This is a genomic window from Oscillospiraceae bacterium (genome assembly GCA_025757985.1).
Lineage (GTDB): Bacteria > Bacillota > Clostridia > Oscillospirales > Ruminococcaceae > Gemmiger.
Genome location: CP107210.1, coordinates 1,837,584 through 2,068,269, shown reverse-complemented (window position 1 = coordinate 2,068,269; position 230,686 = coordinate 1,837,584). Strand labels below are relative to the sequence as shown.

General features: G+C 57.6%; 188 protein-coding genes, 5 pseudogenes, 1 riboswitch and 1 other annotated feature (2 of these 195 only partly in view). Of the genes and pseudogenes, 147 read left to right on the top strand and 46 right to left on the bottom strand.

Going from position 1 to position 230,686, the window contains the following annotated elements:
• The 15 genes and pseudogenes from OGM67_10050 to OGM67_09980 all read left to right on the top strand — a co-directional run.
• Positions 1-39 carry the 3' portion of a hypothetical protein gene (locus tag OGM67_10050; protein ID UYJ33925.1) on the top strand. It extends 1,260 nt beyond the left edge of the window, so only the last 39 of its 1,299 coding nucleotides appear in the window; its start codon lies beyond the left edge, outside the window; its stop codon occupies positions 37-39.
• The gene (locus OGM67_10045) at positions 39-197 is read left to right on the top strand and encodes a hypothetical protein (protein ID UYJ33924.1); all 159 of its coding nucleotides are present in this window, start codon (positions 39-41) and stop codon (positions 195-197) included. Before OGM67_10050 ends, OGM67_10045 begins: the two co-directional genes overlap by 1 nt.
• A gap of 135 nt (positions 198-332) precedes the next feature.
• Positions 333-1,187, top strand: a complete 855-nt coding sequence (locus OGM67_10040) for a N4-gp56 family major capsid protein (protein ID UYJ33923.1) — start codon at positions 333-335, stop codon at positions 1,185-1,187.
• A 12-nt stretch (positions 1,188-1,199) separates the two neighbouring features.
• Entirely contained in the window at positions 1,200-1,571 is a 372-nt protein-coding gene (locus OGM67_10035) for a hypothetical protein (GenBank protein ID UYJ33922.1), read from the top strand.
• Complete coding sequence (locus OGM67_10030) at positions 1,564-1,965, top strand: hypothetical protein (GenBank protein ID UYJ33921.1); 402 nt, start codon at positions 1,564-1,566, stop codon at positions 1,963-1,965. Before OGM67_10035 ends, OGM67_10030 begins: the two co-directional genes overlap by 8 nt.
• Before the next feature lie 174 nt (positions 1,966-2,139).
• Positions 2,140-2,562: a hypothetical protein gene (locus tag OGM67_10025; protein UYJ33920.1), complete on the top strand. Its 423-nt coding sequence runs from the start codon at positions 2,140-2,142 to the stop codon at positions 2,560-2,562.
• Positions 2,559-3,035 carry a hypothetical protein gene (locus tag OGM67_10020; GenBank protein UYJ33919.1) on the top strand — a complete coding sequence of 159 codons (477 nt, stop codon included), beginning with the start codon at positions 2,559-2,561 and terminating at the stop codon, positions 3,033-3,035. The genes OGM67_10025 and OGM67_10020 overlap by 4 nt, the downstream gene beginning before the upstream one ends.
• A gap of 95 nt (positions 3,036-3,130) precedes the next feature.
• Complete coding sequence (locus OGM67_10015) at positions 3,131-3,583, top strand: hypothetical protein (protein UYJ33918.1); 453 nt, start codon at positions 3,131-3,133, stop codon at positions 3,581-3,583.
• Positions 3,580-4,152: a bacteriophage Gp15 family protein gene (locus tag OGM67_10010; protein UYJ33917.1), complete on the top strand. Its 573-nt coding sequence runs from the start codon at positions 3,580-3,582 to the stop codon at positions 4,150-4,152. The genes OGM67_10015 and OGM67_10010 overlap by 4 nt, the downstream gene beginning before the upstream one ends.
• 120 nt (positions 4,153-4,272) lie before the next feature.
• The gene (locus OGM67_10005; GenBank protein ID UYJ33916.1) at positions 4,273-5,667 is read left to right on the top strand and encodes a hypothetical protein; all 1,395 of its coding nucleotides are present in this window, start codon (positions 4,273-4,275) and stop codon (positions 5,665-5,667) included.
• Between the two features lie 3 nt (positions 5,668-5,670).
• Positions 5,671-6,018 carry a hypothetical protein gene (locus tag OGM67_10000; protein ID UYJ33915.1) on the top strand — a complete coding sequence of 116 codons (348 nt, stop codon included), beginning with the start codon at positions 5,671-5,673 and terminating at the stop codon, positions 6,016-6,018.
• 15 nt (positions 6,019-6,033) lie between these two features.
• Positions 6,034-7,659 (top strand): hypothetical protein, encoded by a 1,626-nt coding sequence (locus OGM67_09995; protein ID UYJ33914.1) that lies wholly within the window; start codon positions 6,034-6,036, stop codon positions 7,657-7,659.
• A complete protein-coding gene (locus OGM67_09990; GenBank protein ID UYJ33913.1) occupies positions 7,656-9,107 on the top strand; it encodes a hypothetical protein in 1,452 nt (483 codons plus the stop codon). Before OGM67_09995 ends, OGM67_09990 begins: the two co-directional genes overlap by 4 nt.
• 4 nt (positions 9,108-9,111) lie before the next feature.
• Positions 9,112-9,609, top strand: a pseudogene (locus tag OGM67_09985) (M23 family metallopeptidase).
• Positions 9,610-9,731: 122 nt separating this feature from the next.
• Positions 9,732-10,178 (top strand): phage holin family protein, encoded by a 447-nt coding sequence (locus OGM67_09980; protein UYJ33912.1) that lies wholly within the window; start codon positions 9,732-9,734, stop codon positions 10,176-10,178.
• Positions 10,179-10,459: 281 nt separating this feature from the next.
• Here OGM67_09980 and OGM67_09975 read toward each other — a convergent pair whose 3' ends face one another.
• The 8 genes and pseudogenes from OGM67_09975 to OGM67_09940 form a co-directional block, all read right to left on the bottom strand.
• Positions 10,460-11,509 carry a type IV pilus twitching motility protein PilT gene (locus OGM67_09975; GenBank protein ID UYJ33911.1) on the bottom strand — a complete coding sequence of 350 codons (1,050 nt, stop codon included), beginning with the start codon at positions 11,507-11,509 and terminating at the stop codon, positions 10,460-10,462.
• Between the two features lie 64 nt (positions 11,510-11,573).
• Positions 11,574-13,261 (bottom strand): annotated as a pseudogene (locus tag OGM67_09970) (ATPase, T2SS/T4P/T4SS family).
• Positions 13,258-14,001 (bottom strand): hypothetical protein, encoded by a 744-nt coding sequence (locus OGM67_09965; GenBank protein ID UYJ33910.1) that lies wholly within the window; start codon positions 13,999-14,001, stop codon positions 13,258-13,260. Before OGM67_09965 ends, OGM67_09970 begins: the two are co-directional and overlap by 4 nt.
• Positions 14,002-14,014: 13 nt before the next feature.
• The gene (locus OGM67_09960; protein UYJ33909.1) at positions 14,015-14,581 is read right to left on the bottom strand and encodes a hypothetical protein; all 567 of its coding nucleotides are present in this window, start codon (positions 14,579-14,581) and stop codon (positions 14,015-14,017) included.
• Positions 14,582-14,621: 40 nt separating this feature from the next.
• A complete protein-coding gene (locus OGM67_09955) occupies positions 14,622-15,515 on the bottom strand; it encodes a hypothetical protein (GenBank protein ID UYJ33908.1) in 894 nt (297 codons plus the stop codon).
• Positions 15,516-15,537: 22 nt separating this feature from the next.
• Positions 15,538-16,749, bottom strand: a complete 1,212-nt coding sequence (locus tag OGM67_09950; GenBank protein ID UYJ33907.1) for a type II secretion system F family protein — start codon at positions 16,747-16,749, stop codon at positions 15,538-15,540.
• Between the two features lie 49 nt (positions 16,750-16,798).
• The gene (locus OGM67_09945) at positions 16,799-17,590 is read right to left on the bottom strand and encodes a prepilin peptidase (GenBank protein ID UYJ33906.1); all 792 of its coding nucleotides are present in this window, start codon (positions 17,588-17,590) and stop codon (positions 16,799-16,801) included.
• Positions 17,577-18,056, bottom strand: a complete 480-nt coding sequence (locus OGM67_09940; protein UYJ33905.1) for a hypothetical protein — start codon at positions 18,054-18,056, stop codon at positions 17,577-17,579. The genes OGM67_09945 and OGM67_09940 overlap by 14 nt, the downstream gene beginning before the upstream one ends.
• A 349-nt stretch (positions 18,057-18,405) precedes the next feature.
• On the opposite strand from OGM67_09940, the gene OGM67_09935 reads away from it, so the two are divergent.
• The 6 genes from OGM67_09935 (at position 18,406) to OGM67_09910 (ending at position 34,644) form a co-directional block, all read left to right on the top strand.
• Positions 18,406-29,028 (top strand): type II secretion system GspH family protein, encoded by a 10,623-nt coding sequence (locus OGM67_09935; protein ID UYJ33904.1) that lies wholly within the window; start codon positions 18,406-18,408, stop codon positions 29,026-29,028.
• Between the two features lie 22 nt (positions 29,029-29,050).
• Positions 29,051-29,812, top strand: a complete 762-nt coding sequence (locus OGM67_09930; GenBank protein ID UYJ33903.1) for a hypothetical protein — start codon at positions 29,051-29,053, stop codon at positions 29,810-29,812.
• Positions 29,813-29,868: 56 nt separating this feature from the next.
• Positions 29,869-30,216 (top strand): hypothetical protein, encoded by a 348-nt coding sequence (locus OGM67_09925; GenBank protein UYJ33902.1) that lies wholly within the window; start codon positions 29,869-29,871, stop codon positions 30,214-30,216.
• A 5-nt stretch (positions 30,217-30,221) separates the two neighbouring features.
• On the top strand, positions 30,222-30,995 hold the full coding sequence (locus tag OGM67_09920; protein UYJ33901.1) for a type II secretion system GspH family protein: 774 nt from the start codon (positions 30,222-30,224) through the stop codon (positions 30,993-30,995).
• 126 nt (positions 30,996-31,121) lie between these two features.
• Positions 31,122-32,342 carry a hypothetical protein gene (locus tag OGM67_09915; protein UYJ33900.1) on the top strand — a complete coding sequence of 407 codons (1,221 nt, stop codon included), beginning with the start codon at positions 31,122-31,124 and terminating at the stop codon, positions 32,340-32,342.
• Positions 32,343-32,568: 226 nt separating this feature from the next.
• The gene (locus tag OGM67_09910) at positions 32,569-34,644 is read left to right on the top strand and encodes an elongation factor G (GenBank protein ID UYJ33899.1); all 2,076 of its coding nucleotides are present in this window, start codon (positions 32,569-32,571) and stop codon (positions 34,642-34,644) included.
• A gap of 223 nt (positions 34,645-34,867) precedes the next feature.
• On the opposite strand, the gene OGM67_09905 is transcribed toward OGM67_09910, so the two are convergent.
• The 3 genes from OGM67_09905 to OGM67_09895 are packed head-to-tail and all read right to left on the bottom strand — an operon-like array spanning position 34,868 to position 36,728.
• Positions 34,868-35,857 carry a glycosyltransferase family 2 protein gene (locus OGM67_09905; GenBank protein UYJ33898.1) on the bottom strand — a complete coding sequence of 330 codons (990 nt, stop codon included), beginning with the start codon at positions 35,855-35,857 and terminating at the stop codon, positions 34,868-34,870.
• A 9-nt stretch (positions 35,858-35,866) separates the two neighbouring features.
• Positions 35,867-36,286: a zinc ribbon domain-containing protein gene (locus tag OGM67_09900; GenBank protein ID UYJ33897.1), complete on the bottom strand. Its 420-nt coding sequence runs from the start codon at positions 36,284-36,286 to the stop codon at positions 35,867-35,869.
• A 7-nt stretch (positions 36,287-36,293) separates the two neighbouring features.
• Complete coding sequence (locus OGM67_09895; GenBank protein ID UYJ33896.1) at positions 36,294-36,728, bottom strand: Lrp/AsnC family transcriptional regulator; 435 nt, start codon at positions 36,726-36,728, stop codon at positions 36,294-36,296.
• A gap of 596 nt (positions 36,729-37,324) precedes the next feature.
• On the opposite strand from OGM67_09895, the pseudogene OGM67_09890 reads away from it, so the two are divergent.
• From OGM67_09890 to OGM67_09775, 24 genes and pseudogenes are all read left to right on the top strand, one after another.
• Positions 37,325-38,285, top strand: a pseudogene (locus OGM67_09890) (calcium/sodium antiporter).
• A gap of 139 nt (positions 38,286-38,424) precedes the next feature.
• On the top strand, positions 38,425-39,060 hold the full coding sequence (locus OGM67_09885; protein ID UYJ33895.1) for a sigma-70 family RNA polymerase sigma factor: 636 nt from the start codon (positions 38,425-38,427) through the stop codon (positions 39,058-39,060).
• Between the two features lie 465 nt (positions 39,061-39,525).
• Positions 39,526-40,461 carry a toprim domain-containing protein gene (locus tag OGM67_09880; protein ID UYJ33894.1) on the top strand — a complete coding sequence of 312 codons (936 nt, stop codon included), beginning with the start codon at positions 39,526-39,528 and terminating at the stop codon, positions 40,459-40,461.
• On the top strand, positions 40,458-41,276 hold the full coding sequence (locus OGM67_09875) for an AAA family ATPase (GenBank protein ID UYJ33893.1): 819 nt from the start codon (positions 40,458-40,460) through the stop codon (positions 41,274-41,276). The genes OGM67_09880 and OGM67_09875 overlap by 4 nt, the downstream gene beginning before the upstream one ends.
• On the top strand, positions 41,233-42,174 hold the full coding sequence (locus tag OGM67_09870) for a ParB/RepB/Spo0J family partition protein (GenBank protein UYJ33892.1): 942 nt from the start codon (positions 41,233-41,235) through the stop codon (positions 42,172-42,174). The genes OGM67_09875 and OGM67_09870 overlap by 44 nt, the downstream gene beginning before the upstream one ends.
• 9 nt (positions 42,175-42,183) lie before the next feature.
• On the top strand, positions 42,184-42,585 hold the full coding sequence (locus OGM67_09865) for a DUF3846 domain-containing protein (protein ID UYJ33891.1): 402 nt from the start codon (positions 42,184-42,186) through the stop codon (positions 42,583-42,585).
• A 388-nt stretch (positions 42,586-42,973) separates the two neighbouring features.
• A pseudogene (locus tag OGM67_09860) lies at positions 42,974-44,617 on the top strand (DEAD/DEAH box helicase family protein).
• Between the two features lie 309 nt (positions 44,618-44,926).
• Entirely contained in the window at positions 44,927-46,258 is a 1,332-nt protein-coding gene (locus OGM67_09855) for a SpaA isopeptide-forming pilin-related protein (protein ID UYJ36220.1), read from the top strand.
• Between the two features lie 73 nt (positions 46,259-46,331).
• Entirely contained in the window at positions 46,332-47,078 is a 747-nt protein-coding gene (locus tag OGM67_09850; protein UYJ33890.1) for a phosphoadenosine phosphosulfate reductase, read from the top strand.
• Positions 47,079-47,085: 7 nt separating this feature from the next.
• Positions 47,086-47,835: a class B sortase gene (srtB, locus tag OGM67_09845; protein ID UYJ33889.1), complete on the top strand. Its 750-nt coding sequence runs from the start codon at positions 47,086-47,088 to the stop codon at positions 47,833-47,835.
• A 23-nt stretch (positions 47,836-47,858) separates the two neighbouring features.
• Complete coding sequence (locus OGM67_09840; GenBank protein ID UYJ33888.1) at positions 47,859-48,338, top strand: recombinase family protein; 480 nt, start codon at positions 47,859-47,861, stop codon at positions 48,336-48,338.
• Positions 48,339-48,482: 144 nt separating this feature from the next.
• On the top strand, positions 48,483-48,902 hold the full coding sequence (locus OGM67_09835; GenBank protein UYJ33887.1) for a helix-turn-helix transcriptional regulator: 420 nt from the start codon (positions 48,483-48,485) through the stop codon (positions 48,900-48,902).
• Complete coding sequence (locus OGM67_09830) at positions 48,899-49,789, top strand: HipA domain-containing protein (protein ID UYJ33886.1); 891 nt, start codon at positions 48,899-48,901, stop codon at positions 49,787-49,789. Before OGM67_09835 ends, OGM67_09830 begins: the two co-directional genes overlap by 4 nt.
• Positions 49,790-49,949: 160 nt before the next feature.
• A complete protein-coding gene (locus OGM67_09825; GenBank protein UYJ33885.1) occupies positions 49,950-50,174 on the top strand; it encodes a MobC family plasmid mobilization relaxosome protein in 225 nt (74 codons plus the stop codon).
• Between the two features lie 49 nt (positions 50,175-50,223).
• Positions 50,224-51,624: a relaxase/mobilization nuclease domain-containing protein gene (locus tag OGM67_09820; protein ID UYJ33884.1), complete on the top strand. Its 1,401-nt coding sequence runs from the start codon at positions 50,224-50,226 to the stop codon at positions 51,622-51,624.
• A complete protein-coding gene (locus OGM67_09815; GenBank protein ID UYJ33883.1) occupies positions 51,614-52,141 on the top strand; it encodes a PcfB family protein in 528 nt (175 codons plus the stop codon). Before OGM67_09820 ends, OGM67_09815 begins: the two co-directional genes overlap by 11 nt.
• Positions 52,138-52,968, top strand: a complete 831-nt coding sequence (locus tag OGM67_09810) for a hypothetical protein (GenBank protein UYJ33882.1) — start codon at positions 52,138-52,140, stop codon at positions 52,966-52,968. The genes OGM67_09815 and OGM67_09810 overlap by 4 nt, the downstream gene beginning before the upstream one ends.
• A gap of 6 nt (positions 52,969-52,974) precedes the next feature.
• On the top strand, positions 52,975-54,786 hold the full coding sequence (locus OGM67_09805; protein ID UYJ33881.1) for a type IV secretory system conjugative DNA transfer family protein: 1,812 nt from the start codon (positions 52,975-52,977) through the stop codon (positions 54,784-54,786).
• Positions 54,764-55,108, top strand: a complete 345-nt coding sequence (locus OGM67_09800; GenBank protein UYJ33880.1) for a TrbC/VirB2 family protein — start codon at positions 54,764-54,766, stop codon at positions 55,106-55,108. The genes OGM67_09805 and OGM67_09800 overlap by 23 nt, the downstream gene beginning before the upstream one ends.
• A 55-nt stretch (positions 55,109-55,163) precedes the next feature.
• Positions 55,164-55,748, top strand: coding sequence for a hypothetical protein (locus OGM67_09795; protein ID UYJ33879.1), 585 nt, complete (start codon positions 55,164-55,166; stop codon positions 55,746-55,748).
• Entirely contained in the window at positions 55,745-56,605 is an 861-nt protein-coding gene (locus OGM67_09790; GenBank protein UYJ33878.1) for a nucleotidyl transferase AbiEii/AbiGii toxin family protein, read from the top strand. The genes OGM67_09795 and OGM67_09790 overlap by 4 nt, the downstream gene beginning before the upstream one ends.
• Positions 56,606-56,670: 65 nt before the next feature.
• Positions 56,671-57,501: a hypothetical protein gene (locus OGM67_09785; protein UYJ33877.1), complete on the top strand. Its 831-nt coding sequence runs from the start codon at positions 56,671-56,673 to the stop codon at positions 57,499-57,501.
• 3 nt (positions 57,502-57,504) lie between these two features.
• Complete coding sequence (locus OGM67_09780) at positions 57,505-57,843, top strand: PrgI family protein (protein ID UYJ33876.1); 339 nt, start codon at positions 57,505-57,507, stop codon at positions 57,841-57,843.
• Positions 57,844-58,033: 190 nt separating this feature from the next.
• Entirely contained in the window at positions 58,034-60,166 is a 2,133-nt protein-coding gene (locus tag OGM67_09775; protein ID UYJ33875.1) for an ATP-binding protein, read from the top strand.
• A 111-nt stretch (positions 60,167-60,277) separates the two neighbouring features.
• On the opposite strand, the gene OGM67_09770 is transcribed toward OGM67_09775, so the two are convergent.
• On the bottom strand, positions 60,278-60,730 hold the full coding sequence (locus OGM67_09770; GenBank protein ID UYJ33874.1) for a VOC family protein: 453 nt from the start codon (positions 60,728-60,730) through the stop codon (positions 60,278-60,280).
• A 1,209-nt stretch (positions 60,731-61,939) separates the two neighbouring features.
• Here OGM67_09770 and OGM67_09765 point away from each other — a divergent pair.
• The 5 genes from OGM67_09765 to galE all read left to right on the top strand — a co-directional run bounded on the left by OGM67_09765 (position 61,940) and on the right by galE (position 69,770).
• Complete coding sequence (locus OGM67_09765; protein ID UYJ33873.1) at positions 61,940-63,439, top strand: ABC transporter substrate-binding protein; 1,500 nt, start codon at positions 61,940-61,942, stop codon at positions 63,437-63,439.
• Between the two features lie 109 nt (positions 63,440-63,548).
• Positions 63,549-65,936 (top strand): heparinase II/III-family protein, encoded by a 2,388-nt coding sequence (locus OGM67_09760; protein UYJ33872.1) that lies wholly within the window; start codon positions 63,549-63,551, stop codon positions 65,934-65,936.
• Positions 65,937-65,987: 51 nt separating this feature from the next.
• Positions 65,988-67,247, top strand: a complete 1,260-nt coding sequence (locus tag OGM67_09755; GenBank protein UYJ33871.1) for a Gfo/Idh/MocA family oxidoreductase — start codon at positions 65,988-65,990, stop codon at positions 67,245-67,247.
• 16 nt (positions 67,248-67,263) lie between these two features.
• Positions 67,264-68,499: a glycoside hydrolase family 88 protein gene (locus tag OGM67_09750; GenBank protein ID UYJ33870.1), complete on the top strand. Its 1,236-nt coding sequence runs from the start codon at positions 67,264-67,266 to the stop codon at positions 68,497-68,499.
• A 245-nt stretch (positions 68,500-68,744) separates the two neighbouring features.
• Positions 68,745-69,770, top strand: coding sequence for a UDP-glucose 4-epimerase GalE (gene galE / locus OGM67_09745; protein UYJ33869.1), 1,026 nt, complete (start codon positions 68,745-68,747; stop codon positions 69,768-69,770).
• Between the two features lie 73 nt (positions 69,771-69,843).
• On the opposite strand, the pseudogene OGM67_09740 reads toward galE, so the two are convergent.
• The 3 genes and pseudogenes from OGM67_09740 to OGM67_09730 all read right to left on the bottom strand — a co-directional run bounded on the left by OGM67_09740 (position 69,844) and on the right by OGM67_09730 (position 73,875).
• A pseudogene (locus tag OGM67_09740) lies at positions 69,844-71,313 on the bottom strand (IS1182 family transposase).
• Positions 71,314-71,530: 217 nt separating this feature from the next.
• Complete coding sequence (locus tag OGM67_09735) at positions 71,531-72,391, bottom strand: AraC family transcriptional regulator (protein UYJ33868.1); 861 nt, start codon at positions 72,389-72,391, stop codon at positions 71,531-71,533.
• A 131-nt stretch (positions 72,392-72,522) separates the two neighbouring features.
• The gene (locus tag OGM67_09730; protein ID UYJ33867.1) at positions 72,523-73,875 is read right to left on the bottom strand and encodes a hypothetical protein; all 1,353 of its coding nucleotides are present in this window, start codon (positions 73,873-73,875) and stop codon (positions 72,523-72,525) included.
• A 328-nt stretch (positions 73,876-74,203) separates the two neighbouring features.
• On the opposite strand from OGM67_09730, the gene OGM67_09725 reads away from it, so the two are divergent.
• The 10 genes from OGM67_09725 (at position 74,204) to fucO (ending at position 85,282) form a co-directional block, all read left to right on the top strand.
• Positions 74,204-75,154, top strand: coding sequence for an ABC transporter permease subunit (locus tag OGM67_09725; protein ID UYJ33866.1), 951 nt, complete (start codon positions 74,204-74,206; stop codon positions 75,152-75,154).
• Positions 75,155-75,177: 23 nt separating this feature from the next.
• The gene (locus OGM67_09720) at positions 75,178-76,065 is read left to right on the top strand and encodes a carbohydrate ABC transporter permease (GenBank protein UYJ33865.1); all 888 of its coding nucleotides are present in this window, start codon (positions 75,178-75,180) and stop codon (positions 76,063-76,065) included.
• Positions 76,066-76,207: 142 nt separating this feature from the next.
• A complete protein-coding gene (locus tag OGM67_09715) occupies positions 76,208-77,650 on the top strand; it encodes a hypothetical protein (protein ID UYJ33864.1) in 1,443 nt (480 codons plus the stop codon).
• Between the two features lie 48 nt (positions 77,651-77,698).
• Complete coding sequence (locus OGM67_09710) at positions 77,699-78,625, top strand: sugar phosphate nucleotidyltransferase (GenBank protein UYJ33863.1); 927 nt, start codon at positions 77,699-77,701, stop codon at positions 78,623-78,625.
• 3 nt (positions 78,626-78,628) lie between these two features.
• On the top strand, positions 78,629-79,741 hold the full coding sequence (locus OGM67_09705) for an aminoglycoside phosphotransferase family protein (protein UYJ33862.1): 1,113 nt from the start codon (positions 78,629-78,631) through the stop codon (positions 79,739-79,741).
• An 18-nt stretch (positions 79,742-79,759) separates the two neighbouring features.
• Positions 79,760-80,449 (top strand): class II aldolase/adducin family protein, encoded by a 690-nt coding sequence (locus OGM67_09700; GenBank protein UYJ33861.1) that lies wholly within the window; start codon positions 79,760-79,762, stop codon positions 80,447-80,449.
• 5 nt (positions 80,450-80,454) lie between these two features.
• A complete protein-coding gene (fucU, locus tag OGM67_09695) occupies positions 80,455-80,889 on the top strand; it encodes an L-fucose mutarotase (GenBank protein UYJ33860.1) in 435 nt (144 codons plus the stop codon).
• Entirely contained in the window at positions 80,886-82,310 is a 1,425-nt protein-coding gene (locus tag OGM67_09690; GenBank protein ID UYJ33859.1) for a rhamnulokinase, read from the top strand. The genes fucU and OGM67_09690 overlap by 4 nt, the downstream gene beginning before the upstream one ends.
• A gap of 16 nt (positions 82,311-82,326) precedes the next feature.
• The gene (locus OGM67_09685) at positions 82,327-84,111 is read left to right on the top strand and encodes an L-fucose isomerase (GenBank protein UYJ33858.1); all 1,785 of its coding nucleotides are present in this window, start codon (positions 82,327-82,329) and stop codon (positions 84,109-84,111) included.
• 22 nt (positions 84,112-84,133) lie between these two features.
• Positions 84,134-85,282 carry a lactaldehyde reductase gene (gene fucO, locus OGM67_09680; GenBank protein UYJ33857.1) on the top strand — a complete coding sequence of 383 codons (1,149 nt, stop codon included), beginning with the start codon at positions 84,134-84,136 and terminating at the stop codon, positions 85,280-85,282.
• A gap of 575 nt (positions 85,283-85,857) precedes the next feature.
• On the opposite strand, the gene OGM67_09675 is transcribed toward fucO, so the two are convergent.
• The 3 genes from OGM67_09675 to OGM67_09665 all read right to left on the bottom strand — a co-directional run bounded on the left by OGM67_09675 (position 85,858) and on the right by OGM67_09665 (position 91,395).
• Complete coding sequence (locus OGM67_09675; protein ID UYJ33856.1) at positions 85,858-87,141, bottom strand: MFS transporter; 1,284 nt, start codon at positions 87,139-87,141, stop codon at positions 85,858-85,860.
• On the bottom strand, positions 87,138-88,100 hold the full coding sequence (locus OGM67_09670) for a PHP domain-containing protein (protein UYJ33855.1): 963 nt from the start codon (positions 88,098-88,100) through the stop codon (positions 87,138-87,140). Before OGM67_09670 ends, OGM67_09675 begins: the two co-directional genes overlap by 4 nt.
• Before the next feature lie 373 nt (positions 88,101-88,473).
• The gene (locus OGM67_09665) at positions 88,474-91,395 is read right to left on the bottom strand and encodes a hypothetical protein (protein UYJ33854.1); all 2,922 of its coding nucleotides are present in this window, start codon (positions 91,393-91,395) and stop codon (positions 88,474-88,476) included.
• Between the two features lie 471 nt (positions 91,396-91,866).
• On the opposite strand from OGM67_09665, the gene OGM67_09660 reads away from it, so the two are divergent.
• From OGM67_09660 to OGM67_09580, 17 genes are all read left to right on the top strand, one after another.
• Positions 91,867-97,635: an Ig-like domain-containing protein gene (locus tag OGM67_09660; GenBank protein ID UYJ33853.1), complete on the top strand. Its 5,769-nt coding sequence runs from the start codon at positions 91,867-91,869 to the stop codon at positions 97,633-97,635.
• A gap of 244 nt (positions 97,636-97,879) precedes the next feature.
• Entirely contained in the window at positions 97,880-98,326 is a 447-nt protein-coding gene (locus OGM67_09655; GenBank protein ID UYJ33852.1) for a DUF3846 domain-containing protein, read from the top strand.
• Complete coding sequence (locus OGM67_09650) at positions 98,316-99,968, top strand: M23 family metallopeptidase (GenBank protein UYJ33851.1); 1,653 nt, start codon at positions 98,316-98,318, stop codon at positions 99,966-99,968. Before OGM67_09655 ends, OGM67_09650 begins: the two co-directional genes overlap by 11 nt.
• Before the next feature lie 125 nt (positions 99,969-100,093).
• The gene (locus OGM67_09645) at positions 100,094-100,519 is read left to right on the top strand and encodes a sigma-70 family RNA polymerase sigma factor (GenBank protein UYJ33850.1); all 426 of its coding nucleotides are present in this window, start codon (positions 100,094-100,096) and stop codon (positions 100,517-100,519) included.
• Position 100,520: 1 nt separating this feature from the next.
• A complete protein-coding gene (locus OGM67_09640; GenBank protein UYJ33849.1) occupies positions 100,521-100,715 on the top strand; it encodes a helix-turn-helix domain-containing protein in 195 nt (64 codons plus the stop codon).
• An 847-nt stretch (positions 100,716-101,562) separates the two neighbouring features.
• Positions 101,563-101,694 carry a hypothetical protein gene (locus tag OGM67_09635; protein UYJ33848.1) on the top strand — a complete coding sequence of 44 codons (132 nt, stop codon included), beginning with the start codon at positions 101,563-101,565 and terminating at the stop codon, positions 101,692-101,694.
• A 39-nt stretch (positions 101,695-101,733) separates the two neighbouring features.
• Positions 101,734-103,311, top strand: a complete 1,578-nt coding sequence (locus tag OGM67_09630; GenBank protein ID UYJ33847.1) for a recombinase family protein — start codon at positions 101,734-101,736, stop codon at positions 103,309-103,311.
• A gap of 555 nt (positions 103,312-103,866) precedes the next feature.
• Positions 103,867-104,205 carry a BlaI/MecI/CopY family transcriptional regulator gene (locus OGM67_09625; protein ID UYJ33846.1) on the top strand — a complete coding sequence of 113 codons (339 nt, stop codon included), beginning with the start codon at positions 103,867-103,869 and terminating at the stop codon, positions 104,203-104,205.
• Positions 104,206-104,220: 15 nt separating this feature from the next.
• Positions 104,221-104,352: a hypothetical protein gene (locus tag OGM67_09620; GenBank protein ID UYJ33845.1), complete on the top strand. Its 132-nt coding sequence runs from the start codon at positions 104,221-104,223 to the stop codon at positions 104,350-104,352.
• Between the two features lie 64 nt (positions 104,353-104,416).
• Complete coding sequence (locus OGM67_09615) at positions 104,417-104,911, top strand: hypothetical protein (GenBank protein ID UYJ33844.1); 495 nt, start codon at positions 104,417-104,419, stop codon at positions 104,909-104,911.
• A 66-nt stretch (positions 104,912-104,977) separates the two neighbouring features.
• Positions 104,978-106,108 carry a dTDP-4-amino-4,6-dideoxygalactose transaminase gene (rffA, locus tag OGM67_09610; protein ID UYJ33843.1) on the top strand — a complete coding sequence of 377 codons (1,131 nt, stop codon included), beginning with the start codon at positions 104,978-104,980 and terminating at the stop codon, positions 106,106-106,108.
• Complete coding sequence (locus OGM67_09605) at positions 106,098-107,594, top strand: hypothetical protein (GenBank protein UYJ33842.1); 1,497 nt, start codon at positions 106,098-106,100, stop codon at positions 107,592-107,594. The genes rffA and OGM67_09605 overlap by 11 nt, the downstream gene beginning before the upstream one ends.
• An 18-nt stretch (positions 107,595-107,612) precedes the next feature.
• Positions 107,613-108,149 (top strand): GNAT family N-acetyltransferase, encoded by a 537-nt coding sequence (locus tag OGM67_09600; protein UYJ33841.1) that lies wholly within the window; start codon positions 107,613-107,615, stop codon positions 108,147-108,149.
• Between the two features lie 2 nt (positions 108,150-108,151).
• Positions 108,152-109,660 (top strand): hypothetical protein, encoded by a 1,509-nt coding sequence (locus OGM67_09595; protein ID UYJ33840.1) that lies wholly within the window; start codon positions 108,152-108,154, stop codon positions 109,658-109,660.
• A 25-nt stretch (positions 109,661-109,685) separates the two neighbouring features.
• Positions 109,686-110,627 (top strand): glycosyltransferase family 2 protein, encoded by a 942-nt coding sequence (locus OGM67_09590; protein ID UYJ33839.1) that lies wholly within the window; start codon positions 109,686-109,688, stop codon positions 110,625-110,627.
• Entirely contained in the window at positions 110,624-110,986 is a 363-nt protein-coding gene (locus OGM67_09585; GenBank protein ID UYJ33838.1) for a transporter, read from the top strand. Before OGM67_09590 ends, OGM67_09585 begins: the two co-directional genes overlap by 4 nt.
• The gene (locus OGM67_09580; protein ID UYJ33837.1) at positions 110,983-111,330 is read left to right on the top strand and encodes an EamA family transporter; all 348 of its coding nucleotides are present in this window, start codon (positions 110,983-110,985) and stop codon (positions 111,328-111,330) included. Before OGM67_09585 ends, OGM67_09580 begins: the two co-directional genes overlap by 4 nt.
• 84 nt (positions 111,331-111,414) lie before the next feature.
• Here OGM67_09580 and OGM67_09575 read toward each other — a convergent pair whose 3' ends face one another.
• The 11 genes from OGM67_09575 to OGM67_09525 form a co-directional block, all read right to left on the bottom strand.
• A complete protein-coding gene (locus tag OGM67_09575; protein ID UYJ33836.1) occupies positions 111,415-112,077 on the bottom strand; it encodes a phosphatase PAP2 family protein in 663 nt (220 codons plus the stop codon).
• Between the two features lie 381 nt (positions 112,078-112,458).
• Positions 112,459-114,105, bottom strand: a complete 1,647-nt coding sequence (locus OGM67_09570; GenBank protein UYJ33835.1) for a CTP synthase — start codon at positions 114,103-114,105, stop codon at positions 112,459-112,461.
• Between the two features lie 149 nt (positions 114,106-114,254).
• Positions 114,255-117,098: a transporter substrate-binding domain-containing protein gene (locus OGM67_09565; protein ID UYJ33834.1), complete on the bottom strand. Its 2,844-nt coding sequence runs from the start codon at positions 117,096-117,098 to the stop codon at positions 114,255-114,257.
• 81 nt (positions 117,099-117,179) lie between these two features.
• Positions 117,180-117,524, bottom strand: a complete 345-nt coding sequence (locus OGM67_09560; GenBank protein UYJ33833.1) for an Hpt domain-containing protein — start codon at positions 117,522-117,524, stop codon at positions 117,180-117,182.
• Positions 117,525-117,550: 26 nt separating this feature from the next.
• A complete protein-coding gene (locus tag OGM67_09555) occupies positions 117,551-119,560 on the bottom strand; it encodes a response regulator (protein ID UYJ33832.1) in 2,010 nt (669 codons plus the stop codon).
• A gap of 210 nt (positions 119,561-119,770) precedes the next feature.
• Positions 119,771-120,412: a hypothetical protein gene (locus OGM67_09550; protein UYJ33831.1), complete on the bottom strand. Its 642-nt coding sequence runs from the start codon at positions 120,410-120,412 to the stop codon at positions 119,771-119,773.
• Complete coding sequence (locus OGM67_09545; protein UYJ33830.1) at positions 120,409-122,505, bottom strand: hypothetical protein; 2,097 nt, start codon at positions 122,503-122,505, stop codon at positions 120,409-120,411. The genes OGM67_09550 and OGM67_09545 overlap by 4 nt, the downstream gene beginning before the upstream one ends.
• A gap of 190 nt (positions 122,506-122,695) precedes the next feature.
• On the bottom strand, positions 122,696-123,319 hold the full coding sequence (locus OGM67_09540; GenBank protein ID UYJ33829.1) for a hypothetical protein: 624 nt from the start codon (positions 123,317-123,319) through the stop codon (positions 122,696-122,698).
• Positions 123,320-125,314: a hypothetical protein gene (locus OGM67_09535; GenBank protein UYJ33828.1), complete on the bottom strand. Its 1,995-nt coding sequence runs from the start codon at positions 125,312-125,314 to the stop codon at positions 123,320-123,322. It lies immediately after the preceding gene.
• Between the two features lie 161 nt (positions 125,315-125,475).
• Positions 125,476-127,158, bottom strand: coding sequence for a DUF2142 domain-containing protein (locus OGM67_09530; GenBank protein ID UYJ33827.1), 1,683 nt, complete (start codon positions 127,156-127,158; stop codon positions 125,476-125,478).
• Between the two features lie 106 nt (positions 127,159-127,264).
• The gene (locus OGM67_09525; GenBank protein ID UYJ33826.1) at positions 127,265-128,248 is read right to left on the bottom strand and encodes an NAD-dependent 4,6-dehydratase LegB; all 984 of its coding nucleotides are present in this window, start codon (positions 128,246-128,248) and stop codon (positions 127,265-127,267) included.
• 618 nt (positions 128,249-128,866) lie between these two features.
• On the opposite strand from OGM67_09525, the gene OGM67_09520 reads away from it, so the two are divergent.
• From OGM67_09520 to OGM67_09510, 3 genes are all read left to right on the top strand, one after another.
• Positions 128,867-130,156: an O-acetylhomoserine aminocarboxypropyltransferase/cysteine synthase gene (locus OGM67_09520; protein ID UYJ33825.1), complete on the top strand. Its 1,290-nt coding sequence runs from the start codon at positions 128,867-128,869 to the stop codon at positions 130,154-130,156.
• Between the two features lie 178 nt (positions 130,157-130,334).
• Positions 130,335-131,162, top strand: a complete 828-nt coding sequence (locus OGM67_09515) for an RNA methyltransferase (GenBank protein ID UYJ33824.1) — start codon at positions 130,335-130,337, stop codon at positions 131,160-131,162.
• A 156-nt stretch (positions 131,163-131,318) separates the two neighbouring features.
• The gene (locus OGM67_09510) at positions 131,319-132,686 is read left to right on the top strand and encodes an MFS transporter (protein ID UYJ33823.1); all 1,368 of its coding nucleotides are present in this window, start codon (positions 131,319-131,321) and stop codon (positions 132,684-132,686) included.
• A gap of 92 nt (positions 132,687-132,778) precedes the next feature.
• Here OGM67_09510 and OGM67_09505 read toward each other — a convergent pair whose 3' ends face one another.
• Positions 132,779-136,648, bottom strand: a complete 3,870-nt coding sequence (locus OGM67_09505) for an FtsX-like permease family protein (GenBank protein ID UYJ33822.1) — start codon at positions 136,646-136,648, stop codon at positions 132,779-132,781.
• Positions 136,649-137,356 carry an ABC transporter ATP-binding protein gene (locus OGM67_09500; GenBank protein UYJ33821.1) on the bottom strand — a complete coding sequence of 236 codons (708 nt, stop codon included), beginning with the start codon at positions 137,354-137,356 and terminating at the stop codon, positions 136,649-136,651.
• Between the two features lie 159 nt (positions 137,357-137,515).
• Here OGM67_09500 and OGM67_09495 point away from each other — a divergent pair, with 159 nt between their 5' ends.
• Both OGM67_09495 and OGM67_09490 read left to right on the top strand, forming a co-directional pair.
• Positions 137,516-138,448: a zinc dependent phospholipase C family protein gene (locus OGM67_09495; GenBank protein UYJ33820.1), complete on the top strand. Its 933-nt coding sequence runs from the start codon at positions 137,516-137,518 to the stop codon at positions 138,446-138,448.
• Entirely contained in the window at positions 138,445-138,915 is a 471-nt protein-coding gene (locus tag OGM67_09490; protein ID UYJ33819.1) for a peptidylprolyl isomerase, read from the top strand. The genes OGM67_09495 and OGM67_09490 overlap by 4 nt, the downstream gene beginning before the upstream one ends.
• 60 nt (positions 138,916-138,975) lie before the next feature.
• Here OGM67_09490 and mnmA read toward each other — a convergent pair whose 3' ends face one another.
• Together mnmA and cysK are read right to left on the bottom strand one after the other, a co-directional pair.
• Complete coding sequence (gene mnmA, locus OGM67_09485) at positions 138,976-140,055, bottom strand: tRNA 2-thiouridine(34) synthase MnmA (protein ID UYJ33818.1); 1,080 nt, start codon at positions 140,053-140,055, stop codon at positions 138,976-138,978.
• Positions 140,056-140,242: 187 nt separating this feature from the next.
• The gene (gene cysK / locus OGM67_09480; protein UYJ33817.1) at positions 140,243-141,175 is read right to left on the bottom strand and encodes a cysteine synthase A; all 933 of its coding nucleotides are present in this window, start codon (positions 141,173-141,175) and stop codon (positions 140,243-140,245) included.
• A gap of 321 nt (positions 141,176-141,496) precedes the next feature.
• Here cysK and OGM67_09475 point away from each other — a divergent pair, with 321 nt between their 5' ends.
• Positions 141,497-141,928, top strand: a complete 432-nt coding sequence (locus tag OGM67_09475) for an Rrf2 family transcriptional regulator (GenBank protein ID UYJ33816.1) — start codon at positions 141,497-141,499, stop codon at positions 141,926-141,928.
• A 328-nt stretch (positions 141,929-142,256) separates the two neighbouring features.
• Here OGM67_09475 and gltX read toward each other — a convergent pair whose 3' ends face one another.
• The 4 genes from gltX to OGM67_09455 all read right to left on the bottom strand — a co-directional run bounded on the left by gltX (position 142,257) and on the right by OGM67_09455 (position 146,487).
• Positions 142,257-143,699, bottom strand: coding sequence for a glutamate--tRNA ligase (gltX, locus tag OGM67_09470; GenBank protein UYJ33815.1), 1,443 nt, complete (start codon positions 143,697-143,699; stop codon positions 142,257-142,259).
• A gap of 233 nt (positions 143,700-143,932) precedes the next feature.
• Positions 143,933-144,103 (bottom strand): hypothetical protein, encoded by a 171-nt coding sequence (locus tag OGM67_09465; GenBank protein ID UYJ33814.1) that lies wholly within the window; start codon positions 144,101-144,103, stop codon positions 143,933-143,935.
• Between the two features lie 30 nt (positions 144,104-144,133).
• On the bottom strand, positions 144,134-146,065 hold the full coding sequence (locus tag OGM67_09460) for an ATP-binding protein (protein ID UYJ33813.1): 1,932 nt from the start codon (positions 146,063-146,065) through the stop codon (positions 144,134-144,136).
• A gap of 230 nt (positions 146,066-146,295) precedes the next feature.
• Positions 146,296-146,487, bottom strand: coding sequence for a hypothetical protein (locus OGM67_09455; GenBank protein ID UYJ33812.1), 192 nt, complete (start codon positions 146,485-146,487; stop codon positions 146,296-146,298).
• 258 nt (positions 146,488-146,745) lie between these two features.
• Between OGM67_09455 and OGM67_09450 the strand changes: the two genes are divergently transcribed.
• Complete coding sequence (locus OGM67_09450) at positions 146,746-147,945, top strand: IS110 family transposase (GenBank protein UYJ33811.1); 1,200 nt, start codon at positions 146,746-146,748, stop codon at positions 147,943-147,945.
• A 161-nt stretch (positions 147,946-148,106) separates the two neighbouring features.
• On the opposite strand, the gene hflX is transcribed toward OGM67_09450, so the two are convergent.
• From hflX to OGM67_09420, 6 genes are all read right to left on the bottom strand, one after another.
• Positions 148,107-149,396, bottom strand: coding sequence for a GTPase HflX (gene hflX / locus OGM67_09445; GenBank protein UYJ33810.1), 1,290 nt, complete (start codon positions 149,394-149,396; stop codon positions 148,107-148,109).
• The gene (locus OGM67_09440) at positions 149,393-149,971 is read right to left on the bottom strand and encodes a GNAT family N-acetyltransferase (protein UYJ33809.1); all 579 of its coding nucleotides are present in this window, start codon (positions 149,969-149,971) and stop codon (positions 149,393-149,395) included. The genes hflX and OGM67_09440 overlap by 4 nt, the downstream gene beginning before the upstream one ends.
• 8 nt (positions 149,972-149,979) lie before the next feature.
• Positions 149,980-151,434 (bottom strand): hypothetical protein, encoded by a 1,455-nt coding sequence (locus tag OGM67_09435; protein UYJ33808.1) that lies wholly within the window; start codon positions 151,432-151,434, stop codon positions 149,980-149,982.
• A gap of 112 nt (positions 151,435-151,546) precedes the next feature.
• The gene (locus OGM67_09430; GenBank protein UYJ33807.1) at positions 151,547-152,860 is read right to left on the bottom strand and encodes a hypothetical protein; all 1,314 of its coding nucleotides are present in this window, start codon (positions 152,858-152,860) and stop codon (positions 151,547-151,549) included.
• A gap of 217 nt (positions 152,861-153,077) precedes the next feature.
• Complete coding sequence (locus tag OGM67_09425; protein ID UYJ33806.1) at positions 153,078-154,019, bottom strand: hypothetical protein; 942 nt, start codon at positions 154,017-154,019, stop codon at positions 153,078-153,080.
• A gap of 181 nt (positions 154,020-154,200) precedes the next feature.
• Positions 154,201-155,697 carry a hypothetical protein gene (locus OGM67_09420; protein UYJ33805.1) on the bottom strand — a complete coding sequence of 499 codons (1,497 nt, stop codon included), beginning with the start codon at positions 155,695-155,697 and terminating at the stop codon, positions 154,201-154,203.
• 180 nt (positions 155,698-155,877) lie between these two features.
• Between OGM67_09420 and OGM67_09415 the strand changes: the two genes are divergently transcribed.
• From OGM67_09415 to OGM67_09405, 3 genes are all read left to right on the top strand, one after another.
• Positions 155,878-157,197, top strand: coding sequence for a H(+)-transporting ATPase (locus tag OGM67_09415; protein ID UYJ33804.1), 1,320 nt, complete (start codon positions 155,878-155,880; stop codon positions 157,195-157,197).
• Between the two features lie 154 nt (positions 157,198-157,351).
• Positions 157,352-158,011 (top strand): TrkA family potassium uptake protein, encoded by a 660-nt coding sequence (locus OGM67_09410; protein UYJ33803.1) that lies wholly within the window; start codon positions 157,352-157,354, stop codon positions 158,009-158,011.
• Positions 158,012-158,314: 303 nt separating this feature from the next.
• Entirely contained in the window at positions 158,315-159,403 is a 1,089-nt protein-coding gene (locus tag OGM67_09405; protein ID UYJ33802.1) for a sugar kinase, read from the top strand.
• 144 nt (positions 159,404-159,547) lie between these two features.
• Here OGM67_09405 and OGM67_09400 read toward each other — a convergent pair whose 3' ends face one another.
• Positions 159,548-160,426 (bottom strand): YihY/virulence factor BrkB family protein, encoded by an 879-nt coding sequence (locus OGM67_09400; protein ID UYJ33801.1) that lies wholly within the window; start codon positions 160,424-160,426, stop codon positions 159,548-159,550.
• A gap of 219 nt (positions 160,427-160,645) precedes the next feature.
• On the opposite strand from OGM67_09400, the gene OGM67_09395 reads away from it, so the two are divergent.
• The 28 genes from OGM67_09395 to deoC all read left to right on the top strand — a co-directional run bounded on the left by OGM67_09395 (position 160,646) and on the right by deoC (position 190,015).
• Positions 160,646-160,996, top strand: a complete 351-nt coding sequence (locus OGM67_09395; protein ID UYJ33800.1) for a hypothetical protein — start codon at positions 160,646-160,648, stop codon at positions 160,994-160,996.
• A 161-nt stretch (positions 160,997-161,157) separates the two neighbouring features.
• Positions 161,158-162,366: a phosphoglycerate kinase gene (locus OGM67_09390; protein ID UYJ33799.1), complete on the top strand. Its 1,209-nt coding sequence runs from the start codon at positions 161,158-161,160 to the stop codon at positions 162,364-162,366.
• A gap of 280 nt (positions 162,367-162,646) precedes the next feature.
• On the top strand, positions 162,647-163,417 hold the full coding sequence (gene tpiA, locus OGM67_09385) for a triose-phosphate isomerase (protein UYJ33798.1): 771 nt from the start codon (positions 162,647-162,649) through the stop codon (positions 163,415-163,417).
• 179 nt (positions 163,418-163,596) lie between these two features.
• Positions 163,597-165,123 (top strand): 2,3-bisphosphoglycerate-independent phosphoglycerate mutase, encoded by a 1,527-nt coding sequence (gpmI, locus tag OGM67_09380; GenBank protein UYJ33797.1) that lies wholly within the window; start codon positions 163,597-163,599, stop codon positions 165,121-165,123.
• Between the two features lie 383 nt (positions 165,124-165,506).
• Positions 165,507-167,132, top strand: coding sequence for a hypothetical protein (locus OGM67_09375; protein ID UYJ33796.1), 1,626 nt, complete (start codon positions 165,507-165,509; stop codon positions 167,130-167,132).
• A gap of 118 nt (positions 167,133-167,250) precedes the next feature.
• Positions 167,251-168,372: an N-acetyl sugar amidotransferase gene (locus OGM67_09370; protein ID UYJ33795.1), complete on the top strand. Its 1,122-nt coding sequence runs from the start codon at positions 167,251-167,253 to the stop codon at positions 168,370-168,372.
• The gene (locus tag OGM67_09365; protein ID UYJ33794.1) at positions 168,372-168,674 is read left to right on the top strand and encodes a Dabb family protein; all 303 of its coding nucleotides are present in this window, start codon (positions 168,372-168,374) and stop codon (positions 168,672-168,674) included. Before OGM67_09370 ends, OGM67_09365 begins: the two co-directional genes overlap by 1 nt.
• Before the next feature lie 107 nt (positions 168,675-168,781).
• Complete coding sequence (locus OGM67_09360) at positions 168,782-169,942, top strand: amidohydrolase (protein UYJ33793.1); 1,161 nt, start codon at positions 168,782-168,784, stop codon at positions 169,940-169,942.
• Between the two features lie 60 nt (positions 169,943-170,002).
• Positions 170,003-171,529: an O-antigen ligase family protein gene (locus OGM67_09355; GenBank protein ID UYJ33792.1), complete on the top strand. Its 1,527-nt coding sequence runs from the start codon at positions 170,003-170,005 to the stop codon at positions 171,527-171,529.
• A gap of 142 nt (positions 171,530-171,671) precedes the next feature.
• Complete coding sequence (locus tag OGM67_09350) at positions 171,672-172,637, top strand: hypothetical protein (protein UYJ33791.1); 966 nt, start codon at positions 171,672-171,674, stop codon at positions 172,635-172,637.
• A 99-nt stretch (positions 172,638-172,736) separates the two neighbouring features.
• A complete protein-coding gene (locus OGM67_09345; GenBank protein ID UYJ33790.1) occupies positions 172,737-173,357 on the top strand; it encodes a class D sortase in 621 nt (206 codons plus the stop codon).
• Complete coding sequence (locus OGM67_09340) at positions 173,354-174,178, top strand: hypothetical protein (protein ID UYJ33789.1); 825 nt, start codon at positions 173,354-173,356, stop codon at positions 174,176-174,178. Before OGM67_09345 ends, OGM67_09340 begins: the two co-directional genes overlap by 4 nt.
• Before the next feature lie 126 nt (positions 174,179-174,304).
• Positions 174,305-175,678 carry an N-acetyl sugar amidotransferase gene (locus OGM67_09335; GenBank protein ID UYJ33788.1) on the top strand — a complete coding sequence of 458 codons (1,374 nt, stop codon included), beginning with the start codon at positions 174,305-174,307 and terminating at the stop codon, positions 175,676-175,678.
• Between the two features lie 164 nt (positions 175,679-175,842).
• On the top strand, positions 175,843-176,610 hold the full coding sequence (locus OGM67_09330; protein UYJ33787.1) for an imidazole glycerol phosphate synthase cyclase subunit: 768 nt from the start codon (positions 175,843-175,845) through the stop codon (positions 176,608-176,610).
• Complete coding sequence (gene hisH, locus OGM67_09325; protein UYJ33786.1) at positions 176,607-177,254, top strand: imidazole glycerol phosphate synthase subunit HisH; 648 nt, start codon at positions 176,607-176,609, stop codon at positions 177,252-177,254. The genes OGM67_09330 and hisH overlap by 4 nt, the downstream gene beginning before the upstream one ends.
• 188 nt (positions 177,255-177,442) lie before the next feature.
• Positions 177,443-178,369, top strand: coding sequence for an NAD(P)-dependent oxidoreductase (locus OGM67_09320; protein ID UYJ33785.1), 927 nt, complete (start codon positions 177,443-177,445; stop codon positions 178,367-178,369).
• Positions 178,370-178,372: 3 nt separating this feature from the next.
• A complete protein-coding gene (locus tag OGM67_09315) occupies positions 178,373-179,161 on the top strand; it encodes a sugar phosphate isomerase/epimerase (protein UYJ33784.1) in 789 nt (262 codons plus the stop codon).
• On the top strand, positions 179,158-179,958 hold the full coding sequence (locus OGM67_09310) for a glycosyltransferase family 2 protein (GenBank protein ID UYJ33783.1): 801 nt from the start codon (positions 179,158-179,160) through the stop codon (positions 179,956-179,958). The genes OGM67_09315 and OGM67_09310 overlap by 4 nt, the downstream gene beginning before the upstream one ends.
• 20 nt (positions 179,959-179,978) lie before the next feature.
• On the top strand, positions 179,979-181,097 hold the full coding sequence (locus OGM67_09305) for an FAD-binding oxidoreductase (protein UYJ33782.1): 1,119 nt from the start codon (positions 179,979-179,981) through the stop codon (positions 181,095-181,097).
• The gene (locus OGM67_09300) at positions 181,094-182,005 is read left to right on the top strand and encodes a glycosyltransferase (GenBank protein ID UYJ33781.1); all 912 of its coding nucleotides are present in this window, start codon (positions 181,094-181,096) and stop codon (positions 182,003-182,005) included. Before OGM67_09305 ends, OGM67_09300 begins: the two co-directional genes overlap by 4 nt.
• An 18-nt stretch (positions 182,006-182,023) precedes the next feature.
• Complete coding sequence (locus tag OGM67_09295) at positions 182,024-183,712, top strand: hypothetical protein (protein ID UYJ33780.1); 1,689 nt, start codon at positions 182,024-182,026, stop codon at positions 183,710-183,712.
• Positions 183,709-184,926 (top strand): NAD(P)/FAD-dependent oxidoreductase, encoded by a 1,218-nt coding sequence (locus OGM67_09290; GenBank protein ID UYJ33779.1) that lies wholly within the window; start codon positions 183,709-183,711, stop codon positions 184,924-184,926. Before OGM67_09295 ends, OGM67_09290 begins: the two co-directional genes overlap by 4 nt.
• Before the next feature lie 199 nt (positions 184,927-185,125).
• Positions 185,126-185,788 (top strand): (d)CMP kinase, encoded by a 663-nt coding sequence (cmk, locus tag OGM67_09285; GenBank protein ID UYJ33778.1) that lies wholly within the window; start codon positions 185,126-185,128, stop codon positions 185,786-185,788.
• Between the two features lie 11 nt (positions 185,789-185,799).
• Positions 185,800-186,486 carry a 1-acyl-sn-glycerol-3-phosphate acyltransferase gene (locus OGM67_09280; protein UYJ33777.1) on the top strand — a complete coding sequence of 229 codons (687 nt, stop codon included), beginning with the start codon at positions 185,800-185,802 and terminating at the stop codon, positions 186,484-186,486.
• A gap of 50 nt (positions 186,487-186,536) precedes the next feature.
• Positions 186,537-188,462 carry a bifunctional 4-hydroxy-3-methylbut-2-enyl diphosphate reductase/30S ribosomal protein S1 gene (locus OGM67_09275; GenBank protein ID UYJ33776.1) on the top strand — a complete coding sequence of 642 codons (1,926 nt, stop codon included), beginning with the start codon at positions 186,537-186,539 and terminating at the stop codon, positions 188,460-188,462.
• A gap of 141 nt (positions 188,463-188,603) precedes the next feature.
• Complete coding sequence (locus tag OGM67_09270) at positions 188,604-189,053, top strand: GtrA family protein (GenBank protein UYJ33775.1); 450 nt, start codon at positions 188,604-188,606, stop codon at positions 189,051-189,053.
• A 132-nt stretch (positions 189,054-189,185) separates the two neighbouring features.
• Positions 189,186-189,344: a hypothetical protein gene (locus OGM67_09265; GenBank protein ID UYJ33774.1), complete on the top strand. Its 159-nt coding sequence runs from the start codon at positions 189,186-189,188 to the stop codon at positions 189,342-189,344.
• Between the two features lie 17 nt (positions 189,345-189,361).
• Complete coding sequence (gene deoC / locus OGM67_09260; protein ID UYJ36219.1) at positions 189,362-190,015, top strand: deoxyribose-phosphate aldolase; 654 nt, start codon at positions 189,362-189,364, stop codon at positions 190,013-190,015.
• A gap of 329 nt (positions 190,016-190,344) precedes the next feature.
• Here deoC and OGM67_09255 read toward each other — a convergent pair whose 3' ends face one another.
• On the bottom strand, positions 190,345-190,947 hold the full coding sequence (locus OGM67_09255; GenBank protein ID UYJ33773.1) for a peptidase E: 603 nt from the start codon (positions 190,945-190,947) through the stop codon (positions 190,345-190,347).
• Positions 190,948-191,210: 263 nt separating this feature from the next.
• Between OGM67_09255 and OGM67_09250 the strand changes: the two genes are divergently transcribed.
• From OGM67_09250 to OGM67_09180, 15 genes are all read left to right on the top strand, one after another.
• Positions 191,211-192,410: an IS110 family transposase gene (locus tag OGM67_09250; GenBank protein UYJ33772.1), complete on the top strand. Its 1,200-nt coding sequence runs from the start codon at positions 191,211-191,213 to the stop codon at positions 192,408-192,410.
• 485 nt (positions 192,411-192,895) lie between these two features.
• On the top strand, positions 192,896-193,675 hold the full coding sequence (locus OGM67_09245; protein ID UYJ33771.1) for a ZIP family metal transporter: 780 nt from the start codon (positions 192,896-192,898) through the stop codon (positions 193,673-193,675).
• 54 nt (positions 193,676-193,729) lie between these two features.
• On the top strand, positions 193,730-194,656 hold the full coding sequence (locus tag OGM67_09240) for a DUF2726 domain-containing protein (protein ID UYJ33770.1): 927 nt from the start codon (positions 193,730-193,732) through the stop codon (positions 194,654-194,656).
• 28 nt (positions 194,657-194,684) lie between these two features.
• Positions 194,685-195,986 carry a hypothetical protein gene (locus OGM67_09235; protein ID UYJ33769.1) on the top strand — a complete coding sequence of 434 codons (1,302 nt, stop codon included), beginning with the start codon at positions 194,685-194,687 and terminating at the stop codon, positions 195,984-195,986.
• Positions 195,987-196,006: 20 nt separating this feature from the next.
• On the top strand, positions 196,007-196,708 hold the full coding sequence (locus OGM67_09230) for a response regulator transcription factor (protein ID UYJ33768.1): 702 nt from the start codon (positions 196,007-196,009) through the stop codon (positions 196,706-196,708).
• A 39-nt stretch (positions 196,709-196,747) separates the two neighbouring features.
• Positions 196,748-198,202, top strand: a complete 1,455-nt coding sequence (locus tag OGM67_09225; protein UYJ33767.1) for a HAMP domain-containing histidine kinase — start codon at positions 196,748-196,750, stop codon at positions 198,200-198,202.
• Positions 198,203-198,369: 167 nt separating this feature from the next.
• Positions 198,370-199,296: a DUF1385 domain-containing protein gene (locus tag OGM67_09220; protein ID UYJ33766.1), complete on the top strand. Its 927-nt coding sequence runs from the start codon at positions 198,370-198,372 to the stop codon at positions 199,294-199,296.
• Positions 199,293-200,123, top strand: coding sequence for a peptide chain release factor N(5)-glutamine methyltransferase (gene prmC / locus OGM67_09215; protein ID UYJ33765.1), 831 nt, complete (start codon positions 199,293-199,295; stop codon positions 200,121-200,123). The genes OGM67_09220 and prmC overlap by 4 nt, the downstream gene beginning before the upstream one ends.
• Before the next feature lie 119 nt (positions 200,124-200,242).
• On the top strand, positions 200,243-201,415 hold the full coding sequence (gene recA, locus OGM67_09210; GenBank protein UYJ33764.1) for a recombinase RecA: 1,173 nt from the start codon (positions 200,243-200,245) through the stop codon (positions 201,413-201,415).
• 2 nt (positions 201,416-201,417) lie between these two features.
• Positions 201,418-202,035: a recombination regulator RecX gene (locus OGM67_09205; protein ID UYJ33763.1), complete on the top strand. Its 618-nt coding sequence runs from the start codon at positions 201,418-201,420 to the stop codon at positions 202,033-202,035.
• Between the two features lie 219 nt (positions 202,036-202,254).
• A complete protein-coding gene (rimO, locus tag OGM67_09200; protein ID UYJ33762.1) occupies positions 202,255-203,595 on the top strand; it encodes a 30S ribosomal protein S12 methylthiotransferase RimO in 1,341 nt (446 codons plus the stop codon).
• Between the two features lie 3 nt (positions 203,596-203,598).
• Positions 203,599-204,174, top strand: coding sequence for a CDP-diacylglycerol--glycerol-3-phosphate 3-phosphatidyltransferase (gene pgsA, locus OGM67_09195; GenBank protein ID UYJ33761.1), 576 nt, complete (start codon positions 203,599-203,601; stop codon positions 204,172-204,174).
• Positions 204,175-204,215: 41 nt separating this feature from the next.
• Positions 204,216-206,159 carry a hypothetical protein gene (locus OGM67_09190; protein ID UYJ33760.1) on the top strand — a complete coding sequence of 648 codons (1,944 nt, stop codon included), beginning with the start codon at positions 204,216-204,218 and terminating at the stop codon, positions 206,157-206,159.
• Positions 206,160-206,235: 76 nt separating this feature from the next.
• Entirely contained in the window at positions 206,236-207,633 is a 1,398-nt protein-coding gene (gene cysS / locus OGM67_09185; GenBank protein ID UYJ33759.1) for a cysteine--tRNA ligase, read from the top strand.
• A gap of 84 nt (positions 207,634-207,717) precedes the next feature.
• Entirely contained in the window at positions 207,718-210,660 is a 2,943-nt protein-coding gene (locus tag OGM67_09180) for a phospholipid carrier-dependent glycosyltransferase (GenBank protein ID UYJ33758.1), read from the top strand.
• A gap of 93 nt (positions 210,661-210,753) precedes the next feature.
• Here OGM67_09180 and OGM67_09175 read toward each other — a convergent pair whose 3' ends face one another.
• Positions 210,754-211,989 (bottom strand): 6-phosphofructokinase, encoded by a 1,236-nt coding sequence (locus OGM67_09175; GenBank protein ID UYJ33757.1) that lies wholly within the window; start codon positions 211,987-211,989, stop codon positions 210,754-210,756.
• Positions 211,990-212,219: 230 nt separating this feature from the next.
• Here OGM67_09175 and OGM67_09170 point away from each other — a divergent pair, with 230 nt between their 5' ends.
• The 17 genes from OGM67_09170 to OGM67_09090 all read left to right on the top strand — a co-directional run.
• On the top strand, positions 212,220-212,399 hold the full coding sequence (locus OGM67_09170) for a hypothetical protein (GenBank protein UYJ33756.1): 180 nt from the start codon (positions 212,220-212,222) through the stop codon (positions 212,397-212,399).
• A 19-nt stretch (positions 212,400-212,418) separates the two neighbouring features.
• Positions 212,419-212,686: a binding site (T-box leader), on the top strand.
• A gap of 78 nt (positions 212,687-212,764) precedes the next feature.
• A complete protein-coding gene (gene asnB, locus OGM67_09165; protein UYJ33755.1) occupies positions 212,765-214,345 on the top strand; it encodes an asparagine synthase B in 1,581 nt (526 codons plus the stop codon).
• A 150-nt stretch (positions 214,346-214,495) separates the two neighbouring features.
• Positions 214,496-214,611, top strand: a riboswitch (THF riboswitch).
• Positions 214,612-214,703: 92 nt separating this feature from the next.
• Positions 214,704-215,285, top strand: a complete 582-nt coding sequence (locus tag OGM67_09160) for a folate family ECF transporter S component (GenBank protein ID UYJ33754.1) — start codon at positions 214,704-214,706, stop codon at positions 215,283-215,285.
• A gap of 288 nt (positions 215,286-215,573) precedes the next feature.
• On the top strand, positions 215,574-216,896 hold the full coding sequence (locus OGM67_09155) for a BMP family ABC transporter substrate-binding protein (protein ID UYJ33753.1): 1,323 nt from the start codon (positions 215,574-215,576) through the stop codon (positions 216,894-216,896).
• 371 nt (positions 216,897-217,267) lie between these two features.
• Positions 217,268-218,809, top strand: a complete 1,542-nt coding sequence (locus OGM67_09150) for an ABC transporter ATP-binding protein (GenBank protein ID UYJ33752.1) — start codon at positions 217,268-217,270, stop codon at positions 218,807-218,809.
• Positions 218,806-219,909 carry an ABC transporter permease gene (locus tag OGM67_09145; GenBank protein UYJ33751.1) on the top strand — a complete coding sequence of 368 codons (1,104 nt, stop codon included), beginning with the start codon at positions 218,806-218,808 and terminating at the stop codon, positions 219,907-219,909. Before OGM67_09150 ends, OGM67_09145 begins: the two co-directional genes overlap by 4 nt.
• Before the next feature lies 1 nt (position 219,910).
• The gene (locus OGM67_09140) at positions 219,911-220,903 is read left to right on the top strand and encodes an ABC transporter permease (GenBank protein UYJ33750.1); all 993 of its coding nucleotides are present in this window, start codon (positions 219,911-219,913) and stop codon (positions 220,901-220,903) included.
• 130 nt (positions 220,904-221,033) lie between these two features.
• The gene (locus OGM67_09135; protein ID UYJ33749.1) at positions 221,034-222,701 is read left to right on the top strand and encodes an efflux RND transporter periplasmic adaptor subunit; all 1,668 of its coding nucleotides are present in this window, start codon (positions 221,034-221,036) and stop codon (positions 222,699-222,701) included.
• A gap of 86 nt (positions 222,702-222,787) precedes the next feature.
• On the top strand, positions 222,788-223,480 hold the full coding sequence (locus OGM67_09130; GenBank protein ID UYJ36218.1) for an ABC transporter ATP-binding protein: 693 nt from the start codon (positions 222,788-222,790) through the stop codon (positions 223,478-223,480).
• Positions 223,467-224,777: an ABC transporter permease gene (locus OGM67_09125; GenBank protein UYJ33748.1), complete on the top strand. Its 1,311-nt coding sequence runs from the start codon at positions 223,467-223,469 to the stop codon at positions 224,775-224,777. The genes OGM67_09130 and OGM67_09125 overlap by 14 nt, the downstream gene beginning before the upstream one ends.
• Before the next feature lie 62 nt (positions 224,778-224,839).
• Complete coding sequence (locus OGM67_09120; protein UYJ36217.1) at positions 224,840-226,198, top strand: MATE family efflux transporter; 1,359 nt, start codon at positions 224,840-224,842, stop codon at positions 226,196-226,198.
• 48 nt (positions 226,199-226,246) lie between these two features.
• On the top strand, positions 226,247-227,002 hold the full coding sequence (locus OGM67_09115) for an exodeoxyribonuclease III (protein UYJ33747.1): 756 nt from the start codon (positions 226,247-226,249) through the stop codon (positions 227,000-227,002).
• A gap of 337 nt (positions 227,003-227,339) precedes the next feature.
• Positions 227,340-227,837, top strand: coding sequence for a sigma-70 family RNA polymerase sigma factor (locus tag OGM67_09110; protein ID UYJ33746.1), 498 nt, complete (start codon positions 227,340-227,342; stop codon positions 227,835-227,837).
• Entirely contained in the window at positions 227,834-228,364 is a 531-nt protein-coding gene (locus tag OGM67_09105) for a hypothetical protein (protein UYJ33745.1), read from the top strand. Before OGM67_09110 ends, OGM67_09105 begins: the two co-directional genes overlap by 4 nt.
• A 3-nt stretch (positions 228,365-228,367) precedes the next feature.
• Positions 228,368-228,901 (top strand): hypothetical protein, encoded by a 534-nt coding sequence (locus OGM67_09100; protein UYJ33744.1) that lies wholly within the window; start codon positions 228,368-228,370, stop codon positions 228,899-228,901.
• Between the two features lie 208 nt (positions 228,902-229,109).
• On the top strand, positions 229,110-230,006 hold the full coding sequence (locus OGM67_09095) for a hypothetical protein (protein UYJ33743.1): 897 nt from the start codon (positions 229,110-229,112) through the stop codon (positions 230,004-230,006).
• 112 nt (positions 230,007-230,118) lie between these two features.
• Positions 230,119-230,686, top strand: partial view of an MATE family efflux transporter gene (locus OGM67_09090; GenBank protein UYJ33742.1) — the 5' portion only. 839 nt of this gene lie beyond the right edge of the window; 568 of the gene's 1,407 nt are visible here — the first part of the coding sequence; it begins with the start codon at positions 230,119-230,121; its stop codon lies off the right edge, out of view.

Here is a 230,686-nt window from a genome sequence, read left to right as displayed (position 1 = left end):
TTTATCGGCGCGGAGAGACAGAAGGGAGGTGAGGCTTGATGGACGAGCAGAAGCAGATGACCCCGGCACCCTATGCGGCGGGGACCGGCAGTGTGCCGGTGACGCCTGACCGCGCGGCATTTGACCGCATGGGCTACCGCGAGCGGCTGGCGCTGAAGCGGGAAAACCCGGAGGTGTATCAGGAGATGAAGAAGTAGGAGGCGGCGTCCCCGCCGCCCCGCGGGAGGGAGACACCCCTGCGGCAAACAGGAAAAGAGGCAACCACAAAAAAGTTGAGGGCCGGGCATACCCGGCCCCTGCAAAGCAATCGGATTTGAAAAGGAGAAAAATTTATGTCTGATTTTATCACGAAGCTGTCCGATCTGATCGACCCGGAGGTCATGGGCGACATGGTCTCGGCCCGTATCCCCAAGAAGCTGCGCGTGGCGCCGTTCGCCAAAATTGATGATACGCTCGCCGGTGTGCCCGGCGACACCATCACGGTGCCCGCCTACACCTACATCGGCGATGCGTCCGATGTGGCCGAGGGCGGCGAGGTCGCCATCGAGAAGATGACGACCTCCACCCGCAAGGCTAAGATCAAAAAGGCGATGAAGGGCATCGGCCTTACCGATGAGGCGGTGCTGTCCGGCTACGGCAACCCGGTGGGGGAGGCCAACACCCAGCTGGCACTGGCCATCGCCGCCAAGATCGACAGCGACTGCATGGAGGCGCTGCAGACGGCCAGCCTGATCTATGACGGCAGCAAGGCCGCCATCAGCTACAATGCGATCGTGGACGCAGTCGATCTGTTTGAGGAGGAGATGGGCTGCTCCGACAAGGTGCTGTTCATCCACCCCAAGCAGGTCACGCAGCTGCGCAAAAACCCTGACTTCCTCAGCGCGGACAAGTACACCCCCGGTGTCGGCCTGACCGGTGAGATCGGCATGATCGCAGGCTGCCGTCTGGTGCCCAGCAAAAAGGTGCCGCTGGTGGACGGCGTCTACGCCTGCCCGATCGTCAAGCTGGAGGCTGACCCCGAGGTGGACGATGAGATCCCCGCCCTGACCATCTACCGTAAGCGCGAGGTCAACATCGAGACCGAGCGCAAGCCCAAGACCCGCACCACCGAGATTACCGCAGACGAGTTCTATGTCGCAGTGCTGTCGAACGAGGCCAAGGTCGTGCTGGCAAAGTTTAAGGCGTAAGGGGGCGGGCGCATGCCGGATTACACCTTTTATAAGGAGCAGTTCGCCGGGGAGGATATCCCCGAGAGCGAGTTCCCGCGCTTTTTGAAGCGCGCTGAAATTGAACTGAAGCGTATGCGCCGCATCTACCCCATGACCCCGGCGGGGGCGTATACCGAGGACACCGCCGCCGAGATGGCGCTCTGCGCGATCGCCGATGCGATGTATGAATTTGCGCAGGAGGACGAGCGGCGCGGTCTGGCGCGGGTGAGCATCGGCAGCGTGAGCGAGACCTACACCGCCCCGCCGGAACTTTGCGCCCGCACGCTGGACGACCGCGCACGGCATTACCGGCGCGAGGCCGGATACTACTACAGCATAGGGCGGTGGGTGAACAATGGATAAGCTCTGCGGCGAGACCGTGACCCTCTACCACCCCGATGCAGCGCACCGCAGGGTGGTGCGCCAAGTGCTGCGGGGCGTGTACTGGCAGCAGGGCAGGCGCGCCTTGCCCGATGCGGGCGGCACCCGGCAGGGCACGGCGCTGCTGGTGGTCATACCGCAGACAACTGCACGCTACGGCGAGGACTACACGCTGGCCCCGGGTGACCGGCTCTGCCTTGGCGAGGGGCCGGTGCTGCAGTGGGAGGACTGGCCGGGCTTTGTGCCCGCTGCGGTGGAAAATGCGGCGGTGGTGCAGTATGTGCTGCCGATGCGGCTGCACGGCAGGCTGCACCATGTCGAGGCCGGTGCATGGTGGAACGGCAGCGGCACCGGCGTTCACAGCCTGACGAGGTGAAAAAACCTTTGGCTTCTCCCTCGGGGGAGAAGCTGCCGCCCGCAGGCGGCTGATGAGGGGCGAGCCGGCCGCTGCTGCACGGGAAAGGGACGCCGGGCGGCAGGCTGCCCCTCATCCGGCCCTGCGGGGCCACCTTCCCCCAAAGGGGGAAGGCTTAGAGATAGGAGGACTACCATGATGCAAAAACTCTACGCGTTTCTGGCCCGGGCCCCTGCCCTGCAGGGGCTTACGGTGCAGGTTGGTGATGTCGGCCCTGCACCGGGCACGGCCGGCCTGTGGGCCGGGGGCATCACGGTGCTGGACCGCAGGCAGAACCTGCTGGGCGGCGTAAGGCAGCGCTGCCGGGCGGAGTTTACGCTGCGGCTCTGCCTGCCGGATACCCGCGCCGAAAACGAGGCGCGGCTGCTGGCGCTGCAGGCGTGGATCGCTGCCGAGAGCGCCGCGCACCGCACGCCGGTGCTCGGCAGTGAGCCGCAGCAGGAGTGCCTGCGCGCGGAGCAGGGCCGGATGGAGCGCGCCGAGCCGGGCGGCACGGCGGTATACACCCTGCGCCTGCAGGCAGAATACACACAGCTTTATACGGAGGAAATGCAATGAAAATTGAACGCAGATACATGGCCCACTACCTGAACGCCGCCTTTGGCAGCGGCGAGGCAAGCTACACCCGTCTGGGGCAGGATCTGGAGGAATACGCCCCTGAGCTGACGGCCAATGTCGAGAAAAAGTCCAACATCCTCGGCCAGACCTCGGTGGTCATCGACAGCTACCAGAAGCAGGGCGAGGTCAGCCCCTACTATGCCGAGGAGGGCGACCCGATGTTTGAAAAGCTGCAGGCCATCATTGACGGAGATCTTGTGCTGGACGACCTCAAGACCGACATGGTGGAGGTCAAGCTGTGGAGCAAGGACACGGCGGGCGCCTACCCGGCCGTGCGCGAGGAATGCTACATCGAGATCGTCAGCTACGGCGGCGATACGACCGGCTACCAGATCCCCTTCAATGTGCATTACACCGGCGTCAAGACAAAGGGCAGCTTTGACCCGGCGGCTAAGAAATTTACCGAAGCGTAAAAACGGCAGGGGGCGGCAGGGCAAGGCCGCCCCTCATCCGGCGCTGCGGCGCCACCTTCCCCCGCGGGGGAAGGCTTTATGGAAAGGAGTATCCAATGGAACTGAACATTGACACCGGTGTGGAGGAATTTTCCGTCAACGGGCGGGGCGTGCTGCGGTTCAACCCGGCAGACCCGAACCTCTACCACCGTTTTTTTGCGGCGGGCAAAACACTGGAGCGGTATGATGCCGAGCTGACAGCAGCGCTGGGGCAGCTTGGCGGGGACGAGCAGCAGCGCGCAGCCGCCGGCCTTGCGCTGCTGCAGGACTATGACGGGCGGATCAAGCGGCTGCTGGGGGAGATCTTCGGCGCGGAGAACGACTTTGATGCGATCCTGAACGGTGTGAATCTGGCTGGGGTCGGGGCAAACGGGCGGCGCGTGGTGCAGAACCTGCTCGAGGCGCTGACGCCGATCCTGCGCGAGGGGGCCGAGCGCCGCCTGCACGCCGCCGCCGATGCGGCCGAGGCTGCCGCGCAGGCCGCCCGCGCAGCCCGGGGCGCGGAATGACGGGCTGCTGGTGCCTGCCGATGCAGGCCGAGCTGGACGGCGCGGCGTATGCGATACGCACCGACTACCGCGATATTCTGGAGCTGCTGCGCTGGCTGGGCGGCACGGCTGACCCGCAGCTGGATCAAAGCGGGCGCTGGTATGTGGCAATGCGGCTGTTTTACCCAACATTTGCCGAGATGCCGCAGACCTGCTGGCCGCAGGCCACAGATTTTCTGGCGCGGTTTCTGGCGGCGGGCCGCCGTGAGCAGGCGCGCCCCGGTCCGCCGCTGATGGACTGGCAGCAGGATGCACCGCTCATCGCTGCGGGCATCAGCCGGGCGGCCGGGCAGGATGTGCGCACCCTGCCGTACCTGCACTGGTGGAGCTTTCTGGCGTGGTTTGATGCCATCGGCGAGGGGAGCTTTGCCACGGTGGTGGCCATCCGCGACAAGCTGCGCCGCGGCAAGCGGCTGGAAAACTGGGAGCTGGACTTTTACCGCACCCACCGTGCGGCGGTCGAGCTGCGCAGCCCGGCCAGCCCCGCACAGGAGACCGAAAAGCAGAGGCTGCTCGCCCTGCTGCAGTGACCGGATAAAAAAGGAGGGAAACCTACGCAAACGATTCGATTTGACGAGCTTTCGACTCTCAAGCTCCCGGCGGGGAGCCTGCGGGCGGCGCTCGATGGCATCACGCAGGCGCTGGGCAGCATGGGGGATGCGGGCCAGCAGGCCCGCAGGGTCGTGGAGGAGCTGCGCACGGCACTGCAGGCAACCGCGGTGCAGAGCGTGAAAACCACCCGCAGCCTTGCAAAATTTGACGAGATCAACCGCCTGCCCGCCCCTGCGGCGCAGAAGGCTGCAGCGCCCGAAAAGGAAAGGCGCACAGCGGGCAATGCCGCCGGTACGGCCCGCCGCACCGCCAGAGGCAGTGACGGCAGGGACTGGGCCGATGGCTGGCGGGCCGTGCTGGACAGCCTGCGCGGCATCTGGGCGGATTTCTGGGCGTATCTCAGCGGCTTTTTTGCGCCGTTTGCTGCAGCATGGCAGACCGTGTGGAACGCCCTGCGTGAGGCAGTGCTGCGCGTCTGGCAGCCGCTTTGGGCCGAGCTGGAAACGGTGCTTGCCCCTGCGGCGGCGCTGCTGGACACAGTCTGGCAGGGGCTTTGGGCCGGGCTGCAGAACGCATGGGCACTCTACGGGCAGCCCATTCTGGCCGGGCTGGCCGAGGGCTGGCAGAATGTGGCGGGCCTTGTGTCGGCGCTCTGGTCCGGGGTGGTGCAGCCGGTGCTGCTGCAGCTTTTTGCGCTGCTGGATACGCTCTGGGCTGCGCACCTGCAGCCGCTCTGGAATGAGCTGACTGCCTGCCTCGGCGCGGTGGGTACGCTGCTGCTGACGGTCTGGAACACGGTGCTGGCCCCGTTCGTGCAGTGGCTTGTGACGGCGCTGGCCCCGGCGGCGGTTGAGGTGTTCACGGTGCTGGGTACAGCCGTGACCGGTGCGGCCGGCATCGTGGCGGACGGCATCACGATCCTGCTGGCCGTGCTGCGCGGGCTGGCAGACTTTTTGACCGCCGTGCTGCGGGGCGCGTGGGACACCGCCTGGAACGCAATGGCGGCTACCGTCTCGGCCGTGTGGGGGCGCATCGTTTCAATCGTGCAGACGGCGGTCAGCACGGTTCTGGCGGTCGTGCGCGGCATGGTCAGCGCCATCGCGGCGGCCATCAATGGGCTGCTGTCGGCCATCGGGCAGGCCAAAGCGGCGGCAGGCGGCGTGCTGGGCGGTGCCGGGCAGCTGCTGAACACCCGGGCCGCCCTGCCCGGGCTGGGCTATGCCGCCGCCGTGCCGGTGCCGGCGCTGGCGCAGGGGGCGGTCATACCGCCGAACCGCCAGTTTTTGGCTATGCTGGGCGACCAGCGCAGCGGTACGAACATCGAGGCGCCGCTGGACACGATCCGGCAGGCGCTGGCGGAAACGCTGGCCGCCTGGCAGGGCGGCGCACAGGGCGGCGACCAGCCCATCAACATCTATATTGGCGAGGAGCTGCTCGACAGCGTCATCGCCAACAGTCAGAATCGCCGCGCACTGCGCAGCGGCGGGAGGTGAAGCGTGGAAATCTTAACCATTGACGGCACGGCGCTGCCCGCACCCAGTGCGTACAAGGTGCAGCTTTCCGATCTGGACAGCAGCGGCACCGGCCGCACGGAGGATGGTGTTCTGGTGCGCGAACGGGTGCGCGGCGGTGTGGCCAAGATCAGCGTCAGCTGGGAGGCCCTGACCACGGCGCAGTGCGCCGCCGTATTGAATGCGACCGCCCCGGACAGTATGCAGGTGCAGTATTTCTTTGGCGAGATGCGCACGGCCCGGATGTACGCCGGGGACCGAACGGCTGACCTGAAGGCCGCCCGCGACGGCAGGGCGGTCTGGGCGGCCTCGGTCCATCTGATCGAATTTTGAGAGGAGGGAATCCGGATGTATCCGGTATCGGAAGCCTACAAGGCCGCCATACGGGCACGCACCCGCACCGACCGGGTGACAGGCACGCTGACCCTGACGGACGGCACCGTGCTGCCGCTGACGGCGGCCGAGCTTATGAGCGGGTCGCTGACCCTCGACAACCAGTGCGTCACGGGGGAGGAACTGACCTTCGGCTGCGCTTACCTCGGGCAGGCGGCGCTCAACCTGCGCACGGCGCTGAGCCGCCATGCCTTTTACGGCGCAAGGCTCTGCCTTGCCTACGGGCTGCAGCTGCCGGACGGCCAGTGGGAGGAGGTCCCGCTCGGCAGCTATACCGTGGCGGAGGCCGAGCGCAGGGCGCTGTATGTCAGCATCAAGGCGTATGACAATCTGCTGGCGCTGCAGCGCCGCTATGACGGCACCGTGCTGCAGGGCACGGCATATGAGCTGCTTGGCCAAATCGCCGATGCCTGCGGCCTGACGCTGGGCCAGACGGCCGGGGAGGTGGCCGCGCTCAACGAGAACGCTGCCCTTGTCTGCCAGATCGGCCCGGCGGATGGCCTGAAAAGCTGGCGGGATTGTGCATCGGCGGTGGCGCAGCTGGTGGGCGGCTTTGCGGCGGCAGACCGGGCCGGGCGGCTCGTCATACGCCCCTTTGCGGCAGCGGCGTGCGCGGCACTCGGCCCCGGGGACCGCAGTGAGGCCGGCATCTCAGACCTGCGCTGCCACTATGCGGCGCTGAGCATTGAGACAGCCAACGGCCGGTTTGCGGCAGGGAACGAGCAGGACAGCGGCCTGACCATGACGATCACCGAGATGCCGCTGGCGGAGAAGGGCCTGCCCGAGATACGCGCGCAGATCGCTGAGCATCTGTTTGCGGTGCTGCAAAAGCTTGACTACACCCCGGCCACTGTGACGATGCCCGGCGACCCGGCGTTTGAGCCGGGGGACCGCATTGCCCTGCCGCGCGCGGACGGCAGCGCCCCCGAGATGCTGGTCACGCATTTTGTATGGCGGTACCGCGGGCGGCAGACCCTTAAAAGCGTGGGGCGCAACCCCTATCTGACCGGGGCCGGGGACGGCGCGACCGAGCGCACGCTGCGCCGCCTGCAGAACAGCGCCGAGAGCAAGCGGCTGACCTACTACAGCTTTACAAACGCGGCGGCACTGACCGTGCGCACGGCGGAGGTGCCGGCGGTCACGATCTCCTTTGCGGCGATCGAGGATACGAGCGCGATCTTCCTTGCGCAGCTGACAGCGGACGCTGAGCCGGACGATGCGGCGCTGACCCTGAGCGTGCATTACTACCTGAACGATCAGCAGATCGAAAATTTTGCGCCGCAGCAGCGGATGGAGGCAGGCCCCCACACGCTGGCGCTTTTTTACCCGTTTGCAAATGTCGAGGCAAACACCGTCAAGCGGCTGTCGGTACGGCTGGTCTGCAGCGGCGGCACGGTGCGGGTGGCGCAGTACGGCATCAAGGCCACCGTGACCGGGCAGGGCATGGCGGGGGAGACGCCGTGGAACGGCCTGCTGGAATGTGAGGAACTGGTCGCGCCGGTGCGCCTGACGCCCCGCACGCTGGTGCTGGGCCCCCTGCAGGACGGCGGCGCCGAGATAACGAAGGAGGAACCGAAATGAGACTGCACGGCCATACACGGCTGGAGCTGACCGACATACACACCGGTGCGGTGGAGGTGGTCGAGAAGGACAACATCATCACCAACGCGGTGGGGGAGATCTTCAACGGCTACGGCGGCAGCCTGAACAAGGCGATGCTGCTCTGGCGCGGCCAGCAGGACGACCCCAACGCGCCGAAGGACCTTGTCACGATGTTCTACGGCGGGCTGCTCCTGTATGACAGCCCCCTCGGCGCAGACCCGGCAACGCGGTTTGCCCCGGCGGCGGCAGGCATCACGGGCACGGCGATCGCCGGTCTTGTCAATGCAACGACCAACACGACCCGCGGCAGCGCCAACCTGACCGAGACAAAGCTGGACCCGGCGGGCGGCACGATGACCTATGTCTATGAGTTTGCCACCAATCAGGGCAACGGCATCATACAGTCAGTCTGCCTGACCCAGCCGCAGGGCGCGTACTATTCCGAGATGATCGATGCGCCCAATGCTTCCCCTGTGATGGCCGGCCGGCTGAGCTTCGGCGGGGCGCTGGGCGGCGACCAGCTGCTGACCGGGCTGCTGGCCAAGGATTGCTACCCCACGGGCGAGCGCGGGGTGCTGCTCTATGCGGACCCGGCGGCTGATGAAGCGCTGGCGGGCAGGGTGGACACCGCCCGCGGTGTGCTGGAGCTGCGCCGCCACTGCCTTGGGCTAAGGACGCTGGATCTTTTCCGGCGCGATACGCAGGGCGGCTGGGACAGCCTTATCTCGATAGATACGGTGGATATTTCCGGCTTTTTGCAGTCGGTATCCGGCAATGCGGGCCGGTACTGCCGCCTCTGCTTTGACGCCGAGGCGGACAAGCTCTACCTTATCGCAGCACCGGAGGGCAGCACCATCGCGGCGGGCGGCAGCATCCGGGTGCGGGAGTATGACCGCAAAACGCTGGCGGCCAGAGATTACACCGTCCCCAACAACACCGGCGGTGCGCTGCGCGCCGCTGTCAGCGAGGCAAAGTCGACACCGCTGAACGGCACGGTCTACGGCGGCAGCCTGTACATGACAGCGCCCTCGACCTATCAGATCTACCGCTTTCCGCTGGCGGACCCGACCGATGTGCAGGCCGTCACGATGCACGGCGATACCCTGCAATACCTCAGCGATGCACATGACGGGCGGCTTTACTGCTATTACCGCACCCGCGGCGTGGTGCTGAACACCGAGAAAAACGAGCTGTTCTCCTGCGAGGCAGCGGGCTACGATACCACGACTACCGGCTTTGCCGCCATGGTGCCGGTGCTGGGCGAGCCGGTGACGCCGCTGCGCCGCTACTACAGCGACAGCCGTATGCGCACCATGCGGGTGCTGCGCGCAAACTATCTGGCGACCATCAACGACCTGCCGAAGGCGGTGGAAAAGACCGCCGACAAGACGATGAAGGTCATCTACACACTGCGCAGGGGGGCGTGACGGCATGAGGCAGAGCGGTATCTTTGCAGGGCGCACCCGGATCGCCTACCCCTACGCCTGCTTTGGGTTCACACGGGGCGGCGGCCGTGTGTGGCACGGCGGTCTGGATCTGGTGGGGCTGGACGATACGACCGTGCGGATGCCCTATTATAAAGGAAAGCAGATCACCGGGCGGGTGACGCGGGCGCGCATCGTGACCGACCGCCAAAACAGGACCTGGGAGTGGGGCTGGTATGTCTGTGTGCAGCTTGACCGCGCGCAGACCCCGGATGCGGTGAATTTTCTCTACTTTGCCCACTGCGCACGGCTGCTGGTCAAGGCCGGGCAGCGGGTGGCCAGCGGGGACGCGCTGGGCGTTATGGGCAATACCGGCAATGCGGCGCTGGCCGACCCGCCCTACCCGCACTGCCATTTTGAGGTGCGCGCTGCAGCAAACGGCACAGGGCTGGACCCGACCGCCTACGCCGGGTGCGCCAACGCGCCGGGCGTGTACGGCGGCGCGGAAAAGCGCCAGCTTATCACAGTCGGGCCGGTGACGCAGGGTGACGCCGATGCGGTGCTTGCGCTCTGCCGGCAGCGCGGATTGGTGCAGGCGGGCCTGTACAAGAGCAGATGGGAGGATACATGATGGAAAAGAGAAACCTGCTGCAGTGCAGCAAGGCAGCGGTGGCGGCAGCCTGCGGGGCCTTTACGGCGGTGTTCGGCTGGCTGGGCTGGCTGGTGCTGGCGTGGGGTGCCTGTATGGCGCTGGACTGGGCCAGCGGCAGCGCGGCGGCGGCCTGCCGGGGGCAGTGGTCGAGCGCGGCGGCCCGCGCCGGTATCTGGCACAAGGCCGGTATGGTCGTTGTGGTGCTGGTAAGCGCCCTGACCGACGGCGTGCTGGGCATGGCGGTTGCCAACCTGCCGGGGCTGGGGCTGCAGCCGAACGGCGTGGTGCTGCCCGTGGTGCTGGTATGGTATATTTTTACGGAGCTGGGCAGCATTGCCGAGAACGCCGCCGCCATGGGCGCGCCGGTGCCCACATGGTTGGTAAAGCTTTTGGCCGAGGGGAAGGAAGGGGCAGAAAAGTGAGGTGCGCGGCGGCGATGGCCGGAGGGGCTTTGCCCGTGAATGGGCGGCAACTTTGCCTTCCCCCAAGTGGGGGAAGGTGGCCCCGCAGGGCCGGATGAGGGATGAGCTTGCGAAAAGCAGAGCGCGAACGGGGAATCACCGAAGGGCTGCCCCTCATCCGCCCTCGGGCGGGGCCTCGGGCACCTTCCCCCAAGGGGGAAGGCTGACAACGTGAACCTGCGAGTCGGTAAAAAAGAAGGGGTATCTGTCGCATGAACGGCAGATACCCTTTTTTATTTTGCTTATAAATAATTTTGCAGATCGCTCTTGTCGGTGGCGCAGCGCTCGGCGGCCTCGCGGGTGATGCGGCCCATACTGACAAGGCGCGCCAGATCGGCGTTCAGGCTGTGCATGCCCAGTGCGGCACCGGACTGCAGGATGCTTGGGATCTGGTAGCACTTGCCCTCACGGATGAGGTTTGCCACGGCATCGGTGCCGACCAAAATCTCGGTCGCGGCGCAGCGGCCCTTGCCCCCGGCCAGCGGCAGAAGCTGCTGGGTGATGACGCCGCGCAGCACGGCGGCCAGCTGGCCGCGGATCTGGTTCTGCGCACCGGCGGGGCAGACATCAATAATGCGGTCAATGGTCTGGGCTGCGCCGATCGTGTGCAGCGTGCTGAGGACCAGATGGCCGGTCTCGGCGGCGGTGACGGCGGCGGAGATCGTCTCATAATCGCGCATCTCGCCGACCAGAATGACATCAGGGTCCTCGCGCAGGGCGCTGCGCAGCGCCGAGGCAAAGCTGCGCGCATCCGCGCCGACCTCGCGCTGGTGGATGAGCGCCTGCCTGCCCTGATAGACATACTCGATGGGATCCTCGATCGTGATGATGTGGTCGCTGCGGGTCTCGTTGATATGGTCGATCATCGCGGCCAGCGTGGTGGACTTGCCGCTGCCGGTAGGGCCGGTGACAAGGATCAGACCGCGCGGCTCGTCCGCCAGCTTTGTCAGCACGGGCGGCATCGACAGCTCTGCCAGCGTGGGGATGGCATCGTTGAGCAGGCGCAGCGTGGCCGCAGCCTGCCCCTGCTGGAAAAAGACATTCACGCGGCTGCGGGTGCCGTCCGGCGCGACCAGCGCAAAATCGGCATCGATCCGCTCGGTAAGGATGGCCTCGCGGTGCGCCTCATCCATCAGCCCAAGGATCAGGGAGCGGGTCTCGTCAGCGCTCATCTGCACGGGGGGCTGCATCAGCCGCCCGTCCACCCGGAACATCAGGGGCAGCCCCTCGGAGAGATGGATGTCGCTGGCTTTCATCTGCCGCGCCAGCGCGGTGAGTTCATGGATTTGCATGGGACATACCTCATTTTCGAGAAAGAGGAGCCGGAGAGAGCGCTGCCATCAGCACCCGTTCCCCTTATTCCTCATAGAAGGTGATCTTCAGCAGCTCTTCCGGGGTGGTCTCGCCCTCGCGCACAAGCTGCAGGGCGGCCTCGCGCAGGCTGGTCATGCCCTGATTGCGGCGGGCGGCATCGGTCAGCTCCTCCTGCGTGGCTCCGGCGGAGATCAGCTCGCGCAGCTCGCGGTTGATGATGACCAGCTCGTGGATCGCCACGCGGCCGCGGTAGCCGGTGCCGTTGCACTGGGTGCAGCCGCTGCCGCGCCGCACAAAGGGAATGTCGGGGCCGAGATAGGCGCGCTCCTCCTCGGTGACGGGCATCTGCCGGGCGCAGTGGGGGCAGACCCGGCGCATCAGGCGCTGGGCGACCAGACCGGCCACCGAGTTGGCGATCATGTACCGCTCCACGCCCATATCCTCAAGGCGGACGATGGAGGAGAGCGCGTCATTTGTGTGCAGCGTCGAAAAGACCATGTGGCCCGTGATGGCCGCACGGACCGAGATAGATGCCGTCTCGGCATCGCGGGTCTCGCCGACCATGATGACATCGGGATCCTGGCGCAGCAGGGCGCGCAGGCCGCTCTCAAAGGTCAGGCCCGCAATGTTGTTGACCTGCGTCTGGTTGATGCGGGCCAGATTGCGCTCGACAGGGTCCTCGATCGTCGAGACATTGACCTGCCGCTCGGCGATGGTCTGCAGGACCATGTAGAGCGTTGTCGTCTTGCCGGAGCCTGTCGGCCCGGTCAGGTAGACGATGCCGTTGGGGCGGTTGAGCAGCGGCAAAAACCGCCGGTAGGTCTCATCGTTCATGCCGAAGTGGTTGGCATTTTTAATGTAGGTGTTGCTGGACAGGATACGCAGCACGGCCTTCTCGCCAAAGACGGTCGGCAGGATCGAGACACGGACGTTGACATCGGGGCCGGTCTCAAGCCGGGCGCGGAAATGCCCGTCCTGCGGGATGCGGTGCTCGGCAATGTCAAGGTTGGACATGATCTTGATGCGGGCGATGAGCGGCTGATGCAAAGCGCGCTGCAGCGTCACATAGTCGATGATGACGCCGTCAATGCGCATACGGACCTTTGTCTCGCCCTCAAACGGCTCAATGTGGATATCCGAGGCGGTGGTCGTCACGGCACGCTGCACAAGGCTGTTCAGCAGGCGGATGATCGGCGCGTCCAGATCGCCGCCCTCGGCGGTCATGTCGATGGCGAGGTCCTCGGTCTGCGCGGCGGCCATATCGCTGTTGTTGGCGCTGCGGGCTGCCTTGCGGGCGCTGACCTCGGCGTAATAGTAGCGGACGGCGGGCGCAGCGGCTCCAGCTCGGCCAGCACGATCTCCGGCTCCATGGCGGTCAGCTGGCGGATGTCCTCGATGGCGTAGTAGTTCAGCGGGTCGTTGGCGGCGATGGTCAGCGTATGGCCGCTCTGCGCGATGGGCAGCATGTCATATTTCTGCGCCAGCTCCTGCGGGACCTTCTCAACCGCCGTCACATCAACGTTGGTATGCTCAATGTCGATCATGCGGATCTGCAGGCGCTTGGCAAGGGCCTCCAGGACCTGCCGCTCGTTGACATAGCCCAGCTCCTGCAGTGCCTGGCCGACACGCAGGTCGCGGTGCTCCTTCTGGTAGGCAAGGGCGGCGTTGAGCTGCTCGGCCGTGATGTAGCCGAACTCGATCAGAACATCGCCAAGACGGATGTTTTTCACGGCTGTACGCCTCCTTTGTCACAGAGTACGATGCGCAGCGTCACATTGTAGATGCTGCCGCTGGACGAGGTGCCGTCCGCTGCGGCAAAGCTGCGGGTGGTGATGGAAAAGTTCTGCAGCTGGATGGACGGATAGTTGTCCGCCAGATCATCAAGCAGGCTCAGGAAATTGCTCGCCTCGCCCGAGCAGCTGAAGGTCACATCGGAGGTCTGGAGGTAGCCGGGCTGGTCGTAGTAGGGGACAAGGTCGGCGGCAAGGAACTGCTGCAGCAGGGCATTGCCTGCGGCAGTGGTGTCCACCTGATCTGCCGTGACGGCGGCCGCGGCGCTGCCGGAGGGAGCGGGGCTCTGCCCGGCCTGTGTGCCGGCAATGTAGCCGGTCATGCTCTGGGTCAGCGGCTGGCCGATGCTCAGGGAGACGGGCTGCATGCTGTGGTTCAGCTCAAGGCCGGTCACCAGCGTATCCAGCTCATCGCTGGTCAGGATGCTGTAGTACCGCGCGTTGGCGGTCTGCAGCTCCCCCCAGGCGGTGTTCTTATTGGCGGCGTTCACGCCCGCCTGCAGGATCGTCTCCTGCATGGTGATCTGGGCGTCCTGCGCCTCGGTCAGGTCAGCGCGGGCCTGCTGCAGGCTGCCGATGCCGGGAATCAGCAAAAACCGCACATACAGCACGATAAAGGCCAGCATCAGCACGGCATACAAAAGGATCTTGTCGCGCTTGGTCATCGGTGCAATATCCATAACCGCACCCCCCTTACTGCGGCGCTGCCAGAACGCAGCGCAGGTCGATGGAATAGCCGTCATTGTCGGCGTTGTAGCCGGTATAGCTCACGGTCGAAAAAACGCCGCAGCTCTGCAGCGAGCGGATGTAGGTCGGAATGTCGATGACCTGACTGGAGTTGGCGTTGAACTGCAGCTCGCCCGTGGCGGCGTTGTAGCTGGTGAACTGGATCGTGATGGCAGCGTCGCCCGCCGCTTCGACCCGGTGCAGCAGGCTGCTTGTCACAGCAGGGTAGCCGTCCAGCAGGTCGGTCATGCCGTCGGCGTACTGCGTCAGAGATTGGAACTGCGCGGCCGCCTCAGCGTCCTGACTCGAGGCAAGGAACGACGCGCTGTTGTCATTGCACCAGTTTACGATGTCCTGTCGCTGGCTGGTCAGGGAGGCGGTGTACAGCGTCATGGCACCCCAGCCCAGCAGGGCGGCGGCAACCACGGCGATGCCGGGGGCAGCGGTCCGGATGCTGCGGCTGCGCTGCTCACTCTTGGCGGCGCCTGCGGCCTTTTGCCAGCGCAGATAAAAGTTGTTTTGTTTCATAGCCATAATTTGTATGTTCCCCTGGCTTGTATAGTTGGTGCGCGGGTCAGCGCGCGATCAGATTGCCTGCGGCGGAGAGCGTCTGCGCAAGGGCTGTGCCCTCAGGCAGCTTGACGGTAGGCGAATCCGGGAATTGCGCCACCCGCAGCGCGAGCGCCTCGCAGCCCGGGCGGCAGACGGCAAGGTCATCGGCGTCTGCACCGGCAAAGTAGACGGTCGTGATCGGATTTTCGCTCTTGCCGGCAATGTGGAACTGCAGGATGCCCGACAGCTTCTGTGCGATCTCGGCGCCGGATTCTGCCGAGCCGCGCGGGTTGAACAGGCGGCTGCGGGTCGAGTAGGTGTACTGCCCCTTCACAAACAGGCAGGCCGAGACGGTGTCATCGTCAAAATGCAGCAGCACAAAGGTCTCGCTCTGCAGGGCAGGGATCGTGCGCACCGCCTTGATGGGGGCGGCCAGACCCAGATCGATGCTGTACAGCTTGAAGCCGGCCGCCTTGGCCAGCGCCGCATACCCGGCAATGACGCTCTGCTCCACACGGGTGGCCAGCACCGTGTCGGCGCGGGTCTTGGCATCGCGGGCCAGCAGCATATAGTCGTCAAGCGGAGCCGTTGTCTCGGCACCGCCGGACGAAAGCTCATGCGCCAGCACGGCCAGCCGCTTTTTCTCGCTCATGGCGGGCAGGGAGATGACGCGGTGTACGAACTGACTGCCGCCTACGATCAGCGCCACCCGGCCCGTGGGCAGCTTATGGCGGGCAAAAAAGGCCTTGAGCGCCTCGGCGAGGTCGGCCTCGTTGGTAATGACGCCGTTGATCAGGCAGCCCTCGGGCAGCTGGGCCGCGGCGGCGGCGGTGATCCGTGCGCCCTTGGCAGTGGGGCTGCCCACCGCGGCGTACACCGTGCGGCTGCACAGATACAAAGAGGTAAGTGATGCCATGAGGAACCCTCCGGAATATAGTTTAAATGGCGCCGGACGATGCGCCGATGGTGCCGTAGGACTGGTAGATCGGCACGATAACAGCCGCCACAACGCCGCCGACCACCAGACCCATGATGACGATCATCACAGGCTCCAGCAGGGTGACAAGGCGCTTGGTGGCCATCTCGGCCTCGTAGTCGAGCGTCTCGCTGATCGTGGCCAGCAGACTGTCCAGCTTGCCGGTCTCCTCGCCGACGGCGATGGAGGAGGCCAGCTTGACCTCAAAGCCATCGATCGCGGCGATGGACTGCGACAGGCTGTGGCCGGCGCGGATGCTGTCCAGCGCCGTGCTGAACTGACTTTCGATCCAGCGGTTGCCGATTGAGTCGCGCGCCGCACCCAGCGTTGTGATGATGGGCACGCCGCTGCCGTACAGGTTGGACAGGGTGCTGGCAAAGCGGGCGGTGCAGATCTTGCGGTTCAGCACGCCCACGACCGGCGCATGCAGGATAAAGCGGTCCCACTGGCGGCGGATGCGGGGCTGGGCCAAAAGCAGCCTGAAGCCGAAAAAGAGGAGCGCCAGCGCCACAAGCAGCAGCGGCCAGTTGGCACCCACAAAGTCGCTGGCATCAAGCAGAAGCTGCGTCAGGAAGGGCAGCTTTTCCATCTGGTCAAACATCGGCTTGAACTGGGGCAGCACAAAGGTCATCAAAATTGCGATGACCGCCACGATCAGCACGCAGAGGATGAGCGGGTACATCATACTGTTGCCGACCTGCTGGTTCATCTTATGCTCGCGCTCATAGTAGGTGGCCATCCGGGTGCAGGCGTGGTCGATGCTGCCGGTGCCCTCGGCGCTGCGGATCATCGCCAGCAGCAGGTTCGGGAACGCCGGTGCGCAGGACTCCATCGCATCGGACAGCGGGATGCCCTTGCGCAGCTCGCCCAGCACGGCCTCGTACAGGGCGCGCTGCTGCGGGTCGATGCTGCGCTCATCCGCCATGATGCGGAAGGCACGCACCAGCGGCACACCGGCAGTCAGCAGGGTGCCCAGATTGCGGCAGAAATCCGCCAGCACGGCGGTCTTTAACGGGCGGAAGGTGCTGCGGACGCGCTTGGTCTGCAGCGCCTCGCTCATGTACAGGCCGTCATCGCGCAGCTTGGTGTAGAGTGCCTCCTCGCTGGGGGCGTCAGCCATGCCGCGGACAGTCTTGCCCTGAGCGTTGGTCGCAGTATAACGAAATTGTGGCATAGGGGAGAAACCTCCGAACGGATAGTGAGATCAGGCGGGTGCTGCACCATTACAAAAACGCGCAGTACCATTGCAGGATCGGCTCGCCGAAAAGCATGGCGATTACGATGCCCGCACATAAAAACGGGCCGAAGGCAAAGTGGTCCTTTTTGTCGGCCCTTTTGGCGGCCAGCAGCCAGATGCCGTAAAGGCCGCCGCCCAGAATGCCCAAAAACATCGCCAGCAGCGTGTTCTGCCAGCCGAGAAACAGCCCGGCGGCCGCCATCAGTTTGATGTCGCCGCCGCCGAACGCGCCGTCAATGGCAAGGCAGAGCAAAAGCATCGGCACGCTGACGCAGAACGCCCCGAGCAGGTGGGGCAGCCACCCGGCGGGGGAGAGCAGCGTCCCTACAACGCCGCAGACCGCCAACGCGAGATTGAGCCGGTCGGGGATAAGCTGTGTCTCGGCATCAATGAGCGCAACGCTCAGCAAAATGCCGCAGACCGCCAGCGCGGTGAGCGCCGCCCAGCTCATGCCGAACAGCCCCTGCGTCAGGCTGAACGCAGGGCCGAAGCGCCGGGTGCAGCCCAGCGCCAGCACACCGCCCAGCACTTCGACCAGAAAATACCGCACCGGGATGCGCGCGCCGCAATGGCGGCACCGCCCGCGCAAAAACAGCCAGCTGAAAACCGGCACAAGGTCGGGCGCACCAAGCGTATGGCCGCACTGCGGGCATGCGCTGCGCCCCTGCAGGGGGTCCATGCCCCGGGGCAGCCGCCAGGCCACGACATTCATAAAGCTGAACAGCGCCGCGCCCAGCAAAAAACGGATCAGATTCAAAAGGCACTCAAGCAGCAGCATGGCTCGCCTCCGTCAGGTAATGCAGGCGGTCCTCCGCGCGGAAGACACGGTAGCCCTCGGCAGCGTCATAGACGGCGAAGATGCTGTTTTCCTGATAGAGCAGCCGCTGCACGGTGTAGCCGTTGTCCGCCACCTGCAGAAGGCTCACGCTGCCGGGCAGTGCGCCCAGTGTCTCGATCTCCTCGGCCACGCCGTCGGCAAAGCCGTCTGCGGTGGTCTGGTCGGCAAAGGTGCGCCCGGCGGAATAGCACTGCGCGGACACAGCCCCGGCGGCCAGCCGCGCCGCCTTGATCTGGGCCAGCGCCTCCCGCGCGCGGGCCTGATAGCGCAGCTCGGCCGCGCCGGTCACAACGGTATAGATCACAGCGAGCAATGCCAGCAGCAGGGCCAGCTTTTCAGCAAAGGAGGTCCTGGCCCATTTTTCCCCGGTGTTGCGCAGCCAGGCACCCAGTCGTGCTGCCAGCATGGTTTCACTTCCTCTACTTCTATATATAACACACTAACCAGTATACCCCGCAAAGGCTGTATTTGCAAGGAATTTCACGAAGAAATCCCACATTATTGTTGGAATGTAACACGAAATCTGTCAAAATAGTATGTGCCGCCCGTATAGAACACTATATTTGGTGTAAATTTGTCGAAATCTCACCACACTTGTTGCGAAAACATCACAAACCGAGTATAATGCTATCATATATAGTCTTATTATGCCTTACTGTACAAATTTGCAGGGCGCTGCCGCAAATTCCAACGGCCGCTACGGTGTCTGCCGGGCGGGAATATGCGGCAATGCCGTGATATAAACGGGAGCATCTATGGTGCATTGCAACAAGAAAACGCGCAGAAGCAGCGGCTTCACGATGGTGGAGCTTATGGTTGTGCTGGCGATTATGGCAATTTTGGCGGCCCTTGTGGGGGGCGGCCTGATCGCCTATACCCGTCTGGCCCGGTTTGAGAAGAACGAGGCGAACGCCCGCACCCTTTTCCAGACCGCGCAGATCGCCCTGACCCGCAGGGACACAGCGGGCGAACTGGACGATTTCCGCCAGAAGGTGCTGTTGAACGGTCAGGCAGGCGCGCATTTTGACCCCGCCGCGCAGAAGGCCGATGAGCTGAACAAAAATATCTATGCCCTGTATTATGATAAAGTAACAGATGATGACAGCGACAATGAACTGCTGCGCGAGTTGCTGGGCGATTACATCTACGATGATTCGCTGCTGAATGCGGCCATCTGCGTTGAGATCGACGCCGCCAGCGGGCAGGTGTACTCAGTGTTTTATGACACGAACGCCGACAAGCTGCGCTTTGGGAAAACAAACGGCGCAACGGACATTTATGACCGGAGCTATGACCACCGCCGCCATGACAGCCTTGTGGGCTACTACTCGGCCGAGGACCGTGTGAATGTGGTCGAGCTGCAGCAGACCAAGCTGAAGGTCAAGAACCCGCGCCTTTCCAACACCGAAACGCTGACCCTGAGCTGGGGCGGCGATGTGACCCGCGATACGCAGGTGCAGTATGTGGCAACAGCCTACAAATCGACCGATACGGGCAAGAAAAATCCGCTGTTTGAGATCGAGGTGGAGCTGCCGGCAGTCAAGACCAATGAGCCGGTGCCGCTGAAAACAACAATCTATGCTGCCGACAACGAAGCACCGGTTGAAAAGACCCTCTACTACCCCCTGAGCTACAACAAGGGCAACTTTGTCCTGACGCTGGACTCTATGGCCAGCGCTGATTTGCTGCGCTCCTGCGAGAATGACAGCGGCGAGATGGCAAACAGCATAAGTGTGACCGACAGCAGCCTGTACAGCATCACCCGCCTGCTGTCGGGCGGGCCGCAGGATTTCTATGTCACGCTGCAGGCCAAGGCGCGGGACGACTATTCCGGCAGCTATACCCCCAGCACCCCGGCCGACACCAATGTGGAAAACAGCCTGTTTGCAAAAGAGGCAACAGCCACTAAGGGCAACCTTACCTATTTCCGCCATCTGTACAACCTGCGCTGGGCGGACAGATGGGCGTCCGGCCAGACTGCCGCCGCCTACACCCTCGCCGCGCAGAGCCTTGGCGCCACCGGCCTGAACTGGACCGGCGGCAGCGTTACGGTCTACTGCCCGGCACAGGGCAAAAACTTCCCGCCGGAGGCCAAGGTCCCCTCGGCAGAGGAGGCCGTGGCGTGGCCGACCATTCTGACCTTGCCCAAAAATGTAACGCTGGACGGCGGAAATATCACCATCATGAACCTGCAGCTGCGCGGCAGCTCTGTCTCCCGGACCGGCAGACAGAAAAACGAAAATTTGCTTGATCGCTACATCAGCCTTGTGGGCGAAAATAACGGCACGATCAAAAACATGACCCTGCGCGATGCCGATGTGCAGGTCAATGTTGAAATTGTGACCCGCGCAAAAGGCACCCTGCCGCTGACCGGGACCACAGCCCTGAAGCCGCTGGACACAAGTGACAGCGCGTACCGCGACATCCGCGCGGTCGGTGCTTTGTGCGGCGTCAACACCGGCACGCTGGAAAAATGCACCCTGACCCACGGCAAAAACAATGCGGTTTCCGCGCAGGTGCTGGCAATGCTGCCCTTTGACGACAACGCCACCGCGACAGCCCGCACAACAGTAAGTGGCACAGCCTATTATGAAAACGAGCCGTGCGGCATTGGCGGCCTCGTGGGCGTTGCCATACCCAAAAACGGCCAGACTCAAACAATTTCCGCGCTGACGGTGGACGCCGATGTGACGGTAGCCGGTCTGCTGCAGGACAACAGCCTGAAAGCTGCGGACAATACCCTTACAGAACAGGCACGCTACGCCGCAGCTGCCAGCGGGCAAAACTCGATCTGGCGCAGCATCGGCGTGGGCGGTGTGGTCGGCACGATGGATGCCGCCAACCTGAAGCTTGAGGCAGACCCCATCAATAAAAAAACCATAACCAACAAGGCCGCCGTCATCGGCAGCGCCTTTACGGGCGGCGTTGTGGGCAACCTCTATAACAGTAACAGCAGCAGTGCGGATGTCCCCCTGACCGGCCTTCAGAACGAGGGTACGGTCAGCGTGGGCGCCAACTACCTTGGCAGCGCCGAGGGTGAAAACAGCCGTGTGCTGGGCCAGTTCTTCGGCGGCGTTGCGGGCTACTGCAAAAATGTCACGCTGCGCGGCAGCACCAGCACCACCCGCCGCGATATGACCGAAACACAGCTGAAAACCGCCGTCAAGGGCGGGTATGCTAACGATGGCGCACTCACCGATGGCAGCCCGCTCAAGGGTGATTTTGTCGGCGGTCTGGTGGGCTTTGCCAGCGGGTGTAAGCTGGATAATTGCACCACGCAAAAGGGTTATGTGCTGGGCCGCTGCTTTGTCGGCGGCATGGCGGGCGGCTTCAGCGGCAGCCAGCTTAAAATAACCGGCGGCAGCAACAGCAGCACCGTGCTGGGTAACCGCTATGTGGGCGGTGTTGTGTCGGTCAACGGCAGCCAAAGCACGGTCAGCGGCGTTACCAACAGCGGCCTTGTGGCGGGCCTTGGTAAAAATGCGGCCTATGTGGGCGGTATTGCGGGCCTGAATGATGCCGATTGGGGCAGCATCGATGCAGCAAATATAACTGCCACCATTCAAAACTGCGTCAGCAGCATGGCCTCGGACACCGCCACCAACAGCAGCCGCAGCGCCCTGCTGCAGGCGCTGAGCACCTATAAAGATGCAAGCAATCAAGAAACGACCACCCGCGCGGATTATGTGGGCGGTCTGGTCGGCCGCAACGGCAAAAATGCCGTGCTTACATGGGACAAGAATGCAACCACGGTGCAGATCGGCGCGGTCATCTGCGGCAATGATTTTGTCGGCGGTCTGGTCGGCTGCAACGATGCAACGGCGAAAATCACAAATACCAGCACCTCGCTGCTGACCGTCAGCGGCGAGGTTACGGGCGGCAAGGCGGTCGGCGGTATGATCGGCCTGAACCTTGCCCCGGCCCTGCCCGCGGCCGATATAAAGGTGACGGAAATCAGCGGCACGCTTTGCGTGGGCGGTGTCATCGGCGCTAACATGCCGGTGGCCGGCACGGACGGAACGGCGTTTACCATTACATCCGCCACATCCGGCAGCACGGTCAGCACATTTAAAACCACCGCAAAGGCGGGCCGCATCAAGGCCGACGGTCTGGCGGGCGGCATCATCGGCTATAACTGCCTGCTGGCATCGGCCCCGGACGATTTGACAACGATTCTGCCCACCGTGGCGGAGAAAACAGGCCTTGTGACGGTCAACAATACATTGCCGCGCGATACGGCCAATACCATGACCCTCAGCGGCGCGGCCAACCAGTTTAATCTGGAGGTCAACGCCTATGTGGGCGGCATTGTCGGCTATAACGATGCAGAAACCCGCCTGACCATCAGCAACGCAACGAACGGCAGCGACAGCAACGCGGCATCGGTCGGCAGCCTGAAAATGCGGGGCGAGACCGGCATCCTCGGCAGCGGTGTCAGCCTGCCGGGGTATAACGACAGCTTTAACTATAACGATTATGTTAGCGATAAAAACGCCCGCGGTTCTATGGCGGGCGGCATCATCGGCTGTGTGACCCAAAACACAAAGCTGGAGAGCTGCACCAACTACGGCATTGTCTCCCACAAGAGCGCGGCGGGCGGCATCGCCGGCTGGAATGGCGGCAGCATCAAAAACTGCTCTACCTACGCCACACTGGGCACCCAGCAGGACGGCTATGCCTACCTTGGCGGCATCGTTGGCATCAACAACGGGACGGTCACGGACTCGGCCCCGGCAGCAAGCATCACCGTGCGCGGCCGGTACATCATCGGCGGCGTGGCGGGCCTGAACCTGACAGGTGCGAGCATAAGTTATAACACTTCCGATAGTATCCCCGTTACGGTGCAGGCAAACGAGTGCGCGGGCGGCGTTGCAGGCGTAAACTGCGGCAGCATCGTATTGGGCAGCACAACCCTGCGGGTCAACATTACGGCAGAAAGCTATGCGGGCGGCATTGCGGGCAGCAACAACACGCGCAACGCCACAACAGCCAGCATTGCGGGCGGCAAGGTGACAGGCACCGTCACGGCCACCAAGAACTACGCAGGCGGCGCAACCGGTGCAAACTATGCCGAAATTGCCGATGTGACGCTGATTGGTGGGGCGCGTGTGCGCGCCAATGACCAGTTTGCAGGCGGCATTGCGGGCAGCAATAGGGCTGGCACTAACGGGCAGATAGGCACGATTACGGGCTGCACCAACACTGCGGGGCAGACCGGGAACAACTACACGGTATATGCCACCAACGGCAATGCGGGCGGTATTGCAGGCAGCAATGAAAGCGGCGCCCAAATTGTAGATAGCGTTGTAGGCGGCGTCAAAATCGGCGTTGCCAAGTGCGATGCGGCGGCCATTGCGGCCAACAACTTCGGCATCATCACGGGCGGCACTGTCGGCAGCTGTGATATTACCTTTGCCGGGGAAAGCATCGGTGCGGTCACGGCCATCAACAACGCGGGTGCAACAATCAGCGACGTTACGCTTAGCGAGAACGCAGCCATTGTTTACCGTGGCCCGGCTACCAATGTGGGCGGCATTGCGGGCAAAAATGCCGGTACGATTGATAAGTGTACTGTCAGCAGCCCTGCGCTGAATCTCAGCGGCCTTACGGCCCGGGCAGACAGCATCAGCCTTGGCGGTGCGGCGGGCGTCAATACGCAGGACGCAACAATCAGCGAAACAACTGTTACACTGAACATTACAGACAATCTGAATAAATACAAGAATCTGGGCGGCGTAGCCGGCGAAAATGCCGGCGGCGGCACTCTGTTAAAGTGTACCTATCAGGGCGCGCTGGGGCAGGCTAATACTGCGGCAAACGATAATATCACCACGGGCGCAGCCAATGTGCTGGACACCGTGGGCGGCATCGTCGGCCTGAACAATGGTGAGGTCAATGGGTGCAGGGTGCCCAAAATCACGCTGCAGGTGATGGGTGCCTCGGGCCTGAGCGACAGCCAGACCTATGCGGAAAAGCTGAAAAGCGCCAGCAGCGTGGGCGGCATTGCGGGCCGTAACAACAGCACCATTACATCCTGCTATGTTGCCACAGGGGAAGGCGGCGGCAGTATCATCACCGCGCGCTACGGCTTTGTGGGCGGCGTGGCAGGCGCAAACAACGGCAGCATTAGCAGCAGCGGCAGTGGTGCAGCATTTACGGATAAATTTACCTATCAGGTCGATGGCATAGATTGTGAAAGAACAATGTTTGACCGGGTCAGCATGTTGCTGGACGGCAAAGTGGAAAGAAAAAATGAAAAAACTGGAAAAATTGAAGAAGTAGCCGATGAAAATGATGCTGTCAATACCATGATCACCACCCTGAAAGGCACTGCTTATAATAGCCTTAAAGGCGTTGACACGGTGTCCCTAAATAACAACAATGTCTACACCGCCACCGGCCTTGCCAAAAATGACCTGCTGGTCGGTCTGCGCGGTACAACTGATAAAAACGGAAAATCCAGCGGCTATCTGGGCGGCGTGGCAGGCTTCAACACCGTCAACGGCACGATCACACGCGCGGCAACCGGTAAGTGGTTTGTCTACGGCGACAACACGACCGATGAATCCAAAATCGGCGGTATGATCGGCATGAACGAGGCAACCGGCGAGGTCAAGCTGCTGGTCAACTGCGCCGCCGTGCGCCGCTTTACCCGCACAGACGGCAAAAATGACGATGACACGACCCATAGAGGCAACGCAAAAATTGCCTATGTGGGCGGTGTAATCGGCGTGCAGCAGAACACGACCGATGACAAGTGGGTCATCAGCGAGTGTGTGAACCTTGGCACTGTGTTTGACAGCGGCTCCAACTATATCGGCGGCATCATTGCCTCCTGGCTGAAAAACGGCGGCACGATTGAAAAATCCTTCAACTTCGGCAGTCTTAGCACCAATACCAACTCCGGTGGCGGTTCGGGCACGGTCGGCGGCATCGTGGGCTTTTTTGACCAGCCTACCCCCGGCGGCACGGCAAATATCCTCTCCTGCCAGAACCACGGCGATATTCTGTCCAGCGGAAATTGGCCGGGTGACAATAACAAAAAACACGGCGCCAACGATGTTGCCGGTATCCTTGGCAAGGTGGTCATGGCGGACGGTACAAATGACTATCTGCGCATCAACATTGTCGATTGCGTGAACGGCGATGTTACGATGCAGTGCGAGTCGCTGGCAGCCGGCATCATGGGCTGGCTGGGACCATTTGGTGACGGTGGAACAAAAATTCCGAATAAGGTCGAGGTTTATATTGACCGCTGCCGTAACTACGCTACGGATGTTACAATTTCACTTAAATCAGGCGATATCAACTTGTTTGCAGGTATCTGCGGCAACCGTGGCAATGGCAGTGCAACGAGTGCATCCACCACAGTCACGAATTGTTTTGCTCTGTATAAAAATACTGTTAGTTCCAATAATGCACCCATTGCGATGAACCGTGGAAGCGAAAACATCGTGGCCTACGGCAACTACTTTATGGACGAAAACAGCTTTGATAAACAAAAGATTGCGGCACTGTTGTTGCTTGAAGAAAAAGAACCAAGCAAAAAGGAAGTGTCTTCGGGTGTTTATTGGGGTGCCGCTTGTAGCGGCCACTATAACAAAGGTACACGGCTGTATGCGGGTATTGATAACTCCATAGAGAGCGGAAACCGTTTCTTTGCAGCAGGCATGATGTTTGATCGGAATTTGGATACGGTTGATACTAGAAAATGTTACATAAAGCCTGTAACCGCTGAACAAAAACAGGCCACGATTTTCTATACAGGCAATCCCAGCGAACACGAAATCAACAATAAGGATCTTGCAACCATCCTGCTGTGGTACGGCGATACAGACAACAATAAAGCCCCGAGTATGCAGGACATCACGGACGACTTGATCCAGAACTACTATACGCAAGTTCTGGACAAGCGCGCCCCCGGGAAGGTCTCTGACTTGCAAGTTGCGCATAAAAAAGATAGCAGCGCTGTCTATGGCCGCTATGAGGTGACATGGACGGCCGCGGCCACAGACGGCATTTTCCCGGATAACCAGATACAGAATGTGAGCCATTATCTGGTAACGCTGTATAAGGTTGACGGCGATAGCAAGACGCCTTTGGAGGGCTACCAAAACATAAAGGTCTACGGCACGCGCTATCTGTTTGACGCGGATGATGCGCTGGCGAACGCTATTGGCAACAGCCAATTCTGTGTCGGTGTAAAGGCCGTGAACGGAACCGCCACAGGTGCAGAGGAAATGTCTGCCGCGCAGTACTTCGTGCGCCCCCTGCCCACCCCGAAGCTGGAGATCCGCCTGAAAAAACAGTACAGCAATGGGCAGCCCTACGGCCAGTATCTTGTGCTGACAAACGCAAGTGATTATCAAAACGCGGGCGGCTGGCAGGTAACCGCCTACCTGATGAACCAACCCAATACGGAAATTACGCTGAGTGCAAACACCACCGAAGCATTGATAGCAAACGGCCTTGGCTCTGCCACCCGCCTGCGCGCCACGGCAACCCCGGGTGAAGGTGCAACAGGTGCATGGATGGAGTCTGCCCGCTATGATGAGGAGATCGGTATTCCTAAGACATACTATAGCACCGGGGATAAAGGTAGCAACAGCGGCCTTGTCCACGGTACGGCGTTTGAAACAAATAAGCCAACCATGGGTCAGCCGGTCATAACCGGCAGCACGGCGGATGATCTGTCGATTACCGTGAACCTGCAATTTACCGCAGATACGATTTTCAACACCGTGCCGAACTACCGCGTTATGCTGGTGGGTCAATATACCGGTAATGAACAAATCAGCAATGCGGCAGAGGATACAACGGTAGCCAACCCACAGCCGCTGAAAGGCCAGTATGTGACGCTTGCTGCGGTGGAAAAGCCGGTCTACAGCAGCGGTACGGAATTTGTGCTGAGCAACCTGCCCGCCGTGGTCTTTGACGGCAGCTACACCGACCTGAAGGTCATCTCTGTGCCTATTGATGCCGGTTATCCGCAGGTCGTGACCCGCTGGGAAATCACCGCAGATGATGCCCTGAATGCTATTGAAAAGAGTAACAATAGCCCCGTCAGCTGGAACAACGGCATCGAGATCGTGCGCGGTGCGGACGGCAAATTCAGCTATTACCACCTGACCCCGCTGCAGTTCTTTGCGAGCCAAGATTCGTGGTATGACATGGCTAAAAAGCAGATCCGCAAGGATGACCTCAACCTCACACTTCTGAAAGCCCCCAAGGTAAGCAGCGAAACCACGAGCAATGTGGATGGAAACAACAAGCTGAACTATACCTTTACATGGACGCAGTACAAGGCGGACGGCAGTGTTGATACAAGCAAGCATGACTACGATGTCACCCTGTACGGTCTGCTGACCCAAAAGACGGGCGAAACCACCGCAATCGCGGACAAGGAAAAAATCGAGCTGAAGGACGGCGTGTCGCTGGCGGATAAAACCACATTTGACACCAAAACCGGCACCTATACCCTGACCCTCTGCGTGGACGATGACCTTGCAAGCGGCAGCTGGCGCTATGATACGGTGCGGCTGCATGTCACCCGTAAGCCGGACACTGGGGACACCAATGCAATCGGTCTGGCGGGCGAGGCAGATTGTACTGTTAAGCAGCGTCTGTCTGCGGTAGGTCAGGTCAACAGCATCATGCGCACCAACGACAACAGCGCCAATGCACTGAACTACGACATCACCTGGCCCGCAAGCGCGGACGACAAAGGCGAGAACACGGTGACATATACCCTGTACGCAGAAAAGCTTGACGGCAATACTTGGACGGCGCTTGCCGACTGGAAGGGCATCACGAAAAACAGCTGCACCGTTGACCTTGAGAAGTATCAGGGCGTGACCCTGCGGTTCTATGTCGTAGCAAATGCGGTTGACGGCAAGAAGTATTGCAGCCCGAACGGTGAGTACAGCAACCTGCTGGTTGTAGAAAAGCGCCTTGCTGCGCCCGTTGTGACCACAGCCGCGCTAAGCTACCAGACGCCGAGCCAGACCCAGTTCCTGACCGAGGAGAAGCTGACGCTGACGGTTCAAGACGCCAGCAGCGGCAGCTACTACTACATGGGCTATCTCTTTAAAGATGCCGCAGATTACAAGCAAATCGCGGAGTTGGCGAACAGCTATCAGCATGCGCAGGCGCCCGATGCAAAGGCCGCTAGTCTGGCAGCCCTGACAAATGCGCTGAATGATATGCTGGCCGACACGACCAACCCCGGCCGCGTGCTGCGCCTGCTGCCGGAAGGCCGGATGGACGGCGGTGCGCAGGCAGAAACGACAACGGACGGCGCAGCGTTTGCGCTTGGCGATGAAAGCTTTACCATGAAGCCGGAGTATGCCGGTTACTGGCTGCTGCCCGCCCTGCGCCGCATGTCCACCGACGGCACAACCGCCAGCTCCAACTGGTACTACTATGTTGCAGACGGTTTGAGCGAAACACCCACCCAGATGCAGCTGCCCAAGATCAAGCTGGATGCACCGCAGACGAACCAGAACGCCTTTACAACTGTAGATTCCAAGGCAACCCTGCAGCTGTTCGGCGCTGACGGTGAGACGCCATGGACGCCCGCAAGCACAGAGGCGGATATTTCCCGCTTTGCAGTGGAATGGAACGCCGTAAACTACAGCAAGGAAACAGGGGAAGGTCTGGCAGACAAGTATCAACTGGAGATCACTTCTGCCGATGACAAAACAACCGACAAGATCACCTTTACTGTAGCCAAGCGGAATGTAATGGACGAGAACGGTACGATCACAACCAAGTGCGGGGAAATCCTGTCTGTGACAAAGGAAGTTACAATAAAGGATACTGCCTATACGATCACGATCCCGCAGAGCGAAGAAAACGGGCGCACATTCTATGATCTGACCACTACGGTCAAGACAGACGAGAAGGGCGAGGCAGTCCATGACGAGAACAATAATCTCGTACTTGCAACGAACCATGTGACGCTGGATGGCCATTATGAGCTGAAGGACGCCAGCGGTACGCCGCGCTATAAGCTCGAAACCTTTGCAACGCTGGAATACCTTGACCGTGACGGTGAGCCGGGCTACCGCGTAACGCTGCCTGACCTTGTCGATCTGCTGCACAAGGACGATACACGCCAGCGCATTACCGATAAGGTTACTGTGCTGGCCGAGGGCGATGCGGAAAAGACCACCCAGTCTGAAAAGCTGGAATTGACTGTGCCGAATGACGGTACAGCTGCCGCCCTGACCCTGACAGCAGAGGAGCAGCCCGCGCAGGACGCTGCAGCAGAGCAAAGCCCTGCCGCAGCACCACCGGTTTTGCGGGCGGCGCGTGTCCTGCGGGCAACGCCCGAAACGGCTGCAGCTGAGAAAGAGGAGCTGCCTGCAGTGGGATAACACAATGAAGGAGGGTATACCTATGGGCAGAAAAGCCCGCGGTATCATGCAAAATCAACAGGGACTGTCAATGATCCTTGTGCTGTGTATCGGCGCGGTTTTTGCGGCGCTGTCTGCGGCGCTGGTCTATGCGGCGTCTGTGTTGACGGCGAACGCGAACCGCCAGTTGATAGAGCAGGAGGTGTATACCCTTGCAACGAGCTTTTCCGATGTGCTGGATGACCAGCTGACCGGCTACAGTACGGCAGCGGGCGGTGCGCAGGCGGACAGCCTGGCAGCGTTCATTGACAAAAATTACCTTTTGCAGACTACCTACAGCGATGCCACGGAGCATACCTTTGCGGACGAAAGCAGCGGGCTGGAGATCACGCTCAAAAAAACGCCGGCTGACGAGGTGGATAAAAGCGAGTATGTTGCAGCGCTGGCAACAAAGGGCTATGACATTACTGCACTTAACGGCCAGCTTGACAGCTTTAAAGATAAGGAACTGTCGGATTATGTTGTGGAGGTGACGGTGACTGCAAAGCAGGGGAGCGAGAAGTTCTCCTACACAAGGAGCTACCAGCACACCAGCACATGTAAAGTGGCGTACTATACGATTGGCACGGACACGGCCCGGTATAATAGTTATCAGTTGACCGGTAATGCTGAAACGGGTCAGAAGCTCGATTTTAAACGCACGGATGTTGATAGCACATATACACTGCGCAAGGATGCTGATACCGAAATCAAGATTCACTATGACCTGAACCAGACAAAGAGCAGCAAATTTGTGCGCCAATGACCCGGAAAGGAGCGGCTATGTCGAGATACCTTAAAAATCAAAGCGGAGAAACGATTGTGGAAGTGATCGTTTCCTTTGTGCTGCTGCTTATGTTTACGGCGCTGTTCGTGGTGTCCCTGCGTTATGCGCGCACCATGTCATTGAAGGCGGAAACGATCCGCCAGACGGCCTATGCACAGTGCGAGAAGCTGTACCCCGCCGGAGATGGAATGCCCCAATGGGTGAATGACGGCGGCACTGCAAGCTATACCTTTACCGGTACGGGCGCACAGTTTGTTGTTGAGAATGTCCAAAAGCAAAAGCTTGAGGCAAAGGCCTCGGAGGATGGCACGGATGAGACCTACACCTTCCACCGTTACAGCAAGGGCCAGTCGAATACCAGCGGGGGACAGGGAACACCATGATGCGAGTGCTGAAAAACAAAAGGGGGACAACGCTGGTCGAGCTTGTTGTCTGCATGGTGCTGCTGTCGCTATTTACGCTTGCGGCTGTCACGCTGATACAGCCCAGCGCGCAGGCGTATATGCAGGTGCAGCAGCAGACCCGCGCCCAGAATCTGGCCGATGCGCTGATCGAGACCATCCGCGGCGAGCTGCTGAACGCTAACGGATATATCCGCTTTGCGGACGGCGCTAAAAATGGTGAAGATATAAACAAAGTGTTTTTACCCAAAGCCGGTGTCAGCAGCGGCACGGCGTTGGAGTTCAGCGTCTACCCCAATCATATCGAGCTGATCGACAAGGATAAGGTTCCGGCGCTGACAAAGGCGGACGGAACGCCGCTGCTGAGCCAAGAGACCGCGAACGAGCTGGATGGTTACCTGCACATGCGGTTCTATATGCAGGAGAAAAAAACCTATAAGCCCCAGCATGAGGTGACATTGGAGAGCGGAACGAAACTGCCTTATGTTGCCTACGCCTACACGACAGCCTACCCCAAGGATGCCTACATGGGGATGTTTATCAGTGACCTGCAGTTTTACGCCCGCAGCTATACCAAGGCCGAGGGGGAAAAATACGCCCATGTCACGGCGCTGACCGTTGTGCTGACCGTGGCCCAAAAGGACGCACAGGGCAATGCCGTGCCGCTGTGTACCCAAAAGGCGATCGTGCCGCTGCCGGGCGCACCGGTGTATATCGAGGAACCCGGCAGCTGGGACGGCAGCAACCCGGCGGTGTCGTAAAGCACCGCCCAAGCAAGAACATCCCGTGTTATGCTGGACAAACCTCCTGATTTTTGTTATACTATGGAACAATATAGGAAAGGTGGGGCGCTGCGCCCCGTTGTATAGAGCAGAGAGGAATACCACATGGCAACAGTCGAAATCAGAATGTTGGGCGATTTTGAGATCCGCGTAAACGGCAACCCGGTGCTGGCCCAGCTGGCACAGTCCCGCAAGGCAACGGCGCTGGTGCAGTACCTTGTGCTGCAGCGCGGGGAGCGGGTGTCCCACAAGACCATCACCGATACGCTGTGGGCGGGCGAGCGCTCGACCAACCCGGATATGGCGCTGCGCGCGATTTTGCACCGCTTCCGCAATATGATCGAGGCCGAGGGCCTGACCGAGCTGCAGGGCTGCATCCAGACCAGTCGCGGCAGCTACCAGTGGAACCCCGCGCTGGATTGCAGCGTGGATGTGTTTGAGGTCAACGACCTGTCCGAGAAGGCCCGCTGCGAGGCTGACCCCGAGAGCCGCGGCCGCCTGTATGAGGAGATCGTCAACCTGTACAAGGGCCGTCTGCTGCCCCAGTTTGCCACCGAGCCATGGGTCGAGAGTGTCAGCGTCCGGCTGCACGGGCAGTACCGCACGGCCATTCTGGGCCTGTTGGAGCTTTGCAAAAAGTGGGGCGAAAGCGGCCGCATTATATCGCTGTGTGCCCACGCGCTTGAGCTGGACCCCTACGAGGAGCGCCTCTATCTGGAGGAAATCGTGGCGCTGGAATCGCTGGGCCGCCACACCGAGGCACAGGACCTTGCCCGCCGCGGCAACGCAATGGGCTGCCTGCACCATGCCATTGACCCGGGACGCGCCGGCTCTGCCTACCGCCAGATGCGTCAGGCGGACCGCAACATGGAGAGCGAGCTTTCCCGCCTGACCGCCGCCCTGCCCGACACCGAAAACACCGGCGCCTGCCTCTGCGACTTTGAAACCTTTAAGGAGACCTACCGCGTGCTGCGCGGTGTGCAGGCCCGCTACGGTCTGCCGGTGTTTCTGGCCATCGTGACGGTGGCCCCCGGCCAGAATGCCGAGCCTGCCGAGACTGCTACCATGGTGGAGCAGCTTGGCGAGCTGATCCACACCACGCTGCGCCAGTGTGATGTGGCCGCCCGCTACAGCGATATGCAGTATGTCATCATGCTCAGCGGCAGCGCGGCCGAGACAGGCTCCAGCCCGCTGGAGCGCATCAAGGCGGCTTTCTACCGCGTGCCCGCCCACGGCCGGTATCTGCTGAGCTACAATGTCTATGTGCCGGAGATCAAGGCTGACAGCGGACGCGCCCGCCGCCGCAAAAAAACAACGAAGAAATAAGCAATTTTTCCAGCCGCGCCGGTGCGCGGCTCTTTTTTTACACTTTACACAATCTTTTGACTAAAATTTTTTACAAAAAATCTAAAAAACTGTTTAAATTTCCACAACAATGTGGTAAAGTAGTATCAAACAGGTGGGAAGTGTTCAAAATTCACTCCGCCGCAAAGAATATCTACGCCGCAGGGCGGTTGGAAACGCCCCGGCGCGAAAAGAGGTTTGACGATCCATGGGCTACGCAAGCAAAGACATCCGCAACATTCTGGTGGCCGGCCATGCCGGCTGCGGCAAAACAACGCTGACCGAGGCACTGCTGTACATGAGCGGCGCTACCGAGCGTATGGGCCGCGTGGAGGACGGCACCACTGCCAGTGACTTCGACCCCGAGGAGACCCGCCGCAAGGCATCGCTGAATGCCAGCGTTGTGCCGGTCGAGTATGAGGGCATCAAGTACAACCTGATCGACGCCCCCGGTCTGTTTGACTTTGAGACCGGCGCCGCCGAAGGCATCATGGCAGCGGAGAGCGTGCTGATCTGTGTATCCGGCCGCTCCGGCGTTACCGTCGGCGCAGAGAAGGCCTACCAGCTGGCACTGAAAAACAACAAGGCGCGGATGATCTTTGTCACCAAGACCGACCTTGAGAACGCCGATTACTTTAAGATCCTTGAGCAGATGAAGATCAAGTTCGGCCCGAGCGTCTGCCCCTGTGTCGTGCCGGTCCGCCTTGATGACGGCACGGTCGCGTACATCAACCTGTTCAGCCAGAAGGCCTTTAAATATGAGGGCGGCAAGCAGGTGCAGATCGAGGTGCCCGACATCGGCCACCGCTTTGAGGGTCTGATCCAGGCCATGAGCGAGGCCATCGCCGAGACGGACGAGGCCCTGATGGAGAAGTTCTTCGAGGGGGAGGCCTTCACCACCGAGGAGATCGTGCAGGGCATGGCCGCCGGCGTGCGCAGCGGTCAGATCACCCCCGTGTTCTGCGGCAGCGCCGTCAACATGCAGGCGCTGGATATGCTGCTCTACAACATGAATGTGCTGCTGCCCGGCGCAGATACCGCCGCAGCCGTGGCCGAGGATAAGGACGGCAGCCCTGTGGACATCGCGGTCGATGACGCTGCGCCGCTGTGCGCCTATGTGTTCAAGACCGTGGCAGACCCGTTTGTCGGTAAGCTGAGCTTTATCAAGGTGCTGTCCGGCAAGCTGACCGCCGCCAGCAACGCCGTCAACGCCCGCACCGGCCAGCCGGAGCGCATGGGCAAGACGCTGACTGTCTGCGGCAAAAAGCAGACCGATACCGCCGAGATCGCGGCGGGCGACATCGGCGCCGTTGCCAAGCTGGCCACCGCCAAGACCGGCGATACCCTGTGCGACCCCGCCCGCGTTGTGGCGCTGCCCGCACCCGTCTACCCCGTCAGCTGCTACCGCATGGCTGTCAAGGTCGCCAAGAAGGGCGACGAGGGCAAGGTCAGCGGCGCGCTGGCCCGCCTGATCGAGGAGGACCCCGCCATCAGCTTTGTGGTCGATCCCGAGACGAAGCAGCAGATCATCAGCGGTCTGGGCACCCAGCATCTGGAGGTCGCGCTTGCCAAGCTGAAGAATAAGTTCGGCGTTGAGATCACGCTGGAGGCACCGCGCGTGCCCTACCGCGAGTCCATCCGCAAGAGCTGCAAGGCGCAGGGCCGCCACAAGAAGCAGACCGGCGGCCACGGCCAGTTCGGCGATGTGTGGATTCAGTTCGAGCCTGTGCAGGGCGAGGCAATCGAGTTTGCTGAGAATGTGTTCGGCGGCAGCGTGCCGAAGAACTTCTTCCCCGCAGTTGAGAAGGGCGTCCGTCAGGCGGCCGAGCACGGCGTGCTGGCCGGCTACCCGATGGTCGGCATGAAGGCCACCCTGCTGGACGGCAGCTATCACCCCGTTGATTCGAGCGAGATGGCGTTCATCATGGCCGCCAAGATCGCCTACAAGGCCGCGATCCCCGAGGCCGGCCCCGTCCTGCTGGAGCCCATCGGCGCGCTGCAGGCCCATGTCCCGGCGGACAACACCGGCGACATCATGGGCGAGGTAACAAAGCGCCGCGGCCGCGTGCTGGGCATGAACCCCGATGAGGACGGTCTGCAGGTCGTGGAGGCTGAGGTCCCCGTGGCGGAGATGCAGGATTTCACCACCTTCCTGCGTCAGCTGACGCAGGGCCGCGGTTACTTCACCTTTGATTTTGTCCGCTATGAGACCCTGCCCCAGATGCTGGAGAGCAAGGTTATCGAGCAGGCCAAGGCCCTTGGCAACTTTGCAGATGAGGATTAAAGCGTAAAAAATAAGCACCTGCTGACCGGTATGCGTGTGACCGGCTAGCAGGTGCTTTTGTTGTATTGTGTTGTAGGGGGCGGCGTCCCCGACGCCCCGCGGGCAAAGCCCGCCCTGAAAGGGGCTTTGGCCGTTACCCGTCAGCACCAGCCTCCCGGGAGGCGGCGGGCCGGGCATGCCCGGCCCCTACAGTGCATCAAAATTTGTAAATGCGCACACCCAATCAGGTAATCTTCAGCGCCCGCTGCACCCGATACACAATATACCGGAACAGCCCGACGATCAAACTGCCCTCCACCCAGATATAGTTGGGCAGATTCTTCCAACGGAATTTGGGCTTGTCGATCTTCGGCAGGGCGACCCATGCCTCGTGGAAACCCTTTGCGTAGTCATTGCCGAAACCGCGCAGCCGGAACATAACGACTTTTAACAGGTAGCCCAGCAGCATCGGGATGAAATTCAGGACCAGCATCAGCAAGGGCTGGTTTTTGTAGGGCAGCAAAATGCTGTTGCGGCCGCTCTGGATGCTCTTGAACGGGTTGTACCGCACCGCGCCGGTGGTCGCACCGCAGATGTGGCGGCATTTGGCCGTGGGGCAGTAGACATTTTTGTAGCCGTAGCTGTTGGCACGCCAGCTCAGGTCCACATCCTCGTAATAGGCAAAGAACAGCTCGTCAAAAACGCCGATCTCGTCCAAGATGGATTTGCGGTAGAGCGCTGCGCCGCCGCAGGCGCTGAAAATGCGGCAGGGCTTTGTGTAGCGGCTGGCCCGCAGACCATCGCCGCGCTTGCAGGCAAAGCCCAAAATCGTAACATAATCGCCTGCGTCATCGGCCAGCTCCGGCTCATAGTAGCGCAGCATCAGGCTGCTGACCGCAAAAATCTTCGGGTCGGCATCGGCCGTCCTGATAAGCTCGGCCAGCCAGTCCGGCTCGGCAAAGGCGTCGTTGTTGAACAGGACTGCGTACTCGCCCTTGGCGATCGCAATGCCCTGGTTTACCGCGTGGGAAAAGCCGGTGTTGTCGGCGTTTTCGATCAGGGTGTAGCGGTCGCGGCCGCAGTAGCTGCGGGCAATCGCAAGGCTTTCATCGGTGGAGCCGTTGTCGATGACGATCAGCTCAAAATCCTGCTCGGTCTGTGCCCAGATCGACTCGATGGAATCCCGCAGCCAGCCTGCACCGTTCAGGTTCGGGATGATGACAGATGCTTTCATGGCGTCTCCTTACCAGAAATAGGGGTTGGCGTAGTAGTAGGCGAGACCGGCGTGCAGCACGGCGCTCAGCACCAGCGCACCGACCAGCAGGAACACCGCAAAGGCGACTGCCACCACGGCGGTGCGGATCAGATAGGCGCGCGCCAGCCGCCGGCGGGCGGGGTTGCGGGTGCCGCCGAAGCTCCACACCAGTGACAGAACCAGCCCGACCAGCGGGATGGCAAAGAGGATCAGTGCGGCTGCCGTGGCGCTCTGGCTCATGGCAGTGACGGCAGCGTCCTCGTCCCGGTCAGGCGTGTCATACAGCGGCTGGACAGGGCCCTGCTGCGGCGCTGTGCAGGCGGCCGGGGGCACCGGTGCGCCGCACTGGGGGCAGCTGCGGGCGTCATGCGGCACCAGCAGGCCGCAGTTTTTGCAGAAGCGTAGCATAACTTTGTTATTCCTCCAATGTCAGGTTGCGGTCCAGCTGGGTGTTCAGAATGATCTGGGTGTTGGTGGAGCCCATCTTTTGCATCTTGGTCAGCAGATGCTCCAGCGCGTCAATGTCGGTGCAGCTCACCTTGATTATAAAATTGTAGCTGCCCGTCACCCGGAAACACTGCAGCACCTGAGACTCCTGCTCGATCATCGAGAGGAAGCTTGCACGGGTGGCAGCGTCCACCAGCACCGAGATCAGCGCCTCGACCCGGGCAGGGGCATCGGGGTGGCGCAGCACAACGGTGTAGCCGCCGATGATGCCCTCCTGCTCCAGCCGGTGGATGCGGCTGGAAACGGCGGGGCTGGTCAGGCTGACCCGCTGGGCAATGTCTTTGACGGGCATACGAGCATTTTCTGCCAACAGCTGTATGATTTTGTGGTCCAGTTCGTCCATGAAATGACTCCTTGCTTTTGTTTTGTATAATGCGCACAAAAAAATAATGTGAAGTATACAGACATTGTTGTCTTTAACAAAGTTGAAAAAGTATGCTTTTTTGTGCCGCCGCTAAATAAAATTAAGCGTCAATGGTTTTATTATAATCTTTTGAAAACCAAAATGCAAGTATGGCATTTGACATTTTAAGAAATCCTGCTATAATGATACTCGTAATCAATCAAGACATTCACTGACCTTTATATACTTTCCCACCCCTCTATGCACAAAGCCCCGCAGGTAGCCCCTGCGGGGCTTTGTGTTTGCATCTGCTACAAAGTAGGTAAAAATGTTCAAAATATCTCTGCGGGCAACTGCGCTATAAGAAAGGCGGACTGTCGAAAAGGGCGGTGCTTGCGTCTTGGCTGCTTCTTGGCTCCCTCACAGTTGGGATTTTTCGGTATCGTGAATAAAGTAAGTAAATGCGCGCGGCAGGAGCCGCAAAGCCCTCGATTTCGTTAATATTATTAACTGATTCCGGGTTTGACGGCAGGCCGGCTGTTGTGTTATAATAAAAATTCCGACATCAATCGTCATTTTTTATGGGAGGAATCACTATGCTTATCCCTGTACTGCTGTTTATTGTCGGCTTGCTCTTTTTGATTAAGGGCGGCGACTGGTTTGTGGACGGGGCGTCCGCACTGGCCCGCCGCTTTCATCTGCCGGAGCTTCTCATCGGTGCAACGGTCGTTTCAATCGGTACGACCCTGCCGGAGGTCATGGTCTCCACGATGTCCGCACTCTCCGGCCATGGCGAGATCGCCTACGGCAACGCCATCGGCTCGGTCATCTGCAATGCGGCGCTGATTGCAGCCATCACCATCGCCGTGCGCCCCGGCAAGGTGGACCCCAAGACCTTAAAGACGCCGGTCGCCTTTTTCTTTGCGGCGGCAGCCATCTACTGTGCGGCGGCCTATGTGTTCGGCCGGTTTACCCGCGTCATGGGCATCATCATGCTGGCGATGTTTGTCGCTTACATGGTCGTCAATGTGCTGCAGATGAAAAAACACCCCCGCCGAGGCCCATGAGGACGCCGAGGAGGAGATGCCCCTCGCCAAAACGCTGGTGCTGCTGGTGCTGGGCGCGGTGCTGATTGCGCTGGGCGCCAACCTGCTGGTGGACAACGGCACCCTGATTGCGCAGACGCTGGGTGTGCCGGAGAGCGTTATCGCGCTGACCTTTGTGGCGCTGGGCACCTCTCTGCCTGAGCTGGTCACCGCCATCACCTCGCTGGTCAAGGGTCACAGCGATCTCTCGCTGGGCAATGTTGTCGGTGCCAATGTCTTTAATCTGGTGCTGGTCAGCGGCGTTTCGGTCACGCTGGCCCCCTTCACCGTTCCGCAGAGCGCCACTCTGTTCGGCATCAACTCCAGCCTTGTGCTGGAGCTGCCGGTCATGCTGGCTGTTATGCTGATCCTCACGGTTCCCGCCCTGTGCAAGGGCAAGCTGAACCGTGTGCAGGGCATTTTGCTGCTGGCGATCTACGCAGCCTTCTGCGCTGTGCAGTTCACGCTGTAAACAACACAGGCTTGGCCCGGCACACCCGCTGCGCAAAGGCAGCGGGTGTGCCGGGCCGTTTTTTGAAAAGCGCCGCACAGAGCCTGCAGACAGGGATAAAAAGCAGATACCCGGCATACATTTCCGCGAGGTGGTGTGTATGCTGGGCATTTTGGGTTATTTTTTGCAGGTGGCTGCGGGGCATATCCTGTATCTTGCGCTGCATCTTGAGAGCGGGTCCTTTCCGCGGCCGCTGCCGCCGGAGCGGGAGTGCGCGGCCTTTGCCGACTTGCGCCGGGGCGGGTCGGCCGCCGCCGCTGCGCGCGACACGCTGATACGCCACAACCTGCGGCTGGTGGCCCATATCTGCAAAAAATACTACGCTGGGGATGCCGCGCAGGACGATTACATCTCGATCGGGACCATCGGCCTCATCAAGGCTGTGGATACCTTCGACCCCGACAAGGGCAAAAAGTTCGCCAGCTATGCAAGCAGGTGCATTGAGAATGAGCTGCGGATGGAACTGCGCCGCACGCGCAGGGCGGGGCCGCAGCTTTCACTGCAGGAGCCGCTGGAGACGGGCGGTCAGCTGACGCTGGCAGACACCTTGCCCGATGAGACTGACATGGAGGCAGACTGCGAGCAGCGTGCCGATGCGGCCCGGCTGCGCAGCATGGTGGAGCAGCTGCCTGGGCGGGAGCGGCAGATCATGCGGCTGCGGTACGGCTTCGGCGGTGCGGCACAGACCCAGCAGCAGACGGCGCAGACGCTGCACATCAGCCGCAGCTATGTATAGCGCCGCCACTAATGTAAACGATGCCCGGAGGGCCGAAAGGCTCCCCGGGCATCAGTGTTTTGATTATTAACTTTAGCGGCCACTCATCAAATTATTAGTTGCGATCTGCATCTTCTACGATTGATTTGATTATCTCTAACGTAGGCCTAAAGCCTTCGAAAGAGAATATATCAAAACCAGGATCGTTATCGATAATATGCTGAACAAAATCATCTTACCGCATCCGACAATGCGGGACGGTTAATTTGCGTGTATCCGCATCCTTTTGAAACCATCTTATCAAATCAAGGGGGAAGTATAACTTTTTTCAGGAATGGGTTTGGGAGGTTCCTCTCCCCCTAACAACCCCCTCTCAGCTGGCTGAAGTGACAAATAGCCAGCTAAAAACAAATAGTCGTATCCTTGGCACCTTACCTATTTTGTAGGCAAGGTGCTTTTTTCATACAGAAACGGAGGTCACCCCCCATGGGAAAATACCAAAAGAACATCGAAGCTGCCCGCCGAATTACCGTGATGCAGTATTTGGAAACCTATCACCCCGGCGAACTTGTGCGCAAAACGGATCGCGAGTACTGCACCCGGACGCACGATAGCCTGATTATCACGCCTGCCAATGGATTCTTCCACTGGTTTTCGCGTAATGTAGGCGGCAACAACGCCATTGATTATCTGACCAAGGTGGAGGGCATGGACTTTGTATCGGCGGTTCGTCTGCTGAACGAGATGGCACCGGTCGCTGTTTCTTTTCAACCGGCTAAGGCAGCGCCTGTAAAGCCGCACGAGCCTCGTCCATTTACACTTCCTACCCCGGATCGAAACGCCGAAGCCGTTGCCGCTTACCTGATGCACCGCGGTATCAGCCCTAAGGTCCTGCGCTACTGCGTGGGCAGCGGCATTCTGTACCAGACCACACGCGGCAACTACCGCAACTGCGTTTTTGTGGGCAAGGATGAGCATGGCGTGGCGCGCTGCGCGTTCCAGAGAGGCTGTCAGGGCACTTTCCGTGGCGATGTTTCCGGCAGTCAAAAGCAATACGGCTTTTTGATTTCCGCCGAAGACCCGGAGTGCGATACCGTGGAGATTTATGAAGCGCCTATTGATGCCATGTCCGGTGCGACCATCCGGCAATATAAGCACGATAGGCCCTGGCGCAGCGTGCATTATCTGGCGCTGGGTGGGCTGAACCACCAGCCTATTGACTATTTCCTTGCACATCATCCTGCCGTAAAAATGGCAGTACTCTGCTTTGACCGCGATGAGCCGGGGCGGAACTTTGCCAAAGCAGTCGTAAAAAAGCTCACAGAAAAAAATCTCGTGGTGGTAGATATGCCCCCTGCCGTGGGCAAGGACTATAACGAATATCTGGTAGCAGCCAAAAAGCTGATCTCTATGGAAAGATGAGGTTGAACATGAAAACAATAGCTGTTGCAAATCAAAAGGGCGGCGTGGGCAAAACGACCACAGCCGTGAATCTTGGCACCTCGCTGGCCGCTATGGGCTACAAGGTGTTGTTGGTGGACGCCGACCCGCAGGGTGACTTGAGCAGTTACCTTGGCCACACCGGAGCTGCCAACAGCGCCACAATCAGCGACCTGATGGAATCTGTTATTTCAGACGAACCGGCACCGGAGGTGGTGATGCACCATGAAGAACAAGTGGATTTTATCCCCTCGGACATTGGGCTGTCAGATATGGAAGTTCGGCTGGTCAATGTAATGGCACATGAGCGCATTATGGCACAGGCACTGGAGCCGTTCAAGGACAAATACGATTACTGCCTGATCGACTGTATGCCCTCGCTGGGTATCCTTACGGTGGCTTCGCTTGTGGCTGCTGACCGGGTGCTGATCCCTGTGCAGGCACAGCATTTTGCCTTGAAAGGCGTGGTGTCGCTGATCAAATCCATCAATCAAATCACGCGCCGCATCAAGCCGGAGCTTGAAATTGACGGCATTGTTCTGACCATGGTGGACCGGCGCACCAATCTGAGCAAAGATGTCTGTGCCGCTTTGCGGAATTCCTACGGATACGCACTAAAAATCTACCGCACGGAAATTCCCATTAGCACACGCACCGCGGAGAGTGCCTCCAGCGCCCACAGCGTGCTGAGCTACGATGCAAGCGGTGCTGCAAGCGTCGCCTATAAAACCTTGGCAAAGGAGGTCGTGGACAATGAGAGAGTACGGCAGCAACATCATACTCCCCTCACTCGATAATCTCTTTTCCAGTGAGCAGGAACGGCAGGATGCCAAGTTGGAGAAAATCCAGATCCTGCCGCTGTCTGAGCTGCACCCCTTTGAGGGGCATCCGTTTCAGGTGCGCGACGATGAAGAAATGGACAAGATGGTGGACAGCGTCAAGGAATATGGCGTAATGACCCCCGCCATCGTTCGACCGCGCCGGGACGGCGAATATGAAATTGTAGCCGGGCACCGCCGCTGCCACGCCAGCCGACGCGCCGGAGTGGATACCATGCCCTGCATTGTGCGGGATATGGACGATGATACCGCCATTATTTTGATGGTGGATTCCAACTGCCAGCGAGAGCATATTTTGCCAAGCGAAAAGGCAAAGGCATATCAGATGAAGTTGGAGGCAATAAAAAGGCAAGGTCGGCGCAGTGATTTAACTTCGGGCCAAGTTGGCCCGAAGTTAGAAGAACGCAGATCAAATCAAATTGTTGCAGAAAAAGCCGGAGAGAGTGTAAAGCAAGTTCAGCGTTTTATCCGCCTAAACAAACTGACCCCTGACCTGATGCAGCTTGTGGATGACGGCAGACTCAAGACCACCCCTGCGGTGGAGTTGAGTTACCTGACGCCGGAGGAACAGGAAGAATTTCTCTCTTACATGGAAGAAGAGGGCTGCACGCCGTCTTTGTCACAGGCGCAAAAGCTCAAAGCCGCCAGCAAGGAGAGCGTCCTAACAAAAGACAAAATCCACGGGATCATGTCTGCCCGTTCCCCCAGCGTAAAGCCGCGTGAGCCGCAGCTCACGATTGCCGTTTCCAAGGTCGAGCGCTATTTCCCCAAGGGATTTTCCTCCGAACAGATGGAAAGCACCATCCTGAAACTTTTGGAGAACTACTACCGCAAGCGGCAGGATTACGAGCGATGAGGTGGCGGTATGACAAGAGTTTTGATTGTAGAACCGGGCTACTGCCCCTATCAGGCTGCCTTTGACAGCCCGCAGGCGGCGATTTCCGAGGTGATCGAGGGCGACAGTTTGCTGCTGAAACCGTTCGGCACATCGAAAATCGGCGTTGTGTGCAGTAAAAACCAAAGCCGGCTGAAATACAACAGACAACTGGAGGATGGCTGCACCATACGCGGGCGGTTTCTGGTTTGTGGACTCAGTGAGTCCAAAATGTTGGGGCTTTCCAAAGTACAGGCGGAGCGCTACAATCGGCTGCTGTTCTTTCCGCAGGTAGAGGATATGCTGTCCGGTGATTTGCCGGTTGCCAAGGTCCGCCCGCCGGATGAGCGCTTTGGAAGTAAGATCTCTTTTTGGGAAAGGTTGAGCCGATGATGAAAACTAATTATAAAGGAGAATCACCGAGATGAACAAACACGATACGGTCATTGGCTATATCGAATATCTTGACTGCAACGGATGCGTTCGGGAGCGCATTCCGTATGTCGATGCAGAAAAATTCAAAACCAGAATTTACGCTTCTTTGTATTGCGGCGAACCCATCATTCCGGTTTTGTTTCCGGAGAATCTGAGCCAGCCTCTTCTCTTTGAAAAGGGCACCATTTTTCCGTGGGGATTGCGAAGAAAGAAGTACGAGCTGCTGCCGTATGAAATCTACCAGACCAACAACCGTGAGATTGCGTTTTTACGGTATGACTACACCAAAGACCATATAAATGCAGCATCCTATAAGCTGGTGTACCGCGGGCAGATGGAATGCTGGCAGCAGCAGATTGAGGACGCTTTCAAGGATTGGATCTGGAAAGACCCGACCCGCCGCCAGATGCTGGTAAAGGAATACAACGAACGATTCAACTCTCTGCGCCCCCGCGAATACGACGGCAGCCATATCCTGTTCCACGGTATGTCGCCCGAAATCACGCTGCGTCCCCACCAGAAAAACGCCATTGCGCACATTCTGTATGGCGGCAATACGCTGCTGGCGCACGTGGTGGGCGCCGGGAAAACCTACGAAATGGTCGCTGCAGCGATGGAAAAGAAACGTCTTGGGCTTTGCTCCAAGACCCTAATCTGTGTACCCAACCACCTGACCGAGCAGCTTGCCGGAGAGGCTTTGCAGCTGTACCCCAACGCAAATATTCTTGTAGCCCGTAAGACAGATTTTGAAAAAGCCAACCGCAAACGGTTCTGCGCCAAAATTGTGACCGGCAATTATGACATCATCGTGATCGGACACAGCCAGTTTGAGCGCATCCCGCTGTCACAAGATCGGCAGGTCGAATACCTGCAAAGCCAGATCCACGATGTGATCAACCAAGTGGCACAGCTGAAAGAGGAACGCGCCGAGAACTTCACCGTCAAGCAGATGGAGCGTATGCGCAAGCAGCTGGAGAAAAAGCTGGATAAGCTCAACGACCAATCCCGCAAGGATGATGTGGTGACCTTTGAACAGCTTGGCGTGGACAGCCTGATGGTGGACGAAGCCCACGCATTCAAGAACCTTGCGGTGCTTTCCAAAATGCGCAATGTGGCGGGCATATCCCAAACCGAGAGCCAGCGCGCCAGCGATCTATATATGAAATGCCGCTACCTTGACGAAATCACCGGCAGCCGCGGCGTGGTGTTTGCCACGGGTACGCCCATCAGCAACTCTATGGCAGAGCTGTTCACGATGCAGCGGTATTTGCAGCGGGAAACCTTGGAGCAGCACGGGCTTTCCTCCTTTGATGCGTGGGCATCCACCTTTGGGGAAACCGTGACAGCCGTGGAGCTTGCGCCGGAAGGTACAGGCTATCGGACAAAAACGAGATTTTCCAAGTTCTATAATCTGCCGGAATTGATGAGTATGTTCAAGCAGGTGGCGGATGTGCAGACGGCGGATATGCTCAACCTGCCGGTGCCCAAACTGGTGGGCGGCAAACCCATCAATGTAGCGCTGCCACCCAGCCCCCAGCAAAAACAGATGGTGGCAGACCTTGCCGACCGCGCCGAGGAAATTCGCGCCGGAAATGTAGACCCCACCGAGGACAATATGCTCAAGGTGACCAACGACGGCAGAAAACTGGCGCTGGACCAGCGGTTGATCGACCCCAATTTGCCCGAAAACCCCAACGACAAAGTTCACGCCTGCGCCGAAAATGTGTACCGTATCTGGAATGATACCAAGGAGAAACGCCTGACGCAGTTAGTGTTTTGCGACTTATCCACCCCGAAACCGGACGGCTTTAATGTGTACGATGATTTGCGCAATCTGCTGATTTCCATGGGCATCCCGGAAAATGAGGTGCAGTTCATCCACAGCGCCAACACCGAGGTGAAAAAAGCAGAGCTGTTTGCCAAAGTGCGCAGCGGCGATGTGCGCGTGCTGATGGGCAGCACCGGCAAGATGGGTGCCGTGTTTAACCTGTACACCGCCGATGACATCTACGATGCGGACGGCAGCCTTGTTTTTGCAGCCGGTGAGCTGGTAGCCACCAGCCCCGAAACCAATGCTGACGGCTCCACCTACTTCGATTGCGATATTCCCATCCGCGGCGAAAAGTACGGCAGCAGCACCCACAAGGATGCAACCACCAACAGCGGCAAGTATATCGTCAAGGAAATCCGCGCCCCGCTGGGCTACTATGTCAACGAAGAGTCCATGGAAGTCACCTTTACCTACGACGGGCAGGCTGTGCAGGTTTTGGAAAGCACCTGCACCGACAAACCCACCGAAATGTGGGTAAGCAAGCGCGATCTGACCAACGACGAGGAACTGCCCGGTGCCACTTTGAGCATCAAAGATACAGATGGCAATGTGGTGACCTCTTGGGTATCTACCGACACGCCCCACCGTGTGATGGGGCTGCATTTGGGCGACACCTATACCCTGACCGAAACCCGCCCCGCCGATGGCTACGCGCTGGCGGATGAAATTACCTTCCGTCTGCTGCAAAAGGTGGACGAGAACGGCAGCAACCTGCAGGAAGCCGAGGTTTACTACCTGACCACAAAGAACTTCCTGTTCTGGACTTGGGACGATTGGAAGCTGTTGGATGATGCAACCGTGATTATGCGCGATGACACTATCAAGGCAGAATTCTCCAAGAAGGATTTGACCACAATGGAGGAATTGCCCGGCGCGGAGCTGACCATTACCGACAAGGACGGCAAGGAAATTGAACGCTGGGTATCCACCGACAAACCGCACTATATCGAAAAACTGCCCGCAGGCGATTACACGCTGACCGAGGTGAAAGCCCCTGACGGATACGCATTTGCCGAGAGCGTACCGTTTACGGTGCTGCCCACCGGTGAGGTGCAGCAGTTTGAGATGCTGGATGATGTCATCAAGGTGGAAATCTCCAAGAAAGACCTGACCACGATGGAGGAACTGCCCGGTGCGGAGCTGACTATTACCGACAAGGACGGCAAGGAAATTGAACGCTGGGTATCCACCGACAAACCGCACTATATCGAAAAACTGCCCGCAGGCGATTACACGCTGACCGAGGTGAAAGCCCCTGACGGTTATGCTTTTGCCGAGAGTGTACCGTTTACGGTGCTGCCCACCGGCGAGGTGCAGAAGTTTGAAATGCGGGATGATGTCATCAAGGTGGAAATTTCTAAGGTAGACATCACCACAAACAAAGAGCTGCCCGGCGCAGAGCTGACTATCACCAATAAAGATGGCAAAGTGATGGAACGCTGGGTATCCACCGACAAACCGCACTACATTGAAAAACTGCCCGCAGGCGATTATACGCTGACCGAAATCACGGCACCCGATGGGTACGAAATCGCAGAGGATATTTCCTTTACAGTGCTGCCGAACGGAGATGTACAGCGCGTGGTTATGAAGGATGCTCCCATCCCCGAACAGCCCGTGCAGCCGACACCGCCGAGTACTCCGACCCCCACACCGCTGATTCCCCAGACAGGCGATACTTTCCCGCTGGGGCTGCTTCTGGCGCTGGCGAGTCTTTCCTTGGCAGGGTTGGCGGCATTGCTTTACAAGAGTGTCCACTGCAAAGCCGCTGCCCAAAAAGACGACGATGAAACCGAATAAGGAACACCAAAATGAACCATCCAACCACTATGGGTGACCCGCGAGGGCCACCCGTTTTTTATGAGGAAATCGAATGAAGCATATTCTGACTTGCAGCTTTGGCAAAGACAGCATCGCCACGGCGCTGCTTGCCCTGCAGCACGGCGAACCGCTGGATGAACTGGTTTATTCCGAGGTGATGTTCAGCGATACCGTATCGGGGGAACTCCCGGAGCATAAGCGGTTCATCTATGAAACAGCCATCCCGTATTTTGAAAAGCGCGGCATTCCCACAAGGGTCCTGCGCGGGCAAAAGACATATTTGGACTGCTTTTACCGCATCGTAAGCCGCGGCAATGCCGAGGGAAAGCTGGCGTCTTTTCCGCTGACCGGACGCTGCAGTATACAAAGGGACTGCAAACTACCGCCTATACGCAACTACCAAAAAATGCTGCCGCAGGACACCGTTTACTATCTGGGAATTGCCGCCGATGAACCGATACGGCTGGCACGGCTTAAGGAAAACCAAACATCTTTATTGGCAAAGTATAACTTGACCGAAAAAGATGCGTGGAAGATGTGCCAAGCCGAGGGGCTGCTGTCCCCGCTATATGCGTTCACAGGGCGCGGCGGCTGCTGGTTTTGCCCCAATGCGTCCATGCGGGAACTTCGGCACCTGTACAACGCCCACCCCGATTTATGGCAATTGTTGCTGGAATTGCAAGATGCCCCCAATAAGGCAACAGAACGGTTTAACCGCAGCTATACGCTGCACGATTTAGATTTACGGTTCAGCCTTGAGGGAGAACAGTTGAGCTTTTTTACATACGGGGAGCGTTGAGCAGACGATGAAGAACTTTCTATATTCGCTTTTTATTGGGCTGTTCGGCATTGCAGCTCTCACGAGCATCGCATTCCTGTTGATGTATGCCGCACAGTCTAAACAACAGGCGCACCTTTACAGCGACCTTGCCGCCGTAAGGAAACAGGACACACAACAGGAAATTGCATCGCAATCCTCGGTACAACCAACCAGCCGAAACTTGTATTTGGAAAACTCTGATATGGTCGGCTGGATTCTTATCGAGGGCACCGGCATCGACTATCCCGTGATGCAGACACCGGCAGACCCCAACTATTACCTGAAGCACGACTTTGAAAGGAACTACACGGACTACGGCTGCCCCTTTATGCAGGCAGATTGCGATGCGCTTTGCCCATCCGATAACCTAATCATCTACGGTCACAACATGAAGGACGGCTCGATGTTTGCAGACCTTGCCAAGTACCGCAGCAAGGATTTCTGGCAATCACACAAAACCGTCTGGTTCGATACCGCGCTGGGCAGCAGCGCCTATGAGATTTTTGCCGTGATCCACACGACCGTGCAGGCAGATGCCGCCGATGCGTTCCCATTCTATCGGTTTGTGAACGCAGCATCCCCGGAAGAATATGCCGATTATGTGTCGATCTGCCAAGCGCGGGCGCTGTACGATACAGGCATCTTTGCTGAGTACGGTGACAAGCTGCTCACGCTTTCCACCTGCGACAACATTACCGACAACGGCAGATTGCTTGTAATCGCCAAACGAATCTAATATTGAAGGGAAACAAGAAAATTATGGAAAAAGAACTTAGTCCCTGCCGCGTATGGCTTTATGCCAGAATTCCCGGCGACTATGTGGGAACCATGGACAGCATAAAAGTTTGTGCCTTACAGGCTCATGCTGATGGCTGCACCGTTGTGGGCAGCAGCACCGATGAGCATGGCGGATGGCTGCTGCGACCTGGATATCGGGAAATGCTGCGGCATATCTGCAAAGGCGAAATCGACACTGTGTATATCTGCCGGATGCGCCATATCAGCCGCAGCGAAGGACACCTCTTTTCGTTTTTCAGGCAGCTTATGAAGCACGGCGCGAAGGTGGTCGCCACGGAATATAACATCGAATACCGTGCGGCAAATTTCAAGCTGGGCAGAAAAATTGACACCTATGCGGCACGGCACCAGTGCGCAAAACCTTTTGGCAGACGGCGTACTGTTCCGCAGGAACAGTACGAGCAAGCACGGCATTTGGTGTACCAAACGCCCACTTGTTAGGGGAATGCCCCTAAGACCCCTGCTTCCGCTTTCTGAAATATAAATTTCCCGCTGCGAAAATATTTGCATTTCTATGAACTTTGAAAATTGGCTATTGCTATTGTTTCGGCGTACCGATATAATATAAGTAAGGAGGCGGAAACAATGGTTATAGAAGATTTACTTGCCAAGCGCGGCATGACAAAGTATAAACTTGCTGTGCAAGCGGGAATTCCGCACCCGACGCTCAGTGATATTTGCAGCGGAAAAACAAAACTCGAAAAATGCTCTGCCGAAACGGTCTATAAGTTGTCGCAGGTGTTGGGAGTTTCTATGGAGCAGTTGACGGAGGACGGCATCCGCCAAACCGAACGTGAACGTGCCTACGAGTATGGCTTGCCGGACTATTTGCAGCACGACTTGGATGCGTATAAAAGCGGAATCAAAAATCACAGCAGCCTGTTGGACTGTTTATGGGGTGAACTTTATGGCAGCATCAACATGGCAGAAATCAATGAAAGAAGCATTACCCACGAACACGCAGACTACCTGCGAAAGAAATACTTGTATGGAGCAAAGCTATGACTGATTTTACAAACTGCCCCATTGTTCCCGGTAGAGCTTACAATGGAGCAAACGGCAGCAAGATTGCCGTTGAATATGGCGGCGGGATTTATATGCTGAAATTTCCCCCGTCAGGGGAACGAAAGCCCACAAACTTGTCGTACACCAATAGCTGCATTAGTGAACACCTTGCAAGCAGCATCTTCAATCTAATTGGAATCAACGCGCAGAAAACCGAACTTGGAACCTTTTCTATTAAAGGCAAAACAAAAGTTGTCTGTGCCTGCAAGGACTTTGCAACAGGCAGCAAGCGCCTGTTCGACTTCTGCTCTATCAAAAACACAATTCTCGACTCTGATAGCAACGGCAGCGGCACGGAACTGGAAGATGTGATGGACACCATTGACAAGCAGCAATATGTATCGCCGGTAGAATTGCGGGAGCATTTCTGGAATGTCTTTATCGTGGATGCGCTGCTCGGAAATTTTGACCGCCACAATGGAAACTGGGGATTTCTTTACGATGACCAGACCCACAGAACAGAAATTGCCCCTGTTTTCGATTGCGGTAGCTGCTTACTTCCACAGGCAGATGAAAATGTCATGCAAGCTGTGCTTACCAATGAAGCAGAACTTCATGCACGGGTGTTCCAATTTCCTACCTCGGCTATAAAACTGAACGGACGGAAGATCAATTACTACGATTTTATCACCCGCGCGGAAAACGATGACTGCAATGCTGCATTGGAACGTGTTTTCCCAAAAATTGATATGGAAAAAATCGCAGCTTTCATTGATGGCACACCTGTAATTTCCGATTTGCAAAAGCAATTTTACTCACGCTATTTACAAGCTCGGTACGACTTGATTCTCTCACCGGCCTACAAACTGATTGAACCACAAAAGTAAATTGAATATGTGCATAAGTGCATCGCCCAACCGCGATGCACTATTTTTATGTCCAGATTTTATAGGGGGGATTCCTATTCGCAAAAGAAATAACCGCGTTGTTGTTCATCTGAACGATGCTGAACTTTCAAAGCTGGAGCAGGATACGGCGACAGCCGGGATGTGCCGAGAAAAGTATATCCGGCTGGCACTGATGGGCATTACGATCCACCCGCGCCCGCCTGATAGCTACAAAAAGGTATTGCTACAGCTTTCGGCCTACGGCAATAACCTCAATCAGATTGCCCATGTGGTCAATGCCACCGGAAAGGTTACCACTGACCAATTAGAAAAAGCCCTGAACCTTTTGGAAAAGACATGGGATTATGTGGAGGACACGCTCTGATATGGCTTACACCAAGATAAAGCCCGTCAGGCATCATCTGCAAAGATGTTTGGACTATACCAGTAACCCCCAAAAGACGGAAACCTTCGGTGCGAACGATCTGAATCGCCTTTTATCCTACACGCAGAACCAGGACAAAACGGAGCATCAGCTATATGTAACAGGCTTCAATTGTACTCCGGCTGATGCTTGCCGCAGAATGTACCGCACCAAGAAACGCCTGAATCAGCCCGTGGATGATGGCTCTATTCTGGCCTACCACATTATACAGAGCTTTTCCCCCGGTGAGGCTACGCCGGAGCAGGTGCATCAAATTGGCTGCGAGTTTGCGCGCCGATTTCTGGAAGACCGCTTTGAATGCACCGTTTCCACCCATCTGGACAAGGGACATCTGCATAACCACATCGTAACCAATTCGGTTTCCTTTATAGACGGCAGAATGTTTCGGAATGACTTCGACACCTATTATAAAGGCATCCGAAAAATTTCCGATGAACTCTGCCGGGAAAACAAGCTATCCGTTATTGAAACGGACGGCAAAGGGCAAGGCTATGCCGATTGGCTCAGCGGCAAAACCGGCAAGCCGACCATCCGCAGCATGGTGCGCAAGGATGTGGAGCTTGCCATGGCTGCTGCTGACACCTTTGATGGCTTTGTTGCCGAATTGCAGGCTATGGGCTACACGGTCAAATATGGTCCGCGTGTAGAACACATGGCGGTTCGGCACCAAAGCGCGCAGCGCAGTGTGCGCATTGATCGGCTGGATGCACGGTATTCCGAATCGGCGCTGCGCGATTATTACCGGCAGCTCCGGCACCTGCCCGCGGATATGCGCCGGGAATATAAAGCGCAGCACGCCCCGGAGCCTGGCCAGTGGCTGTCCCCGGAGCTTGCGCCCGTGAGCAAACGAATGCGATGCTGCAGCAGCCTATCCAAACCGCACCACAAGGTATCCGGGTTTATGGCTTGCTATTATCGCTACTGCGCCTTGCTGCGCAAAGCCTACCACGGCAAAGCCACGAAACGCTGCTATTTTCTGTTGCGCGAGGATTTCAAGAGATTCAACCGCTATCAGCAGCAGACACATCTTTTGTGGGAACACCGCCTGCAAACTCTTGCCGAGGTGCAGGCCCACAAGAGCGATTTAGAGAATCAAATCGAACAGCTTGCCCGCCAGCGCAAGGTTTTGTACCGGCAAAAGCAAGAGCCGGAACGCGCCGCGCGGGAGGAACAAATTCAAAAGCTGACCAAACAAATCAAAGCCCTGCGCCATGAGTTTTATCTCTGCGCCGACATTGAAGCAGATGCCGCCATGGTGCAGGAGAAACTGCGGCAGGCAGAGCTTGCCGCACAACAGGAAAGGAACGAGGTGAAGGAAGATGAGTACAAGCGGCGAAGCAGCCGACCAGATGGCGCGAGAGGCGCTTCAGTTTTCCGAGGTGGCTATTAAGCTGACGGCTCTCGGCTTTAAGAATTCTCTGGCACTGGCCTTGGCCTATGCCAAAGAGAATCCGAAGGTTCGAGGAAAAACCAGCTTAGACCGGCTTTTGCGTGAAAACAAGGAGCTGAAGGTCATTCCCATCAAAACCGAAGATGTATCCCAATTCAAAGAGTACGCCAAGCAATACGGCGTACTCTTTGCTGTTATCAAGGATAAATCTGCCCAAGGGGAAAAGGTTGATATTATGTTCAAGGCGGAGGATGTCAGCAAGCTCAACCGCATCTATGAGCAGATGGGTTACAACATTCCGAAAGCGCAGGGACAGACCGACCGAAAAAAAGCGCCCGCCCGCAGTCCGCAAGGGCCAGAATTGCGGGTGCCAGAGAAAGGCTCTATGACTTATGATAAGCGCCCCTCGGTGCTGATGAAGATCGACCATTACCGTGCGGTCGCCAAAGCAATATCCGAAACGCAAAAGGCACTGCAAAAAGGAATCAAAGAAGCGGTTACGAAGGAGGCCCGATGATGTACGAAGATGGTTTCAATATCGAGGAATGGAAAGCCAAAAAGCTGGCAGAACGACAGGAAACCTTTGCTGCACAGGAAGAAGCACTGAAGGATGTATTTGCCAGTGGGCAGACCCTTGCCAACTATTTTTACCAGCGCGGCAGGCTGGGCAGCCACATCACTGCCGGGAATACAGCGCTGATTCTGCGTGCCCATCCGCTGGCCTGCGCGGTTATGTCGGCAGACGAGTGGAGCAAGTACGGACGGCGCGTCAGCAAGGGCTGCACAGGGATCGCGCAGATCGTGCGCAGCAATGGATATTATTCCGTTGCCAAGGTGTTTGATATTTCCCAGACCTACGGCAACAAGCCGTACCCGATTGCCGCAGTGGAAAGCACGAAACAAATCGAGAAAGCCATTGATGTGATGCGCGAGATCTCACCGATCCCGGTTCTGCCGAAAAACGAAGTCGAAGGGTTCTGCTATGATGCTGAGCGTCAGGAGCTGGTATTCTGCGCCGACATACCCCCGCAAGAACTTTTGCAGCGCCTGCCTGCGGAAATCGTGATGGCGGCTGCAGAATCCGCCTATGCCGGTATCTCGGAAAACGAGTTGCTGCGCCAGACCGCCGCCGCAGTGGCAGTAGAAGTCTGCGGACGGTTGGGCTTGCCGATGCCGCCGGATGCGTTTCAAACACTGGAGGGCATGAAAGAACACATCCCGGACGGCGAGGAACGCAGAGCTCTGGAAAAAGTGCGGGAAATGGCGGTCACCTTTGGGGATGCTGTGTGCAAGCGCCTGAAACTGGAGCGCGGTCAGCCTGCCCCGCAGCGGGAAGAACGGTGATACCGTATGCACTCCAACCGCACCGATAAAACCGAGCTGATTTTATGGGCGCTGCTGTTGCTACCTTTGCTCTGGTTTGCGGCTGCACTTGCACAGGCGGCAGAACAGGCGCACGGTCTTGCAGAAATCACAGCGCTGCTGTCAGAACTAATGCAGAATCCTGCCGCATTGCACTGGTGCCAAAACACCCCGAAATTTCTGCTGGCGGTTCTTGTCATGTATCCATTGGCTGTTTACTGCTACAAGCTGGATCAGGCTGACCGCCGCCCCGGTGAGGAACACGGCTCTGCCCATTGGGGCAGTGTGCGCCGGCTCAATGCAAAATACCAAAACCGCAAGGATAAGGTGCAGAACTATATCTTCTCGCAGAATATACGATTCAGCACAGACAGCCATGCTCACCGGCACAATTTGAATGTGGTGGTCATCGGCGGCTCCGGCAGCGGCAAGACCCGTTTTTATGTGAAACCGAATGCCATGCAGGCCAGCGGCTCTTATCTATTTCTGGACCCCAAGGGTGAGCTTGTACGCTCCCTTGGCGGGTTTTATGAATCGCTGGGAATTCCGGTCACTGTGATTGATCTTGTGCATTTCAAAGGGCACTACAACCCCATGCACTACATCGACTCCGACGAAGATGCCGTTAAACTGGCGTATGCCATCGTCAACAACACCAAGCCCAAGGACGCGCCTGCCAGCGGTGACAAATTCTGGGACGATGCCTCCGTACTGCTGATTTCCGCGCTGATCCTGTATCTCATTTATGAAGCGCCGGTATATGAGCAGAACTTTTCCACCCTGATGTACATGATCCAGAACTGTCAGATGGAAGAGGGCGACATGGGGCCGAATCCCTTGGAGATGCTGTTTAATGAGCTGCAGGAGCGCGACCCGCTGCATCCGGCAGTGCTGCAGTTCAACAGCTTTAAGCTGGGCTCCACCAAAACGCTGCAATCTGTGTTGATCACCGCTTCCGCCAACCTGTATATGTTCAACACCGCGCAGTTTGCCGAAATGACCAACACCGACACCATGTTCCTGCCGCGTCTGGGGCTGGAAAAGCGTGTGATTTTCTGTGTTATCCCGGACAATGACAAAACCTATAACTTCCTCATCACGATGCTGTACACTCAGCTTTTTGACCAGCTTTTCCGGCTGGCGGATTCCGAGCCGAAGTTTGACGGCGCGCTGCCGGTCCATGTTCGATTTATGATGGACGAGTTTGCCAATGTGGCCTTGCCTGCCAATTTCAAAAACATTCTGGCTGTATGCCGCAGCCGCAATATCAGCTGTGATATTATTTTGCAGTCCAAAAGCCAGATTCAAAGTCTGTACAAGGACGATTGGGAGGGCATGATCGGCAACTGCGACAGCCTGATATACCTTGGCGGCAACGAATATGCCACCTTTGAATGGCTGTCCAAGTACATCGGCAAGATGACAGAACGCACCAAAAGCCAGAGCATTGGGCGCGGCTGCCGCGGTTCCAGCAGCGACAGCTATCAGCTTACCGCCCGTGACCTTTGCAGCCCGGATGAGATCCGCCGCATGGACGATGGGGATTGTCTGGTACTGCTGCGCAGCGAACCGCCGGTCATAGACCACAAGTTTGATTTGATGCGCCATCCCAATGTAAAGCTCACACCGGACGGCGGAGCCGCCCCTTACCGTATGCCGGACGACTATGCACAAACCGCACAGACCATATCGCCCGATGTTGTAACCGGGCTGACCGAGCCCGCAATCACCGATGTAATGTACGAAGAAATTCAAAAAATCATGGAGGAAATTCACAATGAACAAGAAAGAAACCTATAATACGCCCGACCAAAACGAGGCCCGCCAGCGCAAAATCAAGCGCATCTATCTGGTCACTGCCACCACGGCTGCCCTTGCCTTTACCATGGCAATGCCCGCCTTTGCCGCCAACGACCCGCTGGCCACCATCAATGCCCTTAGCGATTTTGTGTTCAGCGCCATCAAGGCAATCGGGGCGATTCTGCTGGGGTTTGGTATCGTGCAGATTGGACTTGCCCTGAAAGGCCACGATGCCAGCCAGCGTGCGCAGGGTTTTATGACCTTTTTCGGCGGCGTGGTGATTTACTTTGCAAAAGATATTCTGGATATGATTCTGAAATGAAAAATGCTTGATTTTCTCCAGCGTATCTGATATTATTGGATATGGTGGTGAAAATATGATAAAAACTACTGCGATGTTGTTGCAAGAATTGCAAAGCTACAGAAATCCGCGCGATAAGCTGGCCCGCATGGTGCAGAACAAAGAATGCATTCCGATTATTCAAGGACTGTACGAAACAGATTCCTCTACACCCGGATATAGGCTTGCAAACTGTATCTGCACCCCGTCGTACCTGTCCTTTGAATTTGCTCTGTCGTATCATGGTCTTATTCCGGAAGCAGTGTACAACTTTACTTCGGCCACTTTTGAGAAGAAAAAGAAAAAAATTTATAAAACTCCTTTTGGTATATTTACCTATCGGGATGTTCCATCTGCTGTATATCCTTATGGTATTACTTGTTTCACAGAGCAGGGGTACGCAATTCAGATTGCAAGCCCGGAAAAGGCGTTGTGTGACGAACTCTACATCCAATCACCTGTAGCAAGTCAAGGCGAACTAAAGGAATTGATGTTTGATGGATTGCGCATAGATTGGGATGCTTTTTGCAAACTCAGCGTGGAGGACGTCGCTTTCCTCAGCGGGAAGTACCATTGCACTAATATTCAGAAATTACAAAAGATTATGGAGAAAATCGCATGAACACAGTAATAGAACAAATGCTGCGCAAATATGACAGCAAAAATATCTATGACCAGAAAAATGCTATGAAAGAGGTCATGCAGGAAATCGTTCTGTATGGGTTGAGCCGTGCTGGGTTCTTCAGGGAAGCTGCATTCTACGGCGGAACAGCACTGCGTATTTTTTATGGGCTTGACCGTTTTTCAGAAGATTTGGATTTTTCACTTATGACAAGTAATCCGAGCTTTGATTTGAAAGCTTATTTTCCCGAACTTGAGAAAACCGTTCGCTCTTTCGGATTAAATGTTGTCATTTCTGAGAAAGAGAAAAACAAAGAATCCGCCATTCGTTCTGCATTCTTAAAGGGAAACACCAAAGAGCATTTCTTGCTTTTTTACGCGGATGAAGTGACGGCAAACAGTATCACCAAAAACGAGGCTCTTAAAATCAAATTTGAAATTGATACCATGCCGCCAGCATTTGCAACATTTGAGAGGCGGTTCTGTCTTGCGCCAATGCCGTATGAAATAAATCTCTATGATGAACCATCTCTTTTTGCAGGGAAAATTCATGCAGTACTATGCCGTGCATGGCAGAACCGCATAAAAGGGCGCGATCTCTATGATTATGTGTTTTATCTCTCTAAAGGAGCTACCGTCAACCAGAAACATTTACAGGCTCGCCTGATGCAAAGTGGTGTTATAACAGAAAATGATGCTTTTGACATCTCGGTAATTCGCTCTATGCTATGCGACCGCTTTGCTTCCATAGACTATAATCAAGCAAAGCAGGATGTGATTCCTTTTATACGCGATACATCCGCTTTAGATATTTGGTGCAAGGAATTCTTTACGCAAATCACAATGCAACTTAATTAAGAAATCATGACCGTTTTGCTTTTCAGCAAGGCGGTCGTTTCTTTTATCCGAAAGAGGGTGGAACTTTGAACCAAAACTGGATCGTAGAAAATCTAAACAACGCCTTTTCCACTTGGAATGGCAAACTAACAGAGCTTTGGGGGCTGGTGACAACCAGCCCCCAATCTTTTAAGGGCGGGGCTGTGTGGGGCGTTATGCAAAGCCTGCACAGCGCCATGGTCGGCATAGGCTATGCGCTGATCGTGCTGTTTTTCGCCATATCGTTGTTCAAGAATACCATGAACTTTCACGAACTCAAGCGCCCCGAAGCGGCATTGCATTATCTCATCCGCTTTGTGGCCGCCAAAGCCTTGGTGGGATACGGCATGGACATCATGCTCAACATCTTTTCCATCTGCAACGGCATTGTTTCCGATATGGCTGCCGGTATGGGCGGCATTTCGCAGGCGATGGTCACACTGCCCGGTGAGGTGCAGTCTGCCATTGAAAATGTCGGCTTCTTAGCCAGCATCCCCTTGTGGCTCGTCACGATTCTGGGCAGTCTGTTCATCACAGTGCTGTCGTTCGTGATGATTCTCACCGTGTACGGGCGGTTCTTTCGCCTGTATATGTACACGGCGCTGGCTCCCTTGCCGCTGGCGAGCTTTGCCGGGGAAAGCACACAGTCTGTGGGTATTTCTTTTGTAAAAAGCTATATCGGCGTGTGCTTGGAGGGCGCTGTCATCGTGCTGGCCTGCATCATTTATTCGGCGTTTGTCAGCACACCAACGGTCACAGGCGGCGAACCGACCACAATGGTGTGGAGCTATCTTGCCGAAACCGTATTCAATATGCTGGTTCTGGTCGGCCTGGTAAAAGGCTCTGACCGTATTATTCATGAAATGCTGGGGTTATAAGCTATGCAGAATCCAATTAACAAGGAAATACGCCACTATCAGGAAGAAATTTTTATGGGCCTGACGCTGCGCCAGCTGATCTGCTCCGTCATCGCCATCGGCGCAGCCGTCTTAGCGTATCTGACGCTGGAACCGGTGCTGGGGCGGGAAACCACAAGCTGGGTGTGCATTGTGGCTGCTGTGCCCATTGCTGCCGCGGGATTTTTCCGCTATGACGACTTGAACTTTGAGCAGTTTCTCATTGCCGCGCTGGAAAGCATGGTTTTGGGCAGCGGTTGGCGTTTATGGACGACCGAATACAACTTTAATAGCAAGAAGGTGAAGAAATTTGAGATTAAATGAATATGCCTCCACGAGCAGAACGCGGGGGAGTTATCATTTCCCGCGCACTGTACAGAAATCCATTCCCATTGATGAAATCTATGCCGACGGCACATGGCGCTCCGGCGATGTGTACAGCCAGATGTGGAGTGTTTCCGACATCAATTACGCTATGCAGAGCGATGAGGAAAAAGAAAAGATCCTTGGTCAGATGGGCAGAATTTATTCCAATATTCCTACTGACTGCTGGGCGCAGCTTTGCATTGTCAGCCAGCGCATGGACGAGATTTCCTTTGAGCGAGATGTTCTGTATCACCGCACCAATGATGGTCTCGACGCATACCGCGTCGAACGCAATCGTCTGATGAAAGCCTATGCGAAAGAAATCGGCAATGTGAAGCAGCAAAAGTACCTGATTCTCTCCACCAACAAGCAGAACAGCAGGGATGCCCGCGAACGGCTGAATCAGGTGCAGCGGAATATGCTGGGCGAGTTGTCCAACATTGGCTGCAAAGTCTGTGCGCTGGATAACAACGCCCGGCTGGAAGTGCTGCACAACTTTTTCCGCATCGGAGAGGAAACGCACTTCCAGTTTGATTTTGACAACTGCACCCGGTTGGGACAGGATTTTCGGGATGCCATTGCGCCGGATGCAATGCGCTTTTGCAAAGACCACATCGAGATTGACGATTTCTATGCCAAGTGCATGACGATTGCCCAGTATCCGCAGCAGTTGGACGATAAGTTTATTGCGACACTGCTCCAGCAGGTGCCGTACATCGTTTTGTCCATTGCCATTCAGCCTGTGGAAACCGAGGACGCTTACCGCGAAATCGAGGATTCCCGGATGAAAACCGATGCCGAAAAGGTGCGGTTTAATCGCAAAACGGTGGAGAATCTTGACTTTGTGGCCACTGTGCCATACAAGACACAGGCACAGGAGAAGAACATCGAATATATCCGAACGGAAATGGCCGAGCATGACCAGCAGATGTTCTTGGTGTTGTTATCCGCGGCATATTTTGCCGATACACTGGACGAACTCAAAGCAGAAACCGCTGCACTAAAAACCACGGCAGCGAACTTCAATTGCCGGTTTACCGAGCTGCGTTTCCAGCAGGAACGAGCCTTTAACACGGCCATGCCGTATGGCCTGCGGCGCATTGCCAGTGTGCGCACTATGCTTACCAAGGGGTTGTGCGCCCTTGTGCCGTTCAATGTGCATGAAATTCTTGATCCCGGTGGTATCTTTTACGGCGTTAACGCTGTGTCCGGAAATCTGATTGTGGGGCTTCGTTCCAAGTTGGTAAACGGCAATGGTATGGTTTTGGGAACTTCCGGCGGTGGCAAGTCTTTGTTTGTTAAGCTGGAAATCCTGATGCTGTATCTGCGATACCCCAAAGCAAAGTTTTATATAGTGGACCCGGAAAACGAGTACACACCCTTGGTTCGTACTATGGGTGGTGAGGTTGTTGATATTTCTCCTGTTAGCGAAACACACTTCAACCCTCTGGATTTTCACTACAATGAAAAAGAAGGTGTTTTGCCGCAAAGCGAAAAGGCTGAATTTGTTCTATCGCTGTTTGAGAAAATAATGAAAGCCGAAAATGTCATGCCGGGCGATAAAAGCATTGTGGATGACTGCCTTAAGAATATTTATCAGCCACTGATTGAATCCAACTACACCGTTTCGTGTCCAACATTGGTGGATTTATGGGAAGAACTGAAAAGGCAGCGCGAACCGCGTGCGCATAAGCTGGCACTTGCGCTACAGCTTTTTGCAACTGGCAGTATGAAGGCGTTTGCGCAGCCCACAAATGTGGATATGTCCAACCGGCTGATTTGCTTTAACATCAACCGTTTGGGTGAGCAGCTGAAACCTGTAGCCATGATTTCCATGCTTGAATTCATAAACACTGCTGTGATGAACACCAACCGAAAGGACGCAACTGCCGCCACATGGGTATATTTCGATGAGATTTACCTGCTTTTGCGTGATGCAGAGAGCGCGAATTTTCTATATCAGAGTTGGAAACGGTATCGAAAATACAACGCATACGCCACCGGCATTACTCAAAATGCCGAGGAGTGCCTAAGAAATCCGATTGCACGAACCGTACTTGCAAACAGTGAATTTGTGGTGATGCTGCGCCAGACCAAGGATATTGATGCCATGGAAGATTTGTACACCCTGTCCAAGCCGCAGAAAGAATATCTGAAGCTGGCCACTGCCGGGCAGGGCATTTTGAAGATGGGCAACAATATTATTCCGTTTGAAAATAAGCAACCGACAACAGGTATGGTGTATAAACTCATCAGCACCAAACCCGGAGAATGTGATTGATAGGAAGCAAAAAGAAACGACCACATTTCTGTGAGCATTATCATTGCGATATTGATTTCAGATACAAAAAGGATGCTTAAAAAGGAATAGCAAGCCGAAATCCGCCTCAGATTATAACGGTTGCATCATCTCAAGAATGATTCCATCCGGATCTCTGAAATAAAACGCTCTGCTTTCCCCCAATCCATCTGTCCTGAAATCGAAATACTGCGGTTCAGACAAGCACTCCACATGATTTTCGATAAGGGTTTTGTAGACAGAATCAATGTCATCCGTGTAAAAGCATACTTCAGAGATAGATGTCGTAAACAAGTCTGATTGTTCTTTATGGATTTTGCTGTCTACAAACTGAATCAATTCAACCGGTGGTGCTTCAAGAGCTTTCGAACCATTCAAATATGCAACCCTTGCTTTACAATTTTCCTTACGGAACATTTTATCTGTCTCTTTGCCTTCCATAAAGATTTCGCCCTGAAATTCAAGCCCAAGAATATCTCTGTAGAAAGCAATCGAGCGATCCAAATCAGAAACGGTTAATCCAACGTGATAAATTCTTTCAACCATATTTTTTCTCTCCAATCATTTCTTCATTTCATCAAACTGGAATTGGCTTAATTATATGATCCTTTCTTCCAAACCCAAAAGCCACAAACTATCATATACAATGCCGTAATAATTCCTAAAGGCATTTCAATATTGATAACCTGTCCTGTGAATTGGGTGCTCATATACAACAGGTGAATAGCGGGGAGCAGACCAAACAGGGCACCCCATACTTAACGTCCACGAAGATAGGTTCGGGTTTCGATGGAGCCGTTTCATCCAGCTATTTTTTAAGGCGGTATACAGTACCTCGATTGACAGAAAAGTTTTCAGTAACTTCCCTTGCATTGTGTGTTTTCTCCAATTCCTGAATCAGAAGGTTTCTTGCTTCATTGTGCAACATTTGAATCGCCTCTTTGACTCAATTTTACACCTTTTGTCAAGTTGTCATTTTATCTCTTGGAATTGCTATAAAATGCATCAAGCGACAGATTGAAATGTGATTTATTCGAATACCTCAAATTCTGTTTGCCCCCTAACCACAAGAGTAGAATCGCTTTACATTTTGCCTGTATATGCGACCCCTACTATGCTTTCATGGTACATGAAGAAGCTGTATCGAAAAACGCTTTTTCCTATACAGATTCATTTGACCATCGGTATGGTTCCTTTCGACGGAGCAAGCGACAATGTTCATAAAGGATTTTTGCAACTTCTTCATGAGCCAAAGCCTGCTGAGGTACCAAGGCTGGATTGTAGCTATATATTTGGGGATAGTTGGCTGACTATAGCGGTAAGTTTGTCAGCTAAGCCTGAGACCATGCCATACTTTGTGTAAACCTCCAAGGTGGTGTATAATAGAAGCACCACAGTGTAGATTTTATAGAAAATTGAATAAGGGGTACATTTGAGTCAAGTGCCGATATACTTGTAAACTGTATATGATACGATATATCGACGAAATAGCATTGAGCAAAAAATGGAACGAGATTATACATAAACGTTTTGAACTCCACTTTCGTTTTTTGAACCAACCTTTTGAACCGATAGCAGGATGTAGGGGCTTTGCAAATGGGCTTGTGAAGGCTATGATATTAGCAACGGACGGATCCAATCTGACGGCGCTTTAATAATAGTCAGCAACGGGCTGTACGAGAGGTACAATGGGTACTTGTATGCAGTGCAATATGAGGCATTGCAAATTGTTATATTTATTATTAGGAGGCAACCATGAAAAACAAGAAGTTATTCCCTTTAGCAATGGCAGCAGTCATGGGCGTTAGTCTTTTTGCTGGCTGCGGTCAAACCGGTGAGAGCAGTGTGGAATCCGTTTCCGGCGGCCAGACAACTGAGACTGGCACACAGAGCGGCGAACCAACTGAAATTATCTGGATGGTTCGCAACGAAGAGCCGAAGAACTTTGATTCGGTCATGGCCGCTGTGAACGAGAAACTGCTGAAAGAGAAGAACATGACGCTGGATATGCGTTTCATCGCCCCCGGCGACTACGACACCAAGATGCAGATGGCGATGGCCGGCGGTGACGAATGGGATCTGTGCTTCACCAGCCACTGGGCAAACAACTATGTGAATGCAGCAGGCAAAGGTGCTTATCTGGAGCTCAGCGAAGAAATGTTGAACGAGAACGCACCTAATCTGATGGCGACCATTCCTGAAAATCTGTGGAATGGTGTAAAGGTTAATGGCAACATTTATGCTCTGATGAATTATCAGGCTATGTACGATCAGGCCGGCATGATGTTCCTGAAGTCTGCGGTGGATGAGCAGGGTATTGATGTGACCACTGTGAACAGCTGGGAGAGCCTGAACAAAACCATTGCAGATCTGGCAGCTGCTTATCCGGATAAGTACGCTACCCGTGGCGGCGGTGTAATCAACCATGACCTGATGCTGCAGGATGTGCCACTGAGCACCATCATGAATATGCCCTTCCTGACCTACGATCCCGAAACCAATAAGGTCTCCAACACGCTGTATTTCGATCGAATTCAGGAAAACCTGGCTTCTGCCAAGGAGTGGAAGGACAAAAACTATGCTCCTGCTGATGCAGCCACTATCAAGGACGAGAACACTCTGCTGTCGCAGGGTCAGATCCTGTCCCGTTATCAGCGCGTGAAACCCGGTGTTGATGCGGCGCTGAAAAATACCTATGGTAACGAGTGGGTTACCGTTCCCATGGGTGATCCGTACATCAATACCATGGCTGTTCAGAGCACGCTGACCGCAGTAAACGTGAACTCCGAGCATCCTGAGGAAGCCATTCAGCTGTACGATTACATTTTTGGTGACAAGGAAATTTCCAATATGCTGTTCTACGGTCTGGAAGGTCAGGACTACGAACTGGTCAATGGTCGTGTGAAGAAGCTGGAAGACTGCTGGAGCGCACCTGCTTGGATGCTGGGTAACCAGTTCAATGCATTGCTGCTCGAGGCAGATATGGAAGGCGTTTGGGAAGAGACCATGAAGGGCAACGAGGAAGCCACCCTGGATCCTCTGTTTGGCTTTGTGCCTGATCGCAGCAGCATCGAGACCGAAATGGCTAACTGTGAAGCTATCTGGACCGAGTACAAGGATATCCTGTACTATGGTCTGCAGGATCAGAGCGTTGCAGTTCCTGAAATGCTGGACAAGATGAACAAGGCCGGCCTGGAGAAGGTCACCGCCGAAATCCAGAACCAGGTGGATGAATTCCTGGCTTCCAAAGCTTAAAAACAAATTAAAGCAACCGCGGCCGAGAGGTCAGAGAAAAGGGCAGGCGCCGGGAAACTTGCGCCTGCCCTTTTTTGAAGAATACATGGACAAATAAGGAGAATGCGGTATGCGAATTGTTGCGATCAATGAAGCGGAAGCAATCATAGAACCGTTTTTCGACGGAGGGACATCTGAGCCGGACAACCAGGACCCACGCTATCGTGTATTGGATGAATATCAGGTGCAGGTGTTGAATGGGGCTATTGGCAGCATCCGCCAGGGATGGGCATTTGCCACAATCCAGCTGGATAAAGCAGCAGGCTCGTTGCCTGCGCTGGAGATGCATCGCAGCTGCCGGCTGGATATTTCCGATTATGATAGATTCATCTTTTTTGGAAGTTTGCCCAAAGATTTTCGATTGACCGTAAAAGCGGTGGTGGATGGTAAAGAGCAGATACTGATAAAAGAAGTTCAGGGAAGCGGTGTCAGTGAGGAATACACCGGGACGATACAAGGCTGTTGGATGACCGGTTTGTCCATCCAGATCGTTTCGTCTCGTGGAGGAGTCGAGGGAAATATCTGCTGGCTGGGGCTTGCACACAGTGAAAGACTGCAGCGAATGCTGAAACAAAGAGAGTATTATTCTCCGGAATGGCCGGGCTGCTTTGTACAGGATATTCCCGCCTGCCCCAAACCCACCATTGGGATTCTGCTGGGGGCGGAAGAACTGGAAGCACTGCGAGAAAAGCTGAGACATCCGCTGTTTGCAGACGCTTATGCAAAGAAAAAAGAGCAGGCACAGCGTGATATGGCGATTTGCCCCGAACACTATATCGGACGCTTTGTACCTCATTTTGACCAGCGATGGAATCGTACAAGAGATCGGGCATGGGCGCCCAGTACAACCAAAAATGCCTGCGGATTGGAAACGGTGATCGAGAATCTGGCCTTTGTGGGTCTGGTGGAAAACGATCTGGAAATGATGCGCATGGCAGTACGCCACGCTCTTTCGGTGTGCCATTGTGAATATTGGTGTGAGTCGGCCATGGGAGTGCTGCCCGGAGCCACCTGGCATCATCGTAGTTTTACCGAGAACATGTATTGCAAGGTGATTTCTCTGGTGCTGGACTGGTGCGGTGATCTGATGACTCCGTTTGCCAAACAGATTGTCAGGGATGCGCTGGCCATGAAAGGTCTTCCGCGAATCGAGTCTGATTTCCGGCGTGTGGAGTATATCCGATATATGAACCAGGGAATCGTGTTCAGCTATGGGCGCATTTTCGCAGATTTGGCTATGCTTCCCCGTCATCCTCGCTACCGGCGGGATCTTCTGCAGGCAGAGGAAGATCTGCACTCGATTATTGAAAATTACATCCAAGAAGATGGAGGAACTCTGGAGGGTCCCGGATATTGGATGTTCACTTTTAACGAAACTCTGTGCGCGTTGTACGCAATGGCCAGGTACCATCAGAAGCCCTTTGACTGCTATCGGGATCTTCTGAGTAAGACCAGCCAGTTTGAGTTGTCCATGCTCTCCATGGAAAAGGATGAAACGGTGTATTTGCCGATTAATGATGCCCATCCTCTCACACGGATATCCTGTGCATTGGCAAATAGTTTTTATCTGTTTACCGGACATTCCGCATGGAAAAATCTGTATGAGAGATTGCTCAGGCAGGGGAGTGTGGACGAAGACAGCTTCGCACTGATTTCGGCTCCGATTCCGGATGAAGAGCAGCTGGAAGAACAGGAAGTATGCCGAATCTATCCGGTAACCGGTCAGTTGGGTACGGTGCGCAAAGGACGGGACCTCACAACGCACATTCATTTGTGCAGCGGACCGACTTATTCGGCACATTTCCATGAAGATAAGGGAAGCCTAATTCTGGAAGCCGAGGGAATCTGCCTTTGTCCGGATTGCGGTTCAGCCAATTATTTTGAGTCGGAACTGTTTTATCTGCGCCAGGCAGGGGCGCACAACTTACTGTATCCTGTGCGTGCAGATGGAATTTTATCTGTACAGGGGCGCTATGAAAAGGGTGGAAGAGTGCTGAAAGCTCAGGGGGACGGAACACATGTGGAATTCTGCACCGATGATACCCTTGCATGGAGCGATGGTGTATATCAAAAGGTGCGTCGAACGGTAATCTCTCCCTTTGCGGAACTTCTGGCGCTGGAGGATGAGTTTCTGCTTGGCAATGCAGACAGTGTGGAATTCCGCTTGAATTGTTATGGCCAGTGGAAGGTCGAAGCAGATTGCGCCTATGCCCAAGTGGGGGATGTGAAACTGTATGTAAAACCGCTTAACTGGAAGTGGCAGGGGGCCGCGGCAGAGCCGATGATGGATGGAGAACACCGTCCGGTATGGCAGTTGCGGGCGCCCTATCAAGAAGCCAAGGGGGCAAAGCTTGTCACAGCGGTCTGGATGGAGCGACAGAATCGAATCCACATATGTGAACAGAAAACTGCATGGGAATTTTCCGGTGCAGAAGGGATTTTCTATCTTGACAAATGAATAGAGTAAGGTATAGCACTCAGAAATAAGACAAAGAGAGGAAAAACAACAATGGAAACCAATAAGGTAAAAGCAATTTTGATCGGTGCCGGCCAGCGAGGAGCTCAGGTATACGGCGCTTTTGCACGGCGCAACCCCAATGATATCGTTTTTGTGGCGGTGGCTGAGCCGGATGAAGCTCGTCGGAAGGAATTCTGCCGGGATCATGGCATCTGCCCGGATAATGCGGTGGAAGACTGGCATGAACTGCTGGCACGCCCTAAAATGGCCGATTGTGCCTTTGTGTGCACACAGGACAACCAGCACATTGCCCCTGCAATGGCGGCTCTGCAGGCGGGATACCATGTGGTGATGGAAAAACCCATGAGCCGCCATGCAGACGAGCTTCGAGCGTTGAAAGCACTCGCGGAAGAAAAGGGAAAACTGGTCACAGTGTGTCATGTGCTGCGCTATACTCCTTTCTTCAGCAAGGTTAAAGAGCTGTTGGATGCCGGAGAGATTGGTCAGCTGCAGAGTGTGCAGCAGATCGAGAATGTGGCCTACTGGCATCAGGCGCACAGCTTTGTGCGCGGTAATTGGCGCAGGGAAGATGAAACAAGCCCGATGATTCTGGCGAAAAGCTGTCATGATATGGACATCATTCTCTGGATGGTGGGCAGCCATTGCACCAAGGTTTCCTCTTTCGGGAGTCTGGGACATTTTAAAGCCGAGAACGCACCGGAGGGGGCACCGGAATACTGCTTGGACGGTTGCCCGGTTTCCGATACCTGCCCGTACAATGCGGAACGAATTTATCTGCAAAGTAAAGGGGTTCATGTGCCGGTAATCCGCAAGGTAGTCAGCCTTGAGAATACGGATGAGTCGGTGCGGGAGGCGTTGCGCAGAGGACCCTATGGTCGGTGCGTATATCACTGCGACAACGATGTTGTGGACCATCAGGTAGTAAACCTTGAATTTGAAAACGGCGTAACAGCGTCCTTTACCATGTGCGCTTTCACATGGGATGGCGGACGGACCATTAAGCTTATGGGAACTCATGGTCAGATTGTTGGCGATGTGGAAAAGGATGAGATTGAGCTGACCTGTTTTGCCACCGGTACGACCACCACGATTCGCCTGAATGCCGACCCGGAGGGACATTCCGGCGGTGATAAGGGCTTTATGCGTGATGTGGTGCGCCAGATGAAGACGGATGGAGCCTATACGGGCAGAACTCAGGTTGCCAGCTCGGTTGAAAGTCATTTGATTGCTTTGGCTGCTGAAGATTCCCGCGTGAATGGTCACACTGTCATGATGGATGCGTTTGTGTGAAAAAGGGGAGCCAAGGATGGAAAATAAGGAATACCGGGATATATATGAGGCAATCTGTCGGAAAGCGGCTTTGAATGCCCAGCGTATTGGTACGGATCTGAGAGAATTTCCCGGGCGCATGGATGGCAGATATTTTGATGTGGATCGCAATACGCTGCGCCCGGTGGAACATATCTTTTGCTGGACACCCAGCTTTTTTACCGGAATGGCGCTGATGGCTGCTCAGCATACCGGTAACCTTTCGCTGGTGCGCTGGGTGGAAAGCCTGTACGAGAAATATCGGGCAAAAGTCTTTGATACTCCGGCAGATACGATGCATGATCTGGGATTTATGTATACGCTGTACAGTACGCTGGCATATCGTCTGACCGGAAGTGACACGATGAAGGAGCTATCGGTGCGGGCGGCCGAGGTGCTGGCACATCGGTTCGTGCCCAATGGAAGATATATTCGCGCCTGGGGGCGCATGGACGACAGTCTGCCGGATTACATTGAAGAGTCGCTGAAACAAAATAATTTTTTCACGAACAGTCAGGGGCTTGCCATTGTGGACTGCATGATGAATCTGCCGCTTCTGTTCTGGGCGGGCGAGGCTACCAAGGACAAGTTTTTTACGAATGTTGCTATTGCACATGCGGATACTACGTTGAAAAACTTTATCCGTGAGGACGGTAGTGTTTGCCACGCTTATCGTTTTGATGAAATTACCGGAGAGCCGGTAGAGGAATTTAATGATTGTGGCTATTCGGTAGGTTCGCATTGGGCCAGGGGAACGGCTTGGGCTGTATACGGATTTGCGTTGGCATGGAGATTTACCGGTCTGGAACGTTACCGCCAGGCGGTGCTGAAGCTGACCGGAAAATATCTGGAACTGTGTGCACCTGATGGTGTGCCGGTATGGGATTTTCGCTTACCGGAAGATAAGCCTGCCCGTCACTTTGGAAGCCAGGAAACATGGGAGTACTGGGATATTACCGACCCGGCAAACCGCACATTGAATGTGGACAGCTCGGCTGCGGCAATTATGGCTTGCGGAATGCTTGAGTTTTTAAGTAAAGAAGAGAATGAGAGTATGCGCCAGTATGTGCAAACCGTTGCCCGTACCTTGGCACAGCAGTATCTGGAGCTGGATCCGGAATGCCCGGGTGTGCTGCGTCAGCAGAATGGAAATGCGACCTTCGCCAGTTTTGGCGACTATTTTGCTATGGAGCTGTATGCCCGACTGCTGAATGAACCCATTCTTGCGTGGTAACAAAATCAGCTGAATTGTAATTAAATCGTGCTTACACGAGCGATAAATGTCAAAGCATTTAATTGAGGATGAATTATTATGGCATTTAAAAAGAAAATACCACCGTATCCATTCAAAGAATACCCGATTATGCAGCAACCTGCGTTAGTTCCCACTTTTGGACAACAAGCACAAATTGACCGCAAATTCGGTATGTTCCTGCACTTTGGCATTAATACTTTTAAAATTAAAAGGAGACGACTGTTATGGCAATTTTGGTTAGCGGTGGCGCCGGTTACATCGGCAGCCACACCTGTGTGGAACTTCTGGCCGCAGGGTACGACATCGTCGTGGCCGATAACTATTACAACTCCTGCCCTGAGGCCCTGGCCCGCGTCAAGAAGATTGCCGGCAAGGACTTCCGCTTTGTCGAGGCTGACATGACCGACAAGGCCGCTGTGGAGAAAATTTTTGCCGAGAACGAGGACATTGACTGCGTTATCCAGTTTGCCGCCTACAAGGCTGTGGGCGAAAGCGTTTCCAAGCCCATTGAGTACTACTCCAACAACCTGGCCTGCACGCTGAACATTCTGGACGTTATGCGCCGCCATAACTGCCACAACATCATCTTCTCCTCCTCTGCCACCGTCTACGGCGACCCCGCCAGCGTGCCCATCCGCGAGGATTTCCCCGTGGGCGGCACCACCAACCCCTACGGCACCACCAAGGTCTTTACCGAGCGCATCCTGACCGACTGCTGCAAGGCTGACCCGGAGCTGAATGTGGCGCTGCTGCGTTACTTCAACCCTATTGGTGCCCATCCGTCCGGCCTGATTGGCGAGGACCCCAACGGCATCCCCAACAACCTTGTGCCCTATATTGCCAAGGTTGCCGTGGGCAAGCTGGAGAAGGTTCACGTCTTTGGCAATGACTACCCGACCCCCGACGGCACCGGCGTGCGCGACTACATCCACGTTGTGGATCTGGCCCGCGGCCACGTGGCGGCCATCAAGAAGCTGGAGCAGAAGCCCGGCCTGTTCATCTGCAATCTGGGCACCGGCCACGGCTACAGCGTGCTGGATGTCATCCACGCCTTCAGCAAGGCCTGCGGCAAGGAGATTCCCTATGTTATCGACCCGCGCCGCCCCGGCGACATTGCCGAGTGCTGGTGTGACCCCAGCAAGGCCAAGCGCGAGCTGGGCTGGGAGGCCCAGTACGGCATTGAGGAGATGTGCGCCCACAGCTGGAACTGGCAGAGCCACAACCCCGACGGCTATAAGACCGCTGAATAAATCTGTATAAAAAGCAGCCCTGCAGAATTTATATCTGCAGGGCTCAGCCTGTAGAAAAAGCCTGCCTTGACAATCACGCCAAGGCAGGTTTTTGCATTTGAAATGGGAAAAACAGAAGCACAGAAGAAAAATTTGCCGCAAAAGTCCTTCTCCGCCCCCTTCCAGGAGAGGATTTTTTCTGTTTCCACTTCCAAGTGGCCAGCTTCTTCAAATTCATGGCACCAAATTTAAGCTTCACCCAGTTGGTAACCTGAGCCAAGCCTCTGTACTGCGTATAACGCATGCCATGCTTTTCCTTTGCATCGGCAAACACACGCTCAATTTTCTGTTGTCTCAATTTGTAGATATCCCGGTATATCGGAGTATGCCTTACATCCTCGGCCATCTCTACAAAGCGCTGCCAGATATGCCTTGAAACTGTCTTTTCGTACTTGGCATTCTGTGTGCACATTGCCCTTGTGGGGCAATCCTTGCACAGGTAAGGACGGCTCTTGTATTCCCGGTATCCATTGCGGTTGGTTGTTGAATAGTGCAAAACTTTGTATTCCGGGCAGATTACGTCATCGAAGTATTCATCATAAACATAGGTATACCAGGGGTGATTGCCGGCTTTTGTTTTGGGACGTGTATATGCAGAGGTAAGGATTCGACCGCTTTCAAAGATTCTTTTGCAAATCCAGGGAGTCTTGTAGGCGCTGTCGGCCGCAACAATTTTGTGTTCGGGGTAATGCTTACAGATATCATCGTACAGAGAATCAAACGCTACGCTGTCATGAACATTGCCGGGAGTAACGTGAACGCCTAAGATGAAATTGTGCTTATCGCAGGCCGTATGTGCTTCGTAGGTAAATACTTTCTTGTGCTCACCCTTGTGAAATACACCACATTCCGGGTCTGTTGTGGGAACCGTCTTTTCCACCATTTCCGGCTCGTTAGAGTTGCCCCCGGTTGTATTCCCATCATTATCATCGTCAAAGGGCTTTTTTCCGTGTGCTTCTCTGTCTTTGTTTATTTCATCAAACAGTTCGTGGGCATAGCGCTTTGCTTCTTTGGGTACAGCTTTGCGGGCCTGCTTTTTCAGATTGGCATTTGCTTAAATGTGCGTACCGTCTACAAAGATAGCTTCCGTGTCCAGATAGCCTTCATCCGCGGCTGCTTTCAGCACCCAACGGAAAACATACTCAACAGATGCTGTATTGAACCGGTGCTTGAAGTTATAGCTTACGGTTGAAAAGTGCGGAACCTGCTCGTTCAGCGGATAGCCAATAAACCACCGATATGCCATATTCATGCCGACTTCTTCCAGCGTCCGGCGCAAAGAACGGATGCCGTAGATATGCTGAATCAGCACGATCTTAAACAGAACGACCGGATCTATGCTGGGACGGCCATTGTCCTTGCAATACGAATCTCCTACAAATTCATAAATCTTGTTGAAGTCGATTGCCGCATCAATCTGACGCAGCAGATGGTCAGCCGGAACCATTTCTTCAAGACTTACAAATTCAATTTGGTTTCTATTCTCAACATTTTTCGTAAGCACGTTCATCACCCGTACTTATTATACCATATTTCTCTCTGTTTTACGAGAAAAAGACCACCTTAATGTAACCTTTTTCGACAGGCTGCGACTTGACACATTTGTCAAGTCTTTTTTTGAATTATTACGAAAAAATCCTCGTACCATCAGAAATGAGATGGTACGAGGATTTGTCAGCTTAACATACTGACATTGCGGCTAAGCCGAGGGCTTTCTGATATTAAGAAGGATTCGATGGATTCCGGGAATCGCTTTCCCGGACAGAAAGGCGATAGTTATTAGGGCTTACACCGTATTCACTCTTGAAAAGAGAATAAAAGTACTTTGTGTTTTCAAACCCTACCATTCGGGCAACGGTTTCAATGTTGCAGGAGGAATGCAACAATAGATCGCGCGCTTTTTCTAAGCGAAGTTTCTTGGTATAGACGGCAATGGAATCCCCGGTTCTCTGCTTGAACAATCGATTCAGATAGGTTACCGACATATGGAAATGATCCGCCACGGATTTGCTGGAAAACGAGAAATCCTGATAACAGCGCTCGATATATTCCTGCACACTTTTGATATCAATGCCAGAGGAATTGGTTTCTGCTGAGTGCAGGGTTTCGGACACCTTGGCGAACTGCTCATATGACAGATTGCGGGCGTGGGTGATGGTGGCGCTGGTTGTGAGAGAACTGTAGAACTGATGATAGTTTATGGGAGGAAACAGGGCGCTTGTGCTTTCAATCTTTTTGAGTAATGTGATGCACTTCGAAGCGAATACATTGAGAGAGGCGGAGGCAGATTCCTTAGTATATTGTGGCAGGCGCTGAAAATATTCGTCCAATATATTGCCAACGGCTTCCATATCGCTGGCACGAACGGCGTTTTCCAGGGAATTCATATCCGCCACCGGACAAATTTCAGAGTTCAGGGAATCCAAATCGAGTTCGCCTACTTGCAATATACAGGCGTTTTGGTAAAAGAAGCGATATTCGGAAAGTTCCTTCAACTGCTGCTGCGTTAAACACAGCGTGGCGGGGCTGTGGATAGAGCGGGATAAAAAGAAAGAAACAGAGATACGAAAAATAGTTGGCAAAAGTTTGCTGGATTTGCTCCAGTATCTCGCGGCTGATGTGGGGGTCGCTGCCGCTGCTATGGCAAAACAGGAAAATCACGTCCCCTTTTTCCAAGGGAGGTGACCGCACGCTGGCTAAAGGGTCAAATAATTCATGCATTACGTTGTCCAGCGCATAGCACAGGAGGCTTTGGTTTTCCGGTGTCTGTTCTTCCGTAGGACCTAGGGGCAGCCATTTGGTATAGACTAAGATGAAGTGGTCGCCAGGCTGGTAGGGAAGTTCTCTCGCGCGCGCAAAGATCCCAGAATTGGTCGTCGGGGTATTTATTGTACAGTAACTGATCCTTGAGCAGTGTGTCTTGGGAAATGGTAAGACTGCGGCGTTTATAGATGGATAAATCATCGAGCTGGTGGGAATGTGCGGTAATTTGGTGAGCGATAAAGGCGATCTCGTCAGAAGCGGTTAAGATTACGTCATGGTTCTTTTGCAATTCATCATTAAAATGTTCGCTTTCGGAGAGCGCGTCTTTGATGACGGCAATGGGGGAATACAGCTTACGGCTGACCAAAAAGTTTACCAAAGTGGCAAGTATGCCCATTAGAACGCTCATGAGGAGCAAAACCGATAGGAAAGACAAAAAGGTTGCTGTTACGTCTGATTTTTGCACGAAGGAAACAATCTGGAAGTTGTTGTTAGCATCTTGAAGAATGTTGAAATGATACCAAGTGCCATTGAACTCGCCATCAAAGCTTTTGGCCCAGTTACCGGCTTCCAGCGTTTTCAATAAAGATGTGTCGGAGGCGGATGCCTCAGTGTGATACCGTCCATCAAAAATAACCTGCTGTTTATTATAGAATACCAGGTAACTGGTAGGTGCTTTGCTGTAAACGGCGGGATCGTTATGCAACACAGAAAAAATATCACTAACATCCAAGTTAACCAAAACGATATTTTCATATCCGGGGCTGTACATACTGGTTAGTACCATACTGCTCGTAGTGGTATAAGGGGAGTCATGTATTATGCGGGGCGTGTTGTCGGCAAGGCTTTCTTTCTGACGGATGTATTCTACCGCTTGCTGATCATAGAATGCATCTAAATCTGAGGTGCAAACTTCCTTTCCAAACATATAAATTTTATCGGTGGCATGATTATAGAAGAGAACCGAATGGATGGAAGAATCTTGGCTGACAAAGTAATCTATGCTGCGGACGGATTTTAGTTGGTCAGACAGGCTGCTGGGGTTGGCAGAAAAAAGCGAAATTCCGTCATAGGATGAGGAAGCCTGCAACGCATTTTTCTGACTTGTAAGGATTTGATCTTCGATGGAGCTGTAAGCGGTTTCCACAAAGCGGGACATGACGGAATCTAGGTAAGAAAGAGTCAGATGATTCATCAACAGGTACATAGTAAGCAAGGCTATGGTCAGAAGTCCAAAAGTGACCAGCAGTACCGTGTGGAATATCTGCTTAAATTGTTTGGAACGCCAGATCTCGTTGTGCATAAAAGTGATATCTCCTCTTGCTGAAATCTCATGATTTTGAACCAATTATAGCAAATGCAAGGGGGAAGGTAAACATAATTTATAAATTTTGAACCTGAAAGCCGGGTTTAAACTCTCGTTACAAAGAGGCGTGCGGCTGCTTTTGAAAGAAAACAGAGTGCAAAACCCGATGCCAAAGTATGGACGTAGTTTTTGGAACATATTGAACAAGTAGCTGTTTTTTGAAGTGTGGTTTTGAACGCGACCTACGGATATAGCCCTTGTTGGTAGACAGGAACAACTCTATACTAGAAGTGCGAATTGAACAATATTAGAAAGGAATGATCGCATGTTTAAGCAAAGTATTCAGAAGCAAAAACGAGCAAGAAAAAACAAAGATACCTCTCAGGGGCTGGGTCTTGTCCTCATGACCCTGCCCATGATGCTCGTGGTGGCGGTGTTCTCTTACCTGCCTATGGGAGGATTAATCGTCGCTTTCAAAAATTATAGCTATCGTGACGGGATTATAAAAAGTCCGTTCTGTGATCCTTTGTGGAAAAACTTTGAATTCTTGCTGAAATCTCCGGATACTTTCCGAATCATCCGCAATACGATTCTGTACAACCTCGCATTTATTGTATTGACATTGGTGATTTCCGTGGCATTGGCAATTGCACTGAATGAACTGCGCAGTCGTAAGGCGCTGAAAGTGTATCAAACCACCATGTTTATTCCGTACTTTTTATCATGGGTGGTTATCTCCTACATTGTCTACGCATTCCTGAACCCCCGTCTGGGCTATCTGAATGCAATCGCAGCCCGCAACGGAGGGCAGACTTTGGACTGGTACAATACCCCCGAAGCATGGATTGCCATTATCATTATTTTGCAGATTTGGAAAACGGTTGGAATGAATGTGCTGATGTACTATGCCAGCCTGATGAGTGTGGATACGTCTTATCAGGAAGCGGCTGTCATTGACGGTGCGAATCGTTGGCAGGTGATTCGCCATGTGATTTTGCCGTTCCTCTATCCCATGATGATTATTCTGACGATTTTGGCAGTAGGTAAGATTATGAACTCGGACTTCGGTCTGTTTTATCAGGTTCCTATGGACTCCAAAACGCTGTATCCTACAACGGACGTACTGGAAACTTACGTTTATCGTGCTTTGATTCAGAACGGAAACATTGGCATGAGTTCCGCCGCAGGCTTTTTGAAATCCGTGGTTGGTTTTGTCCTGGTGCTTCTGACCAACGGGATTGTGAAGAAGATTAACCCGGATTACGCACTGTACTGATTGGCAACGGAAAGGAACAAGTTATGATTACCAATAAACGAACTGAGCGCATTAAGGCTGTGATTTTGAACACCTTTTTCATCCTGCTATCCGCAGTGTTTGTCATTCCGCTACTGTCGGTAGTGTTTATTGCATTTACCAGCGAGCAGTCTATCAGCACACAGGGGTATCCTTTCTTTTTCAGAGAGATCGACCTGACTGCATTTCAGTACATACTGGACAATCCCAAGACGATTCTGGACGCTTATAAGGTTACCATTATTATTTCTTTTGGTGGTACCGCCATCTACCTGTTTTTGGCTTCTATGGCAGCGTACGCATTGTCCCGCCCGGGATTCAAGTGGAAACGCCAGCTTACCTTCTTCTTCTTCTTTACGATGCTGTTTAACGGTGGCTTGGTGCCTACCTATATATTGATGAGCCAGACCCTCCATCTAAAGAATACCTACCTGGCCTTGATTATTCCTCTGCTGGTTAATGTGTGGTATCTTATCATGCTGCGAACGTTTATGAGTGATATCCCCAATGAAATTATTGAATCTGCACGCATAGATGGTGCCGGGAACTGGATGATTTACAGCAGGTTCGTATTGCCGCTTTCTAAACCAGCCTTGGCCACAGTTGGTCTGCTGACACTGTTGGATTATTGGAACAGCTGGCAGCCGGCTATGCTGTATATCGATAAAAAAGAAATGTACCCTTTGCAGTACATGCTTCAGGTTATGCTGCGCAACATTATTGAGATTCTAAAGGAAATGCAGAACAACGTTTCTTTGGGATCGGCGAACATTCCCACAGAAAGTACCCGTATGGCGATGTGTATTCTGGCTGTGGGCCCCATGCTCTTTGTGTTCCCTTTCTTCCAGAAGTATTTCACGCAGGGGTTGACTGTGGGAGCGGTCAAGGGCTGATTTGAATCTCACAGCTGAATGCCCTGGTCTGCTGGCAAGAACCAACGGAACGGATACCTATGCATGTTATGGGGATTGTTTTGCGATGGAAATGTTTGCCAGACTGTGCGGCGAAGCTGCACCATGATAAAAGGAGGATGTTATGGAAACATTTGATTTGGCGGCATTGGGAAATTGGCTTTATAGCTGGGTGCAGCCTTCTGGTGCCATCCACGGATTTCATAATCACTCCGTTTGGGGAGATAATCCGCTGCGCTGGCCGGACTATACTAGTGGACACTCCACGTTTGCTGCACCAATTTTACCAGGTTTGGCACAGGTTTTGAGTCGCCGTTATGACGAGCGAGGACAGGAACTTCTGGAACGGATGATGCGGTATCAGGCACACGCAATGCGCGATGACGGAGAGTACCTGCATATTGGATTCCAAGCCGGAGAATTGGCGAAAGTAGGTCTTATCCACAATATGGTGCCGGCGCTTTCCCTATTGATGGCGGCGGGCATCGGCAAGGAATTTCTGCACAAAGACGTGGTGGATGCCGCACGGGAATCTGCTTTGCGTGTGCTGACACAGGGAAGCCTGCATTATGGCGGGGGTCGTGCCGGGGTGGAAGCCTGCTGCAATCAGGATTATGCCCGTATCTGGGCAAAGCTCTTGCTGCAAAAATACTTTCTGGATGACCGGTTCGAACAGCAGGTACAGGAAGATCTGGACTATATGGTGGATCATTTCCACATCTCTGGCGTGCCGGACGAGGATTGTGACGGTACAAAGCGGGCGTTACTGGGAAAAGACCAGTTGTTGTTGGAGCCTGCTGAATACTACGGTCTAATGATTGTTCCGCTATGTATCGGCTATGAACTGTTTGGGCGGGAAAAATGGCTGCACGCCGCAGTACGCCTGTGTAATCATGTGGTTCGAAGCAGTTTTCTGGATGAGGAGAACTGTCGCCGTGTTCACCGCGCCTATTATGCGAAGTCTGACGGCAGTTGGGGGCGGCTGACGCAACCTATGCAGATTCAAGGAAACGGGTTGACGCTGTACGGAATCAGCTGCTGCGCCCGCTTGACAGGAAACCGGGAACTGGAAAAGTTCTTGGCGGAGATGGAACAGGGAATTGCGCACTACCAGACAAAGCGAGGTTTTTTGCGGGCTGCTACCGGATGGGACACCGAAGCTGATGTTGTGCCCGCTACCGCTTGGCAGGCGCATGACTTTTTCTACTTTGCCCATCGGCTGGAACAGATTCAGGAAGAGTTTTGGGACCGATTTTTTGCCCCAGTGAAAGAATGCACAATTCTGCTGTCCAATAACTGTCTGTGGATGGAGGACGGTCAGCGCTGGACGATTCAGGACTATTTCAGCCGTTCTGTATATCAGATTTATGGCAGGAAAGACAGGGAACGATTCGGGCGGGATTTATCTTGGACCGGCGAAAAGAACGATGTCGAGCCGGATTATCTGTGGGGGGAAGCACTGCCCCGTATGGTATTGAATGACGACTGCGTGACACCGCTGCGCCCGTTGCCAGCGCACGCAGTGGTATATAATTTTTCCCGGTATCGTTGGATTCCGCAAGCGTGAACTGATTGTGCTATCAAAATATTTTTGACAGAAAGGAAAGATAAGCATATGAAAAAACCGATTCTGGTAGTAATGGCAGCCGGTATGGGAAGCCGTTACGGGGGGTTGAAACAAATGGATCCCGTAGGCAATCATGGTCAGGTGATTATGGATTATTCGCTCTATGATGCCCGGCGAGCGGGATTTGAAACGGCAGTATTTATCATTAAGCGGGAGATGGAAAATGACTTCCGCCATTTGATAGGTGACCGAATCGCCCGTGTTATGGAGGTGCGCTACGCTTTTCAGGAATTGAGTGACCTGCCAACCGGATATACCGTGCCGGAGGGACGAACCAAGCCTTGGGGAACCAGTCATGCGGTTTTGGCTGCGCGAAACTGCATCGATGCGCCCTTTGCGGTTATCAATGCAGATGATTACTACGGTCCGGAGGCGTTTGAGCAGATTTATCAGTATCTTACGGAACACCCGGATACAAAAGAAGGATATGAGTATGCCATGGTGGGCTACCTGCTCCGTAATACCCTTACGGAAAATGGCTATGTATCCCGTGGCGTTTGCCAAGCGGACGCGCAGGGCTACCTGACCAAAGTGACCGAGCGCACCCATATTGAAAAAGAAGGGGAGGGTGCCCGCTTTACCGAGGATGAGGGCGCAACTTGGACGGCACTGCCGGGCGACACCGTGGTGTCCATGAACCTGTGGGGCTTTACGCCCAGCTTTGTTGAAGAAGCGCAACAGCGTTTTGCCGCGTTTCTGGACCGCGCAATGGTTGAAAACCCGAGGAAGGGCGAGTACTTTTTGCCCAGTGTGGTCAGTGAACTGATTGAAGAAAAGCGGGGAAGAGTCAAGGTACTGCGCAGTCCGGATAAATGGTACGGTGTGACCTATAAAGAAGACAAACCCGTGGTGGTGGATGCCATCCGGAAAATGACTCTGACGGGTGTGTATCCCGATCAACTGTGGGAGATATGAAGTATGTTACAGCAAGCAGAACGAACTTTGCAGGAGGTACTGGATGCCTTCGACTTTGGCGGACAGGTGGCGGGTGTCCTGCGGTATGGTCAGGGACACATCAACGATACATTTTGTGTGTATGTGCAACAGGCAGACGGCGATGGAAAGCGCAGTGTTTTGCAACGAATCAACACGGATACTTTCCGAGATCCTGCGGGACTGATGGAAAATATTGTGGGCGTCTCAGAGTATTTGCGGCGTGTGGTGCAAGAAAAGGGTGGTGACCCCGAGCGAGAAACCCTGACAGTCGTCCGCACAAAAAAGGGAAAGGCTTTTTTCACAGACAGTACCGGCGGCGCGTGGCGGGCTTACCACTTTGTTGAGGATACGGTATGTTTGCAGCAGGTGCAGACACCGGAACAGTTTTACCAGTCGGCGTGGGCTTTCGGAAATTTTCAGCGTCTTTTGGCAGATTACCCTGCCCATACGCTGCATGAAACGATTCCCCAATTCCACGATACCCGTGATCGGTATAAAAAGTTTGAAAAGGCAGTAGAAGCAGATGTATGCGGTCGAGTCGCTGAGGTGCAAGCTGAAATCCGTTTTGTGCGGGAGCACCAAGCAGACTGCGCCGTGCTCATGGATTTGCTCGAATCGGGAAAGCTCCCGTTGCGCGTGACCCACAACGATACAAAACTGAATAACGTGTTGTTGGACAAAAAGACGGGATGCGGTTTGTGTGTCATTGATTTGGATACGGTTATGCCGGGGTTGTCTTTGAATGACTTTGGGGATTCTATTCGTTTTGGGGCGAACCACAGTGCGGAAGATGAACCGGATTTAAGTTTGGTGAACTTTGATTTGGAGCTTTTTGAGATTTATACCAAAGGATTCCTGGGGGCGGCGGGGGATGCTCTGACGGCACGAGAAAAAGAAATGCTGCCCTGGGGCGCTAAACTTATGACACTGGAGTGTGGTATGCGGTTCCTTACCGATTATCTGGAAGGAGATCACTATTTCAAGACGCATCGACCCGGACAAAATCTGGACCGCTGCCGTACACAGTTCAAGCTGGTGCGCGATATGGAAGCACACTGGTCCGAGATGGCGGCTATCGTACAAAAATATAGCTGACTGGGAGTGGAAGAAAAAATGAATAGGAACCTTATCAAGGAACAAATCTGTGATGTCTGCCACAAGATGTGGCAACTGGGTTGGGTTGCGGCGAACGATGGCAATGTATCGGCTCGTCTGGAGGACGGAACCTTTCTGTGTACGCCTACTGGTATGAGTAAGAGTTTCATTACCCCGGAAAAACTCCTCTGTATCAACGCTAAGGGCGAAGTGCTGGAAGGTGCTGAAGGTCTGCGTCCATCCAGTGAAATCAAGATGCATCTGCGCTGCTATGAAAAGCGCCCCGATGTATGGAGCGTCATCCACGCCCACCCGCCCGGCGCTACCGGCTTTGCGGTGGCGCACAAGGCGATGGATATGTACAACATGATTGAGGATGTGGCGGTCATCGGCAGTGTACCCCTGACCCCCTACGCCACCCCCAGCACCACCGAGGTACCCGATGCCATCGAACCCTATCTTGAAGAACACGATGTCATGCTGCTGGAAAACCATGGTGCGCTGGCAGTGGGCAGCGATGTGATTACCGCCTTCTACCGCATGGAAAGTCTGGAACTGTGGGCTAAAATTACCATCAACGCGGTGATTCTTGGCGGTAGCAACGACATCAGCCGGGAAAATATCCAGAAACTCATCGACTTACGCGGCTTTTACCGGGTCACCGGTCGCCATCCCGGCTACAAGAAATTCGACAACGGACTGAGGTGAATAAGATGCTGAAAGGGATTCCCGCAATTCTTTCCCCGGAACTGTTGAAGGTGCTGACCGAGATGGGGCATGGGGACGAGATTGTTCTGGCGGACGGCAATTTCCCGGCGGAAAGCATGGGCAAGGATGCCATTGTGGTGCGCGCCGATGGACACAGCGTGCCGGAACTGCTGGATGCTGTGCTGACTCTGATGCCGCTGGACCAATACACCGAAAAGCCGGCGACGCTGATGGAAGTGGTATCAGGGGATGACTGCAAGCCCACCATCTGGGACAAGTACCGCCGCTTGTTGGAGAATCACGGCGAAAACTCGAAAAACATCGAGATGATGGAGCGCTTTGCCTTTTATGAACGGGCAAAAAAAGCCTACGCCATCGTGGCTACCGGCGAAACCGCCATCTATGCCAATATCCTGCTGAAAAAGGGAGTGATCCAATGAAACGGGTGCTGGCCTTTGACTTCGGCGCGTCCAGCGGACGGGCTATTCTGGGCGAGTATGAGGGCGGTCGCCTTACCTATAAAGAGGTACACCGCTTTGAAAACAACCCCCGCGAACAGGACGGGCATCTCCGCTGGGATTTTGCCGACCTGATGAATAATGTCCGCTTGGGCATTGAGAAAGCAGGGTCTTTCGACAGCATCGCCTTCGATACTTGGGGCGTGGACTTTGGTCTGCTGGACGAAGAGGGCAACCTGCTGGAAGATCCGGTGCATTACCGGGACAGCCGCACCGACAGCATGACCGAGCAGGCGGAGAGAATCCTGCCCGCCGCCGACCTGTACGCCGCCACCGGCTGTCAGATTATGGGCATTAACACCCTGTTTCAGCTGCTGGCGGTACAGAAAGAGCAGCCGGAACTGTGGGCAAAAGCCCGGCAACTGCTGTTTATGCCCGACCTGTTTGCCTATGCTCTGTGCGGGAGCCGGGTCTGCGAAACGACTATCGCCTCCACCAGCCAGATGCTGGATGCCCGCACCGGGCGTTGGAGCAAGACCGTCCTAGATGCCTTTTCGGTTCCCGAAAGCCTGTTTGCCCCGGCGGTGCCCAGCGGCACAGTGGTGGGGGAATACAAGGGCGCCAAGGTCATTGCGGCGGCGGGGCACGATACCCAGTGCGCCGTGGCGGCGCTGCCCGCGCCGCAGCCGGGGGCAGCTTTTTTGTCCTGCGGTACCTGGAGCCTGCTGGGCTGTGAGCTGGACGAGCCCATCCTCACCGAGGAAAGCCGTACCCTGGCACTCTCCAACGAACGGGGGGCCAATGGCAAGGTCAACTACCTGAAAAACATCATCGGTCTGTGGCTGATCCAGGAAAGCCGCCGCCAGTGGAAGAGGGAAGGGACCGCGTACAGCTTCTCGGAACTGGAGGAGTTGGCATTGCAGGCGGAACCCCTGCGCAGCTTCATCGACCCGGACGCCCCGGAGTTCACTCCGCCCGGGGATATTCCCGGCCGCGTGCGGGAATTCTGCCGCCGCACCGGCCAGCCGGTGCCCGAAACGGTGGGACAGGTGGTGCGCTGCCTTTACGAGAGCCTGGCCCTCAAATACCGCTTTGCCCTGGAACAGCTGGGCCGTGCCACCGGACAGAACTTTTCCTGCCTGCACATCATCGGCGGCGGCACGCAGGCCAAACTGCTCTGCCGCATGACCGCAGACAGCATCGGCCTGCCGGTGGTTGCCGGCCCCATCGAAGCCACCGCCTTGGGCAATATTCTCATTCAGCTGGTGGCTCTGGACGAACTGAAAAATCTGGACGAGGGCCGCGCCCTCATCGCCCGCACCGAGCCGGTGCAGCGGTATGAACCTGAACAGACGGCGCTGTGGAACCGCGCCTACGAAACCTATAAAACCATTCTGAACTAAAAGGAGGAAGAGCAAGATGCTTTATCCCAAAATTGGTATCCGCCCCACTATCGACGGCCGCTGGGGCGGCGTTCGTGAAAGCCTGGAGGACCAGACCATGGCCATGGCCCGCAATGCCAAGGCCCTGATCGAAGAAAATCTGCGTTACCCTGACGGCACCCCGGTGCAGTGTGTCATTGCCGATTCCACCATCGGCGGCGGCGCCGAAGCCGCAGCCTGTGCCGACAAGTTCCAGACCGAAAATGTGGTGGCTACGCTGACCGTTACCCGCTGCTGGTGCTACGGCAGCGAGACCTTCGACATGGACCCCCGCACCATCAAGGCGGTGTGGGGCTTCAACGGCACCGAGCGCCCCGGCGCCGTCTACCTGGCCGCCGTGCTGGCCGCCCATGCCCAGAAGGGGCTGCCAGCCTTCTCCATCTATGGCCATGATGTGCAGGAGGCCAGCGACACCAGCGTACCTGCCGACGCCGCCGAAAAGATCCTGCGCTTTGCCCGCTGTGCTGTGGCCGTGGGCTGGATGCGCAACAAGTCCTATGTGAACCTGGGTGGTGTGGCCATGGGCATTGCGGGCAGCTACTGCGATGCTTCCTTCTTCCAGAAATATCTGGGCATCCGCCCCGAATGGGTGGATATGACCGAGATTGTCCGCCGCATCACCTTGGGCATCTACGACCCCGAAGAGTACGACCGCGCCCTGGCCTGGGTCAAGGCCCACTGCAAGGAAGGCTTTGACTGCAACGCAGGCAAGAACCTGCCCGAAGTTATCACCAAGTCCAAGGTGGTGCCCGCCGACAAGGACTGGGAGTTCATCACCAAGATGACCATGGTCATGCGGGACATCCTGTACGGCAACCCCAAGCTGGACGAGCTGGGCTGGCATGAGGAAGCCCTTGGCAAGAACGCCGTGGCGGGCGGTTTTCAGGGTCAGCGCAACTGGACCGACTGGCTGCCCAACGCCGATTTCTCCGAGGCGATTATGGCGTCTACATTCGACTGGAACGGTCCGAAGCACCCCACCCCCCTCGCCACTGAAAACGACACCCTCAACGGTGTTTCCATGCTGCTGGGCACCTTGGTTTCCGGCACCGCCCCCTGCTTCCACGACGTGCGCACCTACTGGAGCCCCGAAGCCTGTGAGCGTGTCACCGGCCACAAGCCGGAAGGCGTGGCCAAGGACGGCTTCATCCACCTGATCAACTCCGGCGCCACGGCACTGGACGGCTGCGGCGCTGCCACCGACGAGAAGGGCGAACACGTGATGAAGCCCTTCTGGGAGATGACCGAAGAGGACGTGAACGCCTGCCTGGAAGCCACCGACTGGTGCCGCGCCAACTATGAGTATTTCCGGGGCGGCGGCTTCTCCAGCCATTTCCGCTGCACCGCCGAAATGCCGGTGACCATGCTGCGTGTGAACATTGTGGAAGGCGTGGGCCCGGTACTGCAGATCGCCGAAGGCTGGACCGCCAACCTGCCCGATGATGTACACACCCCCATCGACAAGCGCACCGACCCCACCTGGCCCACCACTTGGTTTGTACCCCGCCTGACCGGCGAGGGTGCCTTTGCCGATGTGTACAGCGTTATGGCAAACTGGGGCGCCAACCACGGTGTCACCGTCTACGGTCATGTGGGTGCTGACCTGATTACGCTGGCATCCATGCTGCGCATCCCGGTGGCTATGCACAATGTGCCAGATGAAAAGGTCTACCGTCCCCACGCTTGGGCCGCCTTCGGCACCAAGGACACCGAGGCCGCCGACTATGCCGCCTGCAAGCAGTACGGCCCGCTGTACGATTGAGTTAGAATAAGGAGAGAAAACTATGGTATCCCGCATTGTTTTGAACACCATTTCCTATCATGGTCACGGCGCAATCGAGAATATCGTTCCCGAGCTGACCTCCCGCGGCTACAAAAAGGCTTTTGTCTGCTCTGACCCCGATCTGATCAAGTTCGGCGTCACCAAGAAGGTCACCGACCTGCTGGATGCCGCCGGTTTTGCCTACGCTGTCTACAGCGAGATCAAGCCCAACCCCACCATCCAGAATGTTCAGGACGGCGTTGCCGCCTTTAAGGCTGCCGAGGCTGACTGCATCGTCACCATCGGCGGCGGCTCCTCGATGGATACCGCAAAGGCCATCGGCATCATCATCAACAACCCTGAGTTCGCCGATGTCCGCAGTCTCGAGGGCGTAGCCCCCACCAAGAAGCACGCGGTCTTTACCATCGCCGTGCCCACCACCGCCGGCACCGCTGCCGAGGTCACCATCAACTATGTTATCACCGATGTCGAGAAGAAGCGCAAGTTCGTCTGCGTTGACACCAACGACATCCCCGAGGTCGCAGTCGTTGACCCCGATATGATGTCCAGCATGCCCAAGGGCCTGACCGCCGCCACCGGCATGGACGCCCTGACCCACGCTATCGAGGGCTACATCACCAAGGGCCACTGCACCATCTCCGATATGTTCCATCTGGAGGCTATCAAGCTGATCTCCGAGAATCTGCGCGGTGCTGTGCAGAACACCCCGGAGGGCCGCGAGGGCATGGCTCTGGGCCAGTACATCGCCGGCATGGGCTTCTCCAATGTGGGCTTAGGCATTGTTCACAGCATGGCGCACGGTCTGTCTGCCCTGTATGACACCCCCCACGGTGTTGCCTGCGCCATCATCCTGCCCACCGGTCTGGAGTACAACAAGAATGCCGCCGGTGAGCGTTACCGCGCTGTCGGCAAGGCCATGGGCGTGACCGGTATTGACGAGATGAACGATGCCGAGGCCGCCGATGCCACGATTGCTGCCGTCAAGAAGCTGAGCGCCGATGTAGGCATTCCCGCCGACCTGAAGGGTATCCTGAAGGAGGAGGATGTTCAGTTCCTGGCTGAGTCCGCCTTTGCCGATGCCTGCTGCCCCGGCAACCCCCGCGACACCAGCGTCGAGGAAATCGAAGGTATCTATCGATCCATGATGTGATTTATGTTGTCGACTTTTCGGAAGTAAAGGTCGATATTGAACACTTGCCAATAAAGCGCCTCAGTGGGTCTGAGGCGCTTTTTATTTATTCCATGACAAAAAAATAGTGCATCAATTGCCTCAATCTCGACAATCCAAGCCGACCAAATATCTTTGCAGCTTAAAATCAATAAACATACAAGAGTTTCAGTCCATAACCGCAGGATCAAGGCAAAACTGAAGGGCTTGCCGCCTGCAATTCACAGACAGCAAGCCCTTTCAGCTACTTGAACAAATTTAACTCCAAAATATTGTCTAAGGCAACACCGCACAATTCCCGCCTGACGGCTTAAGCACCGCTTCGGCGGCCACGGCACAGCATCTGCGTTGCCAAGATGCTCGATAGTCCGCCAGCGTTGTGCCGTCGGGCAGATGGCTGGGCCCGTCCGGGTGGCAGGAAAGCACCCATGCTTCCGCCAGCGGGTCAAGGTCGCTCCGGATGCCAAAGTCACTGCGCAGGCGGCTGCCGCCTCACAGATAATCCTTGCAGCTGGGCGTTAATTTGAGAATGTTCATACGAATCTCCTTTACCTGTTTTATTTTTTACTCAGGCATCTTCTGTTTCCTGTTCTCGCAAAAAACTTTTCCAAGTTGTTTGCCAAAAGATAGCACACAATAAGCGCCGGCAATGTCATGCCCAGACAGAGCATAAACACCGCATTCCAGCCAAAGCCTTCGGCTATGCTGCCGATGCCCCATGTGACCGCAGCCGCACCAAAATAGGTCATGGCGTTCAGCATACCGGAAATCATGGCGGCACCGCCGTGCGCCCCCACACGCACAGGAATCACATTGATGAACATTGTGTTGATTCCCAGCATTGAGGCGGTTGTAACAGCCAGCAGCGCAACGGAGCCTGCCAAGCTATACCGCACTGCCAGCGGCAGCACCAGCAAGCAAACTGCGGCTGCCGAAAACAGCGCCCCGACTGTGCGCAGTTCATTGTGAAAAATCTTTCTGTCCAGCCAGCCTGCGCCAAAGGCACCTGTCAGGTTTACCAGCGGCAGAACCGCTGCCACGGTTGCCGAAAAGGAAGGGCTGACACCAAAGCTGTTCTGAATCATGCTGGGTACCCAGCTTGTCACGCCGTCTTTCAGCCCGCCGTGCAGCACGACCGGCAGCAGCATCCACCCCAGCCACGCCGCCGCAAGGGCAGTCCGTGCGCTGTGGTTTCCTGCCTGCCCGGAACGGTCGGAGCGCTCAATCACTTGCATGACCGTGGCGCGGCGCAGCGGCACGGTACCCACAAGCCAGATGGCTGCCATGGCAAGCATCAACCCGCCGCAGAACAGAAACACACTGCGCCACCCGGCAAGTTTCAGCAGGGCGGCACTTGCCAGATAGGCAGCCAGTGTACCGGCCGGTGTGGTTGCGTTGATGTTGACGCAGGCGGATTTTTGCTGCTCCAGCGGCATACTCTCGGCAAACAGGCGCACGATAGGCGGCCATATCATAGCCTGAAACAGTCCGTTGAGCGCCCACACCGCTGACATGGTTCCGCCGGCAATGACCCCCATAGCCAGATTACAGCAGCCGGAGAGAACCAGCCCTGTAAAAATCATAGTATAGGGGGAAATATACTGGCTGACGGAACCGCAGAAGATCTGCCCCAGTGCATAGCAGATAAAGTAACCGGTGGATACCATTCCCGCTTGTGACAGTGTCAGGGTTCCCTGCCCGGTAATAGCTCCCATCACAGCAGAGTAATTATACCTCCCGATATAGGCTGTTGCATATGCTGCCCAGCTTAGCAGGAACAGCGCACTTCCCTGCCGGGGCTCCGGCAGGCGGGAACATGTTTTTGCCTTCAGGTTTCTCATAATACATTAAGGCGGTAAGCATTCGAGTAGGCATGATGCCCCGCGGCATCGCGGCAGTCCACACGGATGTACCCTTCGTTGCCGGTCAGAGGGAACACTGCCTCGTCAATGGTTTCGCCCGGGCAGGCCAGCTTCATTTTGCAGCTGCGGCTCTCGGTGATAACATAAATTTTTTCCACCGGACTGCATCTGATGTGCAAGGCATTGTCCTGAATGAACAGCTCTTTCAGTTCCGGACCGGTTGATGCATAGAAAGCACCTTTCTGCAGGGCATCCATCACGTCCGGGTAGGTCAGTGTCTGGGCGCGGATGACCGTCCAGCCGCCGAAAGAATCGTTCAGCGGATCACCCAGCGGGTGACGGTCATGGTTATCATCGGTTGCAAGGCAGGTCAGCTGCATGCCGGTGCGCAGCATTTCGTCATAGCTCTGCGGCGCATACCCGTACAGGCCATCCAGCTCGCAGCCGTGATTATAAATTTCCATGGCAAACAGACCGCGCAGATCCTTGTAATCCTCGTAGTTCTGCAAGGACCAGAACGGGTGGTTGTAGCAGCACAGGAACCTCTGCTCGTTCAGCTCCTTGATAAACGCATTCAGGGAATACATATCCCCATAGCGCTGCGGGGGCTGCGGGGCGGTAAAACCTGCATGGGCAGCGGGGTTGGTATCATAAAAGTTGAGATGATAGGTTTTGCAGCGGTTCCAGTCGCCGGGAATACGGTAGGGTTCGTCCATGTCGGCTTCAAAACCGGCAATCGGCAAAAAGTTTTCATCCTGTAATTCCGGGTGCCAGCCATAATGGCGGTGATCCGTAAACGCCACTATGGAGTAGCCTTTCTTTCGGTATTCTTCCTTGACCTGCTCTTTTGTCCATGTGCCGTCAGAAAGCACCGTATGGCAGTGCAGGTTGGCTTTGTACCAGTTCCCACTTTTTGGAAGCAATTCGCGATTGTTCATGTTTATGACCACGCCTTTCCACTGCGCTTCAAGGCACAAACAAGAGATGAAATGTGTTTGTACTGTACGCAGCATAGTTAAATTTCATATAAGGCAATACCACATAATTCTAAGTGCCGATACAGCGAGCGAGGTGCGGCAGCCGCTAAGCCAAAAGCGCAGATAATACTTTGTGTATTATCGAGCATTTTGGCAACGCAGATGCCGTGCCGCAGCCAACGGAGCGGTACTTAAGCCGTCAGGCGGGAATTGTGCGGTATTGCCCTAACTTTTTGGAGTCACCCCAGCAAAGCTCGTGCTTTTCTTTGTTTTCTAAAAAATCACGAGCAGGCCGATTCAAAAGCGGTAGTAACACATCTTTCCCCCGTACATATTAAGCGCGAATGCGCGACAGAAGTATACGTCCGGCGGGATTTTCGCGCATTCGCGAAAGAGGAATCTGTGACAGTACAATGAGTCCTTTTCCCCAGCGACGCTCGCACAGCACTGCGGCGGGCTCCCACGTCCCGGACTCGCCGATGTTGCGGCTGGTGAGTACGGTAGAGAAACCTTCCGCCTGCACGGTGCAGTCCGCGAGGGGCGCGATGCGGTCCTCCGCAGAGGAATACCAGTGCCGGAAGAGTTCCTGTCCAAGCCCGGTTACCCACGGGTGGCCCGTCTTGGGACTTGCAAAGTGAAGGGGAGACATCCCACTCTCCCGGACGGAAAAACAAAGGCTGTCCACAGAGTAATCGCCAGCCTCCGGGCTGTCCACCCACAAGATGCCGCCATCCTCGGTGGCGCAGAGGTCTTCCTTCGAGATTTCCCGCGCCGAGCGGACGATCAGCTCCGGCTCGTCACCACACGCCGGAAGTGCGTTGTACGCAAGCTCGTTCCATGCAAGACACTCTTGACCTGACAGGAGGAAAGCGCGCAGCGTTACGCGCGTCTGAGTATCCACTTCCGGCAGACGGAAGCGGGCAGTTCCCAAACAGCACGCGCGGTTGGCCTCTATGTGTACCATTTCTTCCGCGCGCCGGAGCAGACGGTCGCCGCACAGAAGCTCGTAGCGGAGTAGGAATTCGCCTTCCTGCTCGGTGTCGTTGCAGATCCAGCCCTCAGCGGAAGCGTCCTCGCCAGAGAAAAACACCGTTTTATCCGTCCGCAGACTGATCATCAGAGGCTCCAGAGCATCGCGATAAGCGAAAAAGGCGGGCTTGGGCATCCGGCGGCAGTCCATAATCGCCTTCATCCAGCCAGAAGGGAAGGCATCGATGAACAGATGGATGGCAAAGGAAATCATGCGGTCGTCGCGGCGGAACGCCTCCGTCATGACGCGCGTGGCATACGCCTGAAATGCCTGACTGGACTTGACCCACTCTTCGGGACTGTCCGGACGGTCGTAGAAGAAGTGATAGAAATCAGCCGTCTGGGCGCGGACAATCCGTTCAGGAGACCAAGCGGAAGCCGGCTCGCCAGGCAAGGGAAGCCACGAGGCAGGATAGCGCTCCTGCATTAACGTCCAGTCCTCGAGTCCCTCGCATCCGAATTCGCCGCAGCCGTAATACCAGCCCGGCTGCACTGGCATCCAGTACCCCTTGTGCAGTTTGCCAATGTCGATTCCGTGACCGTTATACCACATGGGGTAACAGTGATTATCCGGAAGCGTGGAGGACGGCGGATCGTAATCGCCGTCGACGTGCTTGATGACACGGTCCGGGTTGTTCAGCCGGACTGCAATGTCAGCAGCGGCAAAAAAACGTTCCAATTCGCTGCGATCCAGATTGAGGTTTGGGTGATTGGCGGCGTTGGGAAACGGCTCGTTAATATATGTGGACAGAATGCAGCAGGCGTGAGAGCGGATGTGGCGCTCCATCTCCTCAGCCTGCCGTACCGCCTCACAGAACTGACGGCGGCGCAGGCAGCTGAAAAGCGGGAGGTCTGTCTGCACCATCAGACCGAGTCGGTCACAGAAATCATAAACTTTCTGCTGGACAGGTCGCTGTGTGATGCGCCAGAAATTCATGTGACATAGTTTGGCGAGCAGGATGTCGTCAATTAGCTGCGCGTCATCTCCGCGCATGACGTCCTGCTGCTCAAATCCCATCGTATTTGCGCCGCGCAGACGAATGGGACGCTCGTTCAGGAAAAACATACCGCGCGGTTCCTTCTCTGTCTGCTGGCGAAACGTGCGGAACCCAAACTGGCTGCGGTGTGTATCAACAACGCTGCCTGTCTCGTCCAGCAGCTTGAGCTGGATTTGATACAGCCACGGCGCGTCGGGTTCCCATCGGCGAAGGGATGTGGCAGGGATGCGGACCTTGTAAAGGTTTTGTCCCTTTCCGCACGGAAGCGGCAACTGTGCGTTCAGCGTACCGTCCCGTTTGGCAAGCACTTCTGAGTAAGTGTCGCCGACACCCAGCTGCTTTCCGGTAGAAGGCACGACAGGGAACTCCTCCAGTATGGTTTCTTCAAAGTTCTGACCGTACACAGAAAGCAGAAACGAGATGTCGCGATACTCGTAGACACCGCTGCCGACTTCTATCCAGAATTCCACCTCTTCCTCCAGGCAGCGGGCGAAAACCGTCTGAAAGTAAATTTCGGGACGCGTCTCAATCAGAACCGTGTCCAGCAGCCCCATCCCTGGCGGGCAATGGTGCCAGCCCAACTGTGGGTCGTCATATCCCGGACCCGTGGCCGCGTAAATTTTATCGCCACATAGTACAGCCTCGCTGCGCTCTGTCCGGTTGCCAAGCATAACATAGTCGTTTTCCAGCTCGATGGTGAGTGTGTTGCAGCCCGGGTGAGCCCATTTGGTGATGTCAAATTCAAACGTGGCAAAGAAGCCCTCATGACTTCCGACCAAATGGTTGTTGATAAAGATGTGTGCCTTGTAGTCGGCACCGTTCACCACGACAAAGACGCGACGATCGGTCGGAATCTCTCTCAGCGTGAACTCTGTCTCATACTGTGTCGATGCGTTACCAAGGGGTGCTCCGTAGTGCGGCAGAGAGACTTTCTGCCAGTCTGTGTCCTCTTCCCGCTTCCAGCGGAAATCGGACAGCGTGCACGTTTGGCGCATGGATTCCAGCGCCGGGGCGACCTCCGCAAGAAACGGCGCATACCGCTGCCGCATCTCCTGCAAGGCATCCTGCAACTGAGCATGCGTCTGCATTTTCGGTGCCGCCTCTGTCGGAGACGACGAGCAGCATTCCAGCGTGACTGAATGAGTCGGCGGCTGTGGGGGAAGCGGAACGGAGAGCAGCTCCGTGCGACCGCCAATTCCTTCTTTAGCAATTTGAGCGAATGCATCCATACCTGTTTACCTCCAGAGAATATATCATAAAAATCAAAGGCGGAACGAACGCCCTGCACTGTCATTGTACCAGATGGGCTAGTCAGGCGAAACCCCTATGTACGAACTTTGAACCGATAATCGAATTTTGAAGCAACGCAGAGACGCAGAAAATTCGTATTCGGAGGGAAACAGCTACTTTTTTGAACGTCTGCTTTTATTTGTACCGTCCTTGTTTCGTTCCCTTTGGAGCCTTGTAACTCAGCGGAAGGGAATGGTCATGAAATTGAACAGAGTGAGCCGATTTTGAACCTCTGCATTAAACGAAAGTCCTGTCTTTAAGCTTGTAAACGCCAGGTCAGTATGTAAATATAGTAAGTACATTGGCATACCCCCCTCGGCAGCCGATAAAATTTTTATAGGAGTGATTGTGTGAAAAAAGGAAAACGTTTGCTTAGCTTCGCAACGGCATTATGCTTGGCTTTCGGCTCAATGCCCACGATGCTTGTAAATGCAGAGGGTGCAGCCGACGCGCAGCCGGCAACCGGTACGCAGCTGTATGTATCGCCTACCGGTGATGATGCAGCAGCGGGTACTGTCGGTGCACCATTAAAGACTCTGGAAGGCGCACGCAATAAGGTTCGGGAGCTGAAACAGTCCGGACTGCCTGCGGGCGGCATCACTGTGAATCTTCTCGGTGGTGAGTATTTAGCAAGCAGTGCCTTGGAACTGACTGCGGCGGATTCCGGAGAGGCCGGAAAGCCGATTGTCTGGAAGGCTGCAGAGGGCGCCGAGGTGACCTTCTCCGGCACGGTCTCTGTTGAGCCCAACCGTTTTGAGCATGTAACGGACAAAGATATTCTTGCCCGTCTGCCCGAGGCTGCTCATGACAATGTGTATGTCTGCGATATGAAGGCACTGGGTCTTGATAACATCGGACCCATCCCCAAGGTGGGCTATGGCTGGCCGGAGCTGCCGCCCCCTCTCAATGTTGTGATGGACGGGGAGAGTATGCACATGGCTCGCTACCCGGACAAGGACTTTGTAAAGCCCAGCCACATTTTTGACCCGGGCTTTAATCCGCGTTATAACGACTCTCCTGATCCTACGAAGGAGAAGGGACCGATCTGGGCTTGTAACGACCAGGGTCTTAAGGATATGTTCGACCTGTTGAAGCTGGAGGACGATGTCTGGACCTACGGTTACTTTAACCACACCTACGCCGATGATAATGTGGCTTCCAAGACTGTGGAAATGGACACGTCGTACGGCGTCAAATTCACGGGCAAGCATCCCACCTGGTATGCCATGGAGGGCAACGAGCCCAAGAAATTCTATGTGTACAATATTCTCTGTGGACTGGATGCCCCCGGTGAGTACTATCTGGATCGTACCAATGATAAGATGTACGTTTACTCTGAGACGGATATTGCTAGCAGAAAAGTTGAATTAGGCGTGCTGGCGGATCCCTTCTTCAAGCTGGAAGGTGCCTCTTACATCACCATTGAGGGTCTGCACTTCACCGCCGGCAACGCAAATGCCATTGACCTGTACGACAGCAATCATATTCTGATTGCCGACTGCCTGTTTACCAATATGGGTCAGAAGGGCGTTACCATGAACGGCGACCTTGAAACCCACGATAATGCCGTTCAGAGCTGTGACTTTAAGCACATGGGCTCCGGCGGTGTCCTGCTGGACGGCGGCGAGGTTCTCTCGCTGACCCCCGGCAATAACAAGGTGGATAACTGCCTCTTTGACGATTATTCTGTAATCAAGCGTACCTATGCTCCGGCAGTGAGCATCTTCGGCTGTGGCAATCTGGTGACCAGAAACAAGATCACCAATGCCCCTCATCAGGCTGTTGCCTTCTCCGGTAATAACCATAAGATTGCGGGCAACGAGATTTCCCATGTCCTCTACGAGACAGGTGACTCCGGCGCGATCTACACCTGTACCCGTGACTGGACAAGCCGGGGAAATGTCATTACCAATAACTATTTCTATGATATCCCCAATACCACCCACGGCGGTACCTACTGTATCTATCTGGATGATATGGCCTCCGGCACCATTGCCACCAATAACCTGTTTGTGAATATGAAGGCAAATGCGTTCCTGGTGGGCGGCGGCCGGGACAATGTGATCTCCAATAATATTGAGGTCAATAACGGCGGCGGCTTCATCCGCTATGACAACCGCTGCATGGGCTGGGCACATAAGTCTGCCCACATCCCTGATGGCGGTAACTACAAGGCATGGAAGGCAATGGTGGACGAGCTGATGAAGCCCGAAAATGCAGCAAGCCTTGCCAAGTGGAAAGCGCAGTACCCCGGAATGTTCGACGCGGATATGCTTGCGTTGGAAAAGTGCAGCCAGTGCTCTGCGCAGCGCAGCAAGGGCTGCATCCCCAAGAATGCGGTGATCGAAAATAACATCGCAGTGGGCGGCGCTTCCTATTCCCTTGTGGGTGAAGTTACTACCTACGGTGAGGTAAATAACAACCAGAGCTATGACGCCGGTACGGATATCGGCTTCGTAAACGCTGCCGGTCAGAACTTCGAGGTCAAGCCCGGCTCAAAGATCAAGGAAATTCAGGGCAACGACCACTTTAAGAGTAACGAGACCGGTATGTACCGGGATGCCTACCGCACCGGTCTGTGCGTGCAGGTGCAGGCGCCTGTCCTAACCTCTCCTGCGGGCGGCGCGCAGGATGTGGAGCTCGTCTCCGGAACAGCTTTTGCATGGAATCCTGTTGAGGGTGCCGGCAGCTACCTGCTGGAGATCTCCAAGAATCAGGATTTTACCGATGTAGTTGTGAATACCACGGTAACGGATCCCTCCTTTACAGCCACAGGTCTGGAAAAGGAGACCACCTACTACTGGCGAGTCACTGCCTTTGAGGGTCGTCTGGGCGGCACCAGCGCAGTAAGCTCCGTGTTCTCCTTTAAGACCTCTGCCACGGATGCAGTCTCCCTGTATGACAGCTTCGGTGACAACAGCTTTGCAGGATGGCTGAAAAAGTCCGGCACGCCTACCCGCACTGACAAGCAGGCACATGCCGGCAGATACAGCTATATAATTGATGAGCCCACAGAGGTGATCGGACTTGCTTTCGGTACACCGCAGAAGCAGGTGTTCTCCGTTTGGATGTATGATACCATGAATAAGCAGGCCAATGCCGTAGGCGTTGCCAATGTGGTTCCGAAGGAAGGTTCCTGGGGCGCGATCGGTGTCAATGTACGCATCCGTTCGGATAAGTATGTTTTCCGTGCAAATGGCAACTTCACGGCATCCAATGTAACCCGCTCTGAGGGCTGGCATGAATTCAAGTGGGATTACACCAGTGGCACCGACTGCAAAATGTATATCGATGGTCAGCTGGTTCATACCATCGAGGGGGTTTCCGGAGCTATCAGAATGGAGATCGGCGATTACTGGAAAGAGACCGGTAACCCCGGAGATGTCTGCGGCTTTATGTTCGATGAGGTCAAGATCGGCGATCCGGTCATCAATCCCGTACCCCAGAAGCTCACACTGGATAAGACCGAGCTGACTTTGGAGGTCGACGGCGAGACGCAACTGGAGGCGCTTCTGGATGCCATTCCCGATGTGGATATGCCTCTGGAGTGGACGGTAGAGGAGCATGAGGTGGCAATCGTTGTAAACGGTCGTGTCACCGGCAAGCGGGCCGGCGACACCAAGATTACGGTTTCCGTTAAGGACTATCCCCATGTAAAGGCAGAATGCACGGTTCATGTGCACGCTGATTTGGTCGTCCCCGTAGAATCCGTGGAGATCAGCCCGACCCAAAAGACAGTAAGCCTTCAGGATAGCTTTGCTATCTCCGCAAAGGTGCTGCCTGAGCAGGCAACCAATAAGGAAATTGTCTGGAGCAGCAGCGATCCCAATGTGGCTTTTGTTGAAAACGGTCGTGTTTACACGCGGAATACCGGCAGCGCAGTCATCACTGCCACCTCTGTGGACGGCGGCAAGACCGCAACCTGCAAGGTGACCGTTGTAGATCCTACAAAACTGCCGAATCCCGGCTTTGAGCTTGGCGATAAGACCGGATGGTCCCAGTATCCTGGAACAGAGGGAGAAGGCATTGCATGGAGCGTAAACGAAGGTGCTGCCCGTAACGGCGTGTTCGGTGCAGATGTCACCACCACTGACTCAATTCCTGTAGTCAATGGCAAGGGATATGCCCATAAGGGTGTGCAGTACCGTCTGGAAAATGCCGATCAGTCCCCCTTGCGGTGCGATGTGAACTACACCATGAAGGCATGGGTAAAGGCAGCAGACGACACGACCCACGAAATGGGCATCTTTGTGATCCCCCGTGGTGGCGCATATAGTGCTAATATCGTTCCTACCTATAAGCAGGTGAAGCAGGCAGACGGCTGGGTGCAGCTGGAGATTTCCCTGACCCCGGAGCAGCTTGAGAAGTATACAGGTATGAATAAGCTGGACTTCATCATCGGCAATAAGAACACCACGGAGTCCGCCGGTCACTTCTTTGTGGATGATGCGGAGCTGACGGTAGGCAACCAGATTGCCCATACCCATGACCTTGTCAAGACCGAGGAGAAGAAGGCGACGTGCACAGAGGACGGTAACAAGGCGTACTGGACTTGCAACAGCTGTAAGAAGCTGTTTGCGGACGAAAATAGTACCACTGAAACCACCTTGGAGCAGGTAACCCTGAAAGCAACCGGTCATACGCTGACCCATGCACCTGCTAAGGAAGCAACTTGCACCGCGGACGGCAACGAGGAATACTGGACTTGCAGCCAGTGCAAGAAGCTCTTTGCAAATGAAACGTGTACCACGGAGACCACCTTGGAGCAGGTGACCCTGAAAGCAACCGGTCACAGCTTCGGTGAATGGAAACAGACCAAGGCGCCTACCTGCACGGAAGCAGGCGAGGAGACAAGAAGCTGTGCCTGCGGTGAGATCGAGACCCGTGAAGTGGCAGCACTGGACCACAGCTTCGGCGAATGGACACAGACCAAGGCTCCCACCAGCACGGAGGCAGGCGAGGAGGAAAGAACCTGCGCCACCTGCGGTTACACCGAGACCCGTGAGATACCGGCACTTGACCACAGCTTCGGTGACTGGACACAGACCAAGGCTCCCACCTGCACGGAAGCGGGCGAGGAGGCAAGAAGCTGCGCCACCTGCGGTTACACCGAGACCCGTGAAGTGGCAGCACTGGGTCACAAGCTGACCCATATCCCCGGGAAGGCAGCGACCTGCACTGCGGACGGCAACGTTGCATACTGGTCTTGCAGTCAGTGTGAGAAGCTCTTTGCAGATGAAAAGAGCACCACGGTGACCACCTTGGAGCAGGTAACCCTGAAAGCAACCGGTCACCACTTCGGTGACTGGACACAGACCAAGGCGCCCACCTGCACGGAGGTAGGCACGGAGACAAGAAGCTGTGCCTGCGGTGTGACCGAGGGTCGTTCGATTTTGGCACTTGGTCACCACTTCGGTGACTGGGCACAGACCAAGGCGCCCACCTGCACGGAGGTAGGCACGGAGACAAGAAGCTGTGCCTGCGGTGTGACCGAGGGTCGTTCGATTTTGGCACTTGGTCACCACTTCGGTGACTGGACACAGACCAAGGCGCCCACCTGCACGGAGGTAGGCACGGAGACAAGAAGCTGTGCCTGCGGTGTGACCGAGACCCGTGAAGTTGCAGTACTGGCTCACAAGCTGACCTATATCTCCGGGAAGGCGGAGACCTGCACTGCGGACGGCAACGAGGAATACTGGACTTGCAGCCAGTGTAAGAATCGCTTTGCCGACGAAAATGGTACAACGAAGACCACCTTGGAGCGCGTAACCCTGAAAGCGACCGGTCATCATTTCGGTGAATGGAAACAGACCAAAGCTCCCACCTGCACAGAGGCAGGCGTCGAGACAAGAAGCTGTACCTGCGATGTGACCGAGACCCGTGAAGCGGCTGCGCTGGGTCACAAGCTGACCTATGTGCCTGCTAAGGAAGCAACTGCCACCTCCGAGGGTAACATCGAGTACTATGTCTGCTCTGAGTGCGGCAAGTATTACTCCGATGCAGAGGGCAAAAACGAGATTGAGAAGGACAGCCTTGTCATTGAAATGCTGAAGCCTGAAAAAGAAACCAACGCCCCCGCCCAGGCCGGTGGAAACTTTCCGGTGGTGCCGGTAATTGTCATCATTGTACTGACAGGAATCGCTGTGCCGATTGTTTACAGTGTAAGAAAGCGTAAATAATCCATAGCAAAAAGTACCCGCCTAATATGGAACTGCACCCTACTTATTAGACAGTATCACGCACAGCGTTATCCTTGTTATACTGCCCGCAGGCGGCATCCGCAAGAAATCCAGATTAAAATCGTAAAATCGTTTGTTTTGAAATCAGTCGTTCACACAATGTAGGGGCGTCTGCATAATATGTCGCATCCGCTGTATCCACCCGATACAGCGGTATTTTTATTATCAAAAAAGGAGTTTTACCATGTCTAACGAAAACAAGATTCGCGTTTTATATGTTCAGCCGGGCAAGTATCCGGAAGAAAGGGTCATCGAGCACACCCTTGCGGCCATGCAGGCCCTTGTCGGCGGCGATATTGAAGCCGTGTACCCTTGGGAGGATAACGCCTGTGTTGTTTGTGATGACGAGGGAAAGGTGAAACACAAGCCCCTGAATCGCCCACTGGAAGATTATGATGTTCTTTCCGGGGATTTCTTTGTCTGCGGCCTTGGGGAAGATGATTTTACCAGCCTGACCGATGAGCAGATGAAACGCTATGAACAGCTTTATCATGATCCGGTTGTGTTTGTGCCATCCTTCATGGGAATCATCCCCATGAAGACAACCCCGGAGCAATACGCCCACGTAATGAGAGATACCGAAATGAGAAATAACGCCAACAAGGAGCACCGAAACCACAATGAACGATAACCAACGCCGCACTCAATTTGCCCGCCGTGCCATGGTTCATTCTGTGATACGCCACAGCATTGACAGCACCGCCCGGCAAGCGGAAAGTGCCGCACAGCGCGATGCATCGCTATCGGATAACGATGAGAACGCCATTCAAAGCGGTGTCAATCAGGCGGATCGGGCTGTCGAAAACACAGCCTACACAAGCCGCAGAATCAGCTACACCAAGTTTCGCGCCTTGCAGGCAAAGCGCGCCCAGAATACCCTTGCCGCCGATGCTGCATCCGGGCAGGTGTGCCGTGAGGCATTCAAGCGAGGGCGCTTTCGTGTGCTGGCAATCGAAAAAGCAAAACCAACCCCATCGCAAACCACTGTGTCATTCGCTGCCATGCCTATGCAAACGCCGCAGATATCTGCCTGCCAAAAGCTCAGGCGGCAGGTTCTGATCCAAGATGCCGTCCGCAGATATTTCCAGAAAGAGACGGGAAATAAAGCTGTTTCCACCGCGGTAAGCAGCCTCCCCGCGTTCCAATATGCTGGTGCCGCGCCAAAGCGGGCGGCCACCACACAAATTGGCAGACTGTTTCAAATACTTATGGCAGCGATCCAAAGGCTGTTGGCGCAAACCATGCAGCGCGCCGTTGCGGCGTTGCTGGCGCTCTTGGCATCCGGCGGCGTGGTACTGGTGTTGGCGATGGTCATAGGCGCAGCTGCGGCGGTGATCGGCTCACCGATGGGCATTTTGTTTGCCGATGAATCCGGCGACCCGAACAGCATCCGCATTGAGGAAATCGTTGCGGAAACCAACGCCGACTTTGGTGAGGCCATCAACGAGATCGTAGCCGCTCACCCGGAGTGCGGTGAAACCACCATCGAATATGACTACGAGGACGGTCACACTTGGGCAAGCTACTGGCCCGAAGTGCTGGCCGTCTTTGCGGTTCACGCCAATCTGAATTCCGACAGCGACGTGGTTGTCATCGATGAAGGCAAAAAGCTGCTGGTCCAGAATACCTTTTGGTCCATGCACCAAATTGATTCAGAAATCGAAACTGTAACCACCACATCGGAGCCGACTGAGGATGAACCGGACCCGGAGCCGGTCACAGAGCATATTCTGCACATCACGGTCAGCAGCAAAAGTGTAGCCGAGCTGGCCGAGGAATACAATTTCACGCAAGACCAGCGCGACATTCTTGACGAGCTGCTGTCGGACGAACTGCGCCCTTATCTGTTGGCATTGTGCGGCGGTGTCGGCGACACGGTCGGTGACGGCACCCTGCAATGGCCGCTGCCGGGTCACACCTATATATCCTGCCACTTCGGGGAAGTGGACGCCTTCGGCAATACCGGGCATCGCGGCACGGACATTCCCGCGCCGGAGGGTACGCCCATCTTGGCTGCCCACAGCGGCACAGTGCTGGTCAGCGGCTGGAACGACAGCTATGGCAATCAGGTGCTGCTGGATAACGGCGCGGGTTTGTCCACGCGGTACGCCCACATGACAGCAACAGCCGTCACGGCGGGCGAAACCGTGACGGCTGGTCAAGTGATCGGGTATGTAGGCAGCACGGGCGACAGCACTGGCAACCATCTGCATTTTGAGGTGATGCAGGGCGGGATCAGGGTGAATCCATTGGATATGGTGTCACCAAATTAAAATAGCGTATCGAGATCTGGCATATTTTTTGGTTTCTTTCGCCGGCACCTTACCACCCAACTGCATTCGTGGGCCTCCTGGTTTTGAGCTTTATTCTATGAAACTCAAAATCTAGGAGGTTTACAATGATTGAAAAGAATGCTAGCGGTAAGTATGTACTTACCGAAGAAGATGCCGAGCTACTTGTGCGATTTTCAGTATACGCTAAGCGCACCTTGGCTAACAAAAGGGCGGAGTATTTTAGAAAAATTAAACCCATTTTGGATCATGAGCATCTCTATGAAGATCTCTCTGCGGCGGATAAGAAACGCTGTCAGGGCAGCCCCTTCACGGTGGAGGAGATACTTGGCGAAAAATGGTTACGGGAAAAGCTCCGCAAGAGCCTTTTCGTTCTGTCGGAGCCGGAGCGCGTGGTCATCAAGCTGCTCTATAAGGACGAACTTACCCCCGCGCAGGCTGCCCGGAAGTTGGGGGTCACCAGCTCTACAATTCGGTCTCACAAGAAGAACGCTCTCGATAAGCTGAAGAAAGAAATGCTGGAGGATGATTGATATGATTTCTTTTCGCGAACTGTTGATTAACGCTAAAAATGGTGATGAAAAAGCCTTGATGGAAATGTTTGACCTTTTTCGTCCCATGATAGAGAAAGCGAGCCGCAGTGCAGGCCGCAAAGATGAGGATCTGCATGATGTTATCGTTATGGCGTTCATTCAGGCAATTTCAAAGTTCCCCATCAATAAGCCTTGATCAGCGAATCGTGCTTGATGGCGGTTAAAACCACATAGCATAAACAGCACGAGCGTCTGCCGTTTGAGGGTAGACGCTCGTGCTGTTTTTTATCCCTACCAGAGCGAGATATTCTATGTGTCTGTTATACTTACATTTTGAATTGACACCTTTCGTGTGTGCTGCTTTTTTGGTAAAAGTGTGCAAATCTATCGACCACATTTGTGCATTTTGCTATTTTTGATTTTCTCATCAACAAAATAAGGCTAACCTGCATCTTTATAGTATAGAGGGACAAAAAGCCCTCTTTCCCCTTATGTACCTTGGCAACCGAATATCCGAATCACCGGCTACATACAACTGACCTTGCCGCAACCCAAGGAGCGACGGCAGGTGCGTCCTGGCTCTGACGCGATGAGGCTGCATAACAGCAGCGGAGCGCCCCCAGAGGCGGGAGAGGTGGCGTGGAACACATACCTCAAGCGAAGGGTCAGCAATCATGATACGCACCGTGGCGATGCTCTCAAGGCGTCGGCGGCACTGCCAACAATGTGGTACAGGAAGCGGGAGCTGTTTCCAGCAGCCGGGCCGGGGGTTCGCCCTTATATCCGGGAAGTAGTGTCGAATAGGATATAAACTTTGATTTCAGATTATGGCGGTCACCGGCTTCGGCTGGTGGCCGCTATGCTTGTGGAATCAAATCATATTTCAAATAACGAAAGAAAGAGGAATCATACATGGAATCCAAGGACAATTTCGAGTTTCCCATAGACAATTCCATTCCTGTCACGGAATGGATCAATTTCACAACATGGACAGGCAAGAAAATTTGCCCCTTTACATACGATGAACAAAGGAGGTAGAATGTATGAAGCAAACCTTGCCTGTTGTGCACTGCATATATACCGAAGCCGAAAAGAGTCTCGCTGAGTTGCTGGAGGAGTCTTTTCGGCTTTATCTTGTCCGCATCCTTGCGACATCTGAGAAACCCGTTGTATAATGTTTGCGATGAGTGGTCGCTTATTTCAAGGAGGAAACTATGTACTTAGAAATAAGCAACCCTATGGATTACCATGTCGCATTGTACATCCGTTTATCAAAGGAGGATGAGACCGAAGGACCATCCCAAAGTGTAACCAACCAGAAATCCCTGCTCAATGAATTTGTTCAGCAGCATCGCCTTTCCGTTTACGATACCTATGTCGATGATGGTTGGAGTGGTACCAGTTTTGACCGCCCTGACTTTCAGCGCATGATTGAGGATATCGAAGCCAAGAAGGTCAACATGGTTATCACCAAAGACCTATCCCGTCTGGGCCGTGACTATATCATGACCGGTCATTATATGGAGAGATACTTCCCCGAAAAGAGAGTGCGCTACATTTCGTTGTTGGACGGTATTGACACCGGCGTAGAATCCACCGCCAATGACATTACCCCGTTCCGTGCCATTATGAACGATATGTATGCCAAAGACATTTCCAAGAAGATCAAATCCGTCAAGCGGGATAAACAGCGGAAAGGGCAGTTCATTGGCGGCAAGCCCATGTATGGCTATAAGATGCATCCGACGGAGAAAAACGAAATTGTCATCGACGAGGAAGTGGCTCCTGTGGTGCGCAGAATCTTCGCCATGGCATTGGATGGTATGAGCTGCCGAAAGATTGCGGCGACTCTCAACGAAGAAGGTGTTCCGACGCCTGCAACTTACTGTGGCTGGAATATGGGACGCAAAGGTCCTTATGCCGGACTTTGGTCCAGCGAACGCATTTCTGAAATGCTGCAGAACGAAACCTACCTGGGCAATATGGTTCAAGGACGAACGGTGAAAATCAGCTACAAGTCCAAGAAATGTCTGAAACAAGATCGGGAAAACTGGGTTGTAGTTGAAAACACCCACGAGCCGCTGATTGACAAAGAAACCTTTCAGAAGGTGCGGATGCTGGTCAACAGCCGCAAGCACACCCGAAGCAGAACCTATGACTTCTTATTAAAAGGCTTGATTTTCTGCCATGAGTGCGGTTATCCAATGGCGGTGCTAAATCGTCCGCCGGTATCCGGTGGAGATCGACTGTTTTTCGTGTGTCGAACCTACCAGCGTTTCACCAAAGCAGGTGTCTGTTCCTGCCACTCCATCAAAGAGCAGGTCGTTACCGAAGCAGTTCTGGCTAAAGTCAGAGAAGTCTGTGAAGCCTATCTTGATCCAAATAAGCTTCAGCCAATTGCTGCCGATGCAGTAGAGAAAGCCCGCAAGGCGGAAAACCATGAAGCAGAAATCCAGTCCATTCAGAATAAGATCGACAGTCTGACTGCCAACCTGGATAAGATGTATATGGATCGGCTGACCGGACTTCTTGCCGAAGCGGACTTCGAGCGCATCTATCAGCGAGTGAAGATGGACAGAACTTCTCTGGAAGAGAAGCTGAAAGAGCTGAAATCACAAAAAGAAAGCCCGGTCAGCACAGAAGACCGAGCAAGAGAGCTGGTGCAGCAGTTTTCGGATTCTGCCTACACCAGCCGGGAGCTTCTGGTCAGCCTCATCGAGCGTGTGGAACTGACCGAAAACAAACAAATCATCATCAAATTCCGCTTCCGTGAGTTGGAAGCGATTTCTTAGGGCCAATCGTTTACAATAGGCGCGGCGGAATGTTTCCCGGCTGGAAAAACGGGCGCTGAAGCTGCTGCGCGATCGCTGGAAAGAATCAAGATGATGTTGAATTTGGCCGGTGTAATATACCTGCGCGAGGCGCATGTGTGGCAAGGTGTGGCAAATTGTGCCGCACATGTGCCACACCTTGATGAAGCATCGAATCTATGTAGGAAATAGAAAAAACAGGCAGTTGCACCGCAAAATGTAGAAAAGTTGTGAAAATGTTACAAAGTAACTATGATCCCGAAAATATTTCGCAAAAAATCATTGACATTTTACTCACAACCGGATAGTATAAAAGTATAAACGAAATTCTGGGCTACACCGCATGGCTCTATGCACCGCTGAAAGAGGCGAGGTGTACCCTCTGCAAAGATCAAAATGTCTGCAGTGCTGCAGCGTTTTGGGCGGAGGGTGCGCAGCCGCCGGGCGGCGCACAGGCCCGCAGGGCAGACGCCGTGCGGCAGTACCTTAGGGAGAGAGGTATACCAAGTGCACCTGACAAAAAGCGAACAACAGATCATGGAGATTTTCTGGAAGGCCGATCATGCGATGGCCCAGACGGAGGTCGTTTCCACCTGCGTGGAGCGCAAATGGAAGGAACGCTCGATTTTTTCGATGCTGAACAGCCTGATGGAAAAGGGCGTCCTGCGTGAGGTCGGCTTTGTCCGCAGCGGCAAGACCTATGCCCGCACCTTTGAGCCGGCAATGTCCCATGCCGAATATCTGGCTGCTGTAGTGGCAGAGCAGCTGCCCGCAAAGCAGCTGCCGGAGCTGCTCGCCGCGTTGATGCAGAAGATGGAAACGACCCCTGCGATCCAGAAGGAAATGCGGGCCGCCCTGCGCGAAAATACGCAGTAAAGCAAACCGCAGCGCATGGATCGTGCGCAGATGCCAGAGAAATTAGATTCGTTCAAAAAAGCACCGCTGCCCGTATCGGGCGGCGGTATTTTTTTGCATCCCTTTTGCCTGCGGTGTGCTTGCAAGGCTGATATAAAAGCAGTATAATTAAAAATTAAGCAGTATGCCTATACTGCGCAGATTCTATTCGATTTACAGGAGAACCCCGATCATGGATAAACGCAATAAAACCGCGCTGGCCTATCTGCTCATCGGTGTGGCGGCGGCAGGCCGGGCACTGCTCTCTGTGCCGGAAAACGCCGCCATTCAGGAGGTCTCGCTGACCGTGCTGGCGCTGGTGGGCTACCTGCTGCTGGCCTCCAAAAGCAGGCTGCCGGTGCTTTTCGGTGCGGCGGGCCTTGTGTTGGAGCTGATCCTCAGCGGTGTGCCTGCAGGCGGTGCATCGGTCTGGCTGATTCCCGCGCTGCGTGTGGCGGATCTCTGGCTGTTCTGGGGCGCATCGGTGGTGCTGCTCCGGCTGGCAGGGCGGCAGGGCGGCAGGGTGCCGTACCTTGCGGCGCTGCCGCTGGCCGTCTACAGCGTGGCGCACTTTCTGCCCGCGCTGACCACACTGGCTGCTGTGGCCTTTGTGGCGTTCAGCGTCCTGATGCTCTGGTTTGCAGCGGTCATGATCCGCGCTTACAACGATGCGCGCGTAAAAAAGTGACAAAATCCGAAAACTGTGGTATACTGTAGTATCTGATAAAAATCAAGCCGTGAAAGAAGGATTCTTATGATCCCGTTTAATGTGCCCCCCTGCGTGGGTGAAGAAATCGAATATGTAAAGCAGGCCATTGCATCCCACAAGATCTGCGGTGACGGTGCCTTTACCAAGCAGTGCAACGCATGGCTGGAGGAGCGCTTCCATGCCCAGAAGGTGCTGCTGACCACCAGCGGCACCACGGCGCTGGATATGGCCATGCTGCTGTGCGACCTGCAGCCCGGTGATGAGGTCATCCTGCCCAGCTATACCTTCTCCAGCACGGCGACCTCTGCGGTGCTGGCGGGGGCCCGGCTGGTGTTTGTGGACATCCGCCCCGACACGATGAACATTGATGAGACGAAGATCGAACAGGCCATCACCGACAAGACAAAGGTCATCGTGGCGATGCACTACGCCGGTGTTGCCTGCGAGATGGACACGATCATGGAGATCGCGCACCGCCACGGCCTCAAGGTCGTGGAGGATGCGGCGCAGGGCGTCATGAGCAGCTACAAGGGCCGTGCGCTTGGCACCATCGGTGATTTCGGCTGCTACTCCTTCCATGAGACGAAGAACTACTCGATGGGCGAGGGCGGTGCGCTGGTCATCAACAACCCGGCCTACAATGAACGCGCCGAGATCCTGCGCGAAAAAGGCACGAACCGCGCGAAATTCTTCCGCGGTCAGGTCGATAAGTACACATGGGTGGACTTCGGCGACAGCTATCTGCCCAGTGAGCTGAATGCAGCCTACCTGTGGGCGCAGCTGCTCCACGCGGACGAGATCAACAACGACCGCATGAACACATGGAACGCCTACCGCGCCGCCTTCCAGCCGCTGGCCGATGCCGGTAAGGTCGAGCTGCCTGTGATTCCGGCAGACTGTGTACACAATGCGCACATGTTCTACCTCAAGTGCAAGGACCTTGATGAGCGCACGGCACTGATCCGTCACCTGAAAAACAACGATATTCTGGCGGTATTCCACTATATCCCGCTGCACTCCGCCCCGGCAGGCGAGAAGTTCGGCCGCTTTGACGGCACGGATGTCTACACCACCGCCGAGAGCGAGCGCCTTGTCCGCCTGCCCATGTATTACGGCCTGACCGAGTCCGACCGCAAGCAGGTCATCGAAAAAGTTCTGGAATTTTATGCGCAGTAAGCGTATACCGGGCTGGGCGCAGGTGCTGGGCACCGCCGCTGCGGCGCTGGCTTTTCTGCTTGTGTATGAGCTGGCAGTCTACCGCGTACCGCTGCAGCAGATCTTTCTGCCGTGCAGCTATTGGAGTGATGAGGTCATCTACAGCAAGCAGCTGGCCGCTGTGGTGCGCTGTGGTGCGCCGCAGGGATATTTCGGCTTTAATGAATCGCATGCCGCCAGCGGCACCTTTGCCGCATGGGGGCCGGCTGTCTTTTTTGTCTACGCGCTGCCGGGGCTTTTCCTGCGCGGGCAGAATGCTTTTTTGTGGTGCAATCTGCTGTTTGTGGTTGCAGGGTGGACCTTTTTCGCGCGGGCTGCACGGCTGAACGGCAAGCAGCAGGCAGTCTTTGCTGCCGCGCTGGCCGCCTTCAACGCACCGATACGCTATGTGTTCTCCGCCATGCAGGAGCCGCTTCACTATGCGCTTGTGCTGGCGGTGCTGGGCTGCGGTATTCTGGCCCGGCGGGATAAAAGCCGCGCCGCATGGGGTGCGCTCTGCCTGCTTTGTGCCGTCGCCACTTTGGTGCGCCCTTATGAGGCCGTGCTTTGGCTCTACCCATTGGCGCTGGCGTGGCATGACCGGCACCGCATCGCGGTGTGCGTTGCGGGCGGTGCAGTCTCGCTGGGCGGCACACTGGTGCTGATGTCGAAATTTTACGCGCCCTACTTCTTCACGAATGTGGATATGACCCCCGTGCAGGAGCTTCTCCACGGTCACCCGATCGAAGCGCTGAAGGATGTTGTCCATAAGCTGATAGGGGCGCTGCAGACCGTTGGGCAGACGATCCTTACGGATTTTTCCCAGCGCAGCGGCGGATATTATCTGCTGTTCTTTCTGCTGCTCTGCATTGTGCTGGCCTGTCTGGCATGGGATGTCCGGCGGCAGCGCCCTGTGTTCTGGAAGGGGTGCGCCGCTGCGACCTCGGGCATCGTTTTTCTGGCGTTGATGCTGATGTACCGCCCGGGCGAGGGCTCGCGCCATACGCTGATTCTGGATCTGCTGCTGTTGGCAAGCCTTTTGCTGGAGAACCGCCGCCCTGCCGCAGCCACGGCCGCGGTGTCGGTGCTGCTGGCGCTGACCGGTGTGCTCAGTTTGGCCAAGGGCTATGGCCTGCCGCGCTACAGCGAGGTTTGGGACAATGAGGTGCAGCAGGTGCAGGCGGCACTGGAAAAGAGTCAGGCTGCAGTCGATAGCGAGGATCCCTGGGACCATACGGCGGCATATGCCTTTCTGGATGAGGTTCACTGCGGCCTGCTGTACGGCGTACCGGACGGCATGGGAATCCAGTTTGACGAGAACAGCTATCTGGAGAATGCAGCTAATCCGGTCTATGCCCGGTATGTCTTTACAAGCGCGGGCAGCAATACAGCCGCCCGCCTGACTGCAGACGGCTGGTCGGTTTTGTATGAAAGTGAAAAGTGCGTGCTGTATGAGCGCACAAGATAGCAGGATAAAGGACACACTATGGATGTAAAAAATCTCCCGGTTCTGGAGGGCGCAGCTGTCCGGCTGCGGCCCATTGCCGATGCGGACACCGATCTGATCGTGAAATGGCGCAATACGCCGTCGGTCGTGCAGAATTTTATCTTCCGCCAGACCTTCACGCCGGAAATGCACCGCAGCTGGTTGGCTACCAAAGTCGCCACCGGGCGGGTCGTGCAGTATATCATCATCGACAAGGCCGATGATAAGCCCGTTGGGTCGGTCTATTACCGCGATATAGACAACCATAACCGCAGCGCCGAGTACGGTATTTTTATCGGCGAGGAAAGCGCGCGCGGCAAAGGCCTCGGCACCGAGACGGCAAGGCTCTTTACCGATTTTGGCTTTGCCGAATTGCAGCTGCACCGCATCAGTCTGCGTGTGCTGGCGGAAAACACCGCCGCCCGCCGCAGCTATGAAAAGGCCGGCTTTGTGCAGGAGGGCGTTTTCCGCGATATGGAGCTGCTGGACGGCCAATACCGCGATGTAGTGTTTATGGCCCGGCTGGCGGAGAAATAACGATGGGAAATCGACTGCAAAAAATCCAAAAGCTGTTCAAAAAGACCCCCAACGCGCTGTTTTGCCTGTTGGGGGCAGTTGTGTTCCTTGCGGGGGTCTACTTTATCAGCTACCGCACCGCACCGTGGGCGGTCTGGCTGCCCAGCACAATGAATAACGATGAGGCTATCTACAACCGCGAGGTCGTCAGTGTCATCACCCACGGCGGGCCGCAGGGATACTTTGGCTATAATGAGAATACGGCCGACATCGGCCGCTACAGCACTTGGGGGCCGTTTCTGATCTGGGCCTATGCTGTCCCGGCATTTTTCTTCGGGCCCAGTGTCAATGTGGTGTTGTGGTGCAATCTGCTGCTGATCACACTGGGAATCGCATATTACGCCCGCAGTGCGCGGCTGAATGTCTGGCAGTGCCTTGCCCTGTGCGGGGTGCTGCTGGGTGTGCTGCGGCCGCTGCAATCCTCAGTCAGCGGTGCATCGGAGGCCATGCAGTATCTGATGGCCTTTGTCATCGTAGGCTCGGCGGCTGCGGTGCGCCGCACCGGCAAGACCGGCTGGCTGGTCATCGGGGCAGCGGCCTGCGCGCTCGAAACGATTTTTCGCCCCTATGCGCTGCTGTTCTGGGTGTTTCCGCTGACGGCGGTATGGCAGCACAAAAAGCGCCGCTGTGTCTGCCTTGCAGCAGCGGCGGCCTCGTTTGTCCTGTCGATTTTTTCGATGACAAAGATGGCGGCAGCGTATTTCGGCGGCGGCATGGATTTTGCCGGTGTGCAGCTGCTTTTGCAGGGCCACCCGATAGCGGCTGTGCGCTATGAAGGGGAGCGGGCTGTCAGACTGCTGGCTGCAGCGTGGCAGTATGATATTGTGCCTACACTGCAGGGCGATGTGACCTACATCGGCGGCGGTGTGCTGACCTTTTTGGCGGTTGCTCTGGTGGCAGCGGCTTGTCTGGTCTGGGATAAGCGCAGAGGACGCCCCACAGCGCTGAAATCCTGCGCTGCCTTCTGTGCGGGAATTGTGGCGCTGGTGCTGCTGACCATGTACAGCATTGACCCCCGCCATCTGATGCTGCTGGCAATCTTACTGATCGCCGCTTTTGTGGCGGAGGATGCCGCACCAGCAGCGGTCTATATGCCTGTGCTGCTGGTGCTGCTTTTCCCGATGAACTTTTCCCGCGGCAGTCTGCCTGAAATCAACACAGAGATGGCTGCTCAGATGGAAATCGTGGAGCAGGTCCTGCGTGAGGACGCGGCTGACGCGGGAAGCGATCCTTGGAACAGCACCCTGGCCTACACCTACGACGACGGCGTATTCCACGGCTACCTCTACGCCGTGCCGGACGGCATGGGTATTGAGTTTGACAAGAACTCCTACCTGTGGGACGCCGAGAACCCCATCTACTCCCGCTATGTGATGTGCGGCCACGGCACCCGCGTGGAGGAACGCCTGCTGGCCGAAAGCTGGCAGGAGCTTGTCTCCACCGAGGATCTGGTCATCTATAAGCGCAGTTGAACACATCTGGAAGGATAACGAAGCTATGCAGAAAATTTCTTATGTGATCCCCTGCTACCGTTCCCAGCATACGGTGGGGGAGGTGGTGGCGGAGATCACCGCCACCATGAAGACGATGCCGCAGTATGACTATGAGGTCATTCTGGTCAACGATTGCTCGCCCGATGATACCATCGGCACGATCCGTGCGCTGGTGGCCGCGGATGACCATGTGACCGGGGTGGATCTGGCCAAAAACTTCGGGCAGCATGCCGCGCTGATGGCAGGCTTCCACAAATGCAGCGGGGACATCATTGTCTGTCTGGACGATGACGGCCAGACCCCCGCCGATGAGGTGGGCAAGCTGCTGGAGAAGATCGATGCCGGCTACGATGTGGTCTACGCCAGCTACGACACGAAAAGGCAGGCCGGCTGGCGCAACTTTGGCAGTTGGGTCAACAGCAAAATGACCGAGATCATGCTGGGCAAGCCGCCGGAGCTGGTCGTCAACAGCTACTTTGCCGCCCGCCGCTTTGTGGTGGAGGAGATGCTGCGGTATGAGCATTGCTACCCGTATGTGATCGGCCTTGTGCTGCGCTCCACCAAGCATATCTGCAATGTGCCGGTGCATCACCGCGCCCGCGAAGAGGGCAGCTCCGGCTATACGCTGCGGAAGCTGCTGAACCTCTGGATGAACGGCTTTACCTCATTTTCGGTCAAGCCGCTGCGCATCGCCACCTATTTCGGCACGCTGTTTGCAGCAGCGGGCTTTGTGTACCTGATCTATATCGTCATTGACCACTTCACCCGCGGCGCGGCCCCGATGGGCTGGGCGTCCACCACGGCGCTGCTGCTGCTTTTGGGCGGCATGATCCTGGTCGTGCTGGGCATCATCGGCGAGTATGTCGGCCGCATCTATATGTGCGCCAACGCCGCACCGCAGTATGTTGAGCGTGAGGTCATCCGCCATGGGGAGGACAACGCATGAGGCAGCAGGCAAAATGGTTCCTCCTGCTGCATGTCATTTTGGGGGTATATGCGGGCAGCAGTGTGTGCAGCAAGCTGGCGGCGCAGCAGCCGTTTTTGAGCGCGGCGTTCCTTCTGCTGTACGGTTTGATGCTGGCGGCGCTTGTTGCCTATGCCATCGGCTGGCAGCAGGTCATCAAGCATCTGCCGCTGACAACGGCCTACGCCAATAAGGCTGTCACGGTCGTCTGGGGCATATTGCTGGGCATGGCCGTCTTTGGCGAGGCCGTCACCCCGCGGCAGGTCGTGGGGGCCGTCATCATCATTGCAGGCATCGTGCTGTTTGTGCGTGCCGACAACGAAGAGGAGGGCGGCAAATGAATCAGGCACAGCTGCCCTATGTGCTGCTTTACCTGTGCAGCACCTTCCTGTCCTCGGTGTCGCAGGTCTTGCTGAAAAAGGCCGCTATGCGGGAGCATACCTCCCTTGTGGCAGAGTACACCGACTGGCGTGTGATTTTGGGCTACGGCCTCTTTGTGGGGTGTACGCTGCTTACGATGCTGGCATACAAGGGCGTGCCGCTGAACATCGGCCCTGTGCTGGAGGCCACCGGCTATCTCTATGTGACGATCTTCGGCGTGACGATCTTCCATGAAAAGATGAACCCTAAGAAGATCGCGGCGCTGGTCATGATCGTGGCGGGCATTTTAGTGTATGCACTGTAACGGAAAAGCAAAAGCCCTCTCTTTACCATAAACAATAAAGCACCCCCTGCCTGTACGGCAAATACAGGCAGGGGGTGCTTTGCTTTACAACCGCTCCGGCAGGCGTCTGCGTCTTGCGGGGACGCTTTGCAGCGCTGTGGCGGCGTAATCCAGTGTCAGGGCCAGCAGCAGACCAAATACGACATCAATGACGCTGTGCTGCTTGAGCAGCATCGTGGACATTGTGATGGACACGCACAGCACCATGGCGGCCGGGCGCATCCAGCGGCGGCGCGGCGCGTCAAAAATGCTGCTGCGGTAATAGGCCAGCATCAGCGTGACCGAGTTGAAAACATGGATGGACGGGCAGACATTCATCGGCGTATCGCTGCGGTAGATCGCGCGCACAAGCTGGGCAAAAATGTCGCTGCCCGGCACAAAGCGCGGCCGCAGCGCCAGCCCGTTCGGTACGATGGCGTAGAAAAGCAGTGCCATCGTCATGCCGGTGAACAGCGGCAGGCAAAGCCGCCAGAAATCCCCGCGCGGGGCCTTGTGCAGCAGGTAAAACAGGGTGAACGGAATCCACGGGAACCACAGCAGATACGGCACAATGGCATATTTGCAGAAGGGGATCAGATCATCCAGCCGGCAGTGGACCCACAGGTCGGGGGACTGGATCGTGCGCTCCAGCAGCGCGAAAAAGGTCAGATAAAACAGAGCATAGAACGCCATGAACCAGACCGGATGGCGTGAACACCAGTTGCGCATACAGTTTGCATCCTTTCGTTGATGTATCATTATACGCCCCGGGCAGGGCATAAAACAAGCGAAATTCCGCACAAGATATAGCCGGGTTTTCGACAGAATACTGTGCGGCTTTGGCTGCCTGCTTCTGTATACTAATACGAACGAGGGGGAAGTGTTACTGCGCGCAGAATGTGAAAAAGTTGTAAATTGATGGGAAGCAAAAAGGCTTCCCCCAAGGGGGAAGCTGTCACCGAAGGTGACTGATGAGGGGCAGAGCTGCCGGAATCACCTGGTACCGGGTGGCTGAGATAACACGCCCCTCATCCGGCGCTTCGCGCCACCTTCCCCCTCAGGGGAAGGCTAAAAAAGCCCCGCCTTGACGGCGGGGCAAAATTTATGAAATTACTCCCCCAGCGAGGCAGGGTGGTCGGTCGGGGTGTGCGCGCTCTGGTACTGCAGCGCGGCGGCGATGAAGCCCTTGAACAGGGGATGGGCGCGGTTCGGGCGGCTCTTGAACTCGGGGTGGAACTGTGCGCCGAGGTGGAAGTCGCGCCCCGGGATCTCGACCGCCTCGACAAGGCGGCCGTCGGGGCTGGTGCCGGCAATGACAAGGCCCTTCTCCTCAAACTCGGCGCGGAACGCATTGTTGAACTCATAGCGGTGGCGGTGGCGCTCATCAATTTCAGTTGTGCCGTAGCATTCGGCCATTCTGGTGCCGGGGGTGATGGTGCAGGGGTACTTGCCCAGCCGCATCGTGCCGCCCTTCGTCTCAACGCCCTGCTGGTCGGGCATCAGGTCAATGACATTGTGATGGCCCTCGGGGGCAAACTCGCTGGAGTTGGCGTCTGCGTAGCCCAGCACATTGCGGGCGTACTCCATGACCATGATCTGCATACCCAGACAGATGCCGAAGTAGGGGACATGGTTCTCCCGCGCGTACTGGGCAGCCTGAATCATCCCCTCGATGCCGCGGTCGCCGAAGCCGCCGGGAATGATGATGCCGTCCACATCGCCCAGCTCCTCGGCGCAGCAGCTCTGGTCCACCAGATGCTCGCTGTCCACCCACTTGATCTCGACCTTGCTCTCATTCTCAAAGCCGGCGTGGTACAGGCTCTCCATAACGCTGAGGTAGGCATCGTGCAGCTTGACATACTTGCCCACCAGTGCGATGGTGCAGGTCTTGCTGCGGGTGGCAATGCGGCTGATCAGCTCTTTCCACTCGGTCAGGTCGCTCGGCGGGGTCTGCAGGTGCAGCTGGCGGGCCACAACATTGGTAAGCCCTGCGGATTCCAGCATCAGCGGGCACTCGTAAAGGCTCGGCATCGTCAGGTTCTCAATCACGCAGTCGGGGCGCACATTGCAGAACATGCTGATCTTGCGCTTGATGTCATTGCCGACCGGGCCATCGGCACGCAGGACGATGATGTTGGGGCAGATGCCCATGCCCTGCAGCTCCTTGCAGGAGTGCTGGGCCGGCTTGGACTTGTACTCATCGGAGCCGGAAATGTAGGGCACCAGCACGACATGGATGTAGCAGCAGTTCTCGGGGCCCTGCTCCAGCCCGACCTGACGGATGGCCTCCAGAAAGGGCTGGCTCTCGATGTCGCCGGTCGTGCCGCCGATCTCGGTGATGACAACATCAGCCTCGGTGCTTTTGGCAAGGTTGTAGATGTAGCTCTTGATCTCGTTGGTGATGTGGGGGATGATCTGCACGGTCTGGCCCAGATAGGCGCCCTGACGCTCCTTGTTCAGGACATTCCAGTAGACCTTGCCGGTGGTCAGGTTGGAGTATTTGTTCAGGTTTTCATCGGTAAAGCGCTCATAATGGCCGAGGTCGAGGTCGGTCTCGGTGCCGTCGTCCGTCACAAAGACCTCGCCGTGCTGCAGCGGGCTCATCGTGCCCGGGTCCACATTGATATAGGGGTCCAGCTTCTGGCTGGCGACCTTCAGCCCGCGCGTTTTAAGCAGCCGCCCCAGACTGGCCGCCGTGATGCCCTTGCCCAGACCGGAGACAACGCCGCCGGTCACAAAAATATACTTCGTTGCCATAATTCACCCTCCATACCGGGGACGCAGAAACGCCCGCCGTATCCCAAAAAAATTCCTTTCCATTATACATCGGAAAAAATCGTTTTTGCAATAAGGCGGGCGTAATTTTTAATTTTTGTTAAAAAATAATGGCGCAGACTTTAGATTCTTCAGCTTCGGTGGGTGTACTTGAGGATCTCGCGCATCAGGATCCGCATGTCGAGCGGCTTGCCGACATGGCTGTTCATGCCGGACTCGAGGCAGGCGCGCACATCATCGGCAAAGACATTGGCTGTCATTGCAATGATCGGCGTGCCCTCATCGGGGCCAACGCCCTCAAAGGCGCGGATGCAGCGGGTGGCCTCAAGGCCGTTCATCTCGGGCATCATGACATCCATCAGGACGGCATCGTAGGTGTGGGGCGCGGCGTGCTGGATGGCATCGACCGCCTCGCGGCCGTTGGTCACGGCCGTCACCTCGGCGCCCTCTGCCTCCAGCAGGGTCACAGCAATCTCGCTGTTCAGCTCATTGTCCTCGGCCAGCAGCAGGTGCAGCCACGCAAGGGTCGGCGTCTCCTCCTGCTTGGCGGGCTGCTGCGCGGCCACAGGGTGGGGCGTGGGGTCCACCGGCAGCGACAGCCGCACGATGAAGGTCGAGCCCTTGCCGGGCTCACTCTCGACATCGAGCGAGCCGTGCATCTGGTCAACAAGCTTCTTCGTGATGGCCATGCCGAGGCCTGTGCCCTTGTAGTGGGTGCGGCTTGAGCGCTGCTCCTGCGTAAAGGGCTCAAAGATATGCTGCAGAAATTCCTCGCTCATGCCGATGCCGTTGTCCGTGATCTCCATGCGCAGATGAACAAGGCCCTCCTCATACAGGGTCTCCTTGGCGCAGAAGCGGATCGTGCCGCCGTCCGGTGTGTACTTGACGGCGTTGGAGAGGATATTGATCAGCACCTGCCGGACATGCAGCTCACTGCCGACGAGATAGGGGTGCCAGAACGGGCCGATCTGCTTGGTGAAGGTAAGCTTGCGCTCAATGATCTGCCCCTCCACGATGTCGCAGCAGGCCTGCAGCAGCACGCGCAGATCAAAGGGATTGTTGAGCAGCTTCATGCTGCCGGACTCGATCTTGGACATGTCCAGCACATCGTTGACGAGCGACAGCAGGTGGGAGGCTGCGCCCCGCATCTTGGTAAGGCAGTCCCTGACGCGGGCCTGATCCTCAAAGTTTTCCTCGGCAATATCCAGCATGCCCATGATGCCGTTGATGGGGGTGCGGATGTCGTGGGACATGTTGGACAAAAACTCGGTCTTGGCGGCGCTGGCCTCCTCAGCACGGTGCAGGGCAGCCTCGGTCAAATCGCGGAAGCGGCGCGCGCGCATCGAAAGCACCACGCAGACATTGGTGATGATCACGCAGAGCACGATGAGCACCACAAAGAGGGGATACTGGTAGGTCAGGCGCACCAGCGAGAATTCCTGCCGGCCCAGATTGATATACTTATTGGTCAGCGCCACGACATCGGCACGGGTCAGGCTGTCCACGCTCTTGTTCAGCACGCTGAGCAGAAGTACATCATAGTCAGCGCGCACGCCGATGCAGAAGCTGCGGCGCTCATCGCTGAGCATCGCGCGCAGCTCGTTATACTTATCGTCAAAGACGGCGCGCTCGGCCTGATAGGTGTAGGTGTAGCAGGCGTCCGCATCGCCGCTGCGCACAGCCGCCAGACAGTCGTCAAAGGAATCTGCGTATTTTACATTTGAAATATCCTGCAGGCCCGGCAGCTCAAGCGAATCGGAGTTGAAATTGTCGGGCACGACCGCCTTGCTCAGTCCGCCGCTGTGGCTGCGCAGCATGACCCATGAAAACTCCGCCGAAAGGTAGGAATTTGTCAGCTGGTAGCCGTAATCCTCCGCCGTGGAGTAATCATCGGAGAAATCTATGACGAAATCAGCACCGCTGCTATCAAGCATCGTGCGGTATTCGCTGCGGCTGGTCGGTGCCAAAAAGCTGTAGTGCAGCTGGGCGCGGTCCGCCACGAGCTTAAAGAGGTCTACCATGATGCCGGTCGGGCAGCCGTCCTCGTCCAGATAGGAGTAGGGGTAGCGGTCCGGGTTGACCAGAACCTGAAAGATGGTGCCGTTTGCGTTGTGGGTGGTGATGTAGTTTTCCTCAGCGGCGGTCAGGTAGAGCTTGTTGCTGGAGTGGATGTTCTTGTTGTACTTGTCAAACAGGGTCGTGCGCCAGGTGGGGTCATCGCGGTCCATCTTGGCCAGTGCGTCATTGACCAGCTGCAGGGTGGCGCTGTCATCCTTGCGCACGGCAATGTAGCAGTCCTGCAGGTCAAAGGTGTCGATGATCCACTCGTTGTTGGTTTTGCGCAGCCGGTTGGAAACGGCCGCTGTGATCACCCCGGTGCGCAGCGCCAGCGAAAGCTCCTCGTCCGTGTCGAAGTAGATCGGCGTGTAGGTAAAGCCGTGCTCCTCGGCGTAATGGATAAAGCTCTGGTTGCGGCCGTTGCCGCGGCGGCTCATGCCGACGATCATGCCGTCGTAGGTTTCGTAGTCGCCCGCAACGATGCTGCGGTTGCCGGCCTTGACGGTCAGCATTGTGGCCAGATTGGAGATCGGCTCGCTGGAGAAGGCAAAGCGCTCGGCGCGCTCCGGCGTCTTGCGCAGCGTGGGCAGCAGGTCGATCTCGCCACGCTCCAGCATGTCAGCGGCCTCGTTGGCATTACAGTCGTAGGCCACATACTCAAACTTTACATTCTCATACTGGGCGATCCGCTGCAGTACCTCGTAGGAATAGCCGCTGCGGTGGCCGTCCTTATCCATGACATGGTAGCCCGTGTAGGCGTAAAAGCCTACGCGCAGGGTGCGCTGGGGGGTGTCATTGCTGCCCGCCGCGCTGGCGGGCATGGCAAAGCCCAGTAGTGCGGCCAGCAGCATACTGGCAAGCAGCAGGCAGCAGACCGCGCGCCGCAGGGCGGGAAAGCTCTCCTTTTTATTATACATGGCAGGAGCACTCCGGTTTCCTGTGCGGCGGCAGAGGCACCGCACATAGTATTCTGCAGGACCGGCCTGCAAGTGGGTGCTTTACAGTTCCCGGACCGCCGCCAGCACTTCCTCATGGGCGGCAAGGACGGGTGGCCAGAGGCTTGCATCCTCCAGCGGCTTGGGGCCGCGCACCGCATCGCAGAGGGCGGCGGCGGCCTTGTACAGGCGGTCCATGCCGAGGTTCTGGGCCACGCCCTTGAGGGTGTGGCTGGCACGGAAAGCCAGCTCCCAGTCCTGCGCGTCCAGCGCAGCCCGCAGCTGCTCAAAGCTGGGGTCGCCGGGGTATTTCAGAACAAATTTTTTGATGAGTGCCTCGCTGGGCAGGCGGCTGAGGGTGGCGCTGTAATCGCCGCCGACACGGGCATAAAATTCCTGTAATGTCATGGTAAATCACCTTTCTGACAATGAAATCATTTTTCCTCAGTATATTGGCGGAGCAGGCAGCAGTTTCTTGTCTGCTTGGCATCGTGCAGCAGTGTCTCGGCCTGTACAATGGCCGGCTCGATCGGGCAGGCGCCGTACACGCCGCCGAGAGAGACCGTCAGGCGCAGGTCGGGGTAGTCGGTCAGCCGGATCGACTCGACCGAGGCGCGGATCTCCTCCGCCCGCTGTGCAAAGATATGCGGCGAGATATGGGGGAACAGCAGCAGGAACTCGTCATCACCGTAGCGCACCAGCGCATCGCTGCTGCTGCGCACACAGGCCGAGACCGCACCCACCACGGTGCGGATCGCAATGTCGCCGGCCTGACGGCCGTAGGTCTCGTTGATTGTGCCGAAATGGTCGAGGTCAAGCAGCAGGACGCCGTCCGCCTCCATCTGCTGCAGCAGATGGCTCTCAAAAAAGCTGCGGTTGTAGGCGTGGGTCAGCACATCGCGGGAAAGCTCGCGGTGGTAGTCGCAAAGCTCCTCAACGGGGGCTGCCTGCCCCACTGCGCCCAGATAGAAGGGGGGATCGTTCTCACTCCAGATGCTGCGCAGGGCGATGCGGTGCCAGCGCAGCTCGCCGTCAACGGGCAGCAGCATCGAAAGCTCGGTGTTGGGGTGGGCACTGGTGGTCGCGCGCAGCGCTTTCTGGATGCGGCGGATACCCTCCCGCGTGAAGGCGGATTTGTCGATGTCCTCGGGCAGATGCAGCTCGGCAGGGACCTTCATATGCTCGACCGCCCACGGCGAAAAGTGGACCAGGCCCGTGGTATCGTTGTATTCCATTTGGATGCAGCGGGCGTTTTTGACAAAAAAGTCCGCTTTGGCACGCAGCACCGACAGCACGCGGAGAATGCGGTCCTGCCCGGGCAGCGCGTTCTCCTCCAGCAGCGTCTCCGAGAGGTGCTGCGCCTCGGCAAGGGTGTTGCGGGGGGCATCGGCTGCGGCGGAGGTACTCAGCTCGGCCTGCAGGCGCGGCGCGGCCTCCTGCAGGCACTGCAGCAGCAGCGGGTTGAAGGCACCGCACTCGCCGTTCAGGATCATCTGTATGGCGGTGTCATGGCTGTAGGCCTTTTTGTAGCAGCGCTCACTCGTCAGCGCGTCATAGACATCGGCCATCGCCACGACCTGCGCGGCAATGGGGATCTGCTCCCCCCTCAGCCCGTCCGGGTAGCCGCGCCCGTCATACCGCTCGTGGTGCCAGCGGCAGATGGCGTAGGCCGTCTTGACCAGATCGCTCTCCTGCTGGAAGGGCAGCTTGTCGAGGATCTCCGCACCGATCGTGGTGTGGGTCTTCATCGTGTCAAATTCTTCCTTCGTCAGCTTGCCGGGCTTGTTCAGGATGGATTCGGGAATGTTGATCTTGCCGATGTCGTGCAGTGCGGACGCCGTGCTGATCAGCGATATATCGGCGGAGGTCAGCTTGTAGCGGTCGGTCTGCTGTACCAGCGTGTGCAGCAGGATTTCGGTTGCAGTCTGGATGTGCAGCACATGCAGGCCGCTCTCGCCGTTGCGGAATTCCACGATATGGCTCAGGATGTTGATCATCGTGGAGTTGCTTTTTTCTTTTTCGTAGACCTGCTCGGCCACCAGCTGAACCAGCCGCTTCTGCTTGGCAGAAAGCATCAGGGTGTTGATAACGCGGCGGCGGACCACGGCGGTGTCAAACGGGCGGCTGATATAGTCGCTTGCGCCGAGGTCATAGGCGCGCTCCACAAAGCTGGACGCATTCTCGGCAGAGATCATGATGACGGGAATATCGTCGATCCAGTGACATTTCTTCATCATGGCCAGCACTTCAAAGCCGTCCATCTCGGGCATCATGATGTCAAGCAGCAGCAGGTCGATATTCTCGTCCGACTGCATGACCGACACGGCCTGCAGGCCGTTCTCCGCCTCCAGAATGTCATAACCGTCACCCAGCATCTCTGTCAGTATGGCGCGGTTCATGGCGGAATCGTCCGCAATCAGGATCCTCTGTTTCGCTTCACGCATGCTCTCACCTGTGCCCTTACAAAATTTAACCTGCACGGGGAAGGGGGCGCAGACCCCCATACTGTCTATATTATAGTATATGGCTACCGTTAAAAGCAACAGATTTGTGCAAAATAGTCGAAAATAGTCGAAAAAACCGGGCAGCCCCCACGGCGGGTAGGCTGCCCGGTATAACGCAACACAGCAGCAAGCCCACGGAGGGCTTGCGGGTCAGTTTCTTTTTCTGCCCGGTACGATGGCGGCCGCCATGCTGACAGCGGCTGCCGCCAGAGCGGGGTAAAGCACCAGACAGAATGCCTGATACCAGCTTGGCACAAAATACTGCCAGAAGTGCGGCAGCGTGTCAGCGGCGTTCAGCGTGATGCTGCTCATCGTCAGGGTCACGGTCTTGTTTTCCTCCGGGCTGCAGGGGTCGAGGCGCAGCGCGGCCAGACTGGTGCGGGGCAGCGTGTAGATGTACCGTCCTTCGCCCACACTCCGGGGGAACACCCGGCGGTCGGCAGAGTAATCCTCGCCGACTTTTGTTGTGTAGTACAGGCACAATTCCCGCGCTTCTCCGTCAAACTGCGCGGTGTAGCTGATGGTGCGCACCACGCGGTCACCGACATTTTCCAGAATCATCTGCGGGTCGCCGTCCACGGTGGTCAGCGTGCCGTCCTCGTTTGGGGTCAGCCCCACCAGCTGCCAGTCGGTCGCAGCCATTGTCTCCTCGGTCAGGCGGCCCTGCGCACGGGCCAGACTGTCACTGCCAAGGTGGAACGCCCCCAGCACGACCCAGACGGCCAGCGCCGCCAGATAGGCGGTCAGCGGCAGCGCACCGCGCCGCCCAAACCATTTCTGCAAGGCTTTCATCGGGCGCTCACCTCCATCTGCATCGGGGCAAAGCCCGCATCGGTCACGCGGTAGAGCAGCGTCTCGCCGCTCTGCGCCGCCGCCAGCTTGTCGGTGAACAAATCGGCGTAGCTTTGCACAAAAATATCATCCAGCGTCTGGATATACAGCACCGTGCAGCCGTTGCCGCGCACGATGCCGTCCAGCTCCTCTGCCGTAAAACCGTGGTAGTAGGTGTTTTTTACGCCCTCGCTGGGCTGCAATTCGGGCAGACCCAGCTCGCCGCCGCCGCCGATCATCTTGGTTTCGCCGGTGTAGGGGTCCGTGGTCACGGTGCCGGAATAGTCCACCAAAATCGGGTAGAAATCAAACACGGCGCTGAACCAGCCCTCGCCGTTGTCACCCTGCCCGACATAAAAGACGCGGTCATCGGGGGCAAGATAGCTGCACACCAGCTCGGCCTCGGCACGCTCGGCGCGGCGGTCGGTGAACTCGCTGTCCGCAAAGCCCAGCACGCTCAGCTGCGGCAAAATCAGCTGGCTCTGGCGGAACAGCATTCCGCAGGCCAGCGCCAGCACAAACAGCTCAAACGCGGGCGCAGTCTCGCGGCGGGTCGCAGCAAAAACCGCTGTCGGGCCGTCGGCCCCGCCCTTGACTGTGATCTGCGGCAGCAGCGCCACCGACAGACACCCCAGCGCCAGAATGAACCAGCCGATGTAATAGCTGTAAATGTAGCGGTTGTAGTCGGTCAGCTGCTCGGCCTGAAAGGTCTTGAAGATAAAGCCGTAGCTCAGCGCCAGCATGAGGTTGTAGCCCAAAAAGCAGACGCCGGACAGCGCACCGATGACCGCAATGCGCGCCTTGAGCCGCCGCGATGCTGCCGCCAGAATCGCCACGACAAACACGATGGCAATCAGCGCGACCACATTGCGGCCCTGCCCGATCATGCTCAGCTTGCCGTCACTCGTCCAGAACTGGTGGCCCATGTCGGCCATCGCAGTGCGGAACTGGGCCTCGCGCTCGGCGTAAAAGCCCTCGACCGGCTGGCCCAGCAGGATCTTGATGCCGTTGACAACGACCGCAGACAGCGGGGCGCTCGTCTCGCCGACGCCGGAATCACTGGCGCTGCGGCTGACGAGCCAGCCGACATAGCGGACATTCCACAGATAGTAAATTGCCATCGGTGCGGCAAAACAGGCCAGGCTGAACCCGGTGCGGGGGAGCAGACCGGCCTTGAAATCGCCGTCATCGGCAAACAGCCACTCGTCCACAGCCACCAGCCCCGCCGCCACCAGTGCCAATACAAAGGTATTGGCCTTCAGGTTGGCAGACAGCGCCAGAATCGGCAGCACGGCCCATTTGGGGGCTGAATTTTGGCGCAGCGCCAGCCATGCGGCCACCGCCCCGCCGAACACAAGGCCCGCGGGCACATCGCCGTAGCTGGTCATGTAGGTGGTCGTTAAATAAATGGTGTGGTTGTAGTTCGTGAAGAAGAACGGCACGCACCACAGCACAGCGGCCATCGGCACGGCCACGCGCCACCTGCTGCGCGGGATAGCCCCCACAACAGCGGCAAAAACGGAAAAATACAAAATGTCATAACCGACATAAATTTTCCAATCTGCATAATCGCCGAAAAACTGGAAGAAATACGAGAGCAAGGGCAGGCCGGGGTTCTGGGTCGCAGCCCACGGTGTGCCCAGTTCGGCGGTCGCGTACAGGTCGTTATTGACCTTGGTGATCTTGACAGCGGTGGCCCAAAGGCTCAGCTCGTCAAAATCGGCCGCCATCGGCTGGCGCACAAAAAAGTAGACGGTAAACGCCAGCGCCATGCCCCAGAACAACACACTGCCCGGTGTGAACAGCATCTGCAGCGCATCTGTGTGTTTTTTGCGGGTGAGCAGCACCCAAACGCCGCCCGCCAGACACAGCGCGTACACCGCCCATGCGGCGGGGTACAGCACGCCCGCCATTGCGGCCAGCGTCAGCACCGCCACAATCAGCGACAGCGCCGTCAGCGGTGCGACCGCCGCCGGGACGCGGCATTTCAGCGTAAGCACCGCGCAGCCGCAGAACAACGCCGCCACGGCGAAAAGTACGCAGAGTAGTTCCATAGGGTAGACTCCTTCATATGGGTTGACTGTAGGGGCCGATGCCTGCATCGGCCCGCGGGGCGTCGAGGACGCCGCCCCCTACAAATGTGCAGGAATGTAGGGGCCGCACATGTGCGGCCCGCAGCTTTCCCGCAAAAGCGATTTTGCCTTTTGGCTGCGGGCCGGGCATGCCCGGCCCCTACGGTGTGCTTTATTTTTTCCTTATAAAAAGGGAAATGAAGGCGGCGGCGATACAGGGCCCAAACGCCAGCACCAGCCACCAGCCGGCGGAGGGTACAAACCGCAGATACCACGGCCGCGCGGGGTTCAGCTCGATGCCGGTGAACAGGGTCGGCACGCCGCCCACACTGTCGGGGTCGATGCGCAGCCCCGTCACCCACTTGCCGCCCAAATCAAAGGTGTAGACGCCGGGGGCTGTCACCCGGGCAAAGACCTTCTGCGCCTCGGTGTAGTCGGTCTGGCCGGGTTTCAGGTAATACAGCGCCACGCCGCCCGGGGGCAGCCGGTGCGCCGCGTCCAAAACCACGGTTTCGATATACCCCTGCCCCTGCCAGTAGATGCGGGGATCGCTGTCGGTCGAAAGATACCACGCAGGGTCATCGTCCGGCGGTGTCCACCACTCGTTGGAGGAATAGGGCGCAAAGCTCTCGGTCACAAGGTCCGCAGCGTCCAGATGCGTCTGCGGCATCTTGCCCTGCAGCTGGTAGTTCAGCATCACGCCGCAGCCGACAAGGCAACGCACCACCCAGAACACAGCCGCCAGCAGATAGGCCAGCACCAGCAGCTGCCGTGCCTTGAAAAGCGGTTTTTTCATTTACGCCACCCCGCTTTCTGCCACGGCCGCCAGTGTAAACGGTACGGCGGCGTCCGCGCCCTCAAAATGGTAGAGGGTCGCGGGCATGTCGTTCGTCAGGCCGCCCTCAAACAGGGGGCTGAACTCCCGCTGCAGGTAGTCGTCGGCCCGGTCGATCAGGATATAATCGCAGTCCTTCTCGGCCATGTAGGCCACCAGCGTGTCCGGCACGCAGACGGCCTTGTAGTCGTACAGCGTCCAGTTTTCGCTCTCGACCAGATTCATAAAATCACTGTCCCAGCGGTCCTTTGTCTCGCCCAGACGGCCGTAAAAGCCGCCGAAGCCGTTCACGACCTGTGCGGTCAGCTCATAGCGGTAATAGTACCATCGCGTGGCATCGTCGCCCTGACTGATGACCAGTACCCGGTCAGGCCAGTCCAGCACGGTATTCATCGTGTTTGCGCGGCTTTGTACATCGGCGCGCAGCGTGTACAGGCTGTCGGCCCCGGTCCAGAACCCCGCAGCCGGGATGCCGCGCCAGCAGAACACGGCAAGGATCACCGCCGCAGCGCCGCCCAGCGCAAGGCGGCCCAGCCGCTGCCGCGCGCCGTTTGCCAGCAGGCAGAGCATCGCCAGCATCCACGCCTGATAGTAGGGGGCAAGATAACGGTCGTAATCCTTGAGCATCAGCCCCTCAAGGTCGGAAAAGTTGTAGCAGTAGAGGATCAGGTGAAACAGATACAGCGCCGCAAAGCAGAACGCAAACCCAAGGTGGGCCGCAAGCACCCGGCGGCGGGCCGGGCCTTTTTCCGCAGCCAGCCACGCGGCAGCGGCCACCATCGTGATAGCCGCCACGGCAATGACGCCGCCGCCCAACAGGCAGATGCGCCGGGTGAAGAACGCGCTGCCCATGGCGGTCATGATCTGGGCAAATTTCTCGGTACGGCCGATGCCCAGCAGCTGCTTGACGCCGCCCACGAGGACCGCGCCGTAGCTCAGCCCCTCACTGCCAACGCTGGCAGCGGTGTCTGCCGTGGGGGTGACGGCTGCCGTATAGCGGCCCCAGCTTAAAAACGCCGCCAGCACAACAACGGCCAGCGCACCGGCCTGAAGCAGGGCTTTCGGGAAGGCTTTTTTGATGGGCGCATCCGCCGCAAACAGCAGGTCCAGCCCGATCAAAAAAGCCGCGATCAGCCCGTAGGCAAAGCAGATGTCTTTGGTCAGGGTCAGCACGGCCAGCGGCAGCGCGACCAGCCAATAGGCGTGTTTATGACGACCCACCGCAAAATAAAGGCAGAGCGTGCCGCCGAAAAGCATTGCCAGCGGCAGGTCGGCCATCGCGTTGACATACTGCACGGCGTAGCTGCCCGCAGCCGTGGCCGAAAAGAAGTACGGCAGCAAAAAACCGGCGGCAAACACCAGAATGCCCTCGGCCCATTTCAGGCGCGGCAGCGCGGCGGCAGCGGCCAGGCAGGCCAGCGCCAGTGTGTCGATGGCGGCCAGACACGCCCACTCAGCCCAAAGGCCGAACGGCTGGAACAGGAAGGCGAGCAGGCTCGTGGCAGGGTAGGTAAAGCTGGCCTTCAGGTTGACGGGGTCGGCTACATAAAACGCGCCGCGCTCCACGACCATCTTGGGGGCAAGGCCCCATGCCGTGAACTCGTCCCACTGGGTAAACATCGGCTCTTGCACGCAGAACAGCACCCAGATAAACGCAGCACCGCCCAAAAACAGGGTGAAGCCCGGCGTACACAGGGCGTTTTGCCACGCTTTGAGCACCCCGGCGGGGCGCAGCTGCACAAGGCCCAGCACCCATACGGCGGCCAGTGCCAGCAGCACCAACACCGCCCCGGCCCGCAGGATGCCCGCAATGCCGCAGAGATACAGCACAACGACCGCGCCGCTCAACACCGGCAGCGGCAGCAGGGCGGGGGAAAGACCGGATTTTTCGCCCAATATCGCGCAAGCACCGCAGAGCAGAAGCAAAAGCGCAAGGGCATAGAGAAGATGCAGCATGGGAGCCTCCTTTCCTGTAATGCCTTCCCCCCTTGGGGGAAGGTGGCCGAAGGCCGGATGAGGGGCGAAGTCCCCGTGATAACCCTTACATGGGCTATAGAGGCACCGCTGCCCCTCATCAGTCGCCTTCGGCGACAGCTTCCCCCAAGGGGGAAGCCCTTTTACTTATAAATCGTGTACACCGGCCCCACAAAGTAGTGCTGGAACAAGAGCACCGCCCCTGCAAAGGCGTACCACCCGCACAGGGGCACGGCCAGCGCGGCGGCCTTTTCTGCGGTCAAGCGCGGGGCAAGCGCACGGCGGGCCAGTGCGGCAGCAGCTACCACAACCAGCAGCCAGACCGGCAGGAAATACCGCGTCTGCAGCCCTACGATGCGCACCATGGCCACCGGCGTGTAGGTGATATACATCGCCGTCATCGCGCCCACCGCATAAACCAGCCCGAACACGCCCAGCCAGCCGGTGCGGCGGCGGCCCAGTGCATCCGCAGCGGGTGTGCAGAGCATTGCGGCCAGCAGCAGCACCAGCGGTGCGGTCAGGCTGATAAACGCCACGGGCATATCCTTCCAGCCGAACAGACCCAGCTGGCCGATAAAACCGTCGTTCTCATACAGTGTGCCCAGCAAAACCGCGATGTAACGCAGCGGATTCTTCAAAACAAACAAAAGCTGCGCGCCGCCGTTGACGGCTGCGCCGCCCTGCCGGGCAATCGCGCCGTAGTTGTGGCGCAAAAGCGTGCCGTACTGCTCCACACCGAAGGTCAGCGCCAGCGCACCCGCCGCCGTCAGCACGGCGTACACGGCGCGGCTGAACCGCACTTTCCACTCGGATCTGCGCACCACAAAGGGCAGCACGACCCACAAAAGATTGATGTAGGGCTTGGTGCCGTTGGCAAATACGCAGGCCAGCGCATACCACAGCGCCGTGCGGTCGTCCCACTCGGCGCAGGTCAGCAGCGCCAGCATGAGATAATAGCAGCCCAGCAGCGTTGCGTCATAACTTAACGATGCCCCCATGTAGAGCGACATCGGCAGCAGCATTATACACAAAAAAGCAGGCTTGCACTTGTGCGCAGTGCGCAGCGCCGCATAGCACATCGCCGCGTAGGCCAGCAGGTTCACGAGCCGCCCGCCGTACAGGCAGCCCAGCGCACCAAATCCCAGCAGCCGCGCCAGCGCCATGCCCAGTGCCCCGGGCAAAAACGGCAAAATCAAAAAGCTGATGGGCTCAGTTACGGAATCTGCCGCAGAATCGCGGCTTTCCCAGTTGAGATACTGCGTAAAGCTGTCCCAGATGCTCTCGACCCGGCCGTCCTTGCCGTATTGCTTCAGCGCATAGCCTGCTGTGTTGTAGGCCTGCTCGGCATGGGTGTCGGGGTCGGTGCCGACACCGGCCGAGGTGTGGGCATTGACCCACGCGCCGGGGAAAGCTGCGACCAGCTCGTCCACATCCATCGGATAGCCGCGCGCGGCGTCAAAGTCAAAGCGGCCCATCGAGATCGCGTAGGTGCGCAGGTAATGGTCTGTCTCATCGGGGGTCTGCAGCGGCGGGTTTGCAAAGGCAAACAGTATGCCGCACAGCAAAATGCAGGCGGCGCCCCGTTTGGCAAAGTCCCTGCCCCGGCGCAGCAGCAGCGCCGCCGCACCCGCCAGCACAGCCAACCCTACACAAAAGCCGGTTACGGCCAGCGGTGCAAGGCCCCGGGCGTCCAGCCCGTAAAATACGCGCCAGTAGTAGCTGGCCACGATGCCCAGCGCGGCGCACAGCACCAACACGAAAGCCCACCGGGCGGCGGGATGCTGCACGGTGGGTGAAAGTGACTTTTTCTTGGAAACTTTTGACATAAACTTAGATTCTGGTAGGGGCGGGGCATGCCTCGCCCGGCTGTTTGCCGCATCGCAAAGTGTCCGGTGCGGCAAGGTCAGGGGTCGGGCATGCCCGACCCCTACATTACAGGATATACTGCCCGACCTTGTACTGGTCCAGATTGCCGCGCAGGAACTCGATGGTCGCGGCAAGGCCCTGCTCAAAGGTGTACTGCGGCTTCCAGCCGGTCAGCTCGCGTAGCTTGGTGGAATCGCCCAGCAGGCGGTTGACTTCGCTCTTTTCGGGGCGCAGGCGCTCTGCCTCGCAGACGATCTTGGCGTTGGGGTTGATCTGGGCGATCAGCTCGTTGGCCAGATCGCCGATGGAATGCTCCACGCCGGTGGCAATGTTCAGCTCCTGCCCGATGGCGGCATCGCAGTCGGCAATCGTCATAAAGCCGTTGGCCGTGTCCTTGACATAGTTGAAGTCGCGGGTCGGGGTCAGGCTGCCGAGCTTGATCTCGGTCTGGCCGGCCAGCAGCTGGGTGATGATGGTCGGGATGATGGCGCGCCCGCTCTGGCGCGGGCCGTAGGTGTTGAAGGGCCGCACGATGGTCACGGGCAGGTCAAAGCTGCGGTAGAAGCTCTCGGCCAGACGGTCGGCACCGATCTTGGTGGCAGAGTAGGGGCTTTGCCCCTGGAAGGGATGCTTCTCGTCGATGGGCACATACTGTGCCGTGCCGTAGACCTCGCTGGTGGAGGTGACGAGTACGCGCTGGGTGTCCAGCTCACGCGCGGCGTTCAGCACATTCAGCGTGCCCTTGATGTTGGTGTCCACATAGCTGTCCGGGCTGTGGTAGGAGAAGGGGATCGCAATGAGAGCGGCAAGGTGGAACACCCGCTCCTGCCCGCGCATGGCGGTGCGCACGCCGTTGGGGTCGCGCACATCACCCATGAAAATGTCGATTTCCTTGCGGATCTCCGGCGGCAGGGTGTCGATCCAGCCCAGCGAGCCGAAGGAATTGTACAGGCAGAATGCGCGGACCTTTTCGCCGCGCTTGACGAGTTCTTCGGTCAGATGGCTGCCAATAAAGCCGTCTGCACCGGTGACCATAACGGAATGTGCCATTGTATGCTCCTTTATTCAAGGGGACAGTGCCCCATACTTCATTTTATTACAAAACAGTATAACCGATTTCGGGAAAGATTTCAACTGTAAGTTACGAATAGTGAATGGGCGGTTGCGTGGAAAGCCCCTCAGGCCTCGCAGGCTCGGCCAGCTCCCCGCACAGCGGGGCGCCTTTTCTCGCGGGCTTCGCCCGCGCAAACGGCCTCCCCTCTCAGGGGAGGTGGGCGAGCGTCAGCGATGGCCGGAAGGGCTCTGGCCGTGCCCGGTACAGCGCATCATTCAAAATTTGCGGCAAAAAAATCCCTACAACCCTATTGACATGCGGTAAATTCCGTGTTACGATATAGTCAACCTACAAAGCACATAGGTTTATCACGAAAAAGAGGAGGTGCAAAGCACAATGGCTCATGTCTTCGGCAGTCTGCTGCGTCAGAATTTCCGCTGCGGCCGAATGCCCATCTCCCGGGCGGCAGCAGTCTGGGCGCGGGGCATTGCTTTGCATTGTCTGTAAAATTTCGCGCCGCACTGTATATTCTGCCCGGGAGTTGCGCCAAGCAGCCCCCGGCTTTTCTTTTATACAAAATCAAACAGAATAAAAACAGAAATGAGGATTCTATCATGAGCGAGCGTAAACTGCACTTTGAGACCCTTCAGCTGCATGTCGGCCAGGAGCAGGCCGATCCCGTCACCGATTCCCGCGCGGTGCCGATCTACCAGACCACCTCCTATGTGTTCCCCAATTCCCAGAATGCCGCTGACCGCTTTGCCCTGAGGGCCGAGGGCAACATCTACGGCCGCCTGACCAACTCCACCGAGGATGTTTTTGAAAAGCGCATCGCGGCTCTGGAGGGCGGCGTTGCCGCGCTGGCCGTTGCCTCCGGCGCCGCTGCCATCGACTACACCCTTCAGGCACTGGCCCAGAACGGCGGGCACATTGTGGCGCAAAAAACCATCTACGGCGGCACCTCCAACCTGCTGGCCCACACACTGCCCGCGTTCGGTGTGCAGACGACCTTTGTCAACGCCCATGATCTGGCCGAGGTCGAGGCTGCCATTCAGGACAACACCCGCGCTGTCTATATTGAAACGCTTGGCAACCCCAACGCCGACATCCCCGACATTGACGCCATTGCCGCTATCGCCCACAAGCACAGCATTCCGCTTGTCATCGACAACACCTTCGGCACGCCCTACCTGATCCGCCCGATCGAGCATGGGGCCGACATCGTTGTCCATTCTGCCACCAAGTTCATCGGCGGCCACGGCACCTCTCTGGGCGGCATCATCGTTGACTCCGGCAAGTTCGACTGGAAGGCCAGCGGCAAATTCCCCGCCTTCTCGGAGCCGAACCCCAGCTACCACGGCGTCTGCTTTGCCGAGGCTGCCGGCCCTGCCGCCTTTGTGACCTATGTGCGCGCCGTGATCCTGCGCGATCTGGGCGGCTGCATCAGCCCGTTCAACGCATGGGTGCTGCTGCAGGGTACCGAGACGCTCTCCCTGCGTCTGGACCGCCACAATGAGAACACCAAAAAGGTTGTCGAGTTCCTGACCCACCACCCCAAGGTGGAGAAGGTCAACCACCCCAGCCTGCCCGACCACCCCGACCACGCCCTGTATGAGAAGTACTTCCCCAACGGAGGCGCGTCGATCTTCACCTTCAACATCAAGGGCGGCCAGAAGGAGGCCTTCGAGTTCATCGATCATCTGCAGATCTTCTCTCTGCTGGCCAATGTCGCCGATGTCAAGAGCCTTGTAATCCACCCGGCCACCACGACCCACGGCCAACTCTCCGATGCGGAGCTTGCCGATGTAGGCATCGGCCGCAACACGATCCGCCTGTCCATCGGCACTGAGCATGTCGATGACATCATCGCCGATCTCGATCAGGCGCTGAACGCAGTCGAGTGATGCCGCTGCGCCGCTAAATAATAAGACCCGGCCGCCGCCCGTGGGTTGCAAGCCCCATGGGCGGCGGGCTTTGTTTACGCAGAGAGCCTTCCCCCTAGGGGGAAGGCTTGGGGCTTGCACCGCGTCAATGTTTGTTGTATCATTTATATACAAATTCTCCCGCAAAGGAGCTATCCTCATGCCCCATATTATCGAAATCACAGATTTAAACGCCCCCGAGCTGGCGGTATATACCAAGCTGACCGAATCCCAGCTGCGCAATAAGCTGGAGCCGGAAAAGGGCATCTTCATCGCTGAAAGCCCCAAGGTCATCGGCACGGCGCTGGATGCCGGGTGCGAGCCGCTCTCCTTTTTGATGGAGCGCCGGCAGATCGACGGCCCGGCCGCCGGGGTGCTGGCCCGCTGCCCCGGGGCTGTGGTCTACACCGCAGACCGCAGCGTGCTGCAAGCGCTGACCGGCTACGCGCTGACCCGGGGCGTGCTGTGCGCCATGCGCCGCCCCGCACCGCGCCGGGCGGAGGAGCTGTGCCGCAGCGCCAGCCGGGTGGCCGTGCTGGAGGGCATCGTGGACTCCACGAACATCGGGGCCATCTTCCGCAGCGCCACAGCGCTCGGTGTAGACGCCGTCCTGCTGTCGCCCTCCTGCTGCGACCCGCTGTGCCGCCGTGCGGTGCGGGTCAGCATGGGTACGGTGTTTCAGGTGCCATGGGCCACGCTGGGTGACACCCCCGCCGACTGGCCCGAAAAGGGCATGGACCGCCTGCACGCGATGGGCTTTAAAACGGCCGCTATGGCGCTGGATGACCGCGCCGTCAGCATTGACGACCCGGCGCTGCAGGCGGAGGAAAAGCTGGCCATCGTCCTTGGCACAGAGGGGGACGGTCTGGCACACAGCACGATCGCCCGCTGCGACTACACGGTCATGATCCCGATGCAGCACGGCGTGGATTCGCTGAATGTGGCCGCCGCCGGTGCGGTGGCATTCTGGGAGCTGCGCAAGCGGTAAGCTGCCGAAAAAATGACGGAAATTTTACACCCCGCTGACCAAAAGAGCAGCGGGGTGTGTTGTTTTTAGGCGCGGAGGGTGCTACAATAGAAAAAACGGTGCAAAAAATGTGCGGCATCTGGGGCGCACCGCCCAACGAACGGAGGAGCTTTTTACATGGGATTCCTGAAAAAATTCACGAAGCAGGAAATCAGCTGGATGATGTACGACTGGGCCAACAGCGCCCACTCGGTCATTGTTGTGACGATCCTGCCGATCTTTTTCGACACGGTGGCAGGCTACACCGCCGACAGTGTCTCCAGCATGTCCACATGGGGCTTTGCCACCAGCCTGGCTATGGCCATTGTGGCGCTGAGCGCGCCGTTCCTCGGCGTGTTCGGCGACATACGCGGCATGCGCAAAAAGCTGTTCACGGTGTTTATGCTGCTGGGCGTGGTCTCGGTCGCAGGGCTGGCGTTCACCCCGCTCATGGACTTCACCGCCTCGACCGCCGCAGCGGGCCGGGTGGCGGCGATGGTGCTGGTGCTGTACATCCTCAGCACTATCGGCTTTGACGCATCCTGCATCTACTATGACGCCTTCCTCACCGATGTGACGACCGAGGAGCGTATGGACTCGGTATCAACGCTGGGGTACGGTCTCGGCTATATCGGCGGCTCCACGATCCCGCTGCTGATCTTCCTGATCATGAATGCGGTCGGCGTGCCGATGCTGACCTGCCTTGCCTTTATCTTCGCCCTGACGGCGGTGTGGTGGCTGGTGTTCAGCCTTCCGCTGCTGAAAAACTGCGAGCAGACTACCGGCAAGCCTTATCAAAAGGGTGACCTTGGCGCCAGCGTCAAAAATGTCTTTGTTACTCTCAAGGAGATTGGCGCGGACAAGCCGATGCTCATCTACATCCTCTCCTACTTCTTTTACATTGACGGTGTGCATACCATCATCAGCATGTCCACCAGCTACGGCACCAATCTGGGGCTGGACTCCGCCGGTATGCTGCTGGCGCTGCTGCTGGTGCAGGTGCTGGGCCTGCCGTTCTGCCTGCTGTACATGAAGCTGGCGTCAAAATTCGGCGCCCGTACGATGGTCGGTGTCGGCATTTGCGTCTATATGTTCATCTGCGTGTTTGCCTTTTTCATGAACAGCCTGTGGCAGTTCTGGATGCTGGCCGTGCTTTGCGCCACCAGTCAGGGCGGTATTCAGGCGCTGAGCCGCTCAATGTTCGGCAAGCTCATCCCTGACAAGGCACGCAGCGGTGAGTTCTTCGGCTTCTTTGACATCTTCGGTAAGTTTTCTTCTATCATCGGGCCGGCGCTGGTGGGCACCGTCAGCGCCCTTGCCGCAAACCGGATGCTGGCTGCGCAGGGGCTGACCGCTGCCACCGCCACCGCTGAACAGGTGGACGCCATCAACAAGGGGGCAGGGCCCTACGGCATCCTGTCGGTCATCCTTATCATCATCGTTGGCGCGGTGCTGTACTTTGCCGTGCTGCCCCGCACCATGACAAAGGACGAGCGAAAGATCTGAGGCAGAACAGAATATAACAAGGGGGAGCCGGTGCGGCATAAGGCCGCACCGGCTCCCTGTTTTTTATCCGGCTGTTTTGCTGAAAAGCGCTGTCATTCCGGCGCTTTCATGCTTTCCACCATCGAGATACGCTTGAGCAGCCGCCGCATGACAAGGTTGACAAGGGCACTGAACAGCAGCGTCAGCGCAACAGAGTATGCAAAGCTCATGACGCTGACCTCCCGCCCGAACATGACGGCATCGACCTCGACCGTGCGTATTATAAAGCTGTGCAGCACAATGCCGCCCGCCAGACCGAACAATGTGCCGATCAGCGTCAGAACAACGCTCTCGCGGTTGACATAGGCGTAGACCTCGGGGTCGTAGAAGCCCAGCACTTTGATGGTGGCGATCTCCTTGACGCGCTCGGCAATGTTGATGTTGGAGAGGTTGTACAGCACCACGAACGCCAGCGAGGCCGCGCAGACGATGATCAGCACGACCACCGCATCGATCGAGTTCAGCATGTTCAGCACCTGCGCCACGCTGTCCTGCGTAAAGCTCAGGCTGGCCACCTGCTCCATCGCCAGCAGATCGGCCGAGATGGCATCGCGGGCCGGTTCATCATCGCTGGGCAAAATGCTCAAAATGGCGTTGTAGCGCGGTGCCTCGCCAAAGCCGGCCTCGTAGACGGCCGGGCTGATATAGACATAGTTGCTGACATAATGCTCGCAAACGCCGCTGACGGTGAAGTCGGCGGTGCGGTCATCGCTGTTCGTCAGGGTCAGGGTATCGCCCGCAGCAATGCCCAGCGTTTTAGCCATCTTCTCGGTCACGACCACGCCCTGCTGCCCCAGCGGGACCTCTTTGCGGGAGATCCGCTCATGCAGGTCGGCAAAATCGGCAAAGCGGTCCACATCCTCGGGGATCATCAGGTAAACATCCATCTCGCCGTCCGGGCTGTCCTGCCGGGTGGATTCCATCGCAACGGTCAGCGATTCAGCGGCGTTGTCCGTGTTATAAAGGTAATCGTGGACGGGGCCGCTCTCGGTGGCCTCCTGTTTGGTGACGATCGTCAGCAGGTCATAGTGGTAAATCTCGCCGTACTGCTTGGTGATGATGGCGTTCAGCGAATCGGAGATGCCAAAGCCAGCCACCAGCAGCGAGGTGCAGCCGGTTACGCCGATGACGGTCATCCAGAACCGCTTTTTGTAGCGCAGCAGGTTGCGGCAGGTGACCTTCCAGCTGAAGGGCAGCCGCCGCCACAGCGGGGTGATGCGCTCCAGCAGGATGCGCTTGCCGGCCTTGGGGGCGCGGGGCAGCATCAGGGCGGCGGGATTCTCCTGCAGGGTGGTGCGGCAGGTCAGCGCCGTGATGCCGACCGTCAGCACGATGAGGGTGCCGCCTGCAAAAAGTGCCTGCCCCAGCCGCCATGGTGTGGCGATGGACGGCATATAGTACATCATCGAATATGCGGACCAGATGATGGACGGGAACGCCTTGAACCCGACCGCCAGCCCGAACACCGTGCCCGCTGCCGCCGCCGTAAAGGCGTAGAGCAGATACTTTTGCATGATGGCTGCGTCAGAATAGCCGAGGGCCTTCAAGGTGCCAATCTGCAGGCGCTCCTCCTCGACCATGCGGGTCATCGTCGTTGAAACGACCAGCGCCGCAACAAGGAAGAAAAATACCGGGAAGATCGTGGTGATGGCGGTAAGCTTATCCACATTGGCGGTAAAGGACGCATAGCTGACATTTTTGCTGCGGTCCCAGACATACCAGGTTGGGTACTCCACCTCGCGCAGCGCGGCTTCGCCATCCTCAATCTGGGCGCGGGCATCGGCCAGCTGCCGGTCAGCCTCCGCCTTGGCGTCCTCATACTCGATCTCGCCGTCACGCAGTTTCTGCAGGTTTTCAGCGATCGTTGCCTTGGCATCGTCCAGCTGGCTGCGGGCATCGCGCAGGCGGCCCTTGGCGTCATTGATCTGGCGGCGCGCATCGGCCATCTGCAGCTTTTTGTCCTGCAGGGTGGCCCAGCCGTCCTCGATCTGGGCGCGGGCACCGGCCAGCTGCTGTTTGCCGGCCTCATACTGGGCAAGCCCCTCGTTGTACTGCTGCCAGCCCTCGTCCAGCTGGGTCTTGGCCTCGGCCAGCTTGGGGGCATTGGCCTCCAGTTCGGCGCGGCCTGCGGCCAGCTGGGCGGCACCCTTTTCGTACTGCAGCAGCCCCAGACGGTACTGGGTCAGCTGCCCTACACCGGCCACAAACTCATCCAGCTGCTTTTTGCTGTCCTCCGGCAGGCTGGCCCACCATGCCTCGATGGCGGCATTCAGCCTGTCGCGGATCTCCTCGGGCAGCTCCGGGGCGGACTGCTGCACCCAGTCAGCGGCGCTCTGCAGCGCCGTCTGCATGGCGGCCGGGTCGGCGGCATCGGCTATCGCGGCGATATGCGCCCGTGCCTCCTGCAGGCGCTGCTTCTGCTCCTCAGGCAGGGTGTCGGTCGGGATGGCATCGATCACGGTCAGCAGGTCACCGGCCTGTGTGCGGATGGCATCGACCTGCTCCTGCGTCATGTCGGCGGGGATGATGGTCAGATCGCCGTACTCCTGCAGGGCCTGCCACAGCTCCTCGGCATTCTGGGGCGGCTGCGTGCCGTTTGCATCGCAGTTTTGGGCCAGCCAGCCGATAAAAGCATCCAGCTGCTCTGCATCCACACCCATTGCATCGGCCAGCGTCCGGATGCCGTCCTCGTAGGCGGCAGCGTTGGCGTCCAGCTGGGTCTTGGCCTCGGCCAGCTGCTTTTCGGCGGCGTCCAACTGCGCCAGCCCGTCATTGTACTGCCTGAGCCCGGCCTCGTACTGGGCCTGACCGTCCTCCAGCTGCCTGCGGGCAGCCTCCAGCCGGGGGGCGTTGGCGGCAAGCTCCTCCTCGCCCGCCTGCAGCTGTGCCTCGGCGGCCCGCAGCTGCGCTTCGGCCTCGGCCAGCCGGGCCGCGCCGTCATGGAGCAGCGCTTCGTTGGACGCCAGCTCGTTCAGGCCGTCCGCATACTGCTGCTCACCGTCATCGACCTCGCGCTGGCCGTCGGCCAGCTGCTGCCTGCCGTCGGCCAGCTCTGCGGCGGCATCTGCCAGCTGCTGGTCAGCCTCGTCCTTGGCATCGTTGTATTCAGCCCAGGCCTCGTCCAGCTCGGCGCGGGCCTCGTCAACGATGCCGCTGTACCGCGCCTCGCACCGGGCCTCGGCAATGCCCTCGACCCGGGCCTTGACGGCGTCCACCGTGTCGCGGTAATCATCGCCGAGGCTGTCCTGCGCAAGGGCACCCTCGGCGGTCAGGTAGATCTCGGTGTAGGCCTCAAAGGCAAAATCCTGCTGCGGGATGTAGAATACCAGCTTGACTGTGCCGTTGCCCACGCTGGCGGGCTCGCGCTCAAAGCTGAAATAGTTCGCGTTATGCACGATGCCTACAACGGTGTAGACGGTGGTGTCCAGCTTCGTGTCCAGCGCCTCGTTGGCGCTGCTTACCACAAGCCGGGTGCCGATGGGGTAGGTGGGGTTCAGCTCCATGGCACCGGCCTCGACCACGCACTCGCCGGAGGCTGCGGGCAGGCGGCCATCCACAAGGCGCAGACGGTTGATCGTGTTGTTGTCCGGCGCGGGCAAACTGTGGGCGCGGCTGACGATGGTGTCGCCGTCTGCCTCGACCAGCAGATCGGCCGAGTAGCCCGGCTGTACCTCGCGCACGCCGTCCACCTGCCCGAGTGCGGCAACATCCTCATCGGTCAGGCCCAGGGTGGAGACAACGCGCAGATCGTAGAAATCGGCATCGTCCATATAGCGCTCCATCGACTCCTTCATGTCGATGGGGGTGCCGCTCAGCCCGGCCAGAAAGCCGACGCCCAGCGCCACGATGGCAAACACGGCAGCAAACCGGCTCAGGGTATTTTTGAATGTCCGCAGGGTGTTTTTGCGATAGCTGCGTGTCATTTACCATTCAATCCTTTCCACAGGGGTGGGGGCGGGGTTCACCGTCTGGTCTACCACGCGGCCGCTGTTGATGCGGATGACCCGGTCTGCCATGGCGGCCAGCGCGCTGTTGTGGGTGATGACGATGACCGTGCGGCCCTGCCTGCGGCAGGTGGCCTGCAGCAGCGCCAGCACCTGCTTGCCGGTCTTGTAGTCCAGCGCGCCGGTGGGCTCATCGCAGAGCAGGATCTTCGGGTTTTTGGCCAGCGCGCGGGCAATCGAAACACGCTGCTGCTCACCGCCCGAAAGCTGCGCCGGGAAGTTGTTCTTTCGGTCAGCCAGTCCCACCTCGTCCAGCACGGTGTCGGCGTCCAGCGGGTCGCGGCAGATCTCGGCGGCCAGCTCGACATTTTCCCGCGCGGTCAGGTTCTGCACCAGATTGTAGAACTGAAAGACAAAGCCCACATCATACCGGCGGTAGGTCGTCAGCCGCTTTTTATCAAAGCTGCTGACCTTTTCGCCGTCCAGCAGGATCGTGCCCTCATCGCAGGTGTCCATGCCGCCCAGCATATTCAGCACGGTGGTCTTGCCTGCGCCCGAGGGGCCGAGGATGACGCAGAACTCGCCCTTTTCAATCTCAAAGCTGACATGGTCGGACGCGGCGATCCGTGTTTCACCCATCTGATAATATTTACACACATTGTCAAACAACACAAACGGCTGCGGCATGCTGAAATTCCCCCTGTAAGGCTATAGATACATTTTATTATATCAGATTTGCGTAAAAATGTCGAGATGACGGCACCCGCGCGGTGTTTTCCAATTTGACTTTTTCCCTGCAGCGCGGTACAATTACTGGTAAGCTCATCCATGGAAAGGGGACACTTTATGCCGGAAGGCTATACCCATGTGCGCACCGCCCATAAGGCGGCGGAGGCGATCCATTATAAGATCCAGTGCCCGGCGGCGTTTGCGGCCGGGGCCAACGGCCCGGACAGCTTTTTTTGCTACGAGGTCTGGAAAAAGCGCGCAAAGCGCCACTACGACCTGCCGGGGCTGGGCAACCGTATGCATGAGGAAAAGACGGGCGCGTTCCTGCGCAGCCTTTGCGCCAATGTCAAGACCCGCCCGCAGGTGGAGTACGCGCTCGGCTTTTTAAGCCACTATGCCGCCGACACCGTGGTGCATCCCTTCATTTATGCCATGTGCAAGCCCGGCTGCCCCTATGCCGGCAAGGGTGGGCACGGTTATTTGGAGATTGCGCTCGACTCTACCCTCCATGCCGAGGACACCGGCTCCAGTCTGGTCCCGGTCGAGGATGTCAGCCCGCTGCCCACCGGCGCAGAGCTGGCCGATATCACGGCGCTGCTGCACACCTGCCTGCTGGAAACCTACGGCGAGGATATTCCCGTGGAATATCTGGCGGACGCATTCTGGCACACCTACCGGCTGCGCGGGCTTTTCCCCAGCCGCCACGGCGTGCGCAGGGTGCTGTTCTGGCTCATCGAGCCGCTGTTCGGCGGGCGCGGCTTCATCACGGGCCATGTGTCGCCCCGGCAGCTGGATGCCCGCCTGCCGGACGAATGGACCGACCCCTTCACCGGCACGGTGCGGGACGGCGGCCTGTTTGCCCTGCTGCCCCGCGCGACCCTGCGCAGTGAGCAGTTTATGGGGGCGGCGCTGCTTTACTGGATGGATAAGCTGACCCCCGCTGAATTTGCCGAGAAGCTCGGCAGCATGAGCTACACCAAGGGTATCGCCACCCCGGAGAGTGACCCGGAAACACAAAATCAACCAACGGAAAAGGAGACCATCGTATGATTCGTATCACCATGCAAAACGGCAAGACCATCGACCTTGAGCTGGACCACAGCGCAGCCCCCATCACCTGCGAGAACTTTGAGAAGCTCGTCAAGCAGGGCTTCTACAACGGCCTGACCTTCCACCGCGTTATCTCGGGCTTTATGATTCAGGGCGGTGACCCGCAGGGCACCGGCATGGGCGGCCCCGGCTGGCACATCAAGGGCGAGTTCCTGCAGAACGGCGTTGCCAACCCCATCAAGCACACCCGCGGCGTCATCAGCATGGCCCGCTCGATGGACCCCAACTCGGCCGGCAGCCAGTTCTTCATCATGCATCAGGATGCCCCGCATCTGGACGGCAGCTACGCCGCCTTCGGCCATGTTGTGAACGGCATTGAGGTCGTGGACGAGATCGCAGCCGTTGCGACCGACTGGAACGACAAGCCCAAGACCCCCGTTGTCATGGAGAAGGTCGAGATCGTCTGATTTCATAAAACCAAAAAGGCGCAGCTGAGTTTTCCTCGGCTGCGTCTTTTATGTTGGTGCTTATAAGATCGTGCCGCCGCCGACAACGACATCCCCATCGTAGAGCACAACGGCCTGACCGCGGGTGATGGCGCGCTGCGGCTCGTCAAACACGACCTGCACAAGACCGTTGTCCAGCGGGCGCACGGTGGCGGGCTGCTCGGTCTGGCGGTAGCGGGCCTTGGCCTTGATGTGCATCGGGCCGGTCAGCGCAGGGATCGAGATCCAGTTGAAATCCCCCGCCACAAGCGTGGTCGTAAAGAGCGCGCTCTCGGGGCCGACTGTGACGGTGTTTTTCTCCATATCCTTGCCGCAGACATAGACCGGTGCGCCCAGCGCCAGCCCCAGCCCCTTGCGCTGGCCGCAGGTGTAGCGCACCGCGCCGCGGTGGCGGCCCACGACCCTGCCGTCAAGGTCAATAAAATCGCCGTCCGGGTAATATTTGCCGGTGTAGCGCTCCATAAAGCCGACATAATCGCCGTCCGGCACAAAGCAGATGTCCTGACTGTCGTGCTTGCGGGCGTTGCAGAAGCCCTGCTCCTCGGCAATTTTGCGGATGGAAGGTTTGTCCATGCTGCCAAGCGGGAACTTTGTGTGGGCAAGCTGGTCCTGCGTCAGTGCGTACAGTACATAGCTCTGGTCCTTGTCGGTGTACAGTGCTTTTTTCAGCAGCCAGCGGCCTGTCTCGGGGTCCTGCTCAATGCGGGCATAGTGGCCGGTCACGACGTAATCCAACCCGTGCGCCTGGGCAAAATCCAGCATCTTGTCAAATTTCATCGTGCGGTTGCAGTCGATGCAGGGGTTCGGCGTGCCGCCGGCCTCATAGGTCGCAATGAACTTCTCAATGACCTTCTCGCGGAAATCCTCGGTGTAGTTCACGACCTCGAAGGGAATGTCGAGCTGGAACGCGACCTCGGCGGCGTCCTCAACATCCTTGGCCGAGCAGCAGGTGTGAAAGCCGCTCTGCCCCAAATCCTCGTTCTGGTACAGGCGCATCGTCGCGCCCATGCAGCGGTAGCCCGCCTGCTTCATCAGGTAGGCAGCGACGGTGCTGTCCACGCCGCCGCTCATAGCAATCAGCGCACCTGGGGTAGTAGTCATATAAGAGTGTCCTCCCAAAAGCGATTACAGCGTAGGGGCGGGGCTCTGCTCCGCCCGGAACGTTCCCGCAGCGGCAAGGCTCCCGGGCGGAGTAGAACCCCGCCCCTACATGTATTAAAAACCACAAAAAACGCGGCAGACAAACATCTGCCGCGCTTATTATAGCAAAATTTCAGCCCGTATGCAATCAGTCTGCAAACAGCGGGGTGGACAGGTAGCGGTCGCCGGTGTCGGGCAGCAGCGCCACGATGGTCTTGCCCTTGTTCTCGGGGCGCTTGGCCAGCTCGATAGCGGCCCAGACGGCCGCGCCGGAGGAAATGCCGACCAGCACGCCCTCGCGGTGGCCGACCAGCTTGCCGGCGGCAAAGGCGTCCTCGTTGGCAACGGGGATGACCTCGTCATAGACCTTGGTGTTCAGTACATCGGGTACAAAGCCTGCGCCGATGCCCTGAATCTTGTGCGCACCGGCCACGCCCTTGCTCAGCACGGGGGAGGTGGCAGGCTCGACAGCCACGACCTTGACGGCGGGATTCTGGCTCTTGAGGTACTCGCCCACACCGGTCACGGTGCCGCCGGTGCCGACACCGGCCACAAAAATATCGACCTTTCCATCGGTGTCCTCCCAGATCTCAGGGCCGGTGGTGCGCTTGTGGGCATCGGGGTTGGCCGGGTTCACAAACTGGCCGGGCACAAAGCTGTTGGGGATCTCCTTGGCCAGCTCGTCCGCCTTGGCAATGGCACCCTTCATGCCCTTGGCACCGTCAGTCAGCACCAGCTCGGCGCCGTAGGCTTTCATCAGCTGGCGGCGCTCAACGCTCATCGTCTCGGGCATGACGATGATGATGCGGTAGCCGCGGGCAGCCGCCACGCTGGCCAGACCGATGCCGGTGTTGCCGGAGGTCGGCTCAATAATGACCGAGCCGGGTTTCAGCTTGCCGGAGGCCTCGGCATCGTCGATCATCGCCTTGGCGATACGGTCCTTGACGGAGCCGGCGGGGTTGAAATACTCCAGCTTGCCAAGGATCTTGGCCTGCAGGCCCTCGGCGGCCTCGATATGCGTAAGCTCCAGCAGGGGCGTGCGGCCGATCAGCTGGTCAGCGGAAGTGTAGATCTTGCTCATGATAGGTTCCTCCATCGTCATTTCTGTTTATAAATTGGGGCAAACATGCAGTCACAGCATCTGACGGCGACATCGCGGGTACGGTGCAAAGCCCTTTCGCATATCTATTCATACCTTTCTTGTAGGTTGATAGGATTGTACAACATATTTTCCCGTTTGTCAATAGGGAAATAGGGAATTTTTGCAAATATTTTTCTGCAAAACAGCTTGCTTTCCCATTAACCAACCTATATAATAGGAATAAGAAAAACAAGGGCAGCCCGCCGACCCTGCGCACTGCAGGCCGGGGGCTGTGCCCTATGCCCAAAGGAGCAGCCAACCATGATGATTTCAACGAAGGGCCGTTATGCGCTGCGTGTCATGATCGACATAGCGGAGCATCAGCACGACGGCTACATTCCCTTGAAGGAGATCGCCGCACGGCAGGAAATTTCTGAAAAATATCTGGAGGCGATCGTGAAAAGCCTTGTCAAGGAGCGGTATCTGCAGGGGCTGCGCGGCAAGTCCGGCGGCTACCGCCTGACCCGGTCGCCCGAGGAGTACACCGTGGGCAGCATCCTGCGCCTGACAGAAGGGGGCCTGGCCCCGGTGGCCTGTCTGGAGCAGAACCCAATCGAATGCCGCCGCATGAGCGAGTGCCGCACCCTGCCGATGTGGCGCAAGCTGAACACGATGATCAACGACTATTTTGACGGCATTACCCTTGCCGACTTGGTCAACACCTCCCAGCCGGGAAACGATTATGTGATTTGATGGGAGCCCCCTACAAGGATTGCCGTGAACCTTCCGGCTATTTGTAGGGGCCGGGCATGCCCGGCCCGCGGCTTACCGCCATACCCCTTTTACGGTCAATTCGTAGGGGAGGGATTCATCCCTCCCGCGGGGCGTCGGGGACGCCGCCCCCTACAGGGATGGCCCGCAGGGTTCCCGCTGCCGCAAACGGGCACGGCGGCCAGAGGGCTGGCCGCCCTACGGCCCCATTTTTAAACCTGTGCGCAGAAGCTTACCGCCGCTCCCCGCAAAAAATAAACCCGGCGCTGCTGACTGAAAATCGTCAGCAGCGCCGGGTATTCTATTGCAATTACAGCTTCCCCAGCGCGTCCTTCACGCGCTTGAGGGTCTCCTCGCGGCCCATCATGGCGGCAAGGTCGGTGCCGCCGCCGGGGGTGCGGGCCTTGCCGGACAGGGCGATGCCCAGCGGGAACAGCAGCCAGCCGTTCTTCTTTTCCATCTGCTCGGCCAGCGTCTTGCAGGCCTCAAAGATCGCATCGCGGGTCCAGTCGGTCTGGGCCTCCAGCACCGGCAGCAGGGCGGTCAGGGCCTCCTTTGCGGATTCCGGCGTAGTCTTTTGCTTCTTGTTGCGGTACATTTCCGCATCAATGGGCAGCACGGCATCAAAGAAATCGAGCTGCGGGGGAATATCCTCCAGCACCTCGCAGCGGGGCTGCAAATTGGCGCAAAGCAGATCGCGGTCGATGTCGCAGTGAACGGCACTGTCGATGAACGGGTCGGCCAGACGGCGGAACTCCTCGGCCGGCAGGGCGCGGATGTAGGCGGCGTTGATGGCGCGCAGCTTGAGCGGGTCAAAGATGGCGGGGGACTTCGAGATGCGGGACGGGTCCCAGATCTTGATCATTTCATCGAGAGAGAAGATCTCCTGCTCTCCCTCGGGGGCCCAGCCCAGCAGCAGCAGATAGTTCAGCACGGCGGCGGGCAGGTAGCCCTTGGCCACCAAGTCCTGATAGCTGGCATCGCCGTTGCGCTTGCTCAGCTTGTTCTGTGCGTCCTTCATAACGGGCGGGCAGTGGACATAGACGGGCTTCTCCCAGCCGAAGGCCTCGTACAGCAGGTTGTACTTGGGTGTGCTGGAAAGATACTCGCTGCCGCGGATGACATGGGTAATGCCCATCAGGTGATCGTCCACGACATTGGCAAAGTTGTAGGTGGGCATGCCGTCAGTCTTGATCAGAATCTGGTCGTCCAGCTCCTTGACATCGACCTCGATGTGGCCGTAGACAACATCGTCAAAGCCGGCCACGCCGCTCTCGGGGATCTTCTGGCGGATGACATACGGCTCACCGGCGGCCAGCTTGGCGGCGACTTCCTCGGCGCTCAGGCTTCGGCAATGCCCGTCATAGTGGGTCATCTCGCCGGCGGCGCGCTGGGCCTCGTGCATCTCGTTCAGGCGCTCCTCGGTGCAGAAGCAGTAGTACGCCTTGCCGGCCTTGACCAGCTGCTCGGCATACTGCTTGAACATGCCCATGCGCTCGCTCTGGACATAGGGGCCGACAGGGCCGCCGATGTCGGGGCCCTCGTCCCACGTCAGGCCGGTGGCCTTCAGCGTATTGTAGATAATGTCGGTGGCACCCTCGACCAGGCGGCCCTGATCGGTGTCCTCAATGCGCAGGATAAAGGTGCCGCCGTTGTGGCGCGCCTGCAGATAGGTGTACAATGCGGTGCGCAGATTGCCTACATGCATATAGCCTGTGGGGGACGGCGCAAAGCGGGTACGAACATTTGCCATAGTGATTTCCCCTTTTTCTAAGTTGCGTAAGTAGTTTTATTATAAGCGCATCGGCATTAGGTGTCAATGCGGAAGGTGAAGCTGGAGAGTAGAGTTTAAAATTAAGAGTTTAGATTTGGTGTACCCGCCGCGCGGGCACATTTTTAGTATAAGGCGTAGGGCGGGGTGCCCCCACCCCGCCGGGAAAGCCGACCCGCTGCGGCAGCTTCCGTGTCGGCTCGGCAAACTGGAATTTAGTAACGCAAAAGGAAATATATGACATACACCCAACTAAGTAAACCATGGAAAATCGCCCAACCAACAGACTTCCATGTCGTATAACTAATAACCATAGCTAATGCACTTCCAAAAGTTATTCCTGATTTTACTGTTTTCTTGACAGTCGTTGATTTATTATCTTCCATGGTTGTTTTCTCCGTAAAGTCTTTGTTTTCCTAATCGCGTTTAATGTATTTAGTGATAGTAGCGATTAATTCCTCCATGTTAATCGGCTTGGAAATATGGTCATTCATGCCTGAATTCAGGGATTCCTGAATATCATCTACAAAAGCATTTGCAGACAAAGCTATAATTGGAATCGTAACTGCATCGGACCGCTCTGTACCCAAGGCGCGAATGGCTTTTGCTGCTTGGTGTCCATCCATGTTTGGCATCATAATATCCATCAAAATAAGATCGTATGTGCCTCGTGGATGATTTTTAAACAAATCCACAACTTCTTTTCCGTCTGATGCGCGTGTTACGGTCATACCAGCATCTTCCAGTATTATCGTAGCAAGTTCAGCATTCAGATCATTATCCTCAGCCATAAGAACATGAATATCCGTCAAATCTCTATGCAGATGTTGTTTTTGTTCTGATTGAATAACCTGTTCTGTCAACTCCATTGGGATATCCACTGTGAATGTAGAACCTACCCCTTTTTTGCTCTCAACAGCAATCGAACCGCCCATCATATCCACATATTTTTTTGTGATGGCCATACCAAGACCGGTTCCCTTATATTGAGTTCTGGCATTAGCAACATCTTCTTGTGAAAACGGATCGAATAATTTTTTCTGGAACTCTTCGCTCATGCCAATACCGTTATCTCGAACAACATAACGAGTTATGATATGTTTCTCATCCGCTCCCGGGTAACTGCTGATATCCAAAGTAATCTTTCCGCCGTCCTTTGTGAATTTCACAGCATTGCCAAGAAGATTCACCAAAACTTCTCGGATACGCACAACATCCGCAAGGACATAGGGGTTCTTTGGGCTTTCTCGATGTACTTCAAACTTAAGATCTCGATTATAAAGAAGTCCATTCATAATCGCCTGAACGTTATCTGTTAATTGAGTAATGTCCACTGGCTCGGGCGAAATAGTAACTTTTCCACTTTCAATGCGAGTAAAATCCAGAACGTCATTCAACAAAGAGAGAAGATGATTCGAACTTTGTTGAACTTTCTCCAAGCTGGCATGAATATCTGAAACCGTGTTCTGGTGAAGCGCAATGTTTGTAAATCCAATAATGGCATTCATCGGCGTTCTGATGTCATGGCTGATACTAAGCAAAAACGCAGATTTTGCTTTGTTGGCAGCATTTGCTTCCTCAGCGGCGGTCATTAATAATTGTTTTTGTTTTTGCTCTTCTGCCTTGCTTTTCTGGTAAACATTATAGGTATATAGACAAATTAAAAGCAATACAGCTCCTGCGACTAAACCGCAGATGATGGAAATACGATTCGTCTTTTCAACCATTCCATAAGCTGATTGCATATCCATTTCAATGCAAAATGCGCCAATGATTTCTCCTGTCCCATCATGATTTGCGCTTACAGGATAGCAAGCCGTAAAAATCGGACCCCATGTTGTATCAATGATATCCTGAGAGTACACATTCTCCCCAGAAATAGCCCTATCAATATACGGAACCATTTCGTCCTCAATATAATCTCCGGGGTGTCTTACATCATCTGCATTCGGATCCAAACCGTCTACCACATAAACGAGTTTTCCTTCTTCATTTCTTTTAGCGGTGTAAATATATCGAGTAGAATTCAGTGTTCTGATTTCATTGAAATAGGAAGAAATATCCTTATATAATGGCTCCTTTTCATCAGATTGATCGTTGATTTGATCAAAATCTTCTTTGCAGATTCTTCCATCCACAAGTTTGTGTACTGCATCTGCACTCGCTGTGTCACGCGCGATTTCTGTTTCAAGGGCGGTCTTAGTGTAAGAACTTTGCAGAATATATGTGTACGATGCTATTACAAAAATCATCAAAAGGCTCGCAATCACAAAGATGCTGCCTGTATTCTTCAGCCTAAAGAGTTTTTTTAAATGAATTCCTTCTTTTGTTTTCTCCATGCTGCTCATTCACATCCTCTAAATGCCGATTTGCCTTTCTTAAATCAACCCAACCCCACCCCGCCGGGGAAAGCCTTCCCCTTGGGGGGAAGGTGGCGCGGTACGCGCCGGATGAGGGAGAGATGTCCGGAAGGCTCCCCCTCATCAGTCACCGGCGGTGACTGCTTCCCCCAGAGGGGGAAGCCAATGCTGCCGTTATACCCGCCCCGGCACCGCAGTCCGACAAACTGGAATTTCACTTACTTAGATAATGGCAATGTCAATTTTCCTGATAATAAAAAATACAGCAGAAGTAAACCAACTATAATTAGAATACCGCCAACCACTTTAATGCCAATTCGATTAACCTTGTTATTTTTTATAATTTTATTTGCAAAAACCAATAGTAGCGCACCAACTACTATAATAAAAACAGATATTAACGGATACATGAGTTTTCTCCTTTCAAATTCCGATTCATAATGTAAGAGTAAGGCCTATCCGGCCTTGCTCTTTTCCTTTAAAATGGAGGTATGGTCTGACGAACTTTCCGATTGGGACACCACGCCCGCAGACAAATGTGTCAGCCAGCCTCCATTGTTTTGTGCTCGATTCAGCAAGTTGGGACATAGCTCCCGTTTCACGATTGAATATGTGCGTACTTTGGAAAAGCTGGATAGCCATAAATCGAAACGAAAGAAGGAATGTCAATGCTCGCAGTAGGAATCGATATTTCCAAGTCAAAAAGTGTAGCAGCCATCTTAAACCAAGACGGATCAATGCACACAAGTCCTTTTGAGTTCCACCATACGCAGCCCGAACTAGACGCTTTCATTAAGTATATTTTGAATAGCAAGCAATCTGCAACCATCTTAATGGAAAATACCGGGCATTACCATTATCCTGTTCTGAAAGCGTTGCAGGAAGCCGGGCTCCCTGTTTGTATGGTTAATGCCTATCAAATCAAGAAATTCGGAGACATGGATCTTCGCAAGGCCAAAACAGACAAGAAAGATGCAGTGCGGATTGCCAGATATGCATTGGAAAAGAGTTATTCTCTGGTTCCATATACATCTATGGAGCAGAAATACGAAGATTTGAAATTTTTGGCACGACAGTATAATCAGCGAATGCTTACCCTTAAAACCAACAAAGTATTTCTACTTAATCTATTGGATGAAACGATGCCTGGCATAACCAACATTCTGCCTCTAACGACCAGAACGCCAGAAACCAGTCTTTCCGTTCTCTTTATCAATCGTTTTAAATCCTACGATCGTATAAAGAAAATGGGAAAAAGTCGTTTCCTTGACGCATTTGAAAAAATCGCAAGAAAATCTCGAAATCGCCAAACCAAAACATATGGGTTGGCAATTTACGAAGCTGCATTACGCAATATCACAACAAGGGGAGAAAACGAATACACTCTTGCGGCTCAAAATCAATGTCTTGAACTTGTCTGTGAATCACAAAAGGCCACTGATTCAATTATTCTAAAAATGCAAACATTAGCTGAAACGTTGCCCGAATACGCTGTTCTGCGCTCTATGGCTGGTGTTGGGGATCGACTCGGTCCCCTTATCCTTGCTGAAATTGGAGATATCCGCCGCTTTCACAGTGGAAAAGCACTCAACGCTTATGCTGGTAACGATGCGCCTCCATATCAGTCTGGAACATTTGAGAGCCACAATCGCCACATATCAAAACGTGGGAATGCGGCTCTCAGAAAGTATTGCTTTGAGGTTATGCAGGCACTCAAACTTACACGACCTCAAGATGACCCTGTCTACCTTTTTCTGCTCAAAAAGGAACAGGAAGGGAAACCGTATAACGTAGCTAAAATGGCCGGAGTCAACAAGTTTCTCCGCATCTACTACGCGAGAGCGATGGAAACGCTCAAGCAACAGTAACCACTGACTCTATTATATATCTTTTTCAAAAATCCACAACTGCTGTGGGTTCAATTTAATGCGCCCTTTTTCCAAAAGAAAATCGGAAAATCTATAAAAAACTCTTGACAAATACATTAGCAAGATTTGTCCGTCTTACACCAGCCAAACCTCCCGCGGCATCATACCAAAAACGCCTCAAACCGGTGCAGGTCGTCAATTTTCACGGTGGCGCGGTAAAAAACGCCGTCCTCGCGGTATTCCTCCGCCGCTACGCTGCCGCGGCTGCGCAAAATGTCAGCCAGCGCCAGCTTGTCATAGGGCAGCACCAGCTCGATCGTGCGCACACGATGGCCCAGCACATCATCCAGCTTGGCCAAAAGCTCAGGCAGGCCGCAGCCGGTCTTGGCGCTCGTCAGCAGAATGTCCGGGTCAAACGCAACGGCGTTCGCCATATCGCATTTGTTGTAGACCACCAGCTGGGGGATGCTCTCGCAGTCAAGGCTGCCCAGAACCTCATCGGTCACGGCCAGCTGCTCGGTGGCCTTGGCATCGCCCGCGTCGGCCACCTTGATGATGACATCGGCAAAGGCGGCCTCCTCCAGCGTGGATTTGAACGCCTCGACCAGATGGTGCGGCAGCCGACTGACAAAGCCGACCGTGTCCACCAGAATGATCTGCAGGCCGCTGGGCAGCACCAGCTTGCGGGCGGTGGGGTCCAGCGTGGCAAACAGCATGTCGGCCTCAAAGATCTGCTCACCGCACAGGGCGTTCAGCAGGCTGGATTTGCCCACATTGGTGTAGCCGACCAGCGCCACCACGGGCACATTGTTCTTTTGGCGGGCGCGGCGGGTCTCACCCCGGCGCTTTTCCATTTCCTTCAGCTTTTCTTCCAGATGCTCAATGCGGTGGTGCAGGTGGCGGCGGTCCAGCTCCAGCTTGGTCTCACCGGCGCCGCGGCGCGCACCGCCGCCGCCCCCGCCGCCGCCGCCCTGACGGCTCAGGCTTTCGCCCAGCCCCTGCAGGCGCGGCAGCTGGTAGCGCAGTGTGGCAAGCTCGGTCTGCAGCTTGCCCTCGTTCGTGGTGGCGCGGGCGCGGAAGATTTCAAGGATCAGCATCGTGCGGTCCAGTACCTCAAGCTGCAGCGCGGCAGAGAGGTTGCGGATCTGGCTGCCGGTCAGCTCGCCGTCATAGATGGCGGCTGCCGCGTTTACATTCTGGCAGACAAGGCGGGCCTCAGCGACCTTGCCCTCACCCAGCATCGTGGCGGCCTCGGGCGTGGCGCGCTTCTGTACGACCTCGGCCACGGCGTCCATGCCGTTGGCATCGGCCAGTGCGCGCAGTTCGTCCAGACTGCGGGTCATATCATAGCGGCCCTGATCCAGCGCCAGCAGCACCACGGGCAGCTTTTCGCCGTCGGTGGCCTTCTGGGCGGTCGTGCCAAAGTCAAGTTCTGTTGTGTTATCGCTCATAATTCCTCTTTCAGCAGGTGGTAGGCGCGGCAGGGAACCGGGGTGCCGTCAAACTTGCGGTCGGTCACATCATGGTCGTAGACAAAGCCTGCCTTTTGCAGCACGGCGCTGCTGGCAATATTCTCGTTGGCGTGGACGGCGGCCAGCCAGTCGGCGCCCACCGTGTCAAACCAGTAGTCCCGCACGGTACAGAGTGCCTCAGTTGCATAGCCTTTATTCCACCATTTGCGGCCGAGCGCGTAGCCGACCTCCCACGCAGGGCCAAGCCGCTCCGTATTCAGGTGCCAGCCGGTCTTGAGCGCCGGCGCGGGGAAAAGGCTGATCGAGCCGAACAGCACGCCGGTGTGCCGGTCGGTGATGCCCCACTGGTAAAAGGCGGGGTCATCGTAGTGCTTTTCCCACTCGTTCAGCGTCTCGGCGGTCTCACCCCAGCTGTGGTGGGCGTTCCAGCGCAGGTACTGCGTGACCTGCTTGTCGCTGGCCCAGTTGTTGTACATCATTTCGCTGTCATCCATGGAGAGCCGCCGCAGAACAAGGCGCTGCGTCTCCAATTCCTGTGTGCCGCAATGCTTCATGATTTCCCTCACCTCTTGTGGAAGATGCCGCGCAGGATGCCCAGCCCCATGGTCCAGAGCCTGGCCAGCTGCGCGCGGTAGAGTGTGCAGTAGATAAACAAAATCACGCCAACCAGCGCGAATTTTATAAAGAAGTGCTGCCACAGCAGCGTGCCGACTGCCGTGACTGCAAACGCCAGCAGAAAGCCGGAGATCGTCTTGGGGTAGCTGGCCACGGTGCGGTAATACATCTGCCCCGTGACGCTGCGGTACAAAAAGGCGGCGCCGTTGCTGGCGGCCAGCGCGAGCGCTGCACCGGTCAGCCCAAAGCGCGGCACCAGCACCGCACAAAGCCAGAAGTTGGACAGCGCCCCCAGTCCGATGCCGATCGTGTCATGCCACGGCTTGCGGGCGATCGAGTTGCCGTAGACCGTGCCCTCACACAAAATGTTGAACACAACGGCCAGCATCAGCAGCGGGAAGATCGCCAGACACCCCCGCTTGTCGGGGAAGATGACAAAGACGATGTCCTCCAGCATGACCAGCGCGCAGAAAAAGCCGAAGATCAGCAGGTCCAGCACATCATGCACGCGGCAGATGCGCTCCTGCTCTGCGCGGTAGTGGGCGTAGACATAAGGCCCCCAGTAGGTCGAAAACCCGGCCTGAATCGCCGTTACAAGCTGCGCAAGGCTGTAGCCGAAGGCAAAAAGCCCCTGCGCGCTCTCGCCGCAGGCGTTGCCGACAAACGAAAGGCAGATACCGCTGGACAGGCTGAACAAAATCTGCGCCGGGGCCAGTGCGATGCCGTAAGGCACGGCCTGCCGCGCAATGCCGCCCAGCTGTGCCGCGGGCAGCGGTGCCAGCACGGCGGCGCGATACTTGTACCCGAACGCAATGGCCACCACGCCGAAGCTGAGGATGGCGGCGACCGCCAGCACAAAGACCTCGGAGGTGAAAAAGCCCGGCAGCAGATAAAACAGGTTGTAGCAGCCCTGCATCCAGAGCGTCTGTGCCGTGTAGGCGCGCAGGTCGTTTTCCAGCCGAAGCAGGACATTCAGATACCGCACCAGCATATAGAGCGCCGCATTGAGAAAGAGCAGCGGCACGATGCCCGGCCCGGCGGAGCCAAGGCCGAACGCGGCAGCGAGGGGCTGTGCAAAAAACACGCTGCCCGCAACGCCCAGCAGCATCATAAAGGATGCCGAGATGCGGGTGCAGGCCGCAAACAGCTGGCGCGGCTCGGCCCCGGCGGGCGGCTCATGATAAAAGCGCAGCAGCGCCTGATCCAGCCCAAGAATGCCGATGTTCATGATGGTGGCCGTGTAGGTCATAAAGGTGACCGGCGCGCCGAGCACCTCGGCGGGCAGCAGCCCCTTGACGATAAGGGCCAGCCCCGTGATGGCGAAGCCCAGATAGGTCGCCACCGAATATTTCATTACATTCCCGGCGAAGGACTCGCCGGCGGATTTTTTGTTTTCTGACATATGTGTGTCCCATCATAGCGTTGTAGGGGCCGGGCATGCCCGGCCCGCAGCCTTGCCTTTACTGCGCGTCTGCCATACAGTGCAGGGCCGGGCATGCCCGGCCCCTACATGCTCAGCGGACGAACGGCTTAATGCGTTCCGTCATTGCAGCCACCTGTTCCGGCGTCACATGCGCTTTGTCTACATAGCCGTAGATGCGCTGCGCAAAATCTGCCAGCGGCGGGCAGAAGGCGAATACCTTTTTCGGCTCCCAGCCGTGCTTATAGAGAAAATGCACCCCGGCCAGCGCGCAGAGCTTCAGCTTGTTGAAATGCGGGGTAAAGCCCGCGCCCATCGGCTCGTCCCGCGGCGGATTTTTGTAGACATCCTCCAAAAGGTCGGCCATCCGCTTGTAGGCGGGCGTATCGCTCGGGTCAAAATACCCCTCGATGACCTCCCGCGCGATGGGGAAGGGCGGCTCCGGCTCGGCCATGGCGGCGGCAAACGCATCGTAGCTTGTCACATAGCGCGCGTCCTTATAGATGACCGGGTCGTACTCATGCTCGATCGGCACCGGGCGCAGGATATGGCAGCTTTTGCCCGCCATGTACACCTCGGCGATGGCGGTGCTCATCCAGATCGAGATCGAGTCTGCGGCAACGATCCACTGCTTGACCGAGTCGGCAAAAATAACATGGAAGTTCGGCCGCTTTTTCGCCAGCGCCTCCAGCGCGGGGGAGTTCCACTCGCTGGGGTGGCGGCGGTAGACAAGCTCGACCTCGGGATGCTGGCCCAGATATTCATCGAACCAGCGCAATGTTTCCTGCATCGAGATGCGGTTTGTTTTGGCAAAGCCGGTAAAGTCGGTGCCTGCCATCTTGGAAAGCTCGGCTACCTCCTCCTCGCTCATGCTGGCATAGCCGAAGCTTGAGATATACAGGTGCAGCTGCTTTTCGGGGTCGAGGCCGAACTCCCTGCACAGCGACGCCTTATCCTTGAAATATCCGTTGAACTCCGGGCGCAGAAAGTCCATCATGACGGCGCCGGTCACGGGGGTGTTTTTGGCCTCCATGCCGTGGGCCTGCAGACGGGCAGCGGTGCGCGTGCCCCAGCAGGTCTGCACACAGCGCTTGGCATTGCCGTTCATATTGAACCAGTCGCCCTCCTCCTGCGTGTCGGAGAGCATCTGCTCCCAGTGGAGGTTGACGATCTTGTTGCAGCGGCCGATGTTGTTGTACACATGGCTGTTGATGGCCTCGTTGTCGTACATGCAGCTGGCCACCAGCACCTCCGGCTTGTCCTTGCCGAAGAGCCGCAGCCGCTTGGGGTCAAGCAGCTGGCGGATCTCGGCAGTATAGCCGCGCCGCTCCAGCTCCAGCTTGAGCAAAAGGTCGCTCTCATACTCGCGGACGGTGTGTTCATATAAAATCAGGAAATCTAATGCCATGTGTACCTCCTAAAAAGCCTTCCCCCGCGGGACAGACTCCCCCGATACGGGGGAGGTGGCCGAAGGCCGGATGAGGGACGGTGTTTTCGCTATTATCCGTGAATGGGTGGCCGCGGGAAGGCTGCCGGGCGCATATAGAATGCGCCCCTACGGTGTAGGGGGCGGCGTCCTCGACGCCCCGCGGGCGGAGCAGAGCCCCGCCCCTACCGTGCGGTACTCACTTTATATCGTTAAACAACTCTTGTGTCCAAACCGGCAGGCCGTATTTTTCATCAAGGTGGAAACCGTCAAAAAACTGCGTGTCATCGTCTGTGATGCAGCTGCCGCCCCACTCATAGTCCAGCAGGGTAAAGCCGTAGCTGTCGGCCCAGGCGCGCAGCGCGGGCAGTACCTCATCCTCCATCGCATCGCTGATGCCGAAGGCATCGCAGACTTCGGTGCGCACATTTTCCGCCATCGGCGGCAAAACCACGATGAGCCGCACGCCCTCGGCCTGACAGCGCTCAGCCAAAGCGCGCAGCCGCTCAAGCTGCTCGGTGTTGACCGACCAGTCCCTGCAGCGCGGGGTGATGGTGGCGGTGTAGTCGTACAGCCGGCGGTGCAGCGGCAGCACCGTGCCGTCATCGGCCAGATAATCGCTCTCGGTCCAGTCGCCGGACTCGATCGTGTCAGGTGTGCCGCGCAGCGTGTCCATCGCCACGGTCAGGGCGTTTACATTGTACTCAAGGTTAAAGCAGTAGGCGAGGGGGTTGTTCAGCGTCTCCTCCAACGCGGCAAAGCGGTCGGTGTTGTACCCGGCGTTCAGCGTATAGAACGAAACCTCTGCCACTAGGGTATCAACCTCATGACCGGAGTTGAGTATATAGTCCGCCAGATCAAGCGTCTCCTTGAGCGAGGCACCGCCGAACGCAAGGTTCTGCCACGGCTGCCCGGTCAGGCTGTTGACCAGCTGCATATCAAAATGGGCAAGGCGGCTGTCCCCTAAAATCAGATTTGTGCCCGGCGCCTGCTGGTAGGCGCGCACCCGCGCCACCGGCTGGCTGGACGAGGCGGAGGCCTTCAGCCCGAAGTAGTTGTTTGGCTCAAACGCAGCAAAGAACACGAACCACAGAACCACAGGGATCGCCAGAAGCGCCATTTTTTTGAGAATGTTTTTCATGGGCCAAGCAGCCTCCTTTCGTTAGAATGGCTTCCCCCTGCGGGGGAAGCTGTCAGCGGCTCCGCCCGCTGACTGATGAGGGGCGACGGCGCCGATACAACCCTTAAATGGGTGGTTGCGGGAAGCCCGCCCCTCATCCGGCGCTGCGGCGCCACCTTCCCCCCCTGGGGAAGGCTTGGAGTTAAAACCCCGCATACATGCCGAAGCCGGAACTGCCGAAGCCGCCGCTCTGCATGATATAGCCGATCAGCAGCGCGATCACCAGTGCATAATAGACGGCCCAGCGGTGCTTTTCTTTGGCAAGGCAGAACTCGGCGGGCTTGTTCTTGAACGCAAACGCCCGGCGGGCGTCCAGATAAAACGCCAGCGCCAGCACCAGCGCCGTGAAGGCGTAGTACGCGGCCACCATGATGGCGTTGGCGTAAAAGCCGTTGGACGCGGCGGCGTACAGCTCGGCGACAAACCGCGCGGGCGCCCAGTTAAGGAAACAGCCGCCCAGATACCGGAACGCATCGCCAACGGTCAGCGGCGCGGCGGCAGGGGAGGACCCCACCCGGAAAAAGACCATGCTCACGCACCACAGCGCAAATACACCGGCGCGCTTGGCCCACTGCACGCGGGCGGGGGCCTTCTTTTTGGGCTTGCCGAGGCGGCGGTGCAGCAGCTCCTCACCCAGACGGTAGCAGGCCTGCAAAAGGCCCCACACCACAAAGGGCAGTGTATTGCCGTGCCAGAAGCCCGACACAAAAAACACCGTGAATACGCAGACCTCGGCGGGCAGGCGGGTCAGCCTGCCGTGTGTCACGCCCGAAACATCGGCCCACGCCAGCGGCATAAAGAGATAGTCCTGCAGCCAGGACGAAAAGCTGATGTGCCAGCGGCTCCAGAAGCCGGAAAAGTTTGTGGCAAAAAAAGGTGTTTTGAAGTTCTCCGGCAGGGTCAGGCCGAGCAGCAGCCCCACCGCGCGGGCAACCTCAGAATAGCCGGAGAAGTTGAAATACAGCTGAAAGGTATAAAACACAGCGGCCAGCACCAGCATGGGGCCGCCGTAGCTGCCGTAGTGGGGGAACACCTCGTCCACCAGCAGGCCCAGCACATCGCTGACGGCCACCAGCTTAAAAAGGCCCAGCGCCAGCAGCCGCAGCGCCTGCACGGTGCGGGCGGCGTCAAAGCGATGCTCGGCCTTGAGTTGGGGCAGCAGTGCCCCGGCACGGCAGATCGGCCCCTGTGTCACAGTGGCAAAAAAGTTCAGAAACAGCGCAAAGTCGATGAAGCTTGTCTCGACCTCGCAATCGCCGCGCGCAGCGTCAATCAGGTAGGAGATGGCCGCAAAGGTGTAAAAGCTGATGCCCAGCGGCATGGCCACGGCCTGCCAGCCGCCGTCCGCTGCAAACGCGCCGTTGTATTTGAAGAAGGCAAGGATCGCCAGCAGCCCGCCAACGCCGAGGCGCAGCGCTGCCGTTTTATGCACGCCGCCCCGCGCCGCCAGCCCGCGGCCGCACAGGTAGGTGAACACCGCAACAGCGATGGTCACGGGCAGCATGGCCGGCATGGCCAGCGCGTAGAATACCCAGCTGGCCCCCAGCAGAAAAACGCTTTGCAGCCGCTGCGGCAGGTGCAGATACACCACGGCCACCACCAGCAAAAAGCCGAAGAACCCGAAACTCTGCAGGCTCATGGCCGCACCTCCCAACATACTATCAGTAATAATTCATTATACATGATTTAACGCAATACCGCAAGGGCGATTTGCGCCCCCCTGCGCCCCCCTGCGGCGCGAAAAAAAAAATAAATTTGGTCACGCAGCGGAAAGTGTGCTATAATACAGCCAATGCAATCGGCAGGAGGGAAAAACACCATGCAGCATATCCGCAATGCGGTCCAACAATTTTTAAAGACGCAGCCCCCGGCGCGGATCATCGCCATCGGCTTTGCGCTGCTGATCCTCTGCGGTGCGGCGCTGCTCATGCTGCCGTTCTCGGTGCATCCGGGGGTGCATATCACACCGCTGAACGCACTTTTTACCTCTACCAGCGCCGTCTGCGTCACCGGGCTGGTCGTGGTGGACACCGGCGACACCTTCAGTCTGTTCGGCCAGCTGGTCATCGCGGTGCTGATCCAGATCGGCGGTCTGGGCGTGGCGTCCATCGGTATGGGGCTGGCCCTTGTGACAGGGCGGCGCATCAGCCTGAAGGGCCGTTCCCTTGTGCGGGAGGCGCTGAATGTCGAAAACCTGAACGGCATGGTCAAACTCGTGCGGGCCGTCCTGCTCATGACGGTGCTGTGCGAGGCAGCGGGCGCGGTGCTGAGCTTTCCGGCCTTTGCCCGGGACCACATGCCGCTGCGGGCGGTCTGGCTCAGTATTTTTCACTCGATCGCCTCCTTTAATAATGCGGGGTTTGACGCACTGGGCGGCGGCACCAGCCTGATCCCCTACCGGGATGATCTGCTGCTGAACATCGTTACCGATGCGCTCGTCATCGTGGGCGGCATCGGCTTTATGGTCATCCTCGATGTCGGCCGCTGCCGCGGCAATTTCCGCAAAATGAGCTTTCACACCAAGGTCGTGCTTTCCACCACGGCGGTGCTGCTCTTCGGCGGCATGGCGCTTTTGCAGCTGACCGACGGCCTTGGCTGGATGACGGCGTTTTTCCAGAGCATGACGGCCCGCACGGCGGGCTTCTGCACGGTGGATTTCAGCACCCTGAGCAACGCGGGCCTGCTGGTCATTATGCTGCTGATGTTTATCGGCGCATCGCCGGGGTCCACGGGCGGCGGCATCAAGACGACCACCTTTTTTGTGCTGATGCAGCAGGTGCGGTCGATCTTCTCCAAGCGGCGGCTCGGCGCATTCCACCGCCGCCTGCCGGACGCTGCGCTGCCCAAGGCTGCGACCATCACCCTGATGGGGATCATCGTTGTTCTGGGCGGCACCTTCGGCCTCTGCATCCTTGAGCCGGAGATGGATTTTGTCCGGCTGCTGTTTGAGCAGATCTCGGCCTACAGCACGTCAGGGCTTTCCACCGGCATCACGGCGGGGCTTTGCGCCGGCAGCCGGGTGCTGCTGATCCTTACCATGTTCATCGGCCGCGTGGGTGCGGTGACGCTGCTCTCCCTCTGGGTCGAGCGCCCCGAGCCCACCGCCCGCTATACCGAAGAAGCCATCACGATTGGGTAAATACGAAGCCGCAAGGCAACCACCGTAGGGGCGGATTCCATATCCGCCCGTGCCCGCCTGCCGCAGGCACGGCTCCGCGGGCGCATATAGAATGCGCCCCTACATACTCTGCCGCCCGGCGCGGCGCAGAAAGGGTACACATATGTTTGATAAAATGAAAAGTTCCGCCGAAAGCTACGGTGTCATCGGCCTGGGCCGCTTCGGCACCGCACTGGTAAAAACGCTGTCGGACGCCGGCAAGGAGGTCATCGCCGTTGACAAGGACGAGGCCAAGGTCAAGGCAGTGCGCGGCTGGACCGATTACGCCTTTGTCATTGACGAGCTGAACGAGGCCGCACTCAAGGAGACCGGCATGCAGAACTGCGGCACTGTCACGATCTGCATCGGCGAACGGATCGACATCAGCATCCTGACAACGATGCTTGTCACCAAGCTCGGCGTGCCGCATGTGATCTCCAAGGCGGCCAGCGAGGTACATGGCGAGGTCCTCAAGCAGCTGGGGGCTGAGGTCGTCTATCCGGAGGCCGATATGGCCGTGCGCATCGGCAAGCGGCTGATCTCAGGCAACCTGCTGGACTATGTCGCACTGGGGGACGGTGTCGAGGTGCGCCGCATCGCTGTGGGCGGCAAAATGCTGGGTAAGAGTGTGCGGGAGCTTGACCTGCGCAAGGTCTACGGCATCAATGTCATCGCGGTGGAGCATGCCCGCCAGACCAATGTTGAGTTCTCCGCGGACTATACCTTTAAGGACGGCGATGTCATGGCCGTGGTCGGCAAGGTCGCCAAGATCGACCGGTTTGAGAAGGAGATGTGAGGCGCGGCTCAGCGCGCCCGCCAATGGCTAAAGCCCCTCCGGCCTTCGCTGACGCTCGGCCACCTCCCCGCAGAGCGAGGAGGCTTTTCACGCGGGCTGTGCCCGCGCAAAAGGCTCCCCACAATGTGGGGAGCTGGCCGAGCTTGCGAGGCCGGAGGGGCTTTTCTGCCTTCCCATTACAACCGGCCTTCCCTCTTGTTAAAAAACTAACCGCACGGATTTTGCGCTTTTTGCCTTGCAATTCGCCGCGCGATGCGGTACACTTAAGCTAACGAATTACGGCAAAAACAGGAGGACTTCCAAATGGAGCACAGCAATCCGATCCTGATGGGCAACAACAGCCCGCAGAAATTCATCACCATCGGCGAGGTGATGCTGCGACTGACCCCGCCGAACTATGAAAAGATCCGCATGACCTCCACCTTTGAGGCCAGCTACGGCGGCAGCGAGGCCAATATTGCGCTGGCACTGGCCAACCTTGGGGTGGATTCCACCTTCTTCAGCGTGGTGCCCAACAACTCGCTGGGCAAAAGCGCCGTGCGCTGGCTGCGCTGCAACGATGTACACTGCACGCCGATGATCCTCTCCACCAAGGAGGAGACCCCCAGCCATCGTCTAGGCACCTATTATCTTGAGACCGGCTACGGCATCCGCCCCAGCAAGGTCATCTATGACCGTATGCACAGCGCCCTGACCGAGTACGACCTGAGCAAGGTCGATCTTGATGCGCTGTTTGATGGCTTTGACTGGCTGCACCTGTCCGGCATTACCCCGGCGCTAAACCGCAACTGCGCCGACTTTATCCTGCGCTGCCTCAAGACCGCCAAGGAGAAGGGCCTGACCGTCAGCTTTGACGGCAATTTCCGCTCCACCCTCTGGTCATGGGAGGAGGCCCGCGACTATTGCACCCAGTGCCTGCCCTATGTGGATGTGCTGTTCGGCATTGAGCCGTACCACCTGTGGAAGGATGACGAGAACCACGCCAAGGGCGACTGGAAGGACGGCGTCCCCCTGCAGCCCAGCTATGAGCAGCAGGATGAGATCTTCCAGCATTTTATCGACCGTTACCCCAACATCAAGTGCATTGCCCGCCATGTGCGCTACGCCCATTCCGGCAGTGAAAACAGCCTCAAGGCCTTCCTCTGGTATGAGGGACATACCTTTGAGTCCAAGCTTTTCACCTTCAACATCCTCGACCGCGTGGGCGGCGGTGATGCCTTTGCCAGCGGCCTGATCTACGCCATGATGCACGATTACAAGCCGATGGATATGGTCAACTTTGCAGTGGCGTCCAGTGCCATCAAGCACACCATCCACGGCGATGCGAACATCACCGACGATGTGGACAGCATCCGCAACCTGATGAATATGAACTACGATATCAAGCGGTAAACCGTATATAAAACGCGCCGTCCCGGGTGAGGGACGGCGCGCTTTTGTTTGGGAAGGTGTCTGCGGCCCCCGACTGCAGACGGATGAGGGGCGGCGTTTCCATGATTGCCCGGGAATGGGCTGCCGCGGAAAGTCCGCCCCTCATCAGTCCGCTTTGCGGACAGCTTCTCCCTTGGGGGAGAAGCCTTTGGGTAGCAGCTCCGCATTCAGCCCTGCCCCGATAAACAGCAGATTGATGATCACATACAGCCACAGGATCAGCAGGATCACCGCCGTCAGGGAACCGTAGATATACGACCGCCGCCAGAAATGCGCGATGTAAAAGGAAAATACCCGCGAAAAGATCAGCCACCCGGCCGTGGCAAAGATCGTGCCCGGCAGCTGGCTGCGCAGCGTGCGCCGCCCGCCCGGCACATAGGTGTAGATCAGCAGCAGCAGCACAAAAAGCAGCGGGATCGTCACGAATCGGCCGATGTCGGCCACCCGCTGCAGATGATGCACCACCGCTGCATAATGCCGGAAAAACGGCAGCGTATCGGCAAAATGCGCAAACAGCGACCGTATGCCCTGCAGGGCCAGCATGACGAGCAGCAAAAGCTCAAACACAAAGGTGTACCCGATGGCGAGCAGCCGGTTCAGAAAGGTGCGGCGAGAGCCGGGCGTCAGCCGCTGCAGCCCCACCTGCAGCGCGCTCACACCGCCGGACGCCGAGACGATGGTGGTCAGCACGGCCAGCGAGGCCACAAACTGGGCCGACTGGCCGCTCAGGCTCTGCAAAAGCTGCACGGCGGCGGCCTGAATCTCGGGGATCGGGGGCAGAAAATCCGCCAGCAGCTCGGCTACACCCTCCACTGAAAAGGCGGGGATCAAATTGACAAGCAGCAGCACCCACATCAAAAGCGGAAAGGATGCTGTGAGCAAAAACAGCGTGGCCGACCCGGCGTAGACCGTCATATCCAGTGCCAGATAGCGGCGCAGCACGGCCAGGGCGGTGTTTGTCCAACGGGTCAGCTTCGGCTTCATGGCAGGCTCCTTGTCTGTGCGGGCGGTCTTTCGATATATAGTTCATTATAGCGGATTCCGCTGCGGAACGCAATGTTCATGCGGCGGATTTTGTTTGGGGCCGGGTCTTGTGCGATTGCAAAAAATGTGGTAAAATAACATTGATTCTTTAAGGATAAAAATTGCCAACAAAATTGCGTCTTGACATTGGAAAAATATTCCGGGGGGGGGGGACTCTGTTTGAAAACCGAAACAGAACACAGCCGCGAGGCTGAAAATCACCTGCAGACCTTTGTGCAGCAGGGCCGTTGGGAGCGCTCCGCCCGCCACTGCCGTTCCATGCAGCGGCGGTATGCACTGTGCTGTGACGAAAAATTTGTCTACGGTCTGGACTACGCCGAGGTCATTGAGCTGATGGAGCTGTGGCTGTACTGGGCGGCGCTGCAGGACCTGTACGCCCTGCCCGGCATCTGTGAGGGCGGGGCCTTTGCCGCTGCGGAAAAGACGCTTGTGGCCTTTATAGACGAGGGTGAGGCCGCGGCCCAGCGGCAGAGGGCAGCCGATACCTACCGTGCTTTTCGGCAGGAATAGTGCCGTACACAGAAATTTTACACCCCTGCTGCGGCAAGGCGGTTAAAAATATATCAAAAACACTTGCGCATTTTCGGTTTTATGCGTATAATAAGGATAAACCCCTTGGGGCGCGGTGCGCCCTGCCAAAAATGTGAAACATACCGAGAGGAGCTTTTACTATGGGTTTGGGTAAAAAGACCATTGACGATGAGAACTACGCCGGTAAGCGCGTACTGGTTCGCTGCGACTTCAACGTCCCGATGAAGGACGGCGTTATCACCAACGATAACCGCATCAATGCCGCACTGCCGACGATCAAGAAGCTGATCAACGACGGCGCTAAGGTCATCCTGTGCAGCCATCTGGGCAAGCCGAAGAACGGCCCCGAGGCCAAGTTCAGCCTGGCCCCCGTTGCTGTGCGCCTGAGCGAGAAGCTGGGCCAGCCCGTTGTTTTTGCCGATGATGACAATGTTGTCGGCGAGAATGCCAAGGCTGCCGTTGCCACCATGAACAACGGCGATGTCGTTCTGCTGCAGAACACCCGCTTCCGCAAGGAGGAGACCAAGAACCTGCCTGAGTTCAGCGAGGAGCTGGCCAGCCTGGCCGACGCTTATGTCGATGACGCCTTCGGCTCCTGCCACCGTGCCCACTGCTCCACCGCCGGTGTGACCGACTATGTCAAGGATACCGCTGTCGGCTACCTGATGGAGAAGGAGATCAAGTACCTCGGCAACGCCGTGAACGATCCCGAGCGCCCCTTCACCGCCATTCTGGGCGGCGCCAAGGTCGCTGACAAGCTGAATGTTATCTCCAACCTGCTCGAGAAGGTCGATACCCTGATCATCGGCGGCGGCATGGCCTACACCTTCCTGAAGGCACAGGGCTATGAGATCGGCAAGAGCCTGTGCGATGACTCCAAGCTGGATTACTGCAAGGAGATGATGGCCAAGGCACAGGAGAAGGGCGTCAAGCTGCTGCTGCCTGTTGACGCTGCCTGCATCAAGGACTTCCCCGATCCCATTGATGCCCCCATCGAGACTGTGATCGTCCCTGTCACCGCTATCCCGGCTGACATGGAAGGCTGCGACATCGGCCCCGAGACCATGAAGCTGTTTGCTGACGCCGTCAAGGCCAGCAAGACCGTTGTCTGGAACGGCCCCATGGGCGTGTTTGAGAACCCGACCCTCGCTGCCGGCACTCTGGCTGTTGCCAAGGCCATGGCAGAGAGCGATGCCACCACCGTCATCGGCGGCGGCGACTCCGCAGCTGCTGTCCAGCAGATGGGTCTGGGCGACAAGATGACCCACATCTCCACCGGCGGCGGCGCTTCTCTCGAGTACCTCGAGGGCAAGGAACTGCCCGGCATTGCCGTCATCCAGAAGGCTTGATTTTTAAGAAACCCGCAGAGCGCGGCGGCCAAGCCGCCGCGCTCTTTTTGTAAAAAGGCTTCCCCCTGAGGGGCTGCGCCCGCAGGCGCGTGTCGGAGCGCAACCGCCGGAGGCGGCTCTTAGCGCGGAGGCTGAAGCTGTCGCCGCAGGCGACTGATGAGGGTCGAGTTTGCCATATTATCCCGTTGACGGGTCATATCCGCACACCCGCCCCTCATCCGGCGCTTCGCGCCACCTTCCCCCGCGGGGGAAGGCTTATTATGGAAGGAGTAAATTTATCATGGATAAACAGAATCGTAAAGCTATCATCGCCGGAAACTGGAAGATGAACAAGACCGCTACCGAGGCCAAGGCCCTCATCAGCGAGCTGATCCCCGCTGTCAAGGACGCCGGCTGCGAGGTCGTCATCTGCGTTCCCTTCACCGATCTCGTCACCGCTGTCGAGATGACCAAGGGCACCAACATCCATGTCGGCGCCGAGAATGTCCACTTCGAGAAGTCTGGTGCTTTCACCGGCGAGATCTCTGCCGATATGCTGACCGACCTCGGCGTTGAGTATGTCGTCATCGGCCACAGCGAGCGCCGCCAGTACTTTGCCGAGACCAACGAGACCGTCAACAAGCGCACCAAGGCTGCGCTGGCCGGCGGCCTGAAGCCCATCATCTGCGTCGGCGAGAGCCTCGACCAGCGTGAGCAGGGCGTGACCGAGGAGCTGGTCCGTATGCAGGTCAAGATCGCGCTGAATGGCGTGACCGCTGACGAGCTGAAGAATGTTGTCATCGCCTACGAGCCCATCTGGGCCATCGGCACCGGCAAGACTGCTACCGCTGATCAGGCCGAGGAGGTCTGCGCCGCTATCCGCAAGGTCGTCGGCGAGCTGTACGGCGAGGACGCCGCCAAGGCCCTGACCGTCCAGTACGGCGGCAGCATGAACCCGAAGAACGCCGAGGAGCTGCTGAGCAAGCCCGATGTTGACGGCGGCCTGATCGGCGGCGCTTCCCTGAAGGCTGACCAGTTTGCGGTCATCGTTGACGCTGCCACGAAGGGCTAAATCCCCCACAAAAAGGCTTCCCCCTTTGGGGGAAGCTGTCACCGAAGGCGACTGATGAGGGGCGACCTTGCCACTATCTCCCGCTTACGGCTCGGCAAGGTACGCTCGCCCCTCATCCGGCCTGCGGCCACCTTCCCCCAGAGGGGAAGGCTTTAAACCACACAAGGAGTTTCAATTCTATGTCTAAAAAACCTGTTATGCTCTGCATCATGGACGGCTTCGGCTGGACACCGGACGAGACCTACGGCAACGCCGTGGCCGCCGCCAACAAACCGAATCTGGACAAGATCTTTGCCAATTACCCCATGACCACCATCGAGGCCTCCGGCATGGCTGTCGGCCTGCCCGATGGCCAGATGGGCAACTCTGAGGTCGGCCACACCAACATGGGCGCAGGCCGCATCGTTTACCAGCAGCTGACCCTCATCACCAAGTCCATCAAGGACGGCGAGATGTTCAAGAACCCCGTCCTCGTCAAGAACATGAAGGCAGCCATCGACGCGGGCAAGGCCATTCATCTGATGGGTCTGGTCGGCACCGGCGGCGTCCACAGCCATGCCGACCACTGGTTCGGCGTGCTGGAGATGGCTAAGCACATGGGGGCGAAGGACGTCTACCTGCACTGCATCATGGACGGCCGTGACACCGACCCGCACAGCGGCAAGGGATTCCTGGCTGACCTGCAGGCCAAGCTGGACGAGCTGGGCATCGGCAAGATCGCCAGTGTCTCCGGCCGTTATTACGCCATGGACCGCGACAACAACTGGGACCGCGAGGAAAAAGCCTACGCTGCCTTCGTCTACGGCGAGGGCAACCACGCCGCCAACGCTGCCGAGGCCATCGAGGCCAGCTACGCCGCCGATGTGACCGATGAGTTTGTCATCCCCGTTGTCACCTGCGAGGGCGGCCGCGTTGAGGACGGCGACACCGTCATCTTCATGAACTTCCGCCCGGATCGTGCCCGTCAGATGACCCGCATCTTCTGCGACGACGCCTTCACCGGCTTTGAGCGCCGCGGCGGCCGCAAGCAGGTCCACTATGTCTGCATGGCAGAGTATGACGCCACCATGCCCAACTGTGAGGTCGCTTACCCGCCGGTCGAGCTGAAGAACACGCTGGGCGAGTATCTGGCCACCCACGGCAAGACCCAGCTGCGCATCGCCGAGACCGAGAAGTATGCCCATGTGACCTTCTTCTTCAACGGCGGCATCGAGCAGCCCTGCGAGGGCGAGGACCGCAAGGTCATCCCCAGCCCGAAGGTTGCCACCTACGACCTCAAGCCCGAGATGAGCGCCTATGAGGTCGCTGACGAGTGCAAGGCCCGCATCGAGAGCGGCAAGTACGATGTCATCATCCTGAACTTCGCCAACTGCGACATGGTCGGCCACACCGGCGTCTTTGATGCTGCTGTCAAGGCTGTTGAGGCCGTTGACAAGTGCGTGGGCGAAGTCACCGACGCCGTGCTGAACGCCGGCGGTGTCGTATTCCTGACTGCCGATCACGGCAACGCCGAGAAGATGAAGAACCCCGATGGTTCTCCCTTCACCGCGCATACCACCAATGTCGTGCCCTTCGCTGTTATCGGTGCAGGCGATGTGAAGCTGCGCGAGGGCGGGTGCCTCGCGGACATCGCCCCCACCATGCTGCCCTACATCGGTCTGCCCGTCCCCGCAGAGATGACCGGCAAGAGCATTATTGTGGAATAATTTAAGGCAATACCGCATAATTCTAAGTGCCGATACGGCGAGCGAGGTGCGGCAGCTGCTAAGCCAAAAGCGCAGATAATACTTTGTGTATTATCGAGCATTCTGGCAACGCAGATGCCGTACCGCAGCCGCCGGAGCGGTGCTTAAGCCGTCAGGCGGGAATTGTGCGGTGTTGCCTTAACAACGCATCCCCGCGGCGGGCCGTTTGGCCTGCCGCTTTTTTGTGTTTGTAGGGGCCGGGCATGCCCGGCCCGCAGCTTTCCCATAAGAAATCATTCGCCCTACACACGCAGCCCCTACAAATGCACCGCCTGCCCTTGCTATTTTTCTGCAAATGCGATATAGTTATCTTAACTAAACATATCCGATTTAGGAGAAACCGCATGAAACAACAAACAAAGGGCGGGGTGCTGCATAAGCTGTGGCAGAGCCTGCCGTGGCTGTGGATGGCCGCAGCATACCTGACGGATCTTTGGTATCAGCTTGTGCCGGGCCGGTGGATCGTGGATTCCGATCTGGCATCCGAGATGATCCTTGCGGATCTGCTGAACCGCGAAGGCTCGGTCATCAGCCACAACTGGTTCTACTCGACCGAACTGAAGGTCGTCAACCTGCAGTGGTTCTACCGATTGGGTCTGCTGCTTTTCCCCAATGATTGGCATCTGGCCCGCGCATTCGGTATGGCCCTTGCGCTGGCGCTTTACGCGGCAGCCATGCTGTTCTTTGTCAAATGCGCAGGCCTTGGGCGGCCCGGCCTCTGGATGGTCGGCACGCTGCTCTGGCCCTTCGGGCAGCATTATCTGGTTTATGCTATCTATGGCGGGTACTATCTGGTATATACCTTCTTCTATATGCTGGTGCTGGCGCTTGTGCTGCGCAGCCTGACTGCCGACAAAAAGCACTGCGCCTTGCAATGGCTGCTGGCCTGCCTTATTACGGCGGTGGCCGGCATGAACGGCGTCAAGCAGCTTATGGTATTCCATGCGCCGCTTTGTCTGGCAGCGGCGGTGCTGCTGGTCATGGCGCTGCACGGCAGCGATAAGCCGGACTGGAAGGGAGCTCTGCAGAGCTGCCGCAAGGAGGTTCGTCTGCTGGCAGCCTCTGTCGTGACGGCGGTGGCCAGTGCGGCGGGCTACTTCGTCAGCAATGCGGTGCTGTCCCGCCTGTACGACTTCAAATCCTACAATTTCATCACATGGGACCGGGACGAAAACTGGTTTACGCTCGACCGCATCCTGATGGACTTCTTCCATGAGTTCGGCTACCAGAACGGCTCCGGTGTGTTCCACTTCGGCGGTATTGCGGCGGGTATCGGCCTGCTGCTGGGTTGCTGGATGTTCTTCTGCATCGTGCGGCTGCTGCTGCGGCTGGATAAGCTGCAGCTCAACGACAAGCTGCTGGTGCTGCTGCTGGTCTGCATGCTGGCGGTCTGCGGCATGTGCTATGCCTACTTCCACGAGTATTATCTCTACTTCTGGCTTATGAACATGCCGGTGGCCATTGCGGTCATGGCGGTGGAGATCAAGACCGAGGATCTGCACCTGCCCGGGGCGCGGGGGCTTTTGGCCGCTGCGCTGGCGGCCTGCTTTACGGTTTGCGCCGTCAATACGGTGCGGCAGGAGCAGGAGCACCCCTACCTTGCGCATAAGGGCTTGAAAAACGCCGCCGACTGGCTGGTGGAAAATGGCTACACCGAGGGGTATTCCACCTTCTGGAACGGCAATGCGATGATCGAGCTGACAAGCGGCAAGCTGGATGTCTGGACGATCGCCAATCTGAACAGCCTAGTCGTGCCCGACTGGCTGCAGCCCAAGGAGCATCTGACCACCGACCCGGTGCATCCGTTCCTGCTCATTGATACCGAGACCGACTACGCCGCTGATGACGCGCAGCTGGTCAAATACGGCAGCTGCACCGAGGTCTACAACGATGGACGCTATGTGATCTATGACTTCGCCGATGCGGCCGCCGCGCACGAGGCAGCACAGGCGGCAGAAGCAAAACAATAAGAAGATATAAGGTGCCATGCTATGTAGAGGCGGATGCTTGCATCCGCCCGCGGTGCGTTGAGGACGCCGCCCTCTGTAATCGAATCCGATACTTTATATAAATATAAGGAGTATTCTTATGCGTTACTGCAAAAAATGTACGATGCCCGACACCCGCCCCGGTATTACCTTTGATGCCGAGGGCGTCTGCAGCGCCTGCCGCCACTACGAGAACCGCAAAAATGTCGACTGGGACGCCCGCTTCAAGGAGTTTGAGGCCTACTGCGACAAATACCGCGGCATGAACGGCCCCGGCGGCTATGACTGCGCGGTTGCTGTCTCCGGCGGCAAGGACAGCCACTTTCAGGTCTGGATGCTGAAAGAGGTCATGCACATGAACCCGATTCTGTTCAGCGTCGAGGACAACTTCCCCATGACACAGGCGGGTATCCACAACCTCAAGAACATCAGCGAGGAATTCGGCTGCACGATCATCTCCTGCAAGCCCAACATCAAGGTGCAGAAAATCCTGATGCGCAAATTCTTTGAGAAGTACGGCAAGCCGACCTGGTATGTTGACCGCCTGATCTACACCTTCCCGCTGCACATGGCGGCCAAATTCAACACCCCCATGCTCTGCTACGGCGAGAATGTCAGCTTTGAGTACGGCGGCAACGCCGACAAGGAGACCTACTCCGCCATGGGCCAGATCGAGAACGGCGTGGCCGTGGGCATGCCGATGGAGGAACTGCTGGGTGACGGCGTGACCGAAAACGACCTGAGCCTGACGCTGGCCCCCAGCGCCGAGGAGCGCGCCAAGCTTGACCCGTTCTACATGAGCTATTTTGTGCCGTGGAACAGCTACAAGAATTACCAGATCGCCAAGGCGCACGGCTTCCACGACCTGACCCATGAGTGGGATCGCACCCACCACGCCGAGAACTTCGACCAGATCGACTCCCGCGCCTATCTGGTACACAGCTGGCTGAAGTACCCGAAGTTCGGTCACGCTGCTGCAACCGACTACACCGCCCGCTATATCCGTTACGGCATGATGACCCGCGAGGAGGCCATCCCCATCATCAAGGAACGCGATGGCAAGCTGGATCCGCTCTGCGTGCGTGATTTCTGCGACTTCTGCGGCTATACCGAGAGCGAGTTCTGGGCCATCATGGACAAGTTCTACAACCGCGACCTGTTCGAGAAGAATGACTGCGGCGAGTGGCAGCTCAAGCACCCCATCTGGGAGGAAAATAAATAATGGTACGGCATGTCATTCTTTGGAAGCTGAAGGAAATGCCCGAGACCGAGAAGGCCGCCGTCAAGGCCGGCATCAAGACAGGGCTTGAGGGGCTGGCCGGCCAGATCCCCGGCCTGCTGGAAGTCCGTGTCTACACCGAGGCGCTGCCCAGTTCCGCGAATGCGGACCTGATGCTGGACACGACCTTCACCGATGCCGAGGCACTGAAGGGCTACTCCACCCACCCGGCGCATGTCGCTGTAGCCAACGGCAAGGTGAGACCGTACACCGCGGTAAGGACTTGTTTGGATTTTACGGTATAATGCAATAAATGAAATGTAGGGGCGGATTCCATATCCGCCCGCAGGTCGTAGCGGCTTAGCGGGCGCATATAGAATGCGCCCCTACGATGTAACGGAGGTAAAGGGTTATGGCAGCAACTATAATCAAAAACGGCCGTATCCACGATGCTGTCCACCGCGAGGCCTATGTCGCGGATATTCTGCTGGCTGACGGTAAGATTGCCGCTATCGGCGGCGGGCTGACTGCCCCGGCGGACGCTGCTGTGTTTGACGCCGATGGGTTGGAGGTTTATCCCGGTTTTGTCGATGCCCACACCCATATCGGCCTCGATGGCTACGGCATCGGGTACGAGGGCTGCGACTACAACGAGATGAACGACATCTGGACGCCGCAGCTGCGCGCGATTGACGGTATCAACCCGCGCGACCCCTCGCTGGCGGACGCGCGCCGGGCCGGCGTGACCTGCGTCTGCACCGGCCCGGGCAGCGCCAATGTGCTGGGCGGCACCTTTCTGGCCATGAAAACCGTGGGCGATCGCGTGGACAAAATGGTCGTGCGCGACCCGGTTGCCATGAAATGTGCCTTCGGCGAGAACCCCAAGCGCTGCTATCGCGACAAGTGCGATTCCACCCGCATGTCCACGGCGGCGTTCCTGCGCGGCGCGCTGATGCAGGCGCGGGACTACGGCGCCCGCAAGCAGGCGGCCAACGGCGATATAACCAAAATGCCCGCCTACAACCAGAAGCTCGAGGCCCTGCTGCCGGTGCTGGCGCGTGAGATTCCCCTGAAGGCCCACGCCCATCAGGCCAACGACATCTTCACGGCGCTGCGCATCGCGCGGGAGTTCAACCTGCGCCTGACGCTGGAGCATGTGACCGAGGGCCACCTGATTGTGGACGAACTGGCAGGGGAGAAGGATGTGCCGATGGCGGTCGGCCCCAGCCTGACGTTTGCCAGCAAGTTTGAGCTACAGAACAAATCCTGGTCCACCCCTGCGGTGCTGACTGCAGCGGGCTGCCATGTTTCCATTATCACCGACAGCTCAGTCATCCCGCAGCAGTATCTGCCGCTCTGCGCCGGTATGGCGGTCAAGGCTGGCATGGACCCGTTCGATGCGCTGAAGGCCATCACCATCAACCCGGCGGAGCATATCGGCGTAGCCGACCGCGTCGGCTCGCTGGAGGTGGGCAAGGATGCCGACCTCGTCATCACCGCAGGCAGCCCCTTTGAGGTGCTGACCGAGGTAAAAGCAGTCTTTATTGACGGGGCGCGTATCGAGCAGGCATGATTAGTGGAAAGGATCGTAGAGGCCATGCGTTTGCCAAAACAACCGCTGCAATGCCCCACAATGGCTACCGCCGGAAATGTACTGACACTGGCAGCGCTGCTGCTGCCGCCGCTTTACATGCCGAATGGTTATGTTGGGCTGGTGGGTGCTAAATTTCATCTACTGCTGTGGCTGGCAGGGATTGGATGTGCTTTGCTGCTTTGCTGCCTGCAAAAAAGCCTGCGCAGGAATGAGCATCCGGCAAAGCAGGCGCAAATTGCCGGTCTGCCGCTGTTGCTGCTCTGCTTAAGCTACACAGTAGCATGGCTTTTTGCGGAGAATCCTGCCGTGGCTTTGTGGGGATTGCAGGGGCGCTACAACGGCCTTATCATGCTGTTGGCCTGTACGATGCTGTACTTTGCAGTACAGCTGACAGGCGGCGGGATTCCGGCTGCATGGTTCGGACGGCTGTTGGCAGGAGTAGGATGTGCTGTTACGCTGCTGTGCGGGATGAACTTCTTTATGGTTGACCCGTTGGATGCCTATTACAGCTTTTTGCCCGAAAGCGGGGAGCTGTTCCTCGGTACAGTGGGGAACATCAATTTTTATGGGGCGTTTCTTGACCTTTGCCTGCCTATTGCCGTGTGGGAGCTTTTGGTGACACCAGACAGCGATTCGGCACGGCTATGGGGCGCGGCATCGGTTTGCCTGGGGGCAGGCCTTGTGGTTGCAGGCAGTGATGCGGCCTGGCTGGGGGCTGTAAGTGCGGTGGCGGTGCTTTGCATGGCGCGGCGCATTACAGCCGGGCGGCTTTCCCGGCTGGCCTATGCTGCGGCCGTCTGGGCACTTTGCACAGGAACAATGGGTTTGCTGGCTCGCTTGCTGCCTGCCCGCGCAGAGTGGCGTACCGTGTCGAAATTTGTTACACAGCCGATGGTGGCGCTTATACTGGCTGCGGTGTGCTTTGTCACTGGCGGTCTGCTGCGCCGACAGCCTAAGGTAAACAGCTGGCGTGCTGTGCGCGTACTGGCTGTCGCGGCTGTGGTGCTGGCCGCTGTTCTGGTGCTGCTTGCCAATTTTACCGTGGTGCTGCCGCAGCCGTTGACAAGGCTGTTGTTCTTTGATGACCAGTGGGGCTCCAACCGGGGCTTTGCGTGGAAACGCCTCTGGACGGTCTGGCGGGATGATTTGACACCGTTACAGATGCTCTTTGGATTAGGCGGTGATGCTGCCAATGCACGGCTGAACATAGATGACTACTCTGTCAAATATATGATGCTGCTCAACGGTGATGTTTTTGACTCGGCCCATAACGAGTATCTGCAGCACCTGATCTGTGGAGGGGTAGTTGGGCTGACTTCCTGGCTGGCCTTTCTGGGATTACATGTCCGCCGCGGACTGCGGACAGCGCCGGGGCTTGCCGCGGCAATCCTTGGGTATGCAGTACAGGCATTTTTCAGCATCAGCATGCCGGGCGTACTGCCTCTGGTGTTTGTGCTGGCGGCGCTCTGCGTAAAGCCGCAGCCGCTGGCTGCCCGTGGGTGGTATCGCAGCCTTTTGGGATTGGTAATGGCTGCCCCGCCGATACTGCTGCTGGCGGCAGTCTAAAGCTTTGCTGTTATGGCAGAATAAAAGTGAATAATTGGTGAAAATGTCCATTGACAAAAGTAACCGGGGGGGGGTATACTCTCATTAGACTATATGGCTTGTGAATGCAGCCATTTAAATTATGAGAGGAGTCCTACCCGAAATGAAAAAGTTTCTTTCTATGGTTTGCGCAGTAGCGCTGGCTGCCCTGTGCGCCGTGCCCGCTTTCGCTGAGGCTACGCCCGGTGAGGCTGCTAACACGGCTGCCACAAAGATTACTGCCAAGAACGCATCTACAAACGAAGGTGCAGGCTTTGCGAATAGCATTGCCAATTACTACACCGCCAACCCCACCGTGCCTGTAACCAAGCAGAACGCTAACGCAGCTGCGACTGTTATCAATGCCCATGCGGACAAGGCTATCGCGGACGGCACTTTTGATAAGGACACCATCAAGAAGGTATATCCCAGCACGGGGAGCGTTACCAATGCCGTTGCTGTCCAGACAATCGAGAAGAGTCAGATTTCTAATCTTTCCCTGACGAAGAAGGATGACAATACGCTGGTACTGTCTGCTACTTGGACCGGTACGCAGCCGTCTGCGGGTGCCAACATTGCCGTCTATGGTATGGATACCAGCGCAGCTTACCAGATCGTCTTTGTGGATGATGCCGGAAACCGTACAACGATTGATTCTGTATCCAAGGTTGCTGACGGCGTGGTCGTTTTCTGGGTTCCCCACTTCTCTACCTATGAGATCGTAAAGGTCAGCGTTGCTGCAGATACAGCCCCGGCCGCCGCTGCTTCGGCTACCACCACGGTTGACGCTGCCGCTGTTGATGCTCAGTTCTATACCTGCAAGGCCTGCGGTTACCACAACTGGACTGGCACTGTGGGCGGCTACAAGTGCGACCACTGCGGCCACATCGAGGCGAAGGATCTGAGCAGCTACCCCAATGTCAAGGGTACTGCTACGCTGCCCACTGCCACCTCTGCTGCTGCCTCCAACAACATCATCAAGGCGACCGGTGCTGATATGAGTATGGTCGTTCTGGCTGTTCTGGCTCTGGCTGCCGCTCTGGTTGCCGGTTTCGCTTGCATCGTTCGCAAGCAGGGTCTCGGCAAGTAAAAATAAGGAAACATGCTGCTTATGAAGAGTTCTGATTCTCACAAAGCAGTGCATGCACACGGCAAGAGAAAGAACCTGGTTCTTTCTCTTGTTTTTTGTGTGGCTGCACTCTGTGTAGTGCTTCTCGTGCTGGTGGGGCCGGGCCGTATGCTGGCTGGTGCGGCGGCACGATCCGGAGTTGAAACCGCCCTGCCTGCATCGGTGGCGGCGGTGTCTGATGCCCAGCCCACCGCGGCCCCGGAGCAAACGCCCGCCCAGCCCGAGACTGTCAACATCAATGATTTCGGCGGCTACCCCGCGGCGGGGGATGCTTTGGGTGAAATCACGATTTCCGGCACATCGGTGGACTGCACGATTTACTACGGTGACGAAGATCCCCAGCTGGACACGGGCGCGGGCATCTATACCGGCGGCAAGATCCCCGGTGAGGGTGGCACGATTCTGGTGGCTGGCCACACGGCAACCTATTTCCGCGATTTTGAGCATGCCCAGAACGGTGCAATGATTACCGTCACCACCGCCTACGGCACCTACACCTACGAAATCACGGATATGCGCGTGGCCAACGCCAACGATACCTCCGCCTATGACATGGATGCGCCGGAGGAAAATATTATCCTGTACACCTGCTACCCGCTGGGACAGGTGTCCCTGACGGATATGCGTTATTTTATCTACGGCAAGTATGTCAGCGGTCCGCGGCTGGAGGGGCTGTCTTGAGCCGCCCCGGCAAGCAGGCTGCAGCCGCTCGGCTGGCTGTGGCTGTTCAGCTGGTAGGCAGTGTCTGTGCGCTTCTGCTGGCGGTCTGTCTGGCGCTGTCCTTTACGCTCCTGCGGGAAGGACATTTTGCCGCCTGTCTGAAAAAATCCGGTTATCTGGACACCGTCCACGCTGCTGTGTTGGACACCTGCAGTCAGTACGCTGCTGCCATTGGAACGACTGTCGATCCGCTTGCCAACGCCATAACACCTGACGCTGTGTACGCAGGCGTGATGCACCGCGCCGACAGTCTGTGGCATGGCAGTACCAACGATGAGACCGACCCCTTTGGCAGCCTGATTACAACCTATCAGGACACCGTTGCGCCCGAGCCGCCTACTTACGATGGCTACCGCATTTTACAGTATAACTGCCAAATGGAGTGGCAGAGTGCGATGGCAACGCCGTTTTCGGCGGCGCTGAGTATGGTACTGCAATACCGGGGCATTGTGGCCATTGCCATGTATCTCTCCGGCCTGTTGCTTATGGGCTGCATTGCATTGCAATATCTGTTGGCCGACCGGTGGCGTATGTTTTGCAGTGGGCTGCTGCGCATGGCGGATGGCTGCCTGGGAGCAGGTGTCATACTGGCGCTGTGGCTGACCTTTGGCAGCGGATATCGCAGCTGGACTGCGGCAGGGGATATCGGTTATACATTGTTCTGTCAGTGGTTCAGCGCATTCGCTCCGGCGGTGGCAGGCTGTGCGGCAGCGGTATCAGCTGTGCCGGTGCTGTTGGTTCTATGGGTTTGCGCCCAGTTCCGCCGTGCGAAATCTGCCTGATGCCCTCTTGCATCCCGTACAAAACTGTGCTATAATACCTGCATACGGCAAAGGCGCCGTCTGATAGCATTGCTATCGGACGGCGCCTTTTCATTTTGATACAGAGCCGATTGGAGTGTAAAGAATATGGAAAAGATTCCCCGCCATGTGGACATTGATTACAGCAAATACGCCCCCGATATCCCGGAGGACCAGCGGGAGGCCTACTACGGTCTGCCTAAGCATGTGCAGTTCTGCAAAGAGTGCGTGATGAGCAACCAGAAGCCGAACTCCTGCTATGAGTTTGAGCATACGATCAAATCCATCAAAAAGACGATGGTTATTCAGGAGGACGGGGTCTGCGATGCCTGCCACGCCTGCCACAACAAGGCCAACGGCCATATCGACTGGGCGCTGCGCGAAAAGGAGCTGCGCGAGCTGTGCGACCAGTACCGCAAAAACGATGGCAGCTATGACTGTCTTGTGCCCGGCTCGGGCGGCAAGGACAGCTTTTACGCCGCCCACTTGCTGAAATACAAGTACGGCATGCACCCGCTGACGGTGACATGGGCGCCGCACATCTACACCCCGTGGGGGTGGGACAATATGCAGGCATGGATTCATGCGGGCTTTGACAACTACCTGTGTACCCCCAACGGCATGACCCACCGCCTGCTGACCCGTCTGGCCACGGAAAACCTCTTCCATCCGTTCCAGCCGTTCATCCTCGGGCAAAAGCAGCTTGCCCCCAAGATGGCCGCGAAATTCGGCATTCCGCTGGTATTCTACGGCGAGAACGAAGCCGAGTTCGGCAACCCCATCGCCGACAACAACTCCGCGCTGCGCGATGAGCATTTCTTTGCCGTGAACGACTACGACCACATTTATCTGGGCGGCGTCAGCCTGCGCCAGCTGGAGGAGGACTACAAGGTAGACAAGGCCGACCTTGCCATCTATCTGCCGAGTGAGACCTCCAACCTTGAGAAAAACCACATTCAGGTGCGGTATCTGGGCTACTACGAAAAGTGGCATCCGCAGGGCGCCTACTACTACAGCGTTGAGCACGGCGGCTTCCGCCCCGCACCGGAGCGCACGCAGGGCACCTACTCCAAGTACAACTCCATTGATGACAAGATCGATGATTTCTTCTACTACACGACCTACATCAAGTACGGCATCGGCCGCACCACCTACGATGCCGCGCAGGAAATCCGCAACGAGGAGATCACGCTGGACGAGGGCAAGGCGCTCTGCAAGAAGTTTGACGGCGAGTACCCCGACCGCTTTGAAAAAGAGATCTTTAAGTATCTGTCGCTGGATCGCCAGCATTTCCCGTGGGCCAGCCAGCTGTTTGAGCAGCCCAAGATGGACCGCGATTACTTTATGGATCTGGCCGACCGGTTCCGCTCTCCCCACATCTGGAAGTGGGAGGACAACATGTGGAAGCTGCGCTACACCCCCTACGAGGGCGACAGCGAGGTGCTGTGGGGCGACCCGAGAGGCACGCACCACGAAATTTGAGACAAGGCTTCCCCCTTGGGGGAAGCTGTCCGCGAAGCGGACTGATGAGGGGGGCTTTCCGCGGCAGCTCGTTTGCGGGCAATCGCGGCATACGCGCCCCTCATCCGACCTCGCTTCGCTCGGTCGCCTTCTCCCCCGGGAGAAGGCTTTAACGAGGTTCATTTATGCAAAAAAAAATACGACTGATCGCCCGTCTTGATGTCAAAGACACCAACCTTGTCAAGGGCATCCAGCTGGAGGGGCTGCGCAAGCTGGGCGACCCGAACAGCTTTGCGAAAGCATACTATGAGCAGGGCATTGACGAGCTGCTCTACATAGACATTGTGGCAAGCCTGTACAACCGCAATAATCTAAGTGATATTGTGCGCAAAACAGTCGATGATGTGTATATTCCTGTCTGCGTGGGCGGCGGCCTGCGCAGCGTGGAGGATGTGCGCCACATCCTGTCGATGGGGGCGGACAAGGTTGCGATCAACACGGCGGCCATCAAGCGGCCTGCGCTCATCACCGAGGTGGCCGAGGCCTTCGGCAGCCAGTGCATGGTGCTGTCCATTCAGGCCAAGCGCAGCCGTACATGGCCCGGCAAGTGGGAGGCCTACTACGACAACGGCCGCGCCCACTCCGGCTACGATGTGGTCGAGTGGGCCAAGCGCGGTGTGGCGCTGGGCGCAGGCGAGATCCTGCTGACCAGCGTGGACTGCGAAGGGCTGCAGCAGGGCATGGATCTGGAGCTTATCAAGGCTGTGACCAGTGCTGTGAATGTGCCGGTCATCTGCGGCGGCGGTGTGGGCTGCGGCGATGACATTGTAGATGCTGCGCAGGCCGGTGCGGACGCCGTGGCCTGTGCTGCGGTGCTGCATTACCAAAAAGAGACCGTGCAGGAGCTGAAGGATGACATCCGCGCGGGCGGTGTGGGGGTGCGTAAGGTATGAAGGTGACGATCATTGATTACGGTCTGTCCAACCTGCTCAGCGTGCAGCATGCCTTTGCACGCTTCGGGGCGGAAACGCTGCTGACGAGTGACCCGGCGGAGGTGCTGCGCGCCGATGCGCTGGTGCTGCCGGGGGTCGGGGCGTTCCGGGACGGCATGGCCGGGCTGGAAAAGCTGGGCCTGATCGAGCCGATCCGGCAGAAGGCTGCTGCCGGTACGCCGCTGCTGGGTATCTGCCTTGGTATGCAGATGCTGTTTGACGAGTCGGAGGAATTCGGCCTGCACAAGGGGCTGGGGCTGATCCCCGGTCGCGTGGTCAAAATCCCCGGCACCGATGCGGACGGCTGCCCCCAGCGGGTGCCGCACATCAGCTGGGAGCCGCTCTATCCCGGCGGGGGCCGCGCCGACTTTGCCGGCACCGCGCTGGCGCAGCTGCGCGCAGGGGAGGAGTGCTATTTTATCCACAGCTATGAGGCAAAGCCCCTGCAGGGCACGGACTGTTTGGCCTACACGACCTACGGCGGGCGGCAGATCTGCGCCGCCGCCACCCACGGCAGCGTCCTCGGCTGCCAGTTCCACCCGGAAAAATCCGGGGCGGTCGGACTCAAAATTATTGAGGAGTTTTTGAAGTCGGCCGAACGGTAGGGGCCGGGCATGCCCGGCCCGCGGCTTTCCCGTAAAAGCCCTTTTGCCGTACCGTGGAGGGCCGGACATGTCCGGCCCCTACAGAGCAATCATCTGCAACGCCCTGCGCGATTCTGCGCAGGGCGTTGCTTTTTCCCCTGCGATACGCTATAATGTATTTTGTATAAATGTGCAAAGGGGAATGAACCATGTCCGTTGATCTGCTTGTCGGCTCCACCGGGTTCGTGGGGGGCAATCTGGCGGCAAAGCATACATTTGCCGCGGCCTGCCACAGCAGCGATATTGCCGCGCAGTACGGCACCCGGCCGGAGCTTTGTGTCTACGCCGGGGTGCCCGCCGCCATGTTTCTGGCCAACGCTGACCCGGAGGCAGACCTTGCCGTGATGCGCGCCGCGCGGGAAAACCTGCGCAGGATCGCGCCGAAGGAGCTGGTGCTGATCTCCTCCATCGCCGTCTGGCTGGACAGCCGCGGCAAATATGAGGACGATACCCCCCTGCCTGACGGACTGCCCGCCTACGGCAAAAACCGTCTGCAGCTGGAAAACTGGGTGCGCGAGGATTTCCCCGAGGCCCTCATCGTCCGCCTGCCGGCGCTCTACGGCGCGGGGCTGAAGAAAAACTTCCTCTTTGACCTGCACACCATCACCCCGGCCATGCTGCGTCCAGAGAAATATGACGAGCTGACGTCAAAATCAGACCTTGTCAAGGCGGCGTACACGCTGGCGGACAACGGTTTTTACAAACTGAACGGCACGGCCGACCGCGCCGCGCTCAAGGAGTTCTTTGCACACAACGACTTTAACGCGCTGGCGTTTACCGATTCCCGCAGCCGCTACCAGTTCTACGATCTGGGCCGGCTCTGGGCCGACATCGGCAGGGCCCGCGCCGCAGGTATAAAAATGCTGCACCTCTGCACGCCGCCGGTTTCGGCTGCCGAGGTCTACACCGCCGTCACCGGGCAAGCCGACTGGCGCAATGAGCTGGCCAAGCCGCCGTTTGACTACGACCTGCGCAGCCGTTATGCGCAGCTGCTGGGCGGCAGCAGGGCGTATCTCTGCACAAAACAAGAGGAACTGGACGATATTACGCGCTTTCTGCGCGACTGGAGGGATTGACCCATGCCGAACTATCAGCTTTCCATCTCCAACATTGCATGGCATAAGGAGGATGACGAGGCAGTCTACACAGCCATGCAGCAGGCAGGCTTTACCGGTCTGGAGCTGGCCCCGACCCGCATTTTCTCCGAAACACCGTATGAGAACCTGACGAGCGCGCTCTTGTTCGGCGGTTATCTCAAAAACCGCTGGGGCTTCTCGGTGCCCAGTCTGCAAAGCATCTGGTACGGGCAGCAGGGCAATATCTTCAACGCCGCCGACACCGAACCGCTGCTTGACTACACGGCGCAGGCGTTCCAGTTTGCCCACAGCCTGAACTGCCCCTCGCTGGTGTTCGGCTGCCCCAAAAACCGTATGCGCCCGCTGGGCGGCAGCGATGCCACGGCCGAGGCCTTTTTTATGCAGGCCGGCAACCTTGCGGCGCGGTATGGGGTGCATCTGGCGCTGGAGGCCAACCCCCCGATGTATACAAACTACCTGAACAACACGGCAGACGCCTTTGCGCTGGTCAAGCGGCTTGACAACCCCGGCCTGTCCGTAAACCTCGACCTGTCCACCGTGCTGGCGCAGGGCGAAAAGCTGCAGAGCTTTATTGACGACATGCAGTATGTCAGTCATGTACATATCAGTGAGCCGGGTCTGGCCCCCATCGAGCGCCGCCCCGAGCATAAGGAGCTGGCACTGCTGCTGGGTGCGGTGGGCTACAGCGGCTTTGTCTCGATCGAGATGGCCCGCACCGACCTTGACACGGTTCGCCGCACGATGGACTATATCGCGGAGGTGTTCGCATGATCGAATATGAGCGCAGGAATCTGAACGGTGTGCCGGATTTTACCGCCGCCGAGTTTGAGGGCCGCCGCAGCGATTACTGCCTGCTGATCCCCGTCATCAACGAGGGCGCCCGCATCCTGACCGAGCTGGGCCGCGCCCAGACGGCGGGCATCGACCGCGTGTGCGACATCGTTATCTGCGACGGCGGCTCGACCGACGGCAGCATGAAGCACGACACGCTGCAGCTTTACCATGTGAACACGCTGCTGACCAAGACCGGCCCCGGCAGGCAGGGCGCACAGCTGCGCATGGGCATCTATTTTGCGCTGGACCGCGGCTATAAAGGTATCCTGACCATCGACGGCAACAACAAGGACTCGATCGAGGATGTGCCGGAATTTATCGCCAAGCTGCAGGCAGGCTACGACCTTGTGCAGGGCAGCCGCTTTATCCGCGGCGGTCATGCGATCAACACGCCGCCGGTGCGCTATGCCGCCGTGCGGCTGGTCCATGCGCCGCTTGTCAGCCTTGGTGCGCACCAGTGGTTTACCGACACGACCAACGCCTACCGCGCCTACAGCCGCGAGTATCTGACCCACCCCGATGTCCGCCCGCTGCGCGATGTCTTTGGTGGGTATGAGCTGCTGGCGTATCTGAGCATCCGCGCCACCCAGCTGGGGCTGAAAGCCTGCGAGGTCCCCGTGACCCGCGCCTACCCGGCCACCGGCAAGACCCCCACCAAGATCACCGGCTTCAAGGGCAACAGCGACCTGATGAAAATCCTCCTAAACGCCCTTGCAGGGAAGTATAATCCGTAAAAGGAAAAGGAACACGCTCTATGACCTACGACAAAATCATCCTCGGCGCGGGACTGTATGGCTTGTATGCGGCGCAGAAATGCGGTGCGGCGGGCCAGCGGGTGCTGGTGCTGGAGCGCGACCCCGCCCCCTTTATGCGGGCAACCTACATCAATCAGGCCCGCGTTCACATGGGGTACCACTATCCGCGCAGCTATTCCACGGCCATTAAGTCCGCCCATTATTTTGAGCGGTTCTGCCGCGATTACGGCTTCTGCCTGCATACGGAATTTGATCAGGTGTACGCCACAAGCGCCCATTTTTCATGGACGAACGCGGCGGAGTTCCGCCGGTTCTGCGCAGCGGCTGAGATACGCTGTGACGATGTACCGCCGGAAAAATACTTTAACCCCGGCCTGTGTGACGGCGCCTTCCTGACGACCGAGTACACCTACGATGCGCAGGTGCTTAAGCGCTGGTTTCTGGAGCAGCTGGCGGCGCTGCCCAATATTGAGATCCTCTACAGCCGCAAACCGGACCGCATCGAGCAGGCCGGCAGCGTGTGGCGGGTCACAGCAGGGGAGTACACGGCCGAGGCACCCTACCTGCTCAGCGCGACCTACGCGGGCGTCAACGACATCCATGCCATGCTGGGGCTGCCGCCCTTCGGTATTAAGTACGAAAAATGCGAGATCATTTTGTGTACTGTTGACGAAAAACTTCGTAACACCGGCATTACGGTCATGGACGGACCATTTTTCAGCCTGATGCCCTTCGGCCAGACCGGTCTGCACAGCCTGACCAGTGTGACCTTTACGCCGCATGAGACAAGCTATGACAGCGTGGCAACCTTCCCCTGCCAGAAGGAGAGCGGCGGCCGCTGCACCCCCGGCAGCCTGTACAACTGCAACGAGTGCCCGGCAAAGCCGGCCAGCGCCTGGCCCTACATGAGCCAGCTTGCCCGCAAATATCTGAAGGAAGAATACGGCTTTGCCTACCACAGCAGCCTTTTCAGCATGAAGCCCATCCTGAAGGCCAGCGAGATCGACGACTCGCGCCCGACGGTGGTCCGCGTGATGAGCGAGGCCCCCAAGCTGGTCAGCGTGCTGTCCGGCAAGATCAACACGGTGTATGACCTGGACGAGGTTCTGGAAGTATGAATACAAAAGAAAAGAATTTTATTTCGGCGGTCGTCTACCTGCATGATGACGGTGACCGCGCGGTCGCGTTCTGCCGCACGGTCGCGTCCGAGCTGGACGCCCACTTTGCCCAGTATGAGTTGGTGGTCGTGGATGATGCCTGTACCGATGACACCGTGGCCCGCCTGCGGGAATGGGGCCGCGAGCAGACTGCCCCGCTGACGATCCTGCACATGAGCCTTTTTCATGGGCTTGAGGACGCCATGAATGCGGGGCTGGATGCCGCCATCGGCGATTATGTGTATGAATTTGACTCCACCGAGCTTTGCTACCCGGCATCGCTGATCTTTGAGGCGTACCGCACGGCGCTGACCGGCAGCGACATCGTGTCGGTCTGCCCGCGCACCGTGCGCGGCGGCAGCAGCCTGTTCTATAAGTTGTTCAACGCCAACTCCCAAAGCGCCTATCAGCTGCGCACCGATGCGTTCCGCCTCGTCACCCGGCGGGCCATCAACCGGGTCCATGCCTCCAGTGCGCACCTGCCCTACCGCAAGGCTGCCTACGCGGCCAGCGGCCTCAAGATGACCGATCTTGAATTTGACGGCCAGCTGACCGTCAAGGGCAGCGGCCGCTTCAATCTGGCCGTGGACAGTCTGGCGCTGTATACCGACTTCGGCTTCAAGGCCAGCATGACGATCACCCTCTGTATGCTGGCGCTGGCGCTGGCCGAGCTGGTCTACACCCTCATCATCTTTGCCACAGGCCACCCGGTTGCCGGCTGGACCACAACGATGTTTGTCATCACCGTGGGCTTTGCAGGGCTATTTGCCGTGCTGACCATCGTGGTCAAGTACCTCTGCCTGCTGCTGAACCTCAACTTCCGCCAGCAGAAGTATCTGGTAGAGAGCATTGAAAAGCTGCAGAAATAACGCAGGAGGAATTTTCCGATGAAACGAAACCGTCCGCGGCTGTCGCGCCGCACATTCTGGGTGCTTTGCGCCCTGCTGGTCTGCCTGCGTCTGGCGCTGACGGGCTTTCAGCAGGCGTACATCTGGGTGGGCGGCGCACCGCTGGACGATGAGCTGATGTTCCGCGCCGCCAACAGCATTACGGCCGGGCAATGGCTGGGGGCCTATGATTATCTGACCCTCTCCAAGGCGATGTTCTTCCCGGTGTGGCTGGCGCTGCTGCATGCGTTGCACCTGCCGTATCTGATCAGCGGCGCGGCGCTCTGGTGCGGCGCGGCGCTGACGGCGGCGTTCGCGTTTTCGCCGCTGTGGCGCAAAAAAGACCCCGAGCAGGGCCGTGTGCTGACGCTGGCGCTTTTTGCGGTGCTGGCGTTCCTGCCGTCCAGCTGGGCGTCCTACACGCTGCGCGTCTACCGGGACAATGTCTTTCCAGCGCTCTGCCTGTACTTTTTTGCGGGCATGGCGGGCATGGCCCTGCGCGCCGTGCAGGAAAAGCCCGCGCCGCTCTGGCCGTGGCTGGCTGCGGCGGGCGCGGGCCTTGCCTGCGGCTACCTTGACCGCGAGGATGCGGGGCTGTTTCTGCTGCCCTTTGCCGCAGCTGCCACGGGTATCGTGGCGGTCGTGCTTGTGGGCAAGCGCCGCTGGAGGGCGCTGGCCGCGCAGCTGATCCCATATCTGATGCTCGGCGCGGGGGTGCTGACCTTCTGCACCCTCAACTACACGCACTACGGCGTTTTTGCGCTGTCGGATTTCTCCGAGGGCTCGTTCGCCGCCGCCATGGGCGCGATGATGCGGGTCGATACAGACAGCGACAAGCCGTATTTGTCGGTGCCCGCTGATGCGCGCGCAAAAATCTACGCAGCTGTGCCGGAGCTGGAGCCGCTGGCCTACTGGCTGGAGGAGGACGACCAGCTGCAAAACGACTTCCGCGACCCGGGTCTGGACGATTACCGCGCGGGCAGCTTTTACTGGGCCATCCGCCGCGCCGCGCAGTTTGAGGGCATCTATGCCGACGCCCAGACAGCGGCCGGCTATTGGCAGACCGTGGCAGACAAGATCAACGCCGCCTGTGACGCGGGCACCCTGCCCAGCCGCACCGGCAAGCGCACCGCGACCAGTCAGCCCATCAGGGCGGAATATGTCCCCGCGACCCTTTCCGAAACATGGAACGGCCTCTGCCATGCGGCAGGGCTGCGCGGCTGTGCGCCCTATGAGGCACTGCGCTCGATCGGCACTGAGGAGGACTTTGCCGCCTGGTCCGGCTACCTGCACTGCGGCTTCAACAGCGCCGCCGAGGCCGGCAAGGATACGCCCTATTACAGCCTCTGGCAAAAGGCAGTCTTTGCCGTTATGCAGGGGTGGGCGTGGGTGTACAGCATCCTGCTCACGGTGGGGGCGGTGTGCGCACTGTTCTTCCATGTGACGGAGCTTTTGCCGTGGATACGCAAAAAATGCACAGCGCAAACGGTCGTGCCGTGGCTGCTGCTGTTTGGTATTTTCGGCATGGCGCTGCTGCGCTGTGCCATGATCGCCTTTGTCGAGGTGTCCAGCTTCGGCATCGGCACCAGTACGATGTACCTTGCCACGGTACACCCGCTGCTGGCTCTGTACGCATTTGTCGGGCTGTTTTTGTACGGCAGGCCGCTGAAAAGAAAGGAAACTGCATGACGGATCTACTGGTCATCGGCGGCGGTGCTGCGGGCTTGATGGCGGCGGGCGCTGCCTGTGCCCGCGGCCTTACCGTGACCGTGCTGGAACACAACCCTAAGGGGCCGGGGCAGAAGCTGCTCATCACCGGCAAGGGACGCTGCAACCTCACAAGCGACAGCGATGTACGGGAGTTTTTACCCTATGTGCGGCGCAACGGGCGGTTCCTCTATTCCAGCCTTTACGCATTCCCGCCGTCTGCGGCGATGGAGCTGTTTGAAACTCTCGGTGTACCGCTTAAAACCGAGCGCGGGCGGCGGGTCTTTCCGCAGTCGGACCGCGCCGCCGATGTGCTGGCGGCACTGCGGGACTATGCCCGGGACGCTGAATTTGTGCGGGGCAGCGCAAAAAAGCTGCTGATTGAGGACGGCGTCTGCAAGGGTGCCGTCACCGACCGGGGGGAGACATACCGCGCAGCGTATACGCTGATCGCCACCGGCGGCATCAGCTACCCGGTCACGGGCAGCGATGGCAGCGGCTACAAACTTGCGCGGCAGGCGGGGCACACCATTGTGCCGCCCCAGCCCAGCCTGTGCAGCCTTGTCAGCCCCGACCCGGCCTGCCGCCGCATGATGGGGCTGGCGCTGCGCAATGTGACGCTCACGCTGCTCTGCGATGGCAAACCATTGTTTACCGAGCAGGGCGAGGCGCTGTTCACCCACTTTGGCCTGTCGGGGCCGCTGGTGCTGTCGGCCAGCACCTACATTGAGGATATAACGAAGCATCGTTATATCTGCGAGTTTGACTTAAAGCCGGCTCTTGACGAAAAGACGCTCTATGACCGGCTGACCCGCGACTTTGCCGAGCAGGGCAGCCACAGCGCACAGGGCGCACTGGCCAAGCTTTTGCCCAACTCAATGCGCCCCGTGGCCGTGGAAAAGTGGGGCGTTGACCCCGCCACCAAGGCCGCCCAGATCACGCGCGAGCAGAAGATGGCACTTGTGAACCTCTGCAAGCACTGGCAGGTGCCGGTGAACGCACTGGGGGACAAGGAACACGCGGTCATCACGGCAGGCGGCGTGGATGTGCGCGAGGTCGATCCCAAGACGATGGCAAGCAAGCTCTGCGAGGGGCTGTACTTTGCCGGTGAGGTCCTTGATGTGGACGCCCGCACCGGCGGTTATAACCTGCAGATCGCCTGGTCGACCGCGCAGGCGGCGGTGAGGGCGCTGTAACCCCAAGCCTTCCCCCCCAGGCTGCCGCAGATAAAAGATAATAGATAAAAGATAATAAATATAGTGGATCGCGCCGCTTGCGCAGCGCTCAAAATTTTGTTTTGCCCTGTGGGGCAAAACTCCACATTTTTTATTATCTGTTATCTTTTATCTATTATCTCAAAGCTCTTTTTGTATAATAGTGAAGGAGTGCATATTTATGGTTTCTATCGCAATCGACGGCCCGTCCGGGGCCGGTAAATCCAGTCTGGCCAAGGCGCTGGCGAAAGACCTCGGCTATGTCTATGTGGACACCGGCGCCATGTACCGCTCCATCGGGCTGTACGCGGTGCGCGCAGGGGCGGACCCCCACGATGCAGACGCTGTGGCGGCGCTGCTGCCCGGCATCAAGCTTGACATCCGCCTGCTGGACGGCACGCAGCATGTCTACCTGAACGGTGAGGATGTCAGCACGGCGATCCGGGCGGAAAATATCGGCATGGCGGCCTCCGCTGTGGCGGCGCACCCGGCCGTCCGCACCTTCCTGCTGGACACCCAGCGCGGACTTGCCGAAAGCCAGAATATCCTGATGGACGGCCGCGACATCGGCACCGTGGTGCTGCCCAACGCCACGGTCAAGATTTTCCTGACGGCAACTGCCGAGGCCCGCGCTGAGCGCCGTGCCAAGGAGCTGGCGGAAAAAGGCCAGCCCGCCGACCTTGCCACCGTGCTGGCGGATATCCGGCAGCGCGACTATCAGGACAGCCACCGCGCCGTTGCACCCCTGAAGCAGGCGGAGGATGCCATTTTGGTGGACACCAGCGACATAGACCTGCAGGAGAGCTTTGACCTGCTGAAGCGCACGATTCTTGCGCATATCTGAGGGGGCTGCTTATGCTTTTGTATTGGATTCTGCTGCCCATCGTCTGGGTGCTGGCGCACATCATCTGGCGGTTTGAAGTCATCGGCCGCGAGAATCTGAAGACCGTCCGCGATGGGCGCGCCTATGTCATCGCACCCAACCACATCGCCAATCTGGACCCTGTTTTTATCGCTATTACGGTGTTTGACTGGAAACGACTGCGTATTCTGGCCAAGGAGGAGCTGTTTGAAAATCCGCTGGCAGGCTGGTTCCTGCGCTGCATGGGCGCGGTTGCCATCGAGCGCGGCCGCGGTGACACCACCACGGTGGAGCAGCTGACCAACGAGTGCAAAAACGGTACGGGCATCATGATCTTCCCTGAGGGGACCCGCACCAAGACGGGCAAGCTCGGCATGATCAAGAGCGGCGCTTTTGTCATTGCCGCCGCAGCCGGCGCGGACATGCTGCCTGTGCGCATCATCTACGGCAGCAAGGATGGCAGGATGCACCTTTTCTGCAAAATCCGCATCGTGTTCGGCACCCCCATCCCGGCCGAGGAGCTGCAGATCAAGGACCAGAGCCACAAGATGGCCGAGCTGCGCCGCATGAAGAACCGCCTGCGCGATGAGCTTGAGCAGCTGTTGGCCGACAATGCGTTTGCTGCGCCCGCTGTGGAGGCTGCACCGGAGCCGCTGCCTGAAAAAAGTGAGCAGCCGTAAGCTGTAGGGGGGCGTCCTTGACGCCCCGACATCAAAAAAGGAGCCAAGCTATGGAGATCATTCGTGCCAAAACGGCCGGGTTCTGCTTCGGCGTGGACCGCGCCGTCAAGCTGACATACGATTTATTGGCGGAGGGACGCAAAGTTGCGACCCTCGGCCCGCTGATCCACAATGCTCAGGTCGTGGCCGACCTTGAGGCTAAAGGGGCGGTGACCTGCCCGAATATTGACGCCGTACCTGACGGGTATGAGGTCGTCATCCGCAGTCACGGCGTACCCAGAACGGTCTATGATAAAATAAACACACGCTGCCTGGCGTATCATGATGCCACCTGCCCGTTTGTAGCAAAAATCCATAAAATTGCAATGGAAGCGGACAAAATCGGTGCGCTTTTGCTGGTTGCCGGGGATGCTGACCACCCCGAAGTGCAGGGGATTGTCGGCCATACAAAAGGCTCTGTGCGGGTTTTCGCCAATTTGGAGGAGCTGCAAAATTTGCTCCCTGCGCTTTTGCAACAAGAATCCATTTATGTGGTTGCCCAAACGACATTTCGCGTGGAAAGTTGGGAAAACTGCAAGGTTTTTTTAAAAAAAGAGTGTACAAAAGCCAAAATTTTTGATACAATATGTAATGCAACGTGGGCGAGGCAACAGGAAGCGGAAGACCTCAGCCAAAAATGCGACCGGATGGTCGTCATTGGTGGTCATCATTCTTCCAATACCCAAAAGCTGTTACAGGTCGCCGCGCGGCATACCACGGCCATCAATGTCGAGACTGCTGATGAACTCGACCCCGCATGGCTCGCCGGTGCTGCGCGTGTGGGCGTGACGGCCGGGGCTTCAACGCCTTCGTCTATAATTGAGGAGGTACTTAACAGTATGAGTGAAGAGATCCGTGACGACATGAGCTTTGAGGAGATGCTCAACGCATCCGAGGCAAAGCCCCTGTACGCAGGCAAGATTGTAAAAGCCAAGGTCATCAGCGTTTCCCCGACGGAGTGCACCGTCGGTATCGATGGTTCCAAGCACACCGGCATTGTGCCCCTGCGCGAGATGAGCCATGATCCCAACGCCAAGATGGAAGACCTTGTTAAAGAGGGCGACGATCTGGATCTGGTGGTTGTCAAGACCAACGATCAGGAGGGTGTTGACACCCTGTCCCGCGTCCGTTTTGAGGCCCAGAAGGGCATGAAGGACGTCTCCGAGGCTGCCGAGAACGGCACCGTTATGGAAGGCGATGTCATGGAAGCCAACAAGGGCGGCGTTGTTGTCAACGTCAAGGGCGTTCGCGTCTTCGTGCCTCGTTCTCAGGCCACCATGCGCCGTGATGAGGACTACACCAAGCTCGTCGGCCAGCATGTTCAGCTGGTCATCACCGAGTGCGCCGGCCGCAAGATCGTCGGCTCCATCAACAAGGTCACTGCCGAGGCCAACAAGGCCAAGCGCGAGGAGTTCTGGGCCAATGTTGAGGTCGGCAAGCAGTATAAGGGCGTTGTCAAGAGCCTGACCTCTTACGGCGCTTTCGTTGACGTGGGCGGCGTTGACGGCCTGTGCCACATCAGCGAGCTGAGCTGGAACAACATCAAGCATCCCTCTGAGGTCGTTAAGGTCGGCGACGAGATCGAGGTCTATGTCAAGAGCTACGATCCCGAGAACCAGAAGGTCTCCTTGGGCTACAAGAAGGAAGAGGACAACCCTTGGGTCAAGCTGGAGAACGAGGTTCCTGTTGGCACTGAGTTCACCGCTCCCGTTGTCTCCATCACCAAGTTCGGCGCCTTTGTCCGCATCATGCCGGGCATTGACGGTCTGGTCCACATCAGCGAGATCAGCAACGAGCGCGTGAACAAGGTCTCCGATGTTCTGAAGGTCGGCGATGAGGTCCGCGTTAAGCTGACTGCTGTTGACTTCGACCGCAAGCGCATCAGCCTGTCCATGAAGGCCTGCCTCGACGAGGAGAACGGCGAGGACGCTGAATAATCCTTAGTCACTGAGCAACCGTAAGGGGCCTGCCTGTTCTAACAGGCAGGCCCCTTTTTGCTTGAAAAACGGCGTGTAGCTCTGTAGGGGCGGATGCTTGCATCGACCCCTGCAAGGCTGCCGCTATGATAGGGAAAACCCATGCAAAAACTCAAAGACTTCATCAAAAAATATTACGAGGGTCTGGCCTACCTCTTCTTCGGCGGCGTGGCAACGCTTTTGAATCTGGTGGTGTTCGCGGTCTTTCAGGCGGCGTTCGGCACCGATTTTGCGACCGGCCTCGGCAATGTGCTGGACAATATCCTCTGTATCCTCTTTGCTTATTGGACAAACCGGACTTTCGTGTTCAAAAGCACCAACAAGGGCAAGGCGGCCCTTGCGGAGTTCGGCCAGTTCGTCTCCTGCCGCATCGCCACCATGGTCATGGATCAGCTCATCATCTGGCTGGGCGTCAGCGTGCTGGGGCCGGCAGTCCGCTTTGCAGCAGCCGATCCCAAGCTGTGGGCCATGGGCGTAAAGCTGTTCAGTCAGGTCGTTGTGATCCTCTCCAACTATGTTTTCAGCAAATTGTTTATCTTTAAAAAGAAGTGACGCATATTCCGAAAGGAGCCGACCATGCTTGTTTTTAAGGTAGCAAAATTCGCTCTCAGGCATCCGCTGCTGACGCACAGCGCCAGCCGGCTGCTGCACAAAAAACTTCGTCCCAAAAAGGAGGCATCCCCAATGAAACAGAAAGTTCGCGGTCATGCATTCCGTCTGGTGGGGCTGATCCTCGGCATCATCGGTGCCACGGTCAGCATCACCTCCATCGTATTTGCGGCACTGGGCCTGCATCAGGCGCGCCTGTGCAAGCGCTGTGAGAAAGGGGAAAATTTCCGGTGAAATACACGAAAGAAGAAATGCTGAGCAAGGTAGACCACACCCTGCTCAAGCCCGAGGCCACCTGGCCCCAGATCCAGACCCTGTGTGACGAGGCCGTTGCCAACCACTGCGCCTCCGTCTGCATCAACACCTGCTATGTCAAGCAGGCAGTCGAGTATATGGCGGGCCGCGTACCGGTATGCTGCGTGGTCGGCTTCCCCCTCGGCGCTATGGACACCGCCAGCAAGGCCTTTGAGGCCAAAACTGCCGTTGAGAACGGCGCGTCTGAGGTTGATATGGTCATCAACATCGGCTGGCTGAAGAACAAGCAGTATGACGATGTCCGCAATGACATCGCCGCCGTCAAGGCTGCTGTGGGCGATAAGATCCTCAAGGTCATCATCGAGACCTGCCTGCTGACCGAGGAGGAGAAGATCAAGATGTGCGACATTGTGCCCGAGGCCGGTGCCGACTTCATCAAGACCTCCACCGGCTTCTCGACCGGCGGTGCGACCTTCCATGACATTGCGCTGTTTGCCGAGCATGTCCGGGGGCGCTGCAAGATCAAGGCTGCCGGAGGTATATCCACCGTGGAGGATATCGAAAAATTCCTCGACCTTGGCGCTGACCGTCTGGGCACCTCCCGCGCAGTCAAGCTGCTCACCTCCGGCGAGGCCGGCAGCGGGTACTAAGGGCGCGCGTTGTTCCTTCTTTGCAAAGAAGGAACTCTAAATAAACAAACCAAGAAGGCGCTGCTATCGTGCGTGATAGCAGCGCCTTTTATCTTACGCACCCGTAGGGGCCGGGCATGCCCGGCCCGCAACATTCCCGCTATTGCAGCCTGATCTTCCGCCAGTAGGGGAGGAATTCATCCCTCTCGTGGAGGTTACCTATGCCCCCTACAAACTGGAACTTGTCGGGGCAAAGCCCCTCCATCTTGCTACGCAAGACCGTTCTGCCGCTTAAAAGCCCCACTGGGGCTTTCATTGTTCTGCTTCGCTCCAAAACGCGAATTTTCAAATTAGTCTTTGCAAATAACCTTTGAACCTTCACCATCAATTACAATTCCCTGACGGTTGTTAATTGGGGATAGATTCAAATCCGAAAACTCAGTCATTATTTTCTCGGTAACTTTCTTAAATGGTGCTGTAAGATAATGCGGAAGAACATAGAAATCAATCAAATCAAGCCCTGCATCATCTTCTTGTGAGTAGTCCCCCGGCTTTTCATCCATTTGCTCGATATATTGGATGCTTGGAGCGCATATAATCGCACCTGCCGATTCACCAATCATCAGTTTTCCCTTTGCTAATTCTTTCTTCAACAGCTCATCCGTTCCCGTTTTACGGAGCTGGTCTATAAGGAAAAAAGAATTTCCGCCGGTAAAATATATCACATCCGCATCTTCAAAAACAGACTGTATCGTTGAATAAGCCTCCGTTGAAATATCAATTTCCGTTACGATTGCTCCCAACTTTTTGAATAATTTTCGAGCCGAGCCGACATAACCGGTGTAGCCTTCACGCAGCGAAGCTGTTGGAATAAATGCGACTTTTTTATTTTCAATTTCTTCCTTTATCAGACTTCCTACACTTGAAAAGTGCGAACATAAAAACAGTTTCATCAATATTCTCCTTTATATATAAATTCCGATTCATAATGTAAGAGTAAGGCCTATCCGGCCTTGCTCTTTTCCTTTAAAATGGAGGTATGGTCTGACGAACTTTCCGATTGGGACACCACGCCCGCAGACAAATGTGTCAGCCAGCCTCCATTGTTTTGTGCTCGATTCAGCAAGTTGGGACATAGCTCCCGTTTCACGATTGAATATGTGCGTACTTTGGAAAAGCTGGATAGCCATAAATCGAAACGAAAGAAGGAATGTCAATGCTCGCAGTAGGAATCGATATTTCCAAGTCAAAAAGTGTAGCAGCCATCTTAAACCAAGACGGATCAATGCACACAAGTCCTTTTGAGTTCCACCATACGCAGCCCGAACTAGACGCTTTCATTAAGTATATTTTGAATAGCAAGCAATCTGCAACCATCTTAATGGAAAATACCGGGCATTACCATTATCCTGTTCTGAAAGCGTTGCAGGAAGCCGGGCTCCCTGTTTGTATGGTTAATGCCTATCAAATCAAGAAATTCGGAGACATGGATCTTCGCAAGGCCAAAACAGACAAGAAAGATGCAGTGCGGATTGCCAGATATGCATTGGAAAAGAGTTATTCTCTGGTTCCATATACATCTATGGAGCAGAAATACGAAGATTTGAAATTTTTGGCACGACAGTATAATCAGCGAATGCTTACCCTTAAAACCAACAAAGTATTTCTACTTAATCTATTGGATGAAACGATGCCTGGCATAACCAACATTCTGCCTCTAACGACCAGAACGCCAGAAACCAGTCTTTCCGTTCTCTTTATCAATCGTTTTAAATCCTACGATCGTATAAAGAAAATGGGAAAAAGTCGTTTCCTTGACGCATTTGAAAAAATCGCAAGAAAATCTCGAAATCGCCAAACCAAAACATATGGGTTGGCAATTTACGAAGCTGCATTACGCAATATCACAACAAGGGGAGAAAACGAATACACTCTTGCGGCTCAAAATCAATGTCTTGAACTTGTCTGTGAATCACAAAAGGCCACTGATTCAATTATTCTAAAAATGCAAACATTAGCTGAAACGTTGCCCGAATACGCTGTTCTGCGCTCTATGGCTGGTGTTGGGGATCGACTCGGTCCCCTTATCCTTGCTGAAATTGGAGATATCCGCCGCTTTCACAGTGGAAAAGCACTCAACGCTTATGCTGGTAACGATGCGCCTCCATATCAGTCTGGAACATTTGAGAGCCACAATCGCCACATATCAAAACGTGGGAATGCGGCTCTCAGAAAGTATTGCTTTGAGGTTATGCAGGCACTCAAACTTACACGACCTCAAGATGACCCTGTCTACCTTTTTCTGCTCAAAAAGGAACAGGAAGGGAAACCGTATAACGTAGCTAAAATGGCCGGAGTCAACAAGTTTCTCCGCATCTACTACGCGAGAGCGATGGAAACGCTCAAGCAACAGTAACCACTGACTCTATTATATATCTTTTTCAAAAATCCACAACTGCTGTGGGTTCAATTTAATGCGCCCTTTTTCCAAAAGAAAATCGGAAAATCTATAAAAAACTCTTGACAAATACATTAGCAAGATTTGCTATGCTAAATCAAGTATACCATACTCACCCGCAAAAGAACACCCCTGCGCTCTTGTCATATGCCGCCCTGCGCACCGTATACATTTATAAATCTAAGGCAACACCGCACAATTCCCGCCTGACGGCTTAAGCACCGCTCCGGCGGATCTCCGCGCCAAGAGCCGCCGCAAGCGGCGGTTGCGCTCCGAAGCGCCTCGCTGCGGCTCGGTGTGCGGTACGGCATCTGCGTTGCCAAAATGCTCGATAATACACAAAGTATTATCTGCGCTTTTGGCTTAGCAGCTGCCGCACCTCGCTCGCCGTATCGGCACTTAGAATTATGCGGTATTGCCCTAAAGCTTGGGGGTGTACCGATATGCAAACTTCACCACTGATCCTCACCGCCCTCGCCGGTCTGTCTACAGGTCTGGGCGGGGTGCTGGCGGTGCTTGGCAAACCAACGGAAAAGCTTCTGGCCGCCTCGGCGGGCTTTGCGGGCGGGGTCATGCTCACCGCATCGCTGACCGATCTGCTGCCCGAGGCCCTGCATTTTTACGGCAGGTATCTGCCGCCTCTGGCCTGCGGCGGGGCGCTTGCGACACTGACAGCGCTGGGCATGGCGGCGGCGGGGCTGCTGGGCAAGCTTCTGCCGGAGGAATCCGAGCTTGCTGCCCGCTTTGGTCAGGGCCGCGACCCCGCCCGCGCGGCGGCCATGCGCACCGCTCTCATCACCGGCGCGGCGCTGCTGCTGCACAATTTCCCGGAGGGTGTACTTACCTTCTTCGCCGGGACAGCGGACCCGGCGCTCGGTCTGCGCACGGCGGCGGCCATCGCACTGCACAATATCCCGGAGGGGCTGGCTGTGGCGGTGCCCTTCGCCTACGCAACCCGCAGCCGTGCGGCCGGTGTGCTGGCGGCTCTCGTTTCCGGTCTGGCCGAGCCGCTGGGGGCTGTGCTGGCGTGGTTGTTCCTGCGCCGGTTTTTTACACCCGGCTTTTTGAACGGCACGGTCGTGTTGGCGGCAGGCATTATGGTGTGGGTGTCCTTTGCCCAGCTTTTGCCCGATGCGTTCGTCCTTAAACATCGCGCCGCCGGCATTTTGGGCGCCGCCGCAGGTACATTGCTGATGCTGTTAGGCATTGCGGCGCTGCCGTAAATGTGGTATACTATAAACTGTATTGATGTAAGGGATGCGGAAGGAAGACTGCCTATGAAATGCTGCGTTTGTGGTGCGGAAAGTGGTCGCTATCCGCTGTGCCGTGCCTGCAACCAACAGAAGGAATTGGGCTATATTATAAAGTGCCCAGTGTGTGGGCAGTGGCATTATGGTGATGAACCGTGCCCAAAGCGCGTGCAGCTGGAATTCTTGTATGAACCGAAGAAAAGGCTGATTACAAAAAATGAGCAAGGCTTTTTTGACGCTTTGAGAGAAATCGTCCCGCAAGGATATCATGTGTTTCCACAAATCAATCTGGCAGCATTTCTCGAAAAAGTGGACAATTCTGCATATCATAACGAACTTTTCCGCAACGTTGATTTTTTGATTACCGATGGGGAATTTGCGCCCAAAATCGTGGTGGAAATAAATGACAATACACATCATGAGTGGAAAAGACGCCAACGCGATGAAAAGGTTTCTGCTATTTGTGCAGATGCAGGAATACCGCTGGTTACATTCTGGACAAATTATGGCGTAAATAGACCGTACATCGAAAAACGTATCCGTGAAGCATTGGAGACGCCACCTCAGCGAGTGCCGAGTTTTACAAAAGAAAATACTGCGCAGCCGAATACATTCGAGAAAGAAAATGCCGCACGGCAGGCGGTTGATTGGGATGTGCAGGCAGAACAGCACAATAAAACCCATAAGGGAAAACAGGGATGCTATATTGCGACTTGTGTGTATGGCTCGTATGATTGTCCGCAAGTTTGGACGCTGCGGCGATATAGAGACATCGTGCTGAAAAGTTCGGTGCTTGGGCGCACCTTTATTGCGGTATACTATGCAATCAGCCCTACATTGGTACGCACTTTTAGCAAAAGTGTAGTTGTCAAGAAAATATGGCGCAGTATATTGAATCCGATGGTTAAGCGGCTGAATGAGAAAGGCTTTTCCAATAATCCGTACACAGATTGATGACTTTGTGAGAAAGGAGCAGACCGCCATGATGAAAAAAATCACCGCCCTGCTCCTTGTGCTGCTTTTGCTGGCAGGCTGCAGTGCGGCGGGCGATGTCGAGACCCTGCTGCGCGCCCCGCAGCTTTCCGGCGAGAGCGCGGCCCTGCAGAAGGCGCTGAACAGCTATCTGGGCGGCAGTGCTACCCTGAAATATCCCGCCAGCGGCGATTTCCTCTCCCCGTTTGCGTTCGGTGACTGGGACGGTGACGGCGTTGACGAGGCCGCAGTCCTGTACACGGCCGACACCACCAGCTCCAATGTCTGGCTTGCGGTGCTGGAGCCGAGCGGCGAGAGCGGCTGGCGTGTCAGTCAGGCTATCGAGGGTATGTCCTCCGAGGTGGAAAGCTTCTCCGCCGCCAGCCTGAAGGACGCAGACAGCAAGCAGCTGCTGACCGGGTACATCTCCCCGCAGGGGGATCAGTATCTGGCCGTCTACCAGTACGACAACGGCAGTCTGTCCACCGTCATCAGCAAAAGCTACACCGATATGATCGTGGCTAATTTTACCGGCAAGGGCGATACGCAGGACCTTGTGCTGGCCCTGCCACCGGACACTGAGCTTGGCGGTGTGACGCTGCAGCTGCTGACCGCCAACGATGGGGAGTTCCGCTCGACCCAGACGCTGAATCTGGGCGAGGGCGTTTACAGCAGCTGTGCGGCCCTGCATGCCGGGACCGGCAGCGATGACGCCATGTACCTTGTGATGGACGCCTGGACCGGGACAAGCAGCCTTGTGTCGGACATTATCCTGTACGATGCCGAGACGGGCTTTCTGCAGCCCTACCGCCCCGGCGGCATGAGCGACATTCAGCGCAGCACGCTGCGCTACAACGACACCCTGCTCAGCTGCGACATTGACGGCAACGGCACGGTGGACATCCCCGTGGAGATCGACGATGGCGGCACCCTGCAGACGCCGATGGACAAGCGGCTGAGCTTTCTGCTCTGGAAGGATTACACCTCCACCGCAGGCGGCAACAGCCAGTTCGGTGTCTACGACAGTGAGTACGATCTGTTTATGGAGCTGCCCGAGTCAATGCACGGCAGCGTGCTGATCCGCGCCAATCAGGGCGGCACCGGCTGGCTGATTTGCAACGCCGAGGGAAACACCGTCTACTGCGAGATGCGGGTCGTTGAACCGACCACGGACACAGCCAGCGGCGACGGCAACTACCTGCGCATCGCCAATATCGGCAGCCAACAGCTGCAGGCGCGGGTCGTTACGCCCTATTACGGCTTGAATCTCGATTCCATCAGCCAGAATACCGTGCTGCTGGGGTCAAATTGATAAGGAAGGGAACCGGGTTTATGAAACGAGTTTTGGTAGTCGAGGACGAAGCCAGCATCCGCGAAATGGTAGCCCTGAACCTGAAAATGGCAGGCTGGGAGGTCGTTGAGGCCCCCAGCGCCGAGCGTGCGCTGGAGCTGATGCACGGCGGCGAACCCTGCGATGCTGCCCTGCTGGACATCATGCTGCCCGGCATGGACGGGCTGAGCCTGTGTGAAACGATCCGCCGCGATGACAGCGACATCGGCATTATCATTGTATCGGCCAAGGGGCAGGAGAGTGACAAGATCCGCGGCTTGTCCATCGGCGCGGACGATTACATCACAAAGCCCTTCTCGGTGTCGGAGCTGATCGCCCGGCTGGAGGCGCTGACCCGGCGCATCCACCGGGGTACCAGCGCCGCCAAGCCTGCTGAGGAGCCGGAGCAGCTTGTCAGCGGCCCCTTTGTGCTGGATGAGAAGAGCCGCATCCTCTACAAATCCGGCACGCCGATCGACCTGACGCAGGTCGAGTTCCAGATCATGGAGCTGTTTTTCCGCAATCCGGCTACCGCGCTGGTGCGTGAAAAGATTCTGGAGGGCGTCTGGGGCAAGAATTACTTCGGCGATGTCAAGATCGTGGATGTGAACATCCGCCGCCTGCGGATGAAGATCGAGGACGAACCCAGCAACCCCCGGCATATCATGACTGTCTGGGGCTACGGCTACCGCTGGAATGTGTGACGGCGGTCCCTTATAAAAACGCGAAAGGAGGAACCCCCTATGCAGCCGAACAGCAGCAGTATCATCCGCCGATGGGTGCGCGGCAGCCTGCTTATCACCGTGCTGGTGCTGGTGCTGGCGGAGGGGCTTTTCCTCTATTACAGCTATAACGACCTGTACGGCGGCGTTGAACGCGCTGTGGAAAACCGCTTCTCCACCGTGGTGGGCCGCCTGCAGGCCACCGGCACGGCGGGGGATATGGCCGTTACCGCCGAAAGCCGCGGGCAGGTCCTGCGCCGTGTGGTTGAGCAGTTTGACGAAAAGGACAAGTTTGAGTTTATGCTGCTGGACAATCAGGGCGTGATTCTGGCAACCAGCAGCGGCACGATGAACCGCGACCTGACCAACGGCACCGATTACGGCCGCGCGCTGACCGCCGCCAATGGGCTGGGGTCGGCTATCTTTACCACGCCGCAGGGCGAGCGTGTCATGGCAGTGACGATGCTTGTGCCCTACGCGGCGGGCAGCATCGCCGCCATGCGGATGGTGACGAGCCTTGTGCTGGTGGACAACCTCTGGTGGCGCACCGTGGCCATCTGTGTGGGGTTGGGCCTGCTTGTGCTGTGCTTCACGGTCTGGAGCGGACTGTTTTTTGTGCGCTCCATCGTGCGGCCCCTCGGTGAGGTCGAGGCTACGGCTACTCGGATCGCCAAGGGCGACATGAAGGTGCGCCTGCCGGACACCCGGTACGATGACGAAATCGGCCGCCTGTGCAAGACCATCAACCAGATGGCCGAGGATCTGGCCGAGACCGAGCGGCTGAAAAACGAGTTCATTTCCTCGGTCAGCCATGAGCTGCGCACGCCGTTGACCTCGATCAAGGGCTGGGTCGAGACGATCAGCAACATTGACGACCCCTCCAACGAGAACTACCGGCGCGGTCTGGCGGTCATCGGCACCGAGACCGACCGCCTTTACACGATGGTCGAGGAGCTGCTTGACTTCTCCCGTATGCAGAACGGCATCAAGATGAACTGTCAGGTGCTGGACTTTGTGGCCGAGGCCACCGATGCGGCGCTCTTTGTCGAGGCTCGCATCCGGCAGGAGGGAATGCAGCTTGTCTATCAGGAGCCGCCCGAGCCCTACCCGGTCTGGGCAGACCCGGCGCGGCTGCGGCAGGTGTTTGTCAACCTGTTTGACAACGCTATCAAGTATTCCGAGCCGGGCGGTACGATCTTTCTGACCCTGCGCCGCACACCGGTCACGGTCAGCGCGTCGATCCGCGATCAGGGCCGGGGCATTGCGCCCGATGATCTGGAAAAGGTCAAGCAGAGGTTCTTCAAGGCAAAGAACTCGGTGCGCGGCTCCGGTATCGGCCTTGCGGTCGTGGATGAGATCGTCCAGACGCTCGGCGGCCGGTTCGACATCACCTCCGCCCTCGGCTGCGGCACGACCGTCACAGTGACCCTGCCCGTCTACCACCCCGGGCAGGAGCATCTGCATGAAAAAATTTAAGGCTTCCCCCGAGGGGGAAGCTGTCCGCGAAGCGGACTGATGAGGGGCAAACTTTCCGCGACAACCCGGTAACGGGCAATAGCGATACATCCGCCCCTCATCCGGCCTCGCTTTGCTCGGCCACCTTCCCCCTCAGGGGAAGGCAAAAATGACGAAGGAGAACACATATGCCTAAAGAATTCCGCACCTCCGTCGGGGGACAAGCCCTGATGGAGGGCATCATGATGCGTGGTCCGGAAAAGATCTGCTGCGCCGTGCGCAAGCCGGACGGCACCATCGACCTGAGCTATGACACCGTCACGACCCACTGGTACAATAAGGTCCCGCTGGTCCGGGGCGTCTGCAACATGGCGGAAAACCTCTACAAGGGCTACCGCTACCTGATGCATGCGGCCGACATCGCCATGGAGGGCGAGACCGAGCCCGCTGAGTCCAAGCTGGACAAATGGTTCGAGGCGCACGCCACCCCCGCCGTGCAGAACGCGCTGATGGCCTGCGCCGCCTTTGTGGGCGTGGCGCTGGCGCTGTTCCTGTTTACCTTTCTGCCCACTTTTTTGACCGGTCTTGTCATGCGCGCCGTGCCACTGGGGCGCTGGCCGCGCGTAATCCTCGAGGGCGTGCTCAAGATGGTCATATTCCTCGGCTACATGTTCCTTTGCACCCGCATGAAGGAGCTGCACCGCGTGTTTGAGTACCACGGTGCTGAGCATAAGACCATCGCCTGCTATGAGGCAGGTCTGCCCCTGACGGTGGAAAACATCCGCCGCCAGAGCCGCTTTCACCCGCGGTGCGGCACCAGCTTTATGATCCTCGTCATCATCATCAGCATCTTCCTGTATGCGGTGCTGCCTTGGACCAGCACGGCGATGCGGGTCGTGTACAAGCTTTGCATGTTCCCGCTTCTGGTTGGTGTATCGTATGAGATTTTGAAATGGGCGGGCCGCTCTGACAGTGCGGCGGCAAGAATCATCTCTCAGCCGGGGCTTTGGATGCAGCGGCTGACGACCTTTGAGCCGGACGACTCGATGATCGAGGTCGCGATTGCCGCCGTCACCCCCGTTCTGCCGGAAAAGCAGGAGGATGCCCGCTGGTGAACGCTGCATTTCAAAAGCTCTGCGCCATGCTGACGGCCGCCGGTGTGCCCGATGCCCGCTTTGACGCGGCTGAGCTGTACCGCCTTGCGACCGGCCGCGACCCCCGTCTGGATGACGGCCCCAGCGCCGCCGAGGCAGCCCGCCTGAGCGCGCTTGCCGAACGCCGCGCAGCCCGCGAGCCGCTGCAGTACATTCTGGGTGAATGGGACTTTATGGATTTTACGCTCAAGGTCGGGCCGGGTGTGCTGTGCCCCCGGGCTGACAGCGAGATCGTCTGCGAGAGCGCCCTCGCGCTTTTGCAGGGCAGGGAACGGCCGGTGGTCTATGACCTCTGCGCGGGGACAGGCTGCTTGGGGCTTGGCATTGCGCGCCACAGCCCCGGCGCGCTGGTGACCTGTGTGGAAAAAAGCCCGGAGGCATGGCAGTACCTGACCGCCAACACGGCACAGACCGGTGTGCGCACCGTGCAGGCCGATGTCTTTACCTATTATAAAACGCTGCCCGCCGAGGGGGCGGACCTGATCATCTCCAACCCACCCTACCTGACCGGGGCGGAGATGCGGGCGCTGATGCCGGAAACGGCGCAGGAGCCTGCCATGGCGCTGGACGGCGGCGCGGACGGGCTGGATTTCTACCGCCTGCTGACTGAAAAGTACCGGGACGCCGTGCGGCCGGGCGGCTGGCTTGTGCTGGAGATCGGCTATGCCCAAGGCCCCGCCGTGCTGGCGCTGGGGGCCGCCTGCGGCTGGGTCAACACCAGCTGCCGCAAGGACTACGGCGGCAATGACCGGGCCGTGCTGCTCCAAAAACCCGAAAAAAGCTGCTGAAAATCCGATTTATGGGACAAAAAACGCACAACAAAATGTTGTAATCTGTTCGTAAATCGTATATAATAGAGGCAAACGCAAATCCTAGACTTACTTGTATATAAAAGGAGAACCGCAACATGGCAGCAAAAAAAGATACTACCCCCAAGACGGCAGGCCCTGCCGCTGACAAAAAGGCCGCGCTGGAAACCGCGCTGGCCCAGATCGAAAAGCAATTCGGCAAGGGCGCCGTTATGAAGCTGGGCGCCAATGTCACGATGCAGGTCGATGCCATCCCCACCGGCAGCCTGGGTCTGGATCTGGCACTGGGCATCGGCGGCGTGCCCCGCGGCCGTATCGTTGAGGTCTACGGCCCCGAATCCTCCGGTAAAACAACGCTGGCGCTGCAGATTCTGGCCGAGGCCCAGAAGATGGGCGGCGAGGTCGCGTTTATTGATGTTGAGCATGCGCTAGACCCGACCTACGCCGCCGCGCTGGGCGTTGATATTGACAGTCTGCTGGTCAGCCAGCCCGACACCGGCGAGCAGGCCATGGAGATCTGCGAGGCGCTTGTCCGCTCCGGCGCGATCGACGCCGTTGTTGTGGACTCCGTTGCCGCCATGGTGCCGCGCGCCGAGATCGAGGGCGAGATGGGTGACAGCCATGTCGGTCTGCAGGCCCGCCTGATGAGTCAGGCGCTGCGCAAGCTGACCGGCGTCATCGGCAAGACAAACACCGTCTGTATCTTCATCAACCAGCTGCGTGAAAAGGTCGGCATCGTCTACGGCAACCCCGAGGTCACGACCGGCGGCCGCGCACTGAAATACTATTCCAGCGTCCGCATTGATGTGCGCCGCATCGAGGGTCTGAAGGACTCCACCGGTGCGTTCATCGGCAACCGCACCCGCGCCAAGATCGTCAAGAACAAGGTCGCGCCTCCGTTCCGTGAGGCAGAGTTTGACATCATGTTCGGCGAGGGCATCTCCAAGCTGGGCGAGATCCTCGACCTCGGCGTCAAGCTGGGTGTCGTGCAGAAGAGCGGCGCGTGGTTCAACTACGGCGAGATGCGTCTGGGTCAGGGCCGCGACAACGCCAAGCAGTTCCTGAAGGAGCACCCCGAGGTCTCTGACGAGATCGAAAAGATCGTCCGCGCCAACGCCGATCGCCTGCTGGCCGCCGGCAAGAAGGGCAGCGTCAAGCCGCTGGACCCGAGTGAGATCGTCAAGCCGGTCGCCCCGGGTGAGGCCCCTGCCGCCCCGGCTGCCAAGACAACGGGCAGCGAGGTTGACCTTGATATCATGGTTGACGAATAAAAATGCCGCGCCTGACACAGATCAAGGAAACGAAAAAAGGCCGTCTTGCGCTGTTTTTTGATGGAGAATTTGCTTTCTCCCTCGATGAGCAGACTTTTGCCGATGCCGCGCTCCATCAGGATGACCTGCTGGAGGACTGGCAGATCGAGGAGCTGCGCAAGAAAAGCGAGACCCGCCGTGCGCTGGACAAGGCGATGGACTACCTTTCGCTGCGCGACCATGCGGCGGGGGAGCTGTACCAAAAGCTCTGCCGCAGGTTTGATGCCCACAGCGCCGCCTACGCGGTGGCGCGGGCGGGGGAGCTGGGCCTCTTGAATGACGCGGGCTTTGCCCGCCGCCGCGCGGCCGAGCTGCTGCGCAAGCGCAAGTCCCGCCGCGAAATTATGCAGGACTTGAACGCCAAAGGCATCGACCGCGACACTGCCGCCGAGGTGGTGGAGGAGCTGTTTGCTGAGAACGATGACGGCGAAAGCCCCGAGCTGGAAACAGCCCGCGCGCTGGTCGCGCGGCAGTATGCGTCAAAGCTCGCCGCCGGTAAGCGCGATCAGGTCGCCGCCGCGCTGGCACGGCGCGGCTTCAACCACGCGGTCATACGCGAGGTGCTATCCGATAACGAGTAAAACCGCACCGTACCGCACTGTAGGGGCCGGGCATGCCTGGCCCTCAGCCCCTTACCGGTTCGCATTGTAGGGAGGGGTCTTGACCCCTCCGCGGCGGCCAGAGGGCTGGCCGCCCTACAATTTCCGGCAAGCATCTGCCACCCTGCGGGCCGTCGCTGCCGCCGCCCCCTGCAACCAATGCGATATTCAAAAATTAAACCAATTATAAAGGACTACCCAATGAAAATTGCCATTATCTCCCTCGGCTGCCCGAAAAATCAGGTGGATGCCGATGTTTTCTGCCATGCCCTCATCAAGGACGGCCACACCACCGTGGGCGACCCGGCCGAGGCCGATATCATCATCATCAACACCTGCGGCTTTATCGAGTCTGCCAAGACGGAGGCCATCGAGAACATCCTCATGGCCTGCCAGTACAAGCAGGAAAACCCCGACCTCAAGGTGATTGTCACCGGCTGCCTGGCCGAGCGCTACAAGCAGCAGATCATTCAGGAAATTCCCGAGGTGGACGCCGTGGTCGGCATCGGCTCCAACGCCGCACTGCCCGCCATCGTCCGCCGCGTCTGTGCGTCCGGTGCCGGCCAGATCGAGAGCTACGGCCCCAAGAGCGATATGCAGCTGGGCGGTGCCCGCGTTATCTCGACCCCGCGCCACTATGCGTACTTAAAAATTGCCGAGGGCTGCAACAACGGCTGCTACTACTGCGCTATCCCGCTGATTCGCGGTGCGCTGCGCAGCCGTGAGCTGAACGACTGCGTAGCCGAGGCCCGCTGGCTGGCGGGGGAGGGGGTGCGCGAGTTGATCCTTGTTGCGCAGGACCCCACCGCCTACGGCGAGGATTGGGGCAAGCCCGGCGCGATCTGCGAGTTGCTCGACCGCCTGCAGGAGATCGAGGGTATACGCTGGATCCGCATCCTTTACGCCTACCCGGAGCGCATCAGTGATGCCTTTATTGCGGCGATGGTCCGCAACACCAAGGTCGTGCCCTATCTGGACCTGCCCATCCAGCACTGTGATGATGCCGTGCTGAAGGCCATGAACCGCCGCGGCGGCCGCAGGGAGATCGAGGATGCGATCGCCCGCCTGCGTGCGGCCATCCCCGGCATCACGCTGCGCACGACCTTGATCGCCGGCTTCCCCGGTGAGACCGAGGAGCAGTATGCCGAGCTGTGCGACTTCGTCAAGACCGTGAAGTTTGACCGCCTTGGCTGCTTTGCCTACTCCGCCGAGGAGAACACCGTGGCGGCGAAGATGCCCAACCAGCTGGACGAGGAAACCAAGCAGCGCCGCGCCGACCACATTATGGAATTGCAGGCCGAGGTCAGCGCCGCGCGCGAGGGCGAGAAGGTCGGCAACACATACGAGTGCATCTGTGACGGGGTGGACGATGAGACCGGCATGTACCTGCTGCGCACCAAGGCCGACTGCCCGGAGATCGACGGCAATGTGCTGACCCCCGCCGATACCCCGCTGGAGACCGGCGCGTTCTACAATGTCACCATCACCGATGCCGATACCTACGACCTGTACGGCTATGCGGAAGAAAAGCTGGAGGACTGAACCATGAATCTGCCCAATAAACTTACGATGCTGCGTGTGATACTTGTGCCGGTGTTTATGGTGTTTGCCGCGCTGTGCCGCTACGGTACGCAGGACTTCAACGCAGGCCTTATGCTGGCAGCCGGCATCGTCTTTGCCGTGGCCAGCTTCACCGACTTTCTGGACGGCTATCTGGCCCGCAAAAACAATCTGGTCACCGATTTCGGCAAGTTCATGGACCCGCTGGCCGATAAGTGCCTGACCACCGCGGCCTTCCTTTATATGCTGGCGGACGGTGTCTGCCACCCGGTCGTGCTGGCAGTCATTCTTTTCCGTGAGTTCGCCGTGGCCGGTGTGCGGATGCTCGCTGCCGAGACCGGCACTGTCATCGCCGCCAACATGTGGGGCAAGGTCAAGACGGTTCTGCAGATGCTGACCATCATCTTCTACTACTTTGTCGGCGCGCTGGCCGGCCCCACCGACATCATGGCCGTCAGCCTCATCACGCAGATTTTGTGCTGGCTTTGCGGCGCAGCCACGCTGCTGTCCGGCGGCATCTACCTGTGGCAGAACCGCAAGCTGTTCATGCAGGCAAAGTAACAGCCGCCGCAAGGCAGTAACCCAATAAGGAGATCCCCACCTTGTCAAATTGCAACCTCCCCACCTATTTTAAGAGCATCTATCGCAGGATGACCCGGGCTGAGCGGGCCGTCCTGTTTCTGCTGTGCATTTTTGCAGTCAAGTTCGTATTCAGCACAGCCGCGCATTTCATCACGCCCCTGCAGGGCATCGACATGCTCGGCAGCGGGCGAAACCCCGTGGACCTCTGGCTGCTGCTGCTCTCCTGCACGGCGGTGCTGGGTACATTCTGCCTGTACCGCCGCGCGGCCGGGGCCGTGGGCGCGAGGCTGACGAAAGCGGATGCCGTCATTCTGGCGGTTTGCATCGTGCTGAGCGCGGCCTTCTACCTGCATGCCATGGTGGGCCGCCAGAGCCTGTATCTCTGGGACAATGCGACCTACTACAACCTGCAGGTGCGGCTGGAGTCCAACTTTGCAGACGGCGTATTCACCGGCGTGGGGTCTACCATCTATAAGACATGGTTCAATGACTATGCACCGCTCGTCATCAACCTGCTGGCAGAGCCGTTCTTTATGTTCACACCGCGCACGGCCAACACCTTTGCGCTGCTCTGCGCGCTGCTGATCCCCACGCTGGTCTACTACAGCGCATGGGTATTCCTGACGGTGCTGCGTCAAAAGCTGGAGCCGAGAGCCCCATATCTCTTTACGGCGCTCTCGATGGCGTTTGTGCTGCTGCTGCCGCTTTTGCACATTGCACTGTACCGCGGCATGCCCGATCTGCTGGGCGTGGCGTTTGCCTTTATGCTGCTTGCGTTGGGTGTCGGCTATGATTATGCCCGCCCGGCACCCGCCCGGCTGGTCAGCCTTGCGGCCTTTACCGGGCTGCTGATGCTGACCCGGCGCAGCTATATGTTCACCGTGGTGTCGTTCTTTTTGCTCTATGGCATCTGGGTGCTGGCCCGGGCTGCCTGCACAAAGCAGGGCGGCGCAGCGGTGCGCTTTGTGAAATTTGCTGCGGCATCGCTGTTCTGTGTCGGCGTGCCGCTGCTGCCGATGTTCTGGCGTATCGTCCGGGCCGATTACAGCGACCGCTATGCCACCTACCAGACCGGCGGCTTTCTGGCAGAGCTTAACAACCAGCGCATCTATCTGGGCTGGCTCGTGTTCGGCATTATGCTGATCGGCATACTATACGGACTGTATAAAAAGCAGACGCGCTCCCTCGCGGTACTGTCTGCGGTCGGTGCAGTCCTGACGGTGCTGCTTGTCACCCGGGTGCAGAATATGGACGACCACCAGTCGCTGGCGGTCGCGCCGTTCTACCTGCTGGGCTGCTTTCTCTGCGCGCTGCTTGTAAGCGAGCTGCCGTGGGTGTGGCCGCGCCGTGCTGCGGCGGCTGTGCTGGGTGTGCTGTGCGGCCTCAACTTCGGGGCATGCAGCCAGCTTTTGCCGGTCATTCTGCCCAACGCGGTCAACAGCGGGCTGTATTTTTATGTTGACAGCCCCCGCAGCGATCTTGCGCAGGTGGCGGCTGTCAATGACTGGCTGCGGCAAAACTGCAGCGGCGCCAATTCAGCCTATATGATCTGTCACGGCGTGGTCTACAGCCCGGATGTGTTCCGCGTTTCGGCCCTGCCGGACGAGACTATCCGTGAGATCCTGCCCTACGGCGCCTGCAACCCCGGCAACGATGCCTTTCCGAAGGAGCTGCTCACGGCGCAGGTCGTTTTGACCTGTACACCGTTTGACCCCAACAACCATACCGAAAAGCTGAACGCGGCCTTCCTTGAAAATCAGGAGAAGTACGCGCCGTTTGAGGTGGGGGCAGAGTTTGACATGGGCAACGGCTATACGATCACGGCCTACCGCCGCACCAAGGCCCCCACCGTTGCGGAGCTGGACACCTACCGCAGCTGGCTGGCTGAGGAGGATGCGCGGTTCCCCTACAATTTCAGTGCCGTCTGGGACGCGCTGGCCGTGCAATTTGCAAATAACGGCTGAATCCCCCTTGCAACCTGCGCACACGCTGGCTATAATGGAATAGATATCCCTACACAGAGGAAGGAATGTGCAAGCTATGCAGATCTTCAATACGATGACACGCCGGAAAGAGGAATTCACCCCCCAGAAGGAGGGCGAGTACCGCATCTATGTCTGCGGCCCGACGGTCTATAACTATATCCATATCGGCAATGCCCGCCCGATGATCGTCTTTGACACATTGCGCCGTTATCTGGAATACTGCGGCAGCAAGGTCTACTATGTCTCCAACATCACCGATATTGATGACAAGCTCATCAAGAAGGGACAGGAGGAGGGAACCTCCATGCAGGAGGTTGCCCGCAAGTTTGAGGCCGAGTACATCAAGGATTCCGACGGCCTGAATGTCATGGCGCCGACCGTGCGTCCCCGTGCGACCGAGCATATCGGCGAGATCATCGGTATCGTCAAGGATCTGGTGGAGTCCGGCCACGCCTATGTGGCGCGCAACGGCGATGTCTATTTCCGCGTCAAGTCTGACCCGGACTACGGCAAGCTGAGCCACCTCAACCTCGATGATCTGGAGAGCGGCAACCGTGCCCTGCGCAGCCAGATGGACGATGATCTGAAGGAGGACCCCGCCGATTTCGCAGTCTGGAAGGCTGCCAAGCCCGGCGAACCCTACTGGGAGAGCCCCTGGGGCCACGGCCGCCCCGGCTGGCATATCGAGTGCAGCGCCATGGCCCGCAAGCACCTTGGCAAAACCATCGACCTGCACGCCGGCGGTCAGGACCTGATCTTCCCCCATCATGAGAATGAGATCGCCCAGAGCGAGTGCGCCAACGGCTGCACCTTCAGCCGGTACTGGATGCACAACGGCTTTTTGAACATCAACAACGAGAAGATGTCCAAGAGTGCGAACAACTTCTTCACCGTGCGTGAGATCGCGGACAAGTACGGCTATGAGCCGATCCGCTACTTTATGCTCACGGCCGGCTACCGCATGCCGCTGAACTATACCGTTGAGCTGATCGAGAGCTGCAAGAGCAGCCTTGAGCGGATGTACACCTGCCGCGACAACCTCGATTTTGCTATCGAGCATGCCCACGGCACCGATACGGCGCTGGCTGCCAAGTGTGAGGAGGCCCGCGCCAAGTTCAAGACGGCGATGGATGACGACCTGAACACGCCGGATGCACTGGCTGCCATCTTTGATCTGGTCAAGGACATCAACACGCTGTCCGATGCCTCCGACAAGGCTACGCTGGAGACGGCCGCCAAGACCTTTGACGAGCTGACCGGCGTGCTGGGGCTTTTGTACAACCGCAAAAAGACCGACAGCATCCCCGCCGAGGTCACGGCGCTGGTCGAGGAGCGCGCCGCTGCCAAAAAGGCCAAGGACTGGGGCCGTGCAGACGCCATCCGTGCCCAGCTGACCGAGATGGGCTGGAGCGTTACCGACACCGCACAGGGCCCGAAAATTGCAAAACTGTAACCGATAACAGACGCAGGGGCGGCCTTGCGCAGCTGCGCGTGTGCCGCAGGCTGTGCGGGCTGCCCCTGCCTTATTTGTATGGCTATGACGAAACAACGAACAAAACAGAATACAGCCCTCTGGGTGGTGCTGGCCTTGGCGCTGGCACTGCGTTTGGCGCTTGCCCTTGTCACCGAAGGCTACCCCTATGACATGAGCTGCTTTGTTGCGTGGGGGGATAAGCTGGCCGCCCAAGGCCCCGCCGCCTTCTACAGCGAGGGGTACTTTGCCGATTACCCGCCCGGCTACCTCTGGGTGCTGGGGCTGGTGGGGGCGGTGCGCGCCGCGCTTGGCATCGCGTATGAATCGCGGTGGACCTATCTGCTGCTGGCGCTGGTGCCGTCGGTTTGCGACTGTGTGTCGGCGGCGCTGGTCTATGCGGTGGCCCGGCGCGGTACGGTGGGGCGGCAGATGGCACTGGCGCTGGCTGCGTTCACGGCGTTCGACCCGCTGCTGCTGTTTGATACCGCTGTCTGGAAGCAGATCGATGGGGCCTTTACGCTGCCGCTGCTGCTCTGCTTCCTGCTGCTGGAGCAGCGCCGCTACCTGCCCGCCGCCGTCTGGTTCGGTCTGGCGCTGGCCATCAAGCCGCAGGCGCTGCTGTTTGGTCCGGTGCTGGCGGCCTGCTTTTTGGCGGGCATCGCGGTGGAGCAGGACCGCCTGCGCGCCTTTGGCCGATGCTTCGGCGGCGCAGCGCTGGCGCTGCTGGTACCGCTGCTGACCGGCATACCCTTTTTCGGTCTGGCACGGCTTGGCCCGCGCCTTGTCGAAAAATACACAGATACGATGTCCGGTTACCCCTACGCCAGCATCAACGCCTTCAACTGGCTTGCGGCGCTGGGCGGCAACTGGAAAAACCTGTCCGAGCCTGCGCTGTTTGGTATGAGCTGGCAGCAGCTGGGCTGGGTGCATATCCTGCTGGTCACGGCGGGGCTTGCCTATTTTGCGGTATGCAGCAGCCGCAGCGGCCGTTTTTCGCCGCTGCTGCTGGCGGCCTACTACGGCATCGGCATCTTTACGCTCTCCCACTGCATGCATGAGCGGTACATGGTGCCCGGTGTGCTGCTGACCTTGCTGGCAGCGGCCCGGTGGAACGACATCCGGCTCTATGCGGCGGGGGTGGGGCTGTCGCTGACCGGGTTTATCAATCTGGCGGCAGTCTACTCGCTGACCGGTACCGAGGACGAATGGCTGACGAGTGCAACCAGCGCTACGGTCGCAATCCTGACCGGCCTTGTGGAAACGGTCTGCTTTGTGCTGCTGCTGTTTGCGGTGTGGGACATCACCCGCCACGGCCACACGCTGGCCCTGCCTGCCGGGCGTGTCAACGCCGCTGCAACGCCCGATGCCCAGCCCGCCTGGACCCGCCGCGAGGTGGGGGCGCTGCTGGCCCTGACGGCGGCCACGGCGGTGCTGAGCTTTGCCTATCTCGGCAGCCGCACCGCGCCGCAGCAGCCGCTTGATGCCACGAACACCGCGCTGACCGAGACAGTCACCCTGCAGGGGGACGCCGTTTCGCTGTGGGTCTACCCGGGCGTTTCCTTCGGCGGGCGGATGACGGTGACGGACGCGCAGGGAAACACGGTGTTTGAGAAAGAACTGGACTACGGCACCTGCTTCAGCTGGACTGCCAACGCAGTGACCGCCGCAGCGGGGCAGAGCCTGACCGTCACGGTGCAGAACGCCCAGATGTTTGAGCTGGCCTTCCGCGATGTGGCGGGCGGGCTTGTGCCGACCGTGGGCGGCGGTGCGCTGTTTGATGAGCAGGACGCCGTGCCCGATGCGATCAGCCAGCTCAACAGCATGTATTTTGATGAGATCTACCACGGCCGCACCGGCTATGAGCAGCTGCACCGGATGCCTGTCTATGAGACGACCCATCCGCCGCTCGGCAAGGATCTTATCATGCTGGGGATTGCGCTGTTCGGCATGACCGGGTTCGGCTGGCGATTCTCCGGTACGCTGTTCGGTGTGCTGCTGGTGCCGCTGGCATGGTGCTTTGTGCGCCGCCTGACCCGCAGGCCCGGGGCGGCGGCGACGGCGGGGGTGCTGCTGGCGCTCGACTTTATGCGCTTTTCCCAGAGCCGCCTTGCCACGATTGACATTTACGGCACCTTCTTTATCCTGCTGGGCGCGTACTGCATGGTGTGGTACTGCCAGCGGGTGCTGACCGACGGCGTGCAGCATGCGCTGCTGCCGATGGTGCTGGGCGGCGTTGCTTTCGGGCTGGGCTGCGCAGCCAAGTGGACCGGCATCTATGCGGGGGCCGGGCTGGCGGTGCTTTATCTGGGCGTGCTTTGGGCGCGCCGGCAGCAGGGCCGCCCCGGCTTTTGGGCAGAGTTCCGTCTGGCGGCGCTGGGCGGGGTGCTGTTCTATGTGGTGCTGCCCCTCTGCATCTATGTAGCGTCCTACCTGCCGTACTGGTGGCGGCAGCCGGATTTCAGCCTCGGCGATTGGTGGCGGTGCCAGCTTTCGATGTACAGCTACCACGCCACGCTCAAGGCAACGCACCCGTTTGAGAGCCGCTGGTACACTTGGCTGCTGGGGCTGCGCCCCGTATGGTACTATCGCAACGGCAGTCTGCCCTATGGCATGAAGGCCAGCATTGCGGGCATGGCCGGGCCGGTCATCTGGGTCGTGGGTCTGGCGGCGCTGGTGGCGCTGTTCTGGCATCAGGTCAGCGGGCGCGGCAGCCGTCAGGGCGCAGCGGTGCTGATCCTGTACGGTACGCAGCTTATCCCATGGATGCTTGTCACGCGCTGCACCTTTTTGTACCACTATTTCCCCAGCTCGATGTTCTGTCTGGCGGCGCTGGCCCTTGTGCTGGCCCGTATGCGCCACCGGGACTGGGCGCGGTGGCTGTGCGCAGGCCTTTGCGCCGCGGCGGCTGTGCTGTTTGCCGTCTACTATCCGGCTCTATCCGGTCTGCCCATCCCCGCCTGGTGGGCCGACGCATTGGAAGTGCTGCCGAGCTTTGGGTTCTATTAAAGAAAAAGCCTCCCTTTGACAAGGGAGGCACTCTGCCAAAAAGAGCCGCTGTAACGCGTTTTCGCTACAGCGGCTCTTTAAGTTTGTTTGGCTTTACGCCTCCGGCAGGTAGATGTGATGCGGCAGGCCCTCTACATAGATCGGGGTCAGCTCCGCCTGAACCAGCGGCAGGGCGTAGGCGAGGAACTCCTCGGTCATGGCGGTGTGGTCGGCGTTGACCCACTCGAGCGGGACCTTCTTCTCGAGGTTTGCGACCTCGCTGATCGGGTGCAGGCTGGTGCCGCACTGGTACGGCGCGTTGGAGATGCGGTCCAGCGCGACCATCTCGCCGGTGTGGCCCTCAAAGGCGGCCTTGGCGGCGGCGCCGCCGACCTGATAGGCCTCGGTGATGTCGGTGCGGCTGGTCAGATGGCCGGCGCAGCGCTGCAGGGTCGAAAGTTCGATGCAGCGGGTCTTGGTGTCCAGACGGCGGGCGACCGTGTTGGCCAAAAAGCGCGCCGTGCCGGTCAGGGCCTTGTGGCCGAAGGCATCGACTGCGTGTACATCGTCAGCCAGCTCGCAGACATAGCGGCCATCCTCCAGCTTGACGCCCTCGGACACGGCGATGACGATGGAGGGCTTCTCCTTCTGCATCCGCTCGACCTTCTCTACAAAGTGATCGACATTGAAGGGCACCTCCGGCAGGCAGATCATATCCACGCCCTCGCAGTCCTCGGCCTTGGCCAGTGCGGCGGCGGCGGTCAGCCAGCCGGCGTTGCGGCCCATGATCTCAACGATCGTCACATACTTCGTGCCGTAGACCGTGGCGTCGCGGATGATCTCCTTCATGACAACGCCAATGTACTTGGCGGCACTGCCGTAGCCGGGGGTGTGGTCGGTGACCATCAGGTCATTGTCGATCGTCTTGGGCACGCCCATAAAGCGGATATCGCTGCCGATGTGTGCGCCGTAGTCGGCCAGCTTGCCGATGGTATCCATCGAGTCGTTGCCGCCGATGTAGAAGAAGTAGCCGATGTCCAGCTCCTTCAGGATCTCAAACAGCTGAACATAGACGGCCTCGCCCTCGGCGGTGTGCCAGTCGGGCAGCTTGTAGCGGCAGGAGCCGAGGTAGCTGGACGGGGTGCGCTTGAGCAACTCGATGTCCAATGCGGTCTTAAGCTTGTCATCCAGCACGCAGGTGCGGCGCTCCAAAAGGCCGGCCACGCCGTGCAGCATACCGTAGACCTTGCCCGCGCCGCGGCGCTTGCAGCTTTCATAGACACCGGCCAGACTTGCGTTGATAACGGAAGTCGGGCCGCCGGACTGACCGACGATTGCGTTTTTTGCCATGGTTTTCCTCCTGCAAGCAGTGCTTGCCTCTGGTTTGTGGGATGCTCCCGGCCGGGTAGAGGCGCCGCGAAGCACACGAATTTTGTCATCCTCAGTGTACCATGCGGCGGCGGCATTTACCATTGCGGCGGTTGCTTATATGGCGGTGCGGGCAGGCAAAACGGTGCGGTTCCGCAGGGTGGAACTGCGGTGCGCGGCAAAATTCCGCAGATGGAATTGCGTTCCATAGTATGGAATTTTGCATCACGAATATTTGCAAGAATCGTTCGATAACCTTGCAAAAATTGCGGAACCGGGGCAAAGTTGTGCAAGATGACGAAGCACGGCGCGCCTGCCGCGTCGCCGACCTGCTGAAAAAAACAGGGCGGACGCCCAAAAATCTGAAATTTATTCTTGACAGGACTGCATGACCGTGTTATTCTTTACTCAACAAAAGCGTTGATGGGGAAAAGTACCGCCCAAGATCCGCACAGAGAGCCTGACGCATGGTGTAAGTCGGGACGGGGACGGGGCGCGAAGGAACACCCCGGAGCCGCCGCCTGAAACCCGGCAGGGGAGTAGGGTGCGCCGCAGGCCGTGCGTTACAGCGGCAGCGTTTCAAAGGTGAACGCGTACGGAAAAAGTGACCGTATGCCTGTATTTCGGCTGCGGTAATTTAGGTGGCACCGCGGATCCAAGACAGCGATTCGTCCTAATACAGGGCGAAAGGGCTGTCTTTTTTTGTTGCCGTTCGCAGCAACTGGTGTTGGAAGTATAAAAAGGAGTGTCACCGAAAATGTGCTGTATCATGGGCTATGCCGGGCATGATCTGCCCAAGGAAACCTTTGCCGAGTATCTGCTGCGCACCGCCAGCCGCGGTCCTGACGACCAGCGCGTCATCGAGACCGAGTTCGGACTGCTGGGCTTTGGCCGTCTGGCCATCATGGGCCTGACGCCGGAGGGAATGCAGCCCTTCACCCGCGGCGCGGACTGCGTGGCCTGCAACGGCGAGCTGTACGGCTTCCGCCCTGTCAAGGCCGAGCTGGAGGCCGAGGGCTACACCTTTGCGTCGGACTCCGACTGCGAGATTATTCTGCCGCTCTACTATAAGTACGGCCTTACTATGTTCAAGCATCTGGACGCCGAGTTTGCAATGATCCTCTACGACAGCCGCAAAAAGCTGCTTATCGCCGCGCGTGACCCCATCGGCATCCGTCCGCTGTTCTACGGCTACAGCGAGAGCGGGCACATTGCCTTTGCGTCCGAGGCGAAAAACCTTGTGGGACTGTGCAAAAAGATCTATCCGTTCCCGATCGGCAGCTACTACTGCAACGGTCAGTTTGTGCGGTACTGCGATATTGCCGACACCCCGGCCTATACGCAGGATGAGCTGCCCGAGATTTTGACGAACATCCGGGAAAAGCTTGTGGCCGGTGTGGATAAGCGCCTTGACGCCGACACCCCCGTCGGGTTCCTGCTGTCGGGCGGGCTGGATTCCAGTCTGGTCTGCGCCATTGCCGCCAAAAAGCTCGCCAAGCCGATCCGTACCTTTGCCATCGGCATGAGCGAGGACGCCATCGACCTGAAATACGCCAAGCAGGTGGCCGACTATCTCCACGCTGACCACACTGAGGTTATCATCAACCGGGAGATCGTGCTGCGCGCGCTCGAGGATGTCATTGCGATGCTGGGCACTTGGGACATCACAACGATCCGCGCCTCGGTGGGCATGTACCTTGTCTGCAAATACATCCATGAGCATACCGACATCCGGGTGCTGCTGACCGGCGAGATCTCCGATGAGCTGTTCGGCTACAAGTATACCGACTATGCGCCGAGTGCTGCCGCTTTCCAGACCGAGAGCCAGAAGCGCATCCGGGAGCTGTATATGTACGATGTCCTGCGCGCCGACCGCTCGATCAGCGTCAACAGTCTGGAGGCCCGCGTGCCGTTCGGTGATCTGGATTTTGTCAAGTATGTCATGGCCATCGACCCCGAAAAGAAGCTGAACACCTACGGCAAGGGCAAGTACCTGCTGCGCAAGGCTTTTGAGGGGGACTGGCTGCCCGAGAGCATCCTCTGGCGTGAGAAGGCCGCCTTCAGCGATGCGGTGGGCCACTCGATGGTGGATGATCTGAAGGAATACGCCGAGACCGTCTACACGGACCGCGAGTTTGCCGAGCGCTGCGGCCGCTACAGCTACTGCCGCCCCTTTACCAAGGAAAGCCTGCTCTACCGTGAACTCTTTGAGAAATACTACCCCGGTCAGGCCGGCATGATCGTTGATTACTGGATGCCAAACCGCGCATGGCCGCACTGCGATGTCAGCGACCCCAGCGCCCGTGTGCTGGCCAACTACGGCGCAAGCGGGCAATAAGGGGAAAGCTGCCCAAAGCCCCTCAGGCCTCGTAAACTCGGCCAGCTCCCCACTGCGTGGGGCGCCTTATTGCGCGGGCTTTACCGGCGGCCTTACCTCAAAACTTATTCTTGCATTTTCCCAAAACCTGTGTATAATAAAAAGCGATATCGCAGAGTAGGAACCTGCGCGTGGGGCGTCATGCCCCGAAGTGCCTGACCAACGGGGAGTTGTGGCAGGACGAAGCGGCCGTAAGGCCCGCGGTGCCGGTTCCGCATCCCACTGCTGCATGACGGTGTGCAACGGCGGATGTGGTGTTGTACACATCCTATCAAATTGCCTCCTCCCTTGTGCGGCAACGCACAAAGGAGGAGTTTTTATGTGCGAAGAAAAACTGTCCGTCTTTTCCGGCGCCTACTGGCGCACCGCCCGCAATGAGCTGAAAAACCCGCGGGTGCTGGCCTTTGCAGGGCTTGTCTGCGCGATTTCCATCGTGCTGGAAAGCCTGCCCATCTACCTGATGGGTCCAAGCCTCAAGATCTATTTCAGCTTTCTGGCTGTCTCGCTGGGGTGCATGTGCTACGGCCCGGTGACCGGTATGATGGCGGGTGCCATCATCGACTCGGTGGGTTTTCTGCTGGCGGGCTACGGTGAGCCGTATTTCCCCGGCTATCTGATCTCGGCTGTGCTGTCGGGGCTGATCTACGGCGTCATGCTCTACCGGCAGCAGCCCACGCTGCCGCGCGTCATCATCACACGGCTCATCATCAACTACGGCAGCAATGTGCTGCTGGGCAGCGTCTGGAAGGCGATGCTCTACGGCAAGGGCTACCTCTACTACATGACCTCCGGCGCAGTGAAAAACACCATCATGCTGCCCATCGAGGTTTTTCTGACCTGGATGGTGCTGAACGCCGCCGTAAAGCAGGGGCTGGACAAAAAATTTATCCATAAGCGGTAACAGGGACAACAGTGAAAATAAGCAGCAAAAGTCATACATTTTGTGCAAACAGTATGACTTTTGCTGCTTTTCTTTGTGCGTCCTGCTCATAGCAGTGTCCGCGTGAGCAAAACATTTACCGTTTTCGCCAAACTTTTCACAAAAATTTAAAAATTATTGCAAAAGCTGTGTGAAGCGGCTACAATGAGTTTTGCAAGATAGCAAAATGCGTCGATTCCCGGCACGGTCCGACACGAAACGGCGCATTTTGCCTTTTATATGCAGATATTACAGGGAGGAACAACACACATGAAGAAACTGATGGGCATTCTGCTGGCCGCCTCTATGGTGTTCAGCCTGGCCGCCTGCGGTTCCACCGCTAACACTGCCGCCAGCAGTGCCGCCGGCACCACGGCCACTGCCGAGGGCAGCAGCACGAACGCAGCGCCCGATGTCAAGATCGGCGCTATCGTTCTGGGCGACGAGACCGAGGGCTACAGCGCCGCGCACATCAACGGCATCAAGGAGGCCGCTGCCGAGCTGGGCATGAGCGATGACCAGATCGTCTGGAAGTACAAGATCCCCGAGGGCGGCGAGACCGCCGATGCAGCGGAGGATCTGGTCGGTCAGGGCTGCAACCTGATCATCTCCAACTCCTACGGCCACCAGACCTACATGGTCGAGGAGGCTGAGAAGTACCCCGATGTCAACTTTGTCGCCATGACCGGTGACTTTGCTGCCATCTCCGGCTGCAACAACTTCTACAACGCATTCACCTCTGTGTACCAGAGCCGCTATGTCTCCGGTGTGGTTGCCGGTATGAAGGTCAAGGAGCTGGTCGAGTCCGGCACCCTGACCCCCGAGACCCAGCCCGACAGCTTCACTGCTGACGGCAAGGTCAAGATCGGTTATGTCGGCGCTTACAACTACGCCGAGGTCGTCTCCGGCTATACCGCCTTCTTCCTTGGCGTTCAGAGCATCTACCCCGATGTCCAGATGGAGGTCATGTACACCAACTCCTGGTTCGATATCGACAAGGAGGGCGCTGCCGCCGAGGCCCTGATCGCCAACGGTGCGGTCATCATCGGCCAGCACGCCGACTCCACCGGTGCCCCCGCCGCCACCCAGAAGCTGAAGGATGCCGGCAAGATCTGCTACTCTGTCGGTTACAACATCGACATGCTCTCCACCGCCCCCACCGCCGCGCTGACCTCCGCCACCAATGTGTGGAGCGTCTGCTACAAGGAGCTGATCGAGGGTGCCCAGAACGGCAACATCCCCCAGAACTGGTGCAAGGGCTATGAGGATGGCGCCGTTGCCATCACCGATCTGGGACCCGAGGCCGCCGAGGGCACTGCCGCCAAGGTTGCCGAGGTCGAGGCTGCGCTGAAGGACGGCAGCCTGCATGTGTTTGACACCAGCAAGTTCACCGTTGACGGCAAGGAAGTCACCTCCTGCCCGGTCGATTTGACCTACTATGATTTCAGCACCGGCAGCCCCGTTGCCGTGTATCAGGGCAAGACCGAGGAGGCTGTCTCTGACGGTTACTTCCATGAGGGTGAGCTGCGCGCTGCCCCGACGTTCTCTCTGCGCATCGATGGCATCATCGAGGACGCTGACCCCGTCGCCTGATTCTGTCTGAATCTATAAGGGAAGACTGCGGTGAAACCGCGGCCTTCCCTTTTGGTGGTTATATCTGTCGTTGCAAATCAGGCCGTAGGGGCGCATTCCCTATGCGCCCGTGCAGCTTACGGCAGGTACCGCGGGCGGATATAGAATCCGCCCCTACGAAGATGTAGGGGTCGGCCTCCACGATGCCCCGAACCGTTGGCCGCACCACAATCACAAAATTGTTCCTGCCTTGATTTTTTGAATCCCTGTAGGGGCGAGGCATGCCTCGCCCGCAGCGTGACCGCGATTGCCCGCTTATGGGTGGCCGCGCAAGGCTGCGGGCCGGGCATGCCCGGCCCCTACCTACTTGACTCTTGAAAGGAGCCTGCATAATGGCGCAGAACGAATATGCTGTGCGCTTGGAGCACGTTACCAAGACCTTTGGCACTGTCGTGGCCAACAAGGATGTCTCTCTGGGCGTGCGCCGCGGCGAGATACTGGCCCTGCTGGGCGAAAACGGCAGCGGCAAAACGACCCTGATGAATATGATCGCCGGCATCTATTTCCCCGATGAGGGCGAGATCTATGTCGGTGATGAAGCGGTGACCATCCGCTCCCCGCGCGATGCGCTGGACCTCGGCATCGGCATGATCCACCAGCATTTCAAGCTGGTCGATGTATTCTCGGCTACCGAGAATATTGCCCTGTCGATGGGCGGCAAGGATAAATTCGACCTCAAGCGTGTCCACGACAAGGCCCGCGCCATCTGTGAGAAGTATGAGTTCAACCTCGATCTCAACCAGAAGGTCTATGAGATGAGCGTCAGCCAGAAGCAGACGCTTGAGATCGTCAAGGTGCTTTACCGCGGCGCGGATATTCTGATTCTGGACGAGCCGACGGCGGTTCTGACCCCGCAGGAGACCGAGAAGCTCTTCAGCGTCATCCGCAACATGAAGGCCGACGGCAAGGCGGTCATCATCATTACCCACAAGCTGCATGAGGTGCTGTCCATCAGCGACCGTGTGGCCATCCTGCGCAAGGGTGAGTATGTCGGCGACATCGCCACAAAGGACGCCGACGAGGCCAAGCTGACCGAGATGATGGTCGGTGAGAAGGTCGAGCTGAACATCGAGCGCCCCGAGCCGGTCGATCCGGTCAAGCGGCTTGAATTGTCGCACCTGACCGTGCGCAGTGCGGACGGCATCACCGTCCTTGACGATGCGTCCTTCACGGTGTACGGCGGCGAGATCCTCGGCATCGCGGGCATCTCCGGCAACGGCCAGAAGGAGCTGCTCGAGGCCATCGCCGGCCTGCAGCCGACGGAGAGCGGCGCGAGCATCGAGTATTTTGCCCCTGACGCAGCCGCCCCGGTGCAGCTGGTCGGCAAAAGCCCCAAGGCTATCCGCGAGGCGGGCATCCACCTCTCCTTCGTGCCGGAGGACCGCCTCGGCATGGGTCTGGTCGGCTCGATGGGCATGACCGACAACATGATGCTGAAAAGCTACGGCAAGGGCCATTCGCCCATCGTGGACCGCAAAGCCCCCCTTGCATTGGCCGAGACGATCAAGCGGGAGCTGGGTGTCGTTACGCCCGACCTGAACACGCCGGTCTCCCGCCTGTCGGGCGGCAATGTGCAGAAGGTGCTGGTCGGCCGCGAGCTGGCCGCCGACCCCATTGTGCTGATGACCGCCTACGCTGTGCGCGGGCTGGACATCAACACCTCCTACACGATCTACCATCTGCTGAATGAGCAGAAAAAGCGCGGTGTAGCAGTCATTTATGTCGGCGAGGATCTGGATGTCCTGCTGGAGCTGTGCGACCGCATCGTCGTGCTTTGCGGCGGTAAGGTCAACGGCATCCTCGACGGCCGTCATACCACGAAGGAAGAGGTCGGTCTGCGTATGACCAACCTGGTAAAGGAGGAGCAGGCATGAGTCAGACTGCTGCTGCGGCCCGCGAGCCGCTGCTGCGCATTGCCAAGCGCGAGGGCACCACGATGCCCCAGAAGATCGCCGTCCGTGCCATCGCCATCATTCTGGCGCTGGTCGTGGATGCTGTCTTTATCTTTTTTGTCACGGGGCTGAACCCGCTCGCCGTCTACGGCGTTATGTGGGGCGGCACCTTCGCCAACATGACCCGCTTCAGCTGGATGCTGCGCGATCTGTCTACGCTGCTCTGCGTTGGCATTGCGCTGGCCCCTGCCTTCAAGATGCGCTTCTGGAACTGCGGCGGTGAGGGTCAGATCCTGATCGGCGGCCTGACCGCCGCCCTCATCATGGTCTATCAGGGCAACAACCTGCCGCTGCCGCTGCTGTTTGTGGCTATGGCCGGCGGCAGCATAGCCGCGGGTGCGCTGTGGGGCGTTGTCCCTGCGTGGTTCAAGGCCCGCTGGAACACGAACGAGACGCTTTTCACCCTGATGATGAACTATGTTGCAACAAGCATTGTTGCCTGCATGACCAACATCATGCGCGGTCAGGCCTCCAGTCTGGGCACGCTGAACAAGGCCACCAAGGCGGGCTGGTTCCCCATTCTGATGGGCCAGCGCTACACCATCAACATCATTGTTGTTGTGGTGCTGACCTTTGTCATGTACGCCTACCTCAAATACTCCAAGCAGGGCTATGAGATCAGCGTTGTCGGCGAGAGCGAGAACACAGCCCGCTATGCCGGCATCAATGTCCGCCGCGTCACGGTGCGCACGATGCTGATCTCCGGCGCGATCTGCGGTCTCTGCGGCTTCCTGATCGTGGCCGGTAAGGACCAGACCATCTCGACCACCAGCGCGGGCGGCCGCGGCTTCACGGCCATCATCGTGGCGTGGCTTGCCAAGTTCAACACCTTCTATATGGCGCTGATCTCCTTCCTGCTCGTTTTCCTCGAGCGCGGCGCCTCGGAGATCGCCTCCGCCTACTCGCTGAACGAGTATGCCGCCGACATCATCACCGGCATCATTCTGTTCTTCATCCTCGGCAGTGAGTTCTTCATAAACTACCGCGTCATCCCGCGCGGCGCACACAAGGAGGGCAAGTGATATGCACAGCAGCTTGATTGCATGGATCATGCGTGCCATCCCGTTCGGTACGATCATTATGTACGGTGCGCTCGGCGAGACCGTGACCGAAAAATCCGGCAACCTCAACCTCGGCGTGCCGGGCATCATGTATCTGGGCGGCTTTGCGGGCTTTGCCAGCGCCTGGGCGTATGAGAATACCGCCGCCAACCCCAACGGCTTTGTCAGCATCCTCATCGCCATGTCCTGCGCGATCCTTGCCAGCATGGCCGGCGGCCTGATCTACGCCTTTTTGACCATCAGCCTGCGCGCCAACCAGAATGTCACCGGTCTGGCGCTGACGACCTTCGGCATGGGCGTGGCAAACTTCTTCGGCGTCTTTATCCTCAACGGTGCCAGCTACTCCGCCGCCCCCATTGCCAACAAGGCGTTCAGCGCAAAGCTCCCCGTCCTGTCCGGTCTGGGTGCGCTGGGGCAGACCGTGTTCTCCTACGGCTTTTTGGCCTACGCGGCCATCGCGCTGGCCGTTGTGCTGCACTGGTTCCTGACCCGCACCCGCGCGGGCCTTAACCTGCGCGCCGTGGGTGAAAACCCCGCCACGGCGGATGCAGCGGGCATCAATGTCACGCTTTACAAGTATCTGGCTACCTGCATCGGCGCAGGCATCTGCGGCATCGGCGGCCTGTACTATGTGCTGGACTACAATCAGGGCATCTGGGCCACCACCGGCCAGATCGAGGCGCTGGGCTGGCTGGCCGTGGCACTCGTCATCTTTACGACATGGAAGCCCCTCAATGCCATCTGGGGCGCCTACCTGTTCGGTATGCTCTACTGGCTGTACCAGTTCCTGCCCAGCCTGCTCGGCATCACGCTGGCCAGCTATATGACCGACCTTGTGCAGATGCTGCCCTATGTCGTCACCATCGTGGTGCTGATCGTGGTTTCGATGCGCAAGAAAAAGGAAAATCAGCCCCCGGCCCATCTGGGGCTTGCCTACTTCCGCGAGGAGCGGTAAAGAAGGCTGTGCGGCACATCTTTTGCGGAAGAGGTGCCGCTTTTTTCATGCTTCTTTCAAAAAATCAACACATTTGCAGGATATACTCATTTTTGTTGAAATATCACCTGCATAAAGAAGGGGAGCCGGTATGGCAGAGAAAACAAAGACAAAGCATAACCCGCTTGCATGGGTCAAGAAGCACAAAAAACTGACCGCCCTTTTGGCTGTTTTGCTGGCGGTGGGCATCGCCATCGCCGGTGTGCGGGGCAAGGCCCGGCAGGCCGGCGGCACGGCCTACCAGTATGTGCGCACCACCGTGCTGAGCAAAACAACGCTGAGCGATTCGGTCAGTGTCAACGGCACGGTCAAGTCGGGCAGCAGCGCCAGCGTTACGGCGGCGGATGCGGTCAAGACCTACAAGGTCACGGCAGTCAATGTCGCGGTCGGTGATACAGTCAGGAAGGGCGACATCATCGCCACGCTGGATACCGCCGATGTCGAAAAGCAGATCGCCAACGCCGAGCTTGACAGCAGCGATACCCGGACGAGCGCCGAGAAAAGCTATACCCGCAGCGTGGAGGATCAGGCCGCCGATCAGGCCAGCGCGCAGCAGGAGCTGGCAAAGGCCCAGCAGGAGTATGACACGCTCGGGCTGAACGACTACTACAGCACCATGACCACGGACGGCAACACCGGCAAGACGAACCGTGAGGTCGTGACGGACTGGTACACCCGCTATGCCGAGGAGATCGCCGGGTACGAGAATACCCTTGCCAACCTGCAGATCCAGCTGACGCAGGCCCAGCAGAGCGGCGAGACGGACCGCGCCGAGGGGCTGCAGGGCCAGATCGAGGACTATCAAAACCGTGAGAGCATCGCCAAGGCGCAGTGCAGCATCCCGGAGCTGGGGCTGCAGGGCTTTGACGCGGTGAAAAAGTGCTACGAGAGCATACAGAACTACGCCGATGCGCTGCAGAAGGCGCAGGAGTCCTACCAGAAGTCGGCCACGAATGCCGCGCGGAATGTGGACGATGCCGCTACCAAGCTTGCGCAGTCCCAGCGCGAGGACGATAAGCTGACCAGCCTGCAGACCGCACTGGAGGAATGCACCCTGACCGCCACGATGGACGGCACGATCACCGCCCTGAACGCCACAGTCGGCGATGTCTGCAGCGGCACGGTGGCCACGATTCAGGATGTGGAGAATCTGACCGTGGAGGTCACGATCCCCGCAAGCTCGGTCGGAAAGCTGTCCACCGGCATGACCTGCCGCATCACGAGCGATGCCACCGGCGATGCCGTCATCAGCGGTACGCTGACCCGCATCGACCCCGTGGCGAATGACAGCGGCAGCTTCGGCGCGACCGTCACGGTCAACGGGCAGGACAGCGGCCTGCTCATCGGTATCTCCGCCAAGGTCGAGATCGTCATCAGCGAGAAGGACGATGTCTTTACCGTCCCCCGCGATGCCGTGGGCACGAACGAGGACGGCACGACCTATGTGCTGCGCAGGACCGGCGGCGAGGGCACCGATATGACCTTTGAGAAGGTCGCCGTCACCGAGGGCGACACCAACGATTATTATGTGGAGATCACCGGCGATGATCTGCACGAGGGCGACATCATCCGCGCCACCGCCGACCTGACCCAGGGCATCGAGAGCAGCACCGACAGCGCCGCCCAGATGATGGAGGACGGCAGCCTCTATGTGGGGGACGGCAGCGATATGCCGGACGGCGTGACCATCGCCCCGGCAGCCGGCAATGATATGGGCGGCGGCCCCGGCGGCGGTCCCGGCGGGCCGGGAGGTCAGTGATGCAGAACACCGAACAGTTCGCCCAGACAATCGCGCAGAGCCTGCTCGGGGCGGAAGCTGACCACCCGGCCCGGCCGCTCATTGCGATGCGCGGCATCCGCAAAAGCTACTACATCGGCCAGCCAAATGAGCTGGAGATCCTGCACGGCATCGACCTGACCGTCTACCCCGGCGAGTTCGTTGCGATCGTGGGCGAGTCCGGCTCGGGCAAATCCACCCTGATGAACATTATCGGCGTGCTGGACAAGCCGACCGCCGGTGAGTATGTGCTGGACGGCGTGAACATCCATGAGGCCGATGACAACGATCTGGCGGCCATCCGCAACCGCAAGATCGGCTTTGTGTTCCAGACCTACAACCTGATCGGGCGGCAGAGCGCCCTGAAAAATGTCGAGCTGCCGATGCTTTACGCGGGTGTGCCCGCTGCCGAGCGCGCCCGCCGCGCCAAGGACTGGCTGGGCCGGGTCGGCATGGCCGAGCGGATGCGCCACCAGCCCAACGAGCTTTCCGGCGGGCAGAAGCAGCGTGTGGCGATCGCCCGCGCCATGGTCAACGAGCCGGCGCTGATTCTGGCCGATGAGCCGACCGGCGCGCTGGACAGCCAGACAAGCCGTGTCGTGATGGACCTCTTTCACGAAGTGCATGAAAAATACCACAAGACCATCGTGCTGATCACGCACAACCCCGCACTGGCCGAGGAGTGCCAGCGGGTGCTGACGCTGCGCGATGGGCTGATCGTGGGGGAACGAAAGGGGACAGGCGAACGTGCAGCTCTTTGAAAATATCAGCATGGCGCTGGCCAGTGTAAAAAGCAACAAGATGCGCAGCGCCCTGACCATGCTGGGTATCATCATCGGCATAGCGGCAGTCATTGCCATCGAAACGGTCGGCAACAGCATGACCGGCTCGGTCACCGATTCGATGGCCGGTATGGGTGCCAGCAACATTTCAGTCAGTGTTGTGCAGAAAAGCGCAAGCAATACCTCAGGCACGGCGCAGGGCGTCACGCTGCGGCGATTCAAGGACTCCAAGCCGTCGGACGCCGACCTCATCACCGATGCGATGATGCAGGATTTTCTGGATGCCTTCCCCGGCAAGGTCGATCATATCGAGCTGACCCAGCAGGTCGGCAGCGGTACGGTGGCAAAATACGGCGACCCGACCACGACCATCACAGCCACGGTCAGCGGTGCCAACGCCGCCATGCTGGAAAATCGTGACACGGATTCGCAGATTTTGTATGGCCGCTGGCTGGACGATGACAAGGATGCAGGCCGCAAGGTGGCCTGTGTGTCGGAAAAATTCGTTGCGCAGGCCATCGGCGGCACCGCGCAGGATGCCATCGGCAAGGCGGTGACGCTGACCATCAACAAGGACCTGTATACCTTTTATATAGAGGGCGTCTACCGCTATACCGAGGACAGCTATTCCAGCATGTTCTCCGGTACGGACGATGATTCGATCCAGACGGATTTTTATATCCCGCTTGATGTGGCAAAGTCCATCGCCGGGGCGGGGGCCGGTTACCAGAGCATCACGGTCGTGGCGGACGGCACGGCGGTCAATGTGACCTCGTTCGTGGATACGGTCGGCGATTTCTTCGCCAGCTACTACACCCGCAACGACTCCTGGACGGTCAGCGCCTCCAGTCTGGCAAGTCTGCTCGACTCGATGTCCTCGATGCTCAGCACGGTATCGCTGGGTATCTCCGCCATTGCGGCGCTCTCGCTGCTGGTGGGCGGCATCGGCGTTATGAACATTATGATGGTCTCCGTCACCGAGCGCACCCGGGAGATCGGTACCCGCAAGGCGCTCGGCGCCCCGGCGGCGGCAATCCGGATGCAGTTCATCACCGAGAGCGTCATCCTCTGCCTGATCGGCGGCATCGCCGGTATCCTGCTGGGGCTGGCCCTCGGTGCGGGGCTGAGCAAGGCTGTGGGTTACGCCGCCCGCCCGAGCCTGACCGCCATCGTGGTAGCAGTCGGCTTCAGCATGGCCATCGGCGTGTTTTTCGGCTACTATCCCGCCAACAAGGCCGCAAAGCTTGATCCCATCGAGGCCCTGCGGTACGAGTAAACTCTGCCCCCGCGCATTGCGCGGGGGATTTTTTTGTGCTATACTCATACTGGGAAAGTGAGATGTACCATGAGGTGAAAAAAGAACGACTGTTTACAAACCAACAGCTGCTGGCGCTGCTCTGGCCGCTTATCATCGAGCAGGCGCTCGGTGTTCTGGTGGGCATGGCCGATACCGTCATGGTCTCCTCAGTGGGGGAGGCCGCGATCTCCGGCGTGTCGCTGGTGGATATGATCAATCAGCTTATCATCACAGTGTTCGGTGCGCTGGCAACCGGCGGCGCGGTCGTGACCAGCCAGCATCTGGGCGCCAAGCGGCCTGAGGAGGCCGCCCGCAGCGCCGGGCAGCTGGTGGGGCTCAGCGGTATTCTCGGCACGACGGTGGCGGTGTTCTGCCTTGTGACCCGCACGGCACAGCTGCGGCTCTTCTTCGGCACGATCAGCGAGGATGTCATGCAGGCGTGCCTGATCTACTTTACGATCACGGCGCTGTCGTTTCCGTTTCTGGCACTCTACAACGCGGGCGCGGCGATCTTCCGCTCCACCGGCAACAGCGCGGTGTCAATGAAGGTCTCGGTCCTTGTCAACGCCATCAACTTCTGCGGCAACGCGCTCTGCGTCTTTGTGCTGCGCATGGGCGTTGCGGGCGTTGCAGTCCCCACGCTGGTCTCCCGCGCGGTGGGGGCGGTCATCATTCTGTCACTGGCCGCTAGGCGGGACTACGCGCTGCGCATCACGCCGCGCACGGTTACCCGGCTGGAGGGGCGCACCGTCAAGGGCATTCTCTACATCGGCATCCCCTCAGCGTTTGAGAACAGCCTGTTCCAGCTTGGCCGGGTGCTGGTCGTCTCGATGATCTCACTGTTCGGCACGGTGCATATCTCGGCCAATGCGGTGGCCAACAATCTCGATGCAGTCGGCTGCATCGTCGGCAACGCAATGGGCCTTGCCATGATCACGGTCGTGGGGCGCTGTGTCGGCGCACAGGACTTTGAGCAGACAAAGCATTATACAAAAAAGCTGCTTTTGTGGGATTATATCGCTCAGGGCACCGTGAATCTGCTGGTGCTGCTCTTCCTGAACCGGATTTTGGGCATGTACACCCTCTCGCCGGAGACGCGCGCCCTGTCTTGGACGCTGGTCATGATCCATAACGGTATGGCGATTCTGCTGTGGCCGGCCGGGTTTGTGCTGCCCAATGCCCTGCGTGCCGCCAACGATGTGCGGTTCACGATGCTCACCTCGATCCTCTCGATGATCGTCTGGCGCATGGGCCTGAGCTGGGTCCTCTGTGTCAATATGGGCATGGGCGCGGTCGGTGTCTGGCTGGCCATGGTCGTGGACTGGATCTGCCGTGTGACCTGCTTTGTGATCCGCTTTGCCAGCGGTGCATGGCAAAAGAGCGCAGTGAAAAAGGTATAGCAAATAAAGCCACCCTTTGACAGGGGAGGCTTAAAAAGGAGTCTATCAATGAAATTCATCAGCTGGAATGTCAACGGCCTGCGCGCCTGTCTTAAAAAAGGCTTTGAGGATGTGTTCCGCACGCTGGACGCGGACTTTTTCTGCATTCAGGAAACGAAAATGCAGCCCGGGCAGGCCGACTTTGCGCCAGAGGGCTACACCGAGTACATCTACAGCGCCGATAAAAAGGGCTACTCCGGCACGGCTGTCTGGGCCAAAACACCGGCGCTCAGCGTGCGGTACGGTCTGGACGAGGATGTCCATAACCATGAGGGCCGCGCCATCACGCTGGAATACCCGGATTTCTACCTTGTCAACCTCTATGTTCCCAACGCCCAGAACGAGCTGGCGCGCATCGACTACCGTATGCAGTGGGAGGATGATCTGCGCCGCTACCTGCAGAGGCTTGACGCCGAAAAGCCGGTCATTCTTTGCGGAGATCTGAATGTGGCGCATGAGAACATCGACCTGAAGAATCCCGGCCCCAACCGCGGCGCGGCGGGCTTCAGCGATCAGGAGCGCGGCAAGCTGGACGAGCTGCTGGCGGCAGGCTTTACCGATTCCTTCCGCCGCCTGCACCCCGATGCCACAGGCATGTATAGCTGGTGGAGCATGCGGTTCCGCGCGCGGGAGCGCAACGCGGGCTGGCGTATCGACTATTTTCTGGTCAGCGACCGCATTGCCGACAAAATCCAGACCGCTGCGATCCTGATGGATGTGATGGGCAGCGACCACTGCCCGGTGGAGCTGGATATGAAATTTTAAAAAGATAAAAGATAATAGATAAAAGATAATAAAATTGGTGGAGTTTTCTCCCTTGGGTCGAAAACGAAAAACGTAGGGGCGGGGCTCTGCTCCGCCCGCGAACGTTCGCCTAGAGGCAGACTTTCCGGGTGGAGTAGAACCACGCCCCTACGAGTATTTTTTAGCGGTGCGTCAGCGCCGTGATTTACCATTTTTATTATCTATTATCTTTTATCTATTATTTATTAAAATTTTTCCCCCGCGCTTGCAATATCGGCGCTGGGGAATTCGTTTTAGTATACAGAAGGACAAAGCAAAGGAGGTGTGGGCGCTGACAAATGAGGAATTTACCGGGCTGATGCAGCAGTACCAAAGACTGATCTACACAGTCTGCCTGCAGTTTGTTCATGACCCCCACACCGCGGAGGATCTGACCCAGGACACCTTTCTCTCGGCGTTCTCGGCCATAGACCGGTGCGAGCCGCAGTATTATAAGCAGTGGCTTGTGCGGGTGGCGGCCAACAAATGCAAGGACCACCTGAAAAGCGCATGGGTGCGCAGGGTGGAGGCCCCGGGTGACGATGCCATGCCGGAGCCGCGCGGCGCCCCCGGCACCGATGCCGATGACCCGGCGGAAAGCGTGCTGGCGCGCGCCGGTGCCGCAGAGCTGGAGCAGCTTGTGCGCACCCTGCGCGAGCCCTACGGAAAAATCGCCGTCCTGTACTTTTTGGAGCACAAAGAGAGCGCTGAGATTGCAAGGCTTGTGGGCCGCCCGCCCGCAACCGTCAACAGCCAGCTTTGGCGTGCAAAGCTGCTGCTTCGCCAGCAGATACTTGAAAGGAGGCAGAGGGAATGAGCCTGTATTTTGATAATGAAAAGCTGTTTGACGCCGAGGGCCACCTGACCGATGCGGGCCTGTACGCGCTGAAGGACGGCACGCTCGATGATCTTGGCGCGCTGGAGGCCGCCGAGCATCTGAGCTTCTGCGACTACTGCCTGCTGCGCTACACGGCACTGATCGAGGCCGCGCCCGAGGCCATGAAACAGCCCATGCGCGACCTGATCCCTCAGGTGCAGAATCTGATGCGGCTGCGCAGCTTCCGCATCATGACAAACCGGTATGTGTCGGCCGCTGCGGCGGTGGTGCTGGGCTTTGTGCTGTGGGGCGCGGTCAGCACATTCGGCCTGCCGGATGTCTCCGCCCTGACCGCCCAGCAGCCCACCACCCCGCATGAGCGGTTCGGCACCAAATTCAGCACCGCCGTCAACGGCTTTTACAAGAGCCTCGACGATACCTTCAAAAGCTTTACCCTGACCGCGGAAAACGGTCTTGACCAAATCAGAGCACAAACCATCGGCGGCAGCACCGCCAAGGGAGAATGACCTATGAAAAAGAATGGATTCCTGACCTTTATCTTCGCCTGCATCCCCGGTGCGGGGCAGATGTACTACGGCTATATGCAGCGCGGCCTGTCGATTGCGATGATACTGATACTCTGTGTGATGGCGGCCACCGTCGTTGAACCGCTGCTGTTCCTCTGCCTTGTCATCTGGATGTACAGCTTTTTTGACACCTATGACCTCATCCGCCACATGGCAGCCGGTGAGCCGAAGGAGGATTCCCTGCTGGTTCTGGGCAATTATGAGGAAATCAAAAAGCTGCTCCCCCAGCACAACAGACTGATTGGCTGGGGTCTGGTCGGCATCGGCGTCTGGGCACTGTATGAGACATTCATCTCAAACTGGCTCTATACGCTGCTGTGCAATCTTGTGGGCAACGGCTACGCCTACGACATCATCACCGGCATACCGAATGTTGTCATTGCGGCACTGCTGATTTTCGCGGGCCTCAAGCTGCTGGGCCTGCACCCCGAAACGAAGCACAGCGATGACGAGCTGCCGCCGTATCCGCATGAATAACTGTGCCTTCCCCCTTGGGGGGAGGGGACGCCGCAGCGCCGGATGAGGGGCGGCCTTATGGACGCCGCTCGTCTGCCTTTTGCCGCAGGGTAGGGGCGGGACATGTCCCGCCCGCTGCTGACCCACCGCCGCTGTGCCCGCCATACACGCGCGGGCCGGGCATGCCCGGCCCCTACTATGCAACGAAGAATAAATGAGGTAATAAATCATGGACGAAAAAACCACCCCGAAAAAGACACGCCGCGTGGGAACGCTGGCGTTTGCGCTGGTGCTGATTCTGGCAGGCGTTCTGCTGATGCTCTACCAGCTAATGCCCAGCCTTGACCTGCTTTGGATCTTGAAGTTTTCGCCTGCAATCCTCATCGTGCTGGGCATCGAACTGCTGTTCTACAGCAGTAAGCCCGATGTCAGGGTACGGTTTGACTGGCTGTCGATGCTCGGCTGTGCCTTTATCCTCTGCATAGTGGGCACAGCGGCCGTCCTGCCCACGGTGTGGCATCTGTGGGGCCCCGAGCGGGAGCATGCGGCCAGCCGCATTGAGTCCGAAAAGGTCGCCGGCATCTATAACGCCCTGACCGGGGACCCGGCGCTGAAATCCCGCGTTGCCAATGTGCATGTAAAAGTCTGGATCAGCCATACGGCAAGCGACAGCTACGCGCTGCAGGCCGGCGATGAATGTGCGCTGTACCTCAGCTTTACGGCAGAGTATGACAGTGACGAGGCATTTGCCGCAGACTGCCAGGCAGTGGTGCAGGCCGCCGATGCAAACGGGCTGGGCTTTACGACCTACTACTTCAGCTCGTGTGATGACCTGCAGGAGGGAACGCGGTACACTCTGGACTGCAACGCTGCTTTCCCGGTGGGACTGACCGCTGCCCAGCTGGCCGGGCGTGTCGAGAAGGAGTATTACTATGACGGCAGCGCCTTCTCCACCGAGGCAGACCGAGACAGCTATATCCGGGCGCAGCTGGAGGATGAGATCGCGCAGGAGTATGAAGCAGCACACGATGGCGAAAGCATGACCAAGGAATACCTTGACAGCGAGGTCGAGCGCCGCCTTGCCGCCCTGAACGGCACCGCCACCCCGGAAACTGCAGCAGCATGACACAACGCCGAGACCCGATGATGGGGTCTCGGCTTTTTATGTGAAAAGTTCCGATTGACAGTCTGCGCGCCGAACCGTATAATAGACCGTACACGGCAAAAAAGGAGAAGGTATGGAAAAAACGGAAAAGCTGGCGCTGCGGGAATGTCTGATCTGTGACCGCGCATTTTACCGGCATGTGCTGGTGGTCGTTCTGCCGATCATTGTACAGAACACCCTGACAAATGTAGTATCCCTGCTCGACAATGTCATGGTCGGGCAGGTCGGCACGCTGCCTATGAGCGGCGTTGCCGTGGTAGGCCAGCTGTTGTTCGTCTACAATCTGGCGGTCTGGGGCAGCACTGCAGGCGCAGGCATCTTCGGCGCGCAGTTCTACGGCCGCGGAGATATGGAGGGCGTGCGCCACACCTTCCGGTTCAAGCTGCTGGTGGCGCTTGCCATCACAGCGGCAGCCATCGGGCTGTTTCTCGCCGCAGGGCCTTCACTCATCGGGGCCTATATCGCGGCGGATACCTCCCCGGCGGACGCCGCTGCGACCCTGCAATATGCCGAGGGGTATCTGCGCATTATGCTCGTCGGGCTTGTGCCCTTCGGCCTGACCCAGTGCTATGCGGGCACCCTGCGTGAGAGCGGCCAGACCGTGCTGCCCATGAAGGCCAGTATGCTGGCCATGGTCGTGA

Excerpts from the sequence above, each read along its gene's own strand:
- OGM67_09875 (UYJ33893.1), top strand. The coding sequence starts at position 40,458 with ATGAGGTTGAACATGAAAACAATAGCTGTTGCAAATCAAAAGGGCGGC.
- OGM67_10010 (UYJ33917.1), top strand. The coding sequence starts at position 3,580 with ATGACGGGCTGCTGGTGCCTGCCGATGCAGGCCGAGCTGGACGGCGCG.
- OGM67_09855 (UYJ36220.1), top strand. The coding sequence starts at position 44,927 with ATGTGGGTAAGCAAGCGCGATCTGACCAACGACGAGGAACTGCCCGGT.
- OGM67_09310 (UYJ33783.1), top strand. The coding sequence starts at position 179,158 with ATGATCGAATATGAGCGCAGGAATCTGAACGGTGTGCCGGATTTTACC.
- OGM67_09315 (UYJ33784.1), top strand. The coding sequence starts at position 178,373 with ATGCCGAACTATCAGCTTTCCATCTCCAACATTGCATGGCATAAGGAG.
- OGM67_09510 (UYJ33823.1), top strand. The coding sequence starts at position 131,319 with ATGGGATTCCTGAAAAAATTCACGAAGCAGGAAATCAGCTGGATGATG.
- OGM67_09525 (UYJ33826.1), bottom strand. The coding sequence starts at position 128,248 with ATGGCACATTCCGTTATGGTCACCGGTGCAGACGGCTTTATTGGCAGC.
- OGM67_09770 (UYJ33874.1), bottom strand. The coding sequence starts at position 60,730 with ATGGTTGAAAGAATTTATCACGTTGGATTAACCGTTTCTGATTTGGAT.
- OGM67_09370 (UYJ33795.1), top strand. The coding sequence starts at position 167,251 with ATGCGTTACTGCAAAAAATGTACGATGCCCGACACCCGCCCCGGTATT.
- OGM67_09120 (UYJ36217.1), top strand. The coding sequence starts at position 224,840 with ATGTACCATGAGGTGAAAAAAGAACGACTGTTTACAAACCAACAGCTG.
- OGM67_09885 (UYJ33895.1), top strand. The coding sequence starts at position 38,425 with ATGCTGGGCATTTTGGGTTATTTTTTGCAGGTGGCTGCGGGGCATATC.
- OGM67_09590 (UYJ33839.1), top strand. The coding sequence starts at position 109,686 with ATGCAGAAAATTTCTTATGTGATCCCCTGCTACCGTTCCCAGCATACG.
- OGM67_09355 (UYJ33792.1), top strand. The coding sequence starts at position 170,003 with ATGGCTACCGCCGGAAATGTACTGACACTGGCAGCGCTGCTGCTGCCG.
- OGM67_09235 (UYJ33769.1), top strand. The coding sequence starts at position 194,685 with ATGATGAAAAAAATCACCGCCCTGCTCCTTGTGCTGCTTTTGCTGGCA.
- OGM67_09295 (UYJ33780.1), top strand. The coding sequence starts at position 182,024 with ATGAAACGAAACCGTCCGCGGCTGTCGCGCCGCACATTCTGGGTGCTT.
- OGM67_09350 (UYJ33791.1), top strand. The coding sequence starts at position 171,672 with ATGAAAAAGTTTCTTTCTATGGTTTGCGCAGTAGCGCTGGCTGCCCTG.
- OGM67_09360 (UYJ33793.1), top strand. The coding sequence starts at position 168,782 with ATGGCAGCAACTATAATCAAAAACGGCCGTATCCACGATGCTGTCCAC.
- OGM67_09945 (UYJ33906.1), bottom strand. The coding sequence starts at position 17,590 with ATGCTGCTGCTTGAGTGCCTTTTGAATCTGATCCGTTTTTTGCTGGGC.
- OGM67_09865 (UYJ33891.1), top strand. The coding sequence starts at position 42,184 with ATGACAAGAGTTTTGATTGTAGAACCGGGCTACTGCCCCTATCAGGCT.
- OGM67_10025 (UYJ33920.1), top strand. The coding sequence starts at position 2,140 with ATGATGCAAAAACTCTACGCGTTTCTGGCCCGGGCCCCTGCCCTGCAG.
- OGM67_09255 (UYJ33773.1), bottom strand. The coding sequence starts at position 190,947 with ATGAAACTGTTTTTATGTTCGCACTTTTCAAGTGTAGGAAGTCTGATA.
- OGM67_09565 (UYJ33834.1), bottom strand. The coding sequence starts at position 117,098 with ATGTATAATAAAAAGGAGAGCTTTCCCGCCCTGCGGCGCGCGGTCTGC.
- OGM67_09870 (UYJ33892.1), top strand. The coding sequence starts at position 41,233 with ATGAGAGAGTACGGCAGCAACATCATACTCCCCTCACTCGATAATCTC.
- gpmI (UYJ33797.1), top strand. The coding sequence starts at position 163,597 with ATGTCTAAAAAACCTGTTATGCTCTGCATCATGGACGGCTTCGGCTGG.
- OGM67_09580 (UYJ33837.1), top strand. The coding sequence starts at position 110,983 with ATGAATCAGGCACAGCTGCCCTATGTGCTGCTTTACCTGTGCAGCACC.
- OGM67_09290 (UYJ33779.1), top strand. The coding sequence starts at position 183,709 with ATGACGGATCTACTGGTCATCGGCGGCGGTGCTGCGGGCTTGATGGCG.
- OGM67_09685 (UYJ33858.1), top strand. The coding sequence starts at position 82,327 with ATGCTTTATCCCAAAATTGGTATCCGCCCCACTATCGACGGCCGCTGG.
- OGM67_09330 (UYJ33787.1), top strand. The coding sequence starts at position 175,843 with ATGCAAAAAAAAATACGACTGATCGCCCGTCTTGATGTCAAAGACACC.
- OGM67_09305 (UYJ33782.1), top strand. The coding sequence starts at position 179,979 with ATGACCTACGACAAAATCATCCTCGGCGCGGGACTGTATGGCTTGTAT.
- OGM67_09130 (UYJ36218.1), top strand. The coding sequence starts at position 222,788 with ATGCGCGGCATCCGCAAAAGCTACTACATCGGCCAGCCAAATGAGCTG.
- OGM67_09750 (UYJ33870.1), top strand. The coding sequence starts at position 67,264 with ATGGAAAATAAGGAATACCGGGATATATATGAGGCAATCTGTCGGAAA.
- OGM67_09895 (UYJ33896.1), bottom strand. The coding sequence starts at position 36,728 with ATGGACGAACTGGACCACAAAATCATACAGCTGTTGGCAGAAAATGCT.
- gltX (UYJ33815.1), bottom strand. The coding sequence starts at position 143,699 with ATGGCAAATGTTCGTACCCGCTTTGCGCCGTCCCCCACAGGCTATATG.
- OGM67_09335 (UYJ33788.1), top strand. The coding sequence starts at position 174,305 with ATGGAAAAGATTCCCCGCCATGTGGACATTGATTACAGCAAATACGCC.
- OGM67_09705 (UYJ33862.1), top strand. The coding sequence starts at position 78,629 with ATGTTACAGCAAGCAGAACGAACTTTGCAGGAGGTACTGGATGCCTTC.
- OGM67_09720 (UYJ33865.1), top strand. The coding sequence starts at position 75,178 with ATGATTACCAATAAACGAACTGAGCGCATTAAGGCTGTGATTTTGAAC.
- OGM67_09245 (UYJ33771.1), top strand. The coding sequence starts at position 192,896 with ATGCAAACTTCACCACTGATCCTCACCGCCCTCGCCGGTCTGTCTACA.
- OGM67_09365 (UYJ33794.1), top strand. The coding sequence starts at position 168,372 with ATGGTACGGCATGTCATTCTTTGGAAGCTGAAGGAAATGCCCGAGACC.
- OGM67_10020 (UYJ33919.1), top strand. The coding sequence starts at position 2,559 with ATGAAAATTGAACGCAGATACATGGCCCACTACCTGAACGCCGCCTTT.
- cysK (UYJ33817.1), bottom strand. The coding sequence starts at position 141,175 with ATGAGCAAGATCTACACTTCCGCTGACCAGCTGATCGGCCGCACGCCC.
- OGM67_09825 (UYJ33885.1), top strand. The coding sequence starts at position 49,950 with ATGTGCCGAGAAAAGTATATCCGGCTGGCACTGATGGGCATTACGATC.
- OGM67_09250 (UYJ33772.1), top strand. The coding sequence starts at position 191,211 with ATGCTCGCAGTAGGAATCGATATTTCCAAGTCAAAAAGTGTAGCAGCC.
- OGM67_09300 (UYJ33781.1), top strand. The coding sequence starts at position 181,094 with ATGAATACAAAAGAAAAGAATTTTATTTCGGCGGTCGTCTACCTGCAT.
- OGM67_09145 (UYJ33751.1), top strand. The coding sequence starts at position 218,806 with ATGAGTCAGACTGCTGCTGCGGCCCGCGAGCCGCTGCTGCGCATTGCC.
- OGM67_09630 (UYJ33847.1), top strand. The coding sequence starts at position 101,734 with ATGTACTTAGAAATAAGCAACCCTATGGATTACCATGTCGCATTGTAC.
- OGM67_09495 (UYJ33820.1), top strand. The coding sequence starts at position 137,516 with ATGCCGGAAGGCTATACCCATGTGCGCACCGCCCATAAGGCGGCGGAG.
- OGM67_09905 (UYJ33898.1), bottom strand. The coding sequence starts at position 35,857 with ATGAAAGCATCTGTCATCATCCCGAACCTGAACGGTGCAGGCTGGCTG.
- OGM67_09835 (UYJ33887.1), top strand. The coding sequence starts at position 48,483 with ATGGTTATAGAAGATTTACTTGCCAAGCGCGGCATGACAAAGTATAAA.
- OGM67_09460 (UYJ33813.1), bottom strand. The coding sequence starts at position 146,065 with ATGAGCAGCATGGAGAAAACAAAAGAAGGAATTCATTTAAAAAAACTC.
- hflX (UYJ33810.1), bottom strand. The coding sequence starts at position 149,396 with ATGAGCGATAACACAACAGAACTTGACTTTGGCACGACCGCCCAGAAG.
- OGM67_09615 (UYJ33844.1), top strand. The coding sequence starts at position 104,417 with ATGGATAAACGCAATAAAACCGCGCTGGCCTATCTGCTCATCGGTGTG.
- OGM67_09900 (UYJ33897.1), bottom strand. The coding sequence starts at position 36,286 with ATGCTACGCTTCTGCAAAAACTGCGGCCTGCTGGTGCCGCATGACGCC.
- OGM67_09515 (UYJ33824.1), top strand. The coding sequence starts at position 130,335 with ATGCCCCATATTATCGAAATCACAGATTTAAACGCCCCCGAGCTGGCG.
- OGM67_09205 (UYJ33763.1), top strand. The coding sequence starts at position 201,418 with ATGCCGCGCCTGACACAGATCAAGGAAACGAAAAAAGGCCGTCTTGCG.
- OGM67_09595 (UYJ33840.1), top strand. The coding sequence starts at position 108,152 with ATGGGAAATCGACTGCAAAAAATCCAAAAGCTGTTCAAAAAGACCCCC.
- OGM67_09660 (UYJ33853.1), top strand. The coding sequence starts at position 91,867 with ATGCCCACGATGCTTGTAAATGCAGAGGGTGCAGCCGACGCGCAGCCG.
- OGM67_09990 (UYJ33913.1), top strand. The coding sequence starts at position 7,656 with ATGAGACTGCACGGCCATACACGGCTGGAGCTGACCGACATACACACC.
- asnB (UYJ33755.1), top strand. The coding sequence starts at position 212,765 with ATGTGCTGTATCATGGGCTATGCCGGGCATGATCTGCCCAAGGAAACC.
- OGM67_09160 (UYJ33754.1), top strand. The coding sequence starts at position 214,704 with ATGTGCGAAGAAAAACTGTCCGTCTTTTCCGGCGCCTACTGGCGCACC.
- OGM67_09535 (UYJ33828.1), bottom strand. The coding sequence starts at position 125,314 with ATGCTGCATCTTCTCTATGCCCTTGCGCTTTTGCTTCTGCTCTGCGGT.
- OGM67_09320 (UYJ33785.1), top strand. The coding sequence starts at position 177,443 with ATGTCCGTTGATCTGCTTGTCGGCTCCACCGGGTTCGTGGGGGGCAAT.
- OGM67_09955 (UYJ33908.1), bottom strand. The coding sequence starts at position 15,515 with ATGGCATCACTTACCTCTTTGTATCTGTGCAGCCGCACGGTGTACGCC.
- cmk (UYJ33778.1), top strand. The coding sequence starts at position 185,126 with ATGGTTTCTATCGCAATCGACGGCCCGTCCGGGGCCGGTAAATCCAGT.
- OGM67_09500 (UYJ33821.1), bottom strand. The coding sequence starts at position 137,356 with ATGCCGCAGCCGTTTGTGTTGTTTGACAATGTGTGTAAATATTATCAG.
- OGM67_09830 (UYJ33886.1), top strand. The coding sequence starts at position 48,899 with ATGACTGATTTTACAAACTGCCCCATTGTTCCCGGTAGAGCTTACAAT.
- OGM67_09640 (UYJ33849.1), top strand. The coding sequence starts at position 100,521 with ATGATTTCTTTTCGCGAACTGTTGATTAACGCTAAAAATGGTGATGAA.
- OGM67_09115 (UYJ33747.1), top strand. The coding sequence starts at position 226,247 with ATGAAATTCATCAGCTGGAATGTCAACGGCCTGCGCGCCTGTCTTAAA.
- OGM67_09755 (UYJ33871.1), top strand. The coding sequence starts at position 65,988 with ATGGAAACCAATAAGGTAAAAGCAATTTTGATCGGTGCCGGCCAGCGA.
- OGM67_09725 (UYJ33866.1), top strand. The coding sequence starts at position 74,204 with ATGTTTAAGCAAAGTATTCAGAAGCAAAAACGAGCAAGAAAAAACAAA.
- OGM67_09135 (UYJ33749.1), top strand. The coding sequence starts at position 221,034 with ATGGCAGAGAAAACAAAGACAAAGCATAACCCGCTTGCATGGGTCAAG.
- OGM67_09645 (UYJ33850.1), top strand. The coding sequence starts at position 100,094 with ATGATTGAAAAGAATGCTAGCGGTAAGTATGTACTTACCGAAGAAGAT.
- OGM67_09670 (UYJ33855.1), bottom strand. The coding sequence starts at position 88,100 with ATGAACAATCGCGAATTGCTTCCAAAAAGTGGGAACTGGTACAAAGCC.
- OGM67_09150 (UYJ33752.1), top strand. The coding sequence starts at position 217,268 with ATGGCGCAGAACGAATATGCTGTGCGCTTGGAGCACGTTACCAAGACC.
- OGM67_10035 (UYJ33922.1), top strand. The coding sequence starts at position 1,200 with ATGCCGGATTACACCTTTTATAAGGAGCAGTTCGCCGGGGAGGATATC.
- hisH (UYJ33786.1), top strand. The coding sequence starts at position 176,607 with ATGAAGGTGACGATCATTGATTACGGTCTGTCCAACCTGCTCAGCGTG.
- OGM67_09775 (UYJ33875.1), top strand. The coding sequence starts at position 58,034 with ATGGGCAGAATTTATTCCAATATTCCTACTGACTGCTGGGCGCAGCTT.
- OGM67_09800 (UYJ33880.1), top strand. The coding sequence starts at position 54,764 with ATGAACAAGAAAGAAACCTATAATACGCCCGACCAAAACGAGGCCCGC.
- OGM67_10015 (UYJ33918.1), top strand. The coding sequence starts at position 3,131 with ATGGAACTGAACATTGACACCGGTGTGGAGGAATTTTCCGTCAACGGG.
- OGM67_09810 (UYJ33882.1), top strand. The coding sequence starts at position 52,138 with ATGATGTACGAAGATGGTTTCAATATCGAGGAATGGAAAGCCAAAAAG.
- OGM67_09275 (UYJ33776.1), top strand. The coding sequence starts at position 186,537 with ATGGAGATCATTCGTGCCAAAACGGCCGGGTTCTGCTTCGGCGTGGAC.
- OGM67_09915 (UYJ33900.1), top strand. The coding sequence starts at position 31,122 with ATGGCAACAGTCGAAATCAGAATGTTGGGCGATTTTGAGATCCGCGTA.
- OGM67_09715 (UYJ33864.1), top strand. The coding sequence starts at position 76,208 with ATGGAAACATTTGATTTGGCGGCATTGGGAAATTGGCTTTATAGCTGG.
- fucO (UYJ33857.1), top strand. The coding sequence starts at position 84,134 with ATGGTATCCCGCATTGTTTTGAACACCATTTCCTATCATGGTCACGGC.
- OGM67_09935 (UYJ33904.1), top strand. The coding sequence starts at position 18,406 with ATGGTGCATTGCAACAAGAAAACGCGCAGAAGCAGCGGCTTCACGATG.
- OGM67_09635 (UYJ33848.1), top strand. The coding sequence starts at position 101,563 with ATGAAGCAAACCTTGCCTGTTGTGCACTGCATATATACCGAAGCCGAA.
- OGM67_09910 (UYJ33899.1), top strand. The coding sequence starts at position 32,569 with ATGGGCTACGCAAGCAAAGACATCCGCAACATTCTGGTGGCCGGCCAT.
- OGM67_09655 (UYJ33852.1), top strand. The coding sequence starts at position 97,880 with ATGTCTAACGAAAACAAGATTCGCGTTTTATATGTTCAGCCGGGCAAG.
- OGM67_09520 (UYJ33825.1), top strand. The coding sequence starts at position 128,867 with ATGAGCGAGCGTAAACTGCACTTTGAGACCCTTCAGCTGCATGTCGGC.
- OGM67_09415 (UYJ33804.1), top strand. The coding sequence starts at position 155,878 with ATGCAGCATATCCGCAATGCGGTCCAACAATTTTTAAAGACGCAGCCC.
- OGM67_09620 (UYJ33845.1), top strand. The coding sequence starts at position 104,221 with ATGGATCGTGCGCAGATGCCAGAGAAATTAGATTCGTTCAAAAAAGCA.
- OGM67_09790 (UYJ33878.1), top strand. The coding sequence starts at position 55,745 with ATGAACACAGTAATAGAACAAATGCTGCGCAAATATGACAGCAAAAAT.
- OGM67_09710 (UYJ33863.1), top strand. The coding sequence starts at position 77,699 with ATGAAAAAACCGATTCTGGTAGTAATGGCAGCCGGTATGGGAAGCCGT.
- OGM67_09435 (UYJ33808.1), bottom strand. The coding sequence starts at position 151,434 with ATGTCAGAAAACAAAAAATCCGCCGGCGAGTCCTTCGCCGGGAATGTA.
- OGM67_09265 (UYJ33774.1), top strand. The coding sequence starts at position 189,186 with ATGAAACAGAAAGTTCGCGGTCATGCATTCCGTCTGGTGGGGCTGATC.
- OGM67_09225 (UYJ33767.1), top strand. The coding sequence starts at position 196,748 with ATGCAGCCGAACAGCAGCAGTATCATCCGCCGATGGGTGCGCGGCAGC.
- OGM67_09375 (UYJ33796.1), top strand. The coding sequence starts at position 165,507 with ATGAAACAACAAACAAAGGGCGGGGTGCTGCATAAGCTGTGGCAGAGC.
- cysS (UYJ33759.1), top strand. The coding sequence starts at position 206,236 with ATGCAGATCTTCAATACGATGACACGCCGGAAAGAGGAATTCACCCCC.
- OGM67_10040 (UYJ33923.1), top strand. The coding sequence starts at position 333 with ATGTCTGATTTTATCACGAAGCTGTCCGATCTGATCGACCCGGAGGTC.
- OGM67_09140 (UYJ33750.1), top strand. The coding sequence starts at position 219,911 with ATGCACAGCAGCTTGATTGCATGGATCATGCGTGCCATCCCGTTCGGT.
- OGM67_09455 (UYJ33812.1), bottom strand. The coding sequence starts at position 146,487 with ATGTATCCGTTAATATCTGTTTTTATTATAGTAGTTGGTGCGCTACTA.
- OGM67_09980 (UYJ33912.1), top strand. The coding sequence starts at position 9,732 with ATGATGGAAAAGAGAAACCTGCTGCAGTGCAGCAAGGCAGCGGTGGCG.
- OGM67_09110 (UYJ33746.1), top strand. The coding sequence starts at position 227,340 with ATGCAGCAGTACCAAAGACTGATCTACACAGTCTGCCTGCAGTTTGTT.
- OGM67_09475 (UYJ33816.1), top strand. The coding sequence starts at position 141,497 with ATGATGATTTCAACGAAGGGCCGTTATGCGCTGCGTGTCATGATCGAC.
- OGM67_09155 (UYJ33753.1), top strand. The coding sequence starts at position 215,574 with ATGAAGAAACTGATGGGCATTCTGCTGGCCGCCTCTATGGTGTTCAGC.
- OGM67_09390 (UYJ33799.1), top strand. The coding sequence starts at position 161,158 with ATGGGTTTGGGTAAAAAGACCATTGACGATGAGAACTACGCCGGTAAG.
- OGM67_09575 (UYJ33836.1), bottom strand. The coding sequence starts at position 112,077 with ATGCGCAACTGGTGTTCACGCCATCCGGTCTGGTTCATGGCGTTCTAT.
- OGM67_09220 (UYJ33766.1), top strand. The coding sequence starts at position 198,370 with ATGCCTAAAGAATTCCGCACCTCCGTCGGGGGACAAGCCCTGATGGAG.
- OGM67_09545 (UYJ33830.1), bottom strand. The coding sequence starts at position 122,505 with ATGGAACTACTCTGCGTACTTTTCGCCGTGGCGGCGTTGTTCTGCGGC.
- srtB (UYJ33889.1), top strand. The coding sequence starts at position 47,086 with ATGAAGAACTTTCTATATTCGCTTTTTATTGGGCTGTTCGGCATTGCA.
- OGM67_09170 (UYJ33756.1), top strand. The coding sequence starts at position 212,220 with ATGGAATTTTGCATCACGAATATTTGCAAGAATCGTTCGATAACCTTG.
- OGM67_09650 (UYJ33851.1), top strand. The coding sequence starts at position 98,316 with ATGAACGATAACCAACGCCGCACTCAATTTGCCCGCCGTGCCATGGTT.
- OGM67_09465 (UYJ33814.1), bottom strand. The coding sequence starts at position 144,103 with ATGGAAGATAATAAATCAACGACTGTCAAGAAAACAGTAAAATCAGGA.
- OGM67_09450 (UYJ33811.1), top strand. The coding sequence starts at position 146,746 with ATGCTCGCAGTAGGAATCGATATTTCCAAGTCAAAAAGTGTAGCAGCC.
- OGM67_09730 (UYJ33867.1), bottom strand. The coding sequence starts at position 73,875 with ATGCACAACGAGATCTGGCGTTCCAAACAATTTAAGCAGATATTCCAC.
- OGM67_09540 (UYJ33829.1), bottom strand. The coding sequence starts at position 123,319 with ATGAAAAAACCGCTTTTCAAGGCACGGCAGCTGCTGGTGCTGGCCTAT.
- OGM67_09675 (UYJ33856.1), bottom strand. The coding sequence starts at position 87,141 with ATGAGAAACCTGAAGGCAAAAACATGTTCCCGCCTGCCGGAGCCCCGG.
- pgsA (UYJ33761.1), top strand. The coding sequence starts at position 203,599 with ATGAATCTGCCCAATAAACTTACGATGCTGCGTGTGATACTTGTGCCG.
- OGM67_09405 (UYJ33802.1), top strand. The coding sequence starts at position 158,315 with ATGGAGCACAGCAATCCGATCCTGATGGGCAACAACAGCCCGCAGAAA.
- OGM67_09425 (UYJ33806.1), bottom strand. The coding sequence starts at position 154,019 with ATGAAAAACATTCTCAAAAAAATGGCGCTTCTGGCGATCCCTGTGGTT.
- OGM67_09995 (UYJ33914.1), top strand. The coding sequence starts at position 6,034 with ATGTATCCGGTATCGGAAGCCTACAAGGCCGCCATACGGGCACGCACC.
- OGM67_10030 (UYJ33921.1), top strand. The coding sequence starts at position 1,564 with ATGGATAAGCTCTGCGGCGAGACCGTGACCCTCTACCACCCCGATGCA.
- OGM67_10005 (UYJ33916.1), top strand. The coding sequence starts at position 4,273 with ATGGGGGATGCGGGCCAGCAGGCCCGCAGGGTCGTGGAGGAGCTGCGC.
- OGM67_09975 (UYJ33911.1), bottom strand. The coding sequence starts at position 11,509 with ATGCAAATCCATGAACTCACCGCGCTGGCGCGGCAGATGAAAGCCAGC.
- OGM67_09625 (UYJ33846.1), top strand. The coding sequence starts at position 103,867 with ATGGAGATTTTCTGGAAGGCCGATCATGCGATGGCCCAGACGGAGGTC.
- OGM67_09530 (UYJ33827.1), bottom strand. The coding sequence starts at position 127,158 with ATGTCAAAAGTTTCCAAGAAAAAGTCACTTTCACCCACCGTGCAGCAT.
- OGM67_09700 (UYJ33861.1), top strand. The coding sequence starts at position 79,760 with ATGAATAGGAACCTTATCAAGGAACAAATCTGTGATGTCTGCCACAAG.
- OGM67_09105 (UYJ33745.1), top strand. The coding sequence starts at position 227,834 with ATGAGCCTGTATTTTGATAATGAAAAGCTGTTTGACGCCGAGGGCCAC.
- recA (UYJ33764.1), top strand. The coding sequence starts at position 200,243 with ATGGCAGCAAAAAAAGATACTACCCCCAAGACGGCAGGCCCTGCCGCT.
- mnmA (UYJ33818.1), bottom strand. The coding sequence starts at position 140,055 with ATGACTACTACCCCAGGTGCGCTGATTGCTATGAGCGGCGGCGTGGAC.
- OGM67_09965 (UYJ33910.1), bottom strand. The coding sequence starts at position 14,001 with ATGGATATTGCACCGATGACCAAGCGCGACAAGATCCTTTTGTATGCC.
- OGM67_09420 (UYJ33805.1), bottom strand. The coding sequence starts at position 155,697 with ATGAGCCTGCAGAGTTTCGGGTTCTTCGGCTTTTTGCTGGTGGTGGCC.
- OGM67_09175 (UYJ33757.1), bottom strand. The coding sequence starts at position 211,989 with ATGGCAAAAAACGCAATCGTCGGTCAGTCCGGCGGCCCGACTTCCGTT.
- OGM67_09560 (UYJ33833.1), bottom strand. The coding sequence starts at position 117,524 with ATGACATTACAGGAATTTTATGCCCGTGTCGGCGGCGATTACAGCGCC.
- OGM67_09690 (UYJ33859.1), top strand. The coding sequence starts at position 80,886 with ATGAAACGGGTGCTGGCCTTTGACTTCGGCGCGTCCAGCGGACGGGCT.
- OGM67_09605 (UYJ33842.1), top strand. The coding sequence starts at position 106,098 with ATGCGCAGTAAGCGTATACCGGGCTGGGCGCAGGTGCTGGGCACCGCC.
- OGM67_09410 (UYJ33803.1), top strand. The coding sequence starts at position 157,352 with ATGAAAAGTTCCGCCGAAAGCTACGGTGTCATCGGCCTGGGCCGCTTC.
- OGM67_09585 (UYJ33838.1), top strand. The coding sequence starts at position 110,624 with ATGAGGCAGCAGGCAAAATGGTTCCTCCTGCTGCATGTCATTTTGGGG.
- OGM67_09280 (UYJ33777.1), top strand. The coding sequence starts at position 185,800 with ATGCTTTTGTATTGGATTCTGCTGCCCATCGTCTGGGTGCTGGCGCAC.
- OGM67_09490 (UYJ33819.1), top strand. The coding sequence starts at position 138,445 with ATGATTCGTATCACCATGCAAAACGGCAAGACCATCGACCTTGAGCTG.
- OGM67_09780 (UYJ33876.1), top strand. The coding sequence starts at position 57,505 with ATGCAGAATCCAATTAACAAGGAAATACGCCACTATCAGGAAGAAATT.
- OGM67_09240 (UYJ33770.1), top strand. The coding sequence starts at position 193,730 with ATGAAATGCTGCGTTTGTGGTGCGGAAAGTGGTCGCTATCCGCTGTGC.
- OGM67_09760 (UYJ33872.1), top strand. The coding sequence starts at position 63,549 with ATGCGAATTGTTGCGATCAATGAAGCGGAAGCAATCATAGAACCGTTT.
- OGM67_09095 (UYJ33743.1), top strand. The coding sequence starts at position 229,110 with ATGGACGAAAAAACCACCCCGAAAAAGACACGCCGCGTGGGAACGCTG.
- OGM67_09555 (UYJ33832.1), bottom strand. The coding sequence starts at position 119,560 with ATGCGTGAAGCGAAACAGAGGATCCTGATTGCGGACGATTCCGCCATG.
- OGM67_09100 (UYJ33744.1), top strand. The coding sequence starts at position 228,368 with ATGAAAAAGAATGGATTCCTGACCTTTATCTTCGCCTGCATCCCCGGT.
- tpiA (UYJ33798.1), top strand. The coding sequence starts at position 162,647 with ATGGATAAACAGAATCGTAAAGCTATCATCGCCGGAAACTGGAAGATG.
- OGM67_09805 (UYJ33881.1), top strand. The coding sequence starts at position 52,975 with ATGCACTCCAACCGCACCGATAAAACCGAGCTGATTTTATGGGCGCTG.
- OGM67_09950 (UYJ33907.1), bottom strand. The coding sequence starts at position 16,749 with ATGCCACAATTTCGTTATACTGCGACCAACGCTCAGGGCAAGACTGTC.
- OGM67_09570 (UYJ33835.1), bottom strand. The coding sequence starts at position 114,105 with ATGGCAACGAAGTATATTTTTGTGACCGGCGGCGTTGTCTCCGGTCTG.
- OGM67_09550 (UYJ33831.1), bottom strand. The coding sequence starts at position 120,412 with ATGAAAGCCTTGCAGAAATGGTTTGGGCGGCGCGGTGCGCTGCCGCTG.
- OGM67_09440 (UYJ33809.1), bottom strand. The coding sequence starts at position 149,971 with ATGAAGCATTGCGGCACACAGGAATTGGAGACGCAGCGCCTTGTTCTG.
- OGM67_09960 (UYJ33909.1), bottom strand. The coding sequence starts at position 14,581 with ATGGCTATGAAACAAAACAACTTTTATCTGCGCTGGCAAAAGGCCGCA.
- OGM67_09850 (UYJ33890.1), top strand. The coding sequence starts at position 46,332 with ATGAAGCATATTCTGACTTGCAGCTTTGGCAAAGACAGCATCGCCACG.
- OGM67_09940 (UYJ33905.1), bottom strand. The coding sequence starts at position 18,056 with ATGCTGGCAGCACGACTGGGTGCCTGGCTGCGCAACACCGGGGAAAAA.
- fucU (UYJ33860.1), top strand. The coding sequence starts at position 80,455 with ATGCTGAAAGGGATTCCCGCAATTCTTTCCCCGGAACTGTTGAAGGTG.
- galE (UYJ33869.1), top strand. The coding sequence starts at position 68,745 with ATGGCAATTTTGGTTAGCGGTGGCGCCGGTTACATCGGCAGCCACACC.
- OGM67_09795 (UYJ33879.1), top strand. The coding sequence starts at position 55,164 with ATGATAAAAACTACTGCGATGTTGTTGCAAGAATTGCAAAGCTACAGA.
- OGM67_09400 (UYJ33801.1), bottom strand. The coding sequence starts at position 160,426 with ATGAAGCCGAAGCTGACCCGTTGGACAAACACCGCCCTGGCCGTGCTG.
- OGM67_09765 (UYJ33873.1), top strand. The coding sequence starts at position 61,940 with ATGAAAAACAAGAAGTTATTCCCTTTAGCAATGGCAGCAGTCATGGGC.
- rimO (UYJ33762.1), top strand. The coding sequence starts at position 202,255 with ATGAAAATTGCCATTATCTCCCTCGGCTGCCCGAAAAATCAGGTGGAT.
- OGM67_09840 (UYJ33888.1), top strand. The coding sequence starts at position 47,859 with ATGGAAAAAGAACTTAGTCCCTGCCGCGTATGGCTTTATGCCAGAATT.
- OGM67_09880 (UYJ33894.1), top strand. The coding sequence starts at position 39,526 with ATGGGAAAATACCAAAAGAACATCGAAGCTGCCCGCCGAATTACCGTG.
- OGM67_09270 (UYJ33775.1), top strand. The coding sequence starts at position 188,604 with ATGCAAAAACTCAAAGACTTCATCAAAAAATATTACGAGGGTCTGGCC.
- OGM67_09430 (UYJ33807.1), bottom strand. The coding sequence starts at position 152,860 with ATGGCATTAGATTTCCTGATTTTATATGAACACACCGTCCGCGAGTAT.
- OGM67_09600 (UYJ33841.1), top strand. The coding sequence starts at position 107,613 with ATGGATGTAAAAAATCTCCCGGTTCTGGAGGGCGCAGCTGTCCGGCTG.
- OGM67_09230 (UYJ33768.1), top strand. The coding sequence starts at position 196,007 with ATGAAACGAGTTTTGGTAGTCGAGGACGAAGCCAGCATCCGCGAAATG.
- OGM67_09505 (UYJ33822.1), bottom strand. The coding sequence starts at position 136,648 with ATGACACGCAGCTATCGCAAAAACACCCTGCGGACATTCAAAAATACC.
- rffA (UYJ33843.1), top strand. The coding sequence starts at position 104,978 with ATGATCCCGTTTAATGTGCCCCCCTGCGTGGGTGAAGAAATCGAATAT.
- deoC (UYJ36219.1), top strand. The coding sequence starts at position 189,362 with ATGCTGAGCAAGGTAGACCACACCCTGCTCAAGCCCGAGGCCACCTGG.
- OGM67_09930 (UYJ33903.1), top strand. The coding sequence starts at position 29,051 with ATGGGCAGAAAAGCCCGCGGTATCATGCAAAATCAACAGGGACTGTCA.
- OGM67_09665 (UYJ33854.1), bottom strand. The coding sequence starts at position 91,395 with ATGGATGCATTCGCTCAAATTGCTAAAGAAGGAATTGGCGGTCGCACG.
- OGM67_10045 (UYJ33924.1), top strand. The coding sequence starts at position 39 with ATGGACGAGCAGAAGCAGATGACCCCGGCACCCTATGCGGCGGGGACC.
- OGM67_09180 (UYJ33758.1), top strand. The coding sequence starts at position 207,718 with ATGACGAAACAACGAACAAAACAGAATACAGCCCTCTGGGTGGTGCTG.